This is a genomic window from Streptomyces viridifaciens (assembly GCF_001888885.2).
Lineage (GTDB): Bacteria > Actinomycetota > Actinomycetes > Streptomycetales > Streptomycetaceae > Kitasatospora > Kitasatospora aureofaciens.
Genome location: NZ_CP090841.1, coordinates 2077407 through 2308092 on the forward strand (window position 1 = coordinate 2077407; position 230686 = coordinate 2308092).

163 protein-coding genes, 2 tRNA genes and 3 rRNA genes (2 of these 168 only partly in view) are annotated in these 230686 nt (G+C 73.1%); 75 read left to right on the top strand and 93 right to left on the bottom strand.

The genetic code is table 11. From position 1 onward, the window contains the following. A protein-coding gene (locus BOQ63_RS16595; protein ID WP_030554897.1) for a 3-hydroxyacyl-CoA dehydrogenase NAD-binding domain-containing protein crosses the window boundary here: on the top strand, window positions 1-1481 show its 3' portion. It extends 673 nt beyond the left edge of the window; only the last 1481 of its 2154 coding nucleotides appear in the window; its start codon lies beyond the left edge, outside the window; it ends in the stop codon at window positions 1479-1481. Window positions 1482-1550: 69 nt separating this feature from the next. Here the strand turns inward: BOQ63_RS16595 and BOQ63_RS16600 are convergent, their stop codons facing one another. The 3 genes from BOQ63_RS16600 to BOQ63_RS16610 all read right to left on the bottom strand — a co-directional run bounded on the left by BOQ63_RS16600 (window position 1551) and on the right by BOQ63_RS16610 (window position 6579). After that, a complete protein-coding gene (locus BOQ63_RS16600; RefSeq protein ID WP_223885952.1) occupies window positions 1551-3077 on the bottom strand; it encodes an ArnT family glycosyltransferase in 1527 nt (508 codons plus the stop codon). Between the two features lie 170 nt (window positions 3078-3247). After that, a complete protein-coding gene (gene dxs, locus BOQ63_RS16605) occupies window positions 3248-5152 on the bottom strand; it encodes a 1-deoxy-D-xylulose-5-phosphate synthase (RefSeq protein WP_030288212.1) in 1905 nt (634 codons plus the stop codon). A gap of 248 nt (window positions 5153-5400) precedes the next feature. Next, window positions 5401-6579 carry an ROK family transcriptional regulator gene (locus tag BOQ63_RS16610; RefSeq protein WP_030288210.1) on the bottom strand — a complete coding sequence of 393 codons (1179 nt, stop codon included), beginning with the start codon at window positions 6577-6579 and terminating at the stop codon, window positions 5401-5403. Between the two features lie 509 nt (window positions 6580-7088). Between BOQ63_RS16610 and BOQ63_RS16615 the strand changes: the two genes are divergently transcribed. Beyond that, a complete protein-coding gene (locus tag BOQ63_RS16615) occupies window positions 7089-8756 on the top strand; it encodes an outer membrane protein assembly factor BamB family protein (protein ID WP_191093568.1) in 1668 nt (555 codons plus the stop codon). A gap of 141 nt (window positions 8757-8897) precedes the next feature. Further along, window positions 8898-11477, top strand: a complete 2580-nt coding sequence (pepN, locus tag BOQ63_RS16620; RefSeq protein ID WP_030287840.1) for an aminopeptidase N — start codon at window positions 8898-8900, stop codon at window positions 11475-11477. A 95-nt stretch (window positions 11478-11572) separates the two neighbouring features. On the opposite strand, the gene BOQ63_RS16625 is transcribed toward pepN, so the two are convergent. Then, window positions 11573-11797 (bottom strand): hypothetical protein, encoded by a 225-nt coding sequence (locus BOQ63_RS16625; RefSeq protein WP_030287841.1) that lies wholly within the window; start codon window positions 11795-11797, stop codon window positions 11573-11575. A 55-nt stretch (window positions 11798-11852) separates the two neighbouring features. After that, window positions 11853-13937, bottom strand: coding sequence for a 4-alpha-glucanotransferase (gene malQ, locus BOQ63_RS16630; RefSeq protein WP_072656282.1), 2085 nt, complete (start codon window positions 13935-13937; stop codon window positions 11853-11855). A 306-nt stretch (window positions 13938-14243) separates the two neighbouring features. On the opposite strand from malQ, the gene BOQ63_RS16635 reads away from it, so the two are divergent. Further along, on the top strand, window positions 14244-18170 hold the full coding sequence (locus BOQ63_RS16635) for a glycoside hydrolase family 84 protein (protein ID WP_223885953.1): 3927 nt from the start codon (window positions 14244-14246) through the stop codon (window positions 18168-18170). Between the two features lie 243 nt (window positions 18171-18413). On the opposite strand, the gene BOQ63_RS16640 is transcribed toward BOQ63_RS16635, so the two are convergent. Beyond that, the gene (locus tag BOQ63_RS16640; protein ID WP_030553393.1) at window positions 18414-19058 is read right to left on the bottom strand and encodes an HNH endonuclease; all 645 of its coding nucleotides are present in this window, start codon (window positions 19056-19058) and stop codon (window positions 18414-18416) included. Between the two features lie 226 nt (window positions 19059-19284). After that, window positions 19285-20442 (bottom strand): RNA-guided endonuclease InsQ/TnpB family protein, encoded by a 1158-nt coding sequence (locus BOQ63_RS16645; RefSeq protein WP_030553391.1) that lies wholly within the window; start codon window positions 20440-20442, stop codon window positions 19285-19287. Between the two features lie 195 nt (window positions 20443-20637). On the opposite strand from BOQ63_RS16645, the gene BOQ63_RS16650 reads away from it, so the two are divergent. From BOQ63_RS16650 to BOQ63_RS16690, 9 genes are all read left to right on the top strand, one after another. Then, on the top strand, window positions 20638-21807 hold the full coding sequence (locus tag BOQ63_RS16650; RefSeq protein ID WP_370863337.1) for a mechanosensitive ion channel family protein: 1170 nt from the start codon (window positions 20638-20640) through the stop codon (window positions 21805-21807). A 232-nt stretch (window positions 21808-22039) separates the two neighbouring features. Next, a complete protein-coding gene (locus BOQ63_RS16655; RefSeq protein WP_030553389.1) occupies window positions 22040-23230 on the top strand; it encodes an ROK family transcriptional regulator in 1191 nt (396 codons plus the stop codon). Window positions 23231-23386: 156 nt separating this feature from the next. Further along, window positions 23387-24742, top strand: coding sequence for an ABC transporter substrate-binding protein (locus BOQ63_RS16660; RefSeq protein WP_072654541.1), 1356 nt, complete (start codon window positions 23387-23389; stop codon window positions 24740-24742). 23 nt (window positions 24743-24765) lie between these two features. Then, on the top strand, window positions 24766-25770 hold the full coding sequence (locus BOQ63_RS16665) for a carbohydrate ABC transporter permease (RefSeq protein ID WP_078656771.1): 1005 nt from the start codon (window positions 24766-24768) through the stop codon (window positions 25768-25770). Window positions 25771-25801: 31 nt separating this feature from the next. Beyond that, a complete protein-coding gene (locus BOQ63_RS16670) occupies window positions 25802-26710 on the top strand; it encodes a carbohydrate ABC transporter permease (protein ID WP_030287857.1) in 909 nt (302 codons plus the stop codon). Then, the gene (locus BOQ63_RS16675; RefSeq protein ID WP_030287859.1) at window positions 26710-28023 is read left to right on the top strand and encodes a 6-phospho-beta-glucosidase; all 1314 of its coding nucleotides are present in this window, start codon (window positions 26710-26712) and stop codon (window positions 28021-28023) included. The genes BOQ63_RS16670 and BOQ63_RS16675 overlap by 1 nt, the downstream gene beginning before the upstream one ends. 107 nt (window positions 28024-28130) lie before the next feature. Further along, entirely contained in the window at window positions 28131-29150 is a 1020-nt protein-coding gene (locus BOQ63_RS16680) for an N-acetylglucosamine kinase (protein WP_030287861.1), read from the top strand. Window positions 29151-29321: 171 nt separating this feature from the next. Next, the gene (locus BOQ63_RS16685) at window positions 29322-29930 is read left to right on the top strand and encodes a hypothetical protein (RefSeq protein WP_150475947.1); all 609 of its coding nucleotides are present in this window, start codon (window positions 29322-29324) and stop codon (window positions 29928-29930) included. 394 nt (window positions 29931-30324) lie between these two features. Beyond that, the gene (locus BOQ63_RS16690) at window positions 30325-31434 is read left to right on the top strand and encodes a hypothetical protein (protein WP_197697969.1); all 1110 of its coding nucleotides are present in this window, start codon (window positions 30325-30327) and stop codon (window positions 31432-31434) included. 168 nt (window positions 31435-31602) lie between these two features. Here BOQ63_RS16690 and BOQ63_RS16695 read toward each other — a convergent pair whose 3' ends face one another. Both BOQ63_RS16695 and BOQ63_RS16700 read right to left on the bottom strand, forming a co-directional pair. Further along, entirely contained in the window at window positions 31603-32259 is a 657-nt protein-coding gene (locus BOQ63_RS16695) for a response regulator (RefSeq protein WP_030287866.1), read from the bottom strand. After that, window positions 32256-33473 (bottom strand): sensor histidine kinase, encoded by a 1218-nt coding sequence (locus tag BOQ63_RS16700; protein ID WP_051747118.1) that lies wholly within the window; start codon window positions 33471-33473, stop codon window positions 32256-32258. Before BOQ63_RS16700 ends, BOQ63_RS16695 begins: the two co-directional genes overlap by 4 nt. A gap of 134 nt (window positions 33474-33607) precedes the next feature. Between BOQ63_RS16700 and BOQ63_RS16705 the strand changes: the two genes are divergently transcribed. Both BOQ63_RS16705 and BOQ63_RS16710 read left to right on the top strand, forming a co-directional pair. After that, window positions 33608-34519: an ABC transporter ATP-binding protein gene (locus BOQ63_RS16705; RefSeq protein ID WP_072654543.1), complete on the top strand. Its 912-nt coding sequence runs from the start codon at window positions 33608-33610 to the stop codon at window positions 34517-34519. Beyond that, window positions 34516-35376 (top strand): ABC transporter permease family protein, encoded by an 861-nt coding sequence (locus BOQ63_RS16710; RefSeq protein WP_072654544.1) that lies wholly within the window; start codon window positions 34516-34518, stop codon window positions 35374-35376. Before BOQ63_RS16705 ends, BOQ63_RS16710 begins: the two co-directional genes overlap by 4 nt. 39 nt (window positions 35377-35415) lie before the next feature. On the opposite strand, the gene BOQ63_RS16715 is transcribed toward BOQ63_RS16710, so the two are convergent. After that, window positions 35416-36177, bottom strand: a complete 762-nt coding sequence (locus tag BOQ63_RS16715; protein ID WP_072654545.1) for a tyrosine-protein phosphatase — start codon at window positions 36175-36177, stop codon at window positions 35416-35418. 169 nt (window positions 36178-36346) lie between these two features. On the opposite strand from BOQ63_RS16715, the gene BOQ63_RS16720 reads away from it, so the two are divergent. The 7 genes from BOQ63_RS16720 to BOQ63_RS16750 all read left to right on the top strand — a co-directional run bounded on the left by BOQ63_RS16720 (window position 36347) and on the right by BOQ63_RS16750 (window position 49670). Then, on the top strand, window positions 36347-37117 hold the full coding sequence (locus tag BOQ63_RS16720) for a GntR family transcriptional regulator (protein ID WP_072654546.1): 771 nt from the start codon (window positions 36347-36349) through the stop codon (window positions 37115-37117). 121 nt (window positions 37118-37238) lie between these two features. Continuing rightward, a complete protein-coding gene (locus BOQ63_RS16725) occupies window positions 37239-38330 on the top strand; it encodes a PucR family transcriptional regulator (protein ID WP_072654547.1) in 1092 nt (363 codons plus the stop codon). A gap of 301 nt (window positions 38331-38631) precedes the next feature. Then, window positions 38632-39306 (top strand): OB-fold-containig protein, encoded by a 675-nt coding sequence (locus BOQ63_RS16730; protein WP_167395880.1) that lies wholly within the window; start codon window positions 38632-38634, stop codon window positions 39304-39306. A 74-nt stretch (window positions 39307-39380) separates the two neighbouring features. Next, the gene (locus tag BOQ63_RS16735) at window positions 39381-41402 is read left to right on the top strand and encodes a hypothetical protein (RefSeq protein WP_072654549.1); all 2022 of its coding nucleotides are present in this window, start codon (window positions 39381-39383) and stop codon (window positions 41400-41402) included. Between the two features lie 29 nt (window positions 41403-41431). After that, complete coding sequence (locus tag BOQ63_RS16740) at window positions 41432-46228, top strand: DNA repair ATPase (RefSeq protein ID WP_318299366.1); 4797 nt, start codon at window positions 41432-41434, stop codon at window positions 46226-46228. An 80-nt stretch (window positions 46229-46308) separates the two neighbouring features. After that, window positions 46309-47112: an ABC transporter ATP-binding protein gene (locus BOQ63_RS16745; protein ID WP_030553374.1), complete on the top strand. Its 804-nt coding sequence runs from the start codon at window positions 46309-46311 to the stop codon at window positions 47110-47112. After that, window positions 47106-49670, top strand: a complete 2565-nt coding sequence (locus BOQ63_RS16750; RefSeq protein ID WP_150475950.1) for an ABC transporter permease — start codon at window positions 47106-47108, stop codon at window positions 49668-49670. The genes BOQ63_RS16745 and BOQ63_RS16750 overlap by 7 nt, the downstream gene beginning before the upstream one ends. Window positions 49671-49780: 110 nt before the next feature. Here BOQ63_RS16750 and BOQ63_RS16755 read toward each other — a convergent pair whose 3' ends face one another. The 5 genes from BOQ63_RS16755 to BOQ63_RS16775 form a co-directional block, all read right to left on the bottom strand. Continuing rightward, window positions 49781-50026: a hypothetical protein gene (locus tag BOQ63_RS16755; RefSeq protein WP_072654553.1), complete on the bottom strand. Its 246-nt coding sequence runs from the start codon at window positions 50024-50026 to the stop codon at window positions 49781-49783. Window positions 50027-50563: 537 nt separating this feature from the next. Further along, window positions 50564-52225, bottom strand: a complete 1662-nt coding sequence (locus tag BOQ63_RS16760) for an FAD-dependent oxidoreductase (protein ID WP_030553371.1) — start codon at window positions 52223-52225, stop codon at window positions 50564-50566. 74 nt (window positions 52226-52299) lie between these two features. After that, window positions 52300-53214 (bottom strand): AurF N-oxygenase family protein, encoded by a 915-nt coding sequence (locus BOQ63_RS16765; RefSeq protein WP_030287891.1) that lies wholly within the window; start codon window positions 53212-53214, stop codon window positions 52300-52302. A gap of 181 nt (window positions 53215-53395) precedes the next feature. Next, window positions 53396-54382: an RNA ligase family protein gene (locus tag BOQ63_RS16770; RefSeq protein WP_050366545.1), complete on the bottom strand. Its 987-nt coding sequence runs from the start codon at window positions 54380-54382 to the stop codon at window positions 53396-53398. Window positions 54383-54434: 52 nt separating this feature from the next. Continuing rightward, window positions 54435-55025, bottom strand: coding sequence for a TetR/AcrR family transcriptional regulator (locus BOQ63_RS16775; protein ID WP_030287895.1), 591 nt, complete (start codon window positions 55023-55025; stop codon window positions 54435-54437). A gap of 148 nt (window positions 55026-55173) precedes the next feature. On the opposite strand from BOQ63_RS16775, the gene BOQ63_RS16780 reads away from it, so the two are divergent. After that, a complete protein-coding gene (locus BOQ63_RS16780) occupies window positions 55174-56595 on the top strand; it encodes an amidase (protein ID WP_030287897.1) in 1422 nt (473 codons plus the stop codon). A 541-nt stretch (window positions 56596-57136) separates the two neighbouring features. On the opposite strand, the gene BOQ63_RS16785 is transcribed toward BOQ63_RS16780, so the two are convergent. The 9 genes from BOQ63_RS16785 to BOQ63_RS16825 all read right to left on the bottom strand — a co-directional run bounded on the left by BOQ63_RS16785 (window position 57137) and on the right by BOQ63_RS16825 (window position 88235). Next, a complete protein-coding gene (locus BOQ63_RS16785) occupies window positions 57137-57568 on the bottom strand; it encodes a DUF8711 family protein (RefSeq protein WP_030287899.1) in 432 nt (143 codons plus the stop codon). Between the two features lie 164 nt (window positions 57569-57732). Further along, window positions 57733-58746, bottom strand: a complete 1014-nt coding sequence (locus BOQ63_RS16790) for a TauD/TfdA family dioxygenase (protein WP_072654555.1) — start codon at window positions 58744-58746, stop codon at window positions 57733-57735. Window positions 58747-58839: 93 nt separating this feature from the next. Then, window positions 58840-59685 carry a dimethylargininase gene (ddaH, locus tag BOQ63_RS16795; protein ID WP_072654556.1) on the bottom strand — a complete coding sequence of 282 codons (846 nt, stop codon included), beginning with the start codon at window positions 59683-59685 and terminating at the stop codon, window positions 58840-58842. Window positions 59686-59748: 63 nt separating this feature from the next. Continuing rightward, window positions 59749-64314 (bottom strand): non-ribosomal peptide synthetase, encoded by a 4566-nt coding sequence (locus BOQ63_RS16800; RefSeq protein WP_072654557.1) that lies wholly within the window; start codon window positions 64312-64314, stop codon window positions 59749-59751. A gap of 3 nt (window positions 64315-64317) precedes the next feature. Then, window positions 64318-76812 (bottom strand): non-ribosomal peptide synthetase, encoded by a 12495-nt coding sequence (locus BOQ63_RS16805; protein ID WP_072654558.1) that lies wholly within the window; start codon window positions 76810-76812, stop codon window positions 64318-64320. A 1-nt stretch (window position 76813) separates the two neighbouring features. Further along, window positions 76814-83152 carry a non-ribosomal peptide synthetase gene (locus BOQ63_RS16810; protein ID WP_191093569.1) on the bottom strand — a complete coding sequence of 2113 codons (6339 nt, stop codon included), beginning with the start codon at window positions 83150-83152 and terminating at the stop codon, window positions 76814-76816. A gap of 120 nt (window positions 83153-83272) precedes the next feature. Next, on the bottom strand, window positions 83273-84577 hold the full coding sequence (locus tag BOQ63_RS16815) for a serine hydrolase domain-containing protein (protein ID WP_150475953.1): 1305 nt from the start codon (window positions 84575-84577) through the stop codon (window positions 83273-83275). 348 nt (window positions 84578-84925) lie between these two features. Next, window positions 84926-87493 carry an FtsX-like permease family protein gene (locus BOQ63_RS16820; RefSeq protein WP_072654561.1) on the bottom strand — a complete coding sequence of 856 codons (2568 nt, stop codon included), beginning with the start codon at window positions 87491-87493 and terminating at the stop codon, window positions 84926-84928. Window positions 87494-87497: 4 nt separating this feature from the next. Beyond that, window positions 87498-88235: an ABC transporter ATP-binding protein gene (locus BOQ63_RS16825; RefSeq protein WP_030287913.1), complete on the bottom strand. Its 738-nt coding sequence runs from the start codon at window positions 88233-88235 to the stop codon at window positions 87498-87500. A gap of 193 nt (window positions 88236-88428) precedes the next feature. On the opposite strand from BOQ63_RS16825, the gene BOQ63_RS16830 reads away from it, so the two are divergent. Then, entirely contained in the window at window positions 88429-89721 is a 1293-nt protein-coding gene (locus tag BOQ63_RS16830) for a sensor histidine kinase (RefSeq protein ID WP_030287915.1), read from the top strand. Next, window positions 89709-90371 (top strand): response regulator transcription factor, encoded by a 663-nt coding sequence (locus BOQ63_RS16835; RefSeq protein WP_030287917.1) that lies wholly within the window; start codon window positions 89709-89711, stop codon window positions 90369-90371. The genes BOQ63_RS16830 and BOQ63_RS16835 overlap by 13 nt, the downstream gene beginning before the upstream one ends. 90 nt (window positions 90372-90461) lie before the next feature. Here the strand turns inward: BOQ63_RS16835 and BOQ63_RS16840 are convergent, their stop codons facing one another. From BOQ63_RS16840 to BOQ63_RS16875, 8 genes are all read right to left on the bottom strand, one after another. Next, window positions 90462-91757, bottom strand: coding sequence for an MFS transporter (locus BOQ63_RS16840; protein WP_167395752.1), 1296 nt, complete (start codon window positions 91755-91757; stop codon window positions 90462-90464). Then, window positions 91754-92776 (bottom strand): TauD/TfdA family dioxygenase, encoded by a 1023-nt coding sequence (locus BOQ63_RS16845; RefSeq protein ID WP_046385742.1) that lies wholly within the window; start codon window positions 92774-92776, stop codon window positions 91754-91756. Before BOQ63_RS16845 ends, BOQ63_RS16840 begins: the two co-directional genes overlap by 4 nt. Before the next feature lie 68 nt (window positions 92777-92844). Next, window positions 92845-93891 carry an isocitrate/isopropylmalate dehydrogenase family protein gene (locus BOQ63_RS16850; protein WP_030287923.1) on the bottom strand — a complete coding sequence of 349 codons (1047 nt, stop codon included), beginning with the start codon at window positions 93889-93891 and terminating at the stop codon, window positions 92845-92847. A gap of 9 nt (window positions 93892-93900) precedes the next feature. Beyond that, complete coding sequence (locus BOQ63_RS16855) at window positions 93901-95076, bottom strand: pyridoxal phosphate-dependent aminotransferase (RefSeq protein ID WP_072654562.1); 1176 nt, start codon at window positions 95074-95076, stop codon at window positions 93901-93903. Continuing rightward, window positions 95073-95699, bottom strand: a complete 627-nt coding sequence (gene leuD / locus BOQ63_RS16860; RefSeq protein WP_072654563.1) for a 3-isopropylmalate dehydratase small subunit — start codon at window positions 95697-95699, stop codon at window positions 95073-95075. The genes BOQ63_RS16855 and leuD overlap by 4 nt, the downstream gene beginning before the upstream one ends. A 7-nt stretch (window positions 95700-95706) precedes the next feature. Then, complete coding sequence (gene leuC / locus BOQ63_RS16865) at window positions 95707-97113, bottom strand: 3-isopropylmalate dehydratase large subunit (protein ID WP_030287929.1); 1407 nt, start codon at window positions 97111-97113, stop codon at window positions 95707-95709. Then, the gene (locus BOQ63_RS16870; protein ID WP_030287931.1) at window positions 97110-98294 is read right to left on the bottom strand and encodes a LeuA family protein; all 1185 of its coding nucleotides are present in this window, start codon (window positions 98292-98294) and stop codon (window positions 97110-97112) included. Before BOQ63_RS16870 ends, leuC begins: the two co-directional genes overlap by 4 nt. Before the next feature lie 747 nt (window positions 98295-99041). Continuing rightward, the gene (locus tag BOQ63_RS16875) at window positions 99042-99746 is read right to left on the bottom strand and encodes an ArsR/SmtB family transcription factor (RefSeq protein ID WP_052405390.1); all 705 of its coding nucleotides are present in this window, start codon (window positions 99744-99746) and stop codon (window positions 99042-99044) included. Window positions 99747-100751: 1005 nt separating this feature from the next. Between BOQ63_RS16875 and BOQ63_RS16880 the strand changes: the two genes are divergently transcribed. Continuing rightward, the gene (locus tag BOQ63_RS16880; RefSeq protein WP_030287934.1) at window positions 100752-100979 is read left to right on the top strand and encodes an MbtH family protein; all 228 of its coding nucleotides are present in this window, start codon (window positions 100752-100754) and stop codon (window positions 100977-100979) included. An 18-nt stretch (window positions 100980-100997) separates the two neighbouring features. On the opposite strand, the gene BOQ63_RS16885 is transcribed toward BOQ63_RS16880, so the two are convergent. Then, window positions 100998-101723, bottom strand: a complete 726-nt coding sequence (locus tag BOQ63_RS16885) for a flavodoxin family protein (RefSeq protein ID WP_072654564.1) — start codon at window positions 101721-101723, stop codon at window positions 100998-101000. 143 nt (window positions 101724-101866) lie between these two features. Between BOQ63_RS16885 and BOQ63_RS16890 the strand changes: the two genes are divergently transcribed. Both BOQ63_RS16890 and BOQ63_RS16895 read left to right on the top strand, forming a co-directional pair. Continuing rightward, complete coding sequence (locus tag BOQ63_RS16890) at window positions 101867-102787, top strand: LysR family transcriptional regulator (RefSeq protein WP_078867519.1); 921 nt, start codon at window positions 101867-101869, stop codon at window positions 102785-102787. A gap of 55 nt (window positions 102788-102842) precedes the next feature. After that, a complete protein-coding gene (locus BOQ63_RS16895) occupies window positions 102843-103055 on the top strand; it encodes a cold-shock protein (RefSeq protein WP_030287940.1) in 213 nt (70 codons plus the stop codon). Window positions 103056-103113: 58 nt separating this feature from the next. Here BOQ63_RS16895 and BOQ63_RS16900 read toward each other — a convergent pair whose 3' ends face one another. Together BOQ63_RS16900 and BOQ63_RS16905 are read right to left on the bottom strand one after the other, a co-directional pair. Then, a complete protein-coding gene (locus BOQ63_RS16900) occupies window positions 103114-105240 on the bottom strand; it encodes a serine/threonine-protein kinase (protein WP_223886251.1) in 2127 nt (708 codons plus the stop codon). 136 nt (window positions 105241-105376) lie between these two features. Then, window positions 105377-105460, bottom strand: a tRNA-Leu gene (locus BOQ63_RS16905). Window positions 105461-105823: 363 nt separating this feature from the next. Between BOQ63_RS16905 and BOQ63_RS16910 the strand changes: the two genes are divergently transcribed. From BOQ63_RS16910 to BOQ63_RS16920, 3 genes are all read left to right on the top strand, one after another. Further along, window positions 105824-106720: a LysR family transcriptional regulator gene (locus BOQ63_RS16910; RefSeq protein WP_030287945.1), complete on the top strand. Its 897-nt coding sequence runs from the start codon at window positions 105824-105826 to the stop codon at window positions 106718-106720. Window positions 106721-106846: 126 nt separating this feature from the next. Beyond that, entirely contained in the window at window positions 106847-107029 is a 183-nt protein-coding gene (dmpI, locus tag BOQ63_RS16915) for a 4-oxalocrotonate tautomerase DmpI (RefSeq protein WP_030287947.1), read from the top strand. Window positions 107030-107417: 388 nt separating this feature from the next. Continuing rightward, window positions 107418-108992 (top strand): AMP-binding protein, encoded by a 1575-nt coding sequence (locus tag BOQ63_RS16920; protein WP_223885955.1) that lies wholly within the window; start codon window positions 107418-107420, stop codon window positions 108990-108992. Window positions 108993-109214: 222 nt separating this feature from the next. On the opposite strand, the gene BOQ63_RS16925 is transcribed toward BOQ63_RS16920, so the two are convergent. Continuing rightward, window positions 109215-110111 carry a LysR family transcriptional regulator gene (locus BOQ63_RS16925; RefSeq protein WP_072654567.1) on the bottom strand — a complete coding sequence of 299 codons (897 nt, stop codon included), beginning with the start codon at window positions 110109-110111 and terminating at the stop codon, window positions 109215-109217. Window positions 110112-110271: 160 nt separating this feature from the next. Here BOQ63_RS16925 and BOQ63_RS16930 point away from each other — a divergent pair, with 160 nt between their 5' ends. Then, window positions 110272-110622, top strand: a complete 351-nt coding sequence (locus tag BOQ63_RS16930) for a DoxX family protein (RefSeq protein ID WP_030289058.1) — start codon at window positions 110272-110274, stop codon at window positions 110620-110622. Window positions 110623-110758: 136 nt separating this feature from the next. Here BOQ63_RS16930 and BOQ63_RS16935 read toward each other — a convergent pair whose 3' ends face one another. Beyond that, window positions 110759-111403: a TetR/AcrR family transcriptional regulator gene (locus BOQ63_RS16935; protein WP_030289060.1), complete on the bottom strand. Its 645-nt coding sequence runs from the start codon at window positions 111401-111403 to the stop codon at window positions 110759-110761. Between the two features lie 60 nt (window positions 111404-111463). Here BOQ63_RS16935 and BOQ63_RS16940 point away from each other — a divergent pair, with 60 nt between their 5' ends. Beyond that, window positions 111464-112870: an aldehyde dehydrogenase family protein gene (locus tag BOQ63_RS16940; RefSeq protein ID WP_030289062.1), complete on the top strand. Its 1407-nt coding sequence runs from the start codon at window positions 111464-111466 to the stop codon at window positions 112868-112870. Window positions 112871-112919: 49 nt separating this feature from the next. Then, window positions 112920-113135, top strand: a complete 216-nt coding sequence (locus BOQ63_RS16945; protein ID WP_030289065.1) for a hypothetical protein — start codon at window positions 112920-112922, stop codon at window positions 113133-113135. A 22-nt stretch (window positions 113136-113157) separates the two neighbouring features. Here the strand turns inward: BOQ63_RS16945 and BOQ63_RS16950 are convergent, their stop codons facing one another. Further along, window positions 113158-114117: a GlxA family transcriptional regulator gene (locus BOQ63_RS16950; protein ID WP_030289067.1), complete on the bottom strand. Its 960-nt coding sequence runs from the start codon at window positions 114115-114117 to the stop codon at window positions 113158-113160. 71 nt (window positions 114118-114188) lie between these two features. Here BOQ63_RS16950 and BOQ63_RS16955 point away from each other — a divergent pair, with 71 nt between their 5' ends. Continuing rightward, window positions 114189-114800 (top strand): isochorismatase family protein, encoded by a 612-nt coding sequence (locus BOQ63_RS16955; RefSeq protein ID WP_030289068.1) that lies wholly within the window; start codon window positions 114189-114191, stop codon window positions 114798-114800. Here BOQ63_RS16955 and BOQ63_RS16960 read toward each other — a convergent pair. Then, window positions 114790-115311 (bottom strand): hypothetical protein, encoded by a 522-nt coding sequence (locus tag BOQ63_RS16960; protein WP_072654568.1) that lies wholly within the window; start codon window positions 115309-115311, stop codon window positions 114790-114792. The two genes, BOQ63_RS16955 and BOQ63_RS16960, sit on opposite strands and share 11 nt — an antisense overlap. 220 nt (window positions 115312-115531) lie before the next feature. Here BOQ63_RS16960 and BOQ63_RS16965 point away from each other — a divergent pair, with 220 nt between their 5' ends. Further along, window positions 115532-116461 (top strand): sigma-70 family RNA polymerase sigma factor, encoded by a 930-nt coding sequence (locus BOQ63_RS16965; RefSeq protein ID WP_223885956.1) that lies wholly within the window; start codon window positions 115532-115534, stop codon window positions 116459-116461. Window positions 116462-116518: 57 nt separating this feature from the next. Here the strand turns inward: BOQ63_RS16965 and BOQ63_RS16970 are convergent, their stop codons facing one another. Both BOQ63_RS16970 and BOQ63_RS16975 read right to left on the bottom strand, forming a co-directional pair. Then, window positions 116519-117070: a DinB family protein gene (locus BOQ63_RS16970; RefSeq protein WP_318277867.1), complete on the bottom strand. Its 552-nt coding sequence runs from the start codon at window positions 117068-117070 to the stop codon at window positions 116519-116521. A gap of 38 nt (window positions 117071-117108) precedes the next feature. Then, complete coding sequence (locus BOQ63_RS16975; protein ID WP_030289077.1) at window positions 117109-117684, bottom strand: nucleosidase; 576 nt, start codon at window positions 117682-117684, stop codon at window positions 117109-117111. A 545-nt stretch (window positions 117685-118229) separates the two neighbouring features. On the opposite strand from BOQ63_RS16975, the gene BOQ63_RS16980 reads away from it, so the two are divergent. The 10 genes from BOQ63_RS16980 (at window position 118230) to BOQ63_RS17025 (ending at window position 131560) form a co-directional block, all read left to right on the top strand. Beyond that, entirely contained in the window at window positions 118230-119543 is a 1314-nt protein-coding gene (locus tag BOQ63_RS16980) for a GlnX family signal transduction membrane protein (RefSeq protein WP_223885957.1), read from the top strand. Between the two features lie 15 nt (window positions 119544-119558). Next, window positions 119559-120530, top strand: coding sequence for a glutamate ABC transporter substrate-binding protein (locus tag BOQ63_RS16985; RefSeq protein WP_050366553.1), 972 nt, complete (start codon window positions 119559-119561; stop codon window positions 120528-120530). Window positions 120531-120760: 230 nt separating this feature from the next. Then, window positions 120761-122167 carry a hypothetical protein gene (locus BOQ63_RS16990; RefSeq protein ID WP_051747192.1) on the top strand — a complete coding sequence of 469 codons (1407 nt, stop codon included), beginning with the start codon at window positions 120761-120763 and terminating at the stop codon, window positions 122165-122167. A gap of 5 nt (window positions 122168-122172) precedes the next feature. Beyond that, a complete protein-coding gene (locus tag BOQ63_RS16995) occupies window positions 122173-124692 on the top strand; it encodes a serine/threonine-protein kinase (protein ID WP_030289084.1) in 2520 nt (839 codons plus the stop codon). Between the two features lie 3 nt (window positions 124693-124695). Next, window positions 124696-126030: a PP2C family protein-serine/threonine phosphatase gene (locus BOQ63_RS17000; RefSeq protein ID WP_063738010.1), complete on the top strand. Its 1335-nt coding sequence runs from the start codon at window positions 124696-124698 to the stop codon at window positions 126028-126030. A gap of 129 nt (window positions 126031-126159) precedes the next feature. Continuing rightward, the gene (locus tag BOQ63_RS17005; protein ID WP_030289088.1) at window positions 126160-127515 is read left to right on the top strand and encodes a vWA domain-containing protein; all 1356 of its coding nucleotides are present in this window, start codon (window positions 126160-126162) and stop codon (window positions 127513-127515) included. An 84-nt stretch (window positions 127516-127599) separates the two neighbouring features. Next, window positions 127600-128835: an FHA domain-containing protein gene (locus tag BOQ63_RS17010; RefSeq protein ID WP_030597422.1), complete on the top strand. Its 1236-nt coding sequence runs from the start codon at window positions 127600-127602 to the stop codon at window positions 128833-128835. Window positions 128836-128992: 157 nt separating this feature from the next. After that, window positions 128993-129910 carry an ABC transporter ATP-binding protein gene (locus tag BOQ63_RS17015; RefSeq protein ID WP_030289092.1) on the top strand — a complete coding sequence of 306 codons (918 nt, stop codon included), beginning with the start codon at window positions 128993-128995 and terminating at the stop codon, window positions 129908-129910. Beyond that, on the top strand, window positions 129907-131052 hold the full coding sequence (locus tag BOQ63_RS17020) for an ABC transporter permease (protein ID WP_078867593.1): 1146 nt from the start codon (window positions 129907-129909) through the stop codon (window positions 131050-131052). Before BOQ63_RS17015 ends, BOQ63_RS17020 begins: the two co-directional genes overlap by 4 nt. Window positions 131053-131155: 103 nt before the next feature. Next, window positions 131156-131560, top strand: coding sequence for a globin (locus BOQ63_RS17025; protein WP_030289098.1), 405 nt, complete (start codon window positions 131156-131158; stop codon window positions 131558-131560). Window positions 131561-131582: 22 nt separating this feature from the next. On the opposite strand, the gene BOQ63_RS17030 is transcribed toward BOQ63_RS17025, so the two are convergent. From BOQ63_RS17030 to BOQ63_RS17050, 5 genes are all read right to left on the bottom strand, one after another. Further along, the gene (locus tag BOQ63_RS17030) at window positions 131583-132275 is read right to left on the bottom strand and encodes a DUF8185 domain-containing protein (RefSeq protein WP_030289099.1); all 693 of its coding nucleotides are present in this window, start codon (window positions 132273-132275) and stop codon (window positions 131583-131585) included. Between the two features lie 38 nt (window positions 132276-132313). After that, window positions 132314-132757 (bottom strand): acyl-CoA thioesterase, encoded by a 444-nt coding sequence (locus tag BOQ63_RS17035; RefSeq protein WP_030289101.1) that lies wholly within the window; start codon window positions 132755-132757, stop codon window positions 132314-132316. A 138-nt stretch (window positions 132758-132895) separates the two neighbouring features. Further along, window positions 132896-134560, bottom strand: coding sequence for an energy-dependent translational throttle protein EttA (ettA, locus tag BOQ63_RS17040; protein ID WP_072654575.1), 1665 nt, complete (start codon window positions 134558-134560; stop codon window positions 132896-132898). Between the two features lie 272 nt (window positions 134561-134832). After that, window positions 134833-136260, bottom strand: a complete 1428-nt coding sequence (locus tag BOQ63_RS17045; protein WP_030289105.1) for a Cys-Gln thioester bond-forming surface protein — start codon at window positions 136258-136260, stop codon at window positions 134833-134835. 354 nt (window positions 136261-136614) lie between these two features. Beyond that, on the bottom strand, window positions 136615-137211 hold the full coding sequence (locus tag BOQ63_RS17050; RefSeq protein ID WP_079183644.1) for a single-stranded DNA-binding protein: 597 nt from the start codon (window positions 137209-137211) through the stop codon (window positions 136615-136617). A 646-nt stretch (window positions 137212-137857) separates the two neighbouring features. On the opposite strand from BOQ63_RS17050, the gene BOQ63_RS17055 reads away from it, so the two are divergent. Next, window positions 137858-137933 (top strand) — tRNA-Arg (locus tag BOQ63_RS17055). Window positions 137934-138276: 343 nt separating this feature from the next. Here BOQ63_RS17055 and BOQ63_RS17060 read toward each other — a convergent pair. Then, window positions 138277-138888: a TetR/AcrR family transcriptional regulator gene (locus BOQ63_RS17060; protein WP_191093570.1), complete on the bottom strand. Its 612-nt coding sequence runs from the start codon at window positions 138886-138888 to the stop codon at window positions 138277-138279. A 77-nt stretch (window positions 138889-138965) separates the two neighbouring features. Here BOQ63_RS17060 and BOQ63_RS17065 point away from each other — a divergent pair, with 77 nt between their 5' ends. Continuing rightward, window positions 138966-139517, top strand: coding sequence for a GNAT family N-acetyltransferase (locus BOQ63_RS17065; protein WP_030289112.1), 552 nt, complete (start codon window positions 138966-138968; stop codon window positions 139515-139517). 131 nt (window positions 139518-139648) lie between these two features. Here BOQ63_RS17065 and BOQ63_RS17070 read toward each other — a convergent pair whose 3' ends face one another. After that, a complete protein-coding gene (locus BOQ63_RS17070) occupies window positions 139649-141124 on the bottom strand; it encodes an MFS transporter (protein WP_030289114.1) in 1476 nt (491 codons plus the stop codon). Between the two features lie 243 nt (window positions 141125-141367). On the opposite strand from BOQ63_RS17070, the gene BOQ63_RS17075 reads away from it, so the two are divergent. From BOQ63_RS17075 to BOQ63_RS17085, 3 genes are all read left to right on the top strand, one after another. Next, on the top strand, window positions 141368-142057 hold the full coding sequence (locus BOQ63_RS17075) for a TetR family transcriptional regulator (protein ID WP_046387283.1): 690 nt from the start codon (window positions 141368-141370) through the stop codon (window positions 142055-142057). 36 nt (window positions 142058-142093) lie between these two features. Next, window positions 142094-142903 (top strand): enoyl-CoA hydratase/isomerase family protein, encoded by an 810-nt coding sequence (locus BOQ63_RS17080; protein ID WP_078656778.1) that lies wholly within the window; start codon window positions 142094-142096, stop codon window positions 142901-142903. A gap of 166 nt (window positions 142904-143069) precedes the next feature. Then, window positions 143070-143672: a phosphatase PAP2 family protein gene (locus tag BOQ63_RS17085; protein WP_030289119.1), complete on the top strand. Its 603-nt coding sequence runs from the start codon at window positions 143070-143072 to the stop codon at window positions 143670-143672. 23 nt (window positions 143673-143695) lie between these two features. Here BOQ63_RS17085 and BOQ63_RS17090 read toward each other — a convergent pair whose 3' ends face one another. Then, on the bottom strand, window positions 143696-144922 hold the full coding sequence (locus BOQ63_RS17090; RefSeq protein WP_030289122.1) for an acyl-CoA dehydrogenase family protein: 1227 nt from the start codon (window positions 144920-144922) through the stop codon (window positions 143696-143698). A gap of 138 nt (window positions 144923-145060) precedes the next feature. On the opposite strand from BOQ63_RS17090, the gene BOQ63_RS17095 reads away from it, so the two are divergent. Together BOQ63_RS17095 and BOQ63_RS17100 are read left to right on the top strand one after the other, a co-directional pair. Next, a complete protein-coding gene (locus tag BOQ63_RS17095) occupies window positions 145061-145696 on the top strand; it encodes a TetR/AcrR family transcriptional regulator (protein WP_033351550.1) in 636 nt (211 codons plus the stop codon). 172 nt (window positions 145697-145868) lie between these two features. Beyond that, window positions 145869-147383, top strand: coding sequence for a cellulase family glycosylhydrolase (locus BOQ63_RS17100; RefSeq protein ID WP_150475957.1), 1515 nt, complete (start codon window positions 145869-145871; stop codon window positions 147381-147383). Between the two features lie 3 nt (window positions 147384-147386). On the opposite strand, the gene BOQ63_RS17105 is transcribed toward BOQ63_RS17100, so the two are convergent. Further along, a complete protein-coding gene (locus BOQ63_RS17105; RefSeq protein ID WP_030289127.1) occupies window positions 147387-149411 on the bottom strand; it encodes a M3 family metallopeptidase in 2025 nt (674 codons plus the stop codon). Between the two features lie 187 nt (window positions 149412-149598). Between BOQ63_RS17105 and BOQ63_RS17110 the strand changes: the two genes are divergently transcribed. Beyond that, on the top strand, window positions 149599-151326 hold the full coding sequence (locus BOQ63_RS17110; RefSeq protein WP_150475958.1) for a bifunctional 3'-5' exonuclease/DNA polymerase: 1728 nt from the start codon (window positions 149599-149601) through the stop codon (window positions 151324-151326). A gap of 89 nt (window positions 151327-151415) precedes the next feature. Here BOQ63_RS17110 and dhaM read toward each other — a convergent pair whose 3' ends face one another. Then, window positions 151416-151811 carry a dihydroxyacetone kinase phosphoryl donor subunit DhaM gene (dhaM, locus tag BOQ63_RS17115; RefSeq protein ID WP_072654577.1) on the bottom strand — a complete coding sequence of 132 codons (396 nt, stop codon included), beginning with the start codon at window positions 151809-151811 and terminating at the stop codon, window positions 151416-151418. 182 nt (window positions 151812-151993) lie between these two features. Here dhaM and dhaK point away from each other — a divergent pair, with 182 nt between their 5' ends. From dhaK to BOQ63_RS17140, 5 genes are all read left to right on the top strand, one after another. Next, window positions 151994-152989, top strand: a complete 996-nt coding sequence (gene dhaK, locus BOQ63_RS17120; RefSeq protein WP_030289130.1) for a dihydroxyacetone kinase subunit DhaK — start codon at window positions 151994-151996, stop codon at window positions 152987-152989. Window positions 152990-153008: 19 nt separating this feature from the next. Further along, window positions 153009-153653 carry a dihydroxyacetone kinase subunit DhaL gene (gene dhaL, locus BOQ63_RS17125; protein ID WP_150475960.1) on the top strand — a complete coding sequence of 215 codons (645 nt, stop codon included), beginning with the start codon at window positions 153009-153011 and terminating at the stop codon, window positions 153651-153653. A gap of 162 nt (window positions 153654-153815) precedes the next feature. Next, window positions 153816-154748: a PrsW family intramembrane metalloprotease gene (locus tag BOQ63_RS17130; protein ID WP_030289133.1), complete on the top strand. Its 933-nt coding sequence runs from the start codon at window positions 153816-153818 to the stop codon at window positions 154746-154748. A 116-nt stretch (window positions 154749-154864) separates the two neighbouring features. Next, on the top strand, window positions 154865-155083 hold the full coding sequence (locus BOQ63_RS17135) for a heavy-metal-associated domain-containing protein (RefSeq protein WP_030289135.1): 219 nt from the start codon (window positions 154865-154867) through the stop codon (window positions 155081-155083). A 68-nt stretch (window positions 155084-155151) separates the two neighbouring features. Continuing rightward, window positions 155152-157425, top strand: a complete 2274-nt coding sequence (locus BOQ63_RS17140; protein WP_030553310.1) for a heavy metal translocating P-type ATPase — start codon at window positions 155152-155154, stop codon at window positions 157423-157425. Between the two features lie 87 nt (window positions 157426-157512). Here the strand turns inward: BOQ63_RS17140 and BOQ63_RS17145 are convergent, their stop codons facing one another. From BOQ63_RS17145 to recD2, 3 genes are all read right to left on the bottom strand, one after another. Further along, window positions 157513-158232, bottom strand: a complete 720-nt coding sequence (locus BOQ63_RS17145; protein WP_030289139.1) for an SDR family NAD(P)-dependent oxidoreductase — start codon at window positions 158230-158232, stop codon at window positions 157513-157515. Between the two features lie 565 nt (window positions 158233-158797). Next, the gene (locus BOQ63_RS17150; protein WP_030289141.1) at window positions 158798-160087 is read right to left on the bottom strand and encodes a citrate synthase; all 1290 of its coding nucleotides are present in this window, start codon (window positions 160085-160087) and stop codon (window positions 158798-158800) included. A gap of 225 nt (window positions 160088-160312) precedes the next feature. Further along, complete coding sequence (gene recD2 / locus BOQ63_RS17155) at window positions 160313-162580, bottom strand: SF1B family DNA helicase RecD2 (RefSeq protein ID WP_223885958.1); 2268 nt, start codon at window positions 162578-162580, stop codon at window positions 160313-160315. A 227-nt stretch (window positions 162581-162807) separates the two neighbouring features. Between recD2 and BOQ63_RS17160 the strand changes: the two genes are divergently transcribed. Together BOQ63_RS17160 and BOQ63_RS17165 are read left to right on the top strand one after the other, a co-directional pair. After that, on the top strand, window positions 162808-163599 hold the full coding sequence (locus BOQ63_RS17160) for a VOC family protein (protein ID WP_030289145.1): 792 nt from the start codon (window positions 162808-162810) through the stop codon (window positions 163597-163599). Between the two features lie 89 nt (window positions 163600-163688). Next, window positions 163689-164156 (top strand): GNAT family N-acetyltransferase, encoded by a 468-nt coding sequence (locus BOQ63_RS17165; RefSeq protein WP_030289147.1) that lies wholly within the window; start codon window positions 163689-163691, stop codon window positions 164154-164156. A 66-nt stretch (window positions 164157-164222) separates the two neighbouring features. Here BOQ63_RS17165 and rrf read toward each other — a convergent pair. The 6 genes from rrf to BOQ63_RS17195 all read right to left on the bottom strand — a co-directional run bounded on the left by rrf (window position 164223) and on the right by BOQ63_RS17195 (window position 171693). Next, window positions 164223-164339: ribosomal RNA gene (gene rrf / locus BOQ63_RS17170) — 5S ribosomal RNA — on the bottom strand. 86 nt (window positions 164340-164425) lie between these two features. Continuing rightward, a 23S ribosomal RNA gene (locus tag BOQ63_RS17175) occupies window positions 164426-167546 on the bottom strand. 274 nt (window positions 167547-167820) lie between these two features. Beyond that, window positions 167821-169337 (bottom strand): 16S ribosomal RNA (locus BOQ63_RS17180). Together the 16S, 23S and 5S rRNA genes form the textbook arrangement of a ribosomal RNA operon. A gap of 446 nt (window positions 169338-169783) precedes the next feature. Beyond that, window positions 169784-170581, bottom strand: coding sequence for a DUF3710 domain-containing protein (locus BOQ63_RS17185; RefSeq protein WP_030285487.1), 798 nt, complete (start codon window positions 170579-170581; stop codon window positions 169784-169786). A gap of 69 nt (window positions 170582-170650) precedes the next feature. Next, window positions 170651-171118, bottom strand: coding sequence for a dUTP diphosphatase (gene dut, locus BOQ63_RS17190; RefSeq protein ID WP_030285485.1), 468 nt, complete (start codon window positions 171116-171118; stop codon window positions 170651-170653). Beyond that, window positions 171115-171693 (bottom strand): PaaI family thioesterase, encoded by a 579-nt coding sequence (locus BOQ63_RS17195; RefSeq protein ID WP_030285483.1) that lies wholly within the window; start codon window positions 171691-171693, stop codon window positions 171115-171117. The genes dut and BOQ63_RS17195 overlap by 4 nt, the downstream gene beginning before the upstream one ends. A gap of 135 nt (window positions 171694-171828) precedes the next feature. Here BOQ63_RS17195 and BOQ63_RS17200 point away from each other — a divergent pair, with 135 nt between their 5' ends. Beyond that, window positions 171829-172278: a DUF3093 domain-containing protein gene (locus BOQ63_RS17200; RefSeq protein ID WP_370863295.1), complete on the top strand. Its 450-nt coding sequence runs from the start codon at window positions 171829-171831 to the stop codon at window positions 172276-172278. A 229-nt stretch (window positions 172279-172507) separates the two neighbouring features. Here BOQ63_RS17200 and BOQ63_RS17205 read toward each other — a convergent pair whose 3' ends face one another. The 4 genes from BOQ63_RS17205 to BOQ63_RS17220 form a co-directional block, all read right to left on the bottom strand. Beyond that, a complete protein-coding gene (locus BOQ63_RS17205) occupies window positions 172508-172807 on the bottom strand; it encodes a DUF4193 domain-containing protein (protein WP_030285479.1) in 300 nt (99 codons plus the stop codon). Window positions 172808-173312: 505 nt separating this feature from the next. Continuing rightward, on the bottom strand, window positions 173313-174296 hold the full coding sequence (locus tag BOQ63_RS17210; protein WP_072654580.1) for an acyl-ACP desaturase: 984 nt from the start codon (window positions 174294-174296) through the stop codon (window positions 173313-173315). Window positions 174297-174561: 265 nt separating this feature from the next. After that, entirely contained in the window at window positions 174562-175866 is a 1305-nt protein-coding gene (locus tag BOQ63_RS17215; protein ID WP_030285475.1) for a sensor histidine kinase, read from the bottom strand. A 111-nt stretch (window positions 175867-175977) separates the two neighbouring features. Beyond that, window positions 175978-176631, bottom strand: coding sequence for a response regulator transcription factor (locus BOQ63_RS17220; protein ID WP_030285473.1), 654 nt, complete (start codon window positions 176629-176631; stop codon window positions 175978-175980). A gap of 445 nt (window positions 176632-177076) precedes the next feature. Here BOQ63_RS17220 and BOQ63_RS17225 point away from each other — a divergent pair, with 445 nt between their 5' ends. Beyond that, complete coding sequence (locus tag BOQ63_RS17225; protein ID WP_030285471.1) at window positions 177077-177262, top strand: hypothetical protein; 186 nt, start codon at window positions 177077-177079, stop codon at window positions 177260-177262. Between the two features lie 144 nt (window positions 177263-177406). On the opposite strand, the gene BOQ63_RS17230 is transcribed toward BOQ63_RS17225, so the two are convergent. Together BOQ63_RS17230 and BOQ63_RS17235 are read right to left on the bottom strand one after the other, a co-directional pair. After that, window positions 177407-178225 (bottom strand): inositol monophosphatase family protein, encoded by an 819-nt coding sequence (locus BOQ63_RS17230; protein WP_030285469.1) that lies wholly within the window; start codon window positions 178223-178225, stop codon window positions 177407-177409. 18 nt (window positions 178226-178243) lie between these two features. Further along, entirely contained in the window at window positions 178244-179386 is a 1143-nt protein-coding gene (locus BOQ63_RS17235) for a ferrochelatase (RefSeq protein WP_030285467.1), read from the bottom strand. A gap of 131 nt (window positions 179387-179517) precedes the next feature. On the opposite strand from BOQ63_RS17235, the gene BOQ63_RS17240 reads away from it, so the two are divergent. Next, window positions 179518-180774, top strand: coding sequence for an MFS transporter (locus tag BOQ63_RS17240; protein ID WP_046386694.1), 1257 nt, complete (start codon window positions 179518-179520; stop codon window positions 180772-180774). A gap of 105 nt (window positions 180775-180879) precedes the next feature. Then, a complete protein-coding gene (locus tag BOQ63_RS17245; protein ID WP_030285461.1) occupies window positions 180880-182202 on the top strand; it encodes a D-arabinono-1,4-lactone oxidase in 1323 nt (440 codons plus the stop codon). Window positions 182203-182207: 5 nt separating this feature from the next. On the opposite strand, the gene BOQ63_RS17250 is transcribed toward BOQ63_RS17245, so the two are convergent. Further along, window positions 182208-183071, bottom strand: a complete 864-nt coding sequence (locus BOQ63_RS17250) for a hypothetical protein (RefSeq protein ID WP_150475962.1) — start codon at window positions 183069-183071, stop codon at window positions 182208-182210. Window positions 183072-183588: 517 nt separating this feature from the next. Here BOQ63_RS17250 and sepH point away from each other — a divergent pair. Beyond that, entirely contained in the window at window positions 183589-184668 is a 1080-nt protein-coding gene (sepH, locus tag BOQ63_RS17255; RefSeq protein WP_072654586.1) for a septation protein SepH, read from the top strand. 61 nt (window positions 184669-184729) lie between these two features. Here sepH and BOQ63_RS17260 read toward each other — a convergent pair whose 3' ends face one another. Beyond that, on the bottom strand, window positions 184730-185605 hold the full coding sequence (locus BOQ63_RS17260; protein ID WP_150475963.1) for a sulfurtransferase: 876 nt from the start codon (window positions 185603-185605) through the stop codon (window positions 184730-184732). A 264-nt stretch (window positions 185606-185869) separates the two neighbouring features. On the opposite strand from BOQ63_RS17260, the gene BOQ63_RS17265 reads away from it, so the two are divergent. Further along, on the top strand, window positions 185870-186607 hold the full coding sequence (locus tag BOQ63_RS17265) for a VOC family protein (protein ID WP_318277716.1): 738 nt from the start codon (window positions 185870-185872) through the stop codon (window positions 186605-186607). A gap of 47 nt (window positions 186608-186654) precedes the next feature. Here the strand turns inward: BOQ63_RS17265 and BOQ63_RS17270 are convergent, their stop codons facing one another. The 4 genes from BOQ63_RS17270 to BOQ63_RS17285 form a co-directional block, all read right to left on the bottom strand. Continuing rightward, entirely contained in the window at window positions 186655-187311 is a 657-nt protein-coding gene (locus tag BOQ63_RS17270) for a thymidine kinase (protein ID WP_030285451.1), read from the bottom strand. A gap of 61 nt (window positions 187312-187372) precedes the next feature. After that, window positions 187373-188560: an alkaline phosphatase family protein gene (locus BOQ63_RS17275; RefSeq protein WP_030285449.1), complete on the bottom strand. Its 1188-nt coding sequence runs from the start codon at window positions 188558-188560 to the stop codon at window positions 187373-187375. Window positions 188561-188664: 104 nt separating this feature from the next. Continuing rightward, window positions 188665-189264: a DUF5998 family protein gene (locus BOQ63_RS17280; protein WP_072654587.1), complete on the bottom strand. Its 600-nt coding sequence runs from the start codon at window positions 189262-189264 to the stop codon at window positions 188665-188667. Window positions 189265-189356: 92 nt separating this feature from the next. Further along, complete coding sequence (locus BOQ63_RS17285; protein ID WP_223885959.1) at window positions 189357-192203, bottom strand: bifunctional acetate--CoA ligase family protein/GNAT family N-acetyltransferase; 2847 nt, start codon at window positions 192201-192203, stop codon at window positions 189357-189359. 227 nt (window positions 192204-192430) lie between these two features. Here BOQ63_RS17285 and BOQ63_RS17290 point away from each other — a divergent pair, with 227 nt between their 5' ends. Further along, the gene (locus tag BOQ63_RS17290; protein ID WP_030285442.1) at window positions 192431-192709 is read left to right on the top strand and encodes an HPr family phosphocarrier protein; all 279 of its coding nucleotides are present in this window, start codon (window positions 192431-192433) and stop codon (window positions 192707-192709) included. 71 nt (window positions 192710-192780) lie between these two features. Here BOQ63_RS17290 and BOQ63_RS17295 read toward each other — a convergent pair whose 3' ends face one another. From BOQ63_RS17295 to BOQ63_RS17305, 3 genes are all read right to left on the bottom strand, one after another. Beyond that, window positions 192781-193974, bottom strand: a complete 1194-nt coding sequence (locus BOQ63_RS17295; RefSeq protein ID WP_030285440.1) for an RtcB family protein — start codon at window positions 193972-193974, stop codon at window positions 192781-192783. Between the two features lie 326 nt (window positions 193975-194300). Beyond that, window positions 194301-195665, bottom strand: coding sequence for a M16 family metallopeptidase (locus tag BOQ63_RS17300; RefSeq protein ID WP_043388764.1), 1365 nt, complete (start codon window positions 195663-195665; stop codon window positions 194301-194303). Between the two features lie 20 nt (window positions 195666-195685). Then, complete coding sequence (locus tag BOQ63_RS17305) at window positions 195686-197029, bottom strand: M16 family metallopeptidase (protein ID WP_030285436.1); 1344 nt, start codon at window positions 197027-197029, stop codon at window positions 195686-195688. Between the two features lie 306 nt (window positions 197030-197335). Here BOQ63_RS17305 and BOQ63_RS17310 point away from each other — a divergent pair, with 306 nt between their 5' ends. Continuing rightward, window positions 197336-199786 carry a DNA gyrase/topoisomerase IV subunit A gene (locus BOQ63_RS17310; RefSeq protein ID WP_072654588.1) on the top strand — a complete coding sequence of 817 codons (2451 nt, stop codon included), beginning with the start codon at window positions 197336-197338 and terminating at the stop codon, window positions 199784-199786. Between the two features lie 227 nt (window positions 199787-200013). Further along, window positions 200014-200916: a ferredoxin family protein gene (locus tag BOQ63_RS17315; RefSeq protein ID WP_150475965.1), complete on the top strand. Its 903-nt coding sequence runs from the start codon at window positions 200014-200016 to the stop codon at window positions 200914-200916. Window positions 200917-200999: 83 nt separating this feature from the next. On the opposite strand, the gene BOQ63_RS17320 is transcribed toward BOQ63_RS17315, so the two are convergent. The 3 genes from BOQ63_RS17320 to BOQ63_RS17330 form a co-directional block, all read right to left on the bottom strand. Then, window positions 201000-202058 carry an ABC transporter substrate-binding protein gene (locus tag BOQ63_RS17320; protein ID WP_072654591.1) on the bottom strand — a complete coding sequence of 353 codons (1059 nt, stop codon included), beginning with the start codon at window positions 202056-202058 and terminating at the stop codon, window positions 201000-201002. A 90-nt stretch (window positions 202059-202148) separates the two neighbouring features. Next, a complete protein-coding gene (locus BOQ63_RS17325) occupies window positions 202149-203045 on the bottom strand; it encodes an ABC transporter permease (RefSeq protein WP_072654592.1) in 897 nt (298 codons plus the stop codon). Beyond that, a complete protein-coding gene (locus tag BOQ63_RS17330) occupies window positions 203035-203856 on the bottom strand; it encodes an ABC transporter ATP-binding protein (RefSeq protein WP_030285425.1) in 822 nt (273 codons plus the stop codon). Before BOQ63_RS17330 ends, BOQ63_RS17325 begins: the two co-directional genes overlap by 11 nt. Window positions 203857-204156: 300 nt before the next feature. On the opposite strand from BOQ63_RS17330, the gene BOQ63_RS17335 reads away from it, so the two are divergent. Together BOQ63_RS17335 and BOQ63_RS17340 are read left to right on the top strand one after the other, a co-directional pair. Beyond that, a complete protein-coding gene (locus BOQ63_RS17335; RefSeq protein ID WP_030285423.1) occupies window positions 204157-205749 on the top strand; it encodes a sensor histidine kinase in 1593 nt (530 codons plus the stop codon). Continuing rightward, window positions 205749-206438 (top strand): response regulator, encoded by a 690-nt coding sequence (locus BOQ63_RS17340; protein WP_072654593.1) that lies wholly within the window; start codon window positions 205749-205751, stop codon window positions 206436-206438. Before BOQ63_RS17335 ends, BOQ63_RS17340 begins: the two co-directional genes overlap by 1 nt. Before the next feature lie 75 nt (window positions 206439-206513). On the opposite strand, the gene BOQ63_RS17345 is transcribed toward BOQ63_RS17340, so the two are convergent. From BOQ63_RS17345 to BOQ63_RS17370, 6 genes are all read right to left on the bottom strand, one after another. Then, window positions 206514-208190, bottom strand: a complete 1677-nt coding sequence (locus BOQ63_RS17345) for a monocarboxylic acid transporter (RefSeq protein WP_370863294.1) — start codon at window positions 208188-208190, stop codon at window positions 206514-206516. Further along, window positions 208187-208834: a DUF485 domain-containing protein gene (locus tag BOQ63_RS17350; RefSeq protein ID WP_318277713.1), complete on the bottom strand. Its 648-nt coding sequence runs from the start codon at window positions 208832-208834 to the stop codon at window positions 208187-208189. Before BOQ63_RS17350 ends, BOQ63_RS17345 begins: the two co-directional genes overlap by 4 nt. Window positions 208835-208960: 126 nt before the next feature. Continuing rightward, window positions 208961-209722, bottom strand: coding sequence for a response regulator transcription factor (locus BOQ63_RS17355; protein WP_030285412.1), 762 nt, complete (start codon window positions 209720-209722; stop codon window positions 208961-208963). Beyond that, window positions 209719-210918, bottom strand: a complete 1200-nt coding sequence (locus BOQ63_RS17360) for a sensor histidine kinase (protein WP_030285410.1) — start codon at window positions 210916-210918, stop codon at window positions 209719-209721. Before BOQ63_RS17360 ends, BOQ63_RS17355 begins: the two co-directional genes overlap by 4 nt. Before the next feature lie 30 nt (window positions 210919-210948). After that, window positions 210949-211434: a CcdC protein domain-containing protein gene (locus tag BOQ63_RS17365; protein ID WP_037829947.1), complete on the bottom strand. Its 486-nt coding sequence runs from the start codon at window positions 211432-211434 to the stop codon at window positions 210949-210951. A gap of 152 nt (window positions 211435-211586) precedes the next feature. After that, complete coding sequence (locus BOQ63_RS17370; protein WP_030285406.1) at window positions 211587-213698, bottom strand: DNA gyrase/topoisomerase IV subunit B; 2112 nt, start codon at window positions 213696-213698, stop codon at window positions 211587-211589. A gap of 538 nt (window positions 213699-214236) precedes the next feature. Between BOQ63_RS17370 and BOQ63_RS17375 the strand changes: the two genes are divergently transcribed. Continuing rightward, window positions 214237-214470 carry a DUF7455 domain-containing protein gene (locus BOQ63_RS17375; RefSeq protein ID WP_030285403.1) on the top strand — a complete coding sequence of 78 codons (234 nt, stop codon included), beginning with the start codon at window positions 214237-214239 and terminating at the stop codon, window positions 214468-214470. Window positions 214471-214716: 246 nt separating this feature from the next. Here BOQ63_RS17375 and BOQ63_RS17380 read toward each other — a convergent pair whose 3' ends face one another. The 8 genes from BOQ63_RS17380 to BOQ63_RS17415 all read right to left on the bottom strand — a co-directional run bounded on the left by BOQ63_RS17380 (window position 214717) and on the right by BOQ63_RS17415 (window position 225373). Continuing rightward, entirely contained in the window at window positions 214717-215517 is an 801-nt protein-coding gene (locus BOQ63_RS17380; RefSeq protein WP_150476370.1) for a S1 family peptidase, read from the bottom strand. Between the two features lie 323 nt (window positions 215518-215840). Beyond that, window positions 215841-217496 carry an RNA polymerase sigma factor gene (locus BOQ63_RS17385; RefSeq protein WP_043388755.1) on the bottom strand — a complete coding sequence of 552 codons (1656 nt, stop codon included), beginning with the start codon at window positions 217494-217496 and terminating at the stop codon, window positions 215841-215843. Between the two features lie 504 nt (window positions 217497-218000). Further along, window positions 218001-218933: a FadR/GntR family transcriptional regulator gene (locus BOQ63_RS17390; protein WP_037829944.1), complete on the bottom strand. Its 933-nt coding sequence runs from the start codon at window positions 218931-218933 to the stop codon at window positions 218001-218003. Between the two features lie 259 nt (window positions 218934-219192). Then, window positions 219193-220098, bottom strand: coding sequence for a hypothetical protein (locus tag BOQ63_RS17395; protein WP_030285396.1), 906 nt, complete (start codon window positions 220096-220098; stop codon window positions 219193-219195). Window positions 220099-220101: 3 nt separating this feature from the next. Then, a complete protein-coding gene (locus BOQ63_RS17400) occupies window positions 220102-221559 on the bottom strand; it encodes an ATP-binding cassette domain-containing protein (protein WP_050366556.1) in 1458 nt (485 codons plus the stop codon). Between the two features lie 205 nt (window positions 221560-221764). Next, window positions 221765-222049, bottom strand: coding sequence for a hypothetical protein (locus tag BOQ63_RS17405; RefSeq protein WP_072654594.1), 285 nt, complete (start codon window positions 222047-222049; stop codon window positions 221765-221767). Window positions 222050-222287: 238 nt separating this feature from the next. Further along, window positions 222288-223046, bottom strand: a complete 759-nt coding sequence (locus BOQ63_RS17410; RefSeq protein ID WP_030285389.1) for an NUDIX hydrolase — start codon at window positions 223044-223046, stop codon at window positions 222288-222290. Between the two features lie 200 nt (window positions 223047-223246). After that, entirely contained in the window at window positions 223247-225373 is a 2127-nt protein-coding gene (locus tag BOQ63_RS17415) for an amylo-alpha-1,6-glucosidase (RefSeq protein ID WP_223886254.1), read from the bottom strand. A gap of 650 nt (window positions 225374-226023) precedes the next feature. Between BOQ63_RS17415 and BOQ63_RS17420 the strand changes: the two genes are divergently transcribed. Continuing rightward, window positions 226024-227337, top strand: coding sequence for an alpha/beta fold hydrolase (locus BOQ63_RS17420; RefSeq protein WP_030285385.1), 1314 nt, complete (start codon window positions 226024-226026; stop codon window positions 227335-227337). A gap of 31 nt (window positions 227338-227368) precedes the next feature. Here BOQ63_RS17420 and BOQ63_RS17425 read toward each other — a convergent pair whose 3' ends face one another. Then, a complete protein-coding gene (locus BOQ63_RS17425) occupies window positions 227369-228859 on the bottom strand; it encodes a DUF4192 domain-containing protein (protein ID WP_052743485.1) in 1491 nt (496 codons plus the stop codon). 229 nt (window positions 228860-229088) lie between these two features. Between BOQ63_RS17425 and BOQ63_RS17430 the strand changes: the two genes are divergently transcribed. Further along, a protein-coding gene (locus BOQ63_RS17430) for a RecQ family ATP-dependent DNA helicase (RefSeq protein WP_150475967.1) crosses the window boundary here: on the top strand, window positions 229089-230686 show its 5' portion. It continues 598 nt past the right edge of the window; 1598 of the gene's 2196 nt are visible here — the first part of the coding sequence; it begins with the start codon at window positions 229089-229091; its stop codon lies off the right edge, out of view.

The following is a 230686-nucleotide window of genomic DNA, read 5'->3' on the forward strand; positions in this document are numbered from 1 at the left end:
AGCAGTCGCTGCTGTGGGCCGCCAAGGTCCTCAAGGGCGACCTGGCCGTCGAGCGCGAGGCGATCGACCGCGGCAAGGCCTGGGACGACGCCGTCCTCTGGGGCCGCATGGTCGCCGACAGCAAGGTGCACGGCGCCGCTCCGGCCGCCTACAAGGCGCTGGACATCATCGCCGCCGTCAAGGACGCCGACCTCGCCGACAAGGCCAGCCTGCAGGCCGGCTTCGACGCCGAGGACGCGGCCCTGGCCGACCTCATCATGAGCGGCGAGCTGCGCAGCGGCATCTACGCCTTCAACCTGGTGCAGCGCCGGGCCAAGCGCCCGGTCGGTGCCCCGGACAAGTCGCTGGCCCGCCCGGTCTCCAAGGTCGGCGTCGTCGGCGCCGGTCTGATGGCCTCGCAGCTGGCGCTGCTGTTCGCCCGCCGTCTGGAGGTGCCGGTGGTCCTCACCGACATCGACCAGGAGCGCGTCGACAAGGGCGTCGGCTACGTCCACGCCGAGATCGACAAGCTGCTCGGCAAGGGCCGGATCGGCCAGGACAAGGCCAACCGCCTCAAGGGCCTGGTTACCGGCTCGCTGGACAAGGCCGCCGCCTTCGGCGACGCGGACTTCGTCATCGAGGCCGTGTTCGAGGAGATGGGCGTCAAGCAGACCGTCTTCGCGGACCTGGAGAACGTGGTCTCGCCGACCTGTGTGCTGGCGACCAACACCTCCTCGCTGTCGGTCACCGAGATGGCCTCGAAGCTGAAGCACCCCGAGCGGGTCGTCGGCTTCCACTTCTTCAACCCGGTCGCGATCCTGCCGCTGCTGGAGATCGTCCGCGGCGAGCAGACCGACGACGCGTCGCTGGCCACCGCCTTCGCCGTGTCGAAGAAGCTGAAGAAGACCTCGGTGCTCTGCAAGGACGCCCCGGCGTTCGTGGTGAACCGGATCCTGACCCGCTTCATGGGCGAGATCCAGAACATCATCGACGAGGGCACCCCGATCGCCAGCGTCGAGAAGGCCGTCGAGCCGCTCGGCCTGCCGATGTCCCCGATCGTGCTGCTGGAGCTGGTCGGCCCGGCCATCGCCCTGCACGTCTCGGAGACCCTGCACGGCGCCTTCCCGGAGCGGTTCACCGTCTCCGAGAACCTCGGCAAGGTGGTCAAGGCCGGCAAGCGCGGCTTCTACACCTGGGTCGACGGCAAGCAGGTCCTCGACCCCGAGGTGCTGGAGCTGCTGACCTTCGGCGACTCGGTGCTCACCGAGGAGCAGGTCCTCAGCCGCGCCCTGGAGGCCGTGGCGCAGGAGATCGGCCTGATGCTGGCCGAGGGTGTCGTCGCCGAGGCGCAGGACATCGACCTCTGCATGATCACCGGTGCCGGCTGGCCCTTCCACCTGGGCGGGATCACCCCGTACCTGGACCGTGAGGGCATCTCCGAGCGGGTGAACGGCAAGAAGTTCCTCGCCCCCGGCGTGGCCTCGGTGCCCGCCCAGGCGTAGCGCTGCACGAAGGAGCCCCCGGCGACCTGGTCGCCGGGGGCTCCTTCGTACCTGGGGGGCGCTCGGGCCTCAGTGCTTGAGGCGGTAGACGACGGTGTCGCCGATGACGCCGATCATCTCGTAGTGGGTGTCCAGCAGGTTCTCGATCCGGGGGACCATCACCGGCTGGTACGGGGCGATGCCGGAGTCGTCCACGAAGACCTCGGGCAGGCCGTTGGCGAGCTCCTTGTCGAAGGTCTGCCAGGCGTTGTTGACGCTGAACTGCTCGCCCACGTTGGGGCTGCCGTCCTTGCCGCCGCTGTAGTTGGTGAGGAAGCCGGCGGTCAGGTAGCGGCTGGCGGGCTTGCGGTCGGCCAGCCAGTACAGCTCGGGGTGCATGCCCCAGACCAGCACGGTGTCCTTGGGGGTGGTCTGGGCGGCGACCGCGGTGGCGACCTCGGTGTTGCGGCTCATCTGCTCCCCCGGCCAGGCCAGCGCCAGGGTCCAGAACGCGGTGGCGGCGACCGTGGTGTACACCAGGACGGGCTTCCAGCGGATCGCCGAGGTGGCGACCGCCCCGGTGCCCAGCAGCACCAGCGGGGGCATCAGCTGGAGGTAGTAGTGGCCGAAGAAGTGGAAGCCCACGCTGACCGCGACGACCGAGGAGAGCAACCAGACCCACAGGTCGGTGGTCGAGCCGTACTCCTCGCCCGCCACCGGCAGCGGGCGGTGGCGGTACTTGAACCAGAGCCGGCGGCCGACCGGGTACAGGAAGCCGAGGCCCGCCGCGGCCAGGATGCCCAGGTTGCCGAAGGCCCGGCCGAGCATCTGCAGCCAGGCGCCGCCGAAGGAGGCGTAGTCGCCGCTGCCGGTGACCACCCAGAAGAGGAAGCCCTTGGGCTTGGTCAGGATGACCGCCACCAGGGCTATCGGCACCGCGAAGCCGAACCCGATCTTGAACAGCGCGGGCGGCCAGCGCACCCCTCGTCGGCGGGCGTCCTGGAGGAGCATCCAGAGCACCGGCAGCAGGACCGCGCCGCCGGTCTGCTTGGTCAGCGAGCAGAGCGCGACCGCGATGCCTGCGGCCAGCCAGCGGCGGCGTTCGGCGTAGCGGAAGGCGGCCACCATCGCGGGCAGCATGAAGACCTCGAAGGTCGCCGCCTGGGTGTCCTCCGGGGAGAGTCCGATGGAGACCAGCAGGTAGAGCAGTCCGGCGCCGGCCCCGGCCCGGTTTCCCCAGCGGCCGCGGGCGATCGAGGCCAGCAGGATCGCGGTGACCAGGTGGGCCACCACCGCCAGGGTGCGCAGCGGCCACAGCGAGGCGGAGCCGAAGACGGCGAAGCACGCCTGGTAGAGCCAGGGCAGCAGCGGCGGCTTGCGGTCCACGACGGTGTCGTAGAGCACCCCGCCGTCGGCGAGCATCCGGGCCTGGGTGGCCAGGAAGCCCTCGTCCGGGCTCCAGACGGGCCGGGCGAAGGACGGGATGTGGGTGGCCAGCGCGACCAGCGTGAGCAGCGGCACCAGCCTGGTCCAGTACCCCTGACGAAGGTGGGTACGGGCGCGCTCGGGCAGGCGGTCGGCCAGGCCGGCGAGGCGGCGGCGGGTGGGGGTCGGCACGGTTGACAACCTACCGGGCGGAATCGGCGCGGATGGCGCCGGTCCCGCTATTCAGTGCGATTGTCAGCTTGTTTCGTGACGAACTGTTACGGAGTTACGACAATCGGTCGTCGGCGGAACGGGCTACGGCGCCTTCCGGGCGCCGCCGGTCCGTTCCGCCGACCGCCGTCTCAGGCCTTGACCGGCGCCGCGTCCAGCTTGGCGACCAGGGCGGTCACCCGCTGGGCGATGTCGGGGGCGTTCAGGCCGATCTCGGCCAGGATCTCGTTCCGGCTGGCGTGGTCCAGGAACTCCTGCGGAATGCCGAAGTCGCGCACCGGCAGGTCCACGTCCGCGTCCCGCAGCGCCTGCGCGACGGCCGCGCCGACGCCGCCCACCCGGCCGTTGTCCTCGATCGTCACGACCACCCGGTGCTCGGCGGCCAGGCCCGGCAGGGCCGGGTCCACCGGCTTGACCCAGCGCGGGTCCACCACGGTGGCGGTGATCCCCTGGGCGGCCAGCAGGTCGGCGACCTCCAGGCTGGTCGGGGCCATCGCACCGACCGAGACGATCAGGACGTCGGCGCGGTGGGCGCCGGAGGGCTCCTCGGCGGCGCGCAGCACGTCCATGCCGCCGACCCGGCCGACCGCGGGGACGGCCGGGCCGACCGTGCCCTTGGAGTAGCGGACCACCGTCGGGGCGTCCTTGACCAGGACGGCCTCCCGCAGCTGGGCGCGGACCTGGTCGGCGTCGCGCGGGGCGGCCAGCCGCAGGCTCGGGATGACCTGGAGGATCGACATGTCCCACATGCCGTTGTGCGAGGCGCCGTCCGTGCCGGTGACCCCGGCCCGGTCGAGCACGAAGGTGACGCCCAGCTTGTGCAGGGCGACGTCCATCAGGACCTGGTCGAAGGCCCGGTTCAGGAAGGTCGCGTAGACCGCGAACACCGGGTGCAGCCCGTTGGTGGCCAGGCCGGCGGCGCTGGTGACGGCGTGCTGCTCGGCGATGCCGACGTCGAAGATGCGGTCCGGGAACTCCTTGGCGAAGGGGGCCAGGCCGACCGGGTGGAGCATCGCGGCGGTGATCGCGACGATGTCCTCGCGCTCGTGGCCGAGCGCGACCATCTCCTCGCCGAAGACGGAGGTCCAGTCCTTGCCCGAGTTCTTGACCGGCAGGCCGGTGTCCGGGTGGATCACGCCGACGGCGTGGAAGCGGTCCTCGTCGTTGTTCTCGGCGGCGTGGTAGCCGCGGCCCTTCTCGGTGAGGCAGTGCACGATCACCGGGCCGCCGAAGCCGCGCGCCTTGGTCAGCGCGGACTCCAGGGCCGTCAGGTCGTGGCCGTCGATCGGGCCGATGTACTTGAGGCCGAGGTCCTCGAACATGCCCTGCGGGGCGATGAAGTCCTTGAGGCCCTTCTTGGCGCCGTGCAGCGTCTCGAACAGCTGCTGGCCGACCACCGGGGTGCGCTGCAGGGCGTCCTTGCCCCAGGAGAGGAAGCGCTCGTAACCCTGGGTGGTGCGCAGGGTGGCGAGGTGGTTGGCCAGGCCGCCGATGGTCGGCGAGTAGGAGCGCTCGTTGTCGTTGACGACGATGACGACCGGGAGGTCCTTGGCGTCGGCGATGTTGTTGAGCGCCTCCCAGGCCATGCCGCCGGTGAGCGCGCCGTCACCGATGACGGCGACGACCGGGTCCGCCTTGCCCTGGATCTTGTTGGCCTTGGCCAGGCCGTCGGCGTACGAGAGGACCGTGGAGGCGTGCGAGTTCTCGATCACGTCGTGCTCGGACTCGGCGCGGGAGGGGTAGCCGGACAGGCCGCCGCTCATCTTCAGCCGGGAGAAGTCCTGGCGGCCGGTGAGCAGCTTGTGGACGTAGCTCTGGTGGCCGGTGTCGAAGAGGATGCGGTCGCGCGGCGAGTCGAACACCCGGTGCAGCGCGATGGTGAGCTCCACCACGCCGAGGTTGGGTCCGAGGTGACCGCCCGTCTTGGAGACCTCGGTCACCAGGAAGGTCCGGATCTCCTGGGCCAGTGCGGCCAGCTGTCCGGGCGTGAGCCGGTCGAGATCGCGCGGTCCCCGAATGCGGGTCAGCAGGGCCACCCGTTCCTCCTCGTTCAGTGTTCGCGGACCACGGACGGTCCGACGGGCGTCGCTGCCCGGTCCGGCGGCAGGCCGGTGGTCGCGGCCGGTACCGACCGGTCGAGTCTAATGTCCGCTTGCCGGACACCGAGCGGCGCGCCCGGTGCCAGCGGCCGGTTACCGCCATTCCGGGAGGTCGGCCCGGGGGGTAGGGGTCAATCCGCATTGACGAACGGCTGTTCCGGTCGCGCGGTCGGGGGTGACGGGCGTCAGTGGCGGCCGAGGGCGCCGGACTCGCCCATCTCGCTCATCACCAGGGCCAGCGCGCCGAGCACCTCCGCGCGGCCGCCCAGGGTGCCGGGGACCACCGACAGCTGGCGGGCGGCACTGGGGATGGCGTAGCGGGCGACCGAGTCGCGGATCGGGGCGAGCACCAGCTCACCGGCCTCGGCGAGGTCGCCGCCGAGGATCACCCGGCGGGGGTTGAGCAGGTTGCACAGGGTCGCCACGCCCGTACCGATCTGGCGGCCGGCGTCGGCGATCACCCGGCGGCAGCCGAGGTCGCCCTGGTGGGCCAGCTCGACCACCCGGGGCAGCGAGAGGTCCGCGCCGAGGGTGGAGGTGAGCAGTGAGAGCAGGTAGCGGGAGCCGACGAAGGTCTCCAGGCAGCCGCGGTTGCCGCAGCGGCAGACCGGGCCGGCCTCGTCCAGGGTGATGTGCCCGATCTCACCCGCGGTGCCGCCCGGACCGCGGTAGATCTGGCCGTTGACCACCAGGCCGGCGCCCACACCGCTGGCGATCTTGATGTACGCGAGGTCGCTCAGGCCACGGCCCGCGCCCCACACCAGCTCGCCGAGCGCGCCCAGGTTGGCGTCGTTGTCCACGTGCACCGGCATGCCGAGCCGCTCGGCCAGCTCCCGGCCCGGGGCGATGCCCGTCCAGCCCGGCAGGATCGCGGTCGAGCCGAGCGCGCCGGTCTCCACGTCGATCGGGCCCGGCACCCCGAGGCCCACCCCGATCACCTTCTCCGGGCGGAACCCGGCCTGCTCCAGCAGTCGCTCGACCATCGCCTCGGCCCGGTCGAAGCCCTGGGCGGCGGAGACGTCCACGTCGATCGGGGCGCTCTCCTCCGCCAGCACCCGGTGCGCGAGGTTGCCGACGGCGACGCGGAGGTGGGTGTGGCCGAAGTCGATGCCGACCACGATGCCGGCGTCACCGCTGAGCGAGACGCTGCGGGCGCGGCGGCCGCCGGAGGAGGTGTCGGCGACGACCACGGTGCCGCTCTCCTTCAGCTCCCGCACGATGTTGGAGACGGTGGCCGCGGAGAGGCCCGTGCCGCGGGCGATCTCGGCCTGGGTGAGCGAACCGGCCATCCGCACCGCGCGGAGCACCCGTTCCAGGTTCGCCCGGTGCAGGGACGACTGTGAGCCCGGTGTGTCCGTCGACATGATCCACCCTCCCAGGGTGGGGAACCCTCCGCCGGGTGTCCCCTTCAACTCCTGAAGCCTACGGCTCGGGGGCCGTGGGGGGTTGCCGGCGGGTGGGGGCGGGGCTCTCGGGGGATGAGGGCCGGGGCGGTTCCGGTCGTGGGACGTGCCGGGCGGGGTGGGCCCGCGCGCCCACGGGAACGGGTGCGCGGGGGTGGATGTGCGGGGGTGGGGTGGCCGGGGGGTGAAGGTGTTGCGTGGCCAGGGAGTGTCGGGGTGGGGTGGGTGGTCCTGGGAACGGCCGAAAACCCACCCGCCACTACCATGGTGCCGAATCTCACCCGTCCCACCGGACCGTGGACGGTACCGGCAGGGGGACGCTTCCAGACATGACGGGGAATCAGATGGCAGGGGATCACCACCCTACGCCGGGTGCGGGCGACGCAGCCGGCAGCGGCCCGCAGGAAAACCGCGGCGTTTCGTTCGGGCGCCCGGCAGGCGGCGTGGATCCCGCCGCCGTCGCGGACCAGATGACACAGCTCGACGGCTCGGCGGTCCCGGGTCAGGCCGCGCCCGCCGGCCCGCCGCCGGCCCAGCCGCCCGCGCCGCCCGCCCAGCCGCCGATGGGTGGTGCCGACTACGGGGCGTACGCGCCGACCGCGGCCGGCGGGTTCCCCGCGCAGGCGCCACCGCCCGGGGCGCCGATCGGCCCGTACGACCCGGTGCCCGGGGGCGGTTACGCCACGCCTGACCCGTCCCAGGGGTACGGCTACGACTACCAGCAGCAGGGCGGGTACACCTACCCGGGCGTGCCGGTGCCCGCGGCGCCCAAGCAGCGCAACCCCGTGATGCTGTGGGGCGGGATCATCGGCGGCGTGCTGGCGATCGCCATCGTGATCGGGCTGGTCGTCCTGCTGAAGCCGGACCCCAAGCCCAGCCCTGGCCCCGGCCCGGTGGCCGACTCGGGCAGCTCCAGCACCGTCTCGGGCGGCACCAGCGGGAGCGTCGCTCCGGACGACAACACCAACAGCAAGACCAAGGCCACGTTCAACGTCGCCTGGTCCGCTCCGTCGCCCGCCAACACCGATGCCACCAACCAGATGCTCGGCATCTGGGGCACCGACAAGTACGCGGTGCGCGTCGACGGTGACGGCGTCAAGGCCTACAACCTGACCGACGGCAAGCCCGCGTGGAACATCCCGGCCCCGGCCGGCAGCAAGGAGCTGTGCAGCGCCTCGTACACCGCCAACTCCAAGAACATCGCGGCGGTTTCCTTCAACACCGGTGACAGCGACTGCTCCACCGTCGGCGCCGTCGACCTGTCCTCGGGCAAGCTGCTGTGGACCGTCAAGGCCACGGCCGACCGGCTGTCCCAGCCGACCCTGAGCGTCACCGACAACGTGGTCGTCGTCGGCGGCAACGCCGTCGCCGGGCTGAACGTCTCCAACGGCCAGCCGGCCTGGCAGTACCAGCCGCGCGACAAGGACTGCACGATGCGCGCCCGTGCGGCCGGCAACCAGATCGCGATCAGCGACCGGTGCTACATGACCAGCGGCCCGAAGTCGCAGCTGGTCATCGTGAACGCCGACAGCGGCAAGCCCGCGAGCAGCCCGATCACCCTGACCGGCAGCATCGAGGAGGTCGACTCGGTCATCCAGGACAAGCCGCTGGTCCTGCTGATCACCAACGGCCCGAACGGCGACTACATCCTGCCGTTCGACAAGGACAACAAGCCGGGCAACCAGATGTCCGTCAAGGAGCCCGGCTCGGACAGCCTCCGCCTGTCCGGCCAGGACAACGCCTTCACCCGCAACGTGGTCAGCGGCACCACGCTGTACGTCCAGGTCAACCCGACCAAGCCGGCCATCAACGCCTACGACCTGACCACCGGCAAGCGCCTGTGGGCGGCCAGCCCGGGCTCGACCAGCGGCAGCGACATCCGGCTGGTCGCCGGCACCGACAAGGACGGCAAGGTCCGCGCCGTGGTGTCGCAGGGCTATGACAAGCCGGCCCGCCTGGTGACGCTCTCGCCGACCGACGGTTCGATGACCGACATCGGCACCGTGGCGAACCCGAACGGGAAGTACGACCTCGACATGAGCACCTCGGTGTACTACGTGTCGGACGACGGCAACGCGGTGTACGCCTTCCGCCGCTACACCGGCACCGACGGTCCGCTGACCAAGTGGAAGAAGTGACGTCGGGACGCTGACGGCTCCGTCGCGGGCGGGGCGGGCACGGACTTCGGTCCGGGCCCGCCCCGCCCTCGGTTTTCCGGTCGGACGGGCTGCCGGGCATGCGAGGATTCCGTCCATCAGCCTGACGAAGGAGTGCAGCGAGTGCCCGGCACCAACCTGACCCGCGAAGAGGCCCGCACCCGGGCCGACCTCATCCGGGTGGACGCGTACGACATCGAGCTCGACCTCGGCTCGGCCCGTGACGGCGGCACCTTCCGGTCCACGACCGTGGTCCGGTTCACCGCCTCGACCCCCGGCGCCGACACCTTCATCGACCTCGTCGCCCCCGGCGTCGAGGAGATCACCCTCAACGGCACGGCGCTCGACCCGGCGAGCTTCGCCGACAGCCGCATCCCGCTGCCCGGCCTGGCCGCCGAGAACGAGCTGCGGGTGGTCGCCAACTGCGCGTACAGCAACACCGGTGAGGGCCTGCACCGGTTCGTCGACCCGGTCGACGGCGAGACCTACCTGTACACCCAGTTCGAGGTGCCGGACGCCCGGCGGGTCTTCGCGAACTTCGAACAGCCGGACCTGAAGGCCACGTTCGCCTTCACCGTGACCGCCCCCACCGGCTGGGTCGTGGTCTCCAACTCGCCCACCCCCGAACCGGTCGGCGAAGGCGCCACCCAGGTCTGGAAGTTCGAGCCGACCGGCCGGATCTCCAGCTACATCACCGCGCTCGTCGCCGGCCCGTACGTCGGGGTCTTCGACACCTACGAGAAGGGCGAGCAGCGGGTGCCGCTGGGCGTCTACTGCCGCCCCTCGATGCGCGAGTACCTGGACGCCGAGGCGATCTTCACGGTCACCAAGCAGGGTTTCGACTACTTCCAGGAGAAGTTCGACTACCCGTACCCGTTCGCCAAGTACGACCAGCTCTTCGTCCCGGAGTTCAACGCCGGCGCGATGGAGAACGCGGGCGCCGTCACCCTGCGCGACCAGTACGTGTTCCGCTCCAAGGTCACCGACGCCGCGTACGAGGCGCGCGCCGCGACGATCCTGCACGAGCTCGCCCACATGTGGTTCGGCGACCTCGTCACCATGGAGTGGTGGAACGACCTCTGGCTCAACGAGTCCTTCGCGACCTTCGCCGAGGCCGTCTGCCAGGCCGAGGCCCCCGGCTCCAAGTGGCCGCACTCCTGGACCACGTTCGCCAACCAGATGAAGACCTGGGCCTACCGGCAGGACCAGCTGCCGTCCACCCACCCGATCATGGCGGACATCAACGACCTGGAGGACGTCCAGGTCAACTTCGACGGCATCACCTACGCCAAGGGCGCCTCGGTGCTCAAGCAGCTGGTGGCGTACGTCGGCCAGGACGCCTTCTTCGAGGGCGTGCGCGCCTACTTCAAGCGCCACGCCTGGGGCAACACCCGGCTCAGCGACCTGCTCGGGGCGCTGGAGGAGGCCAGTGGGCGCGACCTGAAGGCCTGGTCCAAGGCCTGGCTGGAGACGGCCGGGATCAACGTGCTGCGCCCGTCCCTGGTGGTGAACACGGACGGTGACATCGAGTCGTTCGCGGTCCTGCAGGAGGCTCCCGCGCTGCCCGCCGGCGCCAAGGGCGAGGCCGTGCTGCGGCCGCACCGGATCGCCGTCGGCCTGTACGAGCTGGTCGACGGTTCGCTGGTGCGCACGGACCGGATCGAGCTGGACCTCGACGGCGCCCGCACCGAGGTGCCGCAGCTGGTCGGGCGCCACCGGCCGGCCGTCGTGCTGCTGAACGACGACGACCTGTCGTACGCCAAGATCCGCCTCGACGAGGACTCGCTGGCCGTCGTCACCGAGAACCTCGGCGGCTTCACCGAATCGCTGCCGCGTGCCCTGTGCTGGGCCTCCGCCTGGGACATGACCCGCGACGGCGAGCTGGCCGCCCGCGACTACCTGTCGCTGGCGCTGTCCGGCATCGGGCGGGAGACCGACATCGGGGTCGTGCAGTCCGTGCAGCGCCAGGTCAAGCTGGCCCTGGACGCCTACACCGACCCGGACTGGCGCGAGCAGGGCCTCACCCGCTGGGCCGCCGCCGCCGAGGAGCACCTGCGCGCCGCCGAGCCCGGCAGCGACCACCAGCTGGCCTGGGCCCGCACCCTGGCCGCGGTCGCCCGCACGGACGGTCAGCTCGACCTGCTGGCCGGGCTGCTGGACGGCTCGGTGGAGATCAAGGGCCTGGCGGTGGACACCGAGCTGCGCTGGACGCTGCTGTCCCGGCTCTCCGCCACCGGCCGCGCCGACGAGGCGGCGGTCGTCGCCGAGCTGGAGCGGGACAACACCGCGGCCGGCCAGGAGCACGCGGCCACCTGCCGCGCCTCCCGCCCGACCGCGGAGGCGAAGGCGCAGGCCTGGGCCTCGGTGGTGGAGTCCGACAAGCTGACCAACTATGTGCAGGAGGCCGTGATCGCCGGCTTCCAGCAGTCGGACCAGCGGGAGCTGCTGGCGCCGTACGCGGAGAAGTACTTCGCCGTGGTGAAGCACATCTGGGAGACCCGCAGCCACGAGATCTCGCAGCAGATCATCGTCGGACTGTACCCGGCGCTCCAGGTCTCCGAGGCGACGCTGGCCGCCACGGACGCCTGGCTGGCCTCGGCCGAGCCGGCGCCGGCGCTGCGGCGCCAGGTGGTCGAGGCCCGGGCCGGAGTCGAGCGCGCGCTCAGGGCGCAGGCGGTCGACAAGGCGGCCGGGGCCCGCTGAAGCTGAAAGCCCGAGGGGGCGCCGGACGGTTCGTCCGGCGCCCCCTCAGGGCTGTGCGGGTCCTCGGTGGACGTCTGGTCCGGTGGACGCGGCGGCTACTTCTTCTTCTTGCCGTACGGCAGGGCCGCCAGGCCCGCGATGATCGCGAACGCGGCGAGCGGGATCAGCACGTACAGGCCGACGGTCTGGCCGACGCTCAGACCGGTACCCGGGTCGTCACCGTCGTCCCTGGTGAGGGCCATGGCGGGCGACGACAGCAGCATCATCAGCGTGACCGTTGCGCAGACCGCGCCGGCTCGCAAAGCGTTCCTCTTGTCCACGTTTCCAACTTACCCGCCGCTTATGGCAGGGCGCGCGTCGGGGTGTGTTCTGCGGTCAGCGGGGCGGCTTCGGGCTGGGCAGGGCCAGGAGGTGGGCGAGGAGTCGGGCGGCGGGGGTGGTGGCGAGGCGGTCCAGGGTGACCGGGTCGCCCGCGCCGTCGGCGACCGGGAGGCGCCAGTTCGGGTACTGGTCCCAGGTGCCGGGCAGGTTCTGCGGGCGCGGGTCGCCGACCAGGTCCGGCAGCCAGACGCCGACCAGCTCCGCCGGAGTGGAGCGGAGGAAGCGGTAGAGCACCGGCATCGACAGCGGCTCGTCCGGGCCGAGCAGGCCTCGGCTCACCAGCTCGGCCCGCCAGTCGGCCAGCTCGGCGGCGGCCTCCTGCTGCTCCTCGGGGAGTGGACGGGCCAGCAGGCCGAGGCGGTGGCGCAGCTCGACGTGCTCGCCGGAGAGGCGGGCGGCGGTGCTCGGCAGGTCGTGGGTGGTGAGGGTGGCCAGGCAGCCGGGGCGCCAGCGGTCGGGGGGCAGGATGCCGCCGTCGGCCTGCCAGTCCCGCTCGAACCAGAGCACGGAGGTGCCGAGGATGCCCCGGGCCGCCAGTTCCTCGCGTACGCCCGGTTCGACGGTGCCCAGGTCCTCGCCGATCACCGCCGTACCGGACCGGTGCGCCTCCAGGGCCAGCACGCCGAGCATCGCCTCGGCGTCGTAGCGGACGTAGGCGCCCTCGGTGGGCGGGTGGCCGATCGGGACCCACCAGAGGCGGAAGAGGCCCATCACGTGGTCGATGCGGAGGGCTCCGGCGTGGCGGGTGGCCGCGCGCAGGAGTTCCGCGTACGGGGCGTAGCCGGCGGCGGCCAGGGCGTCCGGGCGCCAGGGCGGGAGGCCCCAGTCCTGACCGTGGGCGTTGAAGGCGTCCGGCGGGGCGCCCGTCGAGATGCCGCCGGCCAGCACGTCCTGGAGCGCCCAGGCGTCGGCGCCGTCCGGGTGGACGCCGACGGCGAGGTCATGGATCAGGCCGACCGGCATACCGGCCTCGCGGGCGCTGCGCTGGGCGGCGGCGAGCTGCTGGTCGACCTGCCAGGCGAGCCAGCGGTGGAACTCGACCTGTGTTTCGAGTTCCTTGGCCGCCTGCTCGATGTGTGGGCCGTTCGGGTGACGCAGACCCTTCGGCCAGTGGTGCCAGTCGGCGCCGTGCACCTCGGCCAGGGCGTTCCACAGCGCGTTCCGGTGCAGCCACTCGCCCTCGCGCCGCTGGAACTCCTCGTACGCCGCCTGGCGGCCAGGGCCGCGCGAAACCTCGTGGAGGAGCTGGAGCGCCTGGCGCTTGAGCGCCCACACGGCGTCGCGGTCGACCAGGCCGTCGTGGGCGAGGACTTCGTCGCGAAGGCGTGCGGCGCGGCGGGTGAGGTCGCCCGCCTCTGCCCGCTGTTCTCCCGTCAGGTAGGCGTACTCGGGGACGGCCTCGATCCGCAGGTGCACCGGGTCGGCGAAGCGGCGGGAGGACGGGCGGTACGGGGACGGGTCGGAGGGCGTGCCGGGCAGTCCCTGGTGCAGCGGGTTGATCTGCACGAAGCCCGCGCCGAGGCCGGCGCCCGCCCACTGCGCCAGCTCCGAGAGGTCGCCGAGGTCGCCCATGCCCCAGGAGCGGTCGGACAGGACGGAGTACAGTTGGGCGAGGAAGCCCCAGCTACGGCCGGGGAGTTGGGGCAGCCGCTGCGGGGCGACGATCAGCGGCGCCTTCTCCCTCCTGCCGCTGCACTCCGCCTTGAGGACGTGCCGCCCGAGCGGGAGGTCGGCGGGCAGCCAGTGGGAGTGGCCGCGCGGCAGCTCCCAACTGCCGCCGCCCTCCAGTTCCACGTGGAGCCGGGCGTCGGCCGGCACGTCCAGCGCGGTGCGCCGCCCCTGCCGGACCACCACACAGGGCGGCAGCAACTTGCTCTGCTGCTCGGCACGGTGACGCTCCAGCGACTCCCGCACCTCCTCCGGCGTCTCCGCCGCCACCCCCAGCGCGCCCAGCACCGCCACCAGCGTCCGCGCCCCCACCGCCTGCCCACCCGGCCCCGGATACCGGGCATCCACCCCGTACGCCTGCGCCAGTGCCACCAGTTCGGCCGGCGGTGGCGGCGCGTCCTGCGCCGGCACCTTCAGCCCGTCGGCTCCGTCACTGTCGTGGTAAGCGGCCACTCGCGGCTCCTGCGATGTCTCGGCAACGCCCGGTCAGGACTCCCAAGTCCTACCCGCGTGACGACCCGATGACGCTGCGCGACACGTTTGCGCGGGCCGGATCGGCGGGGGCGCCCCGACGGCGATCACCCGGCAGGTGACGACTGGTCAGGAAAGTTGGATATTTCGTCGCAAACTAGGCATAGCCGTCGATGACATTGACACCGGGTTGGGTAGCTGGTGGGGTTGCTCGCGTTGTGGTCCAGGCCTGGCGAGGAGGCCCCTGTGCAAGCCCGTGTGTCCGTTGTGGCCGGGCGGCGGCTGCGGCAGCAGTTGGAGCAGACTCCGGCGCTGCGCGAGGTGCTGCACCATCCGGCGGCGCTGGCGGCGCGGCGGGCGACGGCGCGGACGTGCCGTCAGCTGGCGCCGCGGACCGCGGACCGGGTGATCGCCGATCTGAAGGGGACGGAGCCGCTGTTGGCGTCGGTGCGGGCGGAGCGTGCGGCCGGGCGGCCGGGGCGGCGGGCGATGCAGATCGCGGCCGGGGTGGTGACCGCGGCGGTGGTCGGCGGGCTGCTGGCCGGACCGCTGCCGTCGACGGCGTACGCGGCGACTCCCGGGCCGGACGTGGTGAGCACCGCGCCTCAGACGCCGCTGGGCAGCGTGACCGATCCGCAGGTGTTCCCGCACCCGCAGGAGCAGACGGTGGCGGGCAAGGCGGTCACCGTGCCGACCGCCGTGACGCTGGTGACCGCGCCCAAGGTGGACCGGGGCGCGGTGGACGCCGTCCGCGAGGTGCTGGCCGTCGCCGGGGCCACCGACGTGTCCCCGCAGGCGGACGGCGGGACGCCGGCGGCCGGCTCGCTGGTGGTGTACGTCGGCGGGCCCGCCGAGGGCGCCGGGGGCGAGATGGACCGGACGCTGCGCCAGCTGAGCGCCGCGGCCGGCGGCAAGGACGGCTCCGCGCCGTCCACCGCGGGCATGCCGCCCGGCGGCTACGTGCTGTCGACCGGTCAGCTGCCCGCCCAGGGCGGGGGGACGTACGGCGCGGTGGTGCTGGCGGGCGCGGACGCGTCCGGCACCTTCTACGCCGCGCAGAGCCTGCGCCAGCTGCTCGCCGCCGTACCGGCCGGGCAGGGCCAGGGGCCGGGCGCGGCCGGGCTCGGCCTGCCCGGGATCACGCTGCGGGACTGGCCGAGCGGCGCGGCGGTGCGCGGCACCGCGGAGGCGTTCTACGGCACCCCGTGGACCGCCCGGCAGCGGCTCGAGCAGGTGGACTTCCTGGGCCGCTCCAAGCAGAACTTCTACCTCTACGCCCCGGGTGACGACCCGTTCCGGCTCAGCCGCTGGCGCGACGCCTACCCCGCCGACCAGCAGTCCGACCTGCGCGAGCTCGGTGACCGGGCCCGGCTGAACCACGTCACCCTGGGCTACGCGATCGACCCGGGGCAGTCCCTCTGCTTCAGCGACGACGACGACGTCGACGCGCTGGTCAAGAAGCTTGACGGGCTGCGCAAGCTCGGCTTCACCGCGTTCCAGCTGCAGTTCCTGGACGTCAGCTACGACGAGTGGCACTGCGGCGACGACCGCGACGAGTACGGCACCGGTCCGGCCGCCGCGGCCAAGGCGCAGGCCGCGCTGGTCAAGAAGGTGCAGGACCGGCTGATCGCGAAGAACCCGGGCCTGGCGCCGCTGTCCGTCGTCCCGACCGAGTACCACAAGCAGGGCTCGACGCCGTACCGCAAGGCGCTGGCCGACGCGCTGCCGGCCGGGGTGCAGGTGGCCTGGAGCGGCGGCGCGGTGATCCCGGAGAAGATCACCGGCGCCCAGACCTCGGACACCGGCACCCTGTACGGGCACCCGCTGGTCACCATGGACAACTACCCCGTCAACGACGCCAGCCCGGACCGGCTCTTCCTCGGCGCCTACACCGGTCGCGACCCGGAGGTGGCGACCCGCTCGGCGGTGCTGCTGACCGGCGCGATGCAGCAGCCGGTGGCCTCCCGGATCGCGCTCGCCACGGCCGGCGACTTCGCCTGGAACCCGACCGGCTACAAGCCCGACGAATCCTGGCAGGCCGCGGTGCGCTCGCTGGCCGGGCCGACCGGCGCCGCCGCCACGCCCGCCGGGTCGGTGCTGTCCGCCGTCACCGCGCTGGCCGGCAACAGCACCTCCTCGCCGCTGGCCAAGCGGGAGTCCGGCTACCTGCAACCGCTGCTGGACCAGTTCTGGGCGAACGCCGAGCCCACCTCCGGCGCGGCTCCCGACCTCAACAAGCTGATAGCGGCGGCGGCCCCGCTGCGGGACGCCTTCACCGCGATGGCGGGCGCCCAGCAGACCCTGGCCGGCAGCCAGGCCACCGCCCAGCTGGCCGCCGAGGCCGGCCCCTGGCTGGGCCCCCTGCACGACTACGGGCTGGCCGGGCAGGCCGCACTGGACATGCTGCTGGCCCAGCACGGCGGCGACGGCACGGCGGCCTGGAAGGCCCGGGTGCAGCTCAACGGACTGCGCGCGCAGCTCGCCCAGGCCCCGGCGACCATCGGCGCGGGCGTGCTCGGCCCGTTCCTGGACCGCGCCGTGCGGGCCGCCGACAACTGGTCCGGCGTGGTCAGCGGAGGGGTCACCCCGACCTCCAGCATGGGCACCGCGCACGACCACCTGCCCGCGCTGATGGTCGACGGCCAGGCCGACACCTTCTACTGGAGCTCGGCTCCCCCGCAGCCCGGCGACTCGGTCGGCGTCGACCTCGGCGCGGGCCGCCCGATCAGCGGCGTCACCGTGCTGATGGGCGGCTGGGGCGACGGCCCGGACGCGCAGAACGCCGTGGACGACTACATCCGCGACGGCGTGCTGGAGTACAGCACCGGCGAGGGCGGCTGGCAGCGGCTCGCCGTGGTGAAGAACCAGAAGACGGTCAGCGCCCAGCTGCCGGCCGGCACCGTGGTACGGGCGGTGCGGCTGCGGGCGACCGCCGCGCAGAAGACCGCCGTGGCGGTGCGCGAGTTCACCGTGACCGCCCCGGACGAGTCCCCGGCCAGCGTCTCCGGCGGGCCGGCCGCGCTGCCCGGCTCCTCGGCCGCGGCCGTCCTGGACGGCAACCCGGACACCGCGTACCGGGCCGCCCAGGCGCCCACCGCGCTGGACGAGCCGCTCGTCGTCGAACTCGGCAGCGCCCGTCCGCTGGACCGGCTCACCGTGCTGACCGACCCGAACGTGCGCGCCACCGCCACGGTCGCGGTGCGCCACGCCGACGGCACCTGGGTGGACATCGGCACCGTGCAGCCCGGCTACAACGAACTGCCGGCCGGCGGGCAGGCCGCCGACGCGTTCCGGCTGACCTGGAAGCCCGGCGGCGACCCGCCGGTGGTCAACCAGGTGATCCCCTGGTACGCGGACGCCCCGGCGGCTCGGCTGAGCCTCGCCGACCCGGCCCTGGACGTGGTCACCGGCGCCGCGGCACCCGCCACGACCCGGGCCACCGTCGAGGCCGGCCGCCCCGAGGGCACCAGCGGCGAGCTGCGCACCGAGGTACCGGCCGCCGCCAAGGGCCTGACCGTGACCCCGTCCGGCGCGGTGACGGTGCCGCGCGGCGGCCGGGTGGGCGTGCCGCTGCTGGTCACCGCCGCGCAGGGGACGCCCTCCGGGACGTACCAGGTGTCGGTGTCGTACGTGGCGGGCGGCACCACCGTGAAGCAGGTGCTGCAGGTGCACGTGGTGCCGCCGACCGGCGGTCCGGACCTGGCGGTCGGCGCGCAGGCCAGCTCCTCGGGCGACGAGACGCCGAACTTCCCGGCCTCGGCGGTGGCCGACGGCGACCCGAAGTCCCGCTGGTCCTCGCCGGCCAAGGACGACGCCTGGGTGCAGCTCGCGCTGCCGCAGGCGGCCCACCTGGGCGCGGCGGTGCTGCACTGGCAGTCCGCGTACGCCTCCTCGTACAAGATCCAGGTCTCGGCGGACGGCAGCAGCTGGACGGACGCGGCGACGGTGGACAACGGCAAGGGCGGCGACGAGACGGTGCGTTTCGACGCGCCGAACGTCCGGTACGTCCGGATGCAGGGCGTGGCGCGGGCCACCAAGTTCGGCTACTCGCTGTACGGCATCGAGCTGTACGCCGTCACGGCTCCGGCCGCCCCGCCGCAGCCGCCGGCCAACCCGCCGGGCCAGCCAGGCCCGTCGGGGGCGCCGGTCGCGCCGCCGGCGACGAAGCCGTAGCGACATCCGGGGCCGTAGCCGACGGGCCGAAGGGGCGCGCCGGTGTCGCAAGGGAGAAGCGGGGGAGCGACGCAGGAGCGGGGGAGCGCCGACCGTCGGCACCGGGCCGGGAGCGCCCCGGAGGCGAGCCGGCTCGAAGAAGGGGGGAATGCGGCGGGCCGCCGGGCTCCCCTTCGCGGGGGGCGCGGCGGCCCATGAGGCGCGTACCGACGTGTGACGGGCGGGCCCTTTGTGTCGCTTCGGTCAGGCGGAGAGCGGTTCGGGCTGCTCGCCGCGGCGGATGGGGGCGGGGTGGGCGGCGTGCGCCCGGCCGATCGGGACGGAGTGGGTCGGCTCGGTATGGTCGTGGTGCTCGTACTCGCCCCACTGCGGGGCGCGCAGCTGGTCACCGCCGCCGTACGGCTCCAGATAGGGCCGCCAGCGCGGGTCCTTGATCCCGGTGCCGATGATCCTCCAGGCGAGGCCGCTGGGCGGTGCAGGTGGTCGTTTCATCCGCCAGCCGAGCTCGGTCAGGTGGCGGTCGGCCTTGGTGTGGTTGCAGCGGCGGCAGGCCGCCACCACGTTGTCCCACCGGTGCTGGCCGCCCCGGCTGCGCGGGATGACGTGGTCGACGCTGGTGGCGGCGGCCCCGCAGTAGACGCAGCGGCCGTGGTCGCGGGCGAACAGCGCCCGGCGGGTGAGCGGGACGGGCCCGCAGAACGGGACCCGGACGAAGCGGGTCAGACGGACGACGGACGGCGCCGGTAGGGCGCTGGTGGCGCTGTGCAGAGTGACTCCCGTGTCCTCCAGGCTGACCGCCTTGTGGTTGAGGACCAGGATGAGTGCGCGGCGCATCGATACGACGCCGAGTGGCTCGTAGGACGCGTTGAGGACCAGGACATGCGGCACGGATGCCTCCTTGGACGCCTGCGGCGCGTGGCTCGCGCCGGGACGAGCGGTTGGATCCCGCAACGAGTGCGCGATCTCCCCCAGTGTCGCCTTACGCCCTCACGTGGCGCCACCACTCCTGTGTAACGGACCTGACGTCAACAGCCCGACGTGATCGGTCGGGCTTGCGGATCACCATGCTTCCGGCGAGTCGCCCCGTCAGTGGCGTCCGCGTCTGACCGGCGCCCTACGCGCTGGTGGGACGGTTGACAGCGCCCCGCGTCCACGCATCAGCCGCACGGTGGCGGATGTTGCGGGAGCCATTGACATCTGCGTGAAGGGTGGTCCCACATGCACGACAGGCAAAGGCGGCCTGATTCACCCGGTTGTGTCGGTGAGTGTGCCAGCAGGCGGAGCATTGCCGGGAGGTATGGGCCGGATTGACACGCACGACGGGCACTCCGGCGCGCTTGGCCTTGTACTCCACGAATGCCCCGAGCTGGGCGAACGCCCAGGAGTGCAGACGGTACCGCTGGTCGTGCTTGGCCTTGACCCTTTCGCGAATGCCCGTGAGGTCTTCCAGGGCGATCCCGCGCGAGGTGCGTTCAGCGGTAGTGACGATGGTCTTGGAGATGCTGTGGTTGGTATCTGTGGCGAAACGCTGCTCACGTCGCCGCAGGGCTTTGAGTCGCCTTTTGGCGCTCTTGGTCTTCTTCATCTGGAGCTTGGCACGCAGGTGAACCATACGCTTCCGGTAACGCTCCAGACGTCTACCGGACAGCACGGTGCCGTCCGAGGTGGTGGCGATGTTGACGATCCCGAGGTCCACACCCAGCCAGTCCGAGGGCAGGTAGGCGGCAGGGGCCGGAACGTCACAGGTGGCGAACAGATACCAACGGCCATCGCGATGAACGAGGTCCGACTCACCTCGTCGGTGTTCGGCCAGCACTTTTGCCGCCCCGTCCGAGCAAGTGAACCGAATGCCCTTCAAGCGGCCTGAAACCGTCCAAATGCTGACGGTGCGCTGGTCCGTGTTCCACGACAGACAGCGGTCGTCGAACGCCTGGGCCGCGTACTCGCGAAATGAGATCGGCTTCGACTCCGCCCTGTTCCGCCGTTTGTCACCGCTTGGGCCGAGCCTCCCGGCCTTGACGGTCGCATTCAGCGTGGCATAGGCGTCGCAAACCTTCTTCACCACGCGACAGGCAGGCTGTGCGGAGAGGTCGAATTCATCCTTGATATGCCGGTACACCTTCGGCTGGAGACCGTTGCGCCGCTTCTCCCCGGAGTCGAACGCGATCCGGGAGACGTGGTTCGCCGCCCGGTTGCACGCACGCAAGGTGGCTGCGAGGGCGTCTGCCTGGTAGGCCGACACCTCCAATCTCACACGCACCACGATCTTCACAGCACGGACGGTAGTTCAAGCATCCGGGGAGTGTGCAAGAGGTGTGGAGGAGGACTACCCGGGCGTGCAGTTCTTCCGATGCGCCGGTCGGCGGGTCCGGGCAGGCGTTCGGCGCCGGATAGGCTAGCCCGCACGGTCCGTGGGCCGCTCGCGCGGCGCGGACCGGCCAGGCCCCCAGCAAGGAAGGTCCCGCACGTGTTCCGCTTCGGCGCCACCGGTCCGATCGACGCGTCCCCGGCGCTCTCCACCCCGACGCCGGTGCCGTCCCCCACCGCGTCCCCCACCGCGCCGGAGCTGCCGCAGCTGCGGATCCCCACCAGCGCGCAGGAGGTCACCGACACCACCAAGCAGGCGGCCAGCTGGTTCGACACCCACTGGCAGAGCTGGCTGGCGGCCGGCCTGCAGATCGTCCTGATCATCGTGCTGGCGCTGGTGCTGCGGGTCGTGGTGAGCAAGCTGATCACCCAGCTGATAACGCGGATGGCGCGCGGCCACGACCACAGCGAGGAGAGCCGGCTCGGCGGGCTGCTGGCCAACCACGGGGTGGTGAACCCGGAGCGGCGTCAGCAGCGCTCGGAGGCGATCGGCTCGGTGCTGCGCAGCGTGGCGTCCTTCACCATCCTGGGCACGGCGGCGCTGATGGTGCTCTCCGCGCTGGGGATGAATCTGGCACCGCTGCTGGCCAGCGCCGGTGTGGCCGGTGTGGCGATCGGTTTCGGCGCCCGCAACCTGGTGACGGACTTCCTCTCCGGGGTCTTCATGATCATGGAGGACCAGTACGGCGTCGGCGACGAGATCGACACCGGGGTGGCCACCGGCACGGTGCTGGAGGTCGGGCTGCGGGTGACCAAGCTGCGCGGGGCCAACGGCGAGATCTGGTACATCCGCAACGGCGAGGTGAAGCGGATCGCCAACATGAGCCAGGGATGGGCGACCGCCACGGTGGACGTGCAGGTCGGGTACAAGGAGGACCTGCAGCGGGTCGAGGACCTGATCCAGGAGACCGCCGAGGGGCTGGCCAAGGAGGCGCCCTACGACGAGCTGGTCTGGGCGCCGGTGTCGGTCCTGGGCGTGGAGTCGGTGGCGGCGGACTCGGTGATGGTGCGGGTCGAGGCCCGGACCGCGCCGGGCAAGGCGGCGGTGGTCTCCCGGGCGCTGCGCCAGCGGCTGAAGACGGCCTTCGACCAGGCAGGGATCAAGGTCAAGGAGGAGGCCACCGCGGTGGCCACCGGCGTCTCGATCACCGCGGCGGAGCCCGCTCCGCCGTCCGCCCTGTCCGACCCCACCTCGCCCCGCTACCGCGCGAGCGAACCGATCCCGCTGCCCAAGGCCCCGACGGACGACCCGACGCTCGGGAAGGCGTAACGGACCCGGTCGCCCGAGAGCCCCGCTCCCACTCCGGTGGGGGCGGGGCTCTTCCCTTTCCGGGTGGCGCTCCGGCCGCCGGTGGCGGTCCGGGCGGCCGGTAACGCTTCGGCATCTGGCGGTCGGGCGGGCATTGACACCCCGGTGAGGTGGACCGTACGGTCCTGTGCCAAGCGACTGGAAAGTTTCCTAACAGTTCACGTCGGTCGGTGGGAAGGGGAGGATTCCGGGCATGACCAAGAGCACCGCCAAGGCTCCCCTCGCCGGCACCCCCAGTCTGTTGCGCGCCATCAACGACCGCGCCGCCCTCGAACTGCTGCTGGAGAACGGGCCGCTGTCCCGTACCCAGATCGGCGCGCTGACCGGGCTGTCCAAGCCCACGGCCTCCCAGCTGCTGTCCCGGCTGGAGGCGGCCGGGCTGGTGGTGCCGGTCGGCACCACCGAGGGTGGGCCGGGCCCCAACGCGCAGCTGTACCAGGTGAACCCGGCCGCCGGGTACGTCGCCGGGCTGGACGTCACCAACAGCGGGATCAGAGTCGCCGTCGCCGACATCACCGGCAGCACGGTGGCCGAGCACAGCGTGTCCACCAGAGGCGTCCCGGCCGCCGGGACCGTGCCGGGGGTGGCCGCCGCCGTCGCCGAGGCGGTGCGGGCCGCCGGGGTGCCGGCGGGAGGCCTGCGGACGGTCGCGATCGGGGTCGGCGGTGCGCCGGACCCGGTCACCGGGAAGCTCCGGTACGCCTCCCACCTGCCCGGCTGGCACTCGCCGCGGCTGGTGGCCGAGCTGACCGAGGCGATCGGCGCGCCGGTGTCGATCGAGAACGACGTGAACCTGGCCGCGGTCGCCGAGCAGGCCTCCGGCGCGGCGGCCGGTTTCGAGGACTTCGTCCTGCTCTGGGCCGAGGCCGGTGTCGGCGCCGCGATCGTGCTCGGCGGGCGGCTGCACCGCGGCTTCACCGGCGGCGCCGGCGAGGTCGGCTACATGCCGGTGCCCGGCTCACCGGTCGAGTGGGACGCCCGCCGCCGCAAGTTCGGCGGCTTCCAGGCCCAGGTCGGCGCACCCGCTGTCCGGACCCTGGCGCGCGAGCACGGGCTCGGCGCGCCCAGCGCGGAGGAGTCGATCGCCAAGGCCCTGGAGACCCCGGGCGCCGGTGACGCGTTCCTCACCGAACTGGCCGGACGGCTCGCCGTCGGGCTGTCCGTGATCGTCGCCGTGGTCGACCCCCAGCTGGTGGTCCTCTCCGGCGCGGTGCCGAGCGCCGGTGGTGAACGCCTGCGCGCGCTCGTCGAGGACGAGCTGGCCCGGATCTGCCTGGCCCGTCCGGAGATCCGCAGCAGTGCCCTGCCCGGCTCGCCCGTCCTGCTCGGCGCCCTGCAACGCGCCCTCACGGACGCCCGCGAGGCGGTCTTCTCCACCCACTGATCCGCCCAACCGCCCAACCGCCCAGCCCCCAGCCCGACCGCCCGGCCCACCGACGCTCCCCCTGTCACCTCGTTCACCTGCACCCACCTCTCCCGATCCCCTACGCGGGCCCCGAGGCGATGACGCCTGCCCGCGCACCCCCAGGAGGACCTCGAAGTGCACGCCACCACCTCCCGCAGAGGCCGCCGCACGGTCGCCGCCGTCGCGGGCAGCGCCGTCCTGGCCCTGTTCGCCTCCGCCTGCACCGGTTCCAGCGAGTCGGGCGGCAACGACGACTCCGCCAGCGGCAAGGACGTCACCATCACCTTCTGGCACGGCTGGAGCCAGGACAACGAGGTGAAGGCGATCAACGACACCATCGCCGCCTTCGAGAAGGCCCACCCCAACATCCACGTCAAGCCGGTGGGCAACGTCGCCGACGACAAGGTCAACCAGGCCCTGCGGGCCGGCGGCGACGACGCACCGGACGTGGTGTCCTCCTTCACCACCAACAACGTCGGCATGTTCTGCTCGACCAAGGCCTTCATCGACCTCAAGCCGCTGCTGCAGAAGAGCGGCATCGACGCGGCCAGGACCTTCCCCGCCGCGATGCTCAACTACACGCAGTTCCAGGGCAACCAGTGCTCGCTGCCGCTGCTCGGCGACGCCTACGGGCTGTACTACAACAAGAAGGCCTTCGCCGCGGCCGGCATCACCGCCCCGCCGAAGACCTTCGGCGAGTTCGCCGACGACGCCAGGAAGCTCACCGTCGCCGACGGCGACTCGTACAAGCAGCTCGGCTTCATGCCGCTCTACCACGGCTACGAGTCCACCACCGAGCACTTCCTCGGCCAGTACGGCGCCACCTACTTCGGCGCCGACGGCAAGTCGAACATCGCCACCGACCCCAAGGTCGCGGCGATGCTCAGCTGGCAGAAGGGCCTGGTCGACCAGCTCGGCGGCTACGCCAAGCTGGACAAGTACCGCGCCACCTTCGGCGAGGAGTTCAGCGCCAAGAACCCCTTCCAGACCGGCCAGGTCGCGATGGCCATCGACGGTGAGTGGCGCACCGCCTCGCTCGCCGACAACAAGCCCGACTTCGACTGGGCCACCGCGCCGTTCCCCGTCCCGGACGACCAGGCCGCCACCTACGGCCGCGGCTACCAGACCGGCACCATCGTCGGCATCGCCAGTACCAGCAAGAAGCAGGCCGCGGCCTGGGAGTTCGTCAAGTTCCTGACCACCGACACCGACGCGGTGGTCAACTTCGCCAACGCGATCCACAACGTGCCCAGCACCTTCGACGCGCTGAACTCGCCGAAGCTGGTCAGCGACCCGAACTTCAAGACCTTCCTGGACGTCGCCAAGAACCCGAACTCGGGCACCACGCCGGCGAGCGTCAACGGCGGCGGCTACATCGTCTCCCTGCAGAACCTCGGCTACGACGTCGAGTCCGGCAAGCAGCCCGACGTCCAGGCCGGTCTCGCCGCCACGGCCAGGCAGATCGACACCGACATCGCCCAGGCGAAGTAGCGGGAACGGTCCACGGAGCTCCCATGTCACTCGCGTTCGGCACCCGCAAGGGCCCTGGGACCGGGGCGACCGACCCGGCGGCGCCGTCCACGCAGCACCTGCTGCGCCGGAAGCGCCGCCGGGAGGCGGCCCGTACCCTCGCCTTCCTCTCCCCCTGGCTGATCGGGTTCGGCGTCTTCTTCGTCTACCCGCTGGTCTCCACCGCCTACTTCTCCTTCACCCAGTACAACGGCTTCGGCTCCCCGACCTTCAACGGGCTGAAGAACTGGAACTACGTCCTCGACGAGCTGCCGACCTTCTGGCAGGGCCTGCGCAACACCGTGTGGCTGGTCCTGGTCATGGTGACCCTGAGGGTCGCCTTCGGCCTCGGCATCGGGCTGCTCATCACCAGGGTCAAGACCGGCGCCGGCTTCTTCCGCACCGTCTTCTACCTGCCCTACCTGGCCCCGCCGGTGGCCGCCACGGTGGCCTTCGCCTTCCTGCTCAACCCCGGCACCGGCCCGCTCAACCACCTGCTCGGCGAGCTCGGCCTGCCGCAGCCCGGCTGGTTCGCCGACCCGAACTGGTCCAAGCCCGCGCTCACCCTGCTCGCCATGTGGGGCATCGGCGACCTGATGGTCATCTTCATGGCCTCGCTGCTGGACGTCCCCAAGGAGCAGTACGAGGCGGCCGAACTGGACGGCGCCGGCCCGTTCCAGAGGTTCCGGTACGTCACGCTGCCGAACGTCTCGCCGATCATCATGTTCGCGGTGGTCACCGGGGTCATCCAGACCATGCAGTACTACACCCAGGCGATCGTCGCCGGGAAGGTCGCCAGCGGCATCGCGGGCAACTCGGGCCAGCAGTTCGAGCCCGGCTTCCCCCAGGGCTCCACCTGGACCCTGCCGCAGATGGTCTACAACCTCGGCTTCCAGCGCTTCAACTACGGCGCGGCCTGCGTCGTCGCCCTGGTGCTGTTCGCCATCTCGATGGCCGTCACCTCGATCCTGCTCCGCCGCAGGTCCGGCTTCATGTCGAGCGACGACTGAGCGACGACCAGCGGCCCCTGAGGACTCCACCATGACTCTCAGCTCCACTCCCACGCTCACCGAGGCACGACCCGGCGCCTCCCGGACCGGCACCGCCGCCGCCCGGGCCGCCCGGCGCCGGGCGGTGCTCCACTGGGTGGCCGTGCACTCGCTGGCCATCGCCGCCGCACTGTTCTTCCTGCTGCCCTTCGTCTTCGTCTTCCTCACCTCGGTGATGGACGACCAGCAGGCGCTCACCACCGACTACTGGCCCACCTCCTGGAACTGGGGCAACTACGGCAAGGTCTGGGACACCCCCGGCTTCCTCACCTGGTGGCGCAACACCCTGGTGTACGCCGGCGCCGGCACCCTGCTCACCGTCGTCTCCAGCCTGCCCGTCGCCTACGCGCTCGCCAAGTTCCGCTTCCGCGGCCGCAACCTGGCACTGATGGCGGTCATCGCGATGATGATGCTGCCCCCGCAGGTCACCGTCATCCCGATGTACCTGTTCTGGGCCAAGCAGATGGGCCTGGGCGGCTCGCTCTGGCCACTGATCATCCCGATGGCCTTCGGCGACGCGTTCTCGATCTTCCTGCTGCGCCAGTTCCTGATGACCATCCCCAAGGAGTACGTCGAGGCCGCCCGGATCGACGGCTGCGGCGACCTGCGCACCCTGCTGCGGGTCGTCCTGCCGATGGCCAAACCGGCCATCGCCGCCGTCGCCCTGTTCCAGTTCTTCTACTGCTGGAACGACTACTTCGGCCCGCAGATCTACGCCAGCAACAACCACCAGGCCTGGACGCTCAGTTACGGCCTGGAGTCGTTCAAGGCCGCCCACCACACCAACTGGAACCTCACCATGGCCGCCACCCTGCTGGTGATGGCCCCGGTGATCGTCCTCTTCTTCTTCGCTCAGAAGGCCTTCATCGAAGGCGTGACACTGACAGGGGTCAAGGGCTGATGGCCGCCACACTCAAGTCCGGCAGTTCCGCGCTCAAGCTGGCCGTCGTCGGCGGCGGTTCGACGTACACCCCGGAGCTGATCGACGGCTTCGCCCGGCTGCGCGACACCCTGCCGATCGGCGAACTGGTGCTGATCGACCCGGCCGCCGAGCGGCTGGAGCTGATCGGCGGGCTCGCCCGGCGGATCTTCGCCAAGCAGGGGCACCCCGCCGCGGTGTCGGTGACCACCGACCTGACGGCGGGCGTCGCGGACGCCGACGCCGTACTGCTCCAACTGCGGGTCGGTGGGCAGGCCGCGCGCAACCAGGACGAGACCTGGCCGCTGGAGTGCGGCTGCGTCGGCCAGGAGACCACCGGCGCGGGCGGGCTCGCCAAGGCGCTGCGCACCGTACCGGTCGTCCTCGGCATCGCCGAGCAGGTCCGCAGGACCAACCCGGACGCCTGGATCGTCGACTTCACCAACCCGGTCGGCATCGTCACCCGCGCCCTGCAGAGCGCCGGCCACAAGGCCGTCGGGCTGTGCAACGTCGCGATCGGCTTCCAGCGCAAGTTCGCGGCCCATCTGGGGGTGGACCCGGAGCTGGTCCGGCTGGACCACGTCGGGCTCAACCACCTCACCTGGGAGCGCGGGGTGACCCTGCTGGACGCGCCGGGCGCCACGAGCGGCCGGGAGGTGCTGCCCACCCTGCTCGCCGACTTCGGCAAGGAGATCGCCGACGACCTCCACCTGCCGCAGGCCTTCGTGCAACGGCTCGGCGTGGTGCCCTCCTACTACCTGCGGTACTTCTACCAGCACGACGCGGTGGTCGAGGAGCTCCTGGCCCAGGGCTCGCGGGCCGCGCAGGTCGCCGAGATCGAACGGCAGCTGCTGGAGCTGTACGCCGACCCCGCGCTGGACACCAAGCCCGAACTGCTCGGCAAGCGCGGCGGCGCCTTCTACTCGGAGGCGGCCGTCCAGCTGATCTCGGCGCTGCTGGGCACCGCCGGCGGGGCGTCCGTCCAGGTGGTCAACACCCGCAACGACGGGGTGCTGCCCTTCCTGCCCGACGACGCCGTCATCGAGGTCCCGGCCGAGGTGGACGCCGACGGCGTCCGGCCGCTGCCGCAGCGGCCGGTCGAGCCGCTGTTCGCCGGGCTGATCTCCGCCGTCACCTCGTACGAGCACCTCGCGCTCGACGCCGCCCTGCACGGCGGACGCGACCGGGTCTTCGACGCCCTGCTCGCCCACCCGCTGGTCGGCCGGATCGAACTCGCCGACCAGCTCACGGACCGGCTGCTCGCCCACAACCGCGAGCACCTCGCCTGGGCCTGAGCGCCTCCGTGCCCGGCCCGCCGAGACGGCGGGCCGGGCGCCGCGAGGAGACCGACCACCCCCGGCCGGGGCTCCACGGCCGGGCCACGTACGAGCCCGGGGACCAGATGACCCACCAGCCCGAACCACTCCTGTCCGGCGTCCTCGCCATCGACGCGGGCAACTCCAAGACCGACGTCGCCCTGATCGGCGCCGACGGCACCGTCCTCGGCTCCGCCCGCGGCGGCGGCTTCGCACCCCAGAAGGTCGGCGGCGCCGCAGCCGTGGCCGGTCTCACCCCCCTGGTCGAGCAGGCTGCCGCGGCGGCCGGCCTGGCCGGTGCCGCGGGCGTGCTCACCAGCCACGTCAGCGCCTGCCTCGCCAACGCCGACCTGCCGATCGAGGAGGAGTCGCTGCGCACCGCCCTCGCATCGCACCCCTGGGGCCTCAGCAACACCGTCGTCAACGACACCTTCGGCCTGCTGCGGGCCGGTACCGACGGCCCGCGCGGGGTCGCGGTGGTCTGCGGCGCCGGGATCAACTGCGTCGGCCTGCGGCCGGACGGGCGCACCGCCCGCTTCCCGGCGCTCGGCGAACTCACCGGCGACTGGGGCGGCGGCTCCGGACTCGCCGTCAGCAGCATGTGGCACGCCGTCCGCGCCGAGGACGGGCGGGGCGGGCCCACCGCACTGGCCCCGGCGATCGCCGAACACTTCGGCCTGCCCAGCGCCGGGGCCGTCGCCGAGGCCGTCCACCTCGGGCACCTGCCGACCTCGCGGCTGCACGAGATCGTCCGGGTGCTGTTCGCGGTCGCGGTCGAGGGGGACGCCGTCGCCATGGAACTGATCGACCGGCAGGCCGACGAGATCGTCCGGCTCGCCGTGGTCGCGCTCGGACGGCTGGAACTGCTGGACTCGCCGACCCCCGTGGTGCTCGGCGGCGGGGTGCTCGCCTCCCGGCACCCGCTGCTGCTCGACAACCTGACGGCCCGCCTGGCGCGGGCCGCGCCGCTGGCCGAGCCGCGGGTGGTCGTCGCGCCGCCGGTGCTGGGCGCGGCACTGCTCGGGCTCGACCACCTGGGCGCGGGCGGGGCGGCGCAGGCGCGGGTGCGCGAGGCGTACGAGGCGCAGCGGACGGTCGCCGCCTGAGGCCGCCGTGCTTCGGCCGAGGCCGCCGTCGCCCTCCGGGGCCGCTGACCTCCGTCCGAGACCTCCCGCCCCCGCCGGATCCGCACATCCGGCGGGGGCGGGAACCGTTCGGCGCGCGCCCGGTGTGTACCCCGGTGCCGAACTCCGCAACCGTCCGGGGAGACTTGTGCCATGGCCGTGCCCCGCATCCTCCTCGCCGCCGCCGCGCTGACCGCGACCGCCCTGGCCGGCCTCACCGGCTGCACCCCCGCCGACACCCGCCCCACGGTGACCGCCGCCTCCTCCGCAGCGGCGCTCGCCGACGACGGCACGGACGACCTGCTGGACGAGGACGGCTTCGGCGACGACCTGGCCGACGACGGCGACTACGCCGCCGGGCCCGTCGCCGTCCCCGCGGCCCCGGCCGCCCCCGCGCCGGAGTGCACGGCGCCCGAGGTCGACCCCGGCCACCAGGTGGTGGTCGTGGTCGCCGCCAGCCCGGCCGAACTCACCGCCCAGCCCGCCCGCTTCACCTGCACGCCGTCCCGCTACGAGGCCACCGGCACTCCCGTCCACTACGGCTTCGCCGCGGCCGGCGTCACCGCGACCCTGGTCGACCGCCCGCACGAGGAGGCGGCGGAGCCCGTCCAACTGGACGAGCTGGTCACCCACCTCAACGACTGCCTCGCCGAACGCGACCCGGCCGACCCGTACGGCTGCTCCGGCAACGCCTACGACGTCGTCCTGGACCCGCACGGCCGGATCACGCGGATCGCCGAGGTCGAGGTGCCGACACCGTAGGGCACCGGACCGGGAGTGGGAAGGGGGGCGGGGTGGGCGATTCGTGCAGGTCAGGGGGAGGGCAATACGGTGTAGAACGCTCCTTCAACTGTTGAGATTCGCTGTCGCTACGCGCATCAACGCTATGCCAGCTGCAAGCTTTTGACTTTCCATACCTTTTCCGGGGACCCGCTTGGGGCTGGTCTTACTCTCGGCGTCGTTGACCCGGTTTCGGCGCCGGTGCTTTGCTTCCGGCCGTCGGCGGTGAACCGGTCCCCCATCCCCGCTTCACCGCCCGTTCCTGACGAACGGGCGGTGGCAGCCGGCTTGCCTGCCGTCGCTCCTCCCCATTTGTCCCCCACGGTGTCGCCGCGCCCTACCGGTGTGCGGTCGGCATGAGAGAGGAACCCTCACGATGGGCATGTCCCCCACCTCCCGCCGGGCGCGAGTCCGGGCCCTGACCGGGCTCAGCGCGCTGGCGCTGGCCGCCGCCGGTTTCGCCGCCGCCCCGGCCGCCCAGGCCGACCAGCCGGGCAGCGAGTTCGCCGGGCAGAGCCACCCGTACCGGCACGGCGTCGTCCCCACCAAGGAGAGCGCCGAGCACGCCAACGCCAACTCCGCTGCGGCGACCAGGACTTCCAACCTGCGCTACGGCGGCGGGGTCGACGGCATCGGCGTCACCACCGGCGCACCGAAGGTGTACGTGGTCTTCTGGGGCTCCCAGTGGGGCACCGCGGGCACCGACGCCAACGGCTACACCACGCTGACCGGCGACCCGTCGGGCGAGGCCGTCCGCGCCCAGCAGCTGTACAAGGGCCTCGGCACCAACAACGAGACCTGGTCCGGCGTCATGACCCAGTACTGCCAGGGCGTCGCCACGGGCGCCACCAGCTGCGGGTCCACCGCCGCCCACGTCGGCTACCCGACCGGCGGCGCGCTGGCCGGCGTCTGGGTCGACAACTCCGCCGCCGCCCCCGGCCAGGCCACCGGCAACCAGATCGCCAACGAGGCCATCAAGGCCGCCGGGCACTTCGGCAACACCACCTCGGCCGCCAACCGCAACGTGCAGTACGTGGTGCTCTCGCCGACCGGCACCCACCCGGACGGCTTCAACACCTCGAGCGGCAACTTCTGCGCCTGGCACGACTGGAACGGCGACACCACGCTGACCGGCGGTGCGGCCACCTCGCCGTACGGTGACATCGCGTTCAGCAACGACCCGTACGTGACCGACATGGGCACCTCCTGCGGCCAGAACTACGTCAACAGCGGCAACGCGGGCCTGCTGGACGGCGTGACCATGGTGTTCGGCCACGAGTACGCGGAGACCGTCACCGACCAGAACCCGGCCGGCGGCTGGACCGACTCGACCGGCTACGAGAACGCCGACAAGTGCGCCTGGAAGGGCGTCGGCGGCACCGGCGGCTCGCAGAACGTCGCGTTCGCGACCGGCTCGTTCGCGATGCAGGGCACCTGGTCCAACGCGGTCAGCGGCTGCCAGATCTCGCACGCGATCGTCCCCTGATCAGCGCCCCCGGGCAGCGTGGGGCGGCCCGGGGACGGTGATGGTCCGGCGGATCCGAGCGGCCTGAGGGGTCACGTGCCCTGAGGATCCGATGCCGGGAGAAGCGCCGGGGTGGGCTGTGTGGGCCCGCCCCGGCGCTTCGTGCCGTCCGCGGCCCTCCTCGGCGGGTTACGACGGCGCGACCAGGCCGAACTCGTAGGCGTGGATGACCAGGTGGACCCGGTCGCGGGCGTCCAGCTTGGTGAACAGCCGGGCGACGTGCGCCTTGGCGGTGGCCACGCTGATGGTGAGCTCCTGGGCGATCTCCGTGTTGGACAGGCCGCGGCCGACCAGGGTGAGCACCTCGCGTTCGCGCTCGGTGATGCCCGCGGCCGACTTCCGGGGACGGGCGGAGGCGTCCGGCCTGGCGGCGAACTCGCCGATCAGACGGCGGGTGATGCCGGGGGCGAGCAGGGCGTCGCCGGCGGCGACCACCCGGACGCCGTCCAGGATGGTCTCCAGGGCGAGGTCCTTGACCAGGAAGCCGCTCGCCCCGGCGCGCAGCGCGCCGTACACGTAGTCGTCGTCGTCGAAGGTGGTGAGGACGAGCACGTGGGTGGGCAGTTCGGGGTCGGCGAGGATCCGGCGGGTCGCCTCGATGCCGTCCATGCCGGGCATCCGGATGTCCATCACGGCGACGTCCGGGCGCAGCCGGGTGACCAGTTCGACGGCCTCGGCGCCGTTGCCGGCCTCGCCGACCACCTCCAGGTCGGGGGCGTCGGCGATGAGCACGCGCAGCCCGGTGCGGATGAGCGGCTGGTCGTCGACCAGGACGACGCGGATCACGGTCCCACCTCCAGGGCGGCTGCTTCGGGCTTCTCGGGTGCTTCGGTCGGATGGGGGACCGGCAGTCGGGCGGCGACCCGGAAGCCTCCCCCGCGGCGCGGGCCGGCGTCGAACTCGCCGTGCAGCAGGGCGACCCGCTCGCGCATGCCCGCCAGTCCGTAGCCGGTGCCGGCGGGGTGGGCCGACGCGCCCGCGCCCAGGTCGACGACGGTGACGGCGAGTTGCTCCGCGCCGTACTCGACGGTGACGTGGCAGTCGCGGGTGCCGGAGTGCTTGACCACGTTGGTGACCGCCTCCTGGACGATCCGGAAGGCGGCGAGGTCCACCTCGGGCGGCAGGGCCCGGGCCTCGCCGCTGCGGGTGAGCGCGACCCGCACCCCGGCGGCCGCCGTCTTCTCCACCAGCCGGTCCAGCTCGTCCAGCCCCGGGGCCACTTCGAGCGGCACGGACTCCCCCTCGCCCTGCCGCAGCGCGCCCAGCATCCGGCGCAGCCCGGCCAGGGTCTCCCGGCTGGTGGCCTCGATGGCGTCCAGCGCCTTGCGGGTCTCGGCGGGCTGGGTGTCCATGACCCGGCTGCCCATGCCCGCCTGGATCGCGATGATGCCGATGCTGTGGGCCACCATGTCGTGCAACTCGCGGGCGATGCGCAGCCGTTCGGCGGTGACGGCCTGCTCGGCGGCGCGGCCGCGCAGGGCCTCGGCGTGGGTACGGCTCTGGCGGACGGTGTTGCCGATCAGCCAGGCGATCAGGACGGTCGCGGCGAGGCCCGCGTAGGCGTACGGGTTCACCGGGTAGCCGTTGACCGCGCCCCAGCAGAACAGCCCGGTGAGCAGGGCCAGGGGCATCGCCGTCGCGATCGTCGACACCGGGCGGGACCGGGTGACCACGCAGTAGGCGATCACCGCTTCGGCGATCAGGAACTGCACCGGGGCCGTCTCCGGCACCCCCCACATCCCGAGCGCGTAGACGCCGCCGGCCAGCGCCACCGCGACGGCCGCCAGCGGCAGCCGGACCAGCAGGAAGGCCACCAGGGTGGTGACCACGGCCGTGACCACCAGGGGCATGTCCTCCACGTTGCCGTGGTAGTCGAAGAGGAGGCGCGTCTCGTCGGCCCGGGTGAAGAACCGGAACACCACGACGGCCGTCCAGAACGCCCCCACCCACACGCCCGCGGGCAGGCGCCTGAGCAGGGGCGGACGGGGCTCGATGATCATGACGCGATGGTAGCGGCGGGCCGTACGGCGGCACATCGGCCCGCGGGACTAATCCCGGGGGCGGGGGCGGCCGCCCCCGGTTGTGTCCCGCCGCCCGATGCCCGAGTACGGCCCTGACCGGCACCGTTGTCCCCGTGATCGAGATCGAGCGACTGACCAAGCGGTACGGCGCCACCACGGCCGTCGACCAGTTGACCTTCACCGTCCGGCCGGGCACCGTCACCGGCTTCCTCGGCCCCAACGGCGCGGGCAAGTCCACCACGCTGAGGATGATCCTGGGCCTCAACACCCCCACCGAGGGGAGCGTCACCGTCGACGGCGTGCCCTTCGCCGGCCGGCCGCGCGGGCTGCGGCACGTCGGCGCCCTGCTGGACGCGGGCGACGTCCACGGCGGGCGCAGCGCCAAGGCGCACCTGTCGGCGCTCGCCCGCAGCAACCGGATCCCGCTCGGGCGGGTCGACGAGGTGCTGGCCGAGGTCGGGCTCGGCAAGGCCGCCGGGCGGCGGATCGGCGGCTACTCGCTGGGCATGAAGCAGCGCCTCGGCATCGCCGGCGCCCTGCTCGGCGATCCGCCCGTGCTGCTCTTCGACGAGCCGCTGAACGGGCTGGACCCGGAGGGCGTGCTCTGGGTGCGCGGGCTGTTCCGGCGGCTCGCGGACGAGGGGCGGACGGTCTTCGTCTCCAGCCACATGATGGCCGAGATGGAGCACACCGCGGACCGGCTGGTGGTGATCGGCCGCGGACGGCTGATCGCCGACGAGAGCCTCGCCGAGTTCTCGGCCCGCAACGCGCGGTCGAGTGTGGCCGTGCGGGCGCCGGAACTCTCCCTGCTGGTCGACGCCCTGCGCGCCGAGGGAGCCGAAGTCGACCTGATGGAGCCGCAGTTCGCGATCGTCACCGGCATGGCCGCCGAGCGGATCGGTGAACTCGCGCACCGCCACAAGGTGGTGCTGCACGAGCTCGCCTCCCGGACGTCGTCCCTGGAGTCGGCGTTCATGTCCCTGACCGCCGACAGCGTCGAGTACCCGGCTGGAGAGGCCCGATGAGCACCATGACCCTGACCCGTACGGAGAGCGCCCGCTCGGTGGACCCGGCGCCCCGGTTCACCGACCTGCTCGCCGCCGAGTGGATCAAACTGCGCTCGCTGCGCTCGACGTACTGGGTGCTGGCACTGGCCTCGCTGGTGGCGATCGGGATCAACCTGAACGCCGTCCACTCCGACCTGACGTACATCGACCACCCGCCGCGGCCGATACCCGGCCTCCCCCCGTACCGCTACGACGCGCTCTACCACAGCCTCAGCAGCATCGCCTGCTACGTGATGGCGATCGCGGCCGGCAGCCTGGGCGCGATCACCGTGTTCGGCGAGTACACCAGCGGCATGATCCGCACCACCTTCGCCGCCGTGCCCGACCGGCGCGGGGTGATCGCCGCCAAGGTGCTGCTGATCGGCGGGATCACCGCGCTGGCCGGGGCGGTGGTGTCCACGGTGTCCTTCTTCGCCTGCAACGCCATGCTGGCCTCCCGGCACGTCGGGCTCTCCATCGCCCAAGGGGTCAGCCTCCAGGCCGTCATCGCCTATGCGGCGATCGTGCCGGTCTGCGCGCTGATCGGGATGGCCCTGGGCGCGCTGCTGCGGCACGCCACCGCCTCGATCGTCTCGCTGGTGATGCTGCTCTTCATCCTGCCGCTGATGTTCGGCGGGGACCGCTACCGGTGGCTGCACGAGATCGGCGCCCATCTGCCGATGGAGACCGTCAACCGGCTCACCTACAACCCCGACTCCTTGACCACGATCAGCAAGTGGGCACCGAGCGTGCTGGACTCCTGGATCACCATGGGGGTGTGGGCGGTCGTCTCGGTGGCGGTGACGGTGGTCGTGGTACGGCGACGGGACGTGTGAACGGGGCCTCGGGGCCGTGGAGTCGGAAGTCCGCCGCCGTCAGGCTTCCGGCACCGCGGCCTTGGTGCGGAAGGCGGTGAGGGTGGTGGCCGGGACGCCGCAGGCGGGGAGGAAGGAGGCGGCGCCGCCGTGGCGGGTGCGGACGTGGGTGAGGAAGGCGGACATGGCTTCGGCGGGGGCCTGGAGGAGGGGGGCCGGGATGGTGAGGCGGCGGCCCTCGGAGTCGGTGACGCGGGTGGACCCGTGGCCGTTGAGCGCGGTGCGGTGGCGCTCGGCGAGGTTGGCGAAGATCTGCGGGAGGGCGTCGGCGGTGCGGGCGTAGTCGGAGACGATCCGCTCGGCGGGGACGCCGAGGAGGTCGAGCAGCAGGGCGGTGAGCAGGCCGGTGCGGTCCTTGCCCGCGGCGCAGTGGAGCAGGACGGCGCCGGGGCGGATGGTGGCCTCGACGGCGACGGCGACGGCTTCCGGGGCGGACTCGGCGAGCAGCAGGTAGAACTCGCCGAGGTCGGCGGCGGTGGTCATGGTCGCCATGTGGGCGGTGAGGGCGTCAGTGGCGGGGTTCACCGGGGCGGCGACGACGGCTATCCCGGCCTGCTCGGCGGCGGCCCAGTCGGCGGGCCGGGTCTCGCGGGGGTCGCGCAGGTCGACGACGGTACGGATGTCGCAGGAGCGCAGCTGGGCGACGACGGCCTCGTCGGCGGCCGGGTAGGGCTGGGCGGAGCGGTACAGCACGCCGGGGCGGATCCGCAGTCCCTCGGGGTCGCTGAGGACGGCGGGGTCGCGGAAGTTGACCAGGGGCATGCGAGGGGCCTTTCGGTGGAGCCGCACACGGGAGAGGGCTTCCAGTAGGACATCTAGACGTCTAGATGTCCAATCCCTCACCCAGGATCGGAACACCTTTCCATCCCACCTCTGCCGGGCCGCCACGGCGAGCCGGGGCGGCGGCCGTCGGCTTCGTAGGATCGGGTGCGTGGCGACGAACCTCCCGAGCACTCCCCCGAACACCCCGCTGTACCGCCGGCTGGCCCGCCGGCTCCAGGAGCGGATCGACGCCGGCGGCTACCCGGCGGGCGCCCGGCTGCCCAGCGAGCCGGAACTGAGCGCCGAGTTCGGCGTGAACCGGCTGACCGTACGGCAGGCGGTCGCGGAGCTGGAGCGGGCGGCCGTGGTGGAGATCCGCCGGGGCGTGGGCACCTTCGTCCGGCCGCCCGCCGTCCGCGTCTCGATCGCGGTCGACCCGCGCAGCCAGCGCTTCGACCTGGGCAGCGTGCACGAGGCACTGCCCGAGGGGGAGCAGGGGGACGGCGAGTTCGTGGTCGCCGCCCCGCCGGTGACCGGCTCCGCGGAGGACGAGGAGGCGGCCCGTCAGCTCGGCCGGGCGCCGGACGGGCTGTCCCGGCTGGACTCGGTGATCCGCCTCGGCGGGCGGGCCCGGGCCGCGTGCAGCTACTGGGTGCCGTTCGGGCCGCTGCCCGCCGAGCTGGTGCGCCCCGGCCACGCCGGGAACCTGGTGCGGGACCTGGCCCGGGCGGCCGGGATGGAGCTGGAGTACGACTGGCGGGCCTTCGGCGCCATCGGCGCGGACCTGACGGACGCCGAACTGCTGGGTGTACCGGCGGGCACCCCGCTGCTGGTCCGCGAGGGCGTCAGCTGCACCCCGGACGGCACTCCGTCGCTGTACGTCCGGCGGCGGATCGACGGCAGCAGCGCGCGCTTCGTGCTGCACTTCCGCAAGCGTTAGCGCGCGTCTTCCGGATCACGCCGGGAGGCCGCCACCGTAAGGGCCTTGATAAGGTTCCCCGCCCGGAATCAGGCCGCACGGGGGTTGGCAGAACACGGTGACCGAGACGAACGAGTGCGACATGCCCACCGAGCTGGCCGAGGCGTACCTCACCCTGCTCGCCGACGTCTCCCGCACCGGGCGCCTGCTGCGCCGGGACGAGCTGGAGGGGCTGCGCCGGCTCGGCGAGCAGTGCGCCGAGGCCGGCTACGGGCTGCGCGAGGTGGTCTCGCACTGCCTGGCCGCGGCCCGGCGGGCCTGGCAGACGCTGCCCGGGACGACGGGCGCGACCAGCGTCGGCGAGCTGCGCCGGATGGGCGACGCGGTGCTGGCCGCCACGGACGCCGCGCTGGCCGCGCTCGGCGAGGGGCACGAGCGCTCGCAGCGCCTGGCGGTCCGCCAGGAGGAGGCGGCCAGGCGGGAGTTCATCGACGACCTGCTGCACGGCCGCGGCGACCTCGGCCTGCTCGCCGAGCGCGCGGAGCGGTTCGGGCTTCGGCTGGCGGGCGCGTACACGGTGGCGGTGGCGGTCGGCGACGAGCCGTTCGCGGACGTCCATCCGATGGTGCACCGGGTGGAGCGGGAGCTGGCCGGGCGGTTCGGCGAGCGGGACGTGCTGCTGGCCGGCAAGGACGGCCGGCTGGTGTGCATCGCCCCGGACTCCGAGCGGGCCGTGCTGGACGCCTTCGCGGACCTGACGCTGCGCCCCGGCCCCGGCTACCGGCCGGTGCTGCGGGTGGCGACCGGGCGCCGGCACTCGGGCGCGAGCGGGGTGCTGCGCAGCTACGACGAGGCGCTGGACGCGCTGGACTACGCGCAGCGGCTGGGCCTGCCGGCCTGCCGGCTGAAGGCCGAGGACCTGCTGGTCTTCCCGGTGCTGATGCGGGACCGGGCGGCGATGGCCGATCTGGTGCGCAGCGTGCTCGGCCCGCTGACCGAGGCGCGCGGCGGGGCCCGTCCGCTGCTGGACACCATCGCGGTGCAGGCGGAGGCGGCGTACGTGAACGCGGAGGCGGCGCGCCGGCTGGGGCTGAGCGTGCGCACGCTCGGCTACCGGCTGGAGCGGATCAAGTCGCTCACGGGGTACGACCCGGCGGACGCGCTGCAGCGCTTCACCCTGGAGACGGCGGCCATGGGGGCGCGGCTGCTGAACTGGCCGGAGCAGCCGCTGTAGGGCACCTCCCGGAGGGGCCGGCAAACCCGGATGACCTGCCCGGGGCCGTCCTGTTGCCCGACTGTTGCAGTGTCACGGTGAAAGCACGTACCAGGGTGTCAAAAGGCCGTAAAGATTGCCGGATCCTGGCAATGTGCGGGCGCCTCCCACGCTGCCATGATCTCCCCGGCGCCGATGTGCGGCGCCGTCGGAAGGGCGGGGGAGCGTGGCCGGGACGGGGGACTTCTTCGCGGCCGCGCTGGCCTTTCCGACGGCGCTGTTCAGCTTCGCGCTGGTGGTGGTCGTCGGGTACTGGCTGCTGATGCTGATCGGCGGCCTGGGGTTCGACGGCCTGCACGGGGGGCACGGCGTCGGGCACCACCTGGGCGCCGGGCACGCCGGGCACGTGGGCCCGGTGGGTCACGTCGGGCACGGTGCCGGGGGGCACGGTGCCGGGGGGAGCGTGGCCCACGGGGCGTCCGGCGGGCACGGTGCCGGCGGGGGGAGTGCCCACGCACCCGGGCACGGGAACGGCCACCACGGGGGCGTGCTGGACGCGCTGGGGCTGGGCGGGGTGCCCGCGACGGTGGCGGTTTCGCTGCTGGTCGCGCTCGCCTGGTTCGTCAGCCTGGCCGGCACCGTCCTCACCTCGGGGGCACCGGCGCGCGGCGGCGTGTTCGTCGTCGCGCTGGTCGCCTCCTGGGCGGGCACCCGGGCGCTCGTCCGGCCGCTGCGGCGACTGTTCCCGGAGGACCGGCCGGTCACCCGGGCCGACTTCGTGGGCCGGGTCTGCGTGATCCGCACCGGCCGGGTGACCGCCGACTTCGGGCAGGCCGAGGTGACCGCCGAGGACGGCTCCACCGCAACCGTCCAGGTCCGCACCCCGGACCCCGAACCGGGTCTGACGGCCGGGCGCACCGCGCTGATCTACGACTACGACCCGGACGGCGAGCACTTCCTGGTCGCGCCGTTCGACCCGTCCCCGCCGGGCCCCTGACCGTCTCTGACCGTCCATCGGTTCTGGTAATCCACCAACCACTTCGCACCACCATCTCGTCAAAGGACTCCGTGATGGACACCATCGCCGTGGGTTTCGGCGTACTCGTCGCCGTCGTGCTGCTCATCCTGCTCGCCGTCCCGCTCTTCGTGGGCCGCCTGTTCCAGAAGGTCGAGCAGGGCAAGGCCCTGATCGTCTCGCGGACCAAGAAGGTGGACGTCACCTTCACCGGCGCGATCGTCCTGCCGATCCTGCACAAGGCCGAGCTGATGGACATCACGGCGAAGACGGTGGAGATCCACCGGGCCGGCCGGGACGGCCTGATCTGCCGGGACAACATCCGGGCGGACATCCGGATCTCCTTCTTCGTCCGGGTGAACAAGACCGTCGAGGACGTCGTCAAGGTCGCGCAGTCGATCGGCACCGCCCGGGCCAGTGACCCGCAGGCGATCCAGGACTTCTTCGCGGCCAAGTTCGCCGAGGCGCTCAAGACCGTCGGCAAGCAGCTGGACTTCACCGACCTGTACACCCACCGGCACGAGTTCCGGGACCAGATCATCGCGGTCATCGGCACCGACCTCAACGGCTACACCCTCGAGGACGCGGCCATCGACCACCTCGAACAGACCCCGATGAGCCAGCTGGACGGCGACAACATCCTGGACGCCCAGGGCATCCGCAAGATCACCGAGCTGACCGCGATCGAGCACGTGCGCACCAACGAGTACCAGCGCAACGAGGAGAAGGAGATCACCCGGCAGAACGTGGACGCCCGGGAGACCGTCCTGGAGCTCGAACGCCGCCAGGCCGACGCCGAGATCCGCCAGCGCCGCGAGATCGAGACCCTGCGGGCCAAGGAGGACGCGGTGATCGCCCGGGTGCAGGAGGAGGAGCGGCTCAACGCCCAGACCGCCTTCCTGCGCACCGAGGAACTGCTCGGGGTGCAGCGGGAGAACCAGGCCCGCGAGGTCGCGGTGGCGCAGAAGAACCGCGAGCGGGTGATCGCGGTGGAGAACGAGCGGATCGAGAAGGACCGCCTGCTGGAGGTCGTCGGCCGCGAGCGGGAGACCGAACTCGCCGTGATGGCCAAGACGAAGGAGGTCGAGTCCCGCCGCCGGGAGGTCGCCGACGTGGTCCGCGAGCGGGTCGCGGTCGAGCGCACCGTCGCCGAGCAGGAGGAGGCCGTCAAGACGCTGCGGGCCACCGAGGAGGCCGAGCGGATGCGCAAGGCCGTGGTCATCCAGGCCGAGGCGGAGGCGCAGGAGAAGCTCGTCAAGGACATCAAGGCCGCCGAGGCCGCCGAGCAGGCCGCCTCGCACAAGGCCCGCGAGTCGCTGGTGCTGGCCGAGGCCCGGCAGCAGGCCGCCGAGCTGGACGCGGCCGCGAAGGTCAAGCTCGCCGAGGGCGTCCGGGCGGAGGCCGCCGCCGAGGGCCTGGCCCGGGTGCAGGTGCGCGAGCAGGAGGCCGCGGCGGTGGAGAAGGTCGGCCGCGCCGAGGCCGCCGTGCAGGCCGAGAAGGCCAAGGCGGCCGCGCTGGAGGTCGGCGCCAAGCTGAAGGCGGAGGCCGAGGGCCTGACCGAGAAGGCCGCGGCGATGGCCAAGCTGGACGACGCCTCGCGCGAGCACGAGGAGTACCGGCTGCGGCTGGCCGCCGAGAAGGACGTCCGCCTCGCGGGGCTGGAGGCGCAGCGGCAGATCGCCGAGGCCCAGGCCGCGCTGGTCGCGACCGGGCTGGAGAAGGCGAAGATCGACATCGTCGGCGGGGACTCGGTGTTCTTCGAGAAGCTGGTGCAGTCGGTGACGGCCGGCAAGAGCGTGGACGCCTTCGTCGGCCACTCGCGGACCGCCCAGGCCCTGGCCGGGCCGTGGCTGGACGGACGGGCCAGCTTCACCGAGGACCTCACCCGGGTGCTGTCCTCGGTGTCCACCGCGGACGTGCAGAACCTGACGGTGTCCGCGCTGCTGCTCCAGCTGATCGGCAGCGGCGGTGAGCAGGCCGGGCAGCTGCGGCAACTGCTCGACTCGGCGAAGAAGCTGGGGATCGCGGAGACGCCGATCGGGGCACTGTCCGCCGGCTCCGTGAACGGCTCCAAGTAACGACCCGCCGAGCACCCGAGGAACTGACCGTGGACGCCTCCGACACCCGGCTCGACGCCGGCACCTACGAGGTCCTGCGCGACCGGCTCGGCCGGGCCGCCGCCGAACTCGCCGACCGGGCACAGGCCTTGAACGCCCGCCGGGTCGAGGAGTTCGGCGGCGGGGAACTACTGCTCACCGGCGCCGGGCGGCTCACCACCGCCCGGCCCTGCCTGCCGCAGGACCTCACCGCCGCCGGCGGGCTGCTGCTGCTCGGCACCCGGCCCGCCGAAGTGGTCGACGGCGACGAGGACTTCACGGACGTCCTCAGCCTCCACCGGCCCGACGACCTCTCCCCCGCCGAGGGCGCCCTGCTGGACGACCCGCGGCTGCGCCAGGACCTCGCCGACCTGAGCCGCTACTTCCGCGACGCCCGGTTGGAACGGCTGCGGCCGGTCGGCGGCCGGCTGCTCGCCGTCTTCCGCACCGGCCCCGCCGCCGCCGACGTCCGGGTGCTGCGCTGGCGTCTCGACGACGACCGGGTCGACTACCAGGACGGTCGCGGCGAGCGCGACCACGCCCCCGCCGAGGGCCAGCAGCTCGACTGGACGCCGCTCACCCGGGACGACCAGCTGCCCGCCACCCCCGGCACCGCGCCGCGCGCCGACCTCGCCGGGGAACTCCGCCTCGGCGTGGACGGCGGCCGGCTCACCCTCGCCGCCCCCGACGGCCGCGAACTCCACCACGAGCCCCTCGCCGAGGCCCTGCAGACCCTCGCCGACGCCCAGGTCGCCCACGCCCGGCTGGGCACCCTGCTGCTGGTGCGGGTGCGCCCGTACCAGGAGGAGACCGTCCGGCACCTGGTGGTCCACCTGCCCACCGGCAAGGTCACCCGGATCGACGCGCTCGGCCAGGCCTGCCTACGGCTGCCCGCCGACCAGGGCGTGGCCTTCCCCGGCGGCTGCCACCTCGCCGACGGCACCGTGCGCGTCTTCGACCAGCCGGTGGACGGCCTGGTGTACGAGCGCACCCTCCTCTCCCCCAACGGCGAGGACGTGCTGTACGAGTTCCGCTCCGCCGTCGACGGGCACGCGCTGCTCCAGCCGTACAACTCCGTCCGCCAGGAGGCCGCCGCCCCGCTCGCCTGCCAGGGCTACGCGCTGCTCGACGACGGCACCCTGGTCGCTCTGCGCCCGGCCGAGGACGGCCCCACCCGGCTGCACCCCGTCCAGCTGTGGCGGAGCCCGTTCACCAGCGAACGCCACGCCGCCCAACAGCCGTCCGGCAGCGGCCCGTTGGCCCGGATCGGCAACGCCGACCTGGTCCGCGGCCTCGCCGACTGCCTGGCCCTGGCCCGGCTGGCCGCGGCCGGCGCCGACACCCCGGCCGGGCACCGGGCCGTACTCGCCGCCTGCACCCGCACCACCGACCGGCACCACTGGCTCGGCCAGGACGGCCTCGGCGACCTCGCCGCGCCGCTCGCCGAGATCCGCGAGACCGCCCGACAGGTCATCACCGAGTACGAGGCGATCGCCCGCCTCACCGCGCACGCTGCGGCCCGCACCGAAGAGACCGCAGAACACGTCGAGGGCCTGCTGCGCACCGCGCGCGGCGAGACCCTCGCCGACGCCGCCGAATGGGTCGACCGGCTGGCCGCACTGCGCCGCGCCCAGGGCCGGGTCGAGGCGCTGCGCGACCTGCCGCGGGCGGACCGGCAGCGGATCGACGCGCTCGCCGAACACCTCGCCGCCGGGCTGGCCGAGGCCGCCGCCCGGGCGGTGGTCCAACTCGCCGAACCCGCCGCCTTCGAGCCGCACCGGCACCGGGCCGCGGAACTGGCCGAGCACTGCGCGGCCATCGCCACCGCCGCCGAAGCCGGCCCACTGGCGGAGCGGCTCAGCGAGCAGAGCGAGGCCCTGCAGACCGTCTCGGAACTGGTCGGCACCCTCGACCTCGCCGACGCCACCACCCGCACCGCGGTCCTGGACCGCCTCGCCGACGTACTCGGGCTGCTCAACCGCGCCCGCACCACCCTGACCGTCCGCCGCCGGGAGCTGCGCACCCGTGAGGCCGCCGCCGAGTTCGCCGCCGAGACCGCGCTGCTCGCCCAGGCCGTCACCGCCGCCCTCGCCGCCGCCGACACCCCCGAAGCCTGCGACGACCGGCTCGGCCGGCTGCTGCTCCGGGTCGAGCAACTGGAGACCCGCTTCGCCGACGCCGACCCGGCGCTCGGCGAACAGCTCGCCGAGCGGCGCACCGGGATCCACGACGCGCTCACCGCCCGCCGCCAGCACCTGCTGGAGGAACGGGCCCGCCGGGCGGACCGACTGGCCGCCTCCGCCGAGCGCGTCCTCGACACCCTGCACCGGCGCCTCGCCGCCCTCGGCACGCCCGAGGAGATCGATACCGCTCTCGCGGCCGACCAGACCGCCGTCAAACTCCGCGACCTGGCGCGGCAGTTGACCGACCTCGGCGACCGGGTCCGGGCCGAGGAGCTGACCGGACGGCTGCGCGCCGCCCGCGGCCGCGCCCACCGCGCCCTGCGCGACCGCGCCGAACTCGCCGGGGACGGCCCCGGCACCCTGCGCCTGGGCCGCCACCTGTTCGCCGTCACCACCCAGCGCCCCGAACTCACCCTGCTGCCCTGGCGCGGCCGACCCGCCTTCACCCTCACCGGCACCGACTACCGCTCCCCCGTCACCGACCCGGCCTTCGCCGCCACCGAGCGGTACTGGGACCGGGCGCTGCCCTCCGAGACGCCCTCGCTCTACCGGGCCGAGTACCTGGCGGCGAGCCTGCTGCTGGCCGCCTCGACGGAGACGTTGACGGCGGGGACGCTGACGGACCCGCTGTCGGCGGAGGCGTTGACGGCTGGGGCGCTGACGGCTGGGCCGCTGACGGACGGGAACGAGCTGCTGGAGTACGTCCGCCGGGCCGCCGAACAGCGCGCGGACGAGGGCTACCAGCGCGGGGTGCACGACCACGACGCCGCCCTGGTGCTCCGCGCCCTGCTCGAACTCGGCGCCTGCGCAGGCCTGTTGCGCCACCCGGCGGCCACCCGGGCGGCGGCCCAGCTGTACTGGGCACACGGCACCGACGAACGGCAGCGGCTGGTCTGGCACACCCGGGCCCGCTCGCTCGGCCTCGCCCGCCGGGCGTACGGGCCGGTGCCGGCCCTGGCCGCGCTCGCCGCCGAACTGTCGGCCGCCGTCGCGGAGTTCGCGCCGGACGCGCAGGACGTACACGGCACACACGGCACACACGGCGCCGGGGACTACCTGGTGGCCGAACTCGCCGCCGCCGCACCGGTCTTCGTCCACTCGGCGGGCGCGGCCGCACTGCTGGACAAGTTCCGCGCCACCCCCGAGTCCGCCGGACTCACCGAGGCGCTGGCCGCCCTGCCGGAGGAGCCCGAACTGCTCACCGCCCGGCACCAACTGGCCACCGCCTGGCTGGAGTCGGCCGCCCCCGACGCCGACCGGGGCGATCGCGCCGAGGCCGCCGCCGTGCTGCTCTGCCCGTCCCTGCCGCGCCGCCCCGTCGACGGCACCGTCGCCACCCGGCTGACCGGACTGCTCGGCGACCACCCGCGCATCCGCGGCGGCTCGCTGGACCTGCGGCTGGACGAACTGCTCTCCCGTGTACGCGAGTTCGAAGCCGTCGAGATGCCCGGCCACCGCGCCTACCAGCGACTGCGCGGCGAGCTGCTGGCCGCCGAGCACGCCCGGCTGCGGCTCGACCAGTACCGCCCCGCGCCGCTCAACGGCTTCGTCCGCAACCGGCTGATCGACCAGGTGTACCTGCCGCTGATCGGTGACAACCTCGCCAAGCAGATCGGCACCGTCGGCTCCGGCGGACCGGTCGACCGCAGCGGCCTGCTGCTGCTCGTCTCGCCGCCCGGCTACGGCAAGACCACCCTGGTCGAGTACCTCGCCGAACGGCTCGGCCTGCTGCTGGTCCCGGTCAGCGGCCCGGCGCTCGGCCACCACGTCACCTCGCTGGACCCGGCCGAGGCCCCCGACGCCACCGCCCGCCGCGAGCTGGAGAAGCTCAACTTCGCCCTGCACGCGGGCGACAACGTGCTGCTCCACCTGGACGACGTCCAGCACACCTCGCCCGAGTTCCTGCAGCGCTTCATCCCGCTGTGCGACGCCCAGCGCCGGATCGACGGCGTCTGGGACGGCGAGGCCCGCGAGTGGGACCTGCGCGGCAAGCGCTTCGCCGTGGTGATGGCCGCCAACCCGTACACCGGGTCCGGACGGCTGTTCCGGCTGCCCGACATGCTCGCCAACCGCGCCGACGTCTGGAACCTCGGCGACGCCGTCGCCGGACGCGAGGACCTCTTCGCGCTCAGCTTCGTCGAGAACGCCCTGCCCGCCAACCCCCACCTGGCCCCGCTCGCCACCGCCGAGCGCGCCGACCTGGACACCCTGCTCGCCCGGGCCGCGGGCACCCCCGGCGGCACCCTGGCCGGCGCCTGGCCGGCCGCCGAGGTGGAGCGGATGACCGCCGTCCTCGCCGGGCTGCTCCACCTGCGCGGCACCGTCCTGGCCGTCAACCGGGCCTACCTGGCCTCCGCCGCCCAGGACGACCGCGCCCGCACCGAGCCGCCGTTCCTGCTCCAGGGCTCCTACCGCAACATGGCCAAGCTCGCCCAGCGCCTCGACCCCGCGCTCACCCGGTCCGAACTGGACGCCCTGCTCATCGACCACTACCGGGCCGAGGCCCAGCCGCTCGGCGCCGACGCCGAGGCCCAGCTGCTGAAGCTGGCCGAGCTGCGCGACGACCTGACGCCGGAGCAGGCGCGGCGCTGGGCGGAGCTGAAGCGGGCCTGGCGGGAGGCCTGAGGGGGTGTAGCTGGCTACACCCCCGGAAGTGAACCCCTGCTCATTGAGCCGGCCCGGCCTGGCACGATGGGATGGGGATCATGAACGCCACGGACTTCGCCGTTGAACTCCGCTCCGTCCGCCGCACCTACCGGCGCGGGCCCGAGCCCGTCGTCGGCCTGGACGGCGTGAGTGTCGGGTTCCCCTTCGGCACCTTCACCGCCGTCATGGGCCCCTCCGGGTCCGGCAAGTCGACCCTGCTGCGGTCGGCGGCCGGCCTGGAGGCGATCGACGACGGCGAGGTGCGGGTCGACGGCACCGTCCTGGGCGGGCTCCGCGACAAGGAGCTGACCGTCCTGCGCCGGGAGCGGATCGGCTTCGTCTTCCAGTCCTTCAACCTGCTGCCCGCGCTGACCGCCGCCCAGAACGTGGCGCTCCCGGCCAAGCTGTCGGGCCGCCGCCCGGCGCCCGCCGAGGTGACCGCCGCCCTGGCCGCGGTCGGCCTCGCCGACCGGGCCGGGCACCGGCCGGGCGAGCTCTCCGGCGGCCAGCAGCAGCGGGTCGCCATCGCCCGGGCGCTGATCACCCGCCCCGCGGTGCTGCTCGCCGACGAACCGACCGGCGCGCTGGACACCCGCAGCGGCCGCGAGGTGCTCGCCCTGCTCCGCGGGATGGCCGACGACCCCGGCCGGGCCGTGGTCATGGTCACCCACGATCCGGTCGCCGCCGCCTACGCCGACCGGGTGCTGTTCCTCCGTGACGGCCGACTGGACGGCTCGCTGGAGCGGCCCACCGCCGAGCAGGTCGCCGCCCGGATGACGGCGCTGGAGGCCCACGCGCCGGAGGCTCACCCGTCGAAGGCTCACCCGTCTCAGGCTCACGCGTCGGAGGCCTCGGCATGCTGACCCTCGCCCTCGCCTCCGTCCGGCTCCGCTGGGCCTCCTTCGTCGGCAGCTTCGTCGCGCTGGCCTGCGGCGTCGCCCTGATGGCCACCTCGATCCTGGTCATCGCCGCCACCGCCGAAGTCCCCGACCAGGCCCGCCAGCGCTACTCCCAGGCCCCGGTCCTGGTGATGGCCGACCGGAACGTCGACTTCACCCCCGCGACCGGCGGCGACCCCCAGTCCACCCCGGTCCCCGCCCAGCCGGGCCTGCCCGCCGGGCTGCTCGCCGCCGTCGCCGCGACCGGCCCGACCGTCGCGGACCACACCTTCTACGCCCAGCTGGCGGACGGCCCGCGCGAGCAGGTCGGACGCGCCTGGTCCGCTGCGGCCCTCGGTGGCTACCGGCTCACCGCGGGAACCGCCCCCGCCTCCGACGACCAGATCGTCATCGGCGGCGGCCGCCCGGAGCAGGTCGGCACCCGCGTCCGGTACGTCACCGCCGACGGCCCGCACACGGCAACGGTCTCCGGCGTCACCGAGGCCGAGGCCTTCGAGCACGCCGTCTTCTTCACCGACGCCCAGGCCGCCCGCTACTGCCCCGCCGTCGACATGCTGGCCGCCTTCGGCCCCGCCGACGCGGTGCGGCGGGCCGTCGACGCGGCCGGCGGCGCGGCCGTCGCCCGGGTGCTCACCGGCACCGAGCGCAGCCAGGCCGACCCGCACCACGCCGAGGTCAGCGCCCGGCTGGACGACGTGCAGACCCCGCTCGGCCTGTCCGCCGCGGTCTCCGGCGGCACCGCCGTGTTCGTGGTGGCCGGCACCTTCGCCCTGTCCATCGCCCAGCGCCGCCGCGAACTCGCCCTGTTGCGCCTGATCGGCGCCACCCGCCGACAGCTGCGCGCCCTGGTCAACCGGGAGGCGCTGGTGGTCGGGGTGCTGGCCTCCGCCGCCGGGTGCGCGCTCGGCGCGGCCGGGGCGGCGCCGGCCGGCCACTGGCTGGTCGACCACGGCATGGTGCCCGCCGACTTCACCGTCCCGGTCACCTGGTGGGGGCTGCTGGCCGCCGCCTCGATCGGGCTGCTGACCGCGATCGGCGGCGTCCTGCTCTCCTCCGTCAGGGCCGGTCTGATCAGCCCCGGCGAAGCCCTCGCCGAGGCGGACGCCGAACGGCGCTCTCGCCTCGCACTGGCCTTCCGCTGGGTCAGTGGCCTGCTGGTGCTCGGCGGCGGCATCGCGGCCCTCGTGGTCACGGCCCGCATCTGGCCCGACGCGGCGGCCAACGCCGCCGACTCGCTCGGCCTGCTGCTGAGCATCGTCGCGGGCTGCGTGCTGCTGGCCGCCGTACTGGCCGGCCCGGCGATCCGGCTGCTGACCGCGCTGCCCGCGCTGACGGCCCGGCTGCGCGGGCGCCCCGCCGAGGACGGCGGCGGCATCATCTGGGCCACCGCCCGGCAGAGCTCGCTGACCGCGTTCCGGCGCACCGCCGCGACCACCACCCCGGTGGTGCTGGTCGTCGCCTTCGCCGGGTGCCTGCTCGGCAGCATCGACACCATCAACCGCTCGCAGGTCAGCGAGGTCCGCCGCCAGCTGTCCGCCGCCGACCTGGTCGTCACCCCGGCCGGCACGCCCGGGCTGAACCGGGCCGTGGTGGACCGCGTCCGCTCCGTGCCCGGGGTACGGGCGCTGGTGATCACCCCGACCTCGCTGATGACCGTCGACCCGACCGGCCAGGCCCTGGTGCCGCTCAGCGCCGCCACCGCGGATCCGGCCGCACTGGCCGAGGTCGACCGCCTGCCCGTCGTCGCAGGCTCGCTCGCCGACCTCGGCCCCGGCTCGGTCGCGCTCAGCCGCACCTGGCCGGGCTCGCCCCGGGTCGGCGGACAGGTGTCCGTCCGACTGGCCGACGGCACCCCCCGTGACCTGCGGGTCGCCGCCCTGCTCGGCACCGGCGCCGAGACCGTCCAAGCCTGGGTGAACGGCGCCGACGCCGTCACCGGCGGCATCGGCGGCCCGGCCCTGGCCACCCGGATCGACCTGCGACTGCTGCCCGGCACCGACCCCCGACAGGCCGCCGCCGCGCTGTACGGCGCCGTGGACGGTCTCGGCGCCCGGCTCACCACGCCCGCGGACATCTGGTCGAACGCCGCCGACAGCACCGAACAGGCCTCCTGGAACGCCCTGTTGATGATCCTCGGGCTGGCGATCGGCTATGCGGCCATCGCGCTGGCCAACTCCCTGGTGATGACGGTCAGCGACCGGCGGCAGGAACTCTCCCTGCTGCGCCTGGCCGGTGCCACCAGGGCCCAGGTACTGCGCACCGTCGCCCTCGAAACGCTGATGTGCGTCGCGGCCGGCACCCTGCTGGGCGTGCTCGGCACGGTGATCAGCGTCGGCGGCTCCTGGGCCGCCCTGACCCACCTGGTCGGCCCGACGCCCGCGGCCGTCCCCTGGACCGTGATGGGTGTGCTCGCCGCCGTCTGCGCGGTCATCGCCCTGACCTCGGCGGTGGTCCCGGCAGCGCTGGCCCTGCGCGGCCGGGACGGGCAGGGCATCCTGCGCGGCGCGGCGGGGGCTGCCTGAGAGCGGCCGAGCCGGGGTGGCCGTGTAGTCGGCGAGGGCGCGGGCGAAGGCGGCCGGGCCGGTGCGGACGGCGACGGTGTCGAGGACGGGGATGCCCTCGACACTGCTGGTCAGCCGGTGCTGCTGGCCGGGCTGGGCACGATGCGGCTGACCACCGAACTGCCGGAGCTGGGCAGCACGCTGCGGGTGTGGGTGCTGCCGACGCCGGTCGCACCCTGGCGGACCCTGGCGCGGTTCGCGGTGGCCGGCACCGTGCCGCTGCGGCTGCTGGTGCCGGGGGTCGGGTCGGCGAGGTCCGTACGGAGCGTCGACCGGGCGGCCTCCTGGCCGGCGCTCCAGGCGGCGATGCGGATCATCAAGCAGGACCGGCCGGTGCCGGCCCGCGAGCGGCACCTGGCGCAGCCGCCGCTGGTGCCCGGGGAGCGCTCGATCGGGCTCTTCCGGCGGTGGGCGGTCAGTTCTACCCCGAGGGGTCGGCGGGGGGTGAGGTCGTCGGGGGCGCTGCCGGTCCCGCGGGCGCTGCGGTTGCCGGGGGTGCTGCGGCTGCCGGAGCAGCGGAGGCGCCCGGGGTGGTCAGCGACTCCCAGACCGGGTCCGGCAGTCCGGGCACCGACCGCCCCTCCGACTGCCACCGGCGGGCCAGTTCGGCATAGATGGGCACCCCCGGGTCGGGTTCCGGAGGGTGCCCCGGCCATTGCAGGATCGTTTCTTCGGCCATCGGCCGACACCACGCGTCCGAGGCCAACCCAAAACTGCTCACATCCACCCAACGCGCCCCGGCGCACCGGGTCACGGCCGCGTCAACCGGGCGGCCCACGCGTCCACCCCGCGCGGGCCGCCCCGGCTGCTCACCCCGGGTCGCCCACCCCGGTCGCCCGGCCCGGGAACGCGCCTCAGCGCCGTCGGCCCGCCGCCAGCAGTTCCGCCACCGTCGCCAGCTTCACCCGCGGCCGCCCCTGCGCCGCGCCCCGCTCGCGCTCCGCCCGGTCCACCGCGCGCAGTTCCTTCAGCCCCACCGCGTCCGGCCGGCGCCGCCGCACCAGACGCTCGAACTCCGCGCGCCCCGAAGGTGGTTCGGGCAGCAGCCGGGCCACCGCGTCGTCCAGCAGCGCGTCCACCGTCTCCCGGGCGCAGGCCCGGTTGGCGCCGATCCCGCCGGACGGGCCGCGCTTGGCCCAGCCCACCACGTACACGCCCGGCAGCGCCCGTCCGGTGGCCGGGTCGACGACCCGTCCGCCGCGCTGCGCGACCGTCCCGCTCCGCTCGTCGAACGGCAGCCCGGGCAGTGGCACGCCCCGGTGCCCGATCGAGCGCACCACCAGCCCGGCCCGCAGGGTTTCCCTCTCCCCCACCACCCGGAGCGGCTCGCCGTCCGCCGTCAGCGTGGTCCGCTCGACGGTCAGCCCCGAGACCCGGCCGTCCTCCCCGGTCAGCTCGACCGGCGCCGACAGGAAACGCAGCACGATCCGCCGCCCCGGCCCCGGCTCCGCGCCCCCGTCGTACCGCACCAGCGGCAGGCCGGCGAGCAGCCCGGCCCTGGAGTCCGGCGCGGCCGCCTCGATCGCCACCCGCACCTCCGGGTGGTCCTCGACCACCAGCTCGACGCCCGGCAGCCGGCCCAGCGCCAGGAACTCCGGCCTGGTCCAGGCCGCCTGCTCGGGCCCGCGCCGGGCCAGCAGCACGACCTCCCGGACCCTGCTGCCGCGCAGCGCGGCCAGGGCGTGGTCGGCGATGTCGGTGGCGGCGAGCCGGTCGGGGTCGGTGAGCAGGACGCGGGCGATGTCCACCGCGACGTTGCCGTTGCCGACCACCACCACCCGCTCGGCGGACAGCTCCACCGTGTCGGCGGGCACCGTCGGGTCGGCGTTGTACCAGCGGACGAAGGAGGTCGCGGGCAGGCTGCCCGGCAGGTCCTCGCCGGGCACGCCGAGCCGCCGGTCGGCGGCCGCGCCCACCGCGTACACCACCGCGTGGTGGTGCGCGGCCAGCTCCTCGTGGGTGACGTCGGTGCCGACGTCCAGGTTGAGGTGCATCCGCAGCCGGGGGTCGTGGAAGACGCTCGCGAAGCTCTCCGCGATCCGCTTGGTGGACTGGTGGTCGGGCGCGACGCCGTGCCGCAGCAGGCCGCCGGTGACCGGCAGCCGGTCGATCATGGTGATCTCCGCGCTGGTGCAGCGCAGCAGCTCCTGCGCGGTGTACCCGGCGGACGGCCCGGTGCCGACCACGGCGATCCGCAGCGTGCCGAGCCCGCCGGGCAGGCTGCGCGGGAAACTGGGCGCGCCCCAGGCGTGGTCGTTGGGGTGGTCGCGGAACCAGTCCCGGTTGAGGTCGCCGAAGACGACGTCCGGGCCGCGCAGCCGGTCGACCGGGAACACCGCGTCCACCGGGCAGGCGTCCGCGCAGGCGCCGCAGTCGATGCACGCCTGCGGGTCGATGTACAGCATGTCGGTGCTGCCGAACTCCGGTTCCTCCGGGGTCGGGTGGATGCAGTTGACCGGGCAGACGGACACGCACGAGGCGTCGTTGCAGCAGTTACGGGTGATCGCGTAGGCCATGGCCGGAGTGGGGTCCTCGCTCTAGCTGGTCGGTCGTCCTGGTCGGTCGTCCTGGTTCGTCGCCCCGTTCGTCGTCAGAGCATGTGAACGCGGCGGTAGACGGCGGCCGAGCGGCTGGTGAGCAGCCCGGCCTCGGCGAGGAACGCCATCAGGTGCCGGGAGCTGTTGCGCATCATCGCCTTGCGGTGCTCGTTCTCCTTCACCTCGGCGAGCGCCCGTGCGACGTCCAGCCCGGCGGCCTTGTACACGCCCGGGTGGACCATGCTGCTGACGATGACGTACGCGCCGATCGCGATGCCGGTGGCCGAGGTGCGGCGGCGGGCCGGGCCCGCGTGGCGCATCCGTTCGCGGATCTCCTGCCGGGCGAACTTCATGTGCCGCGACTCCTCGACCACGTGGATCCGGGAGGTGCCGCGGACGATCTCCAGGACGTTCTCACCGCGCATCCAGTCACGCTGCATGACGTCCAGCACCTCCTCGGCCACCAGGATGCCGCCGTAGGCGAGTTCACCCTTGGCGAGCGCCTTGAAGGCTCGCCCGGCCTGGGCGATCACCTTGTTGGGCCGGTAGGCGGGGACGCCCATCTTCTGGCAGGCGCGGGCGAACATGATCGAGTGGCGGCACTCGTCGGCGATCTCGGTGAGCGCGAACTGGAACTCGGCGTTGGCGGGGTTCTTGAGGTACTGGTCGCGCAGCACCATCTGCTGGAGGATCATCTCGAACCAGATGCCGGTGTTCATGATCGAGCAGACCTCGTGCCGGGTGAGGGTGACCCGCTGCTGCTCGGTCATCCCGTCCCAGAGCCGGGTGCCGTAGAGGGTGCTCCACTCGGGATTGAGGCCGTAGTGCTCCTCGGGGAGGGGGGCGTCCCAGTCGATCTCGGTCATGGGGTCGAAGGAGAGGGTGGCGGCCGACTCCAGCAGCCGCTTCGAGACGTCGTCGTCGGCCACCGTGTGGCCGTGCTCGGTCGCCTGCCGGGTGAGGGCCATGGCTGCCTCCAGGTGCCTGCTCCTGCGGGCTCCCGCTCACCCGCTTATTAGACGGACAGTACAATAAGAGCCGGACGGCGAGAACCCCCCGTGCAGGAGACAACCGGCGGGAGGGTGAGCGCGGCGGGCGCGCGCAGGGGGTGGCGAGGAGGCGGTGGTGGCGGGTGAGGACGGCCCGGCGTCACCGGCGGTCCGCCGCGTCGAAGGCGGCGAGGGAGAGGGTCGCGGGGCGGAGGGCGTGCCGGAGCGCCGTCAGGGTGGAGGGCTCCAGCCCGCCGAGGGCTTCGGAGAGTTCGTCGGCCACGTCGTGGGCGACCTCCGCCGCCACCGCGTCCGTCCCGGCGCGCGGCCCGAGTTTGCTGACGGCGGCTGCGGCGCGGGCGGGGGTGAGGAAGGCCGAGGCCTGGACGAGCAGCCAGGCGGGGACGCCTGCCGCGCCTTCCGGCGGGGGGAGGTAGGGACGGGCGCCGTCGTAGCGGTCGTCCTCGGCGAAGGCCCTCTGCTTGACCTTGACGACAGGCCGGGCGGCGTCCGACTCGTGCCATTCACCGGCCGGTTTGAGCACGTACCCCTCGGCGAGGTTGTCGGGCAGTTCCGGCAGTCCGAGCAGGGCCGGGACCCTACTGGGGAAGGCGACCGGCAGCTCCTGAAGGGTTTTCAGCGCGCCGTGTCCGAGCAGGGGCACGCAGGTGAGGCCGGCGGCGGACGCGGCGGACCGGAGCTCGCGGTCGGCGATCCAGCACCGCCCTGCGGCCGTCTCCACCGTCGCGTCGAAGGGCAGCCAGCGCAGGCCGGGGGCGTACCAGACGCCGGTCTGCACGGGCTCGGCTCCGGGGACGGCGGGCACGCCGGGGTGCGGATAGCGGCCGCCGGCGAGCTCGCCGTAGACGGTGACGACGGCGGATTCGCCCCGGGTCGCCCGCAGGGCCGCCGCGAAGCGCCGGGCCGCGACGAGGAGTTGCGGCCAGATCCGGCTCACGCCGAAGAAGGCGTCGAGTTCCTCGTCGGCCAGCAGGTCGCGCCGTTTGGCGGGCCGGACGGACGGGTCCTGGCAGACGACGGCGAAGTGCGCGCCGTGCACCTTCTCCGCCGCGGTCCATTCGCGGCTCCCGGGTGCGCCGGAGCGGCCCCGGGCGGGGATCTTCGGGTAGGGCTTCAGCTCGGCCACGAACAGATCCTCGCGGCAAGGCCCTCCGGTGACAACGGGATTCGAGCGGCTCTCAGCGGCCGGCGCCCGCCCCCCACACGCCGACGAGGTGCGCGTGCAGCAGTTCCTCCGCCTCGGCCGCCGACCGGTGCCCGATGAGCACGTGCGCGGTGAGCCCGTCGGCGAGCGCGAGGAGGGTACGGGCTTCGCGCCGGGCGTCGACGGCGCCCGACGCTTCGGCGATGAGTCGTGCGAGCAGCCCTTCGAGGTCGGCATAGCTGGTCCGCAGTCCGGTCGCCAGGGCCGGGTTGACGGCGGCCGCGGCGAGGAAGGCGAGCCAGATCCGGGCTTCGGCCCGGTGCTCGTCGCGCAGCAGGGCCACCTCGCCGACGACGTGTCCGACGGTGCTGGCGGCGGACTGGGCGGGGCCGGCGACGACCCGGCCGTGGGCGCGCTCGGTGACGCGCGCGCCGATGTGGCCGAGGGCGAACTGCAGCATCTCCTCCTTGGTGCGGAAGCAGCGCTGGACGGCGCCCATGGAGACGTCCGCCCTGGTGGCGACGTCCCGGAGGGTGACTCCTTCGAGGCCCTGGGCATCGATCAGCGCGCACACGGCCTCGGCGATCCGTCGGCGCCGGTCCTCCTGGTCGACCTGTTTCGGCATACCGCTCCCCGCACTTCCCGTCCGCGTTCCGACGCCCGCCGAACGTCCGCGTCCCGACGTCCGCGTCCGCCATTAATTCGATGCAAGCGTATCGGCTCGCCCGCTAAGGTTCCGATGCAAGCGCATCGGAACGAATTCGGGAGCCCTCATGTGGAAACTCTCCGCCACCGCCATCGCCGCCGCCGTCCGCGGCGGCGAGGTGTCCGCCCGCGAGGTGGTGGACGCCCACCTCGCCCGGATCGCCGAGGTCAACCCGCGGGTGAACGCCGTGACCCAGCTCCTCGCCGACCGCGCCCGCGCCGCCGCCAGGGAGACCGACCGGGCCCGGGCGGCCGGGGAGCCGCTCGGCCCGCTCGCCGGGGTGCCGTTCACGGTCAAGGAGTGCACCCGCATCGAGGGCGTCCCGACCACCTTCGGCACGCCGCGCTTCCGCGAGCTGGTCGCCCCCGCCGACGCCGTCCCGGTAGCCCGGCTGCGCGCCGCCGGGGCGATCCCGATCGGGCACAGCAACATGCCGACCCTGATCCTGGCCGGGATGCACACCCGCAGCGAGCTGTACGGCGACACCCGCAACCCCTGGGACGCGGCCCGCACCCCCGGCGGCACCAGCGGCGGGGACGGCGTGGCGGTGGCCACCGGCATGGCAGCACTGGGGCTCGGCAACGACTCCGGCGGCTCGGTCCGCATCCCGGCCACCTTCTGCGGGGTCGCCGCGCTCAAGCCGACGACCGGCCGGTTCGCCGCCGACCAGCGGATGCTGGGCCCGACCGACCCCGGGCCCGCCTCCCAACTACTCGTCACGGACGGACCGTTGGCCCGTACGGTGGCCGACCTGCGGCTCGCCTACGAGACCCTGGCCGGACCGGATCCACGCGACCCCCGCGCCGTCCCGGCACCGCTGTACGGAGAGCCGCCGCACGGAGGGCCGCTCGACGGCCGGCCGCGGGTCGCCGTGGTCGCCGATCCGGGCGGCCACGGCGTCCACCCCTCCGTCCGCCGCGCCGTCGAGGGCGCCGCCGAGGCCCTGCGCGACGCCGGGTACCAGGTGGACGAGGTCCCCGACGTCCCCCGGCTGGACGAGGCTCTGAAGGCCTACCACCAGCTCACCAGCACCGAGTTCGCCCCCAGCTGGCCCGCCGTGCGGCAACTGCTGGGCGAGGGCGGCGACCGTTTCATCGAGCTGACCATGCGCCACAACCCGCCCGTCGACGCCGCCGGGCTGATCAGGCTCATGGGTACCTGGATGAACATCCGCCGCTCCTGGACGGAGTTCCTGGACGCGTACCCGCTGCTGCTCGGCCCGGTCTTCACCGAGCCGCCGGTGGAACCCGGCCTGGAGTCCCGGGACCAGGCCGGGCGGGACCGGGTCGCCTCGGCGATGCGGCTCTGCTCGGTCACCAGTTTCGTCGGCGTCCCGGCCGTCGCCGTCCCCACCGGGCTGGACGCCGAGGGCCTGCCCACCGGGGTGCAGCTGATCGGGCGCCCGTTCCGCGAGGACCTCTGCCTGGCCGCCGCCCAGCACGTCGAGGACCGGCTCGGCACCCTCACCCCGATCGACCCCTTGATGTGACGAAGGGCCTCACCCGGCCACTCCGGGTGGGGCCCAGTGTCCTCGTGCCCGCCCCGCGGCCGGGCCGGCACCGCCGCCGTCGACCACCGTGGTGACCGGGCGGCCGTCGACGGGACGGGATCCTCCCACCGGTCACAGTCCTCTCCGGGGCCGGCGTGGTGGTGCTGCTCGAAGGGCTCCGGCGGCGCGGCCCGCCCGGGCCGCAGCAGGTCGAGCCCGAAGCCGAGCATCACCAGGCAGCCGCCCGTCAGGACCATGGCGCCCAACGCCGTACCGATCTCGCCGGCCACCGGTTCACTCCTGGGTGCGGGTCGGGGTCACGGTGTCCCGGGCCGACGGGCGCCCCAAGAACCGGGGGGGTCTTGAGGCGCCCTTCGGCCGACGCCGGGGCCGGCGTACGGGGGATGTTCCGGCCCCGGCGGGCTGACGGGTGGGCGGTGAGCGATCCGCTCGGGCCACGCCACCCTGGCTCGTGATCCGTGCTTCCGGAAGGTCAGTACTCCGGAAGGCCGGTACTTCGGAAGGCCGGTACTTCGGAAGGTCAGTACTTCTTCGAGTCGGTGCAGGTCTTCCGCAGGTCCCTGAGCCGGTCGTTCTGTTCGGCCAGGTAGTCGACCACGGTGCGGGCGCCGTGGTCCTTCGGCTGGGCGTCGCGCAGCGACTTCGCGGTGGTCTCGACGGCCTTGCGCAGGTCGTCGTCCGGTGCGATCTTCGCCAGCTCGTCGAGCTTGTCCGCGCGCTCGCGCACGTCCTTGCGGGCCTTGTCGGCGTCGTTCGGGAAGGGATCGAAGAGGGTCAGCCCCAGCACCCGGGAGCACACCTCGACCCGGTCCGCGGTCGTCTGGGTGTCGACCTTGCAGGCGGTCGCTCCGAGGGCGAGCACGGTGACGGCGGCCAGGCAGAGCGCCGCCCGCCGTCCCGGACGTCGACGTGCTCGGGCCGTGTTCCCTCGGGCTGCCAACGTTGCGTCCACAGCGGCTCCTCCACCGGCAGCTCGTCTTCCGGCGGACCCGCCGTACCGGTTCCGCCGCGCTTGTTCGGACGGCTTCATCGTCCCCCGCGCCGGCCCTCCGGCACACGGGCGCGGGTACCCAGTCAGAAGTGCAGTTCGCTGCACCACCGCCCGCCGGGCGGGGCTCAGATCCCCTGGCTCACGTACAGGTCGGACATCGCCACCAGGATGCGGCGGTCGCCGCTGAACGGCTCCCGGGCGTGGGTGGCCAGGAAGTTGTCGACCACCAGGACGTCCCCGCGCTGCCAGGGCACCGACACCGCGGCCTTCTGGTAGAGCTTGCCGATCAACGCCACGGCCTCGTCCTCGATGGGCGTGCCGTCCCCGTAGAACGCGTTGCGCGGCACGCCCTCCGGACCGTACTCGTCCAGGAGGTACTCCGCCACGTCCCCGTCGAGGGTGGAGACGTGCCACATGTGGGCGTGGTTGAACCACACCGTCTCACCGGTGTGCGGGTGCCGGGCGACGGCCTGGCGGACCGAGCGGGTGCGCAGCCCGTCGTCGCCGGTCCAGGTGAACTCCGTGTCCGAGGCGCGGCAGTACGCCTCCACCTCCGCCCGGTCGGTGGTCTGGAAGACGTCCTGCCAGGGGATGTCCAGTCCGGGGCTGTAGTTGCGCACATAGGCGACGCCGTGCCGCTGGAAGCGCTCGCGGATCTCCTGGGGGATCTTCGGGAACACGGCCCGCTCGCTGGCCACCGGGGTGGCTCCGCCCTGCGCGGACGGGCGGTCGCCGTAGAAGTACAGGATGCTCGGCCAGTTGTGGGAGTACGACATCTCGTGGTGGAAGTCGATCCAGCGGTCGGCGGCCAGCTCGGTGGAGGTGAACACCTTGTCGGCGATCTCGGTGCGCGGCGCGGCCCGCTCCAGGTAGTCGAGCAGGTCGGGCGAGTACGCGCGGGCGGCGCTGCCGAACTCCGCCGGGCTGTCGACCGCGAATCCCCGGAACAACAGGGCGCCGTGGCGGTGGAGTTCGTCGACGAGGCGGGCTCGGTTGGCACCGATCCACCGGTCCAGGCGCACGCCCGGTTCGGCGGCCTCGATGCGCAGCAGGAACGGCTCCGGGTCCACCGGGGCGGTCGTCACCCGGCCGCCGGAGAAGGGAGCTGACGGGTCGGCCGCGGTGTTCGGCTGGGTCATGGAAGGGCTCCAGTCAGGAGGATGTGGACGGGCAAGGTCGGGCGGGCCGGTGAGGGGGCTGCGGCCGCCCTCACCGGCCCCACCGGAGGGACGTCAGGCAGCGGCCTCGCGGACCTCCAAGGTGCAGCACTTGACGCTGCCGCCGCCCTTGAGCAGCTCGCTCAGGTCCATCCCGATCGGCTCGAAGCCGCGCTTCCGCAGCTCCCGTGCCAGGCCGGTGGCCGCCTCCGGGAGCACCACGTGCCGCCCGTCGCTGACCGCGTTGAGCCCGAACACCGCCGCGTCCTCCTCGGACGCCAGCACGGCGTCGGGGTACAGCCGTTCCAGCACGGCCCGGCTGCCCGGCGAGAACGCCCGGGGGTTGTACATCACCTCGTCCTCGGACAGCACGGCCAGCGCGGTGTCCAGGTGGTAGTAGCGCTCGTCGATCAGCTCCAGGCTGACGACCGGGCAGCCGAAGAACTCCTGGGCCTCGGCGTGCCCCGGGGGCTCGCTGCGGAAGCCGGTGCCGGCCAGGATCAGGTTCCCGGCCACCAGGAAGTCGCCCTCGCCCTCGTTGATGTGCTCGGGGTCGTGCAGTTCGGTGAAGCCGTTGTCGCGGAACCAGGCCAGGTAGGCGGGCCCCTCGGCGGAGCGCTCGACGTTGCGGAACCGGGCGCCCAGGACCTTGCCGTCCACCACCGTGGCACCGTTGGCGGCGTAGACCATGTCGGGGTAGCCCGGGAGCGGGTCGATCAGCTCCACCTCGTGGCCCAGTTCCAGGTAGAGCGCCCGCAGCTTCTCCCACTGGGCGACGGCCAGGTCGGTGTCCACCGGCTTCGCCGGGTCCATCCACGGGTTGATCCGGTAGGTGACCTCGAAGTGGGTGGGACGGCACATCAGATAACGGCGCCGACGGGCCTCGCGGGCGCGGGCGGCGGACTGCGTTCGGTCGGTCATGGCTCTCCTCGGGAGGTGTGACGGACGTGGCGGCGGCGCGGAGGACGCCGCGCGGGGCGGGGTTCAGGGGGTGGCGCGGACCAGCTCGCGCAGGCCGTCCAGCATCCCCGTCAGCAGTTCGGTGACGGACTCCTCGGTGAAGTGCCCGGCGGGGTAGGTGCAGCTGAACTCCATCCGCCCCTCCTCCACCGCGCCGACCACGTCCAGCGGGTGCGCCCGGTGCTCCGCGGGGTGGTGCTCGGCGCCGCCGTGCGGGAGGGGACGCACCACCAGTCCGTCGCCGGCGGCCGCGGTGTCCCACTGCCCCAGGTAGTTGAAGCCGACCAGGGCCCGCACCCGGGCCGGCCGGGGGTGGCCGGGCCGGTCGGCGGCCAGGTGGCGCAGCGCGCCGTAGCCGATGCCGTGCTGCGGTACCGCCCGCAGCTGCCGCTTGACCGTGCGGACCGCCGCGGACATCGGCGCGTCGGCCGGGACGGCCAACGCCAGCGGGTGGGCTGCGGTGAACCAGCCGACCGTACGGGACAGTTCGACGCCGTCGAGGAAGTCCTCCCGGCCGTGGCCCTCCAGTTCGACCAGGGTGCGGTCCCGGCCGGTCCAGCCGGTCAGGGACCGGCCGAGCGCGGCCAGCAGCACCTCGTTGATGCGCGCCCGGTGCGCCCCGGGGACCCGGCGCAGCAGGGCGTCGGTCTCCTCCGCGGTCAGCCGCCCGTGGACGGTCCGGGCCTGCTCCACCAGCCCCGGGTCGGGGACGGCGGGGGCGTCCGCCGTGGCGGCCCGCCAGTACTCGGCCTGGTCGTCGAAGCCGCCCTCCGCGGTGAACCGCTCCAGGCGCCGCGCCCACTGCCCGAAGGAGGTGCTGAGCGGACCGAGGTCGACGTCCTTGCCGGCCGACAGCTGGCCGTACCCGATCCGCAGGTCGTCCAGCAGGACGCGCCAGGAGACGCCGTCCACGGCGAGGTGGTGCGCGGTCAGGAAGAGCCGGGGCGGCCGGTCGGCCAGGGTGAACAGCGCCGCGCGCAGCAGCGGGCCGTCGGTGACGGACAGGCCGGTCTGGGCCGCGAGGACCGCCGCGTCGATCCGCTCCGACAGCTGCTCCTCCGGGGTGCCGGAGAGGTCGAGGTGGGTGAAGTGCCAGCGGCCGTCGGGGTGTTCGACGACCTCCTGGCGCCACTGGCCGTCGGTGCGGGTGAACCGCAGCCGCAGCGCGTCGTGGCGGGCGACCACGGCTGCCAGTGCGGCGCGTACGGCCGCGGGGTCGGCGTCGGGGGCGAGTTCCAGCAGGACGGACTGGTTGAAGTGGTGCGGATTGGCGGTGTGGGTCTCGAAGAACCAGTGCTGTACGGGGGTCAGCGGCACCGGCCCGGCGTCCGGCTGCCCGCCCTGTTCCGCCCCGGAGGCGTCGGCGGTGCGCACCAGCTCGGCGAGCCGGGCCACCGTCCTGGCCTGGAAGAGCTCCTTGACGGTCAGCTCCAGTCCGGCCTGCCGGGCGCGGGAGACCACCTGGGTGGACAGGATGGAGTCGCCGCCGAGGTCGAAGAAGGCGTCGTGCACGCCGACCCGCTCCACGCCGAGGACGGTGCGGAAGATCTCCGCCAGCACCTCCTCCCGGTCGGTGCGCGGCGCCACGTGCTCGCGCCGCGCCGTCACCGGCCGCTCGGCCAGCGCGCGCCGGTCCACCTTCCCGTGCGCCGTCAGCGGCAGCCGGTCCAGCACGGCGAAGGCCGACGGGACCATGAACTCCGGTAGCAGCGCGGACAGTTCGTCGTGCACCCGGCCGGGGTCGAGCGTCTGCCCGGCGACCGGGACCAGGTAGCCGACCAGCTGCTTGCGCCCGCCGTGGTCCAGCGCCAGGGCGCACGCCTGGTCCACTCCGGCCAGTCGGCCCATCGCGGTCTCGATCTCGCCCAGCTCGATCCGGAAGCCGCGGATCTTCACCTGGTCGTCGGTGCGCCCCCGGAAGTCGAGCTCCCCGCCGGGGAGCCAGGCGCCCAGGTCGCCGGTGCGGTACAGCCGGGCGTCGGGGTCGTCGCTGAACGGGTGGCGCACGAAGCGCTGCCCGGTCAGTTCGGGACGGCCGAGGTAGCCCCGGGCCACGCCGCGTCCGCCGATGAACAGTTCACCGGTCACGCCGACCGGGACCGGCCGCAGCCGCTCGTCCAGGACGTAGACCTCCACGCCGGCGATCGGCCTGCCGATGGGCAGCCGGGCCGCGTCCGCGGGGATCTCGCCCTCGAACAGCGCCGCGCCGACGGTGGCCTCGGTGGGCCCGTAACCGTTGACGAAGCGGTGCCGGCCCGACCAGGAGCGGGCCAGCTCGACCGGACAGCGGTCGCCGACCGCGAGCACGGTCGAGCCGGCGGCGAGGTCGGCGGGGTCCAGGGCCGCGAGGGCCGCGGGCGGCAGGCTCAGCAGCACCGGCTCGCCCTTCGCCAGGCCGACGACCAGTTCGGGTCCGATCGCCTCGACCCCGGCCTCGGGCAGGCACAGGGTGGCGCCGGAGGTGAGCGCGAGGAAGGTCTCCCACACCGCGCCGTCGAAGCTGGGCGAGGACAGTTGGAGCACCCGGCCGCCCACACCGAGCCCGAACCGCCGGGCGGTGGCCGTGACCATGTTGACCAGCCCGCGGTGACGGAGCAGCACGCCCTTGGGGGTGCCGGTGGAGCCGGAGGTGTAGATGACGTACGCCAGCGCCTCCGACCCGACCCGCGGTTCCTCGCCGGTGTCCGCGCCGGCGCCGGGGCCGGGCCACGGCCCGTCCACGGCGACGGCACGGACGGCCGTGTTGGCGAAGTCGCCCAGCAGCGAGCGCTGGGTCAGCACGACCGGCGCCGCGGTCTCCGTGAGCATCAGCTCCCGCCGGGCGGGCGGGAAGGCCGCGTTCAGCGGGAGGAATGCCGAGCCCGTCCGCAGTGCGGCCAGGGTGGCCACCACCAGGTCCGGGCCGCGGTCGAGGCAGATGCCCACCACCGAACCGGGCGTGACTCCCGAGGCGATCAGGTGCCGGGCCAACTCGCCCGACCTGCGGTCCAGTTCGCCGTACGTCAGCCGCTGGTCGCCGCACTCCACGGCGACCGCCCCGGGGTGCTCCGCCGCGTGCCGGGCGATCAGCTCGTGCACGCCGACGTCGTCGAGGTCCGGCGCGGGGGTGCGGGCCCAGTCGACGGTCAGCCGCCGGTGCTCCTCGTCGGTGAGCAGCGCCAGGTCGGTCCAGGGCAGGTCGGGCGCGGCCGCGATCGAGCCGAGCAGTGTCACCAGGTGCCCGCACAGCCGCCGTACGGTCGTGGCGTCGAACAGGTCGCCGCTGTACTCGACGTCGACGCCCAGCGAGCCGTCGGACCGCTCCTCGAAGCCGAGGACGAGGTCGAAGCCCGTACTGGCCTGGGGGAGCCGGTACTGCTCGACGCCCAGACCGCTGAGTTCCAGCTGGGCCTCCGGCGCGTTCTGCAGGACGACCAGGACCTGCGCCAGCGGCATCCGGCCCGCGTCCCGCTCGGGCTGGACCGCGTCCACCACCTGTTCGAAGGGCACCTCCTCGTGCTGGAAGGCCTCCAGCACGGATTCGCGGGTGCCCGCCAGCAGTTCGGTGAACGACCGGTCGGGGTCCAGCCGGGCCCGCAGCACCAGGGTGTTCAGGAAGAAGCCGACGACCTCCTCCAGGCCGGGGTGCCCGCGCCCGGCCACCGGCGTGCCGACGGCGACGTCGCGCTGCCCCGTCCAGCGGGCCAGCAGCACCTGGGCGGCCGCGGTCAGCGTCATGAACAGCGTGGCTCCGCATCGCCGGGACAGCGAGCGCAGCCCGTCGGCCACCCCGGACGGCACGAGGACGGACTCCACGTCCCCGCCCGAGGTGCGCACGGCCGGCCGGGGCCGGTCGGCCGGCAGCTCCAGCGGCGACAGGCCGGCCAGCTGCTCCCTCCAGTAGGCCAGCGACGGCGCCAGCGCCTCCGGTGAGCACTGTTCGCGCTGCCACACCGCGAAGTCGGCGTATTGCAGCGGTACCGGCGCCAGGTCGGCGGCCCGGCCCTCGCGTCCGGCCCGGTACAGCTCGCCGATCTCCCGGGTGACGACGCTCATCGACCACCCGTCGTGGTTGATGTGGTGCAGTGTCAGGACGAGCACGTGCTCCCGCTCCGCCAGGCGGACCAGCAGGGCCCGCAGCAGCGGGCCGGTGCGCAGGTCGAAGGGCCGGGCGAGGTCCCGCGCCACCGCGCGGTCCAGCTCCGCCTGCCGGTCCGCACCGGCGGGTCCGCTCAGGTCGACCTGCTCGAAGGGGACGGTGAACTCCTCGCACGGGGTCTGCACCGGTGTTCCGTCGACCGAGTCGAAGGTGGTGCGCAGCGCCTCGTGCCGCCGCACCACGCCGACGAGGGCCTCCCGCAGCGCCCCGGCGTCGAGCTCACCGGTCAGCCGCAGCCCGAAGCAGGAGTTGTAGCCGACCGACTCGGGGTCCAACTCGTGCAGGAACCAAAGGCGTTGCTGGGCGAACGACATCGGCAGCGGCCCGGTGCGCGGCACGGTCGGGATGCCCGGTTCCTCGGCCGGACCGGAGGCTCCGGCCAGGCGGCGCAGCAGTTGTTCTCGCAGGTGCGCCGGCAGCGCGGCGATCCTGTCCTCGCGCGATGTGGACACGTCTCAGGCCTTCCGTTCCGGGCCGGCGGCGCCGTCCGCTGTGGTTCCCTCGGTGGCGGTGCGCTCCAGCTCCCGCAGCAGCGCCTCCTCGATCAGCTCGGCGAAGCCGGCCAGCGTCGGGGTTTCGAGCAGTTCCCGGAAGCTGGGCCGGACGCCGAAGGCCCGCTTGATCTGGGAGAGCGTCTTCAGGCTGAGGATGGAGTGCCCGCCGAGGGTGAAGAAGTTGTCGTGCACGCCGACCCGCTCCACCTCCAGGACGTCGGCCCAGATCTTCGCCAGGGCCTTCTCGGTGTCGGTGCGCGGTTCCACGTACCCGGTGCCGGAGGCCCGGGGCACCCCGGTCTCCAGCAGGGCCTGGCGGTCCACCTTGCCGTTGGCGTTGAGCGGGTACTGCGCCAGCGGCACCAGCACCGGCGGCACCATGTAGTCCGGCAGCCGCTCGGCGAGGTGGGCGCTCACCGCCTCGGCGTCGAAGGCCGCCGGGTCGGCCACCCGGACGTATCCGGCCAGGCGCCTGGCCTCCCCCTCGCCGAGGACGGCGACCACGGCCTCCTCGACGTCCGGGTGGCCGGTCAGCGCGTGCTCGATCTCCCCCGGCTCGATCCGGTAGCCGCGCAGCTTGACCTGGTGGTCCAGGCGGCCCAGGAACTCCAACGTCCCGTCGGGCAGCCGGCGCACCCGGTCGCCGGTGCGGTAGAGGCGCTCGCCGGCGCCGAACGGGGCCCGGACGAAGGACCGCGCCGTCAGCTCCGGCTGTCCCAGGTACTCCCGGGCCAGGCCGGCCCCCGCCAGGCAGAGCTCGCCGGTGGCGCCGACCGGCAGCACGGTGAGGTCCTCGTCCAGGACGTACGCCCGGGTGTTCTGCACCGGGAGGCCGAGCACCGGGCGCTCGCTGTCGGCCAGCCGGGTGGTCACCGCGTCCACCGTGCACTCGGTCGGGCCGTAGAAGTTGAAGCTCACCAGCTCCGGGCGGGCCCGCAGGCGGTCCCACAGGGCCTGGCCGATCGGCTCGCCGCCCAGGGCCAGGCCGCGCAGCCGCAGGCCGGGCCGCTCCAGGAGGCCGGTGTCGGCCAGCTGCTGGAGGTAGGACGGCGTGGTCTGCAGGAACTCGATGCCGTGCTCGACGAGGTGGTCGGCCAGCGCCTGGGCGTCCCGGCGGGTGGTGTCGTCGACGATGTGCAGCTCGTTGCCGTCGGCCATCCACAGCACCGGGTTCCACGAGGCGTCGAAGGACGCCGGGGCCAGGTGCGCCACCCGCACCGGCCGGCCGTCCGCGGTCGCCCGGACCGGGCCGAAGACCGTACGCCGGTGGCTGTCGAACAGGTTGGCCAGGCTCCGGTGCTCGACCACCACGCCCTTGGGGCGCCCGGTCGACCCGGAGGTGTGGATGATGTACGCCGCGTCGTCCGCGGAGACGGCGACCTCGGGCGCGGTGCCGGGGCGCGCCGCGATCCGCTCCCGCTCCTCGTCCAGGCTCACCACCGCCGCCCCGCCCTGCGGCAGCCGCCCGCGCAGGCTGCGCTGGGTGACCACGACGGGCGCCGCGGTGTCCGCCAGCAGCAGCGACAGCCGCTCGGCGGGCGCGGCGGGATCGATCGGGGTGTACGTGCCGCCGGCCTTGAGCACCGCCAGCAGCGCCGTGACCAGGTCCGTGCCGCGCTCCAGCAGCACCGCCACCGGGGACTGGGCGGACACGCCCCGTTCGGCCAGGTGGTGCGCCAACCGGTTGGCGGCGGCGTCGAGTTCGGCGAAGGTGAGCCGGCCGTTCGGGTCGGCCACCGCGACGGCCTGCGGGGTGCGCGCCGCCTGCTCGGCGAACTGGACGTGCACCGGGCGGTCGTCGAAGGTGATCCGCGGCCCCTGGTGCGCGGTGAGCACCTCGCGCCGGTGCTCGTCGCTCAGCTCGCCGAACTGCGCGACGGTGCGCTCGGGGGCCCTGGCGATCTCCTCCAGCAGGGCCCGCAGGTCGGCGAGGACGCGTTCGGCGGTCTCCGGCTCGAACAGCACCGGGTCGTAGGCGAGCCGGAAGCCCATCCGCCCGGCCGGGAACACCGCCAGCACCATCGGGAAGTTGGTGAACTCCAGCGCCTGCGGGTCGCGCAGGCTCACCCCGTACTCGGCGCCCATCTCGCCCTCGTACGGGTAGTTCTCGACCACGATGTAGCTGTCGTAGAGGCTGGTGCCGGCCGGGACCTGGGCCCAGCCGCGGATCTGCGACAGCGACACGAACTCGTGGCTGCGCGCCTCGGACTGCTCCTGCTGCAGGTCGGCCAGCCAGTCCAGCAGCCGCCGTTCGCCGTCGACCCGGGTGCGCACCGGGATGTTGTTGATGAAGATGCCGGCGATCGTCTCGACCCCGGGCAGGTCGGCCGGGCGTCCGGACACCGCGGATCCGAAGCACACGTCGGTGCGCCCCGAGTAGCGGGCCAGCAGCAGCGCCCAGACGCCCTGGGCGAGCGTGTTGACGGTCAGCCGGTGCCGCTTGACCAGCTCGCCGAGCCGGTCCGAGGTCTCCTGCGGGAGCTGGAAGGAGACCCGGGCCCGGGATCCGGTCCACTCGGTGCCCGGCAGGTCGTGGTCGACCGGCAGCGGGGTCGGGGAGGTGTGGCCCTCCAGCACGCCCCGCCAGTGCCGCTCGGCGCTCGCCGGGTCCTGGCGGTCCAGCCAGGCCACGTAGTCGCGGAACGGCCGGCGGGCCGGCAGCGGGCCCTGCTTGAGGCCGCGCACCCGCAGGTAGTGCTCCAGCAGCTCGGCCAGCAGGTCGGCGCTGCTCCAGCCGTCCAGCAGCACGTGGTGCGAGGTCCACACGGTGCGCACGCTGCGCCCGGTCTCGGCGATCAGCGTGACCCGGGACAGCGGCGCGACCGTCAGGTCCATGCTGCGGGCCCGTTCGCCGTCCATCAGCCGCTCGAAGCGCTCGGCGCGCTCGGCCTCGGTGAGACCGGTCCAGTCCAGCGCCTCCACCGGCATCCGGACGCCGTGGTGCACGACCTGCAGCGGGTCGTCCACGTCCTCCCAGAGCACCGCGGTGCGCAGGATCGCGTTGCGGTCGGTCAGCAGCTGCCAGGCCTCGGCCAGCGCGGCGAGGTCGTCCACGCCGTCCAGGACGAACGACAGGTGGCCCAGGTAGATGCCCTCCCCGGACTCCTCGGTGAGGCTGTGGAAGAGCAGGCCGCTCTGCATCGGCGTGAGCGGGTAGAGGTCGTCGATCCGGCCGCCGTGTTCGGTGAGCCGGTCCAGCGTCGGCTGGTCGATCCGCGCCAGCGGGAAGTCCGAGGGCGTGGCGCCGCCGGTCGCGGCCCCGGCGCAGTGCGCGACGATGCCGCCGAGCGCGGCGACCAGGCGCTTGCCGAGCCGCTCGACGGTCGCGGGGTCGTGCACGGCCGTGGAGTGGAACAGGGTGATCTCCAGGCGCCCGCCCCGGACCTGGGCGACGATGTCCAGCAGGTACTCCAGCGTCTCCTCGGGCGCCTGCTCGGTGCCGAAGCCCAGCCGGACGCCGCGCACCAGGGCGCCGTCGGCCGACGGATCGTCGGCCTGCCCCAGGTAGTTGAAGCACACCTGGGCCCGCGGGGTCTCGGCGAGGATCTCGGCGGGCGCTCCGGCCGGGCTGAGGTGGCGCAGCGCGCCGTAGCCGACGCCGCGCCGCGGCACCGCGCGCAGCTGCTCCTTGACCGCCTTCAACCGCTCGCCCCAGTCCTCGCCGGACGGGGTGAGCGCCACCGGGAAGGCGCTGGTGAACCAGCCGGCGGTGCGGCTGGTGTCGACGTCGTCGAAGAGGTCCTCGCGGCCGTGGCCCTCCAGGTCGAACAGCACGCCCGGCCGGCCGGTCCAGTCGGCCAGTACGGTGCCGAGCGCGGTGAGCAGGACGTCGTTGACCTGGGTGCGGTAGGTCGCCGGCACGTCCTGCAGCAGCGCCCGGGTGTCCTCCGCGCCGACGCACACGCGCACCTCGCCCGCCGAGGCGACGGTCGCCGTGCCCGGTCGGTCGACCGGCAGGTCCGGCTCGGCCCGGCGGCCGGTGGCCACCCAGTGGTCCAGCTCGTCGTCGAAGCCGCCGGCCGCGGTGTGCTCGGACAGCCGCAGCGCCCAGTCGCGGAAGGAGGTGGTCCGCTCCCCGAGGTCCACCTCCGCACCGGCCGCCGCCTGGGCGTAGCCGGTCTCGAGGTCGGTGAGCAGCTGCTGCCAGGAGACCGCGTCGACCACGAGGTGGTGGGCGGTCAGGAACAGCCGGGGGGCCCGTCCGTCGCCCGGGCGGAACAGCGCCCCGCCGACCAGCGGACCGGTGGCGAGGTCGAAGCCCGCCTGGATCCGGGCGGCTTCCCGGTGCATCGCCTCCTCGAGCGCGTCCTGACCGGACAGGTCCACCTCCTCCAGCGGCCAGCCGGTGCCCGCCGGGGCCACCTCCTGCTGCCATCGCCCGTACGCACTGGTGTAGCGGGCCCGCAGTTGGTCGTGGTGGTCCGGCAGGGCGTCGAGGGCGCGGCGCAGCGCGGCGGTGTCCGGCTCCCCGGCGAGGTCGACGAGCACCGACATGGTGGAGTGCTGCGGTGCGGCCCGGTGACGGTCGAAGAAGGTGCGCTGGATCGGGGTCAGCGGCACGCGGCCGGTCACCGGCTCGGAGCGCCGGGTGTCGGCCATCCGACCGGCCGTCTCGGCGGCGGTCGTCGCGAACGCCAGCTCGGCGACCGTCTGGTGGGCGAACAAGTCCTTGGACGACAAGGTAATCCCCTTCTGCCGTGCTCGGGTCACGACTTGGATGCTCAAGATGGAGTCGCCGCCGAGGTCGAAGAAGTTGTCCTCGACCCCGACCCGGTCGACCCGCAGGACCTGGGCCCAGACCTCGGTGAGGGCCTGCTCCACCCGGTTGCGCGGCGCGACGTGCCCGGTGCCGCGGGCCGTCTCCGGGCCCGGGGCGGGCAAGGCGCGGCGGTCGACCTTGCCGTTGCTGTTCAACGGCAGCGCGGCCAGCTCCACGAAGACCGTCGGCACCATGTACCGGGGCAGCACTTCTTCGAGGTGACCGCGCACCTCGGCGGCGGCGAACGGCCGCCCCGGCACGGGTACGACGTATCCGACCAGGCGGGGCGCGGCCGCGCCGTCCGTCCGCGCGGCGGCCACCGCGTCGGCCACCGCCGGGTGGCGCCGCAGGGCGGCCTCGACCTCGGCCAGTTCGATCCGGAAGCCCCGGATCTTGACCTGGTCGTCGGAGCGCCCGGCGAACTCGATGTCCCCGTCGGCCCGCCGGCGGACCAGGTCCCCGGTGCGGTACAGCCGGCTTCCCGGCTCGGCGGCGAACGGGTCCGGCAGGAAGCGCTCCCCGGTCAGCTCGGGGCGGTTCAGGTAGCCCCGGGCCACCCCGGGGCCGCCGAGGTACAGCTCGCCCACGACGCCGACCGGGACGGGCCGGCGCGCCTCGTCCAGCACGTAGGTCCGCACCCCGGGGATCGCCTGCCCGACCGGCACCCCGGCGCCGTCCGGCAGCCCGGTCGCCCGGACGCGGTAGGCGCAGGACTCGACGGTGGCCTCGGTGACGCCGTACGAGTTGAGCACCTCGGTGCCGTCGGCCGTCCGGGCGAGCAGCCGGCGGCAGTCCTGCGTGCGCCAGTTGTCGGAGCCGACGGCGAGGACCCGCAGCGGCGGCAGTCCGGTCCCCCGCCGCTCGGCCTCCTCGACCAGGGCGTTGGCCAGCGAGGGCACGGTCTCCAGGTGGGTCACCCGGGCCGTGCTCATCAGGTCCAGCAGCAGCCCGGGATCGGTGGTGGCCTCGGTGGGTGCGATGACCAGTGTGCCGCCGTGGCACAGCACGTGCGCCAGGTCGGAGACGAACACGTCGAAGGACATGCTGGCGACGTTGAGCTGGCGGGCGGGCGGCGCCTCCGCCGTCCGGTACACCCGCTTCCAGGACTCGGCGGCGAAGACGACGCTGCGGTGCTCGACCATGACGCCCTTGGGCCGCCCGGTGGAGCCGGAGGTGTAGATGACGTAGGCGAGGTGCTCCGGGGTGACGCCGGACTCCGGGGTCCGTGCGGGCAGGCCGGCGATCCGCGGCCACTCCTCGTCCAACCGGAGCACCGGCACGCCCTCGGGCAGCCGGCCGGCCACCGAGGCCTGGGTGAGCACCAGCCGGGCGGCGCTGTCGGCGATCACGTACTCCAGCCGCTCGGCGGGGTGCCCCGGGTCCAGCGGCAGGTAGGCGCCGCCCGCCTTGAGCACGCCGAGCAGGGCGACGACCATGGGCAGCCCGCGCTCGACGCAGATGGCGACCACCGTGTCCGGGCCGACGCCGCGCGCGGCCAGCTCCTGGGCCAGCCGGTCGGCCGCCTCGTCCAGTTCGGCGTAGCTGAGGGAGGCCGAGCCGTACACCACCGCCTCGGTGTCGGGGGTGAGCCGGGCCTGCCGGGCGATCAGCTCGTGCAGGCAGCTCTCCCGGTCGAAGGGCAGGGGCGTGCCGCTCCAGTCCCCGAGCAGCCGGGACCGCTCCTGGTCGGTGAGCATGCTCAGCTCGCCCACCGTCCGGTCCAGGCCGTCGGACGTGCCGCGCAGCAGCGCGGCCAGGTGCTCGGCCGCCCGGGCCACCCTCGGCCGGTCGAACAGGGCCGGGTCGTAGGCGAGTTGGAGGGTCAGCCGGTCGCCGTCGAGGTGGGCGGTGAGGTCCAGCGGATAGCTGGTGGTGTCCACCGCGGCGACGTCGGTGACGGCGAGCCCGTTCGCGGCCGCCGCGCCGTCGTTGCCCGGGTAGTTCTCGAAGACCACGATGCTGTCGAACAGCCGGGTTCCGCGCGGCAGTTCGGAGGCCGCCTGGATCTGGGCCAGCGGCGTGTACTCGAAGCGCCGGGACTCGACCTGCTCCTCCTGCAGCCCCCGCAGCCAGTCCAGCAGGTTGTCCTCCTCGGCCACCCTGGTGCGGACGGGCAGCGTGTTGAGGAAGTTGCCGACCATCTCGCCCACGCCCGGCAGGTCGGCCGGCCGTCCGGACGCGGTGGCGCCGAAGCAGACGTCCTGCTCGCCGCTGTAGCGCGACAGCAGCAGGGCCCAGGCCCCCTGGACCACGGTGCTGAGGGTGAGCCGGTTGGTGCGGGCCCGTTCGACGAGCGCGGCGGAGTGCTCCGGCGAGAGCTCCACCCGGACCCGCTCGGCGGACTCGGACTGGTGGCCCGGGGCGGGGAGGCGGTCGTACGGGAGCGGGGTGGGCGAGTGCAGCCCGGCCAGCGCCCGCCGCCAGTGCGCCTCCGCCTGGGCGGCGTCCTGGTGGCCGAGCCACTGGACGTAGTCGCGGAACCGGGGCCGGACCGGGACGGCCTGCTCCGGGGACGCACCGTCCACCAGTGTGCGGTACTGGGCGAAGACGTCGCCGAGGATCCGGGAGGTGCTCCAGCCGTCGAGCACGATGTGGTGGAAGGTCCACACCACCCGGACGGCGTCCTCGCTCTCCCTCGCCAGCACCAGGCGGGTCAGCGGGGCACGGGACAGGTCCATCCCGGCCCGCCGCTCCTGCGCCGTCAGCTCCTCCAGCAGGCGTGCGCGCTCGTCCGCCGTGCGGTCGCGCCAGTCCAGGGTCCGGACGGTCGGCCGGGCGTCGCGCCGCACGATCTGCAGCGGCTGGTCGACCCCCTCCCACACGAGGTGGGTGCGCAGCGCCGGGGTCGCCTCGGCCACCCGGCGCCAGGCCGTCGCCAGGGCGTCGACGTCACCGGCGCCCTCCAGCCGGAAGGCGACGTGGTCGAGGTAGGCGCCGTCCGGCTCGGTGAGGGCGTGGAAGAGCATGCCGCTCTGCATCGGGGTGAGCGGGTAGATGTCCTCGACCTGACCGCCGGTCCCGGCCAGCTGGTCGACCCGTTCCTGGTCGAGGCCGGCCAGCGGGAAGTCGGAGGGCGTGGCGCCGCCGGCGCCCGGCTGCAGGCAGTGCCCGATCAGCGCGCGCACCGCGTCGGCCAGGCCGTCGGCCAGCTCCTGCGCGGTCTCCCCGGTGTGCACGTCCTGCGTGTAGAAGACGGTGAACTCCAGCTCGCCGCCCCGGACTTCGCCGACGACGTCGAGCAGGTGCGGGCGCGTCCCCAGCGGGCTGTGGTCCCGGCCGAAGTCGAACTCGACGGCCGTGCACAGCCCGTCGCCGGCGACGTCCTGCCACTGCCCCAGGTAGTTGAAACTGACGGCCGGGGCGCACTCGGGCAGGACGGACCGCCCGGTGGCCGGGTAGCGCAGCGCCCCGTAGCCGACGCCGCGCTGCGGGACCGCCCGCAGGCCCTCCTTCACCGACTTGATCAGCTCGCCCGGCCCGGCGCCGCGCGGGACGTCCAGCAGGACGGGGAAGATCGAGGTGAACCAGCCCGTGGTCCGCGAGACGTCGACCCCGTCGAGGATCTCCTCGCGGCCGTGGCCCTCCAGGTCAACCAGCACCCGCTCCTCGCCGGTCCACCGGCACAGGACCTGGCCGAGCGCTGTGAGCAGGATGTCGTTGACCTGGGTGCGGTAGACCGCCGGGACCCGGTGCAGCAGGGCGTGGGTCGTCCCGGCGTCCAGCGCGGCCCGCACCCGGCGCACCGAGGCCATGGTGTTCCCGCCGTCGCGGTCGACGGGCAGCGGCGCGACCGGCCGGCCGGTCACCTCCCGCCAGTGGTCCAGCTCGGCGTCGAAGCCGCCCGCTGCGGTGTGCTCGGCCTGTCGGCGGGCCCAGTCGCGGAAGGAGGTGGTCTTCGCGCCCAGATCCACCGGCCGGCCGGCCGCTGCCTGGGCGTGGGCCCGTTCCAGGTCCTCCAGCAGGATCCGCCAGGACACCCCGTCGACCACCAGGTGGTGGACGGTCAGGAACAGCTGGGCCGGTTCGTCCGGTGCGCCGGTGAACAGCAGGGCGCGCAGCAGCGGCCCCTCTTCGAGGTCGAGCCCGGCCTGTGCCCGCTCGGCCAGGGCGAGGGTGGCCCGGCGCCGCTCTCCGGCGCCGAGGCCGCCCAGCTCGACCCGTTCCAGGGCGGGCTCCTCCCCCACCGGCAGGTTGACCTGGTGCGGCTCGCCGTCCCGGAGGCGGAAGCGCATCCGGAGCGCGTCGTGGTGCGCGACCACGGCGCGCAGCGCCGCCGCCACCGCGCGCTCGTCGGTTCCGGGGGCGAGGGTGATCAGCACGGACTGGTTGAAGTGGTGCGGGGCCTCGGTGTGATAGGCGAAGAACCACCGCTGGACGGGGGTGAGCGGAGCGTCCCCCGTGACCGGCCCGGTGTCGGCCGCGGCGGAGACCGGTACGGCGGCCCGCGCCAGCTCGGCCACCGTCTGCCGGGCGAAGACGTCCTTGGAGGTCAGCTCCCAACCGGCCTGCCGGGCCTGGGCGACCACCTGGATGCTGAGGATGGAGTCGCCGCCGAGGTCGAAGAAGTTGTCACGGGTGCCCACCCGCTCGATGCCGAGCACCTCGGACCAGACCCGCGCCAGCACCTGCTCGGCCTCGCCGGTCGGCGCGGTGTAACCGGCGCCGGGGGTGTGCCGGTCGGCGGGGGCGGGCAGGGCTCGCCGGTCCAGCTTGCCGCTGGCGGTGAGCGGGAACTCCGCGAGCGCCACGAAGGCGGAGGGCACCAGGTAGCCGGGCAGGTGGCTCTCGGCGAAAGCGCGCAGCTCGGCCGGTTCGGGGGCGTCGCCGTCCGACGGCCGGACGTAGCCGACGAGCTGCTTGCGGGCGCCGTCCTGCCGGACCACCACCACGGCGGCGGAGAGCCGCGGGTGCTGTTCGAGGACGGACTCGATCTCGCCCGGCTCGATCCGGTAGCCGCGCACCTTGACCTGGTGGTCGGTGCGGCCGAGGAACTCCAGGGTGCCGTCGCCGCGCCAGCGCACCAGGTCGCCGGTGCGGTACAGCCGGGCGCCGGGCGTGTCGGAGAAGGGGTCGGCGAGGAAGCGCTCCTCGGTCAGTTCGGGCAGGTTGAGGTAGCCGCGGGCCACCCCGGGCCCGCCGATGTACAGCTCGCCCGCAACCCCGGCGGGCACCGGGGAGCGGCGCTCGTCCAGGACGTACAGCGAGGTGTTGGCGATCGGGCGGCCGATCGGGACCGGGGTGGTGCCGTCGGCCTCGCGCACCCGGTGGCAGGCGGCGAAGGTGGTGGTCTCGGTGGGTCCGTAGCCGTTGACCAGGCGCCGCGGCGGCGCGGTCGCGAGGACCTGGGCCACCCGGCGGGGGTTGACCGCGTCCCCGCCGAACAGCAGGTTGCGCAGGCCGCCGAACGCGGCCGGGTCGACGGCCACCACCTGGTCGAACAGCCCGGCGGTCAGCCACATCGTGGTGATGCCCAGCCGCTCGATCGCCCCGGTCAGTGCCCGGGCGTCCAGCAGGGTCTCCCGCTCCAGCGGCACCAGCCGTGCCCCGGCGGTCAGCGCGCCCCAGATCTCGAAGGTGGCGGCGTCGAAGGTGACGTCCGCGGCCTGGGCCACCACGTCGTCCGGGTGCAGCGGCGCGTAGTCGTTGCCGCTGACCAGCCGGACGATCGAGCGGTGCTCGACCACCACGCCCTTGGGGGTGCCCGTGGAGCCGGAGGTGTACAGCACGTAGGCCGCGTCGCCGGGGCCGACCGCCACCGAGGGGGCGTCCTGCGGGCGGGCGGCGATCGCCCCGGCCTCCTCGTCCAGCAGGACGGTCCGGGTCCGGCCGGCGGGTATCCGGTCGGCCATACTCCGCTCGGTCAGGCAGACCGGCGCCGCGGTGTCGTCCAGGATGTGCGCCAGCCGCTCGGCCGGGTGGTCGGGGTCCAGCGGCACGTAGGCGCAGCCCGCCTTCAGCACGGCCAGCAGGGCCCCGTAGAACCCGGCGCCGCGCGGCAGGCAGACCGCGACGTGGTCGCCGGGCCGGGCGCCCAGGGCGATCAGGTGGTGGGCGAGCCGGTTGGCGCGCTCCTCCAGCTCCCGGTAGCGGAGCGGGCCCGCCGCGTCCTCGACCGCGACGGCGTCCGGGTCGCACCGGACCCGGTCGGCGACCAGGCCGTGCACGGTGGCGTCGGCCGGGTACGGGACGCGGTGGTCGCCCCACTCCCGGGTGAGGGTGTGCAGTTCGCCGGCCGTCAGGAGCGGCAGGTCCCCCAGCGGGCGGGCCGGGTCGGCGACGATGCCCGCGAGCAGCTCGCCCAGGTGCCCGGTGAGCCGGGTCACCGTCGCGGCGTCGAACAGGTCGGTGTTGTACTCGACCGTCCCGGCCAGTTCACCGGAGGCGGTCTCGGCGAACTCCAGCGTCAGGTCGAAGATCGAGGACACCGACGGCGGGCGGAACTCCGTCACCTCCAGTCCCGGCAGTGCGATCTCGCCGGCGGGGGCGTTCTGCAGAACGACCGCGGCCTGCACCAGCGGGGTGCGGCTGGGGTCCCGCTCGATGTGCAGCGCGTCCACCAGCCGGTCGAACGGGACGTCCTGGTGGGCCAGCGCCTCCCACACGGTGTCGGCGACCCCGGCGAGGAAGTCGGTGAAGGGCAGGTCGGCGTCCACGTCCGCGCGCAGCACCAGGGTGTTGACGAAGAAGCCGACCAGCGGCTCCAGTTCGGTGCGGTCCCGGCCCGTGCTCACCGTGCCCACCGCGATGTCCCGCTGCCGGGAGTGGCGCGCCAGCAGCACCTGGGAGGCGGCCACCAGCGAGGAGAACAGCGTGCCGCCGTACCGCCGGCCCAGCTCGGCCAGGCCGCGGGCCACCTCGGCCGGGACGCGGAACGGCGCCAGCGCCCCGTTGGTGGTGCGGACGGCCGGCCGGGGCCGGTCGGTGGGCAGCTCCAACGGCTCGACGCCCGCCAACCGGTCCTTCCAGTAGGCGAGTTCCGTCTCCTGCCGGGCCTCGGTCAGGCTCTCCCGCTGCCAGTCGGCGAAGTCGCGGTAGCGCACCGGCAGCGGTGCGAGCCGGTCCTCTCGGCCCTCCTTCGCGGCCCCGTAGAGCTCGCCCAGCTCGCGGGCGATCACCCCCTTGGACCAGCCGTCGGCCGCGATGTGGTGCAGGGTCAGCAGCAGGACGTGCTCCGCGGCGCCCAGGCGCAGCAGCACCGCCCGCAACAGCGGCCCCTCCACCAGGTCGAAGGGGCGGCCGAGTTCGGCCCGCAACAGCTCGTCCACCCGCGCCTGCCGGGCGTCCTCGGGCAGCCCGCCCAGGTCCTGGACGGCCAGGTCCACCGGGGCCGCCGGGCGGACCACCTGGTACGGCCGGCCCTCGGCGGTGGCGAAGGTGGTGCGCAGCGGCTCGTGCCGGGCGACCAGTCGGCCGAGGGCGGCGGCGAGCGCCTCGACGCTCAGCTCGCCGCGCAGCTGCAGCCCGACGGCGGAGTTGTACTCGGTGCCGCCGGACTCGTAGCGGTCGAGGAACCACAGCCGCTCCTGTCCGAAGGAGAGTCGGGCGGGCCGGGCGTCGTCGACCGGCGGGATGGCGGCGACCTCTGGGTCCGCCTCCGTCCGGGCGTTCAGCCGCTCTTCGAGCAGCGCGTCGAGGGCGGCGTCGTCCAGCTGGTCGAAGTCCTCCGGCCCGGCTGTGCCGGCGATCTGGTCGGGCATGTCATTCCCCTCGTGCGCTGGTGGTGCGGACAACGGCGTCCGGTCGGGCCCGGTGCAGCTGTGCCCGGGCCTTGGCCCGGACCACGCCGGCCAGTTCGGACACGTTCCGGGCGGTGAAGACCTCGCGCACCGAGACGGTGACGCCGAAGTCCTCGCGGATGCGGGAGACGGTCTGCAGGGTGAGGACGGAGCTGGCCCCGAGGGCCGACAGGTCGTCCAGGACGCCGATCCGCTCGGTGTCCAGGACGTGCTCCCAGATGCGGGTCAGCGCCCGCTCCACCGCGTTGCGGGGCGCGACGTGGTCGCTCCCGCCCTGCGGACGGGACGCCGGCCGGGGCAGCGCGTTGCGGTCGATCTTGCCGCTGGTGGTCTCCGGGAAGGCGGCCAGCACCAGGATGTGCGCCGGCACCATGTACTCGGGCAGGCCGGTGCCGAGCCGCTCCCGCAGCTCCTCCGGGTCGGGTTCGCCGGGGCCGTCCGGCACCACGTACCCGGTCAGCACGGCGGAGCCGGAGGCGCCCTTCCGGGCGACCACCGCGGCCTTGGCCACCCCGGGCAGCCGTGACAACGCGTTCTCCACCTCGCCCAGTTCGATGCGGTAGCCGCGGACCTTGACCTGGTTGTCCAGCCGTCCCAGGAAGTCCAGTTCGCCGTCGGGAAGCCACCGGACCAGGTCACCCGTGCGGTACAGCCGCTCCCCCGGCGCGAAGGGGTCGGGAACGAAGCGCTCCTCGGTCAGCTCCGGGCGGTTGAGGTAGCCGCGGGCCAGGCCCAGGCCGCCGACGAACAGCTCGCCGGGCACGCCGGCCGGCACCGGCCGGCCGTTCTCGTCGAGCACGCGGGTGCGGGTCCCGGTGATGGCCGAGCCGATGGACGGCAGCCGCTCGTCGGAGGCGTCCCCGCGTTCGCGCAGCACGGCGGCCGTGGTCAGCACCGTGGTCTCGGTCGGACCGTAGTGGTTGACCAGCGTGAACGGGGCGTCCGCGGGCAGGCGGCGGCGGACCACGTCGGCGCCGGTGAGCATGAAGCGCAAGTTCCCCTCGTAGAGGCCCGGTTGGTCCAGGACGGACTCCAGTCGCGGCGCCGGCACCACGGCGTGGGTGATGCGCTGGGCCCTGAACCACTCGACCAGCAGGTGCGGGTCGTCCAGCCGCTCGTCGGGGACGAACCACACGCTCGCTCCGGCGCCGAGGTTGCCCCACTGCTCCAGCAGCGTCGGGTCGAAGCCCGGCGCCACCAGCTGCGAGGCGCGGTCCTGCGGACCCACCCGGTAGTAGTCGCGGTACCACCGCAGCAGGTTCAGCACGCTGCCGTGCTCGATCTGCACGCCCTTGGGCCGGCCGGTGGAGCCCGAGGTGTAGAACACGTACGCCAGGTCGCCGGGGCCGGTCGCCACGTCGGGCGGGCCGTCCACCGCCTCCCCGTCGGCGTCCTCCACGTACAGCACCCGGCCGTGCTCGGGGACCGGGCCGTCGGCCGGGTTCCGCCGGGCGACCACCACCCGCACCCCGGCGTCGTCCAGGATGTCCGCGGCCCGCTCCGCCGGCACCGCCGGGTCGAGCGGCAGCGCCGCGGCGCCCGTCTTGAGGACGGCCAGCTGGCCGACGGTCATCTCCGGGCCGCGCCCGGTGCGGACGGCGACGACCTCGCCCGGGCGCACCCCCTCCGCCACCAGCCGCCGCGCCAGCGCGTCGGCCCACCCGTCCAGTTCGCCGAAGTCCAGGCGCCGGTCACCGGCCACCACGGCGAGTCCGTGCGGTCGGCGGCGCACCTGCTCGGCGAGGAGCGCGGGCACGCTCCGGTGCCCGGGCGGGCCGGTGCGCGGGTCCGGGCTGCTCCAGCGCTCGACCAGGCGGCGCTCCGCCTCGGCCATCAACGGCAGTTCACCCAGCGGGCGGTGCGGCTCGGCGGCCATCGCCGCCAGCAGCACCAGCAGGTGGCCGGACATCCGTTCCACGGTGGAGCGGTCGAACAGGTCGGTGTTGTACTCCAGCCGGCAGGACAGCTCCCCGTCCCGGTCCTCGAACTCGAAGCCCAGGTCGAACATCGCGGTGACCCTCGGCGCGCGCACCTCCTCGGCCCGCAGCCGGGCGGACTCGACGGTCTGGGCCCGGTGCAGAGTCACCCCCGCCTGGAACAGCGGGGTGCGGCTCGGGTCCCGCTCCGGCTGCAGTTCCTCGACCAGGCGGTCGAACGGCAGCTCCTGGTGGGTGAGCGCTTCCAGCACCGTGCGCCGGGTGTCGGCCAGGAACTCCCCGACGGTCGCCCCGGGGCGGACCGAACCGCGCAGCACCAGGGTGTTGACGAAGTAGCCGAGCACGTTCTCCAGCTCCTCCCGGTCCCGGCCGGAGACGATCGTGCCCAGCGCCACGTCCTGCTGCCGGCTGTAGCGGGACAGCAGCAGCTGCACCCCGGCCACCAGCGCGGCGAACAGCGTGACCTGCTGCTCCCGGCACAACTCGCCGATCCGCTGCGCCAGTTCGGCGGGGAGGGCGAAGACGTGCTGGTCGCCCACCGAGGTGCGGACCGGCGGACGGGTCCGGTCGGTCGGCAGCTCCAGCGGACCGAGGCCGGCCAGCCGGCGCCGCCAGTACTCCAGGTCCTCGCGCGGGCCCGCGCCACTGCGCCGCTCCTCCTCGGCGCGCTGCCACACGGCGTAGTCCGGGTACTGCACCGGCAGCGCCTCCAGGGCCGCCGGGGTGCCGGTCGCCGCCTCCTCGTAGAGCGCGCAGAACTCCCGCGCCAGCACGTTCTTGGACCAGCCGTCGGTGACGACGTGGTGCATGTCCAGCACCAGCACGTGCTCCTGCCCGGACAGCCGCACCAGCACCACCCGCAGCAGCGGGCCGCGGCGCAGGTCGAACGGGAGTGACGCCTGCTCACGCAGCAGCCGGTCCAGCTCGGCCTCGCGACCGGCCGCCGGGCGGTCGGAGAGGTCCACCCGGCGCACCGGCACCTCCACCGTGTCGTGCACCCGCTGCACGCCACGGCCGTCGACGACGTCGAAGGTGGTCCGCAGCGCCTCGTGGCGGGCGACCACCGCCCGCAGCGCGGCCTCGGCGGTGTCGGCCTCCAGCGCGCCGGTCAGCCGCAGCACCAGCGGCGAGTTGTACTCGATGCCGCCGGGCTCGTACTCGTGCAGGAACCACAGCCTCTGCTGGCCGTACGACAGCGGCAGCGGCCCGCCGCGGTCGACCCGCCGCGGGCCGGACCCGCTCCGTGAGCCGTCCAGTCGCTGGGCGAGCGCGGCCACCGTCGGGGCCTCGAACAGGGTGCGGACGGACACCTCGGTGTCCAGCGCCGCGCGGATCCGGCTGACCAGCCTGGTGGCCAGCAGGGAGTGCCCGCCCAGGTCGAAGAAGCTGTCGTCGATGCCGATCCCGTCGGCGCCCAGCACCTCGCAGAACAGGGCGTGCAGCTGCTCCTCGCGGGCGATCCGGGGCCCGCGCCGGGCCTCCGTCGGCTCCAGGACGGGCGCCGGCAGCGCCGCCCGGTCGGCCTTGCCGTTGGGGGTCAGCGGCAGCTCCGCCAGCGGGACGACCGCGGCCGGGGTCATGTAGTCGGGCAGCGAGGACGCCGCGTGCTCCCGCAGCCGGGCCGGGTCCAGCCGCCGGCCCGCCGTGGCGACCGCGTACGCCACCAGCCGGACGTCACCCGGCCGGACCTCGGTGGCCTTCACCACCGCCGTGGCCACGTCCGGGTGCCGCTCCAGGACGGCCTCGATCTCGCCGGGTTCGATCCGGAAGCCGCGGACCTTGACCTGGTGGTCGCTGCGGCCGAGGAACTCCAGCGCGCCGTCGGCGGCCCAGCGGGCCACGTCACCGGTCCGGTACAGCCGGGCGCCCGGCTCGCCGGAGAACGGGTCGGCCACGAAGCGCTCCGCGGTCAGCCCGGGGCGGCCGTGGTAGCCGTGCGCGACGCCGGCCCCGCCGAGGTAGAGGTCGCCGGCCACGCCGACCGGCACCGGCCGTAGCCGGGCGTCCAGCACGTACGCCCGGGTGTTGGCGATGGGGGTGCCGATGGCCGGGGCGCCCGGGCGGCCGTCGAGCCTGGCGGCGGTGGACCAGATGGTGGTCTCCGTCGGACCGTAGAGGTTGACGGCTTCCGCCCCGAGTTCCCGCAGGGTCCGCGCCAGGGCGGCGGGCAGCGCCTCGCCCCCGACGGCGATCCGCAGTCCGCGGACGGCCTCGGGCTGCTGCTCGCACAGCGCCTGCCACAGACCGGGGGTGGCCTGCACGACCGTGGTGCCGGTGCCGGTGATCAGGTCGGCCAGGGCCCGCGGGTCGCGGACGGTCTCCCGGTCGGCCAGCACCACGGTGGCCCCGGCGGCCAGCGGCAGGTAGAGCTCCAGGGCGGCGATGTCGAAGGCGACGGTGGTGACCGCCGTCCACGCGTCGGCGGGGGTCAGCGGCAGCAGCTCGGCCATCGCCGCCAGGAAGTTGGCCAGCGCCCGTCGGCCCACCACCACGCCCTTGGGCCGCCCGGTCGAGCCGGAGGTGTGGATGACGTACGCGGCCTGGTCGGCGCCCGGCACGGTGCGGCGGGCGGGCGCGACCGGCGCGGTGTCCGGCAGCGCCGCCAGCTCGCGCACGGTGTCCGCGTCGTCCAGTACGAGCAGGCGGGCACCGGTGGCGGGCAGCCGCCCGGCCGTACGGCGGTCGGTGACGACGGCGACCGGGCGGGTGTCGGCCAGCGCGTGGGCGATCCGCTCGGCCGGGTACTCCGGGTCGAGCGGCTGGTACGCCGCTCCGGTCTTGGCGACGGCGAGCAGGGTCGCCGGCAGGTCGGTGCCGCGCGGCAGCACGAGCGCGACGAAGGCGCCGGGGCGCGCACCCCGGTCGACCAGGGCCCGGGCGATCCGGTTGGCCCTGGCGTCCAGCTCCGCGTAGCTGCTGGTCCGGCCCGCGTGCACCACGGCGGGGGCCTGCGGGCGGGCGCGCACCTGGGCCTCGAAGAGGTCGGCGACGGTGCCGTCGGGGACCGGCGCGGCGGTGGCGTTCCACCGGGTCAGCACGCGGTCACGCTCCTCGGCGTCCAGGACGTCGAAGCCGTCGAGCGCCCGCTCCGGGTCCTGGACGGCCTCGGCCAGCAGCCGCGGCACGGCCTCGGCGAGGCGGCGCGCGGTCGGCTCGTCGAACAGTTCGCGGCTGTAGTCGACCAGCAGGTCCATCCCGCGCGGGCCGCCGTCCGTGTGCTCCGGCACGGCGCGCACGTGGAGGTCGTACGGAGAGCCGCCTGCGGGCACCTCCCGGGTCCTGGCCGCCAGGTCGCCGAAGGCGTCCGGGGCGGGCACCGGGTGGGCGAGGTCGAGGACGACCTGGCACAGCGGGTGCCGGTTCAGCGCCCGGTCCGGCCGCACCGCGTCGACCAGCCACGGGAAGGGCAGGCCGCCGTGCGCACGGGCGGCGTCGGCGGTGGCCGAGCAGGCCCGCACCAGGTCGGCGAAGCTCACGCCGTCCGGTACCGCGGTCCGCAGCACCACCGTGTTCTCCAGCGGCCCGACCACGGCCGACTCGCCGGCGCCCCGGGTGCTCACCGTGGTGCCCAGCGGCAGGTCGTCGCCCGCGCCGAAGCGGCGCAGCACGACGGCGAGCGCGGCGTGCAGGACGGCGAAGGCCTCGGTGCCGGTCCGGGCGGCCAGCGCCTCGACGGCGCGGTGGCACCGGGCGTCCAGGCGCAGCCGGAGCCGGGCACTCTCGTACGTGGCGGCCACCGGGCGGGTGCGGTCCGCCGGGAGCTGGAGCTGTTCCGGGGCTCCCGCCAGGGCGCCGCGCCAGAACTCCAGTTCGGCCGCAGCTGCCGGGGACGGCCGATCGAACGTTCCCAGCTCCTGATGTCGCGTCACACTTGCAAGCTGGAGCGGCCGTTCCCCCGACGGAGCCTCGCCGCGACAGCGGGCGGCGTACGCGTCGGCCAGATCGCCCAGCAGCGGCCCCCAGGACGCCTCGTCCCCGGCGATGCGGTGCAGCACCAGCAGCAGGACGTGCTCCTCGGAGCCGAGCCGGAACAGCTCGACACGCAGCGGGGTGTCCCGGGTCAGGTCGAAGGGACGGGCCGCCGCCTCCGCCAGCCGCCGGTCGAGCCCGTCCGGGTCGGCCGCGCGGACCGCGAGGTCGGCGAACGGCTCGTGCGCGGGGCGCGGTTCGGGGCGGCAGCGGCCGTCCTCCTCGACGTGGACGGTGCGCAGCAGGTCGTGGCGGGCCAGCAGGTCGGCCAGCGCCTCTCCGAGCGCGGCCGCGTCGAGGGCACCGGTGAGGCGGACGGCGCGGGCCGTGGTCGCACCGGCGCCGGATTCCTGGAGCCGGTTCAGGAACCACAGCCGCCGCTGGACCGGTGACAATCCTCCGCTCTCCGCGGCCGTTTCCGCGGAAACCGACCGGGTGCCGTTCGTTCCTGTCACTTCCATACTCCAGCGAATGAGTCGTGCGAGAAGGGAGGCAGCGCTTGTCCGGGACTTTCGTCAGCCGGCCGTGCGGAATTTCCCGGTCTTTTCCCCGTACGGGGATTCCCGGCGGAGAACGCGTCCGGCGAACTGCAGGAGCGGACTTACCCCGGTTTCCGGATCGGGCAGGAACCGGCCCGCGTACGGGGCTTCGAGGAAATCCAGGCGGTGGGCGGAGAATCGCCCGCGGCCGTCGAGGTCGAGCCGGTAGCGCGCCCCGGTGTCGTCCTCCAGGTGCAGCGGGGCGCCGGCCCCACCGGTGAGGCGGTACACCATGTCGCCGTTGGCCCAGGTGCCGGCCAGGTCGGCGTCGCCCCCGGGCGCCGGATGCGCCTCGGACCGCCCGACCGGGGGTGCGCCGACGTCCCGGCCCTCGGCGCGCAGCCGTTCGGCCAGCTCGCGCCAGAGGGCGAGCCCCGCCGTGGAGTCCGTGACCAGGGCCAGCACGCTGCCGGTGCCCGGCTGGACCCGGAGGTTGCAGGTGGTGCCGCCGGCCATGGCGTCCAGGCCGAGCCAGGGCTCGTCGGCCGCCCCGTACCGGGCCCAGCCGAGGCCGAAACCGTCGGCGAGCCCGTACGGCTCGACACCCGGCACCGGGCCGCGCATCGCCGCGACGCCGTCCTCGTCCAGCAGCGCCCGGTACGCCTCGGCGCGATCCGCCAGGTGCAGCCGGGCGAAGGCCACCAGGTCCTCGGCGGTGCCGGCCAGCGCGGCCGCCGGCGCCATGGCAGCGGGGACACGGACGTCCACCGGGACGGCGCCCGCCCCGGTGACGGCGTGGCCGACGGCGATGGCCGGGCCGGGCGCCGAGGGCCCGGGGGCGGGCAGATGGGCCGGAGTGATGCCGAGCGGGCCCAGCAGGAAGGTGTCCACGGCCTCGCGCCAGCTCAGGCCGGCGGCCGCCTCGATCAGTCGGCCGACCAGTGCGAAGCCCACGTTGGAGTAGGAGAAGGCGCTGCCCGGCCGGAACAGCAGGGCCGGCTCGCCCGCGGCGGCCGCGAAGCCGCGCGGGGTCCGGTCCTCGTCGTCCAGGGAACAGACCAGGCCGCTGGTGTGGCTCAGCAGGTGGCGCAGGGTCACCGTGGTACCGAGACCGTTGGGCGCGGCCGCGAACTCCTCGCCGTACCGCCCCAGGGCGGCGTCCAGGTCGAGGTCGCCGTCGCGGACCAGCTGCAGCGCCACGGTGGCGGTGAACAGCTTGGTGACGGAGGCGAAGGGGAAGCGCAGCTCCGCCGCCTCCGGTCCGCCGACGCGGGCCGTCCGCACTCCGGTGTGGTCGAGCAGCGCGAGCTGAGCGTTCCGGACCCCGAAACCGGCGGCCATTCTCGGGAATTGGGCAACAAGTCCCGGTGACACCAGGAAACCCCCTCTACTCCGCTTTCCGTGACGGGCCGCAGACAGCCTGGAACAGCCGCGAATTCCAGGTGCGCACGGAGTGGTGCGCACGGACCGCGACTGGGGAAGATCGTCTTGTTTCCTGAAGGCTACACGGGGACTTTGCGCCGGTCAGCGTCCTTAAGTCCTCTGTGAAAAACGCTGGTTGGCATTCCGCGGGCACCGGGGAGGGGTATCCGCGGTGTGGGCCCGATCACAGCACTGTGCGGGCCCGATCACAACCGAAAGGCCCGCGGCGCGTCGAACGCACCGCGGGCCCCTCGGGTGGGCGGGAGGCTATTCCCGCAAGCCGATGCCCTCCACCGGGCGGGTCCGCAGCGCGAACCGGGTGGGCACCAGGATCGCGCCCAGTCCGATGAGCGCGGTCACCGCGACGATCCCCAGGTACATCAGCACCGGGAAGTGCGGCACCGGCGATCCGGTCAGCCCCAGGCTCACCGTGGCCAGCGGCAGCAGCGGCACCACGGTCCCCACCACCACCGCGATGGCCACCACCATCCCGGCCTCCACCCGCATCATCCGCACCACCTGCTCCCTCGGCGCCCCGACCAGCCGCATCAGCGAGAACTCCCGCACCCGGCCCAGGGTCGCCAGCACGAGCGTGTTGGCGACCGAGATGGCGAGGTAGCCGAAGACCAGCGCCAGCGGCAGCGCACTGGTCAGCACCGAGGACATCGCCTGCTCCTGCTGCGCGGCCGAAAGGCCGCTCCCGTCCAGCACCTTGAGGCCCGGGTACCGGCCGGCCAGGCCGCGCAGCGCCTTGCCGACCTGGCCCTTGTCGGCGCCGGCGGCGGTCTTGACGAACACCGCGTCCTCCAGTTGGCGGGAGCTGTGCGCCAGCACCGTGTCCTGGGGGAGCGTCACGTCGCCGAAGCCCAGGCCCCGGTCGTAGACCGCGACCACCGCGGGCTTGACCTCGGCGCCGTCCGGGAGGTTCAGCCGGATGCGGTCGCCGACGTGGGCGCCCAGCGTGCTGGCCGCACCGCCGCTGATCGCCACCACGTCGCCGCGGAGGTTGTCCAGGGAGCCCTCGGTGACACCGAGGTCCATGGTCTGCGCCGCCTTGTCCGGAGTGACGCCCTGGGCCTGGTACTTGAAGATCTCCGGCGAGTCGAGCACCTTCCGGGAGCCGTTCACCTGGACCCGGATCACCCCGGTGGCGGCGGCCACCCCCGGCAGCGCCGCGGCGTCCCGGACCACGCCGATCGGCGGCCCGCCGGGCCCGCCCTGCACCGTGAACTCGGCCACGATGCCCGCCTCGGCCTGGTCCTGGGCCGCCGACGCGGTCGTCGTCGGGATGCACAACTGAACCAGCGCGAAGCCGATCGCCAGGGTGAGCGGACCGATGCCGGCCGCCAGCCGGCGGGCGTTGGCCCGGGTGTTGGCCACCGCGAGGTAGCCGTGCGGTCCGGTGCGCCGGCGGACCGGGCCCGCCATCAGCCGACTCGCCACGCTCACCACCGGTGGGGCCAGCATCAGCACGGCGATGATCATGACGAGCCCGCCGGTGCCCGCGCCGGCCACCGCGAAGACGCTGCCGAAGAACAGCGGCAGCAGCGAGCCCCCGACGCCGAGCAGGAACAGCAGCACCCCGAAGAACACCCGGCCGCGCCCCAGCCGCGCCGGTTCGATCTGGGCGTCGCCCATCGCCTCGACCGGCCGGATCGCCACCGCCTTGCGGGCGACCCCGACCGCGGCCACCTCCGCGGCGAACACCGTTGCCAGGACGGCGACCAGCATCGGCACGGGGCCGACGGAGAACGCGAAGTCGTCGGGCACCATGCCGATCACGCTCAGCGCGCCCATCAGCACCTTGGCCACCAGAACGCCCGGCAGGCACCCGATCACCGAGGCCACCAGGGAGACGATCAGGACCTCGGCCGCCATCATCTTGTAGACCTGGCGCGGGGTGGCCGCGACCGCCCGCAGCAGGGCCAGCTCGCGGCGGCGCTGGTGCACGCTGAGGGCGAGGGTGCTGGCCACCACGATCATCGCGATCAGCACCACCGTCGCCCCGAGCGACCCCGCCAGCTCGACCAGGTTGGTCTGGGCCGAGGCCACGTCGTGGAACTCCACCTGGCTGCGGTCCTCGCCCAGATAGGTGTCGGCGCCCGCCCCGGCCAGCTTCTTGTCGATCCGGTCCGCCACCTTGTCCGGGTCGGCGCCCGGCGCGACCAGCACCCCGACCGCGTCGATCCGGCCGGGGTGCCCGTAGAGCGTCGTCGCCTCGGCGTCCGTGAAGAACACCGCCGGCGAGCGCGGCTTCCCGCCGCCCTTCAGCGCGGCCACCCCGGTGACGGTGTACTCCCGCGCCTCCTGGGTGGTCGCCAGGCGCACCCGCTGCCCGGGCGACACCCCCACCCGGTCGGCCAGCCGCGCGTCCAGCACCACCTCGCCCGCCTGCTGCGGCGCCCGCCCGCGCTCCAGGTCGAAGGGGCCGAGCACCGAACTGGACCAGCTGTGCCCGCTCGACGGCTGCTCGCCGCCGCCGGCGTCCAGCCCGCCGTCCCCGTCCACCACCTGGGCGGGGAAGCTGACGTCGGGCACCGCGCGCTGCACGCCCTCGACCCCGGCCACCTTGTCGGTCACGTCGCTGTTCAGCGGCGCGGGCACGGGCAGCGGCTTCTGCTTGGTCTTGCCGTCGGTGACCTTGAACGACTGGGTGCCGCCGACCACCACCGGCGCCCCCGCGTAACGCTGGGTGGCCACCCCCGAGCCCAGTCCGGACTGCAGCAGCGCGCCGAACGCGGTGATCAGCATCGACGCCCCGACCAGCGCCACGAAAGCCCCGACGAGTCCGGCCTTGCGCTCCCGCAGGGTCATGAGGACGAGCTTGAAGATCATCTGCTCACCACTCCTCTAGGCGGGTCATCCGCGCGGCCACCCGATCGGCGGTCGGCGCCGCCATCTCCTCGGCGAAGGCGCCGTCCGCGAGGAACACCACGCGCTGCGCGAAGGAGGCGGCGACCGGGTCGTGGGTCACCATCACGACGGTGTTGCCGTCCCGGTCCACGATCTCCCGCAGCAGGGACAGCACCTGACGGCCCGTACGACTGTCGAGCGCGCCGGTCGGCTCGTCGGCGAAGATCACCTCGGGCTTGGTGATCAGGGCCCGGGCGATCGCCACCCGCTGTTGCTGGCCGCCGGACAGCTGGGCCGGCCGGTGCTGCAGGCGGTCGGACAGCCCGACCCGCCGAGCCACCTGGTCCAGCCAGCCCGGCTCGGCCGCGACCCCGGCGAGCAGCAGCGGCAGCGTGATGTTCTCCGCCACCGTCAGCGACCCCAACAGGTTGTACGCCTGGAAGATGAAGCCGACCCGCTCCCGGCGCAGCATGGTCAACTGCGCCTCGTCCAGCGTCGCCAGGTCCGTGCCGGCCAGCCACACCGAGCCCGAGGTCGGACGGTCCAGCCCGGCCGCGCAGTGCAGGAAGGTGCTCTTCCCGGCGCCCGACGGCCCCATGACCGCGGTGAACGATCCCCGGTCGAAGGAGAGGCTGAGATCGCGCAGCGCGGCGACCTCACCCGCTCCGCGACCGTACTTCTTCTCCACCGACCGCAATTCCACCGCCCACTGGCCGTGCGCCACTGCGTCCCACCTTCCCGCCCTGTCATCGACACGTCGAACTCACGCTAGGCGCACGGCTCCTGTGGGCACCACGATGTTTGCTGGAGTTCGAAAGGTGCAGTTGGCTACCCCCCTGTCCGGGTGACGGCCGAGCCGCGGAGATCACCTCGCAGTGATACCGTGGGTGAAAACGGGTAACGGGGGCTTGGCGACGATGGATGGCGTTCCCCAGCGGCCGCGCCGCGGGTTGACCCCGGCGACCACGCAGCAGGAGTTCCTCCGGCGGTTCGTCCTGGCCCTGCGGTACCTCCTGGAAGTCGGCGGCACCGCGGTGGTGGCCTTCCTCGGCTTCTACGCCCTCCTCGCGGTGTTCGTACTGAGCCTGGTCGGCCCGGGGTTGAGCCTGCTGCCGCTCTCACTGGCCCGGCTCCGGCGGGTCGCCGACGCCCACCGTCGGCGCGCGGGGCAGTGGTTGGACTGCGAGATCCCGTCCTCCTACCGGGAGGCCGAGGGCCGGGTGCTGGTCCGCGCGCAGGCGATGCTCACCGACAAGGCCACCTACACCGACCTGCTGTGGCTGCTGCTGCACGCCGTACTGGGCACGCTCGGCGCCGCGTTGGCGATCGGACTGTGCGTGGGGTCGGCCAGCTGGCTGACCATCCCACTGTGGTGGCAGGTCGTGCCCAAGCCCGCCCAGTTCCTGGTCTGGAACATCGACTCGTGGGGCTCGGCGCTGGGGGCCTGCTTCGCGGGCCTGGCCTACGGGGCGCTGGCCGGCTGGCTGCTCCCCTGGTGCGCCCAGTTGCACGCCCTGATGACCCGGGCACTGCTCAAGCCGCGCAAGCGCCGGACGTCCCTCGCCAAGCGCGTGGAGGAGCTGACCATCACCCGGGCCGAGGCCCTGGAGGCGCACGCCGCCGAACTGCGGCGCATCGAGCGCGACTTGCACGACGGCGCGCAGGCGGGACTGGTCTCGGTGTCGCTGCGGCTGGCGCTGATGAAGAGGGTGCTCCACGACAACCCGGAGAAGCTGCCCGAAATGATCGACCAGGCCCGCGACCTGGCCGATCAGGCGGTGCAGTCGCTACGCGTCGCGGTGCGCTCGATCTACCCGCCGGTGCTCGCCGACCACGGCCTGGCCGAGGCGACCCGCTCCCTGGTGGCGGCCTGCCAGATCCCCACCAAGCTGGACCTGGAGTACGAGTCCAGGAGCAGCCGGGCGCCCGCCGCGGTGGAGGCGGCGGCCTACTACGTCATCTCCGAGGCGCTGACGAACGTCGCCAAGCACAGCGGGGCCGAGTGCAGCCAGGTGCAGCTGCGCACCACCGAGAGCAGGATTCACATCTCCGTCTGGGACGACGGGCAGGGCGGGGCGGCGACGACCGGCTCCGGCAGCGGGATCCGCGGCATCAAGCGCCGCGTCGCGGCGTTCGACGGCGTGACCGAGCTGCACAGTCCCCCCGGCGGACCGACAGTACTTCGAGTGGAGCTCCCGTGCGGATCGTGATCGCCGAGGACAACGCCCTGCTGAGGGAGGGCATGTCACTGTTGTTGACCAGCGTGGGCCACGAGGTCTGCGCGACCGTGGAGGACGGCGACAGCCTGCTGCCCACGCTGCTGGAACACCGCCCGGACATCGCCGTGCTGGACGTCCGGCTGCCTCCGACCTACCGGGACGAGGGGCTGCGCAGCGCGGTGACCGCCCGGGAGCAACTGCCCGACCTGCCGGTCCTGGTGCTGTCCCAGTACGTCGAACACGCCTACGCCGCGCAGTTGCTGGTCCACGGCGCCTCCGGGGTGGGCTATCTGCTCAAGGACCGGGTCAGCCGGGTCGAGGAGTTCCTCCAGGCCCTGGACCGGGTCGCGGGCGGCGGCGTCGCCATGGACCCCGAGGTGATCTCCCAGCTGATGGTCCGCCGAGTGCGCAACGACCCGCTGGACGCGCTGAGTTCGCGCGAGCGCGAGGTGCTCTCGCTGATGGCGGAGGGCCACGGCAACGGCGCCATCGCCAAGCTGCTGTTCATCGCGGAGACCTCGGTGAACAAGCACATCGGCAACATCTTCACCAAGCTCGGGCTGCCGGCCACGGACGGCGGCCACCGACGGGTGCGCGCCGTGCTGACGTACCTCAACTCGATAGACGGCCAGGGCGATTGACCGGAACCCGGCGACCTGGCCGGCGACCGGAACCCGGCAACCGGGCCGGTGACCGGAACCCGGCGACCGGGCCGGCGGGTGCCGGCCCGGTCAGGCGCTCCGCCCCGGCCCCGGCCCGCCCGGCGGGGGCAGCGCGCGGATCGCTCCGCTGAGGGTCGCCAGCAGGGCCAGCAGCACCAGGACCGCCGTGGCCGCCAGCACCGTGGCCACCGGCCCGGAGAACTCCAGCAGCGCCCCTCCCGCCAGCGTGCCCACGGCGGAGGCCGCGCCCAGGCTCACCCCGATCGCCCCGGCCAGCCGGCCGCGCATCGCGTCCGGCGTGGTCGTCATCTGGTGGGTGGCGATGATCGCGGTCGCGGTCGGCGCCAGGAAGGCGGTGCAGCCGAGCACCGCCCCGTAGCAGTACCCGGCGGGCAGCACCGCCAGGAGCGGCACCAGGGCGCTCGCCCCCCACGTCAGCAGCAGCACGGCGGTGTACGGGGCCAGCCGCAGCCGCAGCCAGGGCGCGGCGAGGGCGCCCAGCACTCCCCCGGTGCCCATCAGCATCCCGATCGGCCCGACCTCGTCGGTGGCTCCGGCCTGCTGGGCCATGCCGATGGCGACCAGCAGCAGCCCGCTGAAGACCGCGTTGAAGCCCATGGTGAGCCCCACGGTCACCCGCAGCAGGCGGTGTCCGCACAGCCAGCGCAGTCCGGTCAGGGTGTGCCGCAGCAGACCCCCGGGCTCGGCGGCGGCGATCCGCGCGCGCTCCTCGGGCGCCCGGAGGAACAGCAGGACGCCCAGCGCGCCCAGCGAGGCCACCGCCTGGGCCGCGAACGGCAGGACGCGCAGCACGTTGTAGAGCACCCCGCCGAGGCCGGGCCCGGTGATGGTGGCGACGTAGTAGCGCGCGGTGTTGCGCGCCACCGCCGACGAGAGCTGCGGCTCCGGCACCACCAGCGGCAGCAGTGCCTGGTCGGCGGCGCTGAACAGCGCGGTGCTCACGCCCTCGACCACCGCCACGGCCAGGATCAGCGCGAGCGGCGCCCGCCCGGCGGCGATCGCGACGGCCAGCACCGCCAGGGCCAGGGCCCGGGCGGCCTCGGACACCAGCATCACCCGCTTGCGCGACACCCGGTCGGCCACCGCGCCGGCCGGCAGCCCCGCCACCATCCGGGACGCGGCCACGGCGAACTCCACCAGCGAGGCCTGGAAGACCGACCCGGTCATCGCCATCACCAGCAGCGGGTAGGCGAACAGCGTCGCCTGGGAGCCCAGTTGGGAGAGCACGTTGCTGCTCCACAGCAGGTTGTACGCGCGGTTGCGGCGCAGCGGACGGGCGGGCGCAGCCGTCTGCGCCCGCCCGTCGCACCGAGCCGTCACCGGCTCCTCGGTGCGCTCCGTCACCCCGCGTGTCCCACCGCTCCGCCGGGCAGCGCGGTCCGCTCCACCGGGCGCAGCCGCTCCCAGGACAGCGCGTCGGCCATGCTCACGAACAGCTCGCGGGGCGGCACGAACGGGGCCCGGCCGTGCGCCACGCTCAGGTTGTCGACGATCAGCACGTCACCGGTGCGGCAGGTCACGTCGACCTGGTGGTCGCGGTAGCCGGCGTGCAGCGCCTCGACGACGTCCGGGGCGATCTCGGTGCCGTCGGCGTGGAAGGTGTTGGTCGGGATCCCCCGGGGGCCGTACTCCTCCAGCAGCAGCTCGGCGAGGTCCTTGTTCAGCGAGCTGGAGTGGAAGAACGTCATGTGGTTGAACCAGGACTTCGCGCCGGTCTCCGGGTGGGTGGCCACCGCCCAGCGCACCTGCCGGGTCTGGACGTGGTCCTCGGACAGCCACTCGACCTCGATGCCGTTGTCCGCGCAGTACCGGCGCACCCGCTCCGGGTCCTCGGTGCCGAACGCCTGCTGCCAGGTGAGGCCCAGCCCCGGCAGGAAGTTGCGCACCAGCAGGTAGCCCTCGCGGTCGAACCGCTCGACCACCTCGCGCGGCAGCGCGTCGTGGACGGCCCGGCAGTCCGCGAGGCGGTTCGCGCCGCCCTCGGGGGCGCCCTGCCGGCAGAAGAAGAACAGGTAGCGCGGCACCGTGAGGTTGTAGGACTGCTCGGTGTGGAGGAAGATCTCCTCGGTCGGCGGGTGGTCCGTCGCCGTGAAGACGCCGGGGTGCAACTCGGTGCGCGGCGAGGAGCGTTCGGTGTAGTCCAGCGGCGAACCGACGACCTGCTTGACGAAGGCGTCCAGGTCGTTCCAGTCGGTCCACTCGTACCCACTCAGCAGCGCGGCACCGTGCCCGACGACCCGTTCCCGGATGGACGGGCCGTGCTGGGCCCCGAGTTCGGTCAGCGCGGGGCGGCCCGGGCTGGACAGTCCGCAGACCAACCCGCCGAGCCGGGGCTCCGCGTCCAAGGTGATCGCTGTGGTCATGGGAACGTGCTCCTCCTGTTGTCCGGATGCGGTTGGTTCGTCGGGGCGGGGTGGCCGCGGGGGCGGGGTCAGTCCAGCGCCGCCCGGATGGCCTCTCCGGCCTGCCGGGTGTTCAGGGTGCCGCCGAGGTCCGGGGTGCAGCGGCGTTCGGCGACGGTGCGGCGCACCGCCCGCTCCAGGGCCTCCGCCTCGCTCTTCAGCCCCCGGTCGCGCAGCAGGAGGGCGGCGCTCAGCACGGCGCCCGCGGGGTTGGCGAGTCCCTTGCCGACGATGTCGGGGGCGCTGCCGTGCACCGGCTCGTACAGGCCCATCCCGGTCACCGGGTTGATGTTCGCCGAGGCGGCGGTGCCCAGCCCGCCGGCGAGTTCCGCGGTGAGGTCGCTGAGGATGTCTCCGTAGGAGTTGTTGGTGACGATCACGTCGAAGGACGCGGGATCCTTGACCAGCTTCATCGCCGCGACGTCCACGTACAGGTGGGACGAGTCCAGCTCGGGGTGGCGGTCCCGGGTCTCCCGCCACACCCGCTGCCACAACTGGCCGCCGAACCGCACCGCGTTGGACTTGTCGACCATGCACACCGACCGGCGGGCGATGCCGTAGGCGTACTCGACGATCCGCGAGACCCCGAGGTGGGTGTTGGTCTCCTGGTCGACGGTGACCTCGTCGGGTGTGCCGGTCCGCAGGCTGCCGCCGACCCCGGTGTACAGGCCCTCGGTGTTCTCCCGCACCACCACGCAGTCGATGCCGCGGCGGGACTCGTCGCGCAGCGGGCTGAGCCGCTCGTCCAGCAGCACCGCCGGACGGTAGTTGACGTACAGGTCCAGGTCGGTGCGGAGCCGGAGCAGCACGCCGCGGGCGTAGTCCGGGTTGGTCACCCGCGGGTCGCCGACGGCCCCGAAGAGCACCGTGCCGGCCGTTCGGACCTCCTCCAGCTCGCCGTCGGTGAGGGCCACGCCGTCGCGGAGGTAGCGGTCGGCGTTGATCCGGTCGAGGAAGGTGAACTCCAGGCCGGCGCCGAGGGCCTGGAGCGTCAGGACGGCCTCCTCGGTCACTTCGGGGCCGATGCCGTCACCGGGTATCACGATGATCTTCTGGGTGTTCTGCTCGGTCTGCACGGGATCGTCCTAGGGTCGGGCGGTCAGGCGCCGGTGGGCTTCGCGGAGGGTGGCCTCGGGGCGGTTGAAGGCGACCCGGACGTACCGGTCGCCGCGCCGCGGGTCGGCGAAGAAGGGGGTGGCGGGCGCCAGCAGCACCCCGGTCGCGGCGGCCAGGTCGCGGACGAAGGCGGGACTCGGCTCCCGGGTGAGGTGCTGGATCCCCGCCGTGACGTAGATGCCGCCCCGGGGTGCGACGCAGTCGAAGCCCGCCTCGGTGAGCATCCGGACGGCCAGGTCGCGCAGCGGCCGCATCGACCCGGCCGGGTCCCAGCCGTCCCGCAGGGCCGGGCCGGCCTCGGCCAGCGCGTGCTGCAGCGGAGCGGCGGCCCCGCCGGTGGTGGCGACGTGGACCTGTCGCAGCATCCGGGTCCAGGGCGCGGGGGCGCGCAGGTAGCCCAGGCGCCAGCCGCTGACGGCGTGGCTCTTGGAGAAGCTGCCCAGCACGATGCTCCGCTCGGCCAGGCCGGGCAGTTCGGCCACCGAGCGGTGCCGCGCGCCGTCGTAGACGTAGCCGGCGTAGACCTCGTCGGAGACGGCCGTCACGTCCCACCGCTCGCACAGCTCGGCGATCAGGCCCAGTTCCCCGTCGGTGAGCAGCCGCCCGGTCGGATTGGCCGGGCTGTTGAGGACGATCGCCCTGGTGCGCGGGCCGAACGCGGCGGTGAGCGCGTCGGGGTCCAGGGCCCAGTCCGGGCCCTCGGCCCGGACGAACCGCGGCACCCCGCCGACCAGTGCGACCGCGCTGAGGAAGTTCTCGTAGAACGGCTCCAGGACGACGACCTCGTCCCCGGGGTCGACGCAGGCCAGCAGGGCGACCGCGAGCGCCTCGCTCGCCCCCGCGGTCACCGTCAGCTCCGTGTCGGGGTCGGGCCGGCCCGGCAGGGTACCCGCGATCCACTCGCGCAGCCGCGGGTTCCCGGCCGGGTCCTCGTACTGGTGGACGCCCTCGCGGAGGGCGCGGACGGCGCCCTCCACCAGCTCGGGCGGGGTGGCCGGCCACTTCGGAGTGCCGGCCGCGAGGTCCACCGAGTCCGCCCCCCGGCCCGCCAGCAGGGCGACCAGCCCGCCGGCGGGCAGTTGCCGGACGCGCTGCGCGCCGAGCGGACAGGCAGGGGCGGTGCCGACGAGCGCGGAGCGGGTCACCGCGCTCCCCCGGTGGCGTGCTCCGATCCCGATCCCACGGGGACGGTCGGCAGCCAGGACGGGCGGCGCCGTTCGTACGCCTCGATCAGCTCGCCGCGCCGCATGGTCAGCTCGATGGTGTCCAGGCCCTGCAGCAGCAGTTCGCGGGCCCGCTGCTCGGCCTCGAAGGGCCAGCTGCGGCCGCCGACGACCAGCCGGAGCTGCTGGAGGTCGACGGTGAGGGTGAAGGACGGGTCCCGCTCGGCCTCGGCCATCAGCTCCTGGACCACCTCCACCGGCTGGTCCACCGGGATCAGCCCGTTGTTCATGGCGTTCCGGCGGAAGATGTCCCCGAAGCCGGAGGCCACGACCGCGACGAAGCCGCCGTCCTTCAGGGCCCACACGGCGTGCTCCCGCGAGCTGCCGATGCCGAAGTTCCGGCCCGCCAGCAGGACGGTCGCACCGGCGTGCGCCGGGCGGTTGAGGACGAAGTCGGGCTCCTGCCGCCAGCGGGCGAACAGGGCGTCCGCGTACCCGCTCTTGACGACGCGCTTGCAGTACTCGGCCGGGACGATCTGGTCGGTGTCGATGTCGTCGCGGCGCAGTGCCACCGCCCGCCCGGTGTGCGTGATCAGGGGTTCCATGGCTCTCTCATCCCAGGTCGGCGGGCGCCGACAGCCGGCCGGCCACCGCGGTCGCGGCGGCGACCACCGGCGACACCAGATGGGTACGGGCGGTGGCGCCCTGCCGGCCTTCGTAGTTGCGGTTGGAGGTGGATGCCGAGCGCTGCGGCCCGGTCAGCCGGTCGGTGTTCATGCCGAGGCACATCGAGCAGCCGGGCAGCCGCCATTCGGCGCCCGCGTCGAGGAACACCCGGTCCAGGCCCTCCTGTTCGGCCTGTTCCCGGACCTGTACGGAGCCGGGCACGACGAGCAGCCGGGTGGTGCCGGCCACCCTGCGCCCGCGCAGCACCTCGGCGGCGACCCGCAGGTCCTCGATCCGGCCGTTGGTGCAGGAGCCGAGGAAGACCACGTCGATCGGGACCTCGCGCAGCGGGGTGCCCGGCGTGAGGTCCATGTACTGCAGGGCCCGCTCGGCCGCCACCCGTTCGGCCGGGTCGGTGAACGACGCGGGGGCCGGCACCCGCCCGCTCAGCGGCACCGCCTGGCTGGGGTTGGTGCCCCAGGTCACCAGCGGGCTCAGACCCGACACGTCCAGTTCGACGGTCCGGTCGAAGGCGGCGCCGTCGTCGGTGCGCAGCGTCCGCCAGTGGGCCACGGCCGCGTCCCAGTCCGCCCCCTGCGGCGCGTGCGGGCGCCCCTTGAGATAGGCGAAGGTGGTCTCGTCGGGGGCGACCAGGCCGGCCCGCGCACCGGCCTCGATGCTCATGTTGCACAGCGTCATGCGGGCTTCCATGGACAGCGCGCGAACGGCGGCGCCGCGGTACTCGATGACGTACCCCTGGCCGCCGTTGGCACCGATCTCGGAGATCAGCGCGAGAATCAGGTCCTTGGCGCCGGTGCCCGGGGGGAGCTCACCGGTGAACTCCACCGCCATGGTCCTGGGCCGGCTGATCGCCAGGCACTGGGTGGCCAGCACGTGCTCGACGTCGCTGGTGCCGATGCCGAAGGCCAGCGCCCCGAAGGCGCCGTGGGTGGAGGTGTGGCTGTCCCCGCAGACCACCGCCATGCCGGGCTGGACCAGCCCCAGCTGCGGGCCGACCACGTGCACGATGCCCTGGCGGCGGTGGCCGAGCCGGTAGAGCTCGATGCCGTGCGTCTCGCAGTTGCGCCGCAGGGTGTCGATCTGGAGGCGGCTGACCGGGTCCTCGATGACCGTCGAGTCGGTCGGGACGTTGTGGTCCTCCAGCGCGAGCGTCAGCTCCGGGCGCCGCACGGCGCGCCCGGTCAGCCGCAGGCCGTCGAACGCCTGCGGGGAGGTGGCCTCGTGGGTCAGGTGGAGGTCGATGTAGAGCAGGTCGGGCTCGCCGTCGGCGCGGTGCACGACGTGCGTCTCCCACAGCTTCTCCGCCAGGGTTGCGGGGGCCTCGGTGGTCACGCGGCAGCTCCGGCCGACCGGGCGAACCGCTGGGCGAGGCTGGCGCGGACCACGGACAGCTCGTCGCACTCGCCGCCGGTGCGGCTGGCGATGTAGTCGTGGTACAGCTCGTCCAGCAGCTCGGGGGTGGCGGGCACGTCGAGCTGCTCCAGCAGGTGCGCCAGGATGCCGCGGCCGGAGTGGCGGCCGACCAGCAGGGAGCGCTCGCGGCCCACCCGGGAGGGCTCCAGGTACTCGTAGGTCTCCGGGCGCGCCAGCATGCCGGCCTGGTGGATCCCGGCCTGGGTGGCGAAGGAGTACTGGCCGAAGATGGCCTTGTTGCGCGGGGTCTCCATCGCGATGGCCCGGGTGAGCACCTGGTAGGCCGCGTACAGCCGCTCGGTCCTGATCGTGGTGGTGAAGCCGTAGTGGGCCGCCTTGTAGAGCAGGACGGCGGCGAGCTCCTCCAGCGCGGCGTTGCCCGCGCGCTCGCCGATCCCACCGAGCGTCACCTGCATCTCGTCGGCCCCGGCCTCCAGGCCCGCGAGGGTGTTGGCGACGGCGAGGCCGAAGTCGTCGTGGCAGTGCACCGACAGCACCGTCTCGGCGGGCAGCCACTGCCGGACCGTGTGGGTGAGGTCGCCGAACTCGGCGGGCACCAGACAACCCGAGGTCTCGCCCAGGGCGATCGTGGTGGCGCCGGCCTCCGCGACGATCTCGCAGTAGCCGCGCAGCAGGTCGTGCTCGCCACGGCTGGCGTCCTCGATGCCGATCGAGATGTCGGTGACTCCGAGCTCCTTGGCCGTCCTGATGGCGGCGCGGACCTCGGCGTACGCCTGCTCGCGGGTGATGCCGCGCTTGTGCTCCAGGTGCATGTCGCTGCCGGTGACCAGGAGTTGGATCTGGTGCCGCTCGATGCCGCCGGCCTCGACGGCCACCTCCACGTCCCTGGGTACCGACCGGCAGAAGGAGGAGAGCCGGGCGTCCGTCAGCTGCTCGGACATCATCCGGGTCGCCTTGAAGTCCGTCGGGGAGGCCGCCGGGAATCCGGTCTCGATGACGTCGACGCCCAGGCTCTGGATCGCCATGGCGACGTCGAGCTTCTGTTCGGCCGTCATGGCGTTTCCGGGCGCCTGCTCGCCGTCGCGGAGCGTGGTGTCGAAGACGGAAATCCGGCGGAGCTCTCCTGTATTGATGACCACCTGATAGACCTTCCCCCGTTACCGCCTACGCGGATTTCCCTTTTCGCCTCGGCGACAACAGTGATCTGAGGAAATACCGGGACCGCGGCGCGGAAACCGGCATGTCGACTTGTCCGGAATGCTCGGGGGAACTCCCCGTCACCCTGAGCACGCTCTTGATTCAAGAACACCCGGCCGGGGCCCGCTACGTCTTTTGACAGTGACCGAATAGCGCTGGTCGAATAGTGTTCGACGGGCGGGGCGGGGCCGGCGGGCAGTCCTCGGCGGGGCCGCCGCGCGCGGGCCGGACGGGTCGGACGGGTGCAGAGAACTGCACCTGCGAACGGCAGGGAACCTGACTGCGCGGGCCGCCGGCCGCGGGTTAGCCTCGCTGTGCAGCGGGGGACCATCCGCTGCCCTACTACTTCCCACTCCTCACGGCGAACAGGAAATACCATGTCTGGATGGCAGCCCCAAAAGGAACGTCCGCTGTGGCCCTGGGTGTTGCTGGCCATCGTCGTGGTGGGCGTCTGCATCAACGTGACGCTCAGCCTGGCGTGACGCCGACGGCGATCCCCGGGGCGTGCCCGCCACGCCCCGGCACCCGGTAGCAGCAGCACGTGCGGGGCCCGCCGACTCCCCAGCGGGCCCCGCACGACGCCTACCGCCACCCGTCCGCGTCCGGGAGCGGCGGCCCATTCCCCCGGCCGCCGCTCCCGGACGCGGGCGAGGCGCGGACGCGACCGGGTCGTGTCCGCGCCTCGGCCCTCAGGCGATGAGCTCCTCGTGCAGGAGCGCGTTGCCCAGCGGGGTGAGCGTGTGCGTCACGGTGTTGAACGATCGAAGAGTGGTCACCAGCCCGGCGCTCCGGAGGATGGCCGCGTGCTGACTGGCCGCCGCCACCGAGATGCCCACCCGGTGCCCGAGCTCGGTGGTGCTGCAACTGTCGGTGAGGGCCCGCAGGACGGCCGCCCGGGTCCGGCCCAGCAGGGCACCGAGGGCGGCGACGTCCCGGGCCGACTCCTCGTTCCACATGGCGGTCAGCCACTTCTGCTTCACCGGGATCGGGTAGACGAGCACCGGCGTCCCGGCCCCCGACGGATCGATCAGCAGCACGGGGGCCCGCGAGTGCAGGAAGAGCGAGGGCGCCAGGAGCAGCCCGCCGTCCCCGAGCCTCCATTCGACGTCCGGACCGGGGACGTCGAGGTGGGGCGACTCCCAGTGGACGGAGGGGTGCAGCGTGCTGAGCACCTTCTCCATGCCGCCGCTGAGCATGATCTGCCCGCGCGCCGCCCGGTCGATCGCGAGCCGGCCGCCGATGCGGTGCCAGTACGGGGCGATCGCACGCCGGTGGAATTCCCGGACGTCCTTGACGACGCGCCAACTGGAATCACCTGGCTGCCCGTCGGTCGGTCCGTCCGGGCCGCCGGCGCCCCGGACGATGTCGTAGACGTCGGGGAGCGAGTGCAGCATCGAGGTCAGTTTGAACAGGGCCCGCGTGCCCAGGGCGGCGACGGCCTGCGCCCGCCACGGGGCGAATTCCGAGCCCCCCCTTCCGGCAGCCAGTAATTCCAATGCGAGGAGCGCCTCCACGAGCTCTTCCGGCTCATCCAGGATTCGCGTCTTCGCGAGACTCGCAGACGACAGTATAAGGCGCGTCACACTCCCACCCCCGTATAGGCGAACGACAAGCTCCACACTTTCCCGGGACTCCCGCGAATGAACCTTTCTGCTACGTGGCCGACGCCACCGCGCGCCCCGCCGGCGCCCTGCGTCCCAGAATACCCGTACGCACCATAGGTCACGAACGGGCGACAGGCAACGATAAGCGGCAGCGATAGACAGTGGAGGAACCATCGGACACGCACCGGACCGTTTACCTTCACAGCCGGAGGGATTAATTCCATATCGTCCCGCGGCGGCCCGCCGCACGCGGAAGCAACCCCTCTACATCATCCGAAGAGGGGTTGCACCTGTCGAATCATCCGTACCGCGAATTCCAGCCGGATCAGGGTCGCGGACGATCCACTGGATCTTCACGTGCAATTAAGGATCGGGACCGGGATGCTTGACTTGTCCAATAGTTGATCTGTACATGATCCCATGCGGCCGTTCGTTCGGTCAACCAGCCCACAGGGGAGCAGAGTTGACCGAATCCACGGTCGACGACCGGTGCCACAGCTTCCGATCTCCGTCCCGCCGGGCCGCTCAGCGACCCTAGCCCGGCCCTCTGAGCGGGGCAGGAGAGTGGACTGCAGTCCTCAGGTGCAGAAAACTCCCCCCTGGACATCCCCGGCCGAACGTGCATCACCTGCTCCCGGGCCAGTCCGCCCCCTTCTGCCTGGGTTGTTTCGTCCCTCCTTAAAGACGTGGTGGACGGTCCGCGAGGGCGGCAGGCTTGCCGTGCGCCGCCGAGCAGCAGCGCCCTGCCCGAAACCCGCCGCGTCCCGCACCTCGGAACGAAGGAGCCACCCGGTCGTGCAGAACCCCTTCGACGACCCCGACGGCCGCTTCCTGGCCCTGGTCAACGACGAGAACCAGCACTCGCTGTGGCCCGCGTTCCTGGAGGTGCCGGCCGGCTGGCGGATCTCCCACCCCGAGGACAGCCGTCAGGCCTGCCTCGACCACATCGAGGAGCACTGGACCGACGTACGGCCCAGAAGCCTGGTCGAAGCACTGGCGGCCCAGGGGCACAGCGACCGCTGACGCGGCACCGACGGAGGGTCAGTGACCCGCCGGTGCGGCCTCCGCCTCCCGGAGCGAGGCGGAGAGGGCACGCGCCTCGTGCTCGGTCATCCGCGGGGTCCCGTACGGTACGGCGTTGACCCAGCGCTGGGCCAGCCGGGCGATCCGCTCGCCGTAGCGCCGCGCGGTGAGCAGATCGCCGCGCGATCCGGCCTGCTCGGGGCCCAGGTCGGCGTGGCTCTGGCTCATCAGGCCCAGCCAGGAGCCCAACCGGTTCAGGTCGTCGCGGCTGCCACCGCTCCAGTTGTTGCCCGGCATGTCGCCCACGCCGACCCACTGCATGCCCAGCTGCGCGCCGAACACCGCCAGCTGTTGGAGGACGGCCAGCTTGTCACCGCTCTGCGAGGCGGACATGGTGAACCCCCCGGCCAGCTTGTCCTTCCAGCCCTGGGTGACGAACGGCGTGAACGCGGCCTCCATGAACGCCTTGAACACCGCCGACACACTGCCCATCAGCGTCGGGCAGCCGAACACGATCGCGTCGGAGCGGTCCAGCAGTGCCAGCACCTCCGGGTCGTGCCAGCGCCCCGCGTTGACGTCCTCCGCCCGGAGCTCGGCGAGGTGCACCTCGGCCCCGGGCACCAGCCGCGCCCCCTCGGCGAGGTGCTCGGCGAGCACCCGGGTGTGCCCGTGCACCGAGTGGTAGACCACCGTCACCGTGACCGTCGGAGCGTCCTGCTCACGGTCAACGTCCTTGACTGCCATGTCGATTCACTGCTTCCTCTGATGGGGACTCCCTGGTCACCACCCATCTCAGCCTGCGCGCGGCAGGGCATCAACGCCGAAGACCGGCACGCAGCGATCGGTCACACCGATCGATCGCGCCGGACAGGCCGTAGCCTGAGGGCGTGGACAGGATCGAACTGGAAGCGTTCGTCGCGGTCGCCGAAGAGCTCCACTTCGGCCGCGCCGCCGCCCGCCTGCACCGGGGGCAGCCGACCGTCAGCGACGCCGTCCGACGGCTGGAGAGCACCCTCGGCGGGCGGCTGTTCCACCGCACCAGCCGCCGGGTGTCCCTCACCGACCTCGGCGCCGAACTGCTGCCCGACGCCCACGCCGCCCTCGCCCAGCTGCGCCTCTTCCAGCAGCGCGGACGCGCCCTGGCCGCCGGCGACCGGGCCGGCACCACGCTCGTCGTCGGGCACGCCGAGTACACCGGCCACCAGCTGCTGCTGCGCTGTCTGCCGCAACTGCGGGAGCGCTTCCCCGACGTGACGATCGTGCCCGAGCCGATGCCGGCCACCGCCCTGCTCACCGCCCTGCGGGCGGGGACGATCGGACTGGGCATCGGCTGGGCGACCGACGGCGTCACCGGTGTCCGCGCGCGGGTGCTGTCCACCGAGCGGTTCACGGCCCTCGTCCCCGAGGCCCACCCGCTGGCCGACCGCGCCGAGTTGAGCGCCACCGAACTCTCCGCCGCCGACCTGCTCACCTGGCCCCACCAGATCAACAGCGGCCTCTGCGACCGCCTCCTGTCCGCCTTCCGGATCGGCGGAGCCGATCTGCGCATCATCCGCACCGCCGACAACGTCCACGCCATCGCCGCCCACGTCGCCGCGGGCACGGGCATCGGCATCACCGTCGAGTCCGCCCTCGACCACCGGCCCCCCGGTCTGCGCGTCATCCCCCTCACCGGCCCCTCCACCACCGCCGACCAGGTCGTCCTCACCCCTACCGCCCCCTCGGAACCCGCCGCCGCCCTGCGCGACCTCCTCCTGCACGCCGCGGCGGACGCGACACCGGAGCCCGCTACTCTACGTGTCGACTGACACCCTCTGCGTGAGAGGATCGCGGGACAGTGCGATCCGATCCCGAGGAGTGGACATGGCCGAGCGCCAGCACGGCACCGTGAAGTGGTTCAACGACGAGAAGGGCTACGGCTTCATCACCCCGGAATCCGGCCCCGACCTGTTCGTGCACTTCAGGGCGATCGAGGGGGGCGGCTTCAAGTCCCTCGTGGAGGGCCAGAAGGTCACCTTCGAAGCCGTCCAGGGCCAGAAGGGCATGCAGGCCGACAAGGTCCGGCTCGAGGAGTAACGCCCCGCGGATCCGTGCGTGCGCCCGGACAGCCCACGGCCGTCCGGGCGCGTCGGCGCTACCCGGACCGCAGCCCGGCCAGGACGCCCCGCACCTGCTGGGTCACGGCCGGGGGCAGCGTGCCGTACTTCAGGGACTCCCCCGTCGCCTGGCCCGGCCCGCTGACCGCGTAGGAGGCGAGGCCCGCGACGACGGCGGAGCCCCCGCCGCGCTCGCAGAAGTCGAGGTAGCCGAATCCGACCACGGGATATCCGTCCTTCACCCGCTGCTGGTAGTCGAGCTTGACCGACACCCGGCTGTCCGAGGTCTCCACCGTGCCGGCCGCGGCCACCACCTCGGCGCCCTGGACGCTCGGGGCCACGTCGGAGTCACCGGTCCGCACCCGGGCCGTGTAGAGCTTCCCGACGTCCTTCAGCGGGACGACGCCGATCGAGCCGGTGGCGCCGGCGATGGCGCCGGGGATGCTCGCGTCGGTCGTACCGGGCGCGGCCTTCATGACGGGATCCCAGTGAGCACCCACCTCGAACGGCCAGCCGCCGGCCTTGCTGAGGTACTGCTGGAAGACGTAGCCGGTCCACGACATGGCCGCGGGGACCCGGATGTCGATCGGTGAACCCGGTAGCACGGTGGCCGGGTTGAGCGCCTTGATCGCCGGGTCGTTCCAGGTCTCGATCTGGTGCTGGAAGATCTTGGAGAGCGTCGGGGCGTCGAACACCAGGTCCGTCACCCCGGGCACGTTGAAGACGATCGCGACGGGGGCCACGGTCACCGGGAGTTGGACCATCCGACCGTTGGCGCAGTGCTTGCCGTAGGAGAACGCCTGCTGGTCGGTCGCAGCGGTGTCGAAGGCGGCGCCGTCGACCTCGGCATTGGCGAAGGCGCTGGCGTTGGCGTACTTGAACGGATCGTCGGTGTTGCCGGACGGGGGCTTGTAGGTGAGCCGGTCGTCCGGGCAGGCCTTGCCGAAGTCCGCCGCCCACTGCTGGACCAGCGCGGCCTCCATGCCGTCCGCCCCGACCGTGGCCTTCCCGGCCGGGGCGCAGGAGAGGCCGGAGGGGAGGGCGGACGGCCCGGGCCGCCGCTGCTGGTCCTGCCAGGCGACGTAGCCGAGCGTGCCGGCCGCGGCGACCACGACGGCGGCCACCGCGGAGCCGATCACCAGGGCCCGGCGCCGGCGCGGCCGGCCGACGGGGGCCGCGGCGGCGACGGGCGGGAGGTACGGAGGGACGCTCGGCGGCCCGGGCGGTGCCACCGGCGCGGGGGCCGTCGGGCTGGGGGCAACCGGGCCGGTGGTCACCGGCGTGGGGGCCAGTGGGCTGGGGGCAGTCGGCGTGGCAGCGGCCTGCCGTACGGCCGGAGCCACCGGCCCCGTCCGCAGCTGGACCGTCCGTTCCCCGGCCCCCTCCGCGATCACCCTCAACAGGGCGTCCACCGTGGTCCGTTGTGCCGGTTCCTTGGCCAGACACCCGATGATCAGCGGGTACAGCTCCGGCGCCAGACCCGACAGGTCCGGCTCCTCGTAGACCACCCGGAAGCCCACCGCGTGCGAGGAGTCCGCTCCGAACGGGCCGCGTCCGGTGGCGGCGAACGCGAGCACCGAGCCGAGGGCGAAGACGTCGGTGGCCGCCGTCGCCGTGCCGTCGCGGAACTGCTCGGGCGCCATGAACGGCGGGGTGCCGACGGCGACCCCGGTGCTGGTGAGCTGGGTCTCCCCCGCACTGCGGGCGATGCCGAAGTCGATGACGCGCGGACCGTCCTCGGCGAGCAGCACGTTGCCGGGCTTGAGGTCACGGTGCACCAGTCCCACGCGGTGGATCTCCCGCAGGGCCTCGGCCAGTCCGGCGGCGAGGCGGCGCACCTCGGGCGGAGCCAACGGGCCCTGCCCGGCGACCCGTTCCCCCAGGGACGGACCGGGGATGAACAGGGTGACCAGCCAGGGCGCCGGGGCGTCGGCGTCCGCGTCGAGCACGGGCGCGGTGAACGCGCCGCTGACCTTGCGCGCCGCCGCGACCTCCAGCCGGAACCGGGCCCGGAACTCGGCGTCCGCGGCCAGCTCGGGCCGGATCGCCTTGACCGCCACCTGGCGGCCGGACACCGATCGGGCCCGGTAGACGACGCCCATCCCGCCCGCGCCGAGCCTGCCCTCCAGGAGGTACCCGCCGATCTCCCGCGGATCGTGCTCCATCAAGCTCACGTGCCGATTCCCCCCAAGGCGTGTACGGCCGACCGGCCCAGCCTAGTGGCGCCCCCGTTCACGGGCCGGGGCGGCCCGGGGAAACAGAACGGCCGGTCGATCCGAAGATCGACCGGCCGTTTCGCTGTGCGCGAGGGGGGAGTTGAACCCCCACGCCCTTTCGGGCACTGGAACCTGAATCCAGCGCGTCTGCCTATTCCGCCACCCGCGCATCTGGGTGATGGGTTAACTATAGACCACCTGGAGGGGTGCCTCTGACCACCGGAGACGGGCGGCCCCACCCCGCCCCTGTTTTGCTCCGGATGACGAACGGCCGCCATGATGTGCCGCCGCCACGAGCCAGGAGCGCACGAGCACGGACATCCAGGTCGACTACGAGGCCACCACCGAGGACACCGTCGCCTCGATGACGGCGAACGCGGCCGCCCGGCCGACAGCCGGCTGAGCGGGAACGGCCGCGCGGGAACGGCCACGCGGGAACGGCCGAGCCGGCACCCCGGCGGGAGAGCCGGGAAGTGCCCCCCGTTCCGGCCTGGGAGCATGAGCCGGTCGACACACCGAGCAGGGGGTCCGCATGGAGCTACGGCAGCTGCGCTGCTTCGTCGCCGTCGCCGAGGAACTGCACTTCGGCCGGGCCGCCGAGCGGCTGCTGCTCGGGCAGCCCGCCGTGAGTCAGCAGGTGCGGCGGCTGGAGCGGGAGTTGAAGGTCGAGCTGTTCGACCGGTCGCCCCGGTACGTGCGGCTGACGCCCGCGGGTGAGCGGTTCCTGCCCGCCGCCAGGGACGTCCTGTCGGCCGAGGACGCCGCCCGGGCGCTCGCCGCCGATCTGGCCGCGCCCGCCGTGCTGCGGCTGGGCACCGTCACCGGGCTGGCCGAGCGGCTGGACCTGATCCTGGACACCTATCAGCGGCAGGCGCCCGGGGTGCGCGTCGAGTTGCAGTCGGTGCCGGTGCGGGAGCGGCTGACGCGGCTGTCGGACGGGCGGCTCGACGCCGCGTTCGTGCGCGGCGCGATCCCCGGGAACAGCCCGGAGCTGCGCTTCCTGCCGGTCTGGGACGACGAGTTGGTGGTCGTGCTGCCGGCCCGGCACGCCCTCGCGCAGCAGCCCGAGGTGGACCTCGCGGACCTCGCCGCACTGCCGCTCCGCCTGACCGACCGCCGCAACAACCCCGCACTGGTGGACCTGGTGACGGACGCCTGCGCGCAGGCCGGCTTCCGGCCGGTCCTCGGCCCGGCGCACGGCGCCCTGCAGGACACCCTGGCCTCGATCGGCACCGGCACCCCGATGTGGACGGTGGTGTACGCCGCCAACGCCCGGCTGACGAACTCCCCCCGGGTCGCCTTCCGTCCCTGCCGGACCCCGCTATCGCTGCCGACCTCGCTCGCCGTACGGCGGTCCGCCCCGCTCCCCCGACTGCTCCTGGCAGCGTGCCGCAAAACGCCACCGAGCTGGGACGATCAGGATTCGTGATCGCTGTCGGAGCGATTCGGGCCTGGGTGCGGGCGGCCGGATCGGGTGGACTGTTCCCAGCCGGGGAAACCGGCGGAAGAGCCGGACCGAAGAGCCCGGCAGGAGAATCCCGATCAGGAGCCGAAGATGCCGATCGTCACCATCCAGCAGGGCCCGCGCAACGTCGAGCAGAAGCGCGAGCTGGTCAAGAAGGTCACCGAGGCGTTCGTCGAGGCGCTGGAGGTCCCCGCCGAGAGCGTCTACGTGTGGATCCAGGAGTACCAGCCGGAGAACTGGGGCGCAGCCGGCAAGCTCACCGCCGACCGGTGACCACCGGAGGCACCGAGCGGGCCCGCCGGACCTCTCCGGCGGGCCCGCCCCCTCGGCGACAACTTTCTCGCCAACTCCGACCGCTTCGACTTCGACCCGCGCACCGGACCGATCTCCGCCCTGCCCGACGGCCCGCCGACCACCGGCGAACTGCGCCTCGACGGCGCGCCCGTCGCGGTCGAGCTCCGTCACAGCACGGGCTGCCGCAGCGCGCTGGTCCCCGAACTCCCCGGCCGGCAGGGCTATGTGATCGTCACCGCGCCGGACGAGCACGGGGACGCCGTCACCGATCCGGTCCTCCGCCGTCCGACCGACTTCCCGTCAGTCTCGCGATCTGGCATGGCCTGAACTCGACAACACCGGACGGGGGTGGAGTTAGCCTGACGACATGGTTGCAAACTACAAGGAAGAAGTGGCCATGACCGACCAGGAGTTCGTCAGCGCACCCGCCTTGATCCTCCGGTCCCTGGTCTCCGAGCCGCACCGGCGCGCCATCACCACCGCCGACGGCGTCGAGATCACCGCCGGCGACTTCGCCGCCGCCACCTACCGCCTCGCCCACGAGCTGCTGGCCCGGGGCGTGGGCCGCGGCGCGACGGTCACCCTGCTCACCGGCAACACCGCCGAGGCGCTCAGCGCCCGCTACGCGGCGGGGCTCGCGGGTGCGCGGGTGGTCAACCTGTACGACGGGATGAGCGCCCCGGTGCTGGCCGAGATCACCGCCAGCGTGGAGACCACCGTCCTTCTCGTGGACGCCGAACGCCACGCCGACGCCGCCGAGTTGCTCCCGCTGATCGACGTCCCGACCGTCCTCACCCTCGGCCCCGGCCCGAGCGGGGGCGCCATCGGCGAGGACGTGATCGCCGCCTCCGCCCACCGGCCCGCCGAGGAGCCCACCGTACGCATCGATCCCGGCGACGACCTCGGCATCCGCCACACCGGTGGCACCACCGGCATCCCCAAGGGCATCGTCAGCCTGCACGGCCCCTACCGCGACATGTTCGACGCCGCCCTCGTCGGCCGTCCCGAGGAGGAGCCGCCCCGCCTCCTCGCCGCCACCTCCCTCGCCCACCTCGCCGGGGTGTTCTCCGACGTGACGCTCCAGCGCGGCGGCTCCGTCGTCCTCCAGCGCTCCTTCGACCCCGGCGAGGTGCTGGCCGCGATCGAACGCGAGCGCATCACCGACCTGTGGGTGCTGCCCCCGCTGATCTACCAGCTGCTCGACCACCCGGCCGTCGGCCGCACCGACCTGTCCAGCCTGCGACGGCTCGACTACGGCGGCTGCGCCGCCTCCCCGACCCGGATCCGCGAGGCCCTCAAGGTGTTCGGGCCAGTCCTGGTCAGCCTCTACGGCATGTCCGAGGCGCAGAAGATCGCCTTCCTCACCCCCGCCGAGCACGCGCGGTTCGGCGACGACGGTCCACTCCCCGTCGGCCGCCCCTTCCCCGACGTGGAGGTGGAGATCCGCGCCGCCGACGGCACCGTGCTGCCGGCCGGCGAACAGGGCGAGGTGTACGTCCGCTCGGCCACCCTGATGGCCGGGTACTGGAAGCAGCCGGAGCTCACCGCCCAGGTCCTGCGGGGCGGTTGGCTGGACACCGGCGACATCGGCTACTTCGACGCGGACGGCTACCTCTACCTCGCCGACCGCCTCAAGGACCTGATCATCGTCGTCGGCGGCCACGTCTACCCGACCGAGGTCGAGGAGCTGCTGCTCACCCACCCGGCGATCGCCCAGTGCGCCGTCTTCGGCGTGCGCGATTCCCAGGAGTCCGAGCACGTCCACGTCGCCGTCGTCCCCGCGCAGGGGCAGCGGCCGCAGTTGGAGGAGGTCCGCGCCTTCGTCACCGCCCACAAGGGCCGCATCTACGCCCCCGAGGCGCTGCACCTGGTGGACGCGATCCCGCTGACCTCCGTCGGCAAGCCCGACAAGAAGCGCCTGCGCGCCACCCTCGCGGGCTGAGCCCCCGTCCGGACCCACGCCCGCGACGGGGCACTCACCGAAACCCCACGGAACCCCGCCCGGATCCCCACCCGGTTTCACCCCAAGGCGGGGTTTGGCTCAATGAACCACCGGCGTGGTGCCGAGTAGCCAATGGGGGTGGCGGCGCTGAGGGCCGCCACCCCTCCCCCTCGCCTCCGCCTCCCCTCCGGCAGCCCTTCCGCCCTGCTCGGCGGCCACCGGTCACCCCTCGGCGACGGCGTCCAGACAGCACTCCACGAAGGCCCGGACCACCGGGTTCCCGTCGTCCGCCGGGGACCAGGCGACCGCGATCCGGCTCGGGCTCACCCCGGTCACGGGCCGGTAGGCGATCCCCGGTCGGGCGTAGAAGCGGGCGGTGGACTCGGGCGCGAGCGCGACGCCGTAGCCGTTGGCGATGGCGCTCAGCCAGTCGTCCGGGTGCTCGACGACCGGGCCGAAGCGGACCGGGTGCCCCTCCCGCTCGTCGGCGGCGACCCAGTAGTCCCGCCAGCGGCCGGTCCCGGCCGGGGCCGCCACGAAGGGCTCGTCCCACAGCTCACGGAACGGGACCACCTCCAGCGCGGCCAGCGGGTGCGCCGAGGGCAGTGCGACCCAGCGCGGTTCGGTGAACAGTTCGGCCACCCGCAGCCGGTCCTGTCCGGGGAACGGCAGCCGCAGCAGCGCGACATCGGCTTCCCCGGCGGCCAGGCCGGCGGTCGGATCCGACCAGGCCGTGTGCCGCATCTCGACCCGCCAGCCCGGCTGCCGGGCGGTGAACCCGGCCACGATGCCCGGCGTCGCCTCGTTGGCGGCGCTGGCCAGGAAGCCGACCCTCAGCACCCGCTCCGCGCGGCTCGCCGCGCCCCTGGTCTCCCGCAGCACCGCGTCCCAGTCCGCCAGCAGCCCCGGCACCCGCGTCGCCAGGCTCCGACCGGCCACGGTGAGCGCCATCCCGGCCCGCGATCGTACGAACAGCGGCACGCCGAGCAGGCTCTCCAGCTGCCGGATCTGCTTGGTCAGCGCGGGCTGGGAGACGTACAGCCGCTCCGCGGCGCGGGTCAGGCTGCCGTCCTCGGCGACGGCGGCGAAGGTGCGCAGCAGCCGGGTGTCCACATCCATTCCACCAGGTTATGGAAGCAGGTATTGGACGCAAGGGGAGCCCCCCGAAGAGGCTTGGTGGCGAGGCCCCCCCCACGAAACCCGACCTCCGCGTCCCGCCCCTGCCCCTGCCCCTGCCCCTGCCCCTGCCCCTGCCCCTGCCCCTGCCCGAAGGAACCCCATGTCCATCGCCCTCGTCACCGTGACCGTCGTCGCCGTCGCCGCCAACGGCGGAATCGCCGCCGCCGACTTCGCCAAGGCCGAGTTCGTCCTGGCCAACTCGGCCGAGGTGAACGTCAGGCCGGAGTGGGTCCCGTGGCTGGCCTCGCTCAAGACGGCCGGGGCCGCCGGACTGCTGATCGGCCTGCTCGCCGTCCCTTCGTTGGGCCTGGCGGCCGCGGTCGGGCTGGTGCTGTTCTACATCGGCGCGGTGGCGACCCACCTCCGCACCCGGGTCATCCACAACATCTACTTCCCCGCCGGCTACCTGGCCCTGGCCGTCGCCACCCTCGCCCTCACCCTCACCCGCTGAGCCCCTCGCGCTCGCCGACCGAGGCCCCGCACCGCCACCGCGCACCCCTCGGCGCTCCCGCCCGGCACCGTCCGGTCGGCCACGCCGGGATCACCTGGGGAACCTCGACGTCGCGGCGCCCCGTCGGGGGACTCGTTCAGGGCGTTCCCCCCACCGCGCGCAGGGCGAAGGGCAGCAGGCGGTCGGCGGTCTCGCGGGCGGTGGCCTGGTCGACGTCCTCGGGCAGCCGCGGGGTGAGCAGGAAGTGGGTCATCACCGGGCCGACGACCACCTCGCCGAGCAGTTCCACCCCGTCGAGCGGTGGGATCTCGCCGCGTTCGACCGCCCGCCGGACCACCTCCGCGACCCTGTCGTACAGCGGCTGGAGGAAGGCCGTCACCAAGGCCTCGGCCAGGGCGGTGTTGTGGGCGGCCTCGCCGATCAGGGCGCGGATCAGCCGGCCGGGCTCACCGGTCATGGCGGCGGCCTTCTCGCGCAGGACGACCCGCAGATCACCCTCCAGGGTGCCGGTACCCGGTTGCTCGTAGGAGCTCTCCCCGTGGAGCGCGGCGGCGGCGATCACCAGTTCCTCCTTGGAGGACCAGCGGCGGTAGAGGGTCGCGGTGGAGACCCCGGCCCGGGCCGCCACGGCTGCGGTGGTCAGCCCGCCGTAGCCGTTCTCCGCCAGGACGGCCAGCGTGGCGTCCAGCAGGGCGCGGTCGCGGGCGGCGTCGCGAGGGCGGCCCCGGCGCGGTGCGGGCGCGGGTTCGGCGGGGTGGGGCGAGGTCGTGCCGTGCGTCATGCCGTGGAGTTTACCGAAAACAAGAAACGAAAGCGTTTCGTTTCGTTTATGCTCGGCAGCATGAGCCTCTCCGTCGAAGCCACGCCCGCCCGGAGCGAGGAGACCGCCGCGACCGTCTCCCGCCTCCACGCCGCCTTCGCCACCGGCCGCACCAGGCCCCTCGCCTGGCGAAAGGCCCAACTCCGCTCCCTGCGAAGCCTGTTGGTCGAGCAGGAGGCCACCTTCGCCGCCGCCCTTCGGGCCGACCTCGGCAAGAGCGCCGCCGAGGCGTACACCACCGAGATCGGCTTCACGATCGGCGAGATCGACCACACCCTGCGCCACCTCGACCGGTGGCTGCGCCCGCGCCGCATTCCGGTGCCGCTGGCGCTCCAGCCGGCCCGGGCCCGTACCGTCCGCGAACCGCTGGGCACCGTGCTGATCATCAGCCCGTGGAACTACCCGCTGCAGCTGGCCCTCGCCCCGCTGGTCGGCGCGCTCGCCGCGGGCAACTGCGCGGTGGTCAAGCCCAGCGAACTCGCCCCCGCCACATCCGCCGCCATCGCCCACTGGCTGCCCCGCGCCCTCGACGGGCAGGCCGTCGCCGTCGTCGAGGGCGGCGTGCCGGAGACCACCGCCCTGCTGGAACAGCGCTTCGACCACGTCCTCTACACCGGCAACGGCACCGTCGCCCGCATCGTGATGACCGCCGCCGCCCGCCATCTCACTCCCGTCACACTGGAGTTGGGCGGCAAGAGCCCCGTCGTCGTCGAACCCGGCACCGACCTCGCCACGGCCGCCCGCCGGATCGCCTGGGGGAAGTTCATGAACGCCGGCCAGACCTGCGTCGCCCCCGACTACGTCCTCGCCATCGGCGCCACCGCGCCCCCGCTCGAAGCCCATCTCACCGCCGCCGTCCGCGAGATGTACGGCACCAACCCGGCCGACAGCCCCGACTACGGCCGCATCGTCAACGAGCGCCACTTCGACCGCCTGACCGCCCTGCTCTCCGACGGCCGCCTCGTCACCGGCGGCGACCACGACCGCGCCGACCGCTACCTCGCCCCGACCGTCCTCGCCGACGTCGACCCGGACGCCCCGGTGATGCGCGAGGAAATCTTCGGCCCCGTCCTGCCGATCGTCCGCGTCCCCGACCTCGACGCCGCGATCGCCTTCATCACCGCCCGCGACAAACCCCTCGCCCTCTACGCCTTCACCGCCTCGGCCGCCACCAAGCGCCGCCTCACCACCGCCACCTCCTCCGGAGCCCTCGCCTTCGGCGTCCCCAACGCCCACATCGCCGTCCCCGGCCTCCCCTTCGGCGGCGTCGGCGAGAGCGGACTCGGCCGCTACCACGGCGCCCACTCCATCGACACCTTCAGCCACACCAAGTCCGTCCTCGACAAGCCCCTCCTCGCCGACCCCCTCCGCCCGGCCTACCCGCCCTTCACCCCCCTCAAGTCCCGCCTCCTGCGCCGCCTCCTCTGACCCCGTCCATCACGTTTCGACGGACCGTCAATCCGCCCCGGGGGAAGCCGTGGGCTACCGGATCAGCGGCCAGGTCACGATCAACGGCCGCGTCATCCAGTCGGACAACCCGGTTCTCGCGACCGGCACGCCCGACGCCTCGGCGGTGCCGCTCACCCGTACCGAGTACGACGAGGTGCTCGACCTGCTCGCCCGTCTCGGCGCCGCCGACTCCCCGGAAGCCGCCGCTGCCCGTTCGCTCACCGCCCGCCTCCGGGGCCGCTGAGCCGAACGGCACCGGACGCGCCCTACCCCTCCTCCCGCCCCCGGAAGGTCCTGCGGTACTCCCGCGGTGCCACGCCCACCCGTTTGACGAACACCGGTCGCAGCGACACCGCCGAGGCGAAGCCGCAGCGGGTGGCGACGGTGTCGACCGGCAGATCCGTCTCCTCCAGGAGGCGCTGGACGGTGAGGATGCGCTGGTCGAGGAGCCAGCGCAGCGGGGTGGTGCCGGTGGTCGCGGTGAAGCGGCGGGCGAAGGTCCGTTCGGACATCAGGGCCGCGGCGGCCATCCGGCGGACGGTCCAGGGGGTGTCGAGGGCGGCGAGGATCTCGGCGCGGACGCGGGCGAGCGGGTCGTCCTCGTCAACCGGAGGCACCGGGCTGGGGATGAACTGGGCCTGGCCGCCCGCCCGGAAGGGGGCGGTGACCATGGCGCGGGCGATGGCGGCGGCGGCCTGCTGGCCGTGGGCGGTGCGGACGAGGTGGAGGCAGAGGTCGATGCCCGCCGCGACTCCGGCCGAGGTCCACACCCCGTCGCCGCCGGTGAACAGCACCTCCGGGCGGACGGTCACCGCCGGGTGGCGGCGGGCGAGTTCGGGGGCGAGGGCCCAGTGGGTGGTGGCCTCTCGGCCGTCGAGCAGCCCGGCCTCGGCGAGGACGAAGGCGCCGGCGCAGAGCGAGGCGACGGGGACGCCGGCGGAGGAGACGGCCCGCAGGGCGTCCAGGACCTCCGCGGGCCGCCGGGCGGCCGGGTCCTCGACGCCCGGGACCACCACCAGGTCGCAGGCCGCCAGCGCCGCGAGCCCGAGGTCGGGGACGCGTTCCAGCCCGCCGCCCAGCCGCACCCGGGCCCCGACCGGGCCGCAGACCCGCAGGTCGAAGGCGGGCACGCCGGGCCGGGTGGCCCGGTTCGCCCACACCTCGCCGATCACCGCGTAGTCGAAGGCCCGTACGCCGTCGAAGATCAGGCAGCCCACAGTTCGCATGGCGGGAACCTATCGATGACCGGCGTTCCTGCCCATCACCCCGCCCCGCCGGCGGCCCGCACGATGGACCCATGACGAACACCGACGCCTTCGACGCCCCGCTCACCCTCGACCCCGACGCCGTCCTGCTCCTCATCGACGTCCAACGGGGCTTCGAGGACCGGGACTTCTGGGGCCCGCGCGACAACCCGGAGGCCGAGCAGCGGATGGCCGAGCTGATCACCGCCTGGCAGGCGACCGGCCGCCCGATCGTCACCGTGCAGCACGCCTCCCGGGTCGGGCCGCTGGTCGAGGGCACGCCCGGTCACGCGCTCAAGGACTTCGTCGCCGGGATCACCCCCGACCTGCACATCACCAAGACCGTGAACAGCGCCTTCTACGGCACCCCCGACCTGCACGCCTGGCTCCGGGAGCGCGGCAGCCGACAGCTGGTGATCACCGGGATCATCACCAACGTGTGCAACGAGACCACCGCCCGGATGGCCGGCAACCTCGGTTACGACGCGATCTTCCCGACCGACGCCATGCACTCCTTCGACATGACCGGCCCCGACGGCACCACCGTGCCCGCCGCCGAGCTGGCCCGCGCCACCGCGACCACCCTGCACGCGATGCGCTTCGCCAAGGTCGTCACCACGCGGACGGTCCTCGACGCCGCGGAGAAGACCGCGGTCAGGGCCTGAAGATCGGCTCGTAGGCGTTGCCCTCCACCGCGTTGAGCAGGACGTACGACGCCCCGAGGCCGACCACGACCTCCCGGAGCCGCGCCAACGCCTCTGCGGCGGTGGGCACTTCGAGGCCGATCGCGGCGGCGGCCGCGTCCCGGTCGGCGAGCAGGTCGGGCTCGTCGGCGAGATGGTCCTCGGCCGCCTCCGCGCTCTCCTCCTCGGTCAACCGCACGCAGTCCCGCCACCACGGCACCGCGAGCACCAGCCGGACCATCTCCTCCAGCCCGACCGCCAGCAGCGCAGCCCCGCCCTCGGAGTCCGCGTACAGGACGGGCCGCTCGTCGCCGCCCTCACCGCACAGGAAGAAGGTGCCGCCCGCGCCACACTTGGCCACCTCCTCCAGGCGCTCCCCGGAGGCGAGCACGACCTCCTCCACGTGCGAGTAGGCGTCGAGGGAGAAGTCCCCCGGCCAGAGCAGGTAGTCGACGGTGGCGGGGGTCGCCCGGAGGCGCTCGAGGAACGACATGGCGGTCACCCTACGGCGCCGCAACGACAACTCGCGCCGCCGGCCTCCTGTTCGCTCCGAGCGGAGAGTTGATCTTCCGCCCCTGACAGCGCCCACTGACAAGGAAAGAGAATGTGAGCCAGAACGGACAGGACGGCTCGGCCCCTGCGTGGCTCCGAGCCGAGGACCGTAGAAAGCCGCCCCGATGCCGGGGGCATCCCGGGAGAGATCTGGTGACACTGTGAACGAGACGGTCGATGAACGATCCGGCCGGACCGCGCTGTTCGAGGAGCACCGCCCGCACCTTCGCGCGGTCGCGTACCGGATGCTCGGCTCGATCAGCGAGGCCGAGGACGCGCTCCAGGACGCCTGGCTGCGCTACGACCGCACCGACACCGGTGCGGTGGGCAACCTCGGCGGCTGGCTGACCACGGTGGTCTCCCGGGTGTGCCTGAACCAGCTGCGCGACCGCGCCGCGCGCCGCGAGGAGCCGCTGCAGCCGACCGGACCGGACGGCGCGGGCGGCCCCGAGCGCATCCCGGACCCGCTGCTGCGGCGCGAGGGGGTGGTCGACCCGGAGCAGGAGGTGATGCTCGCGGACTCCGTCGGTCTGGCGCTGATGGTGGTGATGGAGTCGCTGTCACCCGCCGAGCGCGTCGCCTTCGTGCTGCACGACCTGTTCGCGGTGCCGTTCGAGGAGATCGCCCCGCTGATCGAGAAGACCGCGGCCGCGACCCGCCAACTGGCCAGCCGGGCCCGCCGCAAGGTGCAGGGGCAGGCGCCCGCACCCGACCCGGACCTGGGCCGCCAGCGCCGCGCGGTGGACGCCTTCTTCGCCGCCGCCCGCAACGGCGACCTGGACGCCCTGCTCGCGGTGCTCGACCCGGACGTGGTGCTGCGCTCGGACGGCGGGGTCGGCCAGGCCCGGCACACCGTGGTACTCAACGGCGCCGCGACGGTGGCGGGGCAGGCCGTGCTGTGGGGCAAGCTGTCGCCGTTCGCCCGCCCCGCGCTGGTCAACGGCACCGCGGGCGCGGTGGTCATCGGCGACAACGGCCGGGCGCTGTCGATCATGGCGTTCACCGTCGTGGACGGCGCGATCGCCGCGATCGACGTCATCGTCGATCAGGAGCGGCTGGCCTCCTTCGACCTCTCGGCCTTCCGGGACTGAGCCCGGACGACAGGGGGGCGGCCGGATCCCCGGCCGCCCCCGCCGCACTCGGCCCACTCAGCGCCCGACGGCCCCGTCCAGCTGCTCGCGGATGATGTCCGCGTGCCCGGCGTGCCGCCCGGTCTCCTCGATCATGTGCACCAGCACCCAGCGCAGCGACGGCCCCTCGGCGGCGTCCGGCCGCAGCGAGCGCGCCCCGGGCCGGTCGAGGTCCGGGGCGGCCTGGGCCACCGCGTTCGCCCGGGCGATCGCGTCCCGGTAGGCGGCGACCGCCGCGGCCACTGTGAGGTCGGCCGGGACGGCCGCCTCGCTGTCGACGGGCCCCTGCTCCCCCAGCCCGCCGTAGGCCCACTCGAACCAGTTGTGCTCGACCACGGTCAGGTGCCGCACCAGCCACAGCAGGCTGGTGCCGGAGGCGACGCCGGGGCGCCGGGCGTCCTCGTCGCCGAGGCCGTCGACCTTGGCGATCACGGCCTCGCGCAGGTAGTCGAGGAAGGCCAGCAGGGTGGTCCGCTCGTCGGCGTTCATCGTCGGCGGACGGCTGTCGGAGAGCTTGCCCGGCGCGGCGCCAAGGGGCGCGGTGTTCTGGGTCGCGGTGTTCTCGGTCACCGCGCCAGCCTAACCACCCGCACTCGCCTGGTGAACCGTCACCAACCCTGTGCGTGCACCCAGTCCGCGAGGTGCCGGGCGCAGTCGTCGACCGACTCCCGCCAGGTGTGCCCCGCGCCGTCCCCGGCCTCGTCGCTGACGTACTTGACCAGCCGCACCGGCACCCCGGCCCGGTGGGCGACGGTGGCGACGGCGTAGCCCTCCATGTCGACCAGGTCGGCGTGCTCGGCGAGCCGCTCCTTGGCCGCCGGGGAGTCGACGAACAGGTCGCCGGTGGCCAGCACCGGGCCATCGCCCCGGCCGACGACCAGCGGGTCGCCGTAGCTGCGGCCGGTCAGGGCCCGCAGGACCTCGCTGTTCAGGTCGTGCTGGATCACCTGGACGACGTGGTGGATGCCCTCCCAGCCGGGGCGCAGCGCACCGGCGGTGCCGAGGTTGATCACCTCGGAGGGATGCTCACCCTGGGCGAGCACGGTGGCCAGGGACGCGGTGGCGTTGACCTTCCCCATCCCGGTGAGCAGCACGGGCAGCCGGTCGTCGAGGTGGGCGGCCTCCTCGCGGACCGCCACGACGAGCAGCGGGCGGTCGGGCGAGATCGTTCCAAGCAGTCGCATGGGCCCATGGTACGGAGGGGCGGGGTGCCTCACCCGGGATCAGCGCGGCGCGGAACCGTGGTGTGCGACCGCGGCGCGGAACCGTGCGGGGCGCCGCCCGCGTCGCACGGATCGCCACCTCTCCGCACGGCCGGCCCGAGCCGGTGCGAGCCGGTGCGAGCCACCTCAGGCCATCACGAGCCACCTCGGGCATCACGAGCCGGCACGAACGGTACGAGCCGTACGGAAGCGTGCAGAAACCGTGCACGACATGCTCAAGACCAGCGCAAGTCAGGTGTGGCCGCAGGGAGTCACGGCCATACTGCTGCCATCGGTCGGGCCCCGGGTGTCGGGTCCGACCCCAGGGGAGGATGAGGCGGGTGGCAACACCAGTAGGCAACGGCGCACCGGGCGCCGCGTTCCCGGCGCGGCCGAGCGCGCCACCGCCCGTACCGGGGGCGGCACCGGCGGCAGCGGGACGGAGCGCGGCTCCGCCCGGCGTTCCCGCTGCCGGAGCAGCCGGTACGCCCGTGAAACACCCCGGTCCAGGCAGGTCCGAGCGCGGTGTGCGCGCCCGGCTGGCGCAGGCCACCCGGACGCCCCCGGGCCGGCTGCGGCTGGCCGGGGTGGTGCTCGCCGTGCTCACCGTGGCCTTCGGCGGGCTCACCGCCTGGCAGTTGGAGACCAGGGCGTCCGCCGCCGACCGGGTGGTCTCGTACAGCCAGCCGCTGAGCCGGGACGCGGCCGAGATCCACCGCTCGCTGGCCGACGCCGCCACCACCGCGTCCTCCGGCTTCCTGCTGGCCGGCACCGAGCCCAGGGACGTCCGGGCCCGCTACGAGCAGGACCTCGCCCAGGCCGCCAAGCTGATCTCCCAGGCCGCCGCCCGGACCACCGAGACCTCCCCGGCCCAGGACTCACTCTCCCGGCTGAACCAGCAACTCCCGGTGTACGCCGGTCTGGTGGAATCCGCGCGGGCCGACAACCGGCAGGGCATCCCGCTCGGCGGCGCCTACCTGCGGTACGCCTCCGAGCAGATGCAGACCGTCCTGCTGCCGGCCGCCGCCGAGTTGAACACCATCGAGACCAGGGAGCTGGCGGACGACTACACCGCGGCCCGGTCGGTGCCGTGGGGCGCGTACGGCCTGGCGGTGCTGACCCTGGCCGCGCTGGGGTGGGTGCAGGTGACCTTGTTCCGCCGCACCAACCGGGTGTTCAACGTCGGTCTGCTGGGCGCCACCGCCGCCGTGCTGGCGGGCACGCTCTGGCTCGCCGTGGCCGGAGTGACCACCGGTTCGGCCCTGGAGAGGAGCGACCACGAGGGCGCGACCCCGCTGCGGGCGCTCAACGCGGCCCGGGTGGACGTGCTGAGCGCCCGGCTGGCGGAGAACCTGAACCTGGTCGCGCGCGGCTCCACGGCCACCTACAACGGCCAGTACGCGGACGCCACCAAGCGCCTGGCCGGAATCGCCGGCAGGTCGACCCCGATGCGGCGGCGCAGCGGCTCGCTGCCGAACGCACTGGCCCTCGCTCCGGGCGCCGCCGACCAGGCCCTGGCCACCGCCGCCGACCAGTACGACTCCTGGCAGGACCGGTACCAGGACGCGCTCAAGGCCGAGGTCGGCGACGCCGACTACCAGGGCGCCCTGAACAAGACGGTGTCGGCCACCGACACCACCAGCACCGCCGACGCCGCCTTCAACGGCACCGACCGGGCGCTCGCCCAGGCCGCCGACATCGAACAGGCCCGGTTCGAGGCCGCCGCCTACGGCACCGCCGGGGACCTCCGCCTGGCGGCCGGCGCCGCCGCGGTGCTCGGCCTGGTGGCCGCGGCCGCCGCGCTGCGCGGCCTGGGCCGACGACTCGCCGAGTACCGGTAAGGGGGAACGGAACAGATGCGCAGCACAACCGTACCGACCAGGAGCGCCGCGGCGCTGGCCGTGCTGGCCGCCTGCGCGGCCGTGCTCGGCGGGGGCGGGCCCTCCGGCGCCGTGCCGACCGCCGCGACCGGCGCGCCGCAGGCCGTCCAGCAGACCCAGCAGCAGCAGGCCCAGTCCGACACCTGCGACATCTACGCCAGCGTGCCGCCGAGTTCGGTGGACGGTCCGGCGGTGAAGGCCATCAAGGCCAGGCGGAGCCTGGTGATCGGCGTGGACCAGAACAGCTACCGCTGGGGCGCCCGTAACCCGAACACCGGCCAGATCGAGGGTTTCGACATCGACCTGGCGAGGGCGATCGGCACCGCCATCATGGGCGACCCGGAGAAGGTGGTGCTCAAGCCGGTGGCCACCGCCGACCGGGTCGACGCGGTGCAGAAGAACCGGGTCGACCTGATCGTCCGCACCATGACCGTCAACTGCAAGCGGATGGAGGACGTCGCCTTCTCCAAGCCGTACTTCAGCATCACCCAGCGGGTGCTGGTCCCGAAGACCTCCCCGGCGAAGAACCTCGACGAGGCGATCGGCGGCAGGAACGTCTGCGTCGCCAAGGGGTCGACGGCCGCCGACGTCTTCGACCCGGCCAAGAACGGCGCCAAGAAGGACGCCGGCGCCCACCTGACGGTCGTGGAGAACCAGCTGGACTGCCTGGTCCTGATGCAGCTCGGCAAGGTCGACGCCACCATGACCGACGACGGCCTGGCGGCCGGTCAGGCGGCGCAGGACCAGACCGTGCGGATCGTGGACGGCGACGTGCAGCCGGAGGTGATCGGCGTCGCCATGCTCAAGGGCAGCACGGACCTCACCGCGCGGGTCAACCAGGTGCTGGCCGACTACCACGCCGGCGGCGAGTGGGGGCGCAGCTACGACCGCTGGCTGAAGCCGTACATGCTGAACGACGCCGAGCACTACTGGCCGGTCCCGCACTGAGGACCGCACCCGTACAGGCCCTGGCGGCGGGGCGCCGCATCGCGTACGGACCGGTGCGGACGCGGGGTGTTGACGGCGTCTTGACGCCCCGCGCCCGCACCGCCCGGACACCCACCGGCTAGGGTTCGGGACGATCACCACGGGGAGACCGGTGGTGGGACACGGGGGTTGTCGCGGGACCGGCCGTCGCACGCGACGGCGGCCCCGCGCGAGGAAGGAAGGACACCGCGGTGGCGGCATCGGCTGGCCCGGTACTGAGCCGGGAGGAGGTGGACCGCGCGCTGGCGCGCCTCGGCGCGGAGCGGGACGCGGTCGAGTCGGCGCTGCTCGCCCTGCAGGACCACCCGGGCCTGCGGCTGCTGGACGGCGCCGAACTGACCGGACGGACCCTGGAGCGCTGGTCGGTCGCCGGCAAGGGCCTGCCGCTGCTCTGGGCACTGTTCGACCGCTACTCCGAGGCGCTCGCCTCGGCCCGCGCGGTCCGGGCCCGCAAGGCCAAGCCCGGCGGCCCCGAACTCGCCGAGCTGAGCGAGCTGCTGACCGGGGACGCGGTGACCGTCCCGGGCGGCGCGCTGCCGGACGGGCCCCAACTGCTGGGCGCTCCCGCCAAACTGGTCGAGCGGGTCAGCCTGGACGCGCTGATGGCCCGGATGAACTCCTGGTACGCCACCGTGCTGGAGGTGGTCAGCGCCGCCGACGCGGTCTGGTCGGCGCTGCCGGCCCGGATCGACCTGCTGCTGGCCGAGCTGCACCGGGTGCAGACCCTGGCCGCCTCGCTCGGCGTGCGCGCCGGCGGCCACCCGCTGGGCGACGACCTGACCGGGCTCGCCCGCGACCTCACCGAGCTGCGCACCGAGGTCCGCGAGGACCCGCTGGCGCTGTGGCGCCCGGCCCGGGTGCCCGCCCAGCGCGGCACGGTGCCCGAGGGCGAGGCCTTCGCCACCCCCTCCGGGGTGGTGGACACCGAGCGTTTCGACCGGGCCGGGCGGGCGCTGGACGGCGTCCGGCTGGAGCTGGAGAACCTACTGCGGCTGCGCGACGACGCCGAGGAGCGCCTGCAGGGCGTCGGCGACCTGCTCCAGCGGGCCGACGCCACCCTGGCCGAGGCCCGGCGGGCGCGCGGCGAGGTGCTGGCGAAGATAGCCTCCAGCGACGTCCCGGCCGTGCCCGGGCCGGCCTCGGCGCTGCGCGAACGGATCGTCACCGCGCTGGAGCTGCGCCAGGGCGGGCAGTGGGGCCGGCTGGCACCGCTGCTGGACGCGCTGGAGGACGCCGCCGCCAAGGAGCTGTCCCGGGCCCGGCAGTCGCTCACCGAGGTCACCCAGCCGCTGGCCGTCCGGGCCGAACTGCGCGGCCGGCTGGACGCCTACAAGGCGATGGCGGCCCGGATGCGGGTCGCCGAGGACCCGGAGGTGATCGAACGGTACGAGAAGGCGCGCTGGCTGCTGTGGAGCGCGCCCTGCGACCTGCGGGCGGCGGCCGCCGCGGTGGCCCGCTTCCAGCAGTCGCTGCGCCCGGCCCAGACCGAGGCCTCAGGGGGCGCGCAGGTGAACGAGGGCGCACCGGCACACGAGGGCGCACAGGCACACGACGCGGCCGGCCGGCCGCCGGTCGACGGACAGGTACAGGGGGGCTGAGGTTGATGGGCGAGGTGTGCGTACGGCCGGACTGCTCCGGCAACGGCAGGATCGACGCCGACGGCTACTGCGACGAGTGCGGGCTGACCCCGGCGGGGACCTCCACGGTGGCCCCCGCGGGCACCACCGGAACGACCGCGCCCCCGCCGGCCGCCGCCGGCCCCGGCTCCCCGTGCCCGCGGGACTGCGCGGGCACCATCGACCCGGACGGCTACTGCGACGAGTGCGGGCTGACCCCGCCCGGCCCCGACACCGGCGTCACCCAGCCCTACGTCCCGTCCGCCCGGGTCAGCCCGGACTCGGCCCGCAGCGGCTCGATCCGCTCGCTGTCGGCCCGCACCGGCTCCGCCCGCTCGATGTCCGGCCGCTCCCGCTCGCACCGCTCGACCCGCACCGGCAGCAGCCGCTCGGTCTCGGTGCGCTCCACCCGCGGCAGCGTCAGTGCGGGCACCCGCAACCGGCTGGGCGCCGGTCTGGTCACCGTGCCGACGGTGGCGACGGCCGACCCGGCGCAGGCGGTGCTGGTCAACCCCGAGGTGCCCGAGCGCAAGCGGTTCTGCTCCAAGTGCGAGGCCCCGGTGGGCCGGGAGAAGAACGGCCTGCCCGGCCGCCCGGACGGCTTCTGCACCAAGTGCGGCACGCCGTACTCCTTCACGCCAAAGCTGCGCCGCGGCGACCTGGTCGGCGGGCAGTACGAGGTGGTCGGCTGCCTGGCGCACGGCGGGCTCGGCTGGATCTACCTGGCGGTGGACCGGCGGGTCAACGACAAGTGGGTGGTGCTCAAGGGCCTGCTGGACACCGGGGACGAGGACGCGCTCGCCGCGGCCGTCGCCGAGCGGCGCTTCCTGGCCGAGGTGGACCACCCGAACATCGTCCGGATCATCAACTTCGCCGAGCACCCGGACCTGCGCACCGGCTCCACCGACGGCTACATCGTGATGGAGTTCGTCGGCGGAAAGTCGCTCAAGGACATCGCCAACGACCGCCGCACCCCGGACGGCCGGCGCGAGCCGCTGCCGGTCGAGCAGGCGATCGCGTACGCCCTGGAGGCGCTGCCCGCGCTGGGATACCTGCACGGCCGGGGCCTGGTCTACTGCGACTTCAAGATCGACAACGTGATCCAGAGCGGCGACACGCTCAAGGTCATCGACATGGGCGCGGTCCGCCGCTTCGACGACGACGGCCCGATCTACGGCACCATCGGCTACCAGGCCCCGGAGATCGCCACCGACGGCCCCTCCCCCGCCTCCGACCTCTACACGGTGGCCCGCACCCTCGCGGTGCTCACCTTCGACTTCCAGGGCTACAGCACCACCTACCGCGACTCGCTGCCCGGCCCCGAGGACGTCGAGGTCTTCGCCAGGTACGAGTCGTACTACCGCTTCCTGGTCCGCGCCACCGACCCGGACCCGGCCCGCCGCTTCTCCTCCGCCGAGGAGATGGCCGACCAGCTCACCGGCGTGCTGCGGGAGGTGCTGGCCCTCCAGGACGACCGGCCCCGGCCCGCGCTGTCCACCCTGTTCGGCCCCGAACTGCGCGTCGTCGACACCGAGTTGGTGCTGCCCAGCACCCGGCCCGGGCAGCTCCGGGTGGGCACCCCGGACCCGTCCGCCGCCGCCCTCGCCCTGCCCGTCCCCCGGGTCGACCCGGGCGACCCCAACGCCGGCTTCCTCGCCACCCTGCTCGCGACCGACCCCGAGGAGGCGCTCGTCGCGCTCGGCGGCGCCCCCGCCGTCTCGGTCGAGAGCCGGCTGCGCGAACTGCGCGCCCTGCTCGAACTCGGCCGCCACGGCACGGCCGTGCAGAAGCTCGCCGAGCTGGAGCAGGACCACCCGGACGACTGGCGGGTGGTCTGGTACCGCGGCCTGGTCGCCCTGGTCGGGTCGGCGGACGGCGGCGAGAGCGGGCTGCGCGCCGCCGCCGAGGCCTTCGACGCGGTCTACGACGCCTTCCCCGGCGAGGCCGCGCCCAAGCTCGCGCTGGCCATCTGCGCCGAACTGCTCGACGACGACGGCGACGCGGCCGAGTTCTACCGCCTGGTGTGGACCACCGACCACGCCTACCTGAGCGCCGCCTTCGGCCTCGCCCGGGTCCGCCTCGCCGAGGACGACCGGCCCGGCGCGGTGCGCGTGCTGGAGTCCGTCCCGGCCACCTCCAGCCAGTACACCGCCGCCCGGATCGCCGCCGTCCGCGCCCGGCTGCGGGAACGGGCCGCCACCGACCCGCTGGCCGTCGACCTCGCCGCCTGCTCCGCGCAGCTGACCGCGCTGCGGCTGGACGACCGCCGCCGCGAGGAGCTCTCCGTCGAGGTGCTCGGCGCCGCCCTCGACTGGGTCGGCGCCGGCTCGGCCGGGGCGCAGCAGGGCGCCGACCTGGTGGTACTGGGACGTCCCGCGGTGGAGCGGGAACTGCGCTTCGCCCTGGAACAGTCCTACCGGGTACTCGCCCGGTTGGCCGACCGGGCCGAGACCAGGATCGAGATGGTGGAACGGGCCAACCGGGCCCGCCCCAGGACGTGGGTGTAGCCGATGCCGCAGCAGACCGAGTGCCCGAGCTGTTCCGAGCCGATGGACCCCGACGACGCCTTCTGCGGGCACTGCGGGACCGGCCGGGACGGCCGGACGGCCCCGGGCGCGATGCCCGCCGGCTGGGCCGCCGCCCGCGGTGGAGCCGTACCGCCGCCGCGCGGGCCGGTCTGCGTGAACTGCGGGCAGCCGCAGGTCACCGAGGACGGCTACTGCGAGGGCTGCGGCAGCGCCCAGCCGCGCCCGCGCGACCACATGGAGAAGGCCCTCGCGGGCGTCGCCGGGGTCAGCGACCGCGGCGTGCGCCACCACCGCAACGAGGACTTCTTCACGGTCGCCGCCAGCTCGCTGCCCGGCGGGGAGCCGGTCGTGGTCGCCGTGGTGTGCGACGGCGTCTCCTCCTCCGACCGCCCGGACGAGGCCTCGGAGACCGCCGTCGACGCCGCCTCGGAGTCCCTGCTGACCTCGCTGGAGGCCGGCCGGGACCCGGAGGAGGCGATGCGCGCGGCCGTCGCCGACGCCGCCCGGGCCGTCGCCGACCTGGCCACCGACGGTGCCGGGCCGGCCCGGCCCGACGTCAACGCGCCGGCCTGCACCTTCGTCAGCGCCGTAGCGGCGGGCGGCCGGATCACCATCGGCTGGGTGGGCGACACCCGGGCGTACTGGATCCCGGACGACCGCACCACCGCCGTCCCCTTCCGGCTCACCCAGGACGACTCCTGGGCGGCCCGGATGGTCGAGGCCGGGCTGATGGGCGAGGCCGAGGCGTACGCCGACCCGCGCGCCCATGCGATCACCGGCTGGCTCGGCGCCGACGCCGAGGAGGTCGTGCCGCACACCCTCGACTTCACCCCGCACGTCCCGGGGGTGCTGCTGATCTGCACCGACGGGCTGTGGAACTACGCCGAGGCGGCCACCGACCTGGCGTACTTCGTCCGGCCGGACGCCCGCACCGAGCCGCTCGCGGCGGCGCAGACCCTGGTGAAGTTCGCGGTGGCGGCCGGCGGGCACGACAACATCACCGTCGCGGTGCTGCCGATCGACCCGCCGGCGGTCTCGGTCGAGGAGGCCGAGGAGACGCCGACCGCGCTGGACCTGAAGGTGATCACCCCGTCCGCCGCCGGGGGCGCCCCCGGGGACGACCCGGACTACGAGCCGACCCTGCCGGACCTCCCGGTGATCGGCTCCCCGGCGGCCCCGCTGCCCACGGTGCCGACCGCCCCTGCCGCCCCGCCGGCGGCGCCCGCACCTCCGGCGGCTCCCCCGGCTCCCCCGGCTCCGGCCCCGGCCTCGCCGCCCGCCGTTCCGCCCGTCCCGCCGCACCCGCCGACCGCCTGACCGGACGGCCGGCCGTCCGCGACCGGCCCATCGGCCCGACGCGGCCCGACAGCCGTCGTCCGCCGGACCGCCGGACCGCCCCACCGACCCGATCGCATCCGCCCCTCACCCGACGGGAGCCACCGCCCCATGGCAACACTGGCGAAGCCGAACCTGCCCAGGTTCGACGTGGAGATCTTCCAGAACGAGTACCTGGCCGACGGCGCCCGCGAGGTGAACGCCATCGTCACCGTCACCTCCACCGGCGGCGGCACCTCCGGCGGCCGACCGCTCGGGATGACCGACGCCGGTCCGCAGCGCGGCGACACCGACGCGGCCGTGGTGATCCTGGTCGACTGCTCGGGCTCGATGGACTACCCGAAGACCAAGATCAACGGCGCCCGGGAGGCCACCGCCGCCGCCATCGACGCCCTGCGCGACGGCACCGCCTTCGCCGTGGTGGCCGGCACCCACGAGGCCCGCGACATCTACCCCGGCGACGGCACCCTCGCGACCGCCTCGCCGAGCACCCGGGAGCAGGCCAAGGAGTCGCTGCGCCGCCTCACCGCCGCCGGCGGCACCGCGATGGGCACCTGGCTGGCCAAGGCCGACAAGCTCTTCCTCACCCGCCGCGACATCGCCATCCGGCACGCCATCCTGCTCACCGACGGCAACAACGAGCACGAGTCGGCCGAGGACCTGGCCCGCAACATCGAGCGGGTCACCGGCCACTTCACCGCCGACTGCCGCGGCGTGGGCACCGACTGGCGGATCGACGAGCTGCGCAAGATCTCCTCGGCGCTGCTCGGCACCACCGACATCGTCGCCGAGCCCTCCGGCCTCGCCGAGGACTTCCGCTCGATGATGACCGGCGCGATGGGCAAGCAGGTCGCCGACGTCGCCCTGCGGATCTGGACCCCGGCCAACGCCACGGTGAAGTTCGTCAAGCAGGTCGCGCCCGCGGTCGAGGACCTCACCGGGCGCCGTGCCGAGGCCGGCCCCCGGGCGGGCGACTACCCGACCGGCTCCTGGGGCGACGAGAGCCGCGACTACCACGTCTGCGTCGAGGTCCCGGCCGCCTCGGTCGGCAACGAGATGCTCGCCGCCCGGGTCAGCCTGGTACTGCCCCCGCAGGTCGGCGGCGGCACCCCCGAGGTGCTCAGCCAGGGCCTGGTCAAGGCCGTCTGGACGGACGACCTGGCCTCCTCCACCCGGATCAGCCCGCAGGTCGCCCACTACACCGGACAGGCCGAGCTCGCCTCCTCGATCCAGCAGGGCCTGGAGGCCCACCGCGCCGGGGACGTCGACACCGCCACCGCCAAGCTGGGAGCCGCCGTCCGGATCGCCCACGCGACCGGGAACGACGGCACCTACAAGCTGCTGCAGAAGGTGGTGGACGTGGTCGACCCGAAGGAGGGTACGGTTCGGTTCCGTAAGAACGTGAGCGAGGCCGACTCGATGACCCTTGAGACCCGGTCGACCAAGACGGTACGTGTGAAGAAGTGACCGCGAAGTGACCGCTGAAGACGTGACCGGGCCGGCCGCCCGGCGCGACGCCGCGCCGCACCGGCCCGAAACGAGGGGGACCTGATGCCGATCTGCCCGAGGGGCCACGAGTCGCAGGCCGAGGACTGGTGCGACTTCTGCGGCTTCCCGATGACTCCGCCGGTCCCGGCGCCCGGCGCCCACGGGGGCTACCCGGCAGCGCCCGGCGCCGACCCCGCGCCCGGCGCGCCCGCCGGGCACCCGCCGCACGGTGGTGCGCCCTACGGTGCGCCGCCCCCGCCGCCCCCGCCGCCGGGAGCCGTCCCGCCGCCCCCGCCCGGGGCGTACCCCCCGCCCGGGGCCTACCCGCCGCCGGGCGGCGCGTTCCCGCCGCCCGGGGCCGTTCCGCCCCCGGCCTCGCCGGCGGGCCTCACCGAGGGCCTGGCCGTCTGCCCGATCTGCCGCAGCCCGCAGACCGGCCGGTTCTGCGAGGAGTGCGGCTACGACTACGAGCTGTCCACGCCCTCGCGCCGCCAGGTGCCGGCCGGCGGTGCGCCCGCGCCCGCCGCCCCCGGCCCGGCCCAGCCCCCGCCGCTGAACATCCCGGCGGCCTACGGCGGCACCGCGCAGCCCCCGCAGGCCCCGCCCGTGCCGCCGCAGCACCACCAGTCGCAGCAGCCGCAGCACCAGCAGCCGCCGGCCCCCGAGTACCCGCACACCTACGGCTACCCTCCCTCCTCGCCCGCCAACGGGCAGGAGGGGCCCATGCCGGAGGGTGCCTTCCCGGAGGCCCCGGTGCGCGAGGACTCCGGCCCGGTGTACGCCCAGCCGGCCGGCCCCGGCCCGAACAACCGCGGCGGCGACTTCGGCACGTCCTTCCACCTGGCCCCGCCGCAGGGCCAGCCGGAGCCCGTCCCGGCCGAACCGGTCCGGGCCAACTGGATCGCCGTGGTCTCGGCCGACCGCGACTACTTCACCGACATGATGGCCCGCAGCGGCCCCGAGGCGGCCGGACTCTTCTTCCCGCCGTACTGCCCCGAGCGCCGCATCCCGCTGACCGGCCGCGGCCAGCTGCGGATCGGCCGGCGCAGCCAGCACCGGGGCACCGTCCCGGAGATCGACCTGTCGGTACCGCCGGAGGACCCGGGCGCCTCCCACCAGCACGCGCTGCTCGCCGAACAGGCGGACGGCAGCTGGGTGCTGGTGGACCAGGACTCCACCAACGGCACCACCGTGAACGGCGGCGCGGAACCGATCTCCCCGCACACCGCCGTACCGCTGAACGACGGCGACCGGATCCACGTCGGCGCCTGGACGACGATCACGGTGCACCGCGCCTGACCTGCTGTTTGAGTCTCCGTCAGTGACAACACCGGCCGGGCCGGGAGGAATTCGACAATTCCTCCCGGCCCGGTTTTCTCTTCCCTTCCTCAGGAAATCCGCAAATCCCTGTCCGCGATGTGCACAAGACGCTCCGAAACCCCTATTCTCTGGCTTCATGACTGCTGCTATATCCGCTGACGGCATCCGCCAGCGGTACGGGGATGTGCAGGCCGTCGACGGGGTGTCGCTCACCGTCGAGGCCGGCGAGTTCTACGGGATCCTGGGCCCCAACGGGGCCGGGAAGACCACCACCATGGAGATCCTGGAGGGGGTCCGCGAGCCCGACGAGGGCCGGGTCGAGCTGCTGGGGATGGCCCCCTGGCCGCGGAATCCGAAACTGCTGCCGCGGATCGGCGTTCAGTTCCAGGCCTCCGCCTTCTTCCGGAAACTGACGGCCCGGGAGACCATCCGCACCTTCGCGTCGTTCTACGGGGTCGGTCCCAAGCGGGCCGATGCGATGCTGGAGCGGGTCGGCCTCGCCGACAAGGCCGAAACCCTCACCGAACAGATGTCCGGCGGCCAGGCCCAACGCCTGTCGATCGCCTGCGCGCTGGCCCACGATCCGGAGCTCGTCTTCCTGGACGAGCCCACCACCGGCCTCGACCCGCAGGCCCGCCGCAACCTCTGGGACCTCCTGCGGGACATCAACGACGAGGGCCGCACCGTCGTCCTGACCACCCACTACCTGGACGAGGCCGAGGTGCTCTGCGACCGGGTCTCGATCATGGACCACGGCAGGATCCTGCACACCGGCGCCCCGGCGGCGCTGATCCGCGAGATCGACGACACCGTCCGGATCAGCGTGGCCTCCGGCCAGCTGCCGGTCGAGCGGGCCCGCGAGCTGCTGGCCGCGGCCGGCGCCGACGTCGCCACCCTGGAGGACGACACCGTCTCGCTCTCCGTCTCCACCCGCCTCCCGGCCCCGGTGCTCAGCGTGCTGGCCGAGCAGAACGCGCTGCGCGGCCTCGAAGTGCGCGGCGCCACCCTGGAGGACGTCTTCCTCCAGCTGACCGGACGGGAGTTCCGCGCATGACCACCACCACTTCCACCGAGCCGAAGGTGCCCGCCCCGCGCGGGGGTTCGGCCGACGCCGCCGACGGGCGGGAGCGGGTCAGCGCGTTCTGGAGCCTGTCCCGCGCGATGCTGCTCGGGATGAAGCGGGACCGCACCGCGACCTTCTTCATCCTGCTGTTCCCGCTGGTGTTCCTGGTGTTCTTCGGCAGCGTGACCAAGGGCTCCAGCACCCCGCACGCCAAGGTCGCCCAGGTCGGCGCGGTGAAACTGTTCGACTCGATGACGGGCGAGGGCCGGAGCGAGCTGGACAAGGTCCTCACCATCACCCGCACCGACGACGAGGCCGGCACGCTGGAGAAGGTCCGCAAGGGCGACTTCGACGCGATGATCACGCAGGGTGCGGACGGCAAGGTCGAGCTGCGCTACACCGCCGCCGACCAGGTCCGCGCCGGAGCGCTCCAGGGCATCTTCAACTCGGTGGTCCAGGAGGCCAACCAGCAGGCCACCCACCAGGCGCCGGCCTACGTGGTGGACGCCCAGCAGGTCGAGGACAAGTCGCTCAAGCCGATCCAGTTCCTCACCCCCGGTCTGCTCGGCTGGGCCGTCGCCACCGGCGCGGTGTTCGGCGCCGCGCTGACCCTGGTCAACTGGCGCAAGACCAAGGTGCTGCGCCGACTGCGGCTCGCCCCGATCAGCGCCGGCACGGTGGTCAGCTCCAGGATCCTGGTCTCGCTGCTGACCGCGTTCCTCCAGACCGGCGTCTTCCTGGTCGTCGCGACGAGCTTCTTCGGGCTCAAGCTCACCGGCAACTGGTGGCTGGTCCTCCCGCTGGTGGCCTGCGCGACGCTCGCCTTCATGTCGATCGGCCTGCTGGCCGGCTCGGTCGCCAGGACCGAGGAGGCGGCGAACGGCATCTCTCAGGTCATCGTGCTGCCGATGTCCTTCCTGTCCGGCTCGTTCTTCCCGATGGACGGTGCCCCGGGCTGGCTCCAGACCGTCTCCAAGGTCATGCCGCTGCACTACCTGGTCGACTCCGCCCAGTCGGTCCTGACCCGCGGCGGCGGCGTGACGGACGCCCTGCCGACCATGGGCGGACTGCTGCTCTTCGCGGCCGTCCTCACCGGCATCGCCTGGAAGCTGTTCAGGTGGGAGGACGCCTGACTGTCGCCCGCTCCTGACCCCCTCCACTGATCACCGAACCCTGCGGGGTCGTACGCCGTTGGTCCCGGTGTACGACCCCGTCGGCGTCTGCGACCATGGTCGGGTGACAGAAATCGGACGAGGCACGTTCAGCGAGGAGACCTTCTTCGAGCAGGTCGGCGGTGAGCCCACCTTCCGGCTCCTCACCCGCCGCTTCTACGAGGGCGTCGCCCAGGACGAGTTGCTGCGGCCGATGTACCCCGAGGAGGACCTCGGCCCGGCCGAGGAGCGGATGGCGCTGTTCCTGATGCAGTACTGGGGCGGCCCCCGCACCTACAGCGACCGGCGCGGCCACCCGCGGCTGCGGATGCGGCACGCGCCGTTCAAGGTCGACAAGGCGGCGCACGACGCCTGGCTGACGCACATGCGCGCGGCCGTGGCGAGCCTGGAACTGCCGGCCGAGCTCGAGCACCAGCTGCTGGACTACCTGGTCTACGCCGCCGCGTCGATGATCAACACCCCGGGCTGACGGGCTGAGCGGTCGCTGCCGGCTACCGCAGGGGGCTGAGCCCCAGCCCCGCGCCCGGCGCGGCCGCGGTCCGCACCACCACCGAGCCCGCCGGGGCGCTCAGCCGCAGCCAGCCGCCCGCCCGGTGCACCGAGAGCGGGGCGCCGGGCTTCAGGAAGCCGATCACGTACGCGGCGTGCACCGCGCGCAGCGGCAGCTCCGGCAGCACCCCGACCGGCCGGGACCAGATCTCGTCCGCCAGCTGGTCCAGCACCGCACGGGTGCGGTGGTGCGCCGGGACGGCCTCGCTGCGCTCGCGGAACTCCCTCACCCCGGCCATCAGTTCCGGATACACCTCGGCCACCGGCGGGGCGCCGACCGGCCGCCAGCCCGCCCGCGGCGGCAGCAGCCCGGCCCAGGCCGGGCCGGTCACCGGCGCGGGCAGCTCGACGACGCCCGCCTCGGCGTCCACCCCGTCCAGCAACTGACCCGCCGAGACGGTCAGATCGACCGGCTCGTCCAGGCCGTCCAGCCGGGCGGTGCGGACCGCCAGCGCGCCCGAGCCGCCCAGCGGCAGCCGTCCGAAGACCGCCAGCACGCCGTCCTCCCCGGCCGGACCGACCGCCTGCAGCCGCACGGCCGCCGCCTTGTCGAAGCGCAGCAGGCGCAGCAGGAAGGCGGAGAGGTCTGCGGCCTCACCGGTGTCGGTCAGGGCGAGGCGGGCGGTGACGGTCAACGCGGCTCAGCTCAATCGGTTCGGGGGTCCTGGGACGTTCAGACGGCCGCGACGGCCGGGGCCTCGTCCATGAACCGGGACAGGAACTCCCGCTCCACCGGCGAGATCCGGCGCGGCCGGCCCTCGGCCAGGTCGTAGGGCACGACCACGGTGGAGGCCCGGACGTACACCGTCTCGGAACCGTCCGGGTGGACGTCCTTGATGTCGTAGGAGACGGTCAGCGAGGCACTGCCGATGTGCGTCACCCGGGTCTCGACGGTGACCGGCTCCGGCCGGTGCACCAGCGGGCGCTTGTAGTCGATCTCGTGGCGGGCCACCACCGAGCCGCCCGCGAACTCCCCGGCCCCGGCCTCGGCGGCCTGGGTGAACATGAAGTCGATCCGGGCCTCCTCCAGGTAGCGCAGGAAGACCACGTTGTTGACGTGCCCGAAGGCGTCCATGTCGGACCAGCGCAGCGGGCAGGCGTAGATGTGGCGAGCCACGGGTGTTCTCCTCGGTGTCCGGTCGCCCGCCGACGCCTTCTCGGCGACGGCCGGCGGTGACGGCCGGTGTGACGGCTGGCCGCGGCCCGGCAGGCCGCCCCGGAGGGCAGTCTGCCGGGCCGTCGTGACAGCTGGATGTCAGCCTCGGGTCAGCTTCTTGTAGGTGGCCCGGTGCGGACGGGCGGCGTCGGCGCCCAGTCGCTCGACCTTGTTCTTCTCGTACGACTCGAAGTTGCCCTCGAACCAGAACCACTTGCTGTCGCCCTCGTAGGCGAGGATGTGGGTGGCCACCCGGTCCAGGAACCAGCGGTCGTGGGAGATGACCACGGCGCAGCCGGGGAACTCCAGCAGGGCGTTCTCCAGCGAGGAGAGCGTCTCGACGTCGAGGTCGTTGGTGGGCTCGTCGAGGAGCAGCAGGTTGCCGCCCTGCTTGAGGGTGAGCGCCAGGTTCAGGCGGTTGCGCTCACCGCCGGAGAGCACGCCGGCCGGCTTCTGCTGGTCCGGGCCCTTGAAGCCGAAGGCGGACACGTAGGCGCGGGACGGCATCTCGACCTGGCCGACGTTGATCCAGTCCAGACCGTCGGAGACGACCTCCCAGAGGGTCTTCTTCGGGTCGATGTTGGAGCGGGTCTGGTCGACGTAGCTGATCTTGACGGTCTCGCCGACCTTGACCGTGCCGCTGTCCGGCGTCTCCAGATCCTGGAGCATCTTGAACAGGGTGGTCTTGCCTGCGCCGTTCGGGCCGATGATGCCGACGATGCCGTTGCGCGGCAGGGTGAAGCTCAGGTCGTCGATCAGGACCTTCTCGCCGAAGGCCTTGTTGAGGTTCTCGACCTCGATGACGACGTTGCCCAGGCGCGGGCCCGGCGGGATCTGGATCTCCTCGAAGTCCAGCTTCCGCATCTTGTCGGCCTCGGCCGCCATCTCCTCGTAACGGGCGAGGCGGGCCTTGGACTTCGCCTGGCGGCCCTTGGCGTTGGAGCGGACCCACTCCAGCTCTTCCTTGAGCCGCTTGGCGCGCTTGGCGTCCTTCTGGCCCTCGACCTTGAGACGGGACTGCTTGGTCTCCAGGTAGGTGGAGTAGTTGCCCTCGTACGGGTAGGCGCGGCCGCGGTCGAGCTCCAGGATCCACTCGGCGACGTTGTCCAGGAAGTACCGGTCGTGGGTGACGGCCACGACGGTGCCCTTGTACTTCTCCAGGTGCTGCTCCAGCCAGTTCACCGACTCGGCGTCCAGGTGGTTGGTGGGCTCGTCGAGCAGCAGCAGGTCGGGGGCCTCGAGCAGCAGCTTGCAGAGCGCGACGCGGCGCTTCTCACCACCGGAGAGCTTGGTGACCGGCCAGTCGCCGGGCGGGCAGCCCAGGGCGTCCATGGCCTGCTCGAGCTGGGCGTCCAGGTCCCAGGCCTCGGCGTGGTCGAGGTCCTCCTGGAGCTTGCCCATCTCCTCCAGCAGGGCGTCCGAGTAGTCGGTCGCCATCAGCTCGGCGATCTCGTTGAAGCGGTTGAGCTTCCCCTTGATCTCCTTGACGCCGTCCTCGACGTTCTCCAGGACGGTCTTGGACTCGTCCAGCGGCGGCTCCTGGAGGAGCATGCCGACGGTGAAGCCCGGCGAGAGGAAGGCGTCGCCGTTGGAGGGCTGCTCCAGGCCTGCCATCATCTTCAGCACGGTCGACTTACCGGCACCGTTGGGGCCCACGACGCCGATCTTCGCTCCGGGGAGGAAGCTGAGCGTCACGTCGTCAAGGATGACCTTGTCTCCGTGAGCCTTGCGCACCTTGCGCATCGTGTAGATGTATTCCGCCACGTGAGATCGCTCCGGCGTCGTCGGGAGTAATTCGGCTTGCAGCCTTCCATTGTGCCGCACCCGGCCGGGAGCCCCGAACCGCCCGGGTGGCCCCCACCGGGTGTGCCGGACGGGCGACGGGCGCACGCGCGGCCGGCCGGCCCGCCCGCCTGCCGGAACGCCGACGGCCGGAACGCCGACGGCCCGGCTCCCCGCAGCGAGTGCGGGGAGCCGGGCCGTACTACCGGTTCGGGTCGTCCGGGCTACCGTCCCGGGCAGTCCGTGTTACCGGTTCAGGCGGCGTTGCCACCGTGGCGGCCACGGCGACGCAGGAAGAAGACCGCAGCGCCACCGGCGACGACCAGGGCGCCCGCGATGCCGGCCAGCAGCGGGGTGTTGCTGTTGGCGCCGGTCTGGGCCAGGCCACCGGTGCCGGGGGCGGCGCTGGTGGTCGACGGGGCCGGGTGGGCGGCACCGGTGCTCGGGGTGCCCGAGGGGGTGGCGGTGGCGCTGCCGGTGGCGGCCGGGGTGCTCGGGGCGGAGCTCGGGGTCACGCCGACCTTGCAGTCCAGCACGCCGGTGAACTCCTTGGTGTAGCCGTTCGGACCGGACACCTTGATGTCGTACTTGGCCTTCTCGGCGACCTTGACGAGCACGCTCTCGGTCTTGCCCGGCTGCACGGTCACCTGCTGCTTGTCGACCGTGACGGTGGCGGCCTCGTCACCGCTGTTGGTGACGGAGACGGTCACGCCGTTCTTGGCGCACTCGACCTTGGCGCTGCTGTCGACCAGCGCACCCTTGCCCTGCTTCCAGGTGGCCTTGGCGGCCGCGTTGACGCTGAGCTTGTCGGAGCTGGCCAGGATCATGGTCTGGCTGTGGTTGCCGTCGTCGTCCACGTCGGTCATGAAGACCCGGCCACTGGGCACGACGGTCGAGGCGTTCGCGTTAAGGGTGACCGCACCGTCCGGGGTGCCGCCCGGCACGTCCAGGAACAGCTGAGTGTCCTTGGCGATCGGACCGGTCAGGGTGGCGCCGACCGGCTTGCCGTCCTTGTCGACCAGCTTGGCCTTGTCGGCGGCGGGGCCACCGATGGACAGCTTCACCTCGGCAGCGCTGGAGTTGAGGGTGAACGGACCGATCTTGCCGCCGGACTTGCCGGAGACCGAGTCCGGGCTCAGGGTCAGCGAGGGCTTCGGCTCGGCGGCGATGCCCTTGTTGCTGTCGCTGACCAGGTAGTCGCGCAGCTTGGTGGCGTTCGTCTTGTGCAGGGTGACGCTCTTGTTGTCCGAGAACTTCCAGATCGCGGCCTGGGTGCCCGCGGCGGCGTCCTCGGCGGTCAGGCTGTCGACCTTGATGGCCGCGGCCAGCGCCGTCAGGTTGACGTGCGGGTAGGAGTTGTCCAGGATCCACCGGATCATGGGCGCCTTGGCGTTGGCGCCGAGGGAGCTCGCCGCCCAGTCCGCCTCGTGGTACTGCGCACCGCTGTCGAGGTACACCGGGTTGTCGAAGTCGATGCAGTAGGTCTGCAGCAGACCACCGTCGCTCGTCTTGAGGGTGAAGAGGCCGGCGTCGACCGTCCCCTTGCCCGCGACGTCGACCTTCTCGGACACCATGCTGCTCTGGATCACGGCCTTGGTCACGCCCGAGGCGGGGGTGTCCGCCGCAGCCGCCGCACCAGCCGCGAACAGGCCTCCCCCCAGTGCCAGACTGGTCGTGAGCATGACAGTGGTTATGCGGGACAGACTCCGCCCCTGCCTCTTGAACATCTGGGATCCCTCCGGAGCGGGCCGCGCCGAGTGGGCAGCCCGCCGACTTGCCGTGCCGCGCGTGCCCCCTGTGGCACTGCTGCGGGTATGAACCAGACGAATCCTATTGAGCCCCGGAGGCCTCGAAACCCCCATGCGAAATCAGGACGATTCCGTATCTGTATCGTTATCAATCCTCCCAGGTTCCACACAAGCTGACGCCTCACCAGAATCTGCCGATGACTTTCCGTTATCCGGTCGAGATTGCGCGTGCGGGTGCAACGGCCTTCTCGACCAACATATTTGTCGACAGAGAAGGTCACCGGCCGGTCAGCCCGGCATCGCCCGGTCTTCACCTCCCCGCCACCCCTCGGACACGCCCTCCTGCTGCTCCGTCACCTCTCGCCCGCCCGGCGGCGACTCGGGCGAACGGGGCGCCACGGCCACCGCCGGGACCCGGCGCGACTCCAGCGCGTTGACGATCCACTCGGGCACCGGCTCGCCCGCGGTCTCCGCCCCGGCACCGTCGGCCGCACCCCGGGCCGCACCCGACGGCTGCCCGCGCACCCCCGTCGCCCACCGGAACGCCGCCGTGCCGCGAGTGAGGTCGTGCCCGACCGACCGGGCGCTGATCTCGGCCCGGCTGCGCTTCACCTCCCCCTCCGTCCACTCGCGCACCCGCAGCCGACCGGTCACGAGCACCGGATCGCCCTTGGACAGCGAGCCGATCAGGTTCACCGCGAGCGCCCGCCAGGCCGTCACCCTCAGCCACTGCGCCTCGCCGTCCACCCAGCAGGCCCGCTCCCGGTCGTACCGCCGTTCGGTGAAGCCGAGCTGGAAGTTCGCCATCGGCACCCCGCCGGAGGTTTCGCCGTAGCTCACCTCCGTCGCGACATTGCCGATCACCGTCACATACGTCTCGCTCACAGCGCACTCTCCGTTCTCGCCGATGCACCGTACGGAATCGAGCGGTGCGGGTTGAGAGTGCCTCCCGGAGGAAATCGCGGCCACCACGTTCCGAAATCCTGTGGACAACTCCTGTGCCGATCGGCAGGGTGAAAAAGAGCCGTCACTCGCAGGGGTGAATTTCGGCCTTCCCGCACCGCCAGGTCGGCACTTCTTCGCGCTCATGACAACAAACGGGCAGATCGCGACCCCCGCCGGAGCGCGACCGAAGGCCCCGCCGCGAGCCGTCCGCGCACGTCATCCGACCGGAGCAAGCCGAATAGGACCCCCACCTTGGCCGCCGGCGGGACATTCTCCGTGTCGAATCCATAACGGGTGAGGAGGCAGCCCCGTAACGACTGCACAACGTCCGGCCCGGAACTGTCCCAGACCGCTGCACACACGGTCTCCACCTGCGATTATCGGACCGCTCCACCGAACCGACACACCAACGACGGTGTCGTCACACCCGGCCGAGGAACTGGACACCCTTATCCTGTCCCCGACAGGGCGAGGGCCCACCAACCCCCACCCCCACCCCTCAGGTACGGGGACGGACCACGCGCGCCCCCAGCGCTCGTCGCCCGATCCCGGCCACGGTCACGCCCGCCAGGGCGCCGTCCGTCCCGCCCCCATAGCTCAGCGGATAGAGCACCCGCCTTCTAAGCGGTAGGTCGCAGGTTCGAATCCTGCTGGGGGCGCCACCTCGCAATTCCGCAGGCCATCGCGGCGATGAACACTTTCCGTGGCCGTTTCGGATCTCCGGGTAATCCCGTACTCGCTGCGCATAACCCGTGACAATGCGTATCATGCCCGCCACGGAAGGCGGGTGACCGGGAAAACCGGAATTCCGGGCGAATCCCCCACCAATGAACGAAACAACCCCGGCCCGACCGGCCGCCGGCGAATCCGGAAAGAGCCGGAGAGCCGGACGTCCGGGGAGCCGAACAGCCGGGAGCCGGACCGCCCGGAGGCGGAACGGCCCGGCGGCGGAACGGCCCGGCGGCGGAACGGCCCGGCGGCGGAACGGCCCGGCGGCCGGAGACCCTATGCGACCAGTCCCGCCAGATAGGCGTCGAGGAGCGCGATCTGGCGCTCGGCGGGGAACTCCGCGGGGGCGAACAGCGACTGCACCACCAGCCCGAGCACGAAGGCCTGCGCCCCCGCCGCGAGCCCGGCGGGATCGGCGTCGGCCGGGAGCTCGCCGAGCCGCTGGGCGTCCGCCACGTGCGCCGTGAGCGCCACCCGCGAGCGGGCGTAGCGCTCCGCGTGCGCGGCCGCCAGCTCCGGGTCCGCCAGGGCGACGTCCCAGGAGCTGACCCAGATCCGGTTGCCGGCCTCGGTCGCCTCGTCCAGCGGCAGGACGTCGAGCAGCGCGGCCCGCAGCCGGGCCAGCCCGACGGGCGGGGGCGGGGTGCCGTCGACGGGCGCCAGCCGCCGGGGCCGGGCGGCGGAACGCCGGTCGAGTTCCTCCAGGGCATGACTGAGCAGCGCCCGCTTGTTCGGGAAGTAGTGGGTCAACAGCCCGGTGGAGGCGCCCAGTTCGGCTGCCACCGCGCGCAGCGTGAGCCCCTCGAAGCCCCGGGTGGAGAGCACCCGCCACACCCCCTCGGAGACTTCCGAGCGGCGGGCGTCATGGTCTCCCCGGGGTGGCGTCATGGAGGCTATCGTACATACCAAACGTTTGTTATGAATGATCCCGACAGCCCGCCGCACCACCCGTGAAAGGCCCGCCCGTGTTTTCCGTCCCCCTCGCCGAGAACGCCGAACTGCGCCCCCTGGAGCCGTGGCAGGCCCCCGAGTTCCTGGCCCACATCGACCGCGCCCGGGCCCACACCGACCCGTGGATCCCGTGGGCCACCTTCTCCACCGACCTGGACTCGGCCCGGGCGACCCTGCAGCGCTACGCCGACCGCCAGGCCACCGACTCCGGCCGGATCTTCGGCATCTGGCGGGACGGCACACTGGTCGGCGGTGTGATGTTCGTGCACTTCGACACCAAGAGCGGCAACTGCGAGATCGGCGCCTGGACCGAGCCGGCCGGCGAGGGCGGCGGACTGATCACCGCCGCCGTCCGGCTGCTGCTCGACTACGCCTTCGCCACCCGCGGCATGCACCGCGCGGAGTGGTGGTGCTCGGCCGCCAACGCCCGCAGCCGCGCCGTGGCGGAGCGGGTCGGCATGCGGCGGGAGGGCGTGCTGCGCGAGTGGTTCCTCCACAACGGCGTCCGCCACGACAAGGAGATCTGGGCGGTCCTGGCCTCGGAGTGGGCCGCCACCCGAGCCTGACCGGCCGGACTCCCGACGCGCGCCGAGCGGGGCCCGGTGGACTCCCCCGCAGTCCACCGGGCCCCGCTCCGTCACATCCCCGCCTCGCCGGACCCGCGCCTCACCGGACCCCCGCCTCACCGAACCCCCGCTCAGGCCGCCGGCACCGGCTGCTCCGCCGCGGCGCCCGCCGACTCCACCGAGCGCAGCCGCAGCGCCAGCAGCAGTACCAGGACCATCACCCCGGCCGCCGACAGGAAGACCACGTCCACGGCGTCCGTGAAGCTCCGCACCGCCTGCTCCCGCGCCGGTCCGGTCACCACCCGTACCGCGCCGAGCGTCCGCCCCGGCCGGCCGGCCTCGAACACCCGGGACAGCACCGTGCCGAAGACCGCCGCCCCGAGGGCGTTGCCGAGGGTCTGGAAGAACCGGATCCCGGTGGTGGCGACGCCGAGCTGGTGGCGCGGGGCGGCGTCCTGCACCAGGGTGATCAGCTGCCCGATCAGCTGGCCGAACCCGGCGCCGAGCAGCGTGAGTTCGGCACCCACCGCCCACAGCGGGGTGTCCGGCCCGCTGAGCCCGAGCAGTCCCAGGGCGAGCATCGAGCAGCCCGCGCCGGCCACCAGGAAGGTGCGCGGCCGGTGCCCTCGGGAGAGCAGCCGGGTGGCCAGCAGTCCGGCCCCGGTCATCCCGGCCGCCATCGGCATCAGGTAGAGGCTGGCCGTGGTCGGGGCGATCCCCCGGGCGACCTGGAGGTAGATCATCACGTAGACGATCGCGCCCATCATGCCCATCCCGACCAGGCCCTGGACGGCGAAGCCGATCCGCACCACCGGGATCCGGAACAGCGAGAGCGGCAGCACCGGCTCGGCGGCGGTGGCCTGGCGCCACAGGAAGAGGCCGAGCGCGGCCAGGGTGGCGGCGGACGTGCCGAGGATCACCGGGGAGGTCCAGCCGTAGTCCTTGCCGCCCCACTCGGTGACCAGCAGCAGCCCGGTGGCGAAGGCGGCGGCCAGGGTGGCGCCGAGGAAGTCCAGGCCGCGCCGCTCGACGGTCTGCGGCAGCTTGAGCGCCAGGGCGAAGCCGGCCAGGACGAGCAGGCCGAGCGGCAGGTTGACGTAGAAGATCCAGCGCCAGCCGAGGTGGTCGGTGAACAGCGCACCGACCAGCGGGCCGATCGCCATGCCGAGGCCCGCGACGATCCCGCCCACCGCGCCGCCCTTGCCCCTGCTGCGCTCCTCCGGATCCTGGAGCTGGGCCATCACGACCATGGTCACGCTCATCAGCCCGCCACCACCGACGCCCTGGACGGCCCGGAAGGCGATCAGCTCGCCCATCGACTGTGCGGCGCCGCACAGCGCCGAGCCGAGCAGGAAGCTGCCGACCGCCCCGAGCAGGACCCGCTTGGCGCCGTACACGTCGCAGAGCTTGCCGTAGAGCGGGAGCAGCGCGGTGGCGGCCAGGGAGAAGGCACTGACCAGCCAGGGCAGCCGGTCGATGCCGTGCACCGGGTCGAGGTCGTGGACGATCGGCACGGTGGCGGCCGAGACGATGTTGGAGTCGAGCACGGCCAGCACGATCGTCAGCAGGCAGAGCAGCATGCCGAGCTTGCGTTGGGCGACCGTCATCAGCGCGGAACCGCCCTGGTCGGACGCCTCTGCAGCGGACGTCTGTACAGCGGCCGTCTGTACAGCGGGTGTCTGGGCAGCGGATGCCATCGGGAAGTCCCCCCGGAGTCAGTGGAGTTGGCCCGTTCCGGTGCGATCCGGCGGGCTCGGCACCAACCATGACAGCATTGTTGGACCGGGTCAATTCTTCAGCCCGTCCAATCTTTCTGCTGGGTCAACCTTTGATCCTGGTACAGTCCCCCCATGGCGACCCACCACGGCTTCGACCTCGGCCCCCACCGCGACCTCGACGCCCTCCCGCTGCGCGAGCGCAAGAAGATCCAGACCGGTATCCGGATCTTCCGCACGGCCGTCGTCCTCTTCGCCGAACGGGGCTTCGACCAGGTCTCGGTGGCCGAGATCGCGGCGGCCGCCGAGGTGTCCAAGATGACCGTCTTCAACTACTTCCCGACCAAGGAAGACCTGGTCATGGGCCCGATGGAGCAGCACCTCGACGAACCGGCCCGGGCGGTGCGCGACCGCGCACCGGGCACCTCCGCCGTCGTGGCGCTGCGCGAGCACTTCCTGGCCGCGCTGGAGCGCAAGGACCCGGCCACCGGCCTGAACGACGACCGGGTCGTGCTGGACGTGATCCGGCTGATCCACGCCACTCCGGCGCTGGCGGTGCGGGCCACCGCCGGCTTCGGCCAGCAGGCCCAGACCCTGCTGGCCGCGGAACTGTGCGCCCAGGACCCGGCCCACGACGAGCTGACCGCCCGGGTCGCCGCGGCCCAACTGCTGGCCGTCCGGCTGACCCTGATCGGCGGCAACCACCGCCGGATGCTGGACGGCGAGAGCGCGGACGCCGCCCTGCCCGCCGCACTGGACGAGGCCCGCCGGGCCTTCGCCTCGGTCGAACACGGCCTCGGGGACTACGGCGCCGCCCACGCCTGAGAGAGTGGGCGCACCACGACCGACCCGGAGGTGCGCATGGACCAGCCGCTGCTGACGCGGGACCGCTCGGCCCTGCCCGCCCAGGCCGAGGGCCTGAACGCCTACGTCGGCGAGGACGGCGTCGCGGTCCTGGAATTCGCCCGTCCGCACCGCCGCAACGCGGTGACCCTGGCGGTCTGGCAGGCGCTGCCCAAGGTCCTGGACCAGCTGGCCGAGCAGGACGGCGTGCGCGCCCTGCTGCTGACCGGCGCCGGGAACACCTTCAGCGCGGGCGCGGACATCACCGAACTCGCCGAGGTGTACGGCGATCCGCAGCGCGCGGACGCCTACCACGCGGTCAACGTGGCCGCCGAGGAGGCACTCGCGGCCTTCCCGCACCCGACCCTCGCCGTGGTGCACGGTGCCTGTGTGGGCGGTGGCTGCCAGCTGGCCGTCGCCTGCGACCTGCGATTCGTCGCGGAGGACGCCCGGCTGGGGATCACCCCGGCCAAGCTTGGTGTGGTCTACCCTGCCGTGCCGACCCTGCGCCTGGCCCGGCTGGTCGGCCCGGCCCGCGCCAAGTACCTGCTGTTCTCCGGCGAGTTGGTGCGCGGCCGGGACGCACTGCCCCTGGGCCTCGCGGAGCGGGTCCTGCCGGACGCCGAACTGGACGCCGCCGCCCTGGAGTTCGCCCGGCTGCTGACCCGTCGCTCGACCCAGACCATCGGCGCGGTCAAGGCTGCGCTGGCCGTCCCGGCGGAGCGGGCCGCCGAGGCGCTGGCGCCCTGGGAGCGGCGCTCCCGGGAGGCCTCGGACGTGCACGAGGGGCTGGCCGCCTTCCTGGACGGCCGCCCGCCGCGGTTCTGACGGGCGCGCCGCGGCTCCGGCCGGTGCCCGGGCGCGGAGGAGTGGCGGCGCCGGCGGCTCACGTACGATCATCCGACCAGCGAACCGGCGCACCAGCGCAACGGCGCACCGACCGCCCAACCACCCAGCCGCCGACCGCCCTTCCCGACCCGGAGCACGCACCCCGATGACCACCGAGGCCACGACCGCCCCCACCAACCGGACGATCTGGGCCCGCCGGGTCACCGACGGCGTCGAACCGAAGAACGTGATCATCGCGGTCTGCCTGCTCATCGGCGGCCTGCGCTACGGCTGGCCCGGCCTCGGCTGGGCCGCCTTCGCGGCGCTGTTCGCGGCTGTCATCCCGACCCTGTTCATCCAGCGCGGCATCCGCAAGGGCACCCTGGAGGACCGCCACGTCGGCCACCGCCGGCGCCGACTGACCGTCATCCCGTTCATCATGGGCTCGGTCGCGGTGAGCTTCGCGGTGATGATCTGGGCCCACGCCCCGCGCGACCTCACCGCGATGGTCGCGGCGATGTTCGCCTCGCTGGTCCCGATCCTGGTGATCACCGTCTGGTGGAAGGTGTCCGTGCACACCGCCGTCGCCAGCGGCGCGGTGGCCTGCCTGGGCATCGCGCTCGGCCCGGTGTGGCTGCTGCTCTACCCGCTGGTCGCGGTGATCGGCTGGTCCCGGGTGGTGCTGCGGGACCACACCACCGCACAGACGATCGTCGGCGCGGTGGTGGGTGCCCTCACCGCCGGTCTCACCTTCTGGGCCGCCCGGTAGGACGCCCCCCGGGACCGGCCCCGCTACCGGATCGGCATCCCCGAGATCGCCCGGGCGATGACCAGCCGCTGGATCTCGCTGGTCCCCTCGAAGATCGAGTAGATCGCGCTGTCCCGGTGCATCCGCTCCACCGGGTACTCCCGGGTGAAGCCGTTGCCGCCGAGGATCTGCATCGCCTGCGCGGTGACGAACTTGGCCGTCTCGCCCGCGTACAGCTTGGACATCGAGCCCTCCGCCGAGGTGAACGGCTGGTTGTTGACCGCCATCCAGGACGCCCGCCACACCAGCAGCCGGGCCGCGTCGATCCGGGTCTTCATGTCGGCGAGCTGGAAGGCCACGCCCTGGTTGTCGATGATCGGACGGCCGAACTGCTCCCGGGTCCTGGCGTAGTCCAGCGCCACCTCGTACGCGGCCCGCGCAATGCCGATCGCCTGCGCCCCGACCGCCGGGCGGGAGGCCTCGAAGGTGGCCATCGCCGCGTTGCCCTTGCCGCCCGCGCGCTTGGCGCCCTCGCGGGCCCGGGCCAGCCGCTCGTCCAGCTTCTCCTTGCCGCCGAGCAGGCAGCTGCCGGGCACCCGGACGCCGTCGAGCACCACCTCGGCGGTGTGCGAGGCGCGGATGCCGTGCTTCTTGAACTTCTGACCCTGGCTCAGTCCCGGGGTGCCCGGCGGGACGACGAACGAGGCGTGCCCGCGGGTGCCCAGCTCCGGGTCGACGCTGGCGACCACCACGTGCACGGCGGCGATCCCGCCGTTGGTGGCCCAGGTCTTGGTGCCGTTCAGCACCCACTCGTCCTTGGCCTCGTCGTAGACCGCCCGGGTGCGCAGCGCGCCCACGTCGGAGCCCGCGTCCGGCTCGGAGGAGCAGAAGGCGGCCACCTTGACGTCGTCCGGGGTGCCGAACATCTGCGGGGTCCAGGTGCCGATCTGCTCGTCGGTGCCGTTGGCGAGCACGGCGACGGCGGCCAGCGTGGTGCCGACGATGGACAGCCCGATGCCCGCGTCGCCCCAGAACAGCTCCTCCATGGCGATCGGTATGCCGACGCCGGAGGGGTCGAAGTACTGCTGGGCGTAGAAGTCCAGCGAGTAGATGCCCAGCTTGGCGGCCTCCTGGATGATCGGCCAGGGGGTCTCCTCGCGCTCGTCCCACTCGGCTGCGGCGGGGCGGATCACGTCCGCGGCGAAGCCGTGCAGCCAGTCGCGTACGGCGAGCTGGTCCGCGCCCGGGTCCAGCGAGAACGTGCTGCTCATGGTGCTGCCTCCGCAGAAGGGATACGACGCAGGGATACGACCCACCGGGGTGTTACCCGGGGTAACATCGTGGGAGTCTGCTACTGATTGGTAACCGGTGTCAACGCCCAGGCCACCCAGAATCCCGAGGAGCAGCGCATGTCCCGAGAGCCCCGTCGCGAGCAGCTGCTCAACGCCGCCGACCGGGTCATCCAGCGCGAGGGGCCGAGCGCCAGCATGAACGCCATCGCCGCCGAGGCCGGCATCACCAAGCCGATCCTCTACCGGCACTTCGGCGACCGGAACGGCCTGATCGGAGCCCTGACCGAACGCCACACCAGCGGCCTGCTGGCCGCCGTCCGGGCCGCCCTGGCCGAACCGCTGGAACGCCGCGACCGGGTCGAACACGTCCTGGACACCTACCTCGCCGGGATCGAGGCCCGGCCCCAGGTCTACCGCCTGCTCACCCACCCCGAGCCGGGCGACCCGAGCGGCGCCGGCAACGCACTCGCCCCCGCCCTGCGGCAGATCGCCGAGGAGATCACCCACGCCGTACAGAGCCAGGTCGACCTGGGCGCCGACCGCGACCTGCTCGCCGAGGCCTGGGGCCGGGGCATCACCGGCATGGTGCTGGCCGCCGGGGACTGGTGGCTGGAGACCAGACCCTGCTCGCGCACCCGCATGGTGCAGGCCCTGGCCGACCTGCTCTGGGGGCGCCTGGCCGCCGCCGCGGACCTGCCGACCGCCGTCCTGCCCGCCGCCCCGGCCGAGCCGCCGAGCCCCGAAGCGACCTGAACTCCCGGCAAACCGAGGCCGGTTGGGCACACGGCCCTTGTCGCACGCCCTCGGCCGCACGGTCCTCGTCCGCACCACCATCGGCCGCACCACCCTCGGCCGCACACCCCTTGTGCCGCCCCCGGCGCCCCGGGCATCATCGGGGCCCCACCCCCGCCGTGCGAGGTCCCCGATGCGCCTGCGCCGCACCGCCGTTGCCCTGCTGCTCGCCGCCACCGCCGCCCTGAGCGCCGCCCCCGCCCCGGCCTCCGCCGCGGCCCACGGCGGCGGGCACCCGGCCCGCTTCCCCACCGGGACGGCCACCGGCCCGGACGGCCGCACCTCCCTCACCGACGCCCAGGGCCGCCGGCTCCAACTGCGCGGCTTCAACCTGGACAAGTACGCCGAGGCCACCCCGGCGGACCTCGACTCGATCGCCGCCCAGGGCTTCACCCTGGTCCGGCTGCCGGTCTCCTGGACCAGACTGGAGCCCGAGCGCGGCCGGCTCGACCCCACCGAGCTGCACCGGATCGGGCGGCTCCTCGACCGCGCCGACCGGCTGGGCCTGCTCGTGCTGGTCGACTTCCACCAGGACGTCTACGGGCCGGAGTTCGGCGGCGGGACCAACGGCATCCCGGCCTGGGCCACCCGTGACGACGGGCTGCCCTTCACCCCCGACCCGGACGACTGGTTCGCCGGCTACTTCCAGCCCGCCGTCCAGGCCGCCTTCCGCCATCTCTACGACGACCCCGACCTGCGTGCCTGGCAGGCCGACTTCTACACCCGGCTCGCCCGCGAACTGCGCGGTCACCGCTCCCTCCTGGGCTACGACCTGTTCAACGAGCCGTTCGGCCCGGTGGACGGCGACCCGAGCGACCCGGCCGTGCTCGCCGCCGCCTCCGCCACCCTGGAACGGGGCCGGCTCGCCGACATGTACCGCCGCCTGATCACCGCCGTACGCCGGGTCGACTCCCGCGCCTGGCTGTTCGTCGAACCGACGGTCCTGGTCGGCCAGGGCGTACCGACGCAGTTGCCCGGCTTCGCCGACCCCCGCCCCGGCGCGCCCCGGCTCGGCTACGCACCGCACTTCTACGACACCGCGGTGGAGAACGGCGCCGACTGGAACCCCGCCGACGGCTTCCTCCAGCAGTACACCGCCGCGATCACCGGCTACCCGACCGCCCACCGGCTGCCCGTCCTGGTCGGCGAGTGGGGCCCGCCGAACTCCCGCACCCCGGGCAACACCCGGCTGGTCCGCGGCCAGGTCGCCGCGATGGACGGCTTCGCCGAGGGCTGGACCATGTGGTACTGGTGCCGCGGCACCGGCGGCTACTGCGCACTCGACCCCGCCGGACACCCCGCTCCCGGCGACGAACCCGCCTTCGGCCCGTACCCGGTCGCCGTCGCCGGCACCGACGTCCGCACCGACGTCCGTACCGACGTCCGCACCGGGAGCGACAACGGGACCAGCCCCGGGAGCAACACCGGGGACACCACCGTGCGCTGGAACGCCGACGGCAGCGCCCGCGCCAGCGAACTCGTCCTGCCGCCCGCCGGGTTCCCGCACGGCGCCCGGGTCGCCGTCTCCCCCGCCGGCGCCCGGGTCGAGGTGGAGCAGCCCGCGGACGGGCGCCCGGGAACCGTGAGGATCCGGCTCCCGCACACCCGCCCCGGCGCCCCGGTGGCGGTCACCCTCGCACCGCGCTGACGATCAGGCCAGCCCGCGGCGCTCCAGCAGCGGCGCGGTGTCCGGCGCCCGGCCGACCACCGCGCGGAAGGACTCCAGCGGGTCCCGGCTGAACCCGCGCGCCAGCAGCTCGCGCCGGAACAGCTCGCCGCTGTCCCGCACCGAGCGCCCGTTGGTCTCGAACCACCGCACGGTGTCCGCGTCCAGCACCTCCGACCAGATGTACGCGTAGTACCCGGCGCTGTAGCCGCTGGAGAAGATGTGCTGGAAGTACGGCGTGCGGTAACGCGGCGGGATCGCCGGCACGACGACCCCGGCCTCCGCCAGCGCCCTCGCCTCGAACTCCTCGGCGTCCGCGACCCGGTGGCCCTCCGGCAGGGTGTGCCAGGCCCAGTCCAGCAGCGTCGCCGCCAGGTACTCCACCGTACGGAAGCCCTGCCCGAAGCCCTCGGCCGCGGTCATCCGCTCGACCAGCTCGGCCGGCAGCGGCTCCCCGGTCTCGTGGTGGCGGGCGTAGTTGGCCAGCACCTCCGGCCGGACCATCCACATCTCGTTGACCTGCGAGGGGAACTCCACGAAGTCCCGCGGCACCGCGGTGCCCGCGAACAGCGGGTACCGCACGTCCGAGAACAGCCCGTGCAGCGCGTGCCCGAACTCGTGGAACATGGTGCGCACCTCGTCCCAGCTCAGCAGCGCCGGCTCGCCCGGCGCCGGGCGCGGGACGTTGAGGTTGTTGAGCACCACCGGCCGCCGCCCGGTCAGCCCGGACTGGCCCACCAGCTCGTCCATCCAGGCGCCGCCGCGCTTGGACGCCCGGGCGTGGAAGTCGCCGATGAACAGGCCCAGCGGGGTGCCGTCCTGCTCGAACACCTCGAAGACCCGGGCGTCCGGGTGGTGGGCCGTCAGCTCCGGCCGCTCGGTGAAGCTCAGCCCGTAGGCCAGCCCCGCGGCGAAGAACACGCCGTCCTTCAGCACCCGCTCCAGCTCGAAGTACGGGCGCAGTGCCGCCGCGTCCACCTGGTACGAGGCCTGCCGGACCTTCTCCGAGTAGTACGCCCAGTCGTGCGCGGCGATCTCCTCGATGCCGTCCGCGGCCGCCACCTTGGCCAGCTCGGCGGCCTCCCGGCGGGCGTTCGCCACGGCCGGCTCGACCAGCCGGGCCAGCAGCCCGGACACCGCCTCGACGGTGCCGGCCGTCTCGTCCGCCACCACGTACGCGGCGTGGCTGGGGTGGCCCAGCAGCGCGGCCCGCTCGGCGCGCAGCGCGGCCATCCGGATCGCCAGCGGGCCGTTGTCCTCGACGCCCCGGGCGAGCGAGGCGGCCAGCAGCCGCTCGCGCACCGAGCGGTCGGCGAGCTGGGCCAGTTCGGGCTGGGTGGAGGTGCTCTTCAGGCTCAGCACGTAGCGGCCCTCGTGGCCGAGCACCCGGGCGTTCTCCGCCGCGGCGGCGATCGCGCCCTCGGACAGCCCGGCCAGCTCCTCGGCGGAGTCCACGACCAGCGCGGCGGCGCGGGTGGCGGCGTTCACGTTCTGCTGGAACGTGGTGCCCAGCGCGGCCAGTTCGGCGTTCAGCTCGCGCAGCCTGGCCTGCTCCGACTCGCCCAGCCGGGCGCCGGAGCGGACGAACGCGGTGTACCAGCGCTCCAGCAGCCGCAGCGACTCCGGGTCCAGCCCCAGGGCGGCCCGGTTACCGTGCAGCGCCTCGATCCGGGCGAACAGCTTCTGGTCCAGGTGGATCGCGTCGTGGTGGGTCGCGAGCAGCGGGCTGACCTTCGCCTCCACCTCGTCCAGCAGCTCGGTGGTGTCGGAGGAGGACTGGTTGCGGAACACCGCGTCCACCCGGCGCAGCAGCTCGCCGGAGCGTTCCAGGGCCACCACGGTGTTCTCGAAGGTCGGCGCGGTTCCGTCGTCGGTGATCGCCGCGATCTCGGCCAGCTGCTCGGCCGTCCCACGCTCGTAGGCGGGCAGGTAGTGCTCCTCCCGGATCTCGGCGTAGGGAGGCAGTTCGTAGACCAGCGGGCTGGCTGCGAAGAACGGGTTCTCGGTCATTTCGCCGACCCTACGCGGTGTCACCCCGCGTGCCCATAGACCCCTGGTCATCGTTGTCAGACCCACCCGTTAACGTCGACGGCGCGGACCCGCGGACCGCACACCCGCACGCCGCCCGTACGCCCGATCGCCGCCCGATCGCCGAACCGCCAGTCCACAGACCCGCACCGGAGAGAAGACGCCCGCAGTGGCCCCCAGAACCGCCCTCGTGCCCGATCCGCACGGCCCCGGCGGCCGCCTCCAGCCGCTCGACGACGCCGGCAGCCCGCTCGGCCCGCCGGAGACCGTCCGCGACCTCGCCGCCGCGGTCGCCGCCCGGGAGGGAACTCGCGGCGATCATCCGCCGGGGCCCCGCTGGGTCTGGGCCGCCGCCGACTCCGGGTACGCCCCGCTGCTGCCCCGACTGCCCGACCGGCTCGCCCGCTGCCACGACCTGCGGCTGGTGGAGGCCCTGCTGCTGGGCCTCGAGGGCCGCTTCGGCGCGCCCCGCTCGCTCGGCGCCGCCTGGTCCCGGCTGCGCGGCCTGCCCGTCCCGGACGACCTGCCCGAGCCCGGCCTGACCGACGCGGACGACGGCCAGGACACCCTCTTCGCCCCCGACCGGCTGCAACTTCCGCCCGGCGCCGACCAGTTGGACGCCGTCGTCGCCGTGCACGCCGAACAGCAGCGGCGGATCGCCGCCATCGCGGACCCGGCCGCCCGGCAACGCTTCCGGCTGCTGGTCGCCGCCGAGTCGGCCGGCGCCCTGGTGGCCGCCGAGATGGCACACGACGGCCTGCCCTGGCGCTCCGACCTCCACGACCGGCTGCTCACCGAGCTGCTCGGCCCCCGCCCCACCGTTCCCGGCACCCAGCCCCGGGTGCTCGCCGACCTCGTCGTCGAACTCCACCGGGCCCTCGGCGCCAAGCCGTTCAACCCCGACTCGCACACCCAGGTGCTGCGCGCCTTCGCCGAGGCGGGCATCCAGCTCGGCTCCACCCGCTCCTGGGAGCTCAAGAACATCGACCACCCGGCCGCCCGGCTGCTGGTCCGCTACAAGGAGCTGTCCCGGATCCACGTCGCCCACGGCTGGGCCTGGCAGGACGCCTGGGCCCGCGGCGGCCGTTTCCGGCCCGAGTACGTGGTCGGCGGCGTGGTCTCCGGCCGCTGGGCCAGCCGCGGCGGCGGCGCCCTGCAGATCCCCCGCATCCTGCGCCGCGCCGTGGTCGCCGACCCGGGCTGGCGGCTGGTGGTAGCCGACGCCGCCCAACTGGAGCCGCGGGTGCTCGCGGCGCTCTCCGGGGACGCCGGACTGGCCCGCACCGCCGCCGGCGGCGACCTGTACGAGGCGCTCGCCGCCCAGGCCTTCCAGGGCGACCGCGACAAGGCCAAACTCGGCCTGCTCGGCGCCATGTACGGGCAGACCAGCGGCGACATCGGCCCGCTGCTGAACACCCTGCACCGCCGCTACCCCGCCGCGATGGGCTACGTCGAGGCCGCCGCCCGCACCGGCGAGGACGGCGGCGTGGTCACCTCCCGGCTCGGCCGGGTCTGCCCGCCCGCCTCCGCCGCCTTCCTCGACCTCACCGAGGCCGACACCTCCGGCGAGACCGGCGGCCGCACCGCCCGCGCCCGCGGCCGGTTCACCCGCAACTTCGTCATCCAGGCCAGCGCCGCCGACTGGGCGCTCGCCCTGCTGGCGGCGCTGCGCCGACGGCTGAACGAGCTCCCGGTGGCCGTCCCGGCGGACCGCCCCCACCTGGTGTTCTTCCAGCACGACGAGGTGATCGTGCACACCCCGGCCAACCTGGCCGAGGAGGTGGCCGCGGTCGTCACCGCGGCCGCCGACGAGGCCCGGCGGCTGGTCTTCGGCGACACCCCGGTGCGCTTCCCGCTCAGCACGGCCGTGGTGGACTGCTACGCGGACGCCAAGTAGCCCCGACACGCCCCGGGGCGTGTCCGGCGCCTCCCGCCGGGCGCGCGACGCCGGCAGCACGCACCCCGCCGCGAAGCGTCGGACCCGCCCTACCCCAGCTTCCGGAAGGTGCGCGCGTCCTCGGCCGCCGCGACCACCTCGGCCAGTCCCGCCCCGGTCGAGGCGGTGACGGCGGCGGCCACCGCGCCCTCCACGAACGGTGCGTCCACCAGCTCCACCCCCAGCCTCGGCTCGTCCTCCAGCACGGTCGCGGCGGTGAGCACCGAGCTGCCGAGGTCCGGCAGCACGACCACGCCCGCCCCGCCGTCCGCCTCGGCGATCGCCCCGGCGATCAGCTCGTAGCTGGTGCCGAGCCCGCCGTCCTCCGTCCCGGCCGCGACCACCACCCGCACACCGTCCGGGGCGAGTTCGCCGAGCAGCTCGCGCAGCCCCTCCGCGAGCCGAGCGCTGTGCGAAACCAGAACAATGCCCACGTGTCCGCTCATGCCCGCGACCCTACGACCCGGTCCCACTGCTCCGGGAGGGTGACCGGAATCGCGCGTGTCGCACCCCGTGCCGGGGCCCGCCGTCTGGCGTAGCGTCGGCGCCGGGGCCGTCCTGCGGATCAGGCCCCCGCAGCGTCCGCCGTAGCGTCCTGTCCTCAAGGCCACCTAGGGAGCGAAGAACGTTGAAGAAGCTGATCAACACCCCGGAGAGCGTCCTGGAGGACGCCCTGGCCGGGTTCGCCGCCGCCCACCCCGAGCTGACGGTGGACATCCCCAACCGGGTGATCACCCGGGCCGCCCGCCCGGCCGGGCCCAAGGTCGCACTGGTCTCCGGCGGCGGTTCCGGCCACGAGCCGCTGCACGGCGGCTTCGTCGGCCCCGGCATGCTGGACGCCGCCTGCCCTGGCGAGGTGTTCACCTCCCCCGTCCCGGACCAGATGCTGGCCGCCGCCAAGGCGGTGGAGAACGGCGCCGGGGTGGTCTTCGTCGTGAAGAACTACACCGGCGACGTGATGAACTTCGAGCTCGCCGCCGAAGTGGCCGCCGAGGAGGGCCTGGAGGTCCGCACCGTCCTGGTCAACGACGACGTCGCGGTCGAGGACTCCACCTGGACGGCAGGCCGCCGGGGCACCGGCGCGACCGTCCTGGTCGAGAAGACGGCCGGTGCGCTGGCCGAACGCGGGGCCGGCCTGGACGAGGTGGCCGCCCTGGGCGAGCGGGTCAACGCCGCCTCCCGCTCCTTCGCCGTCGCGCTCACCGCGGCCACCGTCCCGGCCGCCGGCAAGCCCGGCTTCGACCTGCCCGAGGACGAGATCGAGGTCGGCGTCGGCATCCACGGCGAGCCCGGCCGCCGCCGCGAGAAGCTCCGCCCGGCCCGCGAGCTGGCCGCCGAGGTGGTCGAGACCGTCCTCGCCGACCACCACCTGACTGCGGGCGACGAGGTGATCGCCCTGCTCAACGGTCTGGGCGCGACCCCGCTGCTGGAGCTGTACGTGGTCTACGGCGAGGTCGCCGCCCGGCTCGCCGAGCGCGGCATCACGGTGGCCCGCAGCCTGGTCGGCAACTACGTCACCAGCCTCGACATGGCGGGCTTCTCACTCACCCTCACCCAGGCCGATGCCCAACTGCTGGACCTCTGGGACGCCCCGGTCGACACCCCCGCCCTCAAGCGGGCCTGAGTCCCTCGAAGGAGACCCGATGGACTTCGACACCCCGCTGTTCGACACCGCGCTGGCCGAGGCCTGGATCCGCTCGATCGCCGCGGCTGTCGAGAAGGAGCAGGACCGGCTCACCGAACTGGACTCCGCGATCGGCGACGGCGACCACGGCAGCAACCTGCGGCGCGGCTTCGACGCCGCCCTGGCAGCCCTGGAGGGCCTCCAGCCGACCGGCCCCGGCGCCGTCCTCACCAGGACCGGCACCACCCTCATCTCCAAGGTCGGCGGTGCCTCCGGCCCGCTCTACGGCAAGGCCTTCCGCGCCCTCGGCGCCGCCCTGCCCGAGCCGGCCGGCCCGGTCACCCTCGCCGAGGCCATGGCCGCCGGGCTGGACGCGGTCCGCATCCTCGGCAAGGCCGAGCCCGGCGACAAGACCATCGTCGACGCCTGGACCCCGGCCGTCGCCGCCCTCCGCGCCGCGGCCGCCGCCGGCGCCACCCTCCCCGAGGCCGCGGCGGCCGCCGCCGACGCCGCCGAGCAGGGAGCCCGCGACACCGTCCCGCTCCGGGCCCGCAAGGGCCGCGCCTCCTACCTCGGCGAACGCAGCACCGGCCACCAGGACCCCGGTGCCACCTCCACCGCGCTCCTCTTCCGCACCCTCGCCGACGTCACCGGCAACCGGTAGGGCCTCGCTCCTCCAACCGCGCGGTCCCCCGTGCCCCGACCGGGGCGCGGGGGGGCGGAACCGGGTGGCCGACCATCGCACCGTAAGGGAAGCGAGCGTCGTTGATGTTGTCGACCTGGTCGAGAAGCCGTAACCCAGAGGAGCGCCTGCCCGGTGTCCGGTATCCATCCCACTCCGCACGTCACCACGCCCCCCGGCCGGACGGCTGCCCGGCCCCACCACTGGGCGAGGCTCTTCCTGACCGGTCTGCTGCTCTGGGCCTCGACCGTCCTGGTCACCTTCTTCACCGACAACACCAACCTGGTCCCGACGATCGTGCTGCTGGGCAGCTTCCTCGTTCCGGCGACCGTGGTGATCCGGGTGTACGAGCGCTACGCGGCCGACCTCGGCCCGGACCGGATCCTCACCTGCTTCGGCCTCGGCGGGGTGATCGGCGTCCTGGGCGCCTCGGTGCTGGAGTCGTACCTGCTCTCCCCCTCGGTGTGGATGTACGTCGGCGTCGGCCTGATCGAGGAGGCGGTCAAGCTGGCCGCACTGGTGGTGGTCAGCCGGCGGCTGCGGATCAGCGGGCTGCGGTACGGGCTGGTGCTGGGCGCCACCGTCGGGGCGGGCTTCGCCGCGTTCGAGAGCGCCGGGTACGCGTTCAACGCCGTGCTGAGCATCCAGGGGCTCTCGCTGGACGACCTGGTGGAGACGGAGATCCTGCGCGGGGTGCTCGCCCCGGTGGGCCACATCCTGTGGACGGCGATCATCGGCGGAGTGCTGTTCCGGGCCCGGCGCGGCGGGCGCTTCCGGGTCACCGCCCCGGTGGTGCCGACCTTCCTCGGTGTCTCGCTGCTGCACGCGCTCTGGGACAGCACGAGCGGCATCGCCGTCTGGCTGGTCGCCCGAACCACCACCAGCGACTTCCAGCGCGCCCTGTTCGACCTCGGCTACATGCCGAACCCGTCCAGCGAGCAGATCCACCTGTACACCGCGTACGACACGACGGGGCTGCTCGTGGTCTCCTTGGGTGGACTGCTCTGGCTGCGGCTGCTGCTCCGGCGGGAGCCGACCGCGCCGATCCCGGCACAGTCCCCGTCCTCCCCGGTCTGAGCGGTCATGTCGCCTACGATGCGATCCACTTCACCCACCCCTCCGGGAGATACCCTGGAGGGGTATGGTGTCGGGAGAACAAGAGCCAGTGACGCACCGACCTCCGGAGGGCCCCGATGTCCAGCACCATCACCTACACCGTGTCCGGCATGAGCTGCGGCCACTGCGAGAAGGCGATCAGCGAGGAGCTCTCCACGCTGGCCGGTGTCACCGACGTCGCCGCCGACGCCCAGGCGGGCACCGTGACGGTCTCCTCCGCCGCCCCGCTGGAGGAGGAGCAGGTCCGCGCCGCGATCGACGAGGCCGGCTACGAGCTGGTCGGCCCCGCCGCCTGAGCCGCCCCGCTACGGCGGGGGCCGGCACACCCGGCCGCCGCCGTACGCACCACCGAGGAGCCACCCGCATGACCACCTCCGCCCCCGGCGTTCGGGCACGGGACCGGGTCGAGCTGTCGATCGGCGGGATGACCTGCGCCTCCTGCGCGGCCCGGATCGAGAAGAAGCTCAACCGGATGGACGGCGTCGAGGCCGCCGTGAACTTCGCCACCGAGAAGGCCCGGGTCGACTACGGTCCCGGCGTCACGGTCGAGGAGCTGATCGCCACGGTCGAGCGCACCGGCTACACCGCCGAGCTCCCCCCTCCCCCGGCCCCCGCCGCCGAACCGGCCACCGCCCACCGGCCCGCCGCCGCGCGACCCGCCGAGCGGGACCCCCTTCGCGAGCGCCTGCTGGTCAGCGCCGTGCTCAGCGTCCCGGTGGTCCTGCTCTCGATGGTCCCGGCCCTGCAGTTCACCGACTGGCAGTGGCTCGCCTTCGCCCTGACCGGTCCGGTCGTCGTCCACGGCGGCCTGCCCTTCCACCGCGCCGCCTGGACCAACCTCAGGCACGGCGCCGCGACCATGGACACCCTGGTCTCGCTCGGCACCCTGGCCGCCTTCGGCTGGTCCTGCTGGGCACTGTTCCTGGGCCACGCCGGCGTGCCGGGGATGCGGCACGACTTCTCGCTCCCGGTCGGCGGCACCGACCCCTCCGGCACGCTCTACCTGGAGACCGCCGCCGGCGTCACCGTGCTGATCCTGCTCGGCCGTCACCTGGAGGCCCGTTCCAAGCGCCGGGCCGGCGCCGCCCTGCGCGCCCTGCTCGACCTCGGTGCCGGGGACGTCGCCGTCCTCCAGGACGGCCGGGAGGTCCGGCTGCCGGTGGAGCGGCTCACCGTCGGCATGCGCTTCGTGGTGCGCCCGGGCGAGAAGATCGCCACCGACGGCACGGTGGTCGAGGGTGCCTCGGCCGTCGACGCCTCGATGCTGACCGGCGAGTCCGTCCCGGTCGAGGTCACCGTCGGCGACACCGTCACCGGCGCCACCGTCAACGCGGGCGGCCGCCTGGTGGTCGAGGCCACCCGGGTCGGCGCGGACACCCAGCTGTCCCGGACGGCCAGGCTGGTCGAGGAGGCCCAGAACGGCAAGGCCGCCGCCCAGCGCCTGGCCGACCGGGTCTCCGCCGTCTTCGTTCCGGTGGTCATCCTGATCGCGCTCGCCACCCTGGTCGGCCGGCTGCTGACCACCAGCAGCCCCACCGATGCGTTCACCGCCGCGGTGGCCGTGCTGATCATCGCCTGCCCGTGCGCCCTGGGTCTGGCCACCCCGACCGCCCTGCTGGTCGGCACCGGCCGCGGCGCCCAGCTCGGCATCCTGATCAAGGGACCGGAGGTGCTGGAGTCCACCCGCCGGGTCGACACCGTCGTACTGGACAAGACCGGCACCGTCACCACCGGCCGGATGGCGCTGCTCGCCGTGCACACCGCCGAGGGCGTCACCGAGGCCGAGGTGCTGCGTCTGGCCGGGGCCGTGGAGCACGCTTCCGAGCACCCCGTCGCCCGGGCCATCGCCGAGGCCGCCGCCGACCGCCTCGGCGGGCTGCCGCCGGTGGACGACTTCCGCAGCCTGCCCGGCCGGGGCGTGGAGGGCATCGTGGACGGCCGCACGGTCACCGCCGGGCGCGGGGCCCGGCCGACCGACGGCGCCCGGCACCTGCCGCCCGTCCTGGCCCGCGCCATGGCCGCCGCCGAGGCGGCCGGCCGCACCGCGGTCGCGGTCGGCTGGGACGGCGAGGCCCGGGCCGTGCTGGAGGTCGCCGACGCGGTCAGGCCGACCAGCGCCGAGGCCGTCGCCCGGCTGCGCGCCCTGGGCCTGCGCCCGGTGCTGCTGACCGGCGACAACCCGGCGGCGGCCGGGGCGGTCGCGGCCGAGGTCGGCATCGCCCCCCGGGACGTCGTCGCGGGGGTGCTGCCCGAGGAGAAGGTCGACACCGTGCGCCGGCTGCAGGCCGAGGGCAGGGTCGTGGCGATGGTCGGGGACGGCGTCAACGACGCCGCCGCGCTCGCCCAGGCCGACCTGGGCCTGGCGATGGGCACCGGCACCGACGCGGCGATCGAGGCCGGCGACCTCACCCTGGTCCGTGGCGACCTGCGCTCCGCGGCCGACGCCATCCGGCTCTCCCGCCGCACCCTCGGCACCATCAGAGGCAACCTCTGCTGGGCCTTCGGCTACAACGTGGCGGCGATCCCGCTGGCGGCCGCCGGACTGCTCAACCCGATGGTCGCCGGGGCCGCGATGGCCTTCTCCTCGGTCTTCGTGGTCAGCAACAGCCTCCGGCTGCGCCGCTTCCAGCCCGCCTGAGGTCTGAGACAGCCGAAGGGCCCCGCAGCACGAGGCCCGCAGCACGAGGGGCCCGGACCGCGCCCGGTCCGGGCCCCTCGTCATGCCTCAGCGCCCCAGCAGCTCCCCGCCGTTGCAGTGCAGGATCTCGCCGGTGATGAACCCGGCCTCGGGCGAGGCCAGGAAGTGCACCGCCGCCGCGACCTCGCCGGTCTCGCCGATCCGGCCCAGCAGGGTGCGCGCCGCCCGGCGGGCGACCTCCGCCTCGTCCAGCCGCGGCCCGAAGAACTCGGTGCCGGCCACCGTGCCCGGCGCGACGATGTTGGCGGTGATGCCCGAGGTGCCCAACTGCGCGGCCAGGAAGTGGTTCCATGCGTGCAGCGAGGCCTTCGCCGCGCCGTACGAGCCGGCCCCGCGCAGGGCGGCGATGGAGCTGATGGTGACGACCCGGCCGGAGCCCGGGGTGAGCCGGTCCCGGATCGACTCGGTGAGCAGCACCGCGGTCATCACGTTGCGCTCGAAGTCGCCGCGCCAGCGGGCCAGCAGGGCGTGCGTCCCGCCCCCGACCACGGTCTCCCGGCTGCCCGCGTTGTTGACCAGCACGTCGATCCGGTCGGGCAGGTCGGCCAGCGCCGCCTCCACCGCGTCCGGGTCGGCGAGGTCGCACACCAGGGGGGTGGCGTTCGGCCCGAGATCGGCTGCGGCCTTCTCGAGGACCGCACGACGGCGACCGACGATCACCACCTGGTCGCCCGCTTCGGCGAACCGCCGTGCGATTTCGTACCCGATTCCCGTGCCACCGCCGGTGACGACGACGTTCCTGGCCATCTGCGCACTCCCTCCCCAGTTCCGCCGCCGCGCGACGAAGTGGGCGCGACGGTCCGTACCGGAATGCCACGATTCCTATCACGCTCGGTTGCCGTGACTGCGGGGAGGGTGACGTCGCGCGCGAGGGAAGGTGTGATATGAGCGTGGAACCGAGCGCCTACGGAGCGTGGCGAGAGGCAGGTCACACCCCCCGGGCGTAACTTCTCGCACCCTGATACGTCTTAGGTTGGTAGTGCGGCAGTTTTTCCGATGGGCGGGCGCGATCAACGGCAACGCGCCCCGCGCTTCCAGCGGCTGTCGCCGACGGGGCTCCGGCGGGCCCCGGGACGGTCGTCGTCCTTTCGACGGCCTTCGCGCACGGCGCCGGGGTGTGGCGGGCCAGGGACGCTTTGAGCGGCCGTCCCCGGCTGCAGTCGGCCCCGGAGTCGTGCGCCGTACGGTTCCGCCCCCGCGCGGGCCCTTTCCGGGTCCGGGGCGCGAGGACGCGAAGGGGCCCGGCCGCTCAGCAGCGGCCGGGCCCCTTTCGGTGCGGTGCCAGGGCGTGGCGGTCGGACCCGCCCCCGGGTCAGCGCTGGTCGAGCTCGACGTAGTCGCGGATCGCGGTGCCCGTGTAGATCTGGCGCGGGCGGCCGATCCGGCTGGTCGGGTCGTTGATCATCTCGTGCCAGTGGGCGATCCAGCCCGGCAGCCGGCCGAGGGCGAACAGCACGGTGAACATGCTGGTCGGGAAGCCCATGGCGCGGTAGATCAGGCCGGTGTAGAAGTCCACGTTCGGGTACAGCTTGCGCGAGATGAAGAAGTCGTCCTTGAGGGCGTGCTCCTCCAGCTTGAGCGCGATCTCCAGCAGCTCGTCGCTCTTGCCGAGCTGGCCGAGGACCTCGTGCGCCAGCAGCTTGACCTGCGCGGCGCGCGGGTCGAAGGCCTTGTAGACGCGGTGGCCGAAGCCCATCAGCTTGACGCCGGCTTCCTTGTTCTTCACCTTCGTGATGAACGCGTCGACGTCGCCGCCGTCCTTCTGGATGCTCTCCAGCATCTCCAGCACGGCCTGGTTGGCGCCACCGTGCAGCGGGCCCCACAGGGCCGAGATGCCCGCCGAGATCGAGGCGAACAGGTTGGCGTGGCTGGAGCCGACCAGGCGCACGGTGGAGGTCGAGCAGTTCTGCTCGTGGTCCGCGTGCAGGATGAGCAGCTTGTCCAGGGCGTTGACGACGACCGGGTTGAGCTCGTAGTCCTCGGCGGGGACCGCGAAGGTCATCCGCAGGAAGTTCTCGACGTAGCTCAGGTCGTTGCGCGGGTAGACGAAGGGCTGGCCCATCGCCTTCTTGTACGCGTACGCGGCGATCGTCGGCAGCTTGGCCAGCAGGCGGACGGTCGACAGGTGGCGCTGGGCCGCGTCGAAGGGGTTGTGGCTCTCCGGGTAGAACGTGGAGAGCGCACCGACCACCGAGGACAGCATGGCCATCGGGTGGGCGTCCCGCGGGAAGCCCTGGAAGAAGCGCTTGACGTCCTCGTGCAGCAGCGTGTGCTGGGTGATCTCGCGGTTGAACTCCGCCAGCTGGTCCGCGTTGGGCAGCTCGCCGTTGATCAGGAGGTACGCGGTCTCGATGAAGCCGCCCTGTGCTGCGAGCTGCTCGATCGGGTAGCCGCGGTACCGCAGGATGCCGTTGTCGCCGTCCACGAAGGTGATCGCGGACTTGTACGCGGCGGTGTTACCGAAGCCGTTGTCCAGGGTGACCAGGCCGGTCTGCGGGAGCAGCTTCGAGATGTCGAAGCCGGAGTTGCCCGCAGTGCTCTCGACGACGGGGTACTCGTACTCGCCGTCCTGGTACCGCAGTACTACCGAGTTGTCGCTCACGTCTTCCTCACCGACGAAATGAATCCTCTTCCAAGGTGCCCTGACTGTCTCCACGATCCCCCATCCGGAGGACAGTCGCGCACCCGGGGTGGCCCGGAAGGGCCTGCCCCTACAAAACCTGCCGCCGCAGCCGGTACGAACCGGACAAGATCGGCACCACCCTAGGCTCTGCCGTAAATCTCTTCACGTCAAGAGAACATTAGAGGCAACCATCCTGTTGGATAATCATCCAGAAGCAAGTCGATGATCGAGCGCGGCATGCCGCCGACCTGCACTGACGGCCCTCACGGCCTGCGCGATCGCCTTCCGTGACCCCACCAGCACCACGAGTTTCCTCGCCCTGGTCACAGCGGTGTAGAGCAGATTTCGCTGGAGCATCGTCCAAGCGGACATCGTGACCGGAATCACCACCACCGGATACTCACTGCCCTGCGAGCGGTGGATCGTCACCGCGTACGCGTGTGACAGCTCGTCCAGTTCGTCGAAGTCGTACGACACCTCCTCGTCCTCGTCGGTGAGCACCGTCAGCCGCTGGTCGTCCACGCTGAGGGCGGTCACCACTCCCACTGTGCCGTTGAAGACGCCGTTCCGCCCCTTGTCGTAGTTGTTGCGGATCTGGGTGACCTTGTCCCCCACCCGGAACGTCCGCCCGCCGAACCGCCGCTCCGCCAGCCCCTCCCGGGCCGGCGTCACCGCGCCCTGCAACAGCGTGTTCAGGTTCCCCGCCCCGGCCGGGCCACGGTGCATCGGCGCCAGCACCTGCACGTCCCGGCGCGGATCGAAGCCGAACTTCTGCGGGATCCGACGCGCCACCACGTCCACCGTCAGACCGGCCGCCCGCTCCGTGTCCTCCTCGGCGAACAGGAAGAAGTCCGCCAGACCCTCCGTCAACGGCGGCTTCCCCTCATTGATCCGGTGCGCGTTGACCACCACTCCGGACTGCTGCGCCTGCCGGAAGATCCGGGTCAGCCGCACCGACGGGATCGGCCCGCCCTCCGCCAGCAGGTCCCGCAGCACCTCCCCGGCACCCACCGAGGGCAGCTGGTCCACGTCCCCCACGAACAGCAGATGGGCGCCCGGCGGCACCGCCTTGACCAGCTTGTTCGCCAGGATCAGGTCCAGCATCGACGCCTCGTCCACCACCACCAGGTCCGCGTCCAGCGGCCGGTCCCGGTCGTAGGCGGCGTCCCCGCCCGGCTTCAGCTCCAGCAACCGGTGCACCGTCGAGGCCTCCGCCCCGGTCAGCTCCGCCAGCCGCTTCGCCGCCCGGCCGGTCGGCGCCGCCAGCACCACCTTCGCCCGTTTGGCCAGCGCCATCATCACGATCGACTTCACCGTGAACGACTTGCCGCAGCCCGGACCACCCGTCAGCACCGCGACCTTGCGGGTCAGCGCCAGCCGCACCGACTGCTGCTGCTCCGGCGCCAGCTCCGTCCCCGTCCGCTTCGCCAGCCAGTCCAGCGCCACCGGCCAGTCCACCTCGGCGGACCACGGCAGGCGGTCGGAGTCCGAACGGAGCAGTCGCAGCAGCTGGTTGGCCAGCGAGATCTCCGCCCGGTGGAACGGCACCAGGTAGATCGCGGTGATCGGCTCGCCCGCCTCCCCCGGCACCGTCTCGCGCACCACCCCCTCGGCCGCGACCAGCTCCGCCAGGCAGTCGATCACCAGCCCCACGTCCACCTGCAACAGCTTCACGCCGTCCGCGATCAGCCGCTCCTCCGGCAGGTAGCAGTGCCCCTGGTCGCTGCTCTGCGACAGCGCGTACTGCAGCCCGGCCTTCACCCGCTCCGGGCTGTCGTGCGGGATGCCCACCGCCTGCGCGATCCGGTCCGCCGTCAGGAAGCCGATGCCCCAGACGTCCGAAGCCAGCTTGTACGGCTCGTTCTTCACCACCCCGATCGAGGCGTCCCCGTACTGCTTGTAGATCCGGACCGCCAAGGAGGTCGACACCCCGACCCCCTGGAGGAAGACCATCACCTCCTTGATGGCCTTCTGCTCGTCCCAGGCCTCGGCGATCTTCCTGGTGCGCTTCGGTCCCAGCCCCGGCACCTCGATCAGCCGACCCGGCTCGTTCTCGATCACCTCCAGGGTGTCCACCCCGAAGCGCTCCACGATCCGCTCGGCGAACCGCGGCCCGATCCCCTTGATCAGCCCCGAGCCCAGGTACCGCTGGATGCCCTGCACCGTGGCCGGCAGCACCGTCGTGTAGTTCTCCACCGTGAACTGCCGCCCGTACTGCGGGTGCGAACCCCACCGCCCGTGCAGCCGCAGCGACTCGCCGACCTGCGCCCCCAGCAGCGCGCCCACCACCGTCAGCAGGTCGTTCCCGCCCCGGCCGGTGTCCACCCGCGCCACCGTGTAACCGGTCTCCTCGTTGGCATAGGTGATCCGCTCCAGCACGCCCTCGACCTGCGCGAGTTGGTGCGGGACCTGCTGCCCCGACTGCGCCTGCTTGCCCACCGGAGCCCCCTTCGACCGGTACGGGTGAACCATTCCGTTACGCACCGTACCGCCCTGCGCGGACAAAGCCGCGGGCCCGCCGGAACCCGCGCACTCCGCGCACCCCGCGCGCCCGTCGCGGACCTCCCGTAGCTCGCGCACTCTCCGTCCACCGACGGCCAACCCACCGTGCAGGGCCCTCGCCGAGATGCCAGGCTGGAAGGAACCGGGGGGCCGTCCACCGCGCCCGCGCGGGACCCGTCCGAGGAGCAAGTACCGCCATGCTGAACACCGACTTCCGCCCCGGTTCCCCGGTCTGGCTCGACCTGAGCAGCCCCGACACCCGGGCCTCCGTCGACTTCTACACCGCGCTGTTCGGCTGGACCTTCGACTCGGCCGGCCCCGAGGCCGGCGGCTACGGCTTCTTCCAGCTCGACGGCCGAACCGTCGCCGCTCTCGGCCCGCTCGCCGACGAGGCCGCACTGCCCGGCTGGACGCTGTACTTCGCCACGCAGGACGCCGACCGCACTACCGAGCTCGTCCAAAAGGCGGGCGGCAGCGTGCGGTTCGCTCCCTTCGACGTCTTCACCGCGGGCCGGATGGCCGGCTTCACCGATCCGACCGGTGCCGAATTCGCCGTCTGGCAGCCGCACGACACCCGCGGCCTGGACCTCGTCAACGAGGAGGTCAGCCTCTGCTGGGCCGAGTGCTACAGCGTCGACGCCGAACGGGCCAGGGCCTTCTACCGCGCGGTCTTCGACTGGCAGGAACGGGACGTCCCGTTCGGCGAGGCGTTCTACACCGTGCTCACCCCGGCCGGTGGCGGTACCGAGGACGCCCACGGCGGCATCGTGCAACTCGGCCCCGAGCGCACCGCGCGCGGCACCGGCTCGCACTGGCTTCCCTACTTCGAGGTCCCCAACGTGGACGCCAGCCTCGCCATCGCCGGCCGGCTCGGCGCGACCGTCCGGATCCCGGCGACGGACGTGCACGGGGTCGGCCGCCTCGCCCAGCTGCTCGACCCGCACGGCGCCGCCTTCGCCGTCATCACCAGCGCAGCGCCCGCGGCCTGACCTGGCATCGACCCAGAAGGGCCGTAAAGGGGTACTCCGGGCGTAGACAAGACCGGTCCGGCCCTGGAGAGCATCCTTATCCTCCGATCATGACTGAAACGGCTGTTCTGACCATCCGACGGGCCACCGAGGCCGATCTGCCGGCGATCGTCGGCTTGCTCGCCGACGACCCGCTCGGCGCCACCCGCGAGACTCTCGACGACCTCACCCCGTACCGCACCGCGTTCGCCCGCATAGACGGGGATCCGCACCAGCACCTGGTCGTGGCCGAACGCGCCGGCCGTACCGTCGGCACCCTGCAACTCACCCTCGTCCCCGGCCTTTCCCGCACCGGTTCCACCCGCGCGATCATCGAGGCCGTCCGCGTCCGCGCCGACGACCGGGGCAGCGGGCTCGGTACCGAACTGATCCGGTGGGCCGTCGAGCGCGCCCGCGAACTCGGCGCGGACCTCGTCCAGCTCACCTCCGACGCGACGCGCACGGACGCCCACCGCTTCTACGAGCGGCTGGGTTTCGCGCCCTCGCACCTCGGCTTCAAAATGACGCTCCCGAACTGAGGGCAGCGGCGCGGAAACACGAAGAACCCCCATCCGGAATCCGGATGGGGGTTCTTCTGAATGATTGTTCGGCGGCGTCCTACTCTCCCACAGGGTCCCCCCTGCAGTACCATCGGCGCTGTGAGGCTTAGCTTCCGGGTTCGGAATGTAACCGGGCGTTTCCCTCACGCTATGACCACCGAAACACTATGAAACTGTCAACCGCACCAACCCACGCCTTACGGGGTCGGGGTCGTTGTTTCAGAACAACACAGTGGACGCGAGCAACTGAGGACAAGCCCTCGGCCTATTAGTACCGGTCAACTCCACCCCTCACAGGGCTTCCATATCCGGCCTATCAACCCAGTCGTCTACTGGGAGCCTTACCCTCTCAAGGAGGTGGGAGTGCTCATCTCGAAGCAGGCTTCCCGCTTAGATGCTTTCAGCGGTTATCCCTCCCGAACGTAGCCAACCAGCCATGCCCTTGGCAGAACAACTGGCACACCAGAGGTTCGTCCGTCCCGGTCCTCTCGTACTAGGGACAGCCCTTCTCAACACTCCTACGCGCACAGCGGATAGGGACCGAACTGTCTCACGACGTTCTAAACCCAGCTCGCGTACCGCTTTAATGGGCGAACAGCCCAACCCTTGGGACCTACTCCAGCCCCAGGATGCGACGAGCCGACATCGAGGTGCCAAACCATCCCGTCGATATGGACTCTTGGGGAAGATCAGCCTGTTATCCCCGGGGTACCTTTTATCCGTTGAGCGACGGCGCTTCCACAAGCCACCGCCGGATCACTAGTCCCTACTTTCGTACCTGCTCGACCCGTCAGTCTCACAGTCAAGCTCCCTTGTGCACTTACACTCAACACCTGATTGCCAACCAGGCTGAGGGAACCTTTGGGCGCCTCCGTTACCCTTTAGGAGGCAACCGCCCCAGTTAAACTACCCACCAGACACTGTCCCTGATCCGGATCACGGACCCAGGTTAGACATCCAGCACGACCAGAGTGGTATTTCAACGGCGACTCCACAACAACTGGCGTTGCTGCTTCAAAGTCTCCCACCTATCCTACACAAGCCGAACCGAACACCAATATCAAGCTATAGTAAAGGTCCCGGGGTCTTTCCGTCCTGCTGCGCGAAACGAGCATCTTTACTCGTAATGCAATTTCACCGGGCCTATGGTTGAGACAGTCGAGAAGTCGTTACGCCATTCGTGCAGGTCGGAACTTACCCGACAAGGAATTTCGCTACCTTAGGATGGTTATAGTTACCACCGCCGTTTACTGGCGCTTAAGTTCTCAGCTTCGCCCCACCGAAGTGGAGCTAACCGGTCCCCTTAACGTTCCAGCACCGGGCAGGCGTCAGTCCGTATACATCGCCTTACGGCTTCGCACGGACCTGTGTTTTTAGTAAACAGTCGCTTCTCGCTGGTCTCTGCGGCCACCCCCAGCTCAAGGCGCAAGGCCCGTCACCAGGAATGGCCCCCCTTCTCCCGAAGTTACGGGGGCATTTTGCCGAGTTCCTTAACCATAGTTCACCCGAACGCCTCGGTATTCTCTACCTGACCACCTGAGTCGGTTTGGGGTACGGGCCGCCATGAAACTCGCTAGAGGCTTTTCTCGACAGCATAGGATCATCCACTTCACCACAATCGGCTCGGCATCAGGTCTCAGCCTCAATGAGTGACGGATTTGCCTATCACTCGGCCTACACCCTTACCCCGGGACAACCACCGCCCGGGCTGGACTACCTTCCTGCGTCACCCCATCGCTCACCTACTACCCCGTTGGGCCACCGGCTCCACCACTTCCCTTTGCCCGAAGGCTCCGGGACGGCTTCACGGGCTTAGCATCAGAAGGTTCAGCGTTGGCGCTTCAAAGCGGGTACGGGAATATCAACCCGTTGTCCATCGACTACGCCTGTCGGCCTCGCCTTAGGTCCCGACTTACCCTGGGCAGATCAGCTTGACCCAGGAACCCTTGGTCAATCGGCGCAAGAGTTTCCCACTCTTGTATCGCTACTCATGCCTGCATTCTCACTCGTATACCGTCCACGACTCGATTCCTCGGCCGCTTCACCCGGCACACGACGCTCCCCTACCCATCACAGCAGGCGTTGGCCCTATTCGCTGCAATGACACGACTTCGGTGATGTGCTTGAGCCCCGCTACATTGTCGGCGCGGAATCACTTGACCAGTGAGCTATTACGCACTCTTTCAAGGGTGGCTGCTTCTAAGCCAACCTCCTGGTTGTCTCTGCGACTCCACATCCTTTCCCACTTAGCACACGCTTAGGGACCTTAGTCGGTGTTCTGGGCTGTTTCCCTCTCGACCATGGAGCTTATCCCCCACAGTCTCACTGCCACGCTCTCACTTACCGGCATTCGGAGTTTGGCTAAGGTCAGTAACCCGGTAAGGCCCATCGCCTATCCAGTGCTCTACCTCCGGCAAGAAACACGTGACGCTGCACCTAAATGCATTTCGGGGAGAACCAGCTATCACGGAGTTTGATTGGCCTTTCACCCCTAACCACAGGTCATCCCCCAGGTTTTCAACCCTGGTGGGTTCGGTCCTCCACACGGTCTTACCCGCGCTTCAACCTGCCCATGGCTAGATCACTCCGCTTCGGGTCTTGGGCATGCAACTCAAACGCCCTATTCGGACTCGCTTTCGCTACGGCTACCCCACACGGGTTAACCTCGCTACACACCGCAAACTCGCAGGCTCATTCTTCAAAAGGCACGCAGTCACGGCCAGCCGGTAAACCGACTGACGACGCTCCCACGGCTTGTAGGCACACGGTTTCAGGTACTATTTCACTCCGCTCCCGCGGTACTTTTCACCATTCCCTCACGGTACTATCCGCTATCGGTCACCAGGGAATATTTAGGCTTAGCGGGTGGTCCCGCCAGATTCACACGGGATTTCTCGGGCCCCGTGCTACTTGGGAGATGAGCAAGCAAGCCGTACAGATTTCGTCTACGGGGGTCTTACCCTCTACGCCGGACCTTTCGCATGTCCTTCGACTACCCATACGGTTTCTGACTCGCCCAGCCGCCGGCAGACGACTGAAGCTCATTCCCACAACCCCGTATTGGCAACCCCTGCCGGGTCTCACACCAATACGGTTTAGCCTCATCCAGTTTCGCTCGCCACTACTCCCGGAATCACGGTTGTTTTCTCTTCCTGCGGGTACTGAGATGTTTCACTTCCCCGCGTTCCCTCCACACTGCCTATGTGTTCAGCAGCGGGTGACAGCCCATGACGACTGCCGGGTTTCCCCATTCGGACACCCCCGGATCAAAGCTCGGTTGACAGCTCCCCGGGGCCTATCGCGGCCTCCCACGTCCTTCATCGGTTCCTGGTGCCAAGGCATCCACCGTGCGCCCTTAAAAACTTGGCCACAGATGCTCGCGTCCACTGTGCAGTTCTCAAACAACGACCAGTCACACACCCTCAACGATCCCGAAGGACCATCTCGAGTGAGGCCGGCATCCTTGAGGCAACTTCCGTTCCCTCAGGACCCAACAACGTGCCCGACACAACCAGAACCAGACTCTCTCTTCCACGCCGAAGCAGTACTAGGAGACCAAGCCCTCGCTGTGCCGAATAGTCAACGTTCCACCCATGAGCAACCGTGCAGAACATTCGCCTGCAAGCGGCCATGTGCTCCTTAGAAAGGAGGTGATCCAGCCGCACCTTCCGGTACGGCTACCTTGTTACGACTTCGTCCCAATCGCTGGTCCCACCTTCGACGGCTCCATCCCTTACGGGTTAGGCCACCGGCTTCGGGTGTTACCGACTTTCGTGACGTGACGGGCGGTGTGTACAAGGCCCGGGAACGTATTCACCGCAGCATGCTGATCTGCGATTACTAGCAACTCCAACTTCATGGGGTCGAGTTGCAGACCCCAATCCGAACTGAGGCCGGCTTTTTGGGATTCGCTCCGCCTCACGGCATCGCAGCCCTTTGTACCGACCATTGTAGCACGTGTGCAGCCCAAGACATAAGGGGCATGATGATTTGACGTCGTCCCCACCTTCCTCCGAGTTGACCCCGGCAGTCTCCTGTGAGTCCCCGACATTACTCGCTGGCAACACAGAACAAGGGTTGCGCTCGTTGCGGGACTTAACCCAACATCTCACGACACGAGCTGACGACAACCATGCACCACCTGTATACCGACCACAAGGGGGCACCCATCTCTGGATGTTTCCGGCATATGTCAAGCCTTGGTAAGGTTCTTCGCGTTGCGTCGAATTAAGCCACATGCTCCGCTGCTTGTGCGGGCCCCCGTCAATTCCTTTGAGTTTTAGCCTTGCGGCCGTACTCCCCAGGCGGGGAACTTAATGCGTTAGCTGCGGCACCGACGACGTGGAATGTCGCCAACACCTAGTTCCCAACGTTTACGGCGTGGACTACCAGGGTATCTAATCCTGTTCGCTCCCCACGCTTTCGCTCCTCAGCGTCAGTAATGGCCCAGAGATCCGCCTTCGCCACCGGTGTTCCTCCTGATATCTGCGCATTTCACCGCTACACCAGGAATTCCGATCTCCCCTACCACACTCTAGCCTGCCCGTATCGAATGCAGACCCGGGGTTAAGCCCCGGGCTTTCACATCCGACGCGACAGGCCGCCTACGAGCTCTTTACGCCCAATAATTCCGGACAACGCTCGCACCCTACGTATTACCGCGGCTGCTGGCACGTAGTTAGCCGGTGCTTCTTCTGCAGGTACCGTCACTTGCGCTTCTTCCCTGCTGAAAGAGGTTTACAACCCGAAGGCCGTCATCCCTCACGCGGCGTCGCTGCATCAGGCTTTCGCCCATTGTGCAATATTCCCCACTGCTGCCTCCCGTAGGAGTCTGGGCCGTGTCTCAGTCCCAGTGTGGCCGGTCGCCCTCTCAGGCCGGCTACCCGTCGTCGCCTTGGTAGGCCATTACCCCACCAACAAGCTGATAGGCCGCGGGCTCATCCTGCACCGCCGGAGCTTTCCACCAACCCCCATGCGGAGGAAGGTCGTATCCGGTATTAGACCCCGTTTCCAGGGCTTGTCCCAGAGTGCAGGGCAGATTGCCCACGTGTTACTCACCCGTTCGCCACTGATCCACCCCGAAGGGCTTCACCGTTCGACTTGCATGTGTTAAGCACGCCGCCAGCGTTCGTCCTGAGCCAGGATCAAACTCTCCGTGAATGTTTACCCGTAATCGGGTTCACACCCGCGTTGAGCGGCACGGCAACCACCGGAATAGGGCGGTCCCGCGCACTGCGTCCTCGCTAGTGTTTGTTTCAAAAGGAATCTCCAACCCCGATCAGACGATCGAGGCCGGGGATGTCAACATATCTGGCGTTGACTTTTGGCACGCTGTTGAGTTCTCAAGGAACGGACGCTTCCTTCGGACCGCCTTCCAGCGGGCCCTCCGGGCGCTTCGTTCTTTCGTGTTTCCAGCTTATCAGATGTTTTCCGCTCCGTTTTCCGGAGTTTCATTCATCGGATTCGCTTTCCGCTTTGTCACCCCGGTCTCCCGCGGCGACTCCGGAACTGTACGGGTAGCGGCCCGCCACATGCAAATCGCCTCCGCCCGGGGCTCCGGGCGGAGGCGATGGAGGCGATGGAGACGCCAGGTGATCGGGCCGGGGTCAGCGGACCTCGGTGATCTCCGGGCCGCGGGCGAACGGGTCGAGCGAGCCGTAGCGGCCCTCGCCCTCGCCGGCGGTGGCAGCAGCCCCGCCACCGTCGGCGACCATCTGGGCGTCCTCGGGAAGCTTCAGCACGATCGGGTCGCGGGGAGCCATCGGGCTCTCGCCGCGGACGACGACGGTCTGCCGGAAGACCTGCTCCAGGACGCCGGCCATCTCGGGCTGCACGGCGGCCTGGCCCGAGATCACGCCGCGCAGGAACCAGCGCGGGCCGTCGCACCCGACGAAGCGCACCAGCTGTACGCCCTGGGTGCCGTCCGGGAGCTGCACCGGGACCTGGGCGCGGAGGTGCCAGCCGAGCGGGCCTTCCTCCTCGTCGACCAGGCCGCCCTGCGAGGTGATGCCGTTGGCGATCTCCTCACGGACCTCTCCCCAGATGCCCTCCGACTTCGGGGCCGCGAAGGCCTGCAGCTGGATGGCGCTGTTGCCGAGCACGAGGGTCGCCGCGACGATCGCGTCACCCGCGACCTCGACGCGCAGCTCCATGCCCTCGACACCGGGAACCAGCAGACCCCCGAGGTCGACTCGCCCCTCCTCCGGGGTCTCCAGCTCACTGTGATCCCATGGGCCGTCCGGCCGCGGGGCCGGCGGCAGGCCGACCTTGTCGGCCGGGTCCAGCTCGGTCACGTTCTCGCTCTCGGCGGAACCTTCGACGTCATCGGCCGTCTCGTCGGCGCTGATGGCGTCGTCGGCGAGCTGCTCGACAGCGTCCTCGCTCTTCTGGCGACGACGGAACACGGTCACTGTCCTTCCCGGTCCAAGACCGATGCGAATACCTGCTCGGCTTCCTGCGAGGCCGCGGGAATGCTAGACCGCGGCGTGGCCACCGGTCGACCCGAACCCGCCCTCGGCACGTGCCGACCCGGGCAGCTCGGCCACCTCGTGGAAGCGGGCCTTCTCGACCTGCTGGATGACCAGCTGGGCGATCCGGTCCCCTCGGCGGAAGCTGACCCCCTCGCGCGGGTCCAGATTGACGACGATCACCTTGATCTCTCCACGGTACCCGGCATCGACCGTCCCCGGGGCGTTCACGAGGGCAACTCCGCAACGAGCTGCCAGCCCGGAGCGCGGGTGGACGAAGGCCGCGTAGCCGTCCGGGAGCGCGACGGCGATGCCGGTGGGGAGCACCGCCCGCTCTCCGGGGGCCAGCTCGGCGTCGACGGTGGTCCTCAGGTCGGCACCGGCGTCCCCGGGCTGCGCGTACTCGGGCAGCGGCAGCTCGGGGTCGATGCGCCGGATCAGGACGTCCAGCCGCGGGCGGGGGGTCTCGCTCAAGGGTTCACCTCAAAGGCTCGTGCGCGCTTCATCAGATCAGGGTCGTCGAGGACCTTCTCGATGTCCTCGGGACGACCGTGCGTGGTGAAGTGTTCCAGCTTCACCTGGACGAAGAGCGCCTGAGCCCGCACCGCGACCGGTCCGTCCGGGCCGCCGATCCGCGCCTCGGCGGCACTGTAGATCTTGCGGCCGTGCACGCCGGTGATCCAGGCGCGCAGGTGCAGCACGGAATCGACGGGCACCGGGCTGAGGAAGTCGGTCTCCAGCCGGCCGGTCACGGCGGGCGCGTGCAGCAGCCAGTTGAGCGTGCCGAGGGTCTCGTCCATCGCCGTGGTGAGGAGCCCGCCGTGGGCCAGCCCGGGGCCGCCCTGGTGGACGTCCCGGACGGTGAGCTCGGCCGTGACGTCCAGGCCTTCCCCCGCGACCGCGTCGATCCGCAGGCCGCCGGGGTGCTGCGGGCCGCAGCCGAAGCAGTGCTCGTAGTGGGAGCCGAGGCGGGTGCCGGGGGCGGGGGCCTGGGGGTGGCGCTCCGGAATCACGGCGTCCGGCGGCGGGGTGGTCGGGGTCGGCGGCAACGCGGGCGCCGATCGGTCGGTGGGGGTGGTGGGGGTGGTCGTACCGGTCACGGCTCGCAGCCTACCCAGGGGTAGCAAGGCCTCCGGTGGGGGTGGCGTCCCGTGCCGGGCGTCAGGGCGACCACAATGGAGGGCATGTACGACGAACGCCTCACGGTGCCGCGCTCCTGGTGGCTGCTCCCCGTCGCAGTCGGTCTGACCCTGGCGCTGATCCTGATCCGGGTCGGCGGTCTGGCCGCCCTGGTCGGCCTGGTGGTCGGCATCGCCGCCGGGGCGGTGGCGATCAGCAGCTACGGCTCGGCCCGGATCCGGGTGGTGCAGGGCTCGCTGGTGGCCGGGCCGGCCCGCATCCCGGTGGACGCGCTGGGCGCCGCGCAGGCGCTGAGCCCCGCCGAGGCCGCGGCCTGGCGCGGTCCGAAGGCCGACCCCCGAGCCTTCATGCTGCTGCGCAGCTACGTCCCCACCGCGCTGAGGGTCGAGGTGAGCGACCCGGCCGACCCGACGCCCTACCTCTATCTGTCGACCCGCTCGCCGATGAAGCTGGCCGAGGCGCTGGAGGAGGCCCGGCGCGGCGCCCGCACGTAGCCGGCGCACCACGAGGGCCCCGAAAGACCGAGAGGGACGGTTCCGCTGATGCGGGACCGTCCCTACGACTTTGTCCTCGCCGGCGCGCGGCCGACCGACTCCGTCCTCCCGGGTCCGCCCTTCCGGACGGACCGCGGACCTGCCGTCCGGCCCCGCTGCCCGGGGCCGGAAGGAGCGTTGTGCCGGTCCCGCGGGAGCCACGGGTGCCTGGCGCTGTCCGCTGCGGTGCTCAGGCGCCGCAGTCCCGGCAGATCGGGTTGCCGTTCTTCTCGCTGTAGAGCTGGCTGCGGTGGTGGACCAGGAAGCAGCTCATGCAGGTGAACTCGTCGGCCTGCTTGGGCAGGACCCGAACCGCGAGCTCCTCGTTCGAGAGGTCGGCACCGGGAAGCTCCATGCCCTCGGCGGCGTCGAACTCGTCGACGTCCACCGAGCTGCCGCCCTTGTCGTTCCGACGAGCCTTGAGCTCCTCGATGCTGTCCTCGTTGAGCTCGTCGTCGGTCTTGCGTGGGGTGTCGTAGTCGGTTGCCATTTTTCGCTCTCCCCCTCCGGGTTGTGCGGTGTGTGCGGTATCTCCAGCGCACGTAACGCATGGGGGGTCGGTCTTGTGCCCGACCCGAGGCGGAGATTTTGCCTTACTTCAAGCCCTGTTACTCAATCGACACTCAGCCAGGGCTCCGTTGGGGTGATCCTTCAGGGCGTGGAAGGCCTCACGCTGGGCCATCGCCAACCCGCCGAACGACCGTACTTCCGGCGACTCACAGTGACCGGAAGCCGCACCGGTGTCCTCGAAATCCCTTGCCCACCAGGGGCGCCAGCCAACCCCGCGTTCCGGCGGCAGGACAGATTCCGGTCACGGACGGCGATCGACACCCCCGGCCAGGTGATCACTCTCCGGGGTTGCCCGACGTCACGGAGCGACACGGTGTGAGCTTGGTCACGTTCAGAATCTTCCGGGACAAAACCCGGAAAATCCACCCACTCCACCCCCTCGATCCGGGGGCGCGCCCCTTCGTGGGAGCGCCCCCGCAGGCGTGTCAGCCGGCGTTGCGGCGGGCCTCCCGGCGGGCCAGCAGCGCGGCCTGGCGCTCCTCGAACTTGCGCGCCTGGGAGTCCAGGCCGTCCAGGAAGACACCCAGCTCGTTCTGCGCCACCAGGCCCTCGGGGCCGAGGCCGTCGAACTCCATCACCCGCAGGTGGCGCAGCACCGGCTGCAGCACGTCGTCGTGGTGGATGCGCAGGTTGTACACCCCACCGATGGCGATCTGCGCGGCGGCGCGCTCGAAACCGGGGATGCCGTGGCCGGGCATCCGGAAGTTGGTGACGACGTCGGCGATGGCGCGCATGGCCTGGTCCGGGGCGATCTCCAGGGCGGCCTTCAGCAGGTTCCGGTAGAAGACCATGTGCAGGTTCTCGTCGTTGGCGATCTTCGCCAGCAGCTGGTCGCACAGCGGGTCGCCGGCGTACTTGCCGGTGTTGCGGTGCGAGATGCGGGTGGCGAGCTCCTGGAAGGCCACGTACGCGACCGAGTGCAGCATGCTGTGGGAGTTGTCGGACTCGAAGCCCTCGGACATGTGCGACATCCGGGCCCGCTCCAGCTCGACCGGGTCGACGGCCCGGGTGGCGAGCAGGAAGTCGCGAATGGCTATCCCGTGCCGGCCCTCCTCGGCGGTCCAGCGGTGCACCCAGGTGCCCCAGGCGCCCTCGCGGCCGAACATGGTCGCGATCTCGTGGTGGTAGCTGGGGAGGTTGTCCTCGGTCAGCAGGTTGACGACCAGGGACACCCGGCCGAGCGGGGTCACCTGCGACTGCTCGACGTTCCACGCCTCGCCGCCCAGCACGCCGTCGAAGTCACGGCCCTGGCTCCACGGGACGAACTCGTGGGGCATCCACTCCTTGGCGACCCCCAGGTGGCGGTTGAGCTCCTTCTCCACGACCTCCTCGAGGGCCAGGATCAGTCGCGTGTCGGTCCAGCCGCTCGATCCGAGCGAGGGGCTGCTCTGCACAGGGGCGATGGTCACGGTCGTGCTCCTGGGGGACGGATACGCGCGGGACGGGCGCGTGGGGCGGGCAAGCGCCGTGCGGAGCCGTCGGCGGGCGGACCGGCAGGCGCACTTACGGTTGCGTAGGTTACGACACCGTAAGTTGCCCGGGCCGGAAATGACAAGCCGCCCCCGCCAGGCCTTATGTCGTCTTGACAGGCCTGCCGGGGGCGGCTGAAAACGGTCGCCCACGGAACGCGCCGGAGTCCGGGGCCGTTACCTCGCGGAACGGCACAGGGGGCCCCTACGGCGAGGGGATCCGGACCCGCATGGTGAGCCCTCCCCCGGCGCGCGGGGTGGCCTCGATGGTGCCGCCGTGGGCGCGCACCACCGAACGGACGATGGACAGGCCCAGCCCGACCCCCTTGTCGCTGCGGGTGCGGTCGGCGCCCTTGATCCGGCGGAACGGCTCGAAGATGTGCTCCAGCTCGTAGCCGGGGACCACCGGGCCGGTGTTGGAGACCACCAGCTCGCCGCCGCCCGGCACCGTGGCGGTGGCCAGCTCCACCCAGCCGCCCGGGGTGTTGTACCGGACGGCGTTCTGCAGCAGGTTCAGCGCGAGCCGCTCCAGCAGCACGCCGTTGCCCGCGACGACGGCCGGATCGAGCTTCGAACGCAGCTCGACCTCGCGCTTGTCGGCCTCGCTGCGGGTCTGCTCCAAAGCCCGGGTGGCCACCTCGGACAGCTCCACCGAACGGCGGTCGGTCAGCTCGTTCTCGCTGCGGGCGAGCAGCAGCAGGCCCTCGACCAGCTGCTCGCTGCGCTCGTTGGTGGCCAGCAGGGTCCTGCCGAGCTGCTGGAGGTCGGGCGAGGCGGCCGGGTCGGAGAGCTGGACCTCCAGCAGGGTCCGGTTGATCGCCAACGGGGTGCGCAGTTCGTGCGAGGCGTTGGCGACGAAGCGGCGCTGGGAGTCGAAGGAGCGGTCCAGCCGGTCCAGCATGTCGTCGAAGGTGTCGGCGAGCTCCTTGAGCTCGTCGTCGGGCCCGTCCAGCTCGATCCGGCGGTGCAGGTCGGAGGAGGCGACCTCACGGGCGGTCCGGGTGATCCGGCCGAGCGGGCGCAGCACCCGGCCGGCCATCGCGTAGCCGGCCGCGAAAGCGATCACGGAGAGGCAGACGAGCACCGTGAGCAGCTTGCGCAGCAGGGTGTTGAGCGCCTGGCCGGCCTGGTAGGACCGGTAGTCGTTCAGCCACTGGTCGAGCGCGGACTGGTTGGAGATGATCTGGCCGTCCGGCGTCCGCACGGGGATGCCGTTGAGCAGCAGGTGCGGCTGGCCGACCTGCTGGAGCGCCTGCTGGACGAAGAAGTACATCACCAGCAGCAGCACCACGCCGGCCATCAGGAACATCCCGCCGTACAGCAGGGTGAGCCGCATCCGGATGGTGGGGCGGAACGGCAGCCAGGCGAGCAGGCCGTCGCCGGGGACGTAGGTCTCGGGCTGGCGCGGCCGGCCCTGGTGCGGCGCGTGTGCGGGCTTCGGCGGGACGGCGCGCGGGCCGCCGGCGGGCACGCCGGAGGGCCCGCCGGCCGGGCGCGGCGGGGTGCTCATGATGGTCCTCTCGGGCGTCCGCCGGGGCGGGCGCCGGTACGGCGGGGGAATCCTCGGGGGCGGACCCGGCGGCTCGGGCCGCTGGATTCCGGCTGCGGGGGCGGGTTCCGGTCAGATCCGGTAGCCGGAACCCGGCACGGTGACGATCACCGGCGGGTCGCCGAGCTTGCGGCGCAGGGTCATCACGGTGACGCGCACGACGTTGGTGAACGGGTCGGTGTGCTCGTCCCAGGCCTTCTCGAGGAGCTGCTCGGCGGAGACGACGGCGCCGCCGGCCCGCATCAGCACCTCCAGGACGGCGAACTCCTTGGGGGCGAGCTGGACGGTGCGCCCCTCGCGGATCACCTCGCGCCGTCCGGGGTCGAGCGAGATGCCGGCCCGCTCCAGCACCGGGGGCAGCGGGATGGTCGCGCGGCGGCCCAGCGCCCTCACCCGGGCGACGAGTTCACTGAAGGCGAACGGCTTCGGAAGGTAGTCGTCGGCGCCGATCTCCAGGCCCTCGACCCGGTCGCTGATGTCGCCGGAGGCGGTCAGCATGATCACCCGGGTCGCCAGGCCCTGCTCGACCACCTTGCGGCACACGTCGTCGCCGTGCACCAGCGGGAGGTCGCGGTCCAGGACCACCACGTCGTAGTCGTTGACCGCGATGCGCTGGAGCGCGGCCTCCCCGTCGTACACCACGTCGACGGCCATCGCCTCGCGGCGCAGGCCGGTCGCGACGGCCTCGGCAAGCAGCTGCTCGTCCTCGACGACGAGAACCCGCACGGTCGTTGTCCCTTCTCCAGGCCGGCCCCGGAAGCGGACGCACGGCTCCGACGGTGCCTCCATCCTGCCTGGTCCTGCGGTAAAGCAGCGATAAGCTGCCCCGCTGGCACGGGGCCGGGCACCGCGGCGCTGACCGTTCGTGTCGGGAACGCTCCGCTTGGACTGTGACACGGGCAACTTTCTTCCGCCCGGAGGTTTCCCGGCCCCCGGGGTGGGGAGGACAGCTGCACACCCGCGATCTGGCTGTTGGCCGATCGCACCCACCCGCCGTGCGTTCATCCGCGCCGGCCCTGGGGCTGGGGCGTCACCGGAAGCGGCCGAAGGGCCGTCCCCGCGCCCGACCGGAGATCCACCACCTGTCGGTCCGGGCGCATTCACCGGCTGGACCCTCCCCCGGGGCGGAGAGCGCACGACCGTGCACGTCCGACACAGTAAGGGGGCCCGTATGGACGCCTTCAAGGCCGGAATCCTGCAGCGCATAGCCAACGCCGAGCAGGACCTGCACCGCGCGATCGAGGCCGGGGACGAGTTCCTCGCCGAGGTGGAGCAGTCCGAGCTGGACGACCTCCGTCGTCTCGCCGCCGAGCACGGTGTGGACACCGTGCTGGACCGCCACCGCACCGCCGCCTGACCCGACGCCGGATTCCGGCACCAGCGGCCCTGCGGGGGCCGTGCGAAACCCCAGGCCCTGGCATCCCCCGTGTGCCAGGGTCTTCGCTTGCCCGGGGGCGTGTTCCCCGGGGCCCGGTCCGCTCGTCCGAGGCCCCGGGTGGACTCAGTCCGTCCAGGCGCGCAGCGCGGCCAGCCGCTCCTGCAGCGGCTCGTACACGCCCGGGGCGGCGGCCACGGTCAGCTCGCCGTCCGGGCCGTGGCCGGGACGGCCGCCGACCAGTGCGCCGGCCTCGCCGGCGATCAGGCAGCCGGCCGCCCGGTCCCAGGGAGCGAGGCCGCGCTCGTAGTAGCCGTCCAGCCGCCCGGCGGCGACGTCGCACAGGTCCACCGCGGCCGCCCCGCCCCGGCGGACGTCCCGCACCTCGGGCATCAGTGCCAGCAGCACCTCGGCCTGGCGCACCCGCACCGGCTGGACGTAGTTGAAGCCGGTGGCGATCAGCGCCTGGCCCCAGGGCGGGGCCGGGCGGGCCGAGACCGGGCGGCCGTCGAGACGGGCGCCGCGGCCCAGCACGGCGTGGAACAGCTCGCCGCGCGCTGGGGCGTACACCACCCCGACGACGGCCCGGCCGTCCACCTCGGCGGCCACGCTGACCGCCCAGGAGGGCAGCCCGTACAGGTAGTTGACCGTGCCGTCGAGCGGGTCGACGACCCAGCGCACCCCGCTGCTGCCCGGGCGCTCGGCTCCCTCCTCGCCGAGGTAGCCGTCCTCGGGGCGGCGGTCGGCGATCAGCTCCACGATGAGCTTCTCGGAAGCGAGGTCCATCTCGGTGACCACGTCGACCGGGCTGCTCTTGGTGCCGGCCACGCCGAGGTCGGCGGGGCGGCCGTCGCGCAGCAGCACGCCGGCCTGCCGGGCCGCGTCCAGGGCGACGTCCAGCAGGTCGTCGAGGAGCCCGTCGGCGGGCGGGGCGGGGGTGGGCACGGGGGTTCTCCTCCTGGGTCAGCGCTCGGCGGCGGCCGGGCGGGCGGCGCGCGGGTTGGGGCAGCAGGCCACCGCGCACACGTCGTGGCTGGGGCCGAGGGCGCCGAGCGCGCAGCGGCTCACGCCCTCGCCGCGCTCGGTGGCGGCCCGCTCCAGGACGAGTTCGCGGACCGCGGCTGTGAACCGCGGGTCGGCGCCGACGGTGGCCGCCCGGGCGACCGGCAGGCCCAGTTCGGCGGCCTTGGCGACGGCCTCGGTGTCGAGGTCGTACTTGACCTCCATGTGGTCGGAGACGAAGCCGATCGGGACCATCACCACGGCCGGCGCGCCGTCGGCGTGCTGCGCCTCCAGGTGGTCGCAGATGTCGGGCTCCAGCCACGGGATGTGCGGGGCGCCGCTGCGGCTCTGGAACACCAGCTCCCACGGCCGGTCGGCCACGCCGGTGCGCTCGGCGACGGCCGCGGCGATCAGCCGGGCCACCTCCAGGTGCTGGGCGACGTACGCGCCGCCGGGGGTGCCGCGGGCCGGGTCGTCCGGGGCGCCGGAGGTCTCCGCCATCGCGTCCGGGATGGAGTGGGTGGTGAAGGCCAGCCGGGCGCCGGGGCGGACGGCCTCGGGCAGCTCGTTCAGGGCGGCCACGGTGGCGTCGATCATCGGCTCGACGAAGCCGGGGTGGTTGTAGAAGTGCCGCAGCTTGTCGACGGTCAGCGCCGGGCGGCCCTCCTCGGCGAGGACGGCCAGCGCGTCGGCCAGGTTCTCCCGGTACTGGCGGCAGCCCGAGTATCCGGCGTAGGCGCTGGTGGCGAGCACCGCGATCCGGCGATGGCCGTCGGCGGCCATCTCCCGCAGGGTGTCCACCAGGTACGGCGCCCAGTTCCGGTTGCCCCAGTAGACCGGCAGGTCCAGCCCGTGCCCGGCGAAGTCCTTGCGCAGGGCGGCCAGCAGCTCGCGGTTCTGCTCGTTGATCGGGCTCACCCCGCCGAACAGGAAGTAGTGCCGGCCCACCTCCTTCAGCCGTTCCCTGGGGATGCCGCGGCCCCGGGTGACGTTCTCCAGGAACGGGACGACGTCCTCCGGGGCCTCGGGCCCGCCGAAGGAGAGGAGCAGCAGGGCGTCGTACGGGGCGGCGCCGGATGAGGAGGGTTTGCGCGCGTCGGACATGGCACCGATCCTGCCACTGAGGGGCCGGGGCCCGGCGCCGGGGCCGCGTTGGTGTCCGGAAAATACCGTTTGCCAACGTACGTAAGCTGTGTTGACCAGCCTTGTTCCTTACCCCCCTGTCCGGAGCTCCCGTGCTGTCCAGCTACCGCCGAATATTCGCCGCGCCAGGCACCCTGGCCTTCTCCTCCGCCGGGTTCGTAGCCCGCCTGCCGATCTCCATGGCCGGCATCGGCATCGTGACCATGCTCTCCCAGCTGACGGGGTCGTACGGGCTGGCGGGCGCGGTCTCCGCAACGATGGCGGTCGCCGCCGCGGCGCTCGGCCCGGCGGTCTCCTGGCTGGTCGACCGCCGCGGGCAGCGCCACGTCGCCGTCCCGGCCACCGCGCTCACCGTCGCCGCCGCGACCGGGCTCCTGCTCTGCGCCCACTTCCACGCACCGTCCTGGACGCTGTTCCTGTTCGCCGTCGGCCTCGGCGTCATGCCCAGCGCCGGCGCCATGGTCCGCGCCCGCTGGGCCCACCTCTACCGCGACGCCCCCGCCAAGCTGCACACCGCGTACTCCTTCGAGGCCGTGGTCGACGAGGTCTGCTTCATCGTCGGCCCGATCCTCGCCATCGGCCTGGCCACCAACGTGTTCCCCGAGTCCGGCGTCCTCGTGGCCGTCGTCGCGCTCGCCGTCGGCATCGCCCTGTTCACCGCCCAGCGCCGCACCGAGCCGCCGGTCCACCCGGCTTCGGCCCACGGCGGCGGCAGCGCCATCCTCAACGGTGGCCTGATCGTCCTGGTGCTGACCTTCGTCGCCACCGGCGCGATCTTCGGCTCGGTCGAGATCGTCACCGTCGCCTTCGCCGACGCCCAGGGGCACAAGGGGCTCTCCAGCATCGTCCTGGCCGTCTGGGCCGTCGGCTCCGGCCTGGCCGGCGTCGTCTACGGAGCGCTCAAGCCCAGGAGCCCGCTGTCCACCCGCTTCTTCGTCGGCGTGGTGATGATGGCGCTCAGCATGGTCCCCATCCTGCTCGTCGCCTCCACCGTGCACGGCGTGGGCGGGCTGGTCGCGGCCGGTGCCGCCCTGCTGATCGCCGGCGTCGCCATCTCCCCCACCCTCATCTCCGCGATGGCCCTGGTCGAACGGCTCGTCCCGGCCGCCAAGCTCACCGAGGGCATGGCCTGGACCACCACCGGACTCGCCCTCGGCGTGGCCTTCGGCTCCTCGGTCGGCGGCTGGGTGGTCGACGCCTCCGGCGCCCCGTCCGGCTACTGGGTCCCGCTGACCGCCGGTGCCCTCGGGGTGCTCGTCGCGCTCACCGGACTCGGCCGGCTGCGCGCCGGAGTCACCGCGAACGAGCAAGTGGAAGCGGTCGAACGACCCGTAGACGCCGAACGGTGAACTGACTAATCTCTCGCCCTACCCAGGGCCCTACCCGTGGGTAGGGCGGCCCCCGCCGCCCCGGACGCGCCGACCTCGTTCGGCCACGGAGCAGGAGGCAGCGCAATGCCCCAGGCCAGCACCGCGACCCGCACCCGATGGACCAACTGGGCCGGCAACCAGAGCGCCCACCCGGCCCGGACCGCCACCCCCGGCACCGCGGAGGAACTGGCCAAGGAGATCCTGCGCGCCGCCGAACAGGGCCGCAGCGTCAAGGCCGCCGGCTCCGGCCACTCCTTCACCGCGATCGCCTCCCCCGGCGACGGCCTGCTGGTCCGCCCCCACGCGCTCACCGCCGTCCGCGAGATCGACCGCGAGGCCGGCACCGTCACCGTCGAGTCCGGCCTCCCGCTGAGCCGCCTCAACCGGATCCTCGCCGCCGAGGGCCTCGCCCTCACCAACATGGGCGACATCGAGGTCCAGACCGTGGCCGGCGCCACCAGCACCGGCACCCACGGCACCGGCCGCGACTCCGGCTCCCTCGCCGCCCAGGTCCGCGCCCTGGAGATCGTCCTCGCCGACGGCACCGTCCGGCGCTGCTCCCCCACCGAGAACCCCCGGCTCTTCCAGGGCGCCCGGCTCGGCCTCGGCGCCCTCGGCGTGATCACCGCCCTCACCTTCGCCGTCGAACCCGCCTTCCTGCTCACCGCCCACGAGCAGCCGATGGGCTTCGACGAGGTACTGGAGCGCCTCGACGACCTCACCGCCGTCAACGAGCACTTCGAGTTCTACTGGTTCCCCCACACCGACCGCTGCTCCACCAAGCGCAACAACCGCAGCCAGGGCCCGGCCGCCCCGCTGCCCCGGTTCAAGGGCTGGCTGGAGGACGACTTCCTCTCCAACACCGTCTGGGAGGGCGCCTGCCGGGTCGGCCGCCGCTTCCCCGGCGCCATCCCCACCATCGCCTCGCTCGCCAGCCGCGCCTGGTCCGACCGCAGCTACACCGACACCTCCCACAAGGTGTTCACCAGCCCGCGCAGGGTCCGCTTCGTGGAGATGGAGTACGCCGTCCCGCGCGCGGCCGTCGCCGAGGTGCTGCGCGAACTGAAGGCCCTGGTCGAACGCTCCGACTGGAAGGTCAGCTTCCCGGTCGAGGTGCGCTTCGCCCCCGCCGACGACCTCTGGCTGTCCACCGCCTCCGGCCGGGACAGCGCCTACATCGCCGTCCACCTCTACCGGGGCACCCGTGACCCGGGCTACTTCACCGGAGTGGAACAGCTGATGTCCGCCCACCAGGGCCGCCCCCACTGGGGCAAGCTGCACACCCGGGACGCCGAGTACCTGGCCGGCGTCTACCCGCACTTCGGCGACTTCACGGCGCTGCGCGACGAGGTCGACCCGCAGCGCCTCTTCGGCAACGACTACCTGCGGCGCGTACTGGGGGCCTAGGACACCTAGGGCGTTTCCGCAGCCGGCGGTGGGACCACCGTCGGCTGCGCCGGGGCGTCGGTGGGCGTCGGCGGCTGGGGCGTGGACCCGTCCGTCGGCCCGCTGCCGCCGCCCGCCGACGGGGACGCGCCGCTCGAGGGGGTCGTGCTCGGAACGGCCGAGGGGGAGGCTGCGCCGCCGTGCTCGCCGGTGCCGCCGCTCGGGGTCCGGCCCGGCTCGCGGCTCGGCGGGGTGGACGCCGGGGCCGAGGCGCCGCCGGAGGGCGCGCCGCCCGGTCCGCGCCCGCCGCCCCCGGTGGCCGGCCGCTCCGCGGGGGCGTCCTGCGGCGTGGACGACTTCGGGGTCACCGCGCCACCGAAGGACGTCCCGTTGCCGGACTCGCCCTTGACCGTCGCCGACACCGGCTGTCCGGTGGCCAGCTCGAACGCCAGGATCGGCGTCATCGCCAGCAGGAACACCAGCCCGGACACCGCCGCGTAGCTCTTCCAGCCCCACCGCCGACGCGCCCGCACCACCTGCGGCTCGTTCCACTCCGAGGTGATCACCGGCCCGAGCGGCTCCGGCGCGGCCCGCTCGGGCTCCACCGGAACCTGGCGCAGGGAGTTCACGGTCTGGTTCGGCCCGCGGTCCACCGCCGCGCGCAGCTGCTGGCCGGTCCTCCTGAACGCGTGCTGGAACACCGCGCCGCCGGTGGTGGCCCCGATGCTGACCACCGCCGCGCCCATGATCGTGCCGTACACGCCGAGTTCCGAGGCGAGCAGCGCGCCCACCACCGCGGCCAGCGCGCTCGCCGCGACCTGAGCCACGCTCAGATCGATCCGCTTGCGCTCCTGCTTGCCGCCCTCCTCGGCGGGGCTCCGCTCCGGCATCAACATCCCTCGGTCCGTACGACTCTTACTCGAACAAGCCACTCCATCTTGCCCAAAGAAGGACACAAGGGGCGAAAATGCGGTTCTGCGCGCCAGGATTGTGTGAAGATGATCACCGTCCATCCGGCGGTGGTGCGCCGTTGGGGGCGCGCGCTCTTGAGATTCCCGTGAATCGCGGGAGACTTGAGCGGCGAGCCGCCCCTTCGGATGCCACGAATGGAGTACTGTTCGTAAAGCCCGAGCCTTGGGTCGACTTGTCGACTGTGCCTACACCGACAGCTTGACGAAGAGCCACTGAACGGGCACGCACGGCGACGCCGGTCCCGGATCGTCGCGAACACTCCGCGTGCGAGGACGGCCGGGACACCCAGGCGCGACGTCAACGGACGACGTGGCAAAGAGGCAACCGTGCCACATTGGTGTGACCGGGCGTAAGCCCGACACGCCGGGGAACTCAGCAAGGTTGTGGCCAGTCGCGAGTGGGCAGGCCACACTCAGTACGGGAGCAGCGACGCAGGTGACGTCGGCAGGCACCACCCGGGAGGTAACCGTGCCCGAACTGCGGGTTGTGGCCGTCAGCAACGACGGCACACGGCTGGTGCTCAAGGCTGCCGACAGCACGGAGTACACCCTCCCCATCGACGAGCGGCTGCGCGCCGCCATCCGCGGCGACCGGCCGCGCCTCGGCCAGATCGAGATCGAGGTCGAGAGCCACCTCCGCCCCCGGGACATCCAGGCGCGGATACGAGCCGGTGCCTCCGCCGAGGAGGTCGCCCAGGCCGCCGGCATCTCCGTCGACCGCGTCCGCCGCTTCGAGGGGCCGGTCCTCGCCGAGCGCGCCTTCATGGCCGAGCGCGCCCGCAAGACCGCCATCCGCCGCAACGGCGAGTCCCCCGGACCGCAGCTCGGCGAGGCCGTGGCCGAGCGGCTCGCGCTGCGCGGCGCCGAGAAGGACACCGAGCGCTGGGACTCCTGGCGGCGCGACGACGGCACCTGGGAGGTCATCCTCTCCTACCGTGCCGACGGCGAGGGCCGCAGTGCGTCCTGGACGTACGACCCGCCCCGGCGCCTGGTCCAGCCCAACGACGACGAGGCCCGCGCGCTGATCGGCGAGACGGTCGAGCGCGAGGAGGACTCGGTCTTCCCGTTCATCCCGCGGATCGCCCGGCTCCCCCAGGACCGGCCGCCCCGCCCGATGATCGACCGGCCCTCCGCCGACCGCATCATGTCGGCCCGCGAAGTCCGCGAGTCGCGGGAGGCCACCGCCGAGTCCCGGGACTCGCTGACCAGCCTGCTCGACGTGGTCCCCGCCTTCCGCGGCGACCTCGCCGTCGGCGGCCCCGCCCCGATCGAACCGGTGCCCGCCGAGGTCGCCGAGGAGAGCGAGGAACCGGCCGCGGCCGCCGCCCCGGCGGTCGGCGCGGGCTCGGCCTACGCCGACATCCTGATGCCGCGCGCCGTCGCCCCGCACCGCGAGCGCCTGGTCGGCACCACCGACCGGCAGGCCGAGGCGGACGGCGTCCGGCCCGGCCGCCGGGCCACCGTGCCCAGCTGGGACGAGATCGTCTTCGGCAGCCGGCGCAAGAAGCAGGAGTAGTCACCGACAAACGTCGGAGGGGCGGGAGGCCTGGCCTCCCGCCCCTCCGACGTGTCCGGGCTCAGCCCGGCTGGCCGGTCACCGCCACCGGGCGGCTCGCGTCGCTCGACCACTCGCTCCACGAGCCCGGGTACAGCGTGGCGTCCAGGCCCGCCACCTCCATCGCCAGGATCTGGTGCGCCGCCGTCACGCCCGAACCGCAGTACACCGCGGTCCTGCGCTGCCCCGCACCGAACACCCGGAAGCGCGCGAGCAGTTCGGCGACCGGGCGGAACCGCCCGTCGGGGCGCACGTTCTCGGACGTCGGCGCCGAGACCGCACCCGGGATGTGCCCGGCCCGCGGGTCCACCGGCTCGGTCTCGCCGCGGTAGCGCTCCCCCGACCGGGCGTCCAGCAGCAGGCCGCTGCGCGCCCAGTCCGCGGCGCCGTCCGCGTCGACCGTCGGCAACTGCCCCGGCACCGGCTCGAAGTCGCCCGCGGCCGGCTCCGGCAGCTCGTCCGTCACCGGCAGCCCGGCCGCCTGCCAGGCCGCGAAGCCGCCGTCCAGCACCCGGACGTCCCGGTGGCCGGCCCAGCGCAGCAGCCACCAGGCCCGGGCCGCCGCCATCGAGGCGGCTCCGTCGTACACCACGACCGGCCGCCCGGCGCTCACCCCGAAGCCGCGCATCGCCGCGCCGAACTCCTCCGGGTCCGGCAGCGGGTGGCGCCCGCCGTGACCGGGGGCGCCGGGCGGGGCCGCGAGGTCCCGGTCCAGTTCGACGAAGTGGGCACCGGGCAGGTGCCCGGCCCGGTACTCCTCGGCCGCGGTCGGGCCGCCGGGTGCGGCGCCGACCAGCTGGTAGCGCACGTCCAGCAGCACCGGCGGACGCTCGGAGGCGAGCGCCTCCCCCAGTTCGGCCGCGGAGATCAGCGGGGAACCGTCGTTGAAGGTCGTCATGACGGCCATTGTCGCGCAGCGCGCCCCCGGGGCGTGTCCTGCGGATCCTCGCCCGGTCCGAGGCGCCGCGGGTCCACGCACCCCAACACCGCGGCGGGACCCGGCAAACCCGCAGGACACGCCCGAACCACGCCTCTTTGTGCGCTCTTTGCCGGACTTTCCGCGCGGGTCGAGGGTTGGGCGCGCGCCAGGGTGGAAGCATCACCCTCGCGCCCACGGATTTCCGTGCGCCAACCACCCCTGAGGAGGCCCGCATTGCCCGCGGTGGAACTCCGGCTGGCCCAGGGAACGCCCTGCTGGGTCAGCCTGCTGACCCACGACCTGCCCGGCGCCCGCGCCTTCTACGGCGAACTGCTCGGCTGGACGTACTCCCCCGGCCCCGGCCAACTCGGCGACTACGTACGGGCGGAGCTCGACGGGGCGCCTGTCGCCGGACTCGGTGTCTCCACCGCCACCGGCTTTCCGGTGCAGTGGACCACCTACTTCGCCGTGGACGACGCCGACCGCACCACCCAACTGGTGCGCGAGTGCGGCGGCACCGTCGCGGTCGGGCCTCTCCAGGCCGAGCGGGCGGGGCGGATGGCCATCGCCTCCGACGTCTCCGGCGCCGTCTTCGGCCTCTGGCAGGGCGAGGAGCACCTCGGCCGGGAGGCCGGGGCCGAACCGGGAGGCCCCGCCTGGGCCGAACTGCTCACCCCGGACGCCGACGGCGCCGCCACCTTCTACGGCTCCGTGCTCGACCGCCCGGTGCGGCCCGCCGTCGGCGGCTCCGCGCTGCTGGTGCACGGACGCCCGGTCGCGGGCATCCGCCACCACGCCGACCTGCGCGGCCACCCGCCGCGCTGGCGCACCCACTTCGCGGTCCGGGACGCCGCGCTGACCACCCGTCACGCCGTCGAACTCGGCGGCCGCGTCCTGATCGAACCGCACGACACCGCCCGCGGCCGCGCCGCCCGGCTGGCCGACCCGCAGGGCGGGCACTTCTCGGTGCTCGAAGTCTAGGCCCTGGCAGCCGCTACGGAGAGGGTCCGTCCGCACGGCGACGGACCCTAGGCCTGCTGGTCCTCGAAGGGCAGCACGTCCGGGGAGAGCACCGAGGCGCGCGCGGTCGCGGCGGTCATCCGACGGCGGTGGTGGCGGCGGCACAGCACCTCGTAGCCGATCTCGTCGTCGCTCACCGAGATGTCGCCGATCACCACCTGGGCGCCCTCGACCACCATCACCCCGCCGACCGTACGGGCGTTGTGGGTCGCCCGCGCGCCGCACCAGCACAGCGCCTCGACCTGCAGCACCTCCACCCGGTCGGCCAGCTCGATCAGCCGCCGCGAACCCGGGAACAGCCGGGTGCGGAAGTCGGTGGTGATGCCAAAGGTGTAGACGTCGATGTCCAGCTCGTCCACCACCCGGGCCAACTGGTCGACCTGTTCGGCGGCGAAGAACTGGGCCTCGTCGCAGATCAGGTAGTCCACCCGGCCGCCGGCCGAGAGCCGCTGCACCACGTGCGCGTGGAAGTCGAAGTCGTCCGTCACCTCGACCGCGTCGGCGCGCAGGCCCAGCCGGCTGGAGATGGTGGCCGCGCCGGCCCGGTCGTTGCGGGTCAGGATGACGCCCTGCCGGCCGCGCGCGGTGTGGTTGTGGTCCATCTGCAGCGCCAGCGTCGACTTGCCGCAGTCCATCGTGCCCGAGAAGAACACCAGTTCAGCCATGGGTGGAGCAAAGGCCTTTCAGATCGAGTGAGTTCGGGCACGGAGAATGCAACGGTCCGGCTCAGCCCCGGACTTCGAGCAGCGGCACGAACTGCTCGACCGGGGTCATCGAGCCGTGGAGCCCGATCATCGCGGACTCGCCGGGCTCGTTGCGGGAGGCGGTGATCGCGATGTCGTCGCGCGCCGCGGCGACCACGTCACCGATCCGGTGGTAGACCCGCTCGTCGACGGTCGGGCCGAACCAGCCCGCGGCGATCGCCTCGTCCCGGGTGGCCACCCACATCCGGTCGCCCAGCACCTCGCTCCAGACCGTGTGCACGTCGGCCGCGGCCCCCGGCACGGCGTACACGTGCCGGGCCCGGCCCTCACCGCCGAGCAGGGCGACGCCGGCGCCGAGCTCCCAGTCCTCGTCGAAGTCGATCCGGTCCTCGGGCGCGATGTCGATCATGCCGTGGTCCGCGGTCACGTACATCGCCGAGCGCGGCGGCAGCTGCTCGGCCAGCCGACGGGCCAGCCGGTCCACCGCGTCCAGCGTCATCCGCCACTCGTCGGAGTCCACCCCGAAGCGGTGGCCCGCACCGTCCAGCTCACTGACGTAGGTGTACACCAGCGCCCGGTCGTGCTCGGCCAGCCAGGAGGCGGCCAGGTCCATCCGCTCCTCGCCGGTGGTGCGGCCCAGGAAGCTGCCGCCGGACAGCGCCACCCTGGTCAGCGGGGTCTGGGCGAACAGCGGGGAGGACACCTGGGCGGTCGCCACCCCGGCCCGCTGGGTCTGCTCGAAGACCGTCGGGTACGGCTGCCAGGCCTGCGGGTCGGTGTGCGGCTGCCAGCGCAGCTGGTTCATCAGGTAGTCGGCGCCCGGCACCGCCACCGTGTACCCGGCCAGGCCGTGCAGGCCCGGCGGCGTGCCGGTGCCGACCGAGGCCAGCGAGGTCGCGGTGGTGGACGGGAAGCCCGCGGTCAGCGGACGGCCGGTGCCGCCCATCGAGCTCCCGGCCAGCGAGGACAGGAACGGCGCGTACTCGGGGTGGCGCAGCAGCAGCTCCCAGCCCAGGCCGTCCACCAGGAACACCACCACCCGGTCGGCCGGGGCGATCGGCAGCGTCGCGGTGAACCCCGGGACGCCCAGGCCCGCCGCCACCGAGGGCAGCAGGTCGCAGAGCGAGCCGCTGCCGTACGGGGGCGCGGGGGCGGCGGCCGGGTCGAGGATCTCGAAGGCGTCGTAGCCGTCGGAGGGTGCGAAGGACATGGAACCGGATTCGTAGCGGTCGGAAACGCGGGCGGGAGCGCGAACGGGCACGCGGGCGGGAACTCGGACGGAAGCGGCCGGGTCCGGCGGGGTTCGGGTGGGGCTCAGGCCTGCGGGCCGTTGTCGATCGTCGCGTCGGACAGCGCCCGGGCGAACACCAGCGCCTGGGCCACCGTCTCCGGGCCGTCCCCGGCCTCGCTGACCCGCAGCGAGAGGTCGTCGGCCGTCGCCGAACCGGTGTAGCCGTGGTCCGCGTCGCAGTTCGGGTCCGAGCAGCCGGCCGGCTCCAGGTCCAGACGCTGCACGGCGCCCCAGCCGATCGTCAGCACCACCTCGCGCGGCAGCGTGCCGGGCGTGTAGGTCTCCGGGTTCGCCACCATCCGGCTCAGCACGACCGAGCCGATCCGGTCCAGCCGGACGCTCTCCGTCGAGGTCGTCGCGAACGGCACCGCGGGGCTGCCCGCGTCACCGGACTGCTCGTCGGTGTGGCTCACCACGAACCGGGTCGGGGTCAGCACCAGCACCGTCACGTGCCGGCGCACCTCGTTGGAGTCGAAGGTCGTCTCCTGGTGCACCAGGTAGGAGCTGATCGGCTCCGGGCCCACCGCGGACTCCACCGCCTCGGACACCAGGGCCGGGTAGTAGCCGCTGCGCTCGATCGCCGAACGCAGGTCCTGAGTGGTGGTGGTACCGGTCTTCGCCATAACTCCATCCTGGCATGGTCCGCCGACGAAGCGGGCGGCACGGCGCCGAGCTTCGGACATCAGCGCCAACGGGCAGGCGCAACCAAGGAAGGTTACAGCGTGCTCATCGCGCGCGGGCCCAGATCGCTGCGGACGGGCAGCGGTGCGACCCGAACCCGTGCCCCCAGGATCGCCAGCCCGTGCGGGGCGACGACCACCGGTTCGAGGTCCACCGAGGCGATCTCCGGGACGTCGTCCACCAGCTGCGAGACCCGCAGCAGCAGTTCCTCCAGCGCGTCGGTGTCCACCGCCTCGGCACCGCGCCAGCCGAACAGCAGCGGCGCCGCCCGCACCTCGCGGATCAGCCCGGCGACGTCCTGGTCGGTCGCCGGGACGAGCCGGTGGGCCACGTCGCCGAGCAGTTCGGCAGGGGCTCCGGCCAGGCCGAAGGACAGGATCGCGCCGACGGCCGGGTCGACCGTGGCGCCGATCACGGTGTCCACGCCGCGCGGGGCCAGTTGCTGCACCACCAGTTCGGCCCCGGCCGCGCCGCCGAGCAGGGCGTCCAGCTCGCGGTGGGCACGGCGCAGGCCCGGCTCGCCGGTGAGGTCCAACCGGACGCTGCCCAGGTCGGGGCGGTGGCGCAGGTGCGGGGCGGTCGCCTTCAGGGCCACCGGGTAGCCGAGCTGATCGGCGGCCCGGACCGCGGCCTCCTCGTCCGGGGCGGGCAGCGTGGGCGAGACGTCGATGCCGTAGCGGGCCAGCAGCGCCCGGGCCTCGGCGTCCGGCAGGGTGATCCGGGCGCCGCCCGGCTGGGTGCGCGCGGCTGTCGCGGCCCTGGTGCTCAGCGCCGCCTCCACCAGGGCGCGGGCGCCGGGCTCGTCGATCCGGTCCAGCTCCGGGACGCGCGCCGTCTCCTCCGCCTCGGCGGTACGGCGGCGCCACTGCGCGTAGTGCACGGCGTGCGCGAGGGCGCGCACGGCGCGCTCGGGCGCCGCGTAGGCCGGGATACCGCCGGGGCGCAGCCTGGTCGGCAGGTCGGTCAGGGCCAGGTGGGCCAGCACCAGGGGCTTGCCCAACTCCCGTGCACGCTCTCCCGCTTCGAGCAGGGCGGTGGCGATCCCCGGGTCGTCCGAGCCCATCTCCGGGTCGTCCGGGCCGGCCAGTCGGCCGCCCATGAAGGCGTGGGCGGAGGTGCCGATCGGGGGGATGGCGACGGCGATCACCGCGTCCACGGCGGGGTCGCTGAGCGCGACGTCCAGTGCGATCCGGAAGTTCTCGCCAGTGGCGGCGGTGGTGAGGTCGACGGGCGTGCACGGGCGCAGCCCGGCACTCAGGCAGGCGTCGTAGGTGAGCAGGCCGAGCGAGTCGGAGTTGCCGACCACCGCGACCCGGTCGCCGGGCGGCAGCGGCTGCTGGGCGAGCAGCTCCCCGGTGTCGAACAGCTCGGTGATGGTCGCCACTCTGGTCACCCCGGCCTGTTCGAACAGCGCGTCCACGGTGGCGTCGCGCAGACCGGTGGCGGTGGCCGGAACGGCGTGGCCGGGCGGCAGACTGCCGGTGTGCCGGGCTCCCTTGACCACCACCACCGGCTTGGCGGCGGCCAGGCGGCGGGCGATCCGGGTGAACTTGCGGGGGTTGCCGAAGGATTCCAGGTAGAGCAGCACCACCTCGGTCGCGTCGTCCTCGGCCCAGTACTGCAGGAAGTCGTTGCCGGAGACGTCCGAGCGGTTGCCGACCGAGGCGAAGGAGGAGACGCCGAGGCCGCGCCGGTGGGCGGCCTCCAGCAGGGCCACGCCGATCGCGCCGGACTGGCAGAAGATCCCGAAGCCGCCGCGGTCGGGCAGGTGGGGGGCGAGCGAGGCGTTCAGCGGGCGGTCGGGGTCGGTGTTGATCAGGCCGAAGGCGTTCGGGCCGATCACCCGCATCCCCGCCGCGCGGGCCTGGCGGACCAGGGCGCGCTGGCGGCCGCGGCCCTCCGGTCCGGTCTCCGCGTAGCCGGCGGTGACCACCACCAGACCCTGCACGCCGTGCGCGCCGCACTCGGCGACGGCCGCCGGGACGGCGCTCTCGGGAACGGCGATCACCGCGAGATCGACCGGCCCGGGAATGTCCAGAATCGAACGGTGGACCGGCACGCCGTCCAGCTCGGTGCCGGGCGGGGCGCCGCGGTTCACCGCGTAGACGGCGCGCGGGGCGTGCTCGGGCTCGTACCGGCTCGCGAACTCGGTGTCGAAGCTGCCGAGCAGGTCGCGCAGGAGGGCCCGGCCCACGGTCTGCGGGTTGCGGGAGACACCGATCACGGCCACCGAGCGCGGGGTCAGCAGCCGCTGCACCGAGCGGGCCTCGGCGCGGTGCTCGCGGGCGCGCATCACGGCGAGCGAGCGGTCGGTCTGCTCGAGGTCGAACTCCAGGTGCACCACGCCGTCGGTGAAGCTGCGGCGCTGGGTGTAACCGGCGTCGGTGAAGACCTTCACCATCTTGCGGTTCTCCGGCAGCACCTCGGCCTGGAAGCGGCGGATGCCGCGTTCCTGGGCCACCGCGGCGATGTGCTCCAGCAGGGCGGAGGCGACCCCCCGCCCCTGGTGGGCGTCCTGGACCAGGAATGCGACCTCGGCGTCCGTGCCGTGCTCGGAGGGGCGGCCCTCGGCGTCGATCCGGTCATAGCGGACGGTGGCGATGAAGTGGTCCCGGACCACCACGGCGAGACCGACCCGGTTCACGAAGTCGTGGTGGGTGAAGCGGCGGACGTCCTTGTCGGACAGCCGCGGATAGGGGGCGAAGAAGCGGAAGTACTTGGACTGGTCCGAGACCTGCTCGTAGAACTCGACCAGTCGCCCGGCGTCGTCGGGAGTGATGGGCCGGATCCGGGCCGTGCCGCCGTCACGCAGCAGGACGTCGGCTTCCCAGTGCTGCGGATAGTCGGGTTGCGCGGGGTTCGCCACCGCGGGGTCTTCCACATTCGTCAGGTTATCCGGCGGCGGGCCGAATGGCGCCGGGCGCGTGCTCACGGCAGGGTGGACAGGACCACTGGCCGGGCCTTATGCCCCGAAAAGAAACAATCACAACTCCCGAACGCCACGCCTCGGAGGGGTTGCCTGCGTGCAACACTGGTCTAGACAACACGGTCGTTTCCCCCGCTCCCCCGAGCACGGCCGTGACCAGCTTCACCGGAAAGGCACGTCTCATGGCTGAGCGCCGCGTCACCATCGGTTGGGCCGAGGGCCTGCACGCCCGTCCCGCCTCCATCTTCGTCCGGGCCGTCACGGCCACCGGCGTGCCGATCACCATCGCCAAGCCGGGCGGCAACCCGGTCAACGCCGCCTCCATGCTCGGCCTCCTCGGCCTGGGCGCCCAGGGCGGCGAGGAGGTCATCCTGGCCTCCGACGCCCCGGGCGCCGACGAAGCCCTCGACCGCCTCGCCAAGCTGGTCTCCGAAGGCCTCGACGAGCTCCCCGCCGCCTGAGCCTCACAGCTGCCCGATCGGGGTGCCGCCACATCGTGGCGGCAGCCCGATCTGCTCTTCGGGCCCCGGACTCAGCCCTTGACGCAGACCACCTGCTTGAGGTGCGCGACCACCTCGACGAGGTCCTTCTGCTGGTCGATGACCTTCTCGATGTTCTTGTAGGCGCCCGGGATCTCGTCCACGACACCGCTGTCCTTGCGACACTCCACGCCCGCGGTCTGCTCGGCCAGGTCACGTGTGGTGAACCGCTTCTTGGCGGCGTTGCGGCTCATCTTGCGGCCCGCGCCGTGCGAGGCGGAGTTGAACGAAGCCGCGTTGCCCAGGCCGCGGACGATGTAGGAACCCGTCCCCATCGAGCCCGGGATGATCCCGAGGTCGCCGGAGCCGGCCCGGATCGCGCCCTTGCGGGTCACCAGCAGGTCGACGCCGTCGTACCGCTCCTCCGCCACGTAGTTGTGGTGGCAGCTGATCACCTCGTCGAAGGTGACGTCCGCCTTGGCGAACTCACGCCGGACGACGTCCTGGAAGAGCGCCATCATGACCGCGCGGTTGTGCTTCGCGTACTCCTGCGCCCAGAAGAGGTCCTGGCGGTAGGCGGCCATCTCCGGGGTCTTCGCGAGGAACACCGCCAGGTCCTGGTCGACCAGGCCCTGGTTGTGCGAAAGCGATCGGGCGACGCCCATGTGGTGCTCCGCCAGCTCCTTGCCGATGTTCCGGGAGCCGGAGTGCAGCATCAGCCACACCGAACCGGACGTATCGATGCAGACCTCGCAGAAGTGGTTGCCGGCCCCGAGCGTTCCCATCTGCTGCATCGCCCGCTCGCGGCGCCACTTGACCTCCTCCGCGACCCCGTCGAAGCGCTGCCAGAAGTCGTCCCAGCCCGCCGCGCGGAAGCCGTGCAGCTTGGCCGGGTCGACCGGGTCGGTGTGGAGGCCTCGGCCGACCGGGATGGCCTGCTCGATCTTGGAGCGCAGGCCGGAGAGGCCGTCCGGGAGGTCCTCGGCGGTGAGGGAGGTCTTCACCGCGCTCATCCCGCAGCCGATGTCGACGCCGACCGCCGCCGGGCAGACCGCGCCCTTCATGGCGATGACGGAACCGACGGTCGCGCCCTTGCCCAGGTGGACGTCCGGCATCACGGCGAGGCCGTGCAGCCAGGGCAGGGAGCTGATGTTGCGCAGCTGCTGCAGGGCCGCGCCCTCGACCGTCGCCGGGTCGGTCCACATCCGGATCGGCACCCGGATTCCGGGCACCTCGGTGTACGTCATGGTTGAACGACCTCCAGCGGTCGGTGAGTTCAGAGGAAAGGGAATGCCGCGCGAATGCCGATCCCGGCGTGGCTCGGGGAAGTTCGGGGAAGGGCTGCGCTCAGGCAGCCGGAGCGGAACAGGGGAGGTACGGCCTTGGGGAGCGTCGTATGGTTCGCTCGACCCGCATGGTGACCGCCTCCCTTCGTTCCTCGCAGTTCGCACGTGCTGTGCGTCGTGGAACATCTATCCACGGAACCGGACACGGCCGCAAGGGATTTAAAAACGCGTCCGGCCCGGCGGAGCGAAAGCGCTCCACCGGGCCGAACGAGAAGCAACCGCAGGCGTCAGCTGATGACGGTGACCTCGCCGATCCCGAGCGCCCGCACGTCCGCCTCGATCTCGGCGGCGTCGCCGACCAGGACGGTGACCAGGCGGTCCGGCGGGAAGGCCGCGACCACGGCCTCGGTGGCCGCGGCGGTGGGCAGTTCGGCCAGCTGCCGGTAGACCTCGGCCTGGTAGTCGTCCGGGAGGTTCTGCTCGACCTGGTCGGCCAGGGTGCCGGCGACCGAGCCCGCGGTCTCGTACTTCAGCGGTGCGACGCCGACCAGGAACTGCACGGCCTCGTCGCGCTCGGCGTCGGTGAGGCCCTCGGCGGCGAGGTCGCGCAGGATGGTCCAGGTGTCGGCGAGCGCGGGGGCGGTGGAGGCGGTGTCCACCGAGCCGCTGATGGCGAGCAGCGAGCGCCCGCTGCCGTCCGCGGCGGAGCGCAGCGGCTGGGCGAAGGCGCGGACGCCGTAGGTGTAGCCCTTCTCCTCGCGCAGGACGCGGTCGAGGCGGGAGGTGAGGGTGCCGCCGAGGCAGTAGGTGCCGAGGATCTGGGCGGCCCAGACCGGGTCGTGGCGGTCGGGGCCGATCCGGCCGATCAGCAGCTGGGTCTGGACGGAGCCGGGCCGGTCGACGATGACGACGCGGCCGCGGTCGTCGCCGGTGACCGGGGCGTGGACGGAGGGTTCGGCGGCGGAGCCGGTCCAGGCGCCGAGGGTGCTCTCCAGCAGGGCGGGCAGGTCGACGCCGGTGAGGTCGCCGACCACCACGACGGTGGTGGTGGCGGGGCGCACGTGGGCGTCGTAGAAGGCCTTGACGGCGGCGCGGTCGATCGACTTGACGGTGTCGGCGGTGCCGCTGCGGGGCCGGGAGAGGCGGTCCGCGGCGTCGAAGAGCTCGGCGTAGAGGGCCTTGGCGGCGCGCCGGGCGGGGTTGGCCTGCTCGTGGACGATCTCGTCGAGGCGGTTGGCGACGAGGCGCTCGATCTCCTCGGCGGGGAGGGCGGGGGCGCGCAGGGCGTCGGCGAGCAGGGTGAGGCCGCGCTGGAGCCGGGAGGCGGGGACCTCCAGGGCGACCCGGATGCACGGGTGGTCGGCGTGGGCGTCGAGGGTGGCACCGGCGCGTTCGAGCTCGCCGGCGAACTCCTCGGCGCTGAGGGTGTCGGTGCCCTCGCTGAGGGCCCGGGCGAGGATGGCGGCGATGCCGTCGAGGCCCTCGGGCTCGGCGGCGAGCGGGGCGTCGAGGAGGACCTCGACGGCGACCAGCTGCTGGCCGGGCCGGTGGCAGTGCAGGACGGTGATGCCGTTGCCGAGGGCGGCGCGCTCGGGGGCGGGGAACGCCCACGGGCTGGGGGTGCCGGGCGTGGGCTGGGGGTGGAAGGTCATCGCGGGGACGTAGTCGGTGCTCATACGGCGGCACCCTCCTCTTCGGAAGCGGCGTCGGAAGCGTCGGCGGCGGTCGCGGTCGGCTCGTAGACGAGGACGGCCCGGTTTTCGGGGTGGAGTCGGGCCTCGGCGACGGCCTTGACCTCTTCGGCGGTGACGTCGAGCACCTTGGGGAGGGCCTCGTTCAGCAGCTTGGGGTCGCCGAACAGGACGGCGTAGCGGCAGAGTTCGTCGGCGCGGCCGGCGACGGTGGTGAGCCGGTCGAGCCACTCGCGCTCGATCTGGGCCTGGGCGCGCTCGAGTTCCTCGGCGGTGGGGCCCTCGGCGGCGAAGCGGGCGAGTTCCTCGTCGACGGCGGCGTCGATCTGCGCGATGGTGGCGTCGCCGGAGGTCTTGACGTCGAGCCAGCCGAGGCTGGGGGCGCCGGCGAGGCGCAGCAGGCCGAAGCCGGCGGCGACCGCGGTGCGGTCGCGGCGGACGAGCCGGTTGTAGAGGCGGCTGGACTCGCCGCTGCCGAGGATGGTGAGGGCGAGGTCGGCGGCGTCGGCCTCGCGGGTGCCGTCCTGGGGCAGGCGGTAGGCGGCCATCAGGGCGCGGGAGGGGACGTCCTCGGTGAGGTTCTGCCGGAGTTCGCGGCCGATGGTGTCGGGGAGTTCGCCGGAGCGCGGGGGCTGTTTGCCGTCGTGGGCGGGGATGGAGCCGAAGTACTTCTCGACCCAGGCGATGGTCTGCTCGGGGTCGATGTCGCCGACGATGGACAGCACCGCGTTGTTGGGCGCGTAGTAGGTGCGGAAGAACGCGCGGGCGTCGTCGAGGGTGGCGGCGTCGAGGTCGGCCATGGAGCCGATGGGGGTGTGGTGGTACGGGTGGCCGTCGGGGAAGGAGAGCGCGGTGAGCTTCTCGAAGGCGGTGCCGTACGGGACGTTGTCGTAGCGCTGGCGGCGTTCGTTCTTGACGACGGCGCGCTGGTTCTCCATGGACGTCTCGTCGAGGGCGGCGAGCAGGGAGCCCATCCGGTCGGCCTCCAGCCAGAGGGCGAGCTCCAGCTGGTGGGCGGGCATGGTCTCGTAGTAGTTGGTGCGCTCGAAGCTGGTGGTGCCGTTGAGCGAGCCGCCGGCGCCCTGGACGAGTTCGAAGTGCCCGTTGTTGGAGACGTTCGCGGAGCCCTGGAACATCAGGTGCTCGAAGAGGTGGGCCAGGCCGGTGCGGCCCTTGACCTCGTGGCGGGAGCCCACGTCGTACCAGAGGCAGACGGCGGCGACCGGGGTGAGGCGGTCCTCGGAGAGGACGACGCGCAGGCCGTTGGCCAGGCGGTGCTCGGTGATGGCGATGCCTCGGCTGGAGGCGGGGGCCGGGTTGGCCATGCGCTCGGGTCCTTCCCGTCGTCGATGTCGGGGTTCGTGTGGCGTCCCCCATTGTGGTGCAACGCGCGTGGGGCGTGTTCGTGCCCGCGCGGAAGTGGCGTTCGCCAGGGGCGGAAGAGGGCCGCTGACCGGGAGTGTCGGCGCGAGGGTCCACAATGGGGGCGCCGCGCCCTGTTGACCGCGCCCGGTTGACGGGTCCCGGAGGCAGGACGGCGAAGCGGACGGCTACGTCCGTCCGAGGATTTGACCGGCGGCCGACGACCGGCCGACGACCCAGCCAGTGACACGTAAGGGAGCCCCGCCGCGATGGCCCGCCGCAGTTCGCAGACCCCGCCGCCCGGAGACTTCGAGGAGCGGATCCTTGACGTCGACGTCGTGGACGAGATGCAGGGCTCCTTCCTGGAGTACGCCTACTCGGTGATCTACTCGCGTGCGCTGCCTGACGCGCGGGACGGTCTGAAGCCGGTGCACCGCCGGATCCTGTACCAGGCCAACGAGATGGGCCTGCGCCCGGACCGCGCGCACGTGAAGTGCGCCCGGGTGGTGGGCGAGGTGATGGGTCGGCTGCACCCGCACGGTGACGCGTCGATCTACGACTCCGTGGTGCGCATGGCGCAGCCGTTCTCGATGCGGCTGCCGCTGATCGACGGGCACGGCAACTTCGGTTCGCTGGGCAACGACGATCCGCCGGCGGCGATGCGCTACACCGAGTCGCGGCTGACCGCGGCCTCGATGGCGATGGTGGAGTCGATCCACGAGGACACCGTCGACTTCGGGCCGAACTACGACGGCAGCGAGCAGGAGCCGCTGGCGCTGCCGGCCGCGTTCCCGAACCTGCTGGTGAACGGCGCGACGGGCATCGCGGTGGGCATGGCGACGAACATGCCGCCGCACAACCTGTCCGAGGTGGTGGCGGCGGCCCGGCACCTGATCAAGCACCCGAGCGCGGACCTGGACACGCTGATGCGCTTCGTGCCCGGTCCCGACCTGCCGACGGGCGGGCGGATCGTGGGCCTGTCGGGGATCCGGGACGCGTACGAGTCGGGCCGCGGCACGTTCAAGATCCGGGCCACCGCGACGGTGGAGTCGGTGACGGCGCGCCGCAAGGGCATCGTGGTGACCGAGCTGCCGTACAACGTCGGCCCGGAGAAGGTCATCTCGAAGATCAAGGACCTGGTCAACGCGAAGAAGCTGCAGGGGATCGCGGACGTCAAGGACCTGACCGACCGCGAGCACGGGCTGCGGCTCGTGATCGAGGTGAAGAACGGCTTCGTGCCGGAGGCGCTGCTGGAGCAGCTCTACAAGCTGACGCCGATGGAGGAGACCTTCGGCATCAACAACGTGGCGCTGGTGGACGGGCAGCCGCTGACGCTGGGCCTGAAGGAGCTGCTGGAGGTCTACGTCGACCACCGGTTCACGGTGGTGCGCCGGCGCAGCGACTTCCGGCGCCGCAAGCGCGAGGAGCGGCTGCACCTGGTCGAGGGTCTGCTGGTGGCCCTGGTCGACATCGACGAGGTCATCGCGATCATCCGGTCGAGTGACAACGCCCAGCAGGCGAAGGAGCGCCTGATGGAGCGCTTCTCGCTGTCGGAGACGCAGACCGGGTACATCCTGGACACCCCGCTGCGCCGGCTGACCAGGTTCGACCGGGTGGAGCTGGAGCAGGAGAAGGCGAAGCTGACCTCGGAGATCGCCGAGCTGACCGAGATCCTGGAGTCGGACAGCAAGCTGCGCAGCGTGGTGTCGTCCGAACTGGGTGCGGTGTCCAAGCAGTTCGGCACGGAGCGGCGGACGGTGCTGCTGGAGGCGGGGGCGGCTCCGTCGGCGGCGCTGTCGGTGCCACTGGAGGTCGCGGACGACCCGTGCCGGGTGCTGCTGTCGTCGACGGGGCTGCTGGCGCGGACGGCGGACGGCGAGCCGTTCGAGCTGTCGGAGAAGCGGGCGAAGCACGACGTGATCGTCTCGGCGGTGCCGGCGACGGCCCGGGCGGACGTGGGTGTGGTGACGTCGGCGGGCCGGGTGCTGCGGCTGCCGGTGATCGACCTGCCGGCGCTGCCGCCGACGCCTTCGCCGACGCTGGCGGGCGGCGCCGCGGTGGGCGAGTTCCTGCGGCTGGAGGCCGGGGAGCGGGTGCTGGCGCTGACCACGCTGGACGAGTCCTCGCCGGGGCTGGCACTGGGCACCGTGCAGGGTGTGGTGAAGCGGGTGGTGCCGGAGTGGCCGGCGAACAAGGACGAGTTCGAGGTGATCGCCCTCAAGGACGGTGACGAGCTGGTGGGTGCGGTCGAACTGCGCACCGGCGAGGAGGACTTGGTTTTCGTCACCTCGGACGCCCAGTTGCTGCGCTTCCCGGCGGGCCAGGTCCGTCCGCAGGGCCGCCCGGCGGGTGGCATGGCGGGCATCAAGCTGGCGGACGGCGCCAGGGTGCTGTCGTTCACGGCGGTGGATCCGGCCGCGGACGCGGTGGTGGTCTCGGTGGCGGCGGCTTCGGGCACGCTGTCCGGTGACGAGCAGACGTCCTGGAAGGTCACCCCGTTCGAGCAGTACCCGCGCAAGGGCCGGGCGACCGGCGGCGTGCGCTGCCAGCGCTTCCTGCGCGGGGAGGACGGCCTGGCGTTCGCCTGGGTCGGTGCCGCCCCGGCCAGGGCCGCCACCGCCAAGGGTGCGCCGGTCGACCTTCCGGAGCGCGATCCGCGCCGGGACGGTTCGGGCACCCCGGTGACGAATCCGATCGCGGTGGTCGCCGGCCCGGCGTAGCCGGGGTTCAGGAGGGCGGGGTGCTCGTGGGCGCCCCGCCCTCCGGCGTGGTCGGAGGCCCCGCTCCGGTGCGTCCGGGGGTTCCCTCCGGGGTCCCCGCTCCGGTGCGTCCGGGGGTTCCCTCCGGGGTCCCCGCTCCGGGTGCGTCCGGGGTGCCCGCTCCGGTGCGTCCGGGCCCCTCGCAGGCGGCCGGGCCGGGCTGAACCGCTGAGGGTAGCCTTGCCTAGATGAGCACCTGTACGACCGTTTCGTGTGAACTTGCGGAGCCGCTGGCCGCGACCGCCGCGGTGGCGACCACCTGGCTGCTGGTGGAGCAGAACGGCCCGTGGGGCGCGAAGGCACTGGGCGAGAGCCACCTCGACCGGGCGACCGGGCGGGCCCTGGAGGCCGCCGCCGCCGGTACGGGCGTGCGGGTGGCGCTGATCCGGCGGCCGGGCCGGCACGCGGACTGCCCGCCGACGACGCGGCACGGGGTGGTCGTCGCACACACGGTGCCGGGCCGCGGCTGGGTGCGCCGGGCACAGGTGGTGGACCCGGCGGAGCTGCTGGAGCTGGACTTCGCGGCGCTGGGCGCCGGCGACCACACGGGTTTCGGCGCGGAGCACGTCGGCGGCCCGCTGGCGCTGGTGTGCACCAACGGCCGCCGGGACCGCTGCTGCGCGCTGCTGGGCCGGCCGCTCGCGGCGGAGCTGGCGGCGGCCGGGCACAGCGAGGTGTGGGAGGTGACCCACCTTGGCGGGCACCGCTTCGCCCCCACGATGCTGGTGCTGCCGTACGGCTACGCGTACGGGCGGCTGACGCCGGAGAGCGCCAAGGACGTGCTGGCGGCGACCGCGGCCGGGCACATGGTGCCGGAGTGGTCGCGGGGCTGCTCGGGCTGGGAGCGCCCGGGGCAGGCGGCCGAGCACGCGGTGCGGCTGGCGACCGGCGAGACCGGGGCGGACGCGCTGACCGTGGCGCAGCGGCCGGACGGCGAGGGGCGCTGGCTGGTGCGCGTGGTGCACCGGGACGGCCGGGCCTGGGAGGTGGACGTGATCGAGACGGTGAGCGAGCCGCCGCGTCCGGAGAGCTGCGGCAAGGCGGCGGGGACGCCGTCGCGGATGGACGTGCTGTCGGTCCGGGGCGTGTAGCGGCCCCGCGCCCGTGGGGGTGAGCGCGGGACCGCGACGCCGGACGGGCCCGATCAGGCCCGATCAGGTCCGCTCAGGCCGGATCAGCCGGTGGCCTTGCCGACGAACTCCGCGGTGTACGTCCGGGACAGGTCGATCGTCCCCTCCTTGCCCTGGACGTCCGGGTGGAAGGCGGCGAGCACCGCGAGCACGGTCCTGGGCCCGTCGGCGGGCATCACCCCGTCGGTGGTGAACATCGGCAGGGTGGACTTGATCGCCGCCGCGTACTGCGCGGCGCCGCCCTGGGCGTAGTCGGCGGGCATCTGCGCGGCGATCTCCTCCGGGCTGTGGGTGGACATCCACTTGAGGGTCTTCACGAAGGCGTTGGCGAGCTTCTGGGTGGTGTCCTTGTTCTTCTCCACCCACTCGGTGCTCATGTACAGCGAGGACGACGGGTACAGTCCGCCGAGCGCCTGGCGCGAGCCCTCGGGGGTGCGCATGTCGTAGAGGACCTTGCCGAGGCCCTTGTCGAGGACGTTGGCGACGGTCGGGTCGGTGGTCATCCCGGCGTCGATGCTGCCCTGCTGGAGGGCGGCGACGAAGGTCTGGCCCGCGCCGACGGCGATCGGGCTGAAGTCGCTGACGGAGGCGCCGTTCTTGACCGCGAGGTACTTGGTGAGGAAGTCGGTGGAGGAGCCGATGCTGGTGACGCCGAGCTTCCTGCCCTTGAAGTCGGCGCCGGACTTGATGGCGTCGGCCTGCTTGGTGGAGACCAGTTCGACCTCGCCGGGGGCCTGGGCGAACTGCACCACGGACTCGACGTGCTTGCCCTTGGCCTGCAGGTCGATGGTGTGGTCGTAGAAGCCGACGGCGCCCTGGACGTCCCCCGCCAGCAGCGCGGTGGTGGCGTTGACGCCGGCCGGCTCGGTCAGCAGCTCGACGTTGACCCCGGCGTCGGCGAAGTAGCCGAGCCGCTGGGTGAGCATCGCGGGCAGGTAGATGACCTTGTCCAGGCCGCCGACCATGATCTTGACCTTGGGGCCGTCGACCTGCCTGCCGGCCGGGGCGGCGGCGCCGTGGGCGGAGGTGGCGGCGTCGTTGGCGCAGGCGGAGAGCGGGAGGAGCAGGACGGCGGCGAGGGCGGCGACGGCTGATCTGCGCATCACGGGGGGAGCCTCTCTTCTTACGGGCAGGGGGAGTTCAGCGGCCTTGCGGGCGGGTCGGGGGCAGCGGCCGTACGGGCCGGAGGGCGTTCAGCGGCCGTCGCCCGCGTCGGCGGGCTTCCAGCGGAACAGCTTCTTCTCGGCGAGGGTCAGCAGCCCCTCGGTGACCAGGGCGACGACCGCGAGGATGGTCATGGCGGCGTACACCCCGGCCGCGTTGAAGGTGCCCTGGGCGGCGGCGACCAGCAGGCCCAGGCCCTTTGTGGCGCCGATGTACTCGCCGACGATCGCGCCGATCAGCGCGAAGCCGAAGCTGACGTGCAGGCTGGTGAAGATCCAGGTGGTGGCGGCGGGGACGACCACCTGGAGGGTGACCCTGCGGTTGTCGGCGCCCAGGATGCGGGCGTTGGCGACCAGGTTGCGGTCGACCTCGCGGGCGCCCTGGAAGGCGTTGAAGAACACCGGGAAGAACACCAGCACCACCGCGGAGGCGACCTTGGAGGCCGGGCCGAGGCCGAACCAGATCAGGAAGATCGGGGCGAGCACGATGCGCGGGATGGCGTTGAGCACCTTGATGTACGGCCCGAACACCTCGGCCAGGAAGCGGATCCGGCCGAGCGCGATGCCCAGCAGCACACCGCAGACCACGCCGATCACCCAGCCGCTGAGGGCCTCGTACAGGGTGTAGCCGATCTGCTCGCCGAGCGAGCCCTGGGCGGTGCCGTGGGTGACCCACTGCCAGATCTGGTCCCAGATCCTGGACGGCTGCGAGAAGTTGAACGGGTCGACGACCTCGGTCCGGGCGCCCACCTCCCACAGTCCGAGGAAGGCGACCAGCACCCCGACCCGGGCCGCGTAGACGGTCAACTTCCGGTTGCGGGCGGCCCGTTCACGGGCCTCGGTCCGCGTGCCGGCGGCCGGGGGCTTCCCGGCCGCGGTCGCGGCGGTCTCGGACGCGGCGGTCTCGGACGCGGTCTCAAGCGGCACGACCCGCTCCTCTCTCCCGGGTGATGCGCACCTCTTCGCCGAGCGAGGCCCAGATCTCGCGGTACAGCTCGACGAACCTCGGTTCCAGCCGGACGGCCTCCACGGTGCGCGGTCGCGGCAGGTCGACGGTGAAGATCTCCTTGACGGTGGCCGGCCCGGCCGTCATCACGACGACCCGGTCGGCGAGCGCGATGGCCTCGTCCAGGTCGTGGGTGACGAAGACGACCGAGGCTGCGTTCTCGGAAGAACTCGTGCCGGCCCACAGCTCCAGCAACTGGTCGGACATCAGGGCGCGGGTCTGCACGTCCAGCGCCGAGAACGGCTCGTCCATCAGCAGGATGGCCGGGTCGTTGACGAAGGTCTGGGCGAGCGCGACGCGCTTGCGCATGCCGCCGGACAGCTGGTGCGGGTAGCGGTCCTCGAAGGCGGCCAGGCCGACCCGGCCCAGCCAGTCCCTGGCCCGTTCCTTCGCCTCGGCGGCCGGCACGCCGCGGAAGCGCGGCCCTGCCATGACGTTGGACAGCACGGTGCGCCAGGGGAAGACGGCGTCCTGCTGGAAGACGAACCCGACCTGGGGGTCGATCCCGCGCACGGGCTCTCCGTACACCCGGACCTCGCCCTCGGTGGGCTCCTCCAGGCCGCTGACCAGGGTCAGCGTGGTGGACTTGCCGCAGCCGGTGGGGCCGACGACGGCGACGAACTCGCCCTGGGCGACGGTCAGATCGAGATCGCGGACGGCGGTGTGCAGTGCCCCGGAGGGGGTGCGGAAGCGTTTCGTCGCGCCGGTCAACTCGATCGCCGGGGTGCTCATTCCCCACCTCGCTTCGCTCGGCGGGTGCTTCGCACCAGTGGCATCTCTCGGTGGTTCACTCGCTGCGCTCGCTCGCGCATTCGTTCCTCCCGGGTCAGTGCTTGCCCCGGAAAGGTAGGAGCGGGCCGGGCCCGGGCGGGAGCCTTCTCCGCGTAGTGCGACTTCTCCGCGTTGAGGGGTGTTCTGCTCGTTTTGCTTCCGCTACAACTGCGGGGACGCGGGCTGACAGAAACACGCCGGAAACATAGGGTGTCCCGACCCCTGGTACCCCCGCCCGCACCACCCCGAGAGGAGGCCCGGATGAAGCTCCCCCACTGGCCCCGCCGGGTCTTCGCCCAGCTCCTGCTGAGCCAGACCGTCGTCACCTTCGGTGTCGCCGCCGTGACCGCCGGGCTGTTCCTGGCCCCGGTCAGCAGCGAACTCGACCACGACGCGATGCAGCGGGCGCTGTCCATCGCCCAGGCCACCGCCACCGACGAGACGATCGCCCGGGCCGCCGACACCCGCGACGTCGTCACCGCGCAGCGCAACGCCGAACAGATCCGGCTGGCCACCGGCGCCAGCTTCGTCGTGGTCACCGACCTGGACGGCATCCGCCTCTCGCACACCGACCCGGGCCGGATCGGCCACCGGGTCAGCACCGACCCCGAGCCGGCGCTGGGCGGCCGCAGCGTCACCGCGATCCAGCAGGGCACCCTGGGCCGCACCGCCCGCGGCAAGGTGCCGCTGCGGACGGCGGACGGCCGGATCGTCGGCGAGGTGTCGGTCGGCATCAGCGACGACTCGATCCGCCGCCGACTGCTGAAGATGCTCACCGGCATCCTGCTGTGCGCCGGCGCGGGCCTGGCCGCCGGGACGGCCGCCACCCTCCTCCTGGCCCGCCGGCTCAAGCGCCGCACCCACAACATCGCGCTGGCCGACATCTCCGCGCTGCTGGCCGAGCGCGAGGCGATGCTGCACGGCATCCGCGAGGGCATGGTGGCGCTGGACGAGCGCGGCCGGATCCGGCTGGCCAACGACGAGGCCGTCCGGCTGCTCGGCCTGCCCGGGGACTGCACCGGCCGGCCGATCGCCGAGGTGCTGCCGCCGGGCCGGCTGACCGACGTGCTGACCGGGCGGATCACCGGCGCCGACCTGCCCGCCGTACGGGACGACCGGGTGCTGGTGGTCAACCGGATGGCCACCACGGAGGGCGCGGTGGTGACACTGCGCGACCGCACCGAACTGGAGTCGCTGGTCCGCGAGCTGGACACCACCCGCAGCCTGACCGAGGCGCTGCGCGCCCAGGACCACGAGCACGCCAACCGGATGCACACCCTGCTCGGCCTGCTCGAACTCGGCCGCCACGAACAGGCGGTGGCCTTCATCTCGGAGCAGTCCGGCTCGCACGCCGTGGTCGCCGCCCGGATCGCCGAGCAGGTGCAGGACCCGCACGTGGCGGCTCTGCTGGCGGGCAAGACGGCGGTGGCCGGCGAGCGCGGGGTGCGGCTGGTGCTGGCCCCGGCGGCGCACCTGCCGGACGCGGTGGTGGACGCCCGGGCGCTGGTGACGGTGCTCGGCAACCTGATCGACAACGCGGTGGACGCGCTGGCACCGGGCGGAGGCGGGCGGCTGGAGGTGACGCTGGCGGCGGCCGGCGCAACCCTGCTGCTGCAGGTCGCGGACAGCGGCCCGGGGGTACCGGAGGAGTTGCGCGAGCAGGTCTTCGAGGAGGGGTGGACCAGCAAGGACGCGCCCGCGCACCGTCCGCGCGGGCTGGGCCTGGCGATGGTGCGGCGGCTGGTCGAACGGACCGGCGGCCGGATCGTGCTCGACACCGGCCCGCTCGGCGGCGCCCGGTTCACCGTCGAGCTGCCCGAGGCCCTGCTCACCGCTCAGCTCGTGGAGGCGTGATGATCGACGTACTCGTGGTGGACGACGACTTCCGGGTCGCGGACGTGCACGCCGCGTACGTGGCCAGGGTGCCGGGCTTCCGGGTCACCGGCACCGCCCACTCGGCCGGGGAGGCGCTGGCCGCGCTGGAGCGCCGTCCCGTCGACCTGCTGCTGCTCGACCACCACCTGCCGGACGAGACCGGTCTGGCCCTGGTGCGCCGGCTGCGGGAACGTCAGGTGGCCTGCGACGTCATGATGGTGACCGCCGCCCGGGACGTCTCCACGGTGCACGCCGCGATGCAGCACGGCGCGCTGCAGTACCTGGTGAAGCCGTTCACCTTCGCCGGGCTGCGGGACAAGCTGGTCTCGTACGCCCAGCTGCGGCACGCGCTGGCGGCGCCCGCCCGGGAGGCCGGCCAGGACGAGGTGGACCGGCTGTTCGCGACCCTGCGCAGCGCCTGCGCGCCCGCCGGGTCGCTGCCGAAGGGCCACTCGGCGCCCACCACCGACCTGGTGCTGGGCGTGCTGCGGCGGGCCGGGCGGCCGCTGTCCGCCCAGGAGGTCGCCGACGCCACCGGCCTGAGCCGCTCGACGGCCCAGCGCTACCTCAAGCAGCTCGAACGGGACAGCCGGCTGCGGCTGACCCTGCGCTACGGCGACACCGGCCGCCCCGAGCACCGCTACGGGCTGGCCGCCAGGAGCGCGTAGCGCGTTTGCGACCCGCCCCGGACGCAGGGGAACCCCGGCGGCCCCAAGCCCGCCGGGGTTCCCGGGACACGGCCGCTAGGCCGCGCCCGCACCGGTGAGGGCGCGCACCTCCAGCTCGGCGAAGCGGTCCGCGTCGGCGGGCTCGGGCGAGGTGAGCGTCCCGATCCAGCCGGCCAGGAAGCCGAGCGGGATGGAGACGATGCCGGGGTTCTCCAGCGGGAACCAGTGGAAGTCGACGCCGGGGAACAGCGCCATCTTGGAGCCGGAGACCACCGGCGAGAACAACACCAGCACGATCGCCGGGACCAGTCCGCCGTACACCGACCAGACCGCTCCGCGGACGGTGAACCGCGACCAGAACAGGCTGTAGAGCAGCACCGGCAGGTTCGCGGAGGCGGCCACCGCGAAGGCCAGGCCGACCAGGAAGGCGACGTTCAGCTGCTGGGCGTAGAGGCTGATCACGATCGCCGCCGCGCCGATCCCGGCGGCGGCGAAGCGCGCGACCACCACCTCCTGCTGCTCGCTGGGCTTCTCGCCGACCTCTCCCCCCCGGCGTCGGCGCGGGCCGCCGCGCCAGGCGCCGGCCCAGATGTCGTGGGCGAAGGCCGCGGAGGACGCCAGGGTCAGCCCGGCGACCACGGCGAGGATGGTGGCGAAGGCGATCGCCGAGATCAGTGCGAACAGCACCACCCCGCCGGTGCTGCCGTTGCCGCCGCCGAGCACCAGGGCGAGCAGCGGGACGGCGGTGTTCCCGGCCGCGTTGGCGTGCCGCACCTCGGCCGAGCCGATCAGCGCGGTGGCACCCAGGCCGAGCGCGATGGCCATCAGGTAGAAGCCGCCGACCAGGCCGATCGCCCACATCGTGGAGCGGCGGGCGGCCCGGGCGGTGGGCACGGTGTAGAAGCGGGACAGGATGTGCGGCAGGCCGGCCGTGCCGAGCACCAGGGCCAGGCCGAGGCTGAAGAAGTCCAGCCGGCTGGTGAAGGACGCGCCGTACTTGAGCCCGGGTTCGAGGTAGCGGTGCCCGGAACCGCTGTGCTGGGCGGCCCGGCGCATCAGCTCGAAGAGGTCGCCGTGGAAGCGCACCACCAGCAGCACGGTGAGCAGCAACGAGCCCGCGATCAACAGGAAGGCCTTGACGATCTGGATCCAGGTGGTGGCCCGCATGCCGCCGATCGTGACGTAGACGATCATCAGGGCGCCGACCGCGATGATGGTCCAGGTCCGTGCCTGGGCGCTGTCGGTGCCGAGCAGCAGGGCGACCAGCGAGCCCGCGCCGACCATCTGGGCGACCAGGTAGAGCAGGGTGACCACGACGCTGGCGCCGCCGGCCGCCGCCCGCACCCGGCGGCGGCGCAGCCGCAGCGCGAGCACGTCGGCGAGGGTGTACCGGCCGGCGTTGCGGACGAGTTCGGCGACCAGCATCAGCACGACCAGCCAGGCGACCAGGAAGCCGATGCTGTAGAGCACGCCGTCGTAGCCGTACAGGGCGATCAGCCCGGCGACGCCGAGGAAGGAGGCGGCGGAGAGGTAGTCGCCGGAGAGGGCGAAGCCGTTCTGCAGCGGGGTGAAGCCGCGCCCGCCCGCGTAGAAGTCCTCGGCGGCGTTGCCCTGGCGGCCGACCCAGAGGGTGATGCCGAGGGTGACCAGGACGACGACGGCGAACAGCACGACCGCCAGGCCGTGGTGCTGGCCGGTGGGGGCGACGGGGGGCGGAGTGGCGGTGGTCATCACGCCGGTGGTCGCCGTCATCGCAGCTGGTCCTGGGTGTCCCAGCGCAGGCCCAGGGCGGCGCGGTCGCGCTTGGTCCGGGCGTTGCGGGCGTAGAGCCAGGTGAGCAGGAAGGTGGAGGCGAACTGCAGCAGGCCCAGTAGCCAGGCCACGTTGAGCGGGCCGGCCACCGGGCTGCGCATCGCGCCCGGTGCGACGGCCTCGGCGGCGACGTACAGCAGGTACCAGCCGAGGAAGGCGCCGCAGGCCGGGAAGACGAACGTCCGGTAGCTGCGCCGGATGTCCTGGAAGGCCGGGCTGGCCTGGACGCTCCGGTAGACCTGGGTGCTGTCGGGGGTGCCGGCCTGCGCGGTCGGCTCCTGCGCCACGGCGGCCGGGGCGACGGCGGCCGGGGCGACAGTGGGCACCGGCGGTACCGCCGGTGCGACGGACGGGGCGAACGGCGGCACCGCGGGCGGTGCCGGCGGGACGGGCGGTGCCGGCGGGGCGGCCACCGGCTCGGCGGCGGCCGACTGGGCGTCGGCCGTGCGGGCGGGCCCCGGCTGGGCCGGTACCGCCGTTCGGCGGGGTGCCGCAGCCGACTCGGAAGCGGTGGCGGCGGCCTGAGCGGCCCACCAGTCGAATCGCTGCCCCTGGCCGGGACTGCTGGTCTGCTGCTGTGGCACTGCTGCTCCTGGGCCGGGCCGGCGTTCTGACCCGAACCATCATGGAGGCCGCCGGACACCGCCCCTGACCATCGCAGATACCTTCACTCAATGAGGTGATCGATCATCTGACGGACGCTCATCCGACTACTGCTGCATACCGGTGATTCCGTGCCGGAAGGCGTACGCGACCGCCTGCGCGCGGTCCCGCACCGCGGTCTTGGCGAACAGGTTGTTGATGTGCGTCTTCACGGTGGCCTGGCTCACGAACAGCCGCTGGGCGATCTCGGCGTTGGAGAGCCCCTCGGCGATCAGCGCGAGCACCTCCGCCTCCCGCACGGTCAGCCCGTCCGGCAGCTCCCCGGCCCGGGCGGCGCCCGGCGCGGCCGGTGCGCCCGAACCGCCCGGCGCACTCGGACCGCCCGCCGCACTCGGACCGCCCGGACCGCTCGGCACGCTCGGCGCGGACTTCGGCGAAGCCTCCGAAAGCCTCTCCAGCAGCCGGAGTTGAACCTGCGGGGAGAGCCCGGCCGCACCCGAGCGGACGTCCGCGATGGCCTTGGCGATCTCCTCGCCGCCGGCGTCCTTGGTGAGGTAACCGCGCGCCCCGGCCTGCAGCGCCGGGAACAGCGACTCGTCGTCGGCGTAGGTGGTGAGCACCACGACCTCGGTTCCCGGGTGCGCGGACCGGATCCGCCGGGTCGCCTCGACGCCGTCGACGCGCGGCATCCGCAGGTCCATCAGCACCACGTCCGGGTGATGGCGCTCCACCAGGGCGACGGCCTCCTCCCCGTCCGCCGCCGCGCCGACCACCTCGATGCCGGGCAGCAGCCCCAACAGCATCACGATGCCCTCGCGCACCACCGTCTGGTCGTCCGCCACCAGCACCCTGGTGACCGCATCCGTCATGCCGGCACCCGCAGCAACACGCGCCACCCTCCGTCCTCCGGGCCCGCCAGCAGGGTGCCGCCGAGCAGTTCCGCGCGTTCGCGCATCCCCAGCAGACCGTACCCGCTGCCGCTGTCGGCCAGTTCACGGGAGGACGACCCGTCGGAGGACGGTCCACCGGGCTCGCCCGCGGACTGGCCGCGCGGTGCCCGGGCGTTGCGCACCTCCAGCTCCACCGCGTCGTCCAGGTAGCGCAGTTCGACCGAGCAGCGGGCGCCCGGCGCGTGCTTGCGCACGTTGGTCACCGCCTCCTGCGCCGTGCGCCGCACCGCCAGACCGGCCTCGGCGGCCAGCGGCCGGGGCGTGCCGGTGACGGTGAACGGGGCCCGCTCCCGCTCGGTCAGCTCCACCAGGAACTCCCCGACCGGTGTGAACTCCCCGCGCAGCGCGGACAGCGCCTGCCGGGTCTCGGCCAGCCCGTCCTGCGCCATCCGCCGTGCGGCGACGACTCGTTCGCGGACCTGTTCGCGGTCCGTCCCGGCGTCCAGCATCAGCCGGGCCGCCTCCAGGTGGACCAGCTGCGCGGAGAGGCTGTGGGCGAGCACGTCGTGGATCTCCCGGGCGATCCTGGCCCGTTCGGCGAGTGCCGCGCTCTCCGCCTCGGCGGCCCGGGCGGCGCGCTCCTGGACCAGCAGCCGGCGGGCGGTACCGCGCGCCTCGATGTCCAGCCGCAGCAGGAAGCCGAGCAGGGCGACGCCGCCGATGGTGGCGACGATGCTGAGCCAACTCGCCCAGCTGGCCGCGGTGTACGAGCCCAGCGCGGCCGTGCCGACGGCCAGTGCGGGCGCTGGCGGCAGCCGGACCAGCGCGACCACGGCCAGTCCCACCCAGATCAGGTCGGCGAGCGCGTAGGCCCGCCCCCAGTTCGCCAGCCAGGCCGCCCCGACCAGGGCGGCGGCCAGCAGGTAGGAGGCGGCCGGGCGCTGTTCCCGGCTGGCCTGGAGGAACGCCGCGCAGAGGGCGGCGGCCGCCGCCAGCCCGGCCGCCGCGGCCGCCGCCGCCCAGCCGGTGTACTTGCCGTCGGCGAAGGTCCCCCAGCCGACGACGGCCAGCACGACGATCCGGCCCAGCACGGTGAGGACCCGCCGCGGTCCGCTCTCGGCGTCGCGCTCCATCCCCTCCCGGGACGGCCAGCGGGTCCAGTACCACCCGGTCACGGGTGCCTCCTCGGTGCTCACTGCGGTGGATCAGTGCAGTACGGCGGTCGCCTGCGCGGGCTCCAGCGTCCGGGCCCTCCAGTTGACCACGAGCGAGCGGACCAGCAGCAGGACCGCCATGCCGAGCATCAGCGAGCTGCCCGCCTGGTGGACGCCCAGGGCCGAGCCGATCGCGTACAGGCCGATCCGGATGGCCAGCATCCCGCCCCAGGCGGCCAGGGTGGCCTTGGTTCCCTTGACCAGGACCTTGCCGTCGGCGGCCCGCCAGATCCGCACGGTCCAGCCCCAGACCGTTCCCATCGCGAGCACGGTGAGCAGCCCCGCGACGAGCAGGGTGGCCGACAGTGCGGCGTGGTGGTGGTCGATGATCTGCGGATCGCGCAGCGCGAGCACACCCAGGATCAGCGGCAGCAGCCAGAAGCGGCGCTCGGTGTCCAGGCGCTGGACGCGCATCTGGCGCTGGACCACCAGGACCACCACCGCGGCGGTCACGAGGAGGTTGACTACGGCAGTCATGGGGGGTTCTCCGTCCCGGGGAGAGGCTTTCGCTGACCTCTCCGACGCTACGGATCCGCCGCTCCCCGCTGATCGGCGCCGGGGTGGAGCCCGGGTGGAACCGGCAGCGCGAGGGCCCTCCACCCACGGGTGGAGGGCCCCGGCCGGGCGCGTCAGGCGTCGATGCGGGAGCGGTCCAGGGTGGCCGCCGAGTCCACGATGAACTCCTTGCGCGGGGCGACGTCGTTGCCCATCAGCAGGTCGAAGATCTTCTCGGCCTGCTCCAGGTCACCCAGGTTGATCCTGCGCAGGGTGCGGTGGCGCGGGTCCATGGTGGTCTCGGCCAGCTGGTCGGCGTCCATCTCGCCCAGGCCCTTGTACCGCTGCACCGGCTCCTTCCAGCGCTGCCCCTTGCGCTGGAACTCCAGCAGGGTGGAGCGCAGTTCGGCGTCGGAGTAGGTGTAGTGGTACTTCTCCTGGCCGCGCTTGGGGTTGGTGAGCTCGATCCGGTGCAGCGGCGGGACGGCGGCGAAGACCCGGCCCTGCTCGACCATCGGCCGCATGTAGCGGTGGAAGAGGGTCAGCAGCAGGGTACGGATGTGCGAACCGTCCACGTCGGCGTCGGCCATGAAGATCACCCGGCCGTAGCGGGCCTGGTCGATGTCGAAGGTGCGGCCCGAACCTGCCCCTATCACCTGGATGATCGCGGCGCACTCGGCGTTCTTGAGCATGTCGCTCACCGAGGCCTTCTGGACGTTGAGGATCTTGCCGCGGATCGGCAGCAGCGCCTGGAACTCGGAGTTGCGGGCGAGCTTGGCGGTGCCGAGCGCGGAGTCCCCCTCGACGATGAACAGTTCGCTGCGCTCGACGTCGTCGCTGCGGCAGTCGGCCAGCTTGGCGGGCAGCGAGCTGGTCTCCAGCGCGGTCTTGCGGCGCTGCGCCTCCTTGTGCTGCCGGGCGGCGACCCGGGTGCGGGCGGCGGCGACGACCTTCTCCAGCACGGCGCGGGCCTGCTGCTTCTGGTCCTTCTTGGCCGAGGTGAGGAAGGCCTTGAGTTCCTTGGCGACGACGGCCGCGACGATCCGGTTGGCCGCCGAGGTGCCCAGCACCTCCTTGGTCTGGCCCTCGAACTGCGGCTCGGCGAGCCGGACGGTGACCACGGCGGTGAGGCCCTCGGTGGCGTCGTCCTTGGTGATGTCGTCCTCGGCGACGCGCAGCAGCTTGCTGGAGCGCAGCACCTCGTTGACGGTCTTGGCCAGCGAGCGCTCGAAGCCGGTGACGTGGGTGCCGCCCTTGGGGGTGGCGATGATGTTGACGAAGGAGCGCAGCGTGGTGTCGTAGCCGGTGCCCCAGCGCAGCGCGATGTCCACTCCGAGGTGGCGGGTGACCTCCGTCGGGGTCATGTGGCCGAGGTCGTCCAGGACCGGCACGGTCTCCTTGAAGGTGCCCTCGCCGCGCAGCCGCAGCACGTCGCTGACCGGCTTGTCGGGGGCCAGGAACTCGCAGAACTCGGCGATGCCGCCGTCGTAGTGGAAGACCGACTCCTCGACCTGCTCGCTCTCGGTGAGCCGCTCGTCACGCACGACGATGGTAAGTCCGGGGACGAGGAAGGCAGTCTGCCGGGCGCGGTTGTGCAGGTTCTCCAGGGACAGCTTGGCGTCCTTGAGGAAGATCTGCCGGTCGGCCCAGTAGCGGATCCGGGTGCCGGTGCGGGTCTTGGGCACCTTGCGGGTCCGGGTGAGGCCGTTGGCGGGCTCGAAGGGCGCGTCCGGGGTGGCCTCGGTGAAGATGCCGGGGGTGCCGCGGCGGAAGCTGATCGCGTGGGTGTGGCCGTTGCGGTCGACCTCGACGTCCAGCCGCGCGGAGAGCGCGTTGACGACCGAGGCGCCGACGCCGTGCAGACCGCCGGAGGCCGCGTACGAGCCGCCGCCGAACTTGCCGCCCGCGTGCAGCTTGGTCATCACGACCTCGACGCCCGACAGTCCGGTCTTGGGCTCGACGTCGACCGGGATGCCGCGGCCGTTGTCGCGGACCTCGACCGAGGAGTCCGGGTGCAGCAGGACCTCGATGCGGTCGCAGTAGCCGCCCAGCGCCTCGTCGACCGAGTTGTCGATGATCTCCCAGAGGCAGTGCATCAGACCACGGCTGTCGGTGGAACCGATGTACATGCCGGGGCGCTTGCGGACGGCCTCCAGGCCCTCCAGGACGAGCAGGTGCCGCGCGGTGTAGTTGGAACCGTCGTCGCCGGCCAGCAGCGCGGACGGCACGGTCGTTTCGGCACTCACGCGGCACTCTCCTCGGTGAAGTTCTGTCTCATCGGTCACATCCGGACGCATCCGGACCATCCGCCAGTGCAGCACGCCGCACCGACAGTCGTCGCTCCCTGTGCTCGCACCCCTGCGACGGGTGCACAGCACGGCGGGCCGGCCCGGCGCAGCTTGTACGCGCTGCGCGAACAAGGACCGCCCTCGGGTGTGGGCCCCGGGGGCGCCATCTCCTCCCGCTACCACCGGTCCTGGCGGAACGTGGGGTCGGGAAGGGGCTCCGGAACTGCCGTTATGCAGGCTACCGGGGCCCGGGACGGGGCTTATGCTCCAACCCGGCAGAGGATTATGCTACGCGGACCTCGACACCGGTCCCGATCGGACGTTCGAGCGATGGGCGGATCCCGGGATTCGGCACGCATGAACCACCGGCCCCCGGGGCACGTCCTCATCAACACAGCAGAATCCTCAGAGAAGAAAAGCCACGAGCGGGAACGTTTTCGGCCTGGTTGGATGTTGACCCTGGTACGACAGCTCGTCGAGCTAGAGAAGAGGCGACGTGACTACTGTTCTGACACCTGCGAGCCCGCTGACCGCGGCTGACCGCTGCGACCGCTGCGGCGCCCAGGCCTACCTGCGCGTCGTACTCGCCAGCGGCGGAGAGCTGCTCTTCTGCGCCCACCACGGCCGGAAGTTCGAGCCCGAGCTCAAGAAGATCGCCGTGGAGATACAGGACGAGAGCGGCCGTCTCACCACCAGCACCACCGCGACGGCCGTCGACGACGAGCGCTGATCAAAGGCGCCCCATCCAGCCGGCATGAGCTGTGTCCGGTCGCGCACGGTGCGCGACCGGGGAGCCGGGTGGTCAACCCCTTCGGGGGCCGACCACCCGGCTTCGCTGTTCCTGAACGCTTCTCCGGACGGTTCTCGCCGCGTTCTCCCGCATGGGCCCGCGTTCGCCCGCCCGGGACCGCGCCGGCGCCCCATCGGACCCGAAAACGGCGTCAGAACGTCACCGCACCATCACCCGCAGCGATGCTCAGAGCGCCGAGTGCACCGCGTCCGTGACAGATGACACCCTGGTGTAGACCCCCGGGTGGGCCGCCTCGGCGCAGCCCGTCCCCCAGGACACCAGTCCGGCCAGCCGGCCGGCCACGATCAGCGGACCGCCGCTGTCCCCCTGGCAGGCGTCCTTGCCGCCCTTCTCCTCGCCCGCGCAGACCATGCCCCGGGCGTCGAACTTGCTCTCCGGCCCGCCCGGGTAGGCGTGCGCGCAGGTCTGGTCCGGGACGATGTGCACGTCCACCCCGCGCAGCACCGGCGAGTAGTCGCCCCGGCCACTGGTGTCGCCCCAGCCGTAGACCTGCGCGCCGGTCCCGGCCGCGTACGGCCCGCTCTCGCCCTGGCCGACCAGGCCGACCACCGGCCGGCCGCCCTGGGACTCGGCGAGGGTGAGCACCGCCACGTCGTTCATGTTCGCCGCGAAGTCGTAGTCGGGGTGGATCCAGACCTGCTGGACGGCCACCTCGTGGCCGGTCGAGCCGCGCATGTCGTCCCGGCCGACGATCACCTTGAGGCCGGGCCGGTCCACCCGCCCCTTGGACTCGTCGTAGAAGCAGTGCGCGGCCGTCACCACCTTGGTCGGGGTGACCAGCGCGCCGCCGCAGAACTGGCCGGAACGTCCGCTGCCGAACTGCTGGCGGCTGGACAGCGCCACGATCCACGGGTGGTCCGCGGTGCTCACCGTCTCACCCCCGACCACCCGCCGCTGCGCCTCGGCCGGGGCGGCCGCACCGAGGGCGACCAGCGGCACCGGGACGGCGGCGAGCAGCGCCAGCAGGGCGCCCCGCCGACGGCGGCCGGTCCGGTCGGCCCTCGGGGCCGCAGGCGCAACGGTGGCACGGACGGCCGTCGGGGCGGCCCGGCACGGGGCGGGGGTCGGCAGGTCGGCTCGATCCGGGTCGGTCAGCACCGTGACTCCACAAGGCTCGGCAGCAGGCAACCGGCACAGCGTAGGTGCTCAACTACACTGCGCGACCCGATCCCGGTACGCCGCCACCCGGACGAGCGACAAGCGCCGCCCGGACGCTGACGCACCGCCCCCGAACGGCCCGAAGGCCCGGAACCGCACGGTTCCGGGCCTTCGTCGCGTACTGCCGTCGATCAGTCCAGGTAGTCGCGCAGCACCTGGGAACGCGACGGGTGGCGCAGCTTCGACATGGTCTTCGACTCGATCTGGCGGATGCGCTCACGGGTGACCCCGTACACCTTGCCGATCTCGTCGAGCGTCTTCGGCTGACCGTCCGTCAGTCCGAAGCGCATCGAGACCACGCCGGCCTCGCGCTCGGACAGGGTGTCCAGCACCGAGTGCAGCTGCTCCTGGAGCAGGGTGAAGGAGACCGCGTCGGCCGGGACGACCGCCTCGGAGTCCTCGATCAGGTCACCGAACTCGCTGTCGCCGTCCTCGCCCAGCGGGGTGTGCAGCGAGATCGGCTCGCGGCCGTACTTCTGGACCTCGATGACCTTCTCGGGGGTCATGTCGAGTTCCTTGGCCAGCTCCTCCGGGGTGGGCTCGCGGCCCAGGTCCTGGAGCATCTGGCGCTGGACGCGGGCCAGCTTGTTGATGACCTCGACCATGTGCACCGGGATGCGGATGGTGCGGGCCTGGTCGGCCATGGCGCGGGTGATCGCCTGACGGATCCACCAGGTCGCGTAGGTCGAGAACTTGTAGCCCTTGGTGTAGTCGAACTTCTCGACCGCACGGATCAGACCGAGGTTGCCCTCCTGGATCAGGTCCAGGAACAGCATGCCGCGACCGGTGTAGCGCTTGGCCAGCGAGACCACCAGGCGGAGGTTGGCCTCCAGCAGGTGGTTCTTGGCCCGGCGGCCGTCCTCGGCGATGATCTCCAGCTCGCGCTTGAGCTTCGGGGCGAGCTTGTCGGCGGCCGAGAGCTTGTCCTCGGCGAACAGGCCGGCCTCGATGCGCTTGGCGAGCTCGACCTCCTGCTCGGCGTTGAGCAGCGGGACCTTGCCGATCTGCTTCAGGTAGTCCTTGACCGGGTCTGCGGTGGCACCGGCGACGGCGACCTGCTGGGCCGGCGCGTCGTCCTCGTCGTCGTCGGAGAGGACGAAGCCCTCCGACTCCTCCTCCGGACCGGCCTCGGCCTCGGCCTTGTCACCGGGCAGCGCGACGTCTTCCAGCAGCTCCTCGTCGCCGAGCAGCTCCTCGTCGCCACCCTTGCCGGCCTTGGCGGCGGTGGTCTTCTTGGCGGCGGTCTTCTTGGCGGGCGCGGCGGTCTTCTTGGCCGCGGCCTTCTTGGCCGGGGCGGCCTTCTTCGCCGCGACCGACTTCGCCTCGGCGACGACGCTGGTCGTCCCCTCGACGGTGATCTCGGCGGAGACGGTGGGGGCGGGCGCCGCGGCGGCGGCCGCGACGGCCGGAGCCGCGACGGGCGCGCCGGGGGCGATCCGCACGGGCGGCTTGGTCGGGGCCGACGGAGCGGCCGGAGTCCGGGTGGTGACAGCCTTGGTGGCGGTGCGCTTGGTGGGGCTCTTGGCAGCAACGCTCTTGCGCTTGGCGCCGGCCGGCTCGGCCGCGCTGACCATGAGGTCCACCCCCTCCTCAATCAGCACCTGGTTGAGGCTGCGCATGACGTTCTTCCACTTGGTGACCGGGATCTGGTCCGCCTCGAACGCCTGGCGCACGTCGTCACCGGCGATCTGCCCCTGGGCCTTGCCCCGCTCGATGAGCGCCAGCAGAGCCGCGGACTCGGCGATCTCGGGGGGAAGCGAACGGGATGTGCTGGCCGACACGAACAACCTCTCGGACGATGAGTGGACTCGAACCCGTACCGGCCGCCCGAGCGGGCGGGGAAGGAGATCGCGCGCCGGGCGCGCGGTGTCGATTCCGACCGACTCGGGCTTGAGGACTGGGTTTGCAGGACGGCAGCAGCGCCGCGGACCAACACAGCATTCTGACATGTTGGAGTATTCCGGAGCTGCTTCCGCTCAGGACACATCGCTGCTACTCGTCAAGTGTTACGCATGGCCTTGGTGTCGCGGGTCACACCGCTCGGCGCCCGCGGCCCCGGGGCCGGGATCCATCATCGCGCACTCTCGGCCGAGTTGATTGTCATGGAATTGTCATCCCATCGAGGGGGCGGGGGCGTGCTCGGCTTCCGCGGCTCGGCCTCGCGGCCGCCGTCGGCCGGGGTCGGCGCTCTCCGCCGCGCAGAGGCCCTCCGGCTGCGCCGCGCGGTGCGGCCGGAGGGCCCTGGAGGAGCGGACCGCCTCCGGTGCGTCCGCTCGCCGAGAACAGCCCGCTCAGTGCTCCCGGGGCGCTGGGACGGAGGGCTCGATCTCGGGGTGGACGGTGAGCAGCGCACGCATCGCGACCTCGCCCGCGGTGCCGTCGCCCGTGCCCAGCGCGTCCACCAGCCGGGCGTGCAGGCTGACCGAGGACTCGGACGGCCGCTCGCAGGAGATCGCCGGACCGCCCGAGACCTGCAGCGCGCAGGAGACGATCCCCGACAGGTGCTCCAGCATCCGGTTGCCGGCCATCTGCAGGACCAGGGCGTGCAGCTCGGCATCGGCGCGGGTGTACGTGGACAGGTCGGCCTGGGCGGCGGTGTGGCCCATGATCTCGACCAGCTCGACCAGCCGCTGCTGGACGTCCTCCCGACCGTGACCGGCGGCGAGGCGGGCGGCCAGGGGCTCGATCGCCCAGCGGAGCTCGAACAGCTCCCGACGCTGCTCGTCCCGCTGCGGGCCGAAGGCGCGCCACTCGATGATGTCCGGGTCCAGCAGGTTCCAGTCGCCCACCGGGCGGACCCGGGTGCCGACGTTCGGACGGGCGCTGACCAGGCCCTTGGCCTCCAGCACGCGCAGCGACTCGCGGACGACGGTCCGGGAGACCTCGAACCGCTGGCCGATCTCCTCCGGCACGAGCGGACGGTCGGCACCGAGGTCGCCGGAGACGATCATCTGGCCGAGCTGCTGGACCAGCTGGCCGTGCAGGCCGCGCCCGCGGCTGCTGGTGGTCTTGCGGCCGACCCGGCCGATGTCGGACTCGGCGCCCTCCCAGCGGGGCGCCGGCGGGGTCGGCCGGTCGGCGTACGAGAAGCGGTCCAGATCGCCGGGGCCATGGATGGGCCCTTCGGCGGAACGGGCGGGGGTCATGGTGGGGTGCGCAAGGGTACTCACGCCTCCTTTGTCGGCGATCAGCAGGCGCAGCTTGAGAATTCTCGTGAAAAGCACACGAAAGGGTGATCGACCGTGACTGGATAATTGACTTCTTATCAGGAAGAACCGCTCATTACGGTCACCGATGGTCGATCTTGCTGCTTCGGGGCTCCGCGCGGTGCCGGGGCGGGACGGTCGGGGCCCGCCGTGAGACGCGACGGGCCCCGGTGCGAGGTGCGGCGACTCCAGGCGGGTCCGGGGGACTCCAGGCGGGTCCGGGCGGGTGCGGGCGGATCCAGGCGGGCCCGGACGGGCCGGGGAGGTCCGGACGGGTCTACAGCGAGCGGCGGCGGACCTGGACGAGCAGGGCGGCCAGCATCAGGGCCACCGCAGGGACCGCGACCGCGGCCAGCAGCGCCGGGTCCGTCAACGCCGCGCTCCCCGCCGCGGCCTCGCGCGCCCCGCCGTACACCCAGCCGTAGGCCCACTCGATCCCGGACTGGAAGGGCAGCAGCTCCGCCGCCCTGGTCGGCCAGGGACGGCCGGTCCGGCGCAGCAGAAGGGCGACGCCGGACTCCAGCAGCGGCGGCAGCGCGCACAGCAGCAGCACGCCGGCTGCGGCGCTGCGGGTCAGCGAGGCGGTCAGGACGCCGGTCCAGGCGGCCACCACGGTCAGCAGGACGAAGGCCAGCAGTGCGGCCGGAACCCCGTGGCCCACCACCAGCGCCACCGGGGCGAACACGCCCGGCAGGTCGGCCGGCCCGCCCAGCCCGACGGCGCCCAGCGCCTCGGACACCCGGTCTGACAACGCCTCGGGGTCCGTCCAGGCCGGCACCGTCACCCCGGCCGGCAGCGCGAGGTGCACGGCCACCGTGTCGAGCAGCACGGTCACCAGCGCCAGCAGCGCCGCCACCGGGCCGACCACCAGCAGCTTGGCCAGCAGCAGCCGCACCCGCCGGAAGTACGTCACCTGCGAGGCCGCCAACCCGGGGTGGCGCACCTCGTGCCCGTACGAGAGCGCGCCCAGCAGCCCGGCTCCGAGCGCCGCGAAGGGCAGCGGGATCAACGGGACGGCGGCGGTCAGCAGCCGGACACCGGCCGGGGCGGCCAGCGGGCCGGCCGGGGCCTGGCTCGCCAGGACGGCGGCCACGACGACGTCACAGAGCAGGACGGCGGCGAGCAGCAGCCAGGTGGAACGCAGGCCGCGCAGGCGGCGCAGCTCGTAGGCCAGGTCACGCACGGTTCACTCGCTCCGGTGGTCGTCGGGGGTGGCGGGAGTCTTGCCGGCGGTGACCCGGCCGAGGCGGACGGTGTCGTCACTGAGCAGGTCGGCAGCGCTCTCGCGGTACTGCGAGGGCTGGGTGGGGGCGGCATCGGAGCGGACGGGCTCGGTGCGGGCGGGCTCGGTGCGCGCGGGCTCGGGGGCCGGGGTGGGGCGGGCGGCGGGGGTCAGCTGGTTGCGGAGGAGCCGGTCGACGGCGGGTGCGTGGTCCGCCTGCGGGGCCGCGGTGAGGGCGGGCAGGACGGCCGTCACTGCAGCGACGGGCAACGCTCGGGTGGGCCGGACCGCCGCGTCGTCCCGGGCTCGGCCCTCCGTGGCTGGCTCCGGGACGGTCGGGACGGCGGAGGCGGGGCGGTCGGGGAGCGTGGGCAGAGGTGCCGGGGTGGCACTCGGCTCCGGGGTCGGCGGCGTGGCCTCGGTGACGGAGGTGTGGGCCGACGCGTGCGCCATCTCCTGTGCGGTCTCGTGTGCTGCCTCGGAATCCCGCTGGAGGCCGAGGTGCCCGGAGTTTCCCGAGGTCACCGGCGGGGCGGCGCGGGGCACCGGCTGCTCGACCACCCGGTCGGCCAGTTCGTGCAGCAGGATCCCGTTGCGATAGGCGAGTTCACCGATCTCGGTGCGGTCGATGCCCGCCACCGCGAGGCCCGCGCCGCCGTCCGGGCGCACCCGGGCGCCCTGGTTGACCAGCATGTCGGCCAGCCGGGCCATCTGCGGCCCCCGGACGGCCACCTCGGGGCTGAGCCTGGTCCGGCAGAACTCCGCGACCGGCTGGTCGGCCACCAGACGGCCGCGGTCCAGAGTGACCACCCGGTCCGCGAGCTGCGCGGCCTCCCGCGGGGTCCGGGTGGTCACCAGCACCGTTCCGCCCGCGACGGCGAAGGAGCGCAGGAAGGAGTGGAACCACTCGACGTTGCGCGGGGACAGGCCTTCGGTGGGCGCGTCCAGCAGGAGTGTGCCGGGGTCGCCGAGCAGTGCGGCGGCCAGCGAGAGTCGGCGGTGCATGCCCGGTGAGAAGGTGCGCAGCCGCTGCTCGGCGACGGCGGACAACCGGGTCTGCTCCAGCAGCTCGTCGGCCCGCCGGACGGGGACGCCGACGGCCGCGGCCAGCATCCGCAGGTGGCCGCGCGCCTTGCGCCCAGGGTTTCCGGCAACCGCGGTGGCGCCGTCCCCCGGCCCGGACAGCAGCACACCGATCTGACGCTCGGGACGCCGGATCCGGCGGTAGGGGCGGCCGTCGAAGAGCGTGACGCCCTGGCCGCGTTCGAGTTCGAGCATCAGCCGTAGCGCGGTGGACTTGCCGGCGCCCTCGTCGCCGAGCAGCACGGTCACCATGCCGGGCCGGGCGTCGAAGGTCACATCGAGCACGATGGGCGGTGCGCCCTTGTGACGGACCTTGGTCAGTCCGGTGATCTGGATCATCGCTGGCTGCTCCCATGCCCTCGGCCTACCTGCTCGACGCCAGCACATTAGGGGTCGACAACGCCGATTCCGGGCATTACCGAAACGCCACGGGCCCGCCGCCCGCCTGCCTCACCCGATCAGGGGACAATCCGATCCTGCGATTCACGCGGCGGGGGTGACCGGGGGCCGTCCGTGTTCCGCCGGTCCGGGGTCGGCGGATCGGTCAGCAGAACTCCGCGGCACCGGGCGGGCGGGTCTGACCGACGCACTCTCCCTGGAACTCCTCGACGGCGGCCTTGCCCGCGGCGGCCATCTCGGCGAGCTGCTCCTCCTCGGCGCTCAGGGTCTCCTGCACGGAGGCGATCGTGGCCGGGTCGGCGTGCGGCTCGGCCTTCAGGGCGGCCAGCTGCCTCGCGGTCCTGGTGGCGGTCGCGCTGAGGTTCTTGAAGTCCGCCACCTGGCTTTCGATGAGGCTCCGCTGCCCGGCGCGGTTGTCGTTGGTGGTCATCACGGGGCTCCCGCCGTGCGAAGGCCTTCGGTCCGGTGACCGAAGCGTCCAACGCCACTGTGCGTTCGGGGCCGTCGTCGTGGCCCACGGGCCGGGGCCGTTCGGCCGGTCCGGCGGCGCCGGGTGCGGAGCGGGGACTCTCGGGGGCCTCGGGTGCGCAGGGGGCGGGGTGCGCAGGGGGCGGGGTGCGCAGGAGCCGGAATGCTCAGGAGCCGGGATGCGCGGAGGGCCGGGGTGTTCAGGAGTCGGGGCGGAGCATGGGCGGGTTGAGGACGGTCGCGCCACCGGCGGTGAAGAGCTGGGCCGGGCGTCCGCCCTGACGGGTGGTCGTGCCGCCGGAAGGGAGGAGGAACCCGGGGGTGCCGGTGACCTTGCGGTGGAAGTTGCGCGGGTCGAGGGCGACGCCCCAGACGGCCTCGTAGACGCGACGCAGCTCGCCCACCGTGAACTCGGGCGGGCAGAAGGCCGTCGCCAGGGAGGAGTACTCGATCTTGGAGCGGGCGCGCTCCACGCCGTCGGCGAGGATCAGCCCGTGGTCGAAGGCGAGCGGGACTCCGTCGGCCGGGCTCTCGCCGAGGAGTTCGCTGACCGGGGCCCAGCGGGCGCTGCTGGCGTCGCCGCCGGCCCTGGGGGTCGGGAGGTCGGGGGCGAGCACCAGGTAGGCGACGCTGACCACGCGCATCCGGGGGTCGCGCTGCGGGTGGCCGTAGGTGGCGAGCTGCTCCAGATGGGCGCCGGCCGCGCCGGGGCCTACCGCCTCGTGGCCAGGGGCGGAGTGGGCGCGCAGGCCGGTCTCCTCGGCCAGCTCACGGGAGGCCGCCTCGGCCAGGCCCTCGTCCGGGCGCACGAAGCCGCCAGGCAGCGCCCAGTACCCCTGGTAGGGCGGCTCGCCCCGTCTGACCAGCAGGGCGCAGAGCGAGTGGTCGCGCACCGTCAGAACCACCAGGTCAACCGTGACAGCGAACGGGGGGAAGGCCGACGGATCGTAGCGCGACATGGCGACGATCATAGTCGTCTCTCTGACGATAAGCACAGGCCCGTGCGCGGAGCGCGCAGTGCCGGTGACCGTGGCGGCCCGGCACGGTTCGCGCACGGGCGGCCGCGGACCGCGCGGCGCGCACCATGGGCGCCTTCAGCCGGCCCGGGGCGTGTCCGACGGTTCACGCCGGGCGCGCGGCACCGGGGCGCGCCCTGGTGTCAGCGGGCGACCAGCTGCAGTTCGGCGGACGCCTCCTCCACCATCGCGACCCCGATCCGGCTCACCCGGACCGAGAAGGGCTCGCCCGCCACCCGCAGGCCGGTCAGCTCGAGTTCGCCGAGCGGGGCGGTGCTGGCCGGGCGGACCAGCACACGGCCGCCCGGGACGTCGGGCCGGACGCCGGCGAGCGCGAACACCGCGTGAACGGCTCCGGCCGCGGAGACAGCTGCCGGGCGGCAGGCGGCCGGGTGCGGCACCGGTGGGCAGCCGGGGGCGCGCTGCTCCCCCGCGTACATCTCCGGCAGCCGTCCCTCGAAGTGGGCGGAGGCGGCGAGCAGGCCCTCCAGCAGGGCGCCAGCCTCGTTCTCGTGACCGGCCTCGGCGAGTCCGGCGATCGCCAGCGCCGTCTCGTGGATCCGCACCGCGCCACCGCGGTGGCCCAGCGGGTTGAAGCGGGGGGACTTCGCGGTGAGCGTGCGCAGGCCCCAGCCGCTGTCCAGTTCGGGCGCGACCAGGCGCTGGGCGAACAGCCGGGTCTGTTCGCGGTCCAGCAGGCTCTCGTGCCGGTCGCCGTCGACGGCGAGCCCGGTGTCGAGCAGGTGCACCAGGGAGCCGGCGAGGGCCGGCAACGGGTGGCCGCCCGGGGCCAGTCCGGCGGCGGGGCGGCCGCCGGAGAGGTCGTCGATCCAGAACCGCTCGCGGAAGCGCCCGCGCAGCCCGGCGGCCCAGCTCCGCCACTCCTCGGCTCCCGGCCTGCCGAAGGCCTCCAGGAGTTCGGCGCCGTGCAGCGCGGCGCGATGGGCCTGCGCCTGGACCTCGGCGCGGGCGGCCACCGGGTGGGCGGCCCGCTCCTGCGCCGGACGGCTCAGGTCGGTGACGAAGCCGTCGACCAGGCCCTCGCGCAGCGCGGCCAGCACCCGCTCGGCGGCCGGGAGCAGTTCGGCGACCTCCATCCGGGGCATCCCCCAACGCCAGGCCTCGGCCAGCACGGTGACGAACAGCAGGGTGGCCTCGGTGGCCGTGCAGGTGGGCGGCAGTTCGGGGCCGCCGTGCCGCAGGGCGCCGGGCAGCAGACCCTCGGTGCGGCCCGGGGCGGGGGTGAGCTGCTGGCGGCGGGCCAGCGCGCGCAGGGTGCCGGCTGCGAGCCGGGTGCCGAGCGGAAGGGTCAGCCGGGCGGCCCAGAGCGCGTCGGCCGGAGCGAGGCCGAAGCGCCAGGGCGCGCCAGCCGCCGGATAGAGGTCGGTCAGGCGGTCCGGGTCGGCGAACAGCAGTCCACTGAGGGCGTCCAGGGAACGGTCGACCAGCAGGGCAGCACGCGGATCGTCGCTGCGCACCTCCGGTTCGGCCCAGGGCAGCGGGACGCCGGTGCCGCGCCCGGCGGGCGGGCGCGGGCCGCCGCCGGGGGCACTCTCGAGCTCGGCGCGCAGCTCGACCGACCAGCGGGCGCCGGGCTGGACCTCCAGGTCCCAGCGGAGCACCCCGGCCCCGGCCAGGACGGCGTGCGGGGAGGGCTTGGCGCTGACCACGGCACTGTGCACCGGGCCGGACCAGCGCAGCCCGGCGGACTGCACCTGCCCGGGCAGGTCGGGCGGCCGGTGTCCGGCGGCGATCTCGCCGACCGGGCCGAGGTCGGTGCCGAGGGCGATCTCCAGCGGCAGCCGGGCGGGCCGGGCACCGGTGTTGCGCACGGTCACGGTCTCCACGCCGTCCGCGTGGCGCAGCCGCTCGACGGTGAGCGCCGGATCCGGGTCGAGGTCGCCGGGGACGCGGACGGCGCCGAGGAAGCGGGCCTGGGCGGCGCTGGTCAGGGTGCCCTGGAGCGGCAGCGGTTCCATGCCGCCCAGCCGCAGTTCCATCCGGGCCAGCACCCGGACGCCGTTGCGGTAGAAGCCGTGCAGGCCGTGGCCGCGCAGCTGGCCGTCCGGGCCGGAGGCGGCCATCGCGGGGGCGTTGACGCAGAGCAGCGCGTGGTGGACGGCCGGGGGCTGGGGGCGCGGCGGGGCCATGGGCCGTCCGGGGCCGACGGCTGCGCCTGCGGGCCCGGCCGCCGGTCCCTGGTCGGGACGGCCGGCCGGTCTGGGCGCGCCGACCACGCTCTCGGCCGGCATGGCCTGCAGTGGCCTCATGGCGGTCACCGGACTCTCCTCCCCTCGGCGGTCCGGTGGCCGGTCAGGCCGGTGGGCCGCGAGCATGCTCGGTCGCGTGCTGACATTGCCCGGCCGACGGGGCGAGCCCCGTCGGCGGGTGTGCCGTGTCTGGCCGTACCCGGCGGTGGGCCGTGCCATGCGGTGTGCGGTACCGGTCCGGTACCGCGCGCCGCGCCTTCGCGTCGGGCACGTCGTCGCGCCCGGTGCCCCGTCAGGTTCGACGCCGCAGCCCGCCGGTGACGCCCTGTACGTGGCGACCTGCCCGTGGCGACCTGCGCTCGCGGCCCGCGCCCGCCGCGGGTCCGCACCGCCGGGCGGCCACTCCGACCCGGGCTGTGGTCGGACACCGTCCGGGCGTAGGGCCCCCCGGGTGAACGCCGCGCACCGCCGCCAGGTCACGCCCGGCACGGCCACCGCTGGTCGTGCCCGCCCCACCGGGAGGTCGTGCCACCTCCGTCGGACCGTCGCGGAAGGGTCCCGTCACCACCGGCCGGCCGGTTCGGCGGACGAGGACGGTCGAACCGGTGCACGACCGCGCCAGGATACGGTGCGGGGGTCGCGGCGCCCCTACCCGGTGATCCCGTGGACCGCGACGCAACCGCTGTGACCAGCAGAGACCGAGGAGTTGCATGTCCACCGTCAGCCGACTGCCCGGGATTGTCACGACCGACCACGTCTTCCAGGTCCCGCTCGACCACGCCTCCCCCGAGGGGGAGCAGATCGAGGTGTACGCCCGCGAGGTGGTGGCCTCCGGCCGCGAGCGGGACGACCTGCCCTGGCTGCTCTTCCTCCAGGGCGGCCCCGGCGGCAAGGCCGCCCGCCCGCTCGGCCGGGACACCTGGCTGGATCGCGCCCTGGACGACTACCGGGTCCTGCTGCTCGACCAGCGCGGCACCGGGCGGTCCACGCCGGCGACCCGGCAGACCCTCGCCCGTCGCGGCGGCCCGCAGGAACAGGCGGACTACCTGGCCCACTTCCGCGCGGACTCGATCGTCCGGGACGCCGAGCTGATCCGCCACCGGCTGCTCGGCGCCGGGAAGCGCTGGAGCGTGCTCGGCCAGAGCTTCGGCGGCTTCTGCACCCTCACCTACCTCTCGTTCGCCCCCGAGGGCCTGACCGAGGCCTTCATCACCGGCGGCCTGGCCGGCCTCCGCAGCTCGGCCGACGACGTCTACCGCGCCGCCTACCCGCGCGTTGTCCGCAAGAACGAGGAGCACTACCGCCGCTTCCCGCAGGACGTCGAGGCCGTGCGGCGGATCGTCGCCCACCTCGCCGACTCCCCCGCCACCCTGCCGGACGGCGGGCTGCTCACCGTCGAGGCCTTCCAGGTGCTCGGAATGATGTTCGTCGGCGGCAGTGGCTCCGGCGCCCTGCACTACCTGTTGGAGGAGGCCTGGGTGGAGGGCCCGGCCGGGCCCGAACTCTCCGACACCTTCCTGGCCGGTGTCCAGGCCCGGCTCTCCTTCGCCGAGGGACCGCTGTACGCCGTGCTGCACGAGTCGATCTACGGCCAGCGCTCGGTGGACCCGGGCAGCACGGCCTGGTCGGCCGAGCGGGTCCGCAAGGAGTTCCCGGAGTTCGACGCCCGCACGGCGCTGGAGACCGGCGCTCCGGTGCTGTTCACCGGGGAGATGATCTACCCCTGGATGTTCGACGCCGACCCGGCGCTGCGCCCGCTGAAGGAGACCGCGGAGCTGCTCGCCGCCCGCACCGACTGGCCCGACCTCTACGACCCGGCGCGCCTGGCCGCCAACACCGTGCCCGTCGTGGCGACGGTGTACCACGACGACATGTGCGTGGACACCGCCGACTCGCTGGAGACCGCCCGCGCGGTGCGCGGCCTGCGGACCTGGATCACCAACGAATGGGAGCACGACGGCCTGCGGGTGAGCGGCGGCAAGGTGCTGGACCGGCTGATCAAGATGGCGCACGGCGAGGCCTAGCGGCCTTCCGACCGGTGGGGCGGCGAGCGGTTCACCGGGCACGGTGGGCTCCTCTTGCCGCCTGCCGTCCGGTCCGGCATCGGTGGAGCCCGGTGCCGGACCGGAGGGCGGCCACGGCACAGGCCCCCGCCCGGCCCAGCCGCACGCCCCGGGCCGGCCGCGCCCCGGTCACCGGACCGCACCCGGGGGCCGGGAGCAGGGCGACCGGCCCGGAACCGCTCCCCTCCGGCCGTGACTCGCCGGAGCCGGAGGGAGCGCCGGGGCTGCCGGAGCTCCGTTCGGCCGGGCCCACGGCCGTGGGCCCGGCCTTCCGCCGACCGCCCCGCCGCCGTCGGCGACCGCCGCCCGGGGGATGGCCGGGCCCCTGCGGCCCCGGCCCGCGGCCCGTGGCAGGCCCGGGATCCGGTTCCGGCCCGGACTGCGCCGTGGCCGCGCGCTCCTCGCGCCGTCGCCGCTGGGCCTCGACGGCGGCCAGCAGCGCCCCGGGCGTCATGCCGTCGTTCATCGACTCGTAGAGCAGCTCGGCCAGCAGGTAGTCCGGGGCGAGCCGCAGGACGTGGGCGAGCACCACCCGGGCGGTGGCCGTGTCCCCGGCGACCCAGGACGCCCAGGCCAGCAGGGTGAGCGGGGCCACCGCACAGCCCTCGTACGGCGGCACGGCGCGCCGGGCGAGGAAGCGCCAGAGGCGCTCGGCGGGGGCGAGCTCGACGGGCCGGACGTACTCGACGCCGCGGTCCCGGATGAGGCGGTCCCGCAGGGCGAACAGCAGCCGGGCCGTCCGCTGCTCGTCGAGTTCCCTGGCCCCGGCCGCGAACTCCGCGAAGGCCTGCTCCAGCAGTTCGAGGCCCCGCTCCCGGGAGACACCCGCCGCCAGGGACTCGGCCCGCACGAGCGCCTCGCGCTGCGGGGCGTCCTCCGGCGGGCCGAGCGGCGCCAGCGCGCCGACGATCGCTTTCCGGCTGCCGCGCGGCACCAGTCCGGCCACCGTCGCGGCAGCGGCCGCCGGGCCCGGATCGGGCCCGCGCCGCACCGGATAGCCCGCCGGATCGCAGCACCCCTCGCGGCGGCAGAGGAAGGACCACCAGCGATCGTCCGAGACGCACAGCGACTCCTTGACCGCCACTCCCCTGCGCCCGAAGGCCCCGCGCAGGTCGTCGGCCAACGGCCGCAGGCGCTCCACCGGCGGCGGTGCGTGCGCCGTGACCGGATCCTGGCAGAGGTAGAGGAGCACCTGGAGCGGCCGGCCGCCGTGCCGCTCGGAGAGTGCGACCAGCAGAGCGGCCGTCTCCTCCGCCGCGGCGGGCCACTCCGCGGGCGAGACCGGGAGGTCCGCCCGGATGACCCCGCCCTGGTGCAGGTCGGGGCCCTGGAGGCCGACCGCGACGATGCTGTCGTCGGGGTAGAACCCCAGGAAGTAGGGCAACAGTTCGGCCATGTCGGCCGGACCGCGCATGACGACCGGCCGCTGCCCGGAAGCGGGGCCGAGGGACAGGATGACGTGTTCGTTGTTCATCGCGTTCATGGCCGCAAGAGTGCGCGCCATCCGACGACGACCCCGGAATTTTCTCCTTTCCTGTGGATAACTCGGCCCCTGAATTTTCCTTCGCCCATTCGGAGCACACGACACTCGCCCCGAAGAGTGGATTTTGGCAGCCGTTCAGCTGATCTCCGGATGAAATGCACTCCGTCTTCCCCCGCAGCGTCCCGCCCGCATTCGCTCCTTGTCGGCGGCATGGGGTTACATCGACGCCATGAAGCAGCCCGACACCCACACCACCGCCACCGCCGACCGCGCCGAAGTCCGGGCGCGGGCCGAGGCCGTCCTGCGCGAGCTGGCCGGCCCCGCCGCCGGCCTGCGCGAGGACCAGTGGACGGCCATCGAGGCCCTCGTGGTCGACCACCGCCGCGCCCTGGTCGTCCAGCGCACCGGCTGGGGGAAGTCCGCGGTCTACTTCATCGCCACGGCCCTGCTCCGCGCCCGCGGCGCCGGGCCGACGGTGATCGTCTCCCCGCTGCTCGCCCTGATGCGCAACCAGGTCGAGTCGGCGGCCCGGGCCGGCATCCACGCCCGCACCATCAACTCGGCCAACACCGAGGAGTGGGAGGAGATCCAGTCCGAGGTCGCCGCCGGCAAGGTCGACATCCTGCTGGTCAGCCCAGAGCGGCTGAACAACCCGGACTTCCGCGACCAGGTGCTGCCGAAGCTCGCCGCCTCCACCGGCCTGCTGGTGGTCGACGAGGCCCACTGCATCTCCGACTGGGGCCACGACTTCCGCCCCGACTACCGCCGGCTGCGCACCATGCTCGCCGACCTGCCGCCCGGTGTCCCGGTGCTCGCCACCACCGCCACCGCCAACGCCCGGGTCACCGCGGACGTCGCCGAGCAGCTCGGCACCGGCACCACCGACGAGCACGCTCTGGTGCTGCGCGGTCCGCTCGACCGGGAGAGCCTCACCCTGGGTGTGCTCGCCCTGCCCGACCCGGCGCACCGGCTCGCCTGGCTGGCCGACCACCTCGACCGGCTCCCCGGCTCGGGCATCGTCTACACCCTGACGGTGGCCGCCGCCGAGGAGGTGACGGCATTCCTGCGCGAGCGCGGCTTCCCGGTGGCCTCCTACTCCGGCCGCACCGAGGACGCCGAGCGCCGCACCGCCGAGGCCGACCTGCTGGCCAACCGGGTCAAGGCGCTGGTCGCCACCTCCGCGCTCGGCATGGGCTTCGACAAGCCCGACCTCGGCTTCGTCGTCCACCTGGGCTCGCCCAGTTCGCCGATCGCCTACTACCAGCAGGTCGGCCGGGCCGGGCGCGGTGTGGACCGGGCCGAGGTGCTGCTGCTGCCCGGGCGCGAGGACGAGGCGATCTGGCGCTACTTCGCCTCGCTCGCCTTCCCGCCGGAGGAACAGGTGCGCCGCACCATCGACGCGCTCGCCGAGGCGGGCCGCCCGCTCTCCACCGCCGCCCTGGAGCCCAGGGTGGACCTGCGCCGCGCCCGGCTGGAGACCATGCTCAAGGTGCTGGACGTGGACGGCGCCGTCCGCCGGGTCAAGGGCGGTTGGACGGCCACCGGGCAGAGCTGGGAGTACGACACCGCCCGCTACGCCAAGGTCGCCGCCTCCCGGGAGGCGGAGCAGCGGGCGATGCGCGACTACGCCGCGACCACCGGCTGCCGGATGGAGTTCCTGCGCCGCCAGCTGGACGACGAACAGGCCGCGCCGTGCGGGCGGTGCGACAACTGCGCGGGGCCGCTGCACACCCCGGAGGTGTCCGACGGGACGCTGGCCGCGGCCCGGGCCGCGCTCGGCCGCCCGGGCGTGAGCTTCGAGCCGCGCCGCCTCTGGCCCACCGGGAT

Bases quoted from the DNA above. Each gene is read 5' to 3' on its own strand.
- BOQ63_RS16700 (WP_051747118.1), bottom strand. From the start codon at position 33,473: ATGATCATCGAGCCCCGTCCGCCCCTGCTCAGGCGCCTGCCCGCGGGC.
- BOQ63_RS17335 (WP_030285423.1), top strand. From the start codon at position 204,157: ATGAAGCTCCCCCACTGGCCCCGCCGGGTCTTCGCCCAGCTCCTGCTG.
- BOQ63_RS16895 (WP_030287940.1), top strand. From the start codon at position 102,843: ATGGCCGAGCGCCAGCACGGCACCGTGAAGTGGTTCAACGACGAGAAG.
- BOQ63_RS17300 (WP_043388764.1), bottom strand. From the start codon at position 195,665: ATGACCTTCCACCCCCAGCCCACGCCCGGCACCCCCAGCCCGTGGGCG.
- recD2 (WP_223885958.1), bottom strand. From the start codon at position 162,580: ATGGTTCACCCGTACCGGTCGAAGGGGGCTCCGGTGGGCAAGCAGGCG.
- BOQ63_RS17405 (WP_072654594.1), bottom strand. From the start codon at position 222,049: ATGACCACCAACGACAACCGCGCCGGGCAGCGGAGCCTCATCGAAAGC.
- BOQ63_RS16875 (WP_052405390.1), bottom strand. From the start codon at position 99,746: ATGCTGCACTCGCTCCCCGACGTCTACGACATCGTCCGGGGCGCCGGC.
- BOQ63_RS16920 (WP_223885955.1), top strand. From the start codon at position 107,418: ATGGTTGCAAACTACAAGGAAGAAGTGGCCATGACCGACCAGGAGTTC.
- BOQ63_RS16940 (WP_030289062.1), top strand. From the start codon at position 111,464: ATGAGCCTCTCCGTCGAAGCCACGCCCGCCCGGAGCGAGGAGACCGCC.
- BOQ63_RS16950 (WP_030289067.1), bottom strand. From the start codon at position 114,117: ATGCGAACTGTGGGCTGCCTGATCTTCGACGGCGTACGGGCCTTCGAC.
- BOQ63_RS17005 (WP_030289088.1), top strand. From the start codon at position 126,160: ATGGCAACACTGGCGAAGCCGAACCTGCCCAGGTTCGACGTGGAGATC.
- BOQ63_RS17160 (WP_030289145.1), top strand. From the start codon at position 162,808: ATGCTGAACACCGACTTCCGCCCCGGTTCCCCGGTCTGGCTCGACCTG.
- BOQ63_RS16815 (WP_150475953.1), bottom strand. From the start codon at position 84,577: ATGGCCGCCGGTTTCGGGGTCCGGAACGCTCAGCTCGCGCTGCTCGAC.
- BOQ63_RS16780 (WP_030287897.1), top strand. From the start codon at position 55,174: ATGTGGAAACTCTCCGCCACCGCCATCGCCGCCGCCGTCCGCGGCGGC.
- BOQ63_RS17045 (WP_030289105.1), bottom strand. From the start codon at position 136,260: ATGCTCACGACCAGTCTGGCACTGGGGGGAGGCCTGTTCGCGGCTGGT.
- BOQ63_RS17135 (WP_030289135.1), top strand. From the start codon at position 154,865: ATGTCCAGCACCATCACCTACACCGTGTCCGGCATGAGCTGCGGCCAC.
- BOQ63_RS17290 (WP_030285442.1), top strand. From the start codon at position 192,431: ATGGCTGAGCGCCGCGTCACCATCGGTTGGGCCGAGGGCCTGCACGCC.
- BOQ63_RS16680 (WP_030287861.1), top strand. From the start codon at position 28,131: ATGACCCACCAGCCCGAACCACTCCTGTCCGGCGTCCTCGCCATCGAC.
- BOQ63_RS17105 (WP_030289127.1), bottom strand. From the start codon at position 149,411: ATGACCGAGAACCCGTTCTTCGCAGCCAGCCCGCTGGTCTACGAACTG.
- BOQ63_RS16760 (WP_030553371.1), bottom strand. From the start codon at position 52,225: ATGGCCTACGCGATCACCCGTAACTGCTGCAACGACGCCTCGTGCGTG.
- BOQ63_RS16670 (WP_030287857.1), top strand. From the start codon at position 25,802: ATGACTCTCAGCTCCACTCCCACGCTCACCGAGGCACGACCCGGCGCC.
- BOQ63_RS16730 (WP_167395880.1), top strand. From the start codon at position 38,632: ATGCTGATCGGCGGCCTGGGGTTCGACGGCCTGCACGGGGGGCACGGC.
- BOQ63_RS16910 (WP_030287945.1), top strand. From the start codon at position 105,824: ATGGAGCTACGGCAGCTGCGCTGCTTCGTCGCCGTCGCCGAGGAACTG.
- BOQ63_RS16985 (WP_050366553.1), top strand. From the start codon at position 119,559: ATGCGCAGCACAACCGTACCGACCAGGAGCGCCGCGGCGCTGGCCGTG.
- leuD (WP_072654563.1), bottom strand. From the start codon at position 95,699: ATGGAACCCCTGATCACGCACACCGGGCGGGCGGTGGCACTGCGCCGC.
- BOQ63_RS16900 (WP_223886251.1), bottom strand. From the start codon at position 105,240: ATGGAGCACGATCCGCGGGAGATCGGCGGGTACCTCCTGGAGGGCAGG.
- BOQ63_RS16885 (WP_072654564.1), bottom strand. From the start codon at position 101,723: ATGGCAGTCAAGGACGTTGACCGTGAGCAGGACGCTCCGACGGTCACG.
- BOQ63_RS17100 (WP_150475957.1), top strand. From the start codon at position 145,869: ATGCGCCTGCGCCGCACCGCCGTTGCCCTGCTGCTCGCCGCCACCGCC.
- BOQ63_RS16805 (WP_072654558.1), bottom strand. From the start codon at position 76,812: ATGCCCGACCAGATCGCCGGCACAGCCGGGCCGGAGGACTTCGACCAG.
- BOQ63_RS17305 (WP_030285436.1), bottom strand. From the start codon at position 197,029: ATGGCCAACCCGGCCCCCGCCTCCAGCCGAGGCATCGCCATCACCGAG.
- BOQ63_RS16735 (WP_072654549.1), top strand. From the start codon at position 39,381: ATGGACACCATCGCCGTGGGTTTCGGCGTACTCGTCGCCGTCGTGCTG.
- BOQ63_RS17015 (WP_030289092.1), top strand. From the start codon at position 128,993: ATGACTGCTGCTATATCCGCTGACGGCATCCGCCAGCGGTACGGGGAT.
- BOQ63_RS16790 (WP_072654555.1), bottom strand. From the start codon at position 58,746: ATGACCCAGCCGAACACCGCGGCCGACCCGTCAGCTCCCTTCTCCGGC.
- BOQ63_RS16830 (WP_030287915.1), top strand. From the start codon at position 88,429: ATGGATGGCGTTCCCCAGCGGCCGCGCCGCGGGTTGACCCCGGCGACC.
- BOQ63_RS17145 (WP_030289139.1), bottom strand. From the start codon at position 158,232: ATGGCCAGGAACGTCGTCGTCACCGGCGGTGGCACGGGAATCGGGTAC.
- BOQ63_RS17365 (WP_037829947.1), bottom strand. From the start codon at position 211,434: ATGACTGCCGTAGTCAACCTCCTCGTGACCGCCGCGGTGGTGGTCCTG.
- BOQ63_RS16820 (WP_072654561.1), bottom strand. From the start codon at position 87,493: ATGATCTTCAAGCTCGTCCTCATGACCCTGCGGGAGCGCAAGGCCGGA.
- BOQ63_RS16690 (WP_197697969.1), top strand. From the start codon at position 30,325: ATGGGCATGTCCCCCACCTCCCGCCGGGCGCGAGTCCGGGCCCTGACC.
- BOQ63_RS17205 (WP_030285479.1), bottom strand. From the start codon at position 172,807: ATGGCAACCGACTACGACACCCCACGCAAGACCGACGACGAGCTCAAC.
- BOQ63_RS16975 (WP_030289077.1), bottom strand. From the start codon at position 117,684: ATGCGACTGCTTGGAACGATCTCGCCCGACCGCCCGCTGCTCGTCGTG.
- BOQ63_RS16845 (WP_046385742.1), bottom strand. From the start codon at position 92,776: ATGACCACAGCGATCACCTTGGACGCGGAGCCCCGGCTCGGCGGGTTG.
- BOQ63_RS16995 (WP_030289084.1), top strand. From the start codon at position 122,173: ATGGGCGAGGTGTGCGTACGGCCGGACTGCTCCGGCAACGGCAGGATC.
- BOQ63_RS17215 (WP_030285475.1), bottom strand. From the start codon at position 175,866: ATGAGCACCCCGCCGCGCCCGGCCGGCGGGCCCTCCGGCGTGCCCGCC.
- BOQ63_RS17410 (WP_030285389.1), bottom strand. From the start codon at position 223,046: ATGTCGCGCTACGATCCGTCGGCCTTCCCCCCGTTCGCTGTCACGGTT.
- dhaM (WP_072654577.1), bottom strand. From the start codon at position 151,811: ATGAGCGGACACGTGGGCATTGTTCTGGTTTCGCACAGCGCTCGGCTC.
- BOQ63_RS17070 (WP_030289114.1), bottom strand. From the start codon at position 141,124: ATGACGGTCGCCCAACGCAAGCTCGGCATGCTGCTCTGCCTGCTGACG.
- BOQ63_RS17355 (WP_030285412.1), bottom strand. From the start codon at position 209,722: ATGACGGATGCGGTCACCAGGGTGCTGGTGGCGGACGACCAGACGGTG.
- BOQ63_RS17225 (WP_030285471.1), top strand. From the start codon at position 177,077: ATGGACGCCTTCAAGGCCGGAATCCTGCAGCGCATAGCCAACGCCGAG.
- BOQ63_RS16725 (WP_072654547.1), top strand. From the start codon at position 37,239: ATGCCCACCGAGCTGGCCGAGGCGTACCTCACCCTGCTCGCCGACGTC.
- BOQ63_RS17320 (WP_072654591.1), bottom strand. From the start codon at position 202,058: ATGCGCAGATCAGCCGTCGCCGCCCTCGCCGCCGTCCTGCTCCTCCCG.
- BOQ63_RS16685 (WP_150475947.1), top strand. From the start codon at position 29,322: ATGGCCGTGCCCCGCATCCTCCTCGCCGCCGCCGCGCTGACCGCGACC.
- BOQ63_RS17315 (WP_150475965.1), top strand. From the start codon at position 200,014: ATGAGCACCTGTACGACCGTTTCGTGTGAACTTGCGGAGCCGCTGGCC.
- BOQ63_RS16925 (WP_072654567.1), bottom strand. From the start codon at position 110,111: ATGGATGTGGACACCCGGCTGCTGCGCACCTTCGCCGCCGTCGCCGAG.
- BOQ63_RS16930 (WP_030289058.1), top strand. From the start codon at position 110,272: ATGTCCATCGCCCTCGTCACCGTGACCGTCGTCGCCGTCGCCGCCAAC.
- BOQ63_RS17280 (WP_072654587.1), bottom strand. From the start codon at position 189,264: ATGGCGAAGACCGGTACCACCACCACTCAGGACCTGCGTTCGGCGATC.
- BOQ63_RS16675 (WP_030287859.1), top strand. From the start codon at position 26,710: ATGGCCGCCACACTCAAGTCCGGCAGTTCCGCGCTCAAGCTGGCCGTC.
- BOQ63_RS16750 (WP_150475950.1), top strand. From the start codon at position 47,106: ATGCTGACCCTCGCCCTCGCCTCCGTCCGGCTCCGCTGGGCCTCCTTC.
- BOQ63_RS17425 (WP_052743485.1), bottom strand. From the start codon at position 228,859: ATGAACGCGATGAACAACGAACACGTCATCCTGTCCCTCGGCCCCGCT.
- BOQ63_RS17275 (WP_030285449.1), bottom strand. From the start codon at position 188,560: ATGTCCTTCGCACCCTCCGACGGCTACGACGCCTTCGAGATCCTCGAC.
- BOQ63_RS17060 (WP_191093570.1), bottom strand. From the start codon at position 138,888: ATGACGCCACCCCGGGGAGACCATGACGCCCGCCGCTCGGAAGTCTCC.
- BOQ63_RS16960 (WP_072654568.1), bottom strand. From the start codon at position 115,311: ATGTCGTTCCTCGAGCGCCTCCGGGCGACCCCCGCCACCGTCGACTAC.
- BOQ63_RS17310 (WP_072654588.1), top strand. From the start codon at position 197,336: ATGGCCCGCCGCAGTTCGCAGACCCCGCCGCCCGGAGACTTCGAGGAG.
- BOQ63_RS17250 (WP_150475962.1), bottom strand. From the start codon at position 183,071: ATGCCGGAGCGGAGCCCCGCCGAGGAGGGCGGCAAGCAGGAGCGCAAG.
- BOQ63_RS17245 (WP_030285461.1), top strand. From the start codon at position 180,880: ATGCCCCAGGCCAGCACCGCGACCCGCACCCGATGGACCAACTGGGCC.
- BOQ63_RS17200 (WP_370863295.1), top strand. From the start codon at position 171,829: ATGTACGACGAACGCCTCACGGTGCCGCGCTCCTGGTGGCTGCTCCCC.
- BOQ63_RS17140 (WP_030553310.1), top strand. From the start codon at position 155,152: ATGACCACCTCCGCCCCCGGCGTTCGGGCACGGGACCGGGTCGAGCTG.
- BOQ63_RS17165 (WP_030289147.1), top strand. From the start codon at position 163,689: ATGACTGAAACGGCTGTTCTGACCATCCGACGGGCCACCGAGGCCGAT.
- BOQ63_RS17420 (WP_030285385.1), top strand. From the start codon at position 226,024: ATGTCCACCGTCAGCCGACTGCCCGGGATTGTCACGACCGACCACGTC.
- BOQ63_RS16610 (WP_030288210.1), bottom strand. From the start codon at position 6,579: ATGTCGACGGACACACCGGGCTCACAGTCGTCCCTGCACCGGGCGAAC.
- dhaL (WP_150475960.1), top strand. From the start codon at position 153,009: ATGGACTTCGACACCCCGCTGTTCGACACCGCGCTGGCCGAGGCCTGG.
- BOQ63_RS17415 (WP_223886254.1), bottom strand. From the start codon at position 225,373: ATGAGGCCACTGCAGGCCATGCCGGCCGAGAGCGTGGTCGGCGCGCCC.
- dmpI (WP_030287947.1), top strand. From the start codon at position 106,847: ATGCCGATCGTCACCATCCAGCAGGGCCCGCGCAACGTCGAGCAGAAG.
- BOQ63_RS17270 (WP_030285451.1), bottom strand. From the start codon at position 187,311: ATGGCTGAACTGGTGTTCTTCTCGGGCACGATGGACTGCGGCAAGTCG.
- BOQ63_RS16765 (WP_030287891.1), bottom strand. From the start codon at position 53,214: ATGGCCCTCACCCGGCAGGCGACCGAGCACGGCCACACGGTGGCCGAC.
- ddaH (WP_072654556.1), bottom strand. From the start codon at position 59,685: ATGACCGACCGAACGCAGTCCGCCGCCCGCGCCCGCGAGGCCCGTCGG.
- BOQ63_RS16615 (WP_191093568.1), top strand. From the start codon at position 7,089: ATGACACAGCTCGACGGCTCGGCGGTCCCGGGTCAGGCCGCGCCCGCC.
- BOQ63_RS17000 (WP_063738010.1), top strand. From the start codon at position 124,696: ATGCCGCAGCAGACCGAGTGCCCGAGCTGTTCCGAGCCGATGGACCCC.
- BOQ63_RS17020 (WP_078867593.1), top strand. From the start codon at position 129,907: ATGACCACCACCACTTCCACCGAGCCGAAGGTGCCCGCCCCGCGCGGG.
- BOQ63_RS16755 (WP_072654553.1), bottom strand. From the start codon at position 50,026: ATGATCCGCATCGCCGCCTGGAGCGCCGGCCAGGAGGCCGCCCGGTCG.
- BOQ63_RS17295 (WP_030285440.1), bottom strand. From the start codon at position 193,974: ATGACGTACACCGAGGTGCCCGGAATCCGGGTGCCGATCCGGATGTGG.
- BOQ63_RS17090 (WP_030289122.1), bottom strand. From the start codon at position 144,922: ATGAGCAGCACGTTCTCGCTGGACCCGGGCGCGGACCAGCTCGCCGTA.
- BOQ63_RS17400 (WP_050366556.1), bottom strand. From the start codon at position 221,559: ATGATCCAGATCACCGGACTGACCAAGGTCCGTCACAAGGGCGCACCG.
- BOQ63_RS17010 (WP_030597422.1), top strand. From the start codon at position 127,600: ATGCCGATCTGCCCGAGGGGCCACGAGTCGCAGGCCGAGGACTGGTGC.
- BOQ63_RS17095 (WP_033351550.1), top strand. From the start codon at position 145,061: ATGTCCCGAGAGCCCCGTCGCGAGCAGCTGCTCAACGCCGCCGACCGG.
- BOQ63_RS16935 (WP_030289060.1), bottom strand. From the start codon at position 111,403: ATGACGCACGGCACGACCTCGCCCCACCCCGCCGAACCCGCGCCCGCA.
- BOQ63_RS17075 (WP_046387283.1), top strand. From the start codon at position 141,368: ATGGCGACCCACCACGGCTTCGACCTCGGCCCCCACCGCGACCTCGAC.
- BOQ63_RS17345 (WP_370863294.1), bottom strand. From the start codon at position 208,190: ATGACGGCGACCACCGGCGTGATGACCACCGCCACTCCGCCCCCCGTC.
- BOQ63_RS16715 (WP_072654545.1), bottom strand. From the start codon at position 36,177: ATGCCCCTGGTCAACTTCCGCGACCCCGCCGTCCTCAGCGACCCCGAG.
- BOQ63_RS16710 (WP_072654544.1), top strand. From the start codon at position 34,516: ATGAGCACCATGACCCTGACCCGTACGGAGAGCGCCCGCTCGGTGGAC.
- BOQ63_RS17260 (WP_150475963.1), bottom strand. From the start codon at position 185,605: ATGACGACCTTCAACGACGGTTCCCCGCTGATCTCCGCGGCCGAACTG.
- BOQ63_RS16745 (WP_030553374.1), top strand. From the start codon at position 46,309: ATGAACGCCACGGACTTCGCCGTTGAACTCCGCTCCGTCCGCCGCACC.
- BOQ63_RS17085 (WP_030289119.1), top strand. From the start codon at position 143,070: ATGACCACCGAGGCCACGACCGCCCCCACCAACCGGACGATCTGGGCC.
- BOQ63_RS16775 (WP_030287895.1), bottom strand. From the start codon at position 55,025: ATGCCGAAACAGGTCGACCAGGAGGACCGGCGCCGACGGATCGCCGAG.
- BOQ63_RS17330 (WP_030285425.1), bottom strand. From the start codon at position 203,856: ATGAGCACCCCGGCGATCGAGTTGACCGGCGCGACGAAACGCTTCCGC.
- BOQ63_RS16665 (WP_078656771.1), top strand. From the start codon at position 24,766: ATGTCACTCGCGTTCGGCACCCGCAAGGGCCCTGGGACCGGGGCGACC.
- BOQ63_RS16955 (WP_030289068.1), top strand. From the start codon at position 114,189: ATGACGAACACCGACGCCTTCGACGCCCCGCTCACCCTCGACCCCGAC.
- BOQ63_RS17340 (WP_072654593.1), top strand. From the start codon at position 205,749: ATGATCGACGTACTCGTGGTGGACGACGACTTCCGGGTCGCGGACGTG.
- BOQ63_RS16655 (WP_030553389.1), top strand. From the start codon at position 22,040: ATGACCAAGAGCACCGCCAAGGCTCCCCTCGCCGGCACCCCCAGTCTG.
- BOQ63_RS17080 (WP_078656778.1), top strand. From the start codon at position 142,094: ATGGACCAGCCGCTGCTGACGCGGGACCGCTCGGCCCTGCCCGCCCAG.
- BOQ63_RS17235 (WP_030285467.1), bottom strand. From the start codon at position 179,386: ATGTCCGACGCGCGCAAACCCTCCTCATCCGGCGCCGCCCCGTACGAC.